Here is a 230,686-nt window from a genome sequence, read left to right on the forward strand (position 1 = left end):
ATTGACGGTTGTAGCCGGAGGGGCAGCGGGCGACTTCGCCAAGCCTCGGGCCGGATGGCCATCCGGCCCGAGGCTCAGTCGCTTCCATCGCACAAAAATCATCTCGTGCAGATACAAGGGGCGGCGCGACCATGCTAGACGGGCCCTCCGCAGCGTCATCATCAGTTCCCACTCCAGCCTCTTGTGTCTGGGTTCGCCACGGGCAAGGATCGCGCCGACGAAGAGTTTGCAGGGAGGCGAAGAAATGTCGCTCGAGGGAAAGACGCTGTTCATCTCCGGTGGGTCGCGCGGCATCGGGCTGGCGATCGCGCTGCGGGCCGCGCGCGACGGCGCCAATGTGACCATCGCGGCCAAGACCGCCGAGCCGCATCCGAAGCTGCCGGGCACCATCTACACCGCCGCTGAAGAGATCGAGCAGGCGGGCGGCAAGGCGCTGCCGGTGCTGTGCGACATCCGCGAGGAGGCGCAGGTCGCCGAGGCGGTCGCCAAAACCGTCGAGAAATTCGGCGGCATCGATATCTGCGTCAACAATGCCAGTGCCATCCAGCTCACAGGCACGCTGGAAACCGACATGAAGCGCTACGATCTGATGCATCAGATCAACACGCGCGGCACCTTCCTCGTGTCCAAAACATGCATTCCGCACCTGAAGTTGGCCAAAAACCCTCACATCCTGAATCTGGCGCCGCCGCTCGACATGAAGGCCAAATGGTTCAAGAACCACGTCGCCTACACCATGGCCAAGTTCGGCATGTCGATGTGCACGCTGGGCATGAGCGCGGAATTCGCCAGGGATGGCATCGCGGTCAATTCGCTGTGGCCGATCTCGACCATCGACACGGCGGCGGTGCGCAATCTCCTGGGCGGGGCGACCGTGGCGGCGATGAGCCGCTCGCCCGATATCATGGCCGACGCCGCGCATGCGATCTTCATGCGGCCGTCGCGCGAGGCAACAGGCAATTTCTACATCGACGAGGAGGTGCTGCGCGCCGAGGGCGTCAACGATTTCTCGGTCTATGCGCCCGGGGCTACCGGACCGCTGGCGGGAGATTTCTTTGTGCCGGACGAGGTGTTTGCGAATTCCGATACGAAGATCAGGACAGCCTTCTAGAAATGCCTGGGATAGTCCATGCGCTGATGCAAAATGCGTACGACGTTGATGGATCCCTGGCCCATTCGCAGAAACACCACGTGTGACCCGACGGCATACTTCAACAAATCCGGACGGATATTCGAGGCGCTTCTCGCGATCGTCGGGAATTGATCTATAAGTTTGACCACGGAGTGGATGGTGCGGATATACGCCTCCGCTCGCTCCGCGCCCCATTCACCTAAGGAATGGTCCCATATGGCGTCCAGGTCTGCTTTCGCCTTCGGCGAAAACCGGACGGTCCGCTTCACCGGTGTTTCTTGGACTTGAGAAAAGCCTCGATGTCGAATGGCTCGGGATCGCCAGACTTGTCCCCCTCATCAATAGCAGCCCGAAGCTGCTCAAGCTTCAGTTCCTGTTCTTCCAAAAGACGCAGGCCTGCGCGAACGGCTTCGCTGGCTGAGCCGAAGCGGCCGCTCGCGATCTGTCGCTGGATAAAGGCGTCGTACTGATCACCCAATGTGATGGACGTGTTCTTGGGCATCATCAATCTCCGATACCAATAGATGGTATCAATTCGTCGGAGAGTTGACAAGCATTGGAGCGCGGTCTCTCATTCACGCCTGCCTTGCTCAGGCCCCTCAGCCGGCGTTGGCAGCGTATTCGGCCACCAGACCATCGTTAGATGGGCTTGAAGCAAAAAACCCCGCCGGAGAGGGCCGGCGGGGCTCAATGCGTCCCGCTGGAGTCGGGACGGGGGCAGGGAACGCCCACTGCAGAATCTGGGGTGCGAAGCCCGGTGATTCAATGAGCCGGCTCCAAGGGCTGTACAATTCTTGTTGACCCGGCAGCGCTGCTGCCAGTTCCAGCCCATCCCGGTGACCGGGATGAGCTGCTATTGCCGACCTGATTCCAGAAATCACCGCAAGGCGCTGGAAACGCAGGTCAATTGTTGCTCGCCACCGGCGCCACCAGCGAGGTGATGCGACGGATTGCGACGCGCCTGTTCTCGCGGTTGGGCGCCGAGGTGTCGACCTTCAGATACTCCTCGCCATAACCCTGTGTCGTCAGATTCTCGGGCGGGATGCCGAAGGCATTGGTCAGCGCTTCCGCAACCGCTTCGGCACGGCGATCCGACAGTGCAAGGTTCGCCTCCGGCGTTCCGACGGCGTCGGTATGGCCCTCGATCAGGAAGGTCTCGGCTGGGTTCTTCTTCAGCAGTTTCTCCATGGCGTTGGCGACGCCCTCCAGTTTCTGCACCTCGGTGTCGGAGATCGAAGAAGAGCCGAATTCGAAGTTCAGCGTGTCGAGGTCAATGCGCCGAGCAATGTCACGCACGCGGGCCGAACGCTTGACCTCGTTGATCGAATAGAGGCGCTGCACCTTCTCCACCGGCGGCTGTTCGAGGAAGGTATAATAGTCGTCGTCGCTTTCGACATCCTCGGAATCGAGAATGTAATCCCGGCGCGGGATGGTCAGCCGGATCGGCGGCAGGTCATCGCCGGGATCGCGCCAGTCGTTTTCGTCCTGGTAGCTGCGCTCGTCGACATAGCTCAGCACATATTCGCGACCGTCGGGCGCGATGCGCGACCGCTGCAGAATGTCGCCGTAGCGGTTGCGGATGGTGACGATCCGGAAGCCATTGTCGCGCTCGACCGTCTCGCGCGTGCGGCCCTGCGGCAGGTCCTCGTAGTAGACGTCCTTGGCGCCGCGGGTCAGGCGCGGGCGATCATTGCTCTGGACGAACGTCTGATCGTTGAACTGGATGATGACCCGGTCACCGATCTCCTTGAGCACGTCGACGCCCTTGGGCCGGCGGCGATCACGAATGTCCTCGTCAGGCGCGCGCTCGAGGCGCTTGCCCTGCTCCTGAGTCACAGGCACGATCTTTTCGGGCCTGATCGCCTCCTGGGCGGTCCTATCGTCCGTTGGGGGCGGACCCTGATCCACCGGCGCCACTACCGGCTTGCGGCCCTGGTCACCGCCCTGCTGGGCATTCTGCCCGCCATTTTGCTGCCCACCATTCTGCTCTTCGCCATTCTGGTTGGCGGGCTTGCGGCCGCCCTGGCCATTCTCGCCGCGACCCTTGCGCTTGGCATCCTTCTGGCTGTCGAGGATGGGGGCGGCGTTCTTGTCGGCGGGTGCTTCCCCCTGAACGGGGTTTTCGCCCTGGACAGGCGCGGCCTTCCCGCCGGTGGCGGGCTGCTCTCCCGTCGCCGGCTGTTCGCCGGTGGCGGGCTGTTTGCCGGTCAGCGGCTGTTCGCCGGTCGCAGGCTGCTCACCGGTCGCCGGCGGTTCGCCAGCCGGTTTCCTGCCGTGTTTCTTCGTCTTGTCCTGCGACTGCTCGCCCTGGGCGGCAGGCTGCTCGCCGGCGGGGGCCGGTTCAACCTTCGGCGTCGCTTCGCCGGCAGGAGCTTCCTTGGGCGTCGGGGCGGTCTCCGGCACGGCGGCCGGCGCCTCTTTCTGCTGATCCTGCTTGTGTTTCCTGCCGGGCTTGACCGGCTGGTTGTCGTTGGCGGGCGCTGCCTCGCCGGCGGGCGCCTGTTCGGTCTGCTGCTGCTGGTCGCGCTTCTTCTTGCGCGGCTGCTGCTCGTCGGTGGCGGGCGCTGCCTCGCCGGCGGGCGCCTGTTGGGTCTGCTGCTGCTGGTCGCGCTTCTTCCTGCGCGGCTGCTGCTCGTCGGTGGCGGGCGCTGCCTCGCCGGCGGGCGCCTGCTCGGCCTGCTGCTGCTGGTCGCGCTTCTTCCTGCGCGGCTGCTGCTCGTCGGTGGCGGGCGCTGCCTCGCCGGCGGGCGCTTGCTCGGCCTGCTGCTGCTGGTCGCGCTTCTTCCTGCGCGGCTGCTGCTCGTCGGTGGCGGGCGCTGCCTCGCCGGCCGGTGCCTGCTCAGCCTGCTGCTGCTGGTCGCGCTTCTTCTTGCGCGGCTGCTGTTCTTCGGCCGCGGGGGCGGGCTTCTCGGCGGCGGGAGCGGACTCCGTCTGCTGCTGCTGCTCGCGCTTCTTCTTGCGCAGCTGTTCCTGGTCGCTCTGCCCCTGATCGGTGGGCGTGTCCTGCGCCAGGATGATCAGCGGCGTCGCGCCGCGCTGCATGGGGCCGAACGCGGCTGTCCCCTGGAGCGGGGACGCGCCTAACGGCGCGGATGCCATCAACAGGCCAAGGGCTGTGCCTGCCAGAATCCGTGGTTGGCGTTTCATCGAAATTCTCCTTGTGGGGTCCCATCCTTGCCGAAACCGCTTTTAACGAAATTGGTTCCAGCGGCGCATCGTTAGGGGCCGTACGGGGCTATTGGCCGGCCTTTTGAAGGCAAATTCGTGTCATTCGAACGAGTTACCGCGCCATTTCCCGCTCTTGCAGCGCTTGACCTCGGCGGCGGCTGGGGCCACATGCCGGAAATGGAAACGCCGTTCTGGAAAACCAAGACGCTGGAAGAGATGAGCCCCACGGAGTGGGAATCGCTCTGCGACGGCTGCGGCAAGTGCTGCCTGTCGAAGCTCGAGGACGAAGACACCGGCGAAATCTACTGGACCAGCGTCGGCTGCCGGCTGTTCGACGCCGAAAGCTGCCGCTGTGCCGACTATGCCAACCGACTGGCGCGCGTTCCCGATTGCGTCGGGTTGACGCCGCAGAATGTGCGCACCATCAGCTGGCTGCCCAGCACCTGCGCCTACCGGCTGGTGGCCGAGGGCCGCGACCTCTACTGGTGGCACCGGTTGGTATCGGGCAGTGCCGAGACCGTACACGAGGCCGGCATCTCGATGCGCGGCCGGGTCAAGGCCAGCGAGACCGACCTTGCCGAGGCGGAAGACTATTTTGACTATATGCTCGACGACGAGCCCTGACGCGCGGACATCGGCAGGAGTTTGCCTGTCGGGAACAAGGACGAGGGAGGCGTTTGGCGCGGATATTGTTTGAATGCCGGCAAGGGATTTGGCCGGCGAGGGATTTGCAAATGACCGGGGCTTTGCCCCGCCGGCGCCAGATGAACCGCAGATGAACGGGCAGTTCGTAAACAGTTCAGGCAGGCCAGTGCATTCTCCCGCCATCGGTTTCACGAGGACGGGCGCAAGCCCGCAACAAGGAGAGAGAACCATGTACACCACCATCAAGACGGCAGCGCTTTCGGCTCTGGTCGGCCTCGGCGCGCTGACGGCCATCCCCGCCCATGCCGACAGCCTCTATCTCGGCTTCGGCAACAACCAGGATCCGCGCTTCGGCGTCTATGCCGGCGACGACGGCTATCGGCATCGCCGCGACGACTGGCGCCGCGACGGCTGGCGCCGCGGCTGCTCGCCGGATCGCGCCCTCGACAAGGCCGAGCGCATGGGCCTCTACCGAGCCCGCATCGTCGATGCCAACCGTCGCGTGGTCAAGGTGATGGGCCGTCAGGACGGCGACCGTGTCGTCATCGTGTTCGCCAACGAGCGCGGTTGCCCGGTCATCTATCGCTGAGGCTTAGGCCTGGAGGCTGATCTTCTGCGAAGACCAGCCTGGAGACACGACCTTCCATGAAGGTCGGTCTGGACTAGCGGAGCCCCTGTCTATCGGGCGGGTGCGGCTCGAAAAAACCCCGCGGGAGCGATCCCGCGGGGTTTTTCATGCGGGCCAAGGGGCGGACGATGGCCGGCAGGACCGGCCATCCACTCAACCGGTTACTTCAGTTCGAAGGTAACGGTGACCTGGACATTGTAGGCGTTCTCGCCGGCCTGCACCGGCGCTGCCCCGGCCGCGGCGTCGAAGGCCTTGGCGTTGATCGGCATCGGCGCCGGCCTGATGTTCTGATCCGTGATCTCGAGCACCCGGCCGAGGCTGACGCCGGCCGCCTCGGCCAGCGTCCTGGCCTTGGCCGTGGCGTCGGCGACAGCCTTCTTGCGCGCCTCGGTGACGGTGGCCGCCGGATTGTCATTGGTGAAGGCGATGCCGCCGCCCTGGTTGACGCCGAGCGACACCGCCTTGTCGAGGATTTCGCCTGTCTTGTCGACGTCGCGCACGCGCACCGAAAGCGTATTGGTCACCTGATAGGCGACGAGTTCGGCCTCCTGGCTGCCGTCGGGCTTGTTGGTGTAGTTGTAGCGGGGGTTGATCTGGATGCCCGCGGTCTGCAGGTCGCGATCCTTGATGCCTGCGGCCTTCATCGCGGCGATCACGGCGGCCATGGCGTCATTGTTGGCGTCGAGCGCGGCGCGCGCCGTCTTGGCTTCGCGCATGACGCTGAGCGTCAGGATCGCCAGATCGGGGGCTACGGTTGCTTCGCCCTCGCCGGACACGATGATGCGGGGCGGCGTCGGCAGGTCGGTGGCTCCAGCCATCGCCGGAAAGGCGATTGCAGCGGCGAGCGCGAGGGGCAAAAGATGTTTGGTCATGAAAATCTCCTTGGTCTGCGATCAGGTCGCAAGGGTCGCGTAGAGCGCGATTATGGGTTGATTTGGGCGATCTGCGAAAGCCCGCCGGTAAAGCCTTGTGCAGCGATGCGAAAAACATTAATCCAGCCCGCGTGGGGCCTGTAGCTCAATGGTTAGAGCCGGCGGCTCATAACCGCTTGGTTGGGGGTTCGAGTCCCTCCGGGCCCACCAAAAGTCTCACTCAATGTAGAAACAAATTTCGAGCGGTTCAAAACCAAATCCGAGCGGTTCAAAAACAACCTTTAGCGGTTCATTGCCTAGATTGTATGTCCGTTAAACCTCTGATTTAGATAGGGCTTTTAGTACTAATCGCTGCAAAAAGATCGCCTGGTTAGCTGCGATCATGCCTCGTTCGTGACACAATTCACCCTTTCGAAAAACAAGCGCCAGCGATTCAAAACTGACGTTCAGAGCGATGTGATGTCCTCCGCTCGGCTGGCTCTTCCCGTCAGGATGACGATTGTCTCCATCGTCGACCGGTCCCGCAGTTCACTGCAAAGCCCAGAATCTCAAAACTTGAGACTCTCATTTTGAGAGAGGTTCCCTGCGGATTCGCGGTCCCGGGCCAGAAGTGCCCTCATCGGGAATGAACGTCACGCCGGACCCCTCGAAGGCTTCCTGAAACCGGCGGCGGATTTACCGTTCGGAGTCGCAGAATCGCAATTCGATTGCCGCCTCAGAACCGCAAGTCGTCTCGCTTGATGGCCGACAGAGGAAGGCGAAGCCCTGGTCCGTGTCCTGGTTCACTTGAGACAAACTCGACCCCTCTGGCTTCGAGAGCGACCTGGACTCGCTTGAGTGTGCGAACAGCAACTCTTTCGTCCTGCTCGATCCGGAGGATAGTCCGCTTCCCGACGCCAGACTCCCGCGCGAGTTCGGCTTGCGTCATGCCTAATGCGGCGCGAGCGGCCCGCAAGATTTCGTTTGGGACGATCATTTTCTCAAAGCGTGCAGGGCCACAGTCGTGGGTCGCATTCGACCACAGGAATCCAGCCGCCACAAATAGACGCCAAGAACGCCAATAATTGGCGATCTGGACGCCGATCTGCCGGCGCCGTATGTATCGCGCCGTTGATTCCCGCGAATCAAAGGATTCTCACTGAGCGGATCCTTCGATCGGAACATGGAGGCACCGCATGCTGCTTTTTGGTCGCGAAACGCTTACCGACGACATGGTCACCTTCCAGGTCGACCGCCTTGTCGCATTGGCCACTGATTTGGAGCGCGTCCGTCGTGGTGTGTCGCCGGAAGCGATAGCGGGTGGTTCAGCCCCAAGTCTCGACCGATGGATCCTTACCCAGCGAGCCGTTCCCTGCCTTGCTGGGCTGTCGACTGGGCATCCACGACTCCTCGGCAAGGACAGATTGATCGCCACATCAGATTTGTGGGTGCTCTCCGAAGACCAGAATTGGGCGCGAACGCTTTCGAGGTGGTACAGACTCGGGCGTCCTGCCGAGCATTTCGGCCTCGATGCGTGACGTCGAAAATGACGGCCAAGGCTTCACCTCACGACCGACATTTCGTGCGACGCCGCAAGGCGGCGAAGGCGGGCCTGCATCTGCCGACCGAGGTGGAGCTCTTGAGAGGTATGCCGTTCCTGAGCGAGGACATCAGGAGCGACATTCGCGAATTCGCCGAACGCTTGTCGCGAAGGTTGAAGCGGAACCCACGATATGAAATCGCACCACTGGTCGCGGCGCTGGACGATCTCGCGATCGGCCAGGACGAAGAGGCCGTCCAGCGCGTCGAGGCGGCGCTGAAGGAAGCCACCGGCTTCGATGACATGTCGGTCCACGCCGCCCGGCTGCGGTTCCGGTTCTATCTCGCCTCGTACGGCTGTCCGCAAGCCGCCGCCACGATCGCCGGCGAGACGGCGTCGATGGCGCTTCACGATGTGCGCGACCATGGCGACTTCAGACTCGTGTCGCGAGCATTGGCCTGGGCCATGGCAGCCAACACCTACGCCTTTATGCATAGAGATGGTCCGGTGCGGTGGCCCCCCAGCAAGGTGGTGCGCGACGTTTGCGCCTACGCCGCAGAATTCGAGACAGCGATCCGGCAGCCGGAACCGGACGAAGAGTCGAAGGACAAGGACCCACCCGCCGCCGAGAAATGGGACGACTTCCTGGACGAACCGGTCGAGAGGGCCAGAGAGGCGGACGGCGCGGTCGTCGTCGTCCGCTCGATCGGCAACGACACCACCTCCGAAGGCAAGCGGGTGGTCAAGGAATTCGACGGGCTGCTCAACGTGGCGTTGCCGTTGCCCGTGACGCCGGAGCTCGCGCCGGTGCGAGCCAAGCTTGCGGCAGAGTTTCCATACGCCATCGCGGTAATTGACGATATCCTAAGGCGCTTGGTCGGCAGGAAGCATGTCCATCTGCGGCCGACCATCCTTGTCGGAACGCCGGGATGCGGCAAGACCCGACTAGCCAGGCGGTTCTATGAAGAGCTGGCGATCCCTTACGAACTCGTCCCGTGCGGCGGCTTGAGCGACAGCGCGCTTGGCGGGACGGCAAGGCGCTGGTCTTCCGGGGAACCCAGCCTGGCCGTCATGGCAATCCGCCGCCACCGCAATGCCGGCCCGATCATCGTCCTCGACGAGATTGAGAAGATCGGTACCAGTCGCCACAACGGCAACTTTCACGACGTCTTGATCGGCCAGTTCGAGAAGGAAACCTCGTCGCGCTGGTTCGACCCCTACGTCGAATCCGCCTGTGATCTCTCCCGTGTCTCCTGGCTGATGACGGCGAACACCGTCACGACCATCCCGCCGGTTCTGCGCGACAGATGTCGAATCCTTGGCTTCCCCGAGCCCGGTCCCGACCACCTTGCCGTGCTCGCGCCCCGCATTCTCGAACGCGTGTACGCGGATTCCGGGCATGACCCGCGCTGGGCGACGCCGCTCGATGCGATCGAACTTGCAGCGTTGGCAGCCAACTGGCAGGGCGGCTCGATCCGGCAGCTCGAGCGGCTGATCGAAGCGATCGTCGAGGCCAGGGAGCGGCATCATCCGCGGCAGTGAGCGAAGGAACCGGAATGCTTTGCGGTAGGCATAAGCAGGGAGTGACCGCAGATACAGCGGACCAACGTGACTGGAGAAGAGAGACGTCATGCTGCGCTTTGGACCAAACATCGATCTTGATTTGACAGCTTTCGGGGATGAAAGAGTCCGGCTTGAGGCTCTGGTCGCCGACCTTTGGCACGTTAGTCTCAACCAGCGTCCGGCGTTGAGCGTCACGCGTGATGCGCCGATCCTGGAGGAATGGCGTTTGGCACTTCGCCCGACCCTTTGCCTCACCGGAGTGACTACAGGGCATCCGAAGCTTCCAGGCAACCGACGGGCGATTGTGACGTCTGGCCTGTGGATGTTTTCGGAGCAACTCGGTCTGGGAAGAACCGCATCCCGTTGGTACCGGCTGGGAAGGCCGGTCAGTGATGTCTCGAAGGATTCGTGACATGGAGGGCACGTGCCAAGAAACGGCCTCACCTTCCCGGTCAGTCCTTAGCCTGTCTCGCCTCGCAGCGAGTGGGGCGGGCGTTACGAGCAGGGATCCTGCAGACAGGCATTCCAGCCTTTGCACTGCGGCGCCCAAGAGAGCCGGGCATTTGACGAACAAAGACGACTGGAGACTGACATGAAACTCTGGATCTGGTCCGACCTGCATCTCGAGATGCAGAACCCCGTGTACGTGGACAAGGCTCCGGAAGCCGACGCCATAGTCTGTGCGGGCGACCTCTGCCATGCCGACACGCTCGGCGATCACGCGCAGCGGCTCATCGAGCGCTACGAGCTACCGATGATTTTCGTGCCCGGCAACCATGAGTTCTACGGCAATCGCGGAGTCTGGCCGCCGCGAACGAAACCTTCCGACCATCTTCTGATGAAGGATGTGGCCGAGGCATCGCGATCCTGGCGGAACCGGCTTTACGTCCTGGACGACGACATCTTGGAACTCGGCGGCGTGCGGTTTATCGGCGGCACGCTGTGGACCGATTTCAAGATGGACCTGGTGAACGACGCCGGCCTTTCGCGGCGGATGCAATTGGCGCTCTCGAGGCTGGCTGATTTCTCGAGAATCTGGCTCGGCGACGGCGATCTGCTCTCGCCGCAAGTCATGCTCGGGTTTCACTTGTTGACGCGCGGCTTCATCGAGCGAGAGCTGGCGATCCCTTTCGACGGCAAAACGGTCGTCGTCACGCACAATCTGCCCCATCCTGATTGCACGCCTGCGGCTTACGTGGGCAGGGAAACCAACTTTCTGTTTGCCTGCAGCAAGGAGGCGTTCGAGGGAACCCTGAAGTCGGATGCGGCTCCAGCCCTGTGGATTTGCGGTCACACGCATCATCCCAGCGACATCAGGGTTGGCCGGACGCGGATCGTCTGTAATCCGATGGGGTACCTCAGGGTCGCCGGCGAGCGCGACAACGGCTTTCAGTGGGATCTCGTGATCGACACGGAGGATCTGTCGTGAAGACCCGGAGTGCCATGCTCTGCAGGCCGGATAGTCCGCAGCCTTGGACGCTCGCGGTGATTTTGCCGGAGACGGCAGCGCTGTGCCGCCTGCTGTTTCGATAAATGCCTGTGATCGGAGAACGCGATGCCCAGTTCCAAACCGAAGACTGCTGTCGCCAAGAAATCGAACGTCATCAAGACTGATCTCTTGGCACGGGCCTATCTTGACATCCTCGCTCGCGAGGCGGGCGTAAACTCGAAGCCAATGCTGCGCGCTGGGTCAGGAGACCCCTCCGATTCCATCGAAATCCTTCTCGATGACTTGATGGACACGCCAGCGGATGGATGCAGTTACGGACGCGCTCGACCGGTCAGGCTACTTGTCTGCCGACGAGGTCTCGCAACTCGGTAGCAAAACTCCCTGAGTGAATGAACCAAGGCGTTGAGTCCTATGAAAATCTGGACGTTTTCCGATCTCCACCTCGAATTTGCGGAGTTGCCACGGCCCCTCGCGATTCCGGACGCCGACGTCTGCGTGGTCGCTGGCGATCTCTGCCGAGCACCGGCCAACGGAGTTCACTGGTTGGCCGAAAACATTGCTCATGCGATGCCCTGTGTCTATGTCGCCGGCAACCATGAATTTTATCGAGGGTCGATCCGGGAAGGATTGGAGGACGGCCGCAGTGCCGCCGCAGGATTCCCGAACGTCCATTTTTTAGAAGATGATTTCGTCCTCATCGACGGCGTCCGCTTCCTCGGCGCCACGCTATGGACCGATTACCGAATCCAAGGGCATCCGGAATTCGACATGGTCTACGCGCGCGAGCGCATGAATGACCACAAACTGATCGCGAAGCAGCGGAATCCTTGGCAAAGATTCGTGCCGGAGACGGCGTTTCGGATGCATCAGGTATCCCGTCTGTTCATCACTTCGGCGCTGAAGGCAGATCCGATTACCACGATCGTCGTCACGCACCACCTACCGCACGCGAAATCGATTCCTTCTAGATTTGAGGGCGATCCACTGAATGCCGCCTATGCGAGCGACCTGTCCGACGTGATCGAGGAAGGACGTCCTGCGCTCTGGGTCCATGGACATACCCATGACAGCTGTGACTATCAGGTCGGAAGTACGCGCGTCATCTGCAATCCGCGCGGCTATGACGGCGAAAACGGCGCGTTCGATCCGGGTTTCGTTCTCGAAATTTGAAGGGTCTGCTGCGCGACCTCCTTTCTGGGATGGGTCGAACCTTATCCGGAGTCCAAGTGTCCTGTGAGTGTGTAGATTGGATTTTTCTTGGGCCTTCGAACCGCTGTTTCGATATCGCAGTCCGGCCTGGCTCACAACCGTCGCTGACTTCCGTTCCAGAACTGTGCCCACGTCTCACCCCAGCAGCATGACCTGGTTCAGGCTCGACTACTTCCGCGGTGCGCTCAAGCAGGATTCGTTGTTCCACGCGAGGCAGGGTTAATCTGCCTTCGAATCCTTCAAGTCGATCGGATGCCCATATTTCCGTAACGAGGAGGGAAACAAAGATAAAGCTCTGGACTCACCAGGGATCAGCCAGCCCGAAGTCCCCGGATCGGCCGACGCTGCTCTGTCCCTAGCGCAGCCGGGCTCGTCCGCAAGGGACGCTCCGCTCAAGCCCTTGCGGACTGCGCGCGCCAGCGCTCACCGGGACGCGCGACGGCGGCTCCGGGGATCAGTTCCAGACCACCTCGGGCGGTAAGCTCGCGGTCCACTCAGCGACCGCGAATGCTTGATGTCGTGAAGTCGGTCATCGGCGGGCTTCCGGCCTGACGGCCTTGCCCTAGATCGTCCGGGAGGCTGGGACGGCAAAGTCGGCACGGATGGCTTTGCGATGGTTTTCGTAGATGTCTCGTAGTGGCAGGGAAGGTGACGCCGAAAACCTGTCAAATTTCTTTGCGGCTTTCGAGGAGATGATTGCGGCGATGCCCGAAGCCACAACGAAGGCCATGGGATAAAATCGAGCACAGTTCCAGCGTTTTGGCGCGTTGGCCGTCCTCTCTTGGCGTGCCCTTGCGGATTGCGTTGGCGATGTTTGTCGGGACCGACGACGGCTCCAGGGATCAGCCTTGGGTTCCAGACCACCACCATGCTGTGATAGGCCGATGGGAGTGAAGAGGCGAAGCGCCTACTGCGCCGTTCCGTTCTCCGACCAATGCGAGGCCGACGAGCCGGGGTCAATGTACCGCCCGATGGTTCGCAAGTAGGCGGCGATCTCAGTTAGCAGAAAGTCGCGGTCGCCAAATTCTTCGCCTATGCGATGGAGTTCATCCTCCGCCGCCACCATTTCCTCGACGTCGCCTAGGCAATAGTTGAAATGGCCGATGGCACAGATGTCACAGCCCGACTTGATCACTCTGTCCACAAACGCAGGGATGTCGCTTGCCTTCATGAGTTGCCTGTCTGTCATTTTTGAGGGTCTCTCCTCGCGCGCCTCCCATCTTAATATCAATCACCGCGTGCACTGGCAAACTGCGTGGTTGCACAGGCAGCGATCTGCATCAGGCAGCAAATTCTTCGGCAGGAACCTCGATTGCATCTGCCGAATTCTCGCGTATCCTTCGGCTGCGCATGTGAGCACAAGGTGGCGCCCGGCGCTTCGACGAGCCACCCATTCAAGAACCAGCATCGGCATGGCGACCGAAAATGCTGAGGCAAGAGACCGCCATTCCAAAAAGGAAACATTCGTCATGGATTCCCATGTCGTTATAGCGTCCCTGCCAGTCGCCGGGGCCGACCGTACTGTGCTTATCGAGGCCGCCAACGCCGCGTTCGAAAGGGTTATTGAACGGATCGAGCCGGCCAACGAGCAACTGACTCGCACCCTTTGGGATGCCGAGTCTTATGTCGATAATGAAATCACCGCAGACATGTTGCCGATCTCACGGGACGAGGCTGCGTACCTCGTCGACGTGTTCCTGGTGCATCATGTCATTGGATTAGCTGTCACAGCAGACGAGGAGGCCGTTGAATCCCGGCCTTGAACCTCGCCGGAGGCAGCTTGGTCTGCCTGCTGCGATATGGCGGGTAGCGCGATCAATGCCGTGACCTTTGCCGCCACCTCTTCAAGGGTGGCGGTGAGGCGGTTTATCTGCGAGGCGGTTGCGGCCAGTTCCGGGCCGTAGCGGGTGACGAGATATTCCCGGTTCTGGCTCAGCGACTGGAGATGCCTGGCCGTCTTCGCGCGAAGGCGCAGGCCCGCCTCCAGGGCGTGCTCCGTGCGTCTCGACAGGTCGTGCTGCAGTTTGCGAATCTGATTGGGATTGTGCCCACGGTGGAGCAAAAGCGCGGTCAGGTAGAGTTCGATCGCATGGATCGCCGCCAATCTGAACGGCGCTCTGGTAAGCGGCTTGCCGGGTCGTCCGAGCGGAAGGAGGTGGTTTGCCGCCTTGCGATATTCTTCCGCCAGCTCGTGAACCTGCTGCGGGGATGCCAACTCACCGGGATATTTGCGTTCTTCGTTCGTCATTAGCGCAACTTAAAAATCGGCAATCCGTGCCCAACATCGGTGCTGGATAACAGTCGACGGGTTTTCGCGTCCACCTCGAAAGCCATTGCCGGGCCGTCCAACGGACGATGGATGCCCGATAGCTGGGGTGCCAGCGGCCGCCTAGTGCATCGGCAATGGCATCGTTGTTTCGACCAAACGCGTCCAGTAAGAGACACCATAAGGAATCGCCGCATCGTTGAAGTCATAGGCTGGGTCATGCAATCCCGCCGTGCTGCCGTTGCCAAGGAGCGCGATGTTGCCGGGCCGTTGTTCGAGCATGAAGGCGAAGTCCTCGGAGCCCATGAGCTGCGGGTGGTCAGGATCGACGGCGTCGGCCCCCATGACGGCACGGGCAACTTCCACGGCCAACGCTGGTTCGGCTGGATGGTTGACGACTGCGGGATACAGGCTTCTGAACATGACTGTCGCGGTCGCCCCATAGGACGAGGCTATTCCCTCCGCAATGTCGGTGATGCGCCGCCGGATGGTGTCCCGCACCTCCGGCTCGAACCAGCGAGCAAGGCCGCGCATCTCGCTCGATCGAACGAACGTGCCTCCCGGCTGTCCGCCTTGAAACGATCCGAAGGAGATCACGCCGCTCTTTAGCGGGTGGACGTTGCGCGCGATGATCGTCTGTAAGGCAACGAGGATGTTGGCGGCGGGCAGCAGTGCGTCAACGCCGGCCTGCGGACTCGCCGCGCGGGCGCTCTGACCGTCTATCGCAATCCGGAAGCTTGCCACCGCAGCGCCAAAGGGCCCGGGGCGAGTAGCGAAGCGGCCGACAGCCAAGCCGGGTTCGTTGTGAAGGGCGAACACCCTCTCGATCCCCCAGCGCGTCATCAAGCCATCATCGCACATTGCTTTCCCACCCCCGTGCCCTTCCTCGGCCGGTTGGAAGATCAGGGCGGCCGTGCCGTCGAAGTTGCGTTTCTCTGCCAGGCCCTTTGCGGCACGCAGGAGCATCGCCGTGTGCCCGTCATGCCCGCAGGCGTGCATCCGACCATCGTTCTTCGACGCGTAGGAAAGTGGTCGTTTCCTGAATGGGAAGTGCGTCCATGTCGGCGCGCAGGCCGACGACCCTGCCGGAAGATTGGCTCTGGCCGTGCAGAACACCAACAACGCCGCTTTTGCCGACTCCCTCGGTGACCTGGTCGCAGCCAAAGGCGCGCAGCTTGTCGGCCACGAAGGACGCGGTGCAGGGAAGCTCGTAGCCAAGCTCCGGATTGGCATGCAGATGGCGTCGCCAAGCAATGATTTCATCGTGCATGGATGAAGCTTCCATATCGGATGTCTTGGTACTCACAGAACCGAATGGTACCCTCATCTTGATGGCCAACAAATGTTCTTTGTCCAGCATTTGGAAATAAAGGATCTTGTGGGTATGGTCCGGTTCTATGTGGGGCTGCGGGGCCATACAGATGAAAGACGGGCTGGAGAGCGCGGCCTATGCAGCGCGAGGCCGTCCCACGCGCCGTGTCGGTCCCTTACCTGAGACGAGTGGCTAGGTGGCAGGCGGATAAGGTCGAGAGGTGGGGGATGGAAGATATCATTGCACGTGTTCGCCGCACTTCGAAACTTGGCATCCTAGGTGAAGTCCTGGCTGCGGAGGCTCTCGTCCGGAACGGGTTTCAGGGCGTTCGCAATCTGAACGACGACGTGCACAACCAGCCGTTTGCAGACCTCCTCGCCGAGAAGGACGGCATCCGTTATTTCATCGGCGTGAAAGCCCGAAACGAGGAACGCGACGTGGGCGGGCTGAACGAGTCCTACAACTGCTTCCTCGTGCCCGGTGCTATCAATAGGCGAATGAAGGAGCAGGGCGCGACCGTCAACGACATAACTGCCCTCGCGCTCCGCCAGGTTCATCTGCTCGCCGAGCGCTTCGCTGCCATCCCAGCTTGGGTCACGGTTCCGCTGCGCCCGATGCAAGGGACGTACACTGCCTATTTTGGGCTCCTGAAGGAGCTTGGCAACAAGCGCTGCATCCCGATGACGGAGGCGGCGCGAGCCAGCTACACCTGCCTGGCCGACTGGGCGGTGGACGCGCGGATTACGCCCGACCTCTACAATGCCGTTGGTCGGCGCCCGTCCCGAGTTGTCCAGCGACAACCTACGCTGTTGTGATCCTCAATCGCTGAGTTCCTGAAGCGCCGCGTCTAATCAACGAGCACGATGAACGGCTTGTGCTTCGGCCGTTCGTGCCAAATGACCTGTCGCAGATCGCGCATGTCGACCATCTGGCCGCAGATTGGACAGGAATAGAAATTGTCCTGTTCATCGGAATGGTCGCTGCCGTGACGCTTACCAGGAATAGGCGGACCAAGGTCGGATAGCTTCGTCATGACCATTGAACTTTCAATTCGTCTAAAATGTTCCGGAACCATTTTAGCGCATGCTAATTGAATCGCGGGTTTGCGAGTCAGTGCATGGGTCTGAAGTTCGTCGCGCCATTGATGCCAACCCTTGTGGAGAAGCCTCCCGAGGGTGACGACTGGATTCACGAGGTCAAATTCGATGGCTATCGCTCGCAGCTCATCATCGACGAAGACGGCACCAGGATTTACACGCGCAACGGCCACGACTGGACCGGAAAATATCGCGACCTGGTGAAAGAGGCCGATAGCCTTGGCGCCGAAAGCGCCATTGTGGATGGCGAGATCATCGTCCTAAACGAGGCCGGCCTTTCCAACTTCGGCGAGTTGCGGAAGGCCATCACCCGCCGGCAGCACGACCTCTATTTCGTCGCCTTCGACCTTCTCCACCTCAACGGCCATGACCTGCGCGACATGGCGCTGGACGAGCGGCGCGAGATCCTGGCCGGGATGGTAGAGCCTGGGGGGCGCATTCAGTTCAGCGAGCCCCTGCCGGGCGATGCGCAGGCCATCTATCACCTGCTCGACCAAGCCGGACTTGAGGGCATGGTGTCGAAACGGCGCGACAGCAAATACCGCAGCGGGCCGTCGACGAACTGGCTAAAGGTGAAATGCTACACGATTGACGAATACGATCTGCTAGGCGTCGAGCGTGAGGCGGGCAAGCCGGCCTTCGCTCTGATGGCGGATCGAACGACGGGGAGGTATGTCGGATCGGCTTTCATCAACTCGCGGGGCGAGATCCGTGACAGGCTTTGGAAACGCGTCCAGGAACACGCCGGACCACCGCCGAAGGGCATGAAGCGGCCGGCTACACAATGGGTGAAGCCGGGCATCGTCGGCCGAGTGAAGCATCTGCGCGGCGAGGACGATTTGCGGCACGCCTCGTTGCTGGATTTTCGGGAAGAGAGTTAGCCAGCTTGGAGTTTTGGCGCCGCCATTTTACAGTGCATGTGCGCCGGGAGATGGGCAAATGGCGATGAGGACCAAAGCCAACGAAGCTGGTGTTTTCGACCCGGCCGAAATGGCCTTGCTTGGGCGGGTTTTCGATCAACTGAAGCCCGACGATCAATCTGCCGGTGCGCGCGATGCGCTCGCTTCAAGAATCATCGCAAACTACATGGCGGGCGTGACTGACGAAGCCGAGCTGGTTTCGCTTTCAAGGCAGCCGCTGGGCCGCTAGTGGGTGTTAAAACATCCTGCCGGCCCGGATCATGGCGCGTGCAATGGCTAGTTCCGCCTCGGTCTTGGCGTTCTCTTTCTGGGTCATGTTGTCGGCGGCAATCAGCCGCTTCAAGGATCCCAGAATTTCCCCGCGCGTCCAGCCGGCGTCGAGCATGCAATCGACGGTTGCCTGAAACCCCGGCTCCATCGCCTCCTGGCAATCGATCGAGCGATCGAGATAGTCGCCTTGACGCTTTGGCGGAGTAATCATCTTGCCCCCTGTAAAAACTGGTCACCGTGCGCTCGGTGCCCGAAGCAGAACCAATGCGGCTCTTGCCTTGGCTTGGCAAATCCGAACGGCGCGCGCATTCCACATCTGGCAAACTCGCAAACATGGTTCTCGATCCGCTGGCGTTCGCGCGGGGCTGCTACCATGCCTTCGGCAAGTCTGGTGGGTTCGTCGCTCATAGGAGTGCAATCGGCTCGATCATTCTTGCATTGTCGTTGGGCTGCTTGTTGATGGCGGCTGCATTGACCTCCCGGCCGACACGATAGAATTGCAGACTGCCGTCGATGTCGTGGCTGAGTATTTCCTTCAGGTCGTCAGCCGGCGTCTTGGGGTCGAGCCAGGCGTCGTAATAGGCTGGATCCAGCATGATCGGCTGGCGGTCGTGGATCTGATTGATGGGTGCCGCAGTTGGCTCGGTTATGATCGTGCAGCTGGTCACGTCCAAGTTCGAATTATAGGCCCAGAGGCCAGCGAACGAGAACGGTGCATGGCCAGGCTGGAAAATGTGCCATGGGTCTTTCTTGCCGTCAGCGGGCGAAATCGTCCACTCGTAATAGCCATCAGCCGGAATGAGGCAGCGTTTCGATTTGAAGGCATCCCGGAATGCCGGCGTTGTGTCTACGCCTTCGATGCGAGCGTTGAACATGGTGCCCTTTGGCATTTCCTTGGCCCAGAAGGGAACCAGCCACCATCGCCCGGTTCGAAGCCTGTGGTTGCCATCGTCGGCAGCCGTGATGAAGGGCACCTCATCTGTAGGCGCGATGTTGTAGCGAGGGGCATCGTTCCGGCCAACCTCGGCGGGCGCCGTCAGCCGGTAGAGGCGGTGGATTTCCGACCAGGTCAGATATCGGGTGTAGCGGCCGCACATGTCTTGCCCCTAATTGCGCAGGATCTCGGGAACACCGAGCGGGCCGAGATCGAGGATGCGTTTGTACTGATCCGTGCGGCGCCATACGCCCCGTATTTTGCCATTCTCTCGGTCGCGCTTGGGGTCGAACGCCTGGCCGAAGAAATGGTCACGGAAAGCCTTGGCCGCCTCGGCATCGGCGAAGCAGTGTAGCCGGTAGTCTTCGTATTTTCCGTTTGGCCACACCGCTTGCACCTGCCTGAGCTGATAGTTGATGCCCCTATCATGACAGAACTGCTTGATCTTCGTCAGGTTGCGGTCGGTGCAAATGTCATCCGGCAAAGCGACCTGGTGCGGCCACTTCTGGTCGATGACCGATGGCGTCGGGATGCTCCGGCTGCGGGTTACCATGCCTGATCGAGAAAACTAATTGCCTGAAGCCGCATAGCCGCCAGCGTCAGAGCAATCGCGGTGTTGGCCGGAGGCTTATCCATCTGAATGCGGCCGTCGAAGTAACGCCATGCCGCGACGCTCCTGTCGTCATCGTCTTCATCGTGCTCCAGATCAATGATCCGCGCATCGCAGGGCTCTTGGTCGATCTCGATCTTCCAACCCTTGAGGGATGTCTCGGCAATTGCGGCTACGTCGGCAAGATTGGCGTTGAGATAGGGCAGACCTATTTCGGCGGCCTCTTCCGGCTTCCCGGGCTCATTGACCCAACCCATCACATAGCAGATGTCGATGTCTAGTTGCCGATCAGGTCCGACGGCGGTTTCAAGGCGCTCTATGATCTGAGGATAGAGCCCCTTCCTTTCGGGCCACGTCGCCGGATTGACCGTTTTCACTTTCGGTTCATCTGATCCGACAGCCAAGGCGCGATGTCGAACAACCTTTTCCTCGGGCCACCCGGCGCAGCAAGCTTCACAGGCGGCGCGCTCGGCCAGGAACCAGACGCTTGCGGCCGCTTGCTCTTCCTCACTCGGCTCGTAGCTCTCCGGAAATCCCTTCATATCCCAGAGTTCGATGGCGAGCATGCCGCTCATGGAATCCTCGCACGAAACTCCAGAGCCCTCAAAAACCGCCTCGGCCGCAGCTACCCCGCGAGCGAGTTCTTCAGGCTTTGCGTTCTCAATCATCAAGCGAATTGGCATTTTCGCCTCCTGTGTCCATCTTGTCAGTAGTGAACAAAAAGAGAACATAAGAGTCAAGAGCCTCTTTGATCTGGTAGGAATATGTTCCTTTTTAGGGAGGATGGCACACGATCCGATCGACACGCTGGGCAAGGCGACCCGGCACAACATACTTGTGAAAGCAGAATGCAGCTGCGGCAACGTACGCTACTGTCGATCGGCCGATTTGATGATGGTCTATGGCGGTGGCGTCGATCCGCAGACGCTGAAGTTCGATTGTAGCCGATGCAAACCACAGATTAAGATTACGCTGCTGGAGGTGCATCCTGAGCATTTGCCGAAGCGCCTGCTGATCCATAAGCCTATGAAGATCGACGGCAAGATCCATTGGTATACCGAGCGCTTCCGGGGATGACAAAGACGCTCGCCGACACACTGGCCGCCCGCGAAACCGTCTATGTCAATTGCGGGCATGCCACGTGCGGCAAGTCGACAAAGCTTGACATCCAGGCGCTGATCGAGAGTCTCGGGCCGGGTCATGGTTCCATGCACCAAGATCTGGTCGGGCTCTTCGGCTGCTCGTCATGCAAGGCTGCGGGCCGTGACCGCCGCCCGGTGTTCTTCACATGCATTCCTGACTACGAAGGCCAGCAGCGCGAACGCAACCGAGACTGGAAATCGACATTCGGTAGCGCCAAGCCGGGAACAAATGCCTCGTAGTGGCTCAATACATTTGGCACCGTTTGCATCGCTGGCACTACTGGGTAGACCAACACCCGGCAAAGTCTTACGGCGACATCGGCTGCGGGAGAACCGCATTTCGCTGACTACCCGACGAAAACGTATCTGAAGCGCAAGTCCGTCCTCCCGAAAATGACCAGTCGCTCGCCCGTTTCCGGACGCGGATTAAGAACGGCATGAAGGCCGGGCCGAACTACTGTCGTCATTTCACGCTTGTCGAAATTGGCTGCGGCTCATCGTGCATTCCTGATTGATGCCCGGGACGGCCGGGTCGTCGATTTCCCGCTCGGCGGCTAGGAAAACTGCCAGCTCCAGATGAAGTACGGGATCGACAGCACGCCCCTGCAAACCGAATGGATGGAGACGAGCGTGGGTGAATACGACACTTGCGTCCGGGCCTACTACGATATCGGATCGGGAAATCTGACGAAGGCTCCTCGGAGACCTACAGGATCGAAGGATCTTCGTTCTGTACCGAGTGATTTTTGGCAACCTTGCCTTCAGTGGTGACGTTGCGCTTGAAATCACAACGTGGCCAGGTGCTGCAGCTTTCGAATTCGCCGAACTTCCCGGCGCGAAGTTTGAGGACTCCGATCTTACATTTCGGACAAGGCTCCTGCAGCTCCCCGTCAACGGCTTCGATCTTCAGACCACCTTTCGCGGCGAGTTCGGTGACGAAACGCGACGGGTTCGCCAAGCTCGTATAAATTCGAACCTGCCTTTTGGCGCGGGTCAGCCCCACATAGAAAAGACGTCGTTCTTCGGCCATGGGATACGGGTCCGGCGTGGGCATTGGAATCTGCAGTAACGGGTCGTCTTCAATTTGACTTGGAAAACCCCGGAAGCCTTCGACTACGTTCACCAACATCACGTAGTCGGCCTCCAATCCTTTGGACGAGTGGATCGTTTTGAAAGAAATATCGAGCACATCACCGAATTTCTGTTGCCATGACCTCAGCTGGCTCGGGGAGTCGTTTCGATAACGGCCGAGCAGAAGGACCGTGATGCGATTTCCGCTGCTGGGCTTCAGCCTACCTTCCTCGATATAGCGGCGCATGAAGTCGAACTGTTCTCTCAAGTGCCCCTGGGCATTGGCCATGTCTTTGAAGGCGAACACCAGGACGGACGCATTCGAATAGGTGCTCGTGGTTTTGACTGTCTTTCTGATCTGGACAGGGTTTGCCTGGATAAATGTGCTGGAGATGTCGCAGAGTGATTTCGGACACCGGAATGTCGTTCCCAATGTCAGCCGGGATGCATAGGGGAAGATTTTCTCAAACTCGGTCATCACAGATATGTCCGCACCAGCGAACCTGTTGATGCCCTGCCAATCATCACCGACGACGCACAGGTGAACCTGGCCGTTCTTTGCGTAGTGTAGTGCCTTCAAGAGACGGATTCGGGCGCGTGAGGAATCCTGAAACTCGTCAGCGAGAACCATTTTGAAGCGACTCTGATATGTCCCAGCTTCGACATACTGTGCGGCCTGAATGACCATATCCTCGAAGTCGATCCAGCCTCCTTCCCTCAGCCTCCGTTCCCACTCTTCGGAGATCTGGTAGAACAGCTTTATGAACTGCACGATGCGAGCAGCGTGTCCGTCATTTAGCTGGCTGGCGGTTGCCTCTTTCATTTGTGATGGCGTGAGGCCATTGCTCTTGACGTGCTGCTGAAATATCCGAACCGTATTAGCCAGTTCCTTGTTGCTGATCGGCTGGAGTCCTTCGGCTTTGCGATCCGGATCGAAACGAATTGTTTGTCCGCGCTTCCTTAACTCGCTTTCCAGATTTGATAGTGCAGCACCGGTCGAAATCTGGTGCGAAGTGGTCTCGAAGAGGGCGGTGCTCATTTCCGCATGCAGAGACCTCTTCCATTTCGCGTCTTCGACATAATCGCCGTCGAAGTGATCCGGAGCCTTCCCGTCCGCTCCGAAAGCGAAATGCTCATGGTAAAGTTGAATGTCGGGATAATAGAAGTCGGGCTGATATTGTCGGTGAGTTTCGGTTGCCGTTTTATGTTCGTATTCCCGTTCGTAGACGTACGGCACGTTATGATAAAATAGCCAGTCCGCTATCAGCCGCTCTTCCTTGCTTTTCACGATGTCGCCATTGGCGGTTCGGTGACCGCGCCGACCGTTTTCATAGGCATCCGGCTCAGACGCGGCACCCCGCCGGCCGATATCGCGGCCATAAACGAGACGGAAAATGTTCCAGTCAATGTGAAACTTTGGGTTTCGGTCGGACAGGTCTTTGATGATCTTGCCGATCATCTCGACATCTTGACCTGACTGTTCGAGCCAGGGAGCCAGCGAAGGCTTCTCACCGCTCCCTGTTGCGATCACGTGCAGGCCGAATCCGTGAAATGTATCTACTCTGATTTCATCGGCACCCTCGAAATTCACGAGACGTGCTTTGACTCGATCTTTAAGTTCCTGGACCGCGTTCGTGTTAAATGCGAGAAGAAGTATCTGGCTTCCATTGACCAATTTCTGGTGCAAGGCGTAGCCAGCCTTGGCGACCATTGTCGACGTCTTCCCTGATCCGGCAGCCGCCACGATCTGCACGCTGCTGTCCATGCAGATGCAGGCGTTGATCTGCTCTTCTGTCAGGGGATTTTTTTCAACGGAGTCGAATAGGGGTTTCAGCAGTTTTTTCTGCATGACCCGAAACACATCGTTGTGGTTTTTGAAGTCCGATCTCAATTCCTCGAGCGCCGGATTTCTATTCAACAGTTTATTGATGGCAAAATCGGTCGATCTGGTCGGGGCCGGGAACTGCTCAAGAATTCTCTCGGCCGTTCCCGAGGGTATCCACTTCGTGCGATCGACGAGCGGCTCCCATTTTGCACGCCAGTCACGAGTGCGCTGATGATAGTCGTCCTTGCCTGGAGGCTGGGGAACTGTCGGTTTGCTAGTCGCAAGAGGGGTTTTAGCGCTGTCCTTGATCAACCCCAATTTGGTCAAGACCGAATGCACAACCGCAATCGCCAAAACCAAAAGAAATAACTCAAACATTCCCGCCCCAAAAACGACCTAGCCCTGTTGTTCGAATATCGCCGAGGACGGGCAATATCAACGATAAAGGCAGCGCGAAACTGGCGAGTGAGAATAGTAACGGCTGTTGGTAGAGACGACCTGGCGGACTTCGTCGTTGCGCCATCTGAAGGCTTCCCGCTCGCTCCGGTCATACAAGATATAGGGCCGTCGTCCTGAAGTCGTTGGCCTAGTGCGGGTTGACATTTTGTCGTTCCGTGGGATACACTGAACCTCAACGAATTACAAATGAGGTCAATGATGGCGACTGAAGACAAAACGCAGGTTTCCCTTCGGGTTCCTGCAGCTATGCTTGCCGACTTCGAACGTATTGCCACGGCTCTTGACCGGGACCGGACTTGGGTGATGCTGCGCGCTTTTCGAGTCTACCTCGATGGCGAGGGCGGGCATCTGCTCGATGAGATGAAGGGGATCGAAGAGCTCGATGCAGGTCAGGTAGTGGATTTCGACGAGGTCATGGACAAGGCTGACGCCATCATTGCGGCAGCCCGCAACTCCCGCCAAGCCAAGGTGGGCTGATGTCGCGACGCATGGCAGGTATGTCTCCGAAGGCGGAGGCAAAGTTCCTGAAGGGCATCGCCTACATTGCTGAGCGCAATCCTTCGGCGGCCGAAAAGATTGTCGCGAAGATGAGAAGCCTGCGCGAACGCCTCGTCGATTTCCCCGACAGTGGCGTTCGCGGCGAGATCCCCGGAACCCGGCGCATGGTGCTCAATTCGTTCGTGCTGACTGTCCGTCAGGGCAAGAGCGGCATAGAGATCGCGGCCGTGCGCCACGCCAAACAGAAGGATGCATACGCACCTTCCGAGCTCCTTGGCGAAGATCCCGAAGAGGCAGAGGTCCCGTCTAGTCCGAAGAGGTAGGGGTGCCTCAGTGGGTGTCGAACACGAACGCCGTCCGGCGCTTGGCGAGCACAGGCCGCTGCGGCTTCTTGCGCGTGTATTGCTCTCGCTCAGGTGGGTAATCTTGGTTCAGCAGCAGCTTGGCGTACTTGAGCGGCACGTCGGCCAGCCGGGCGCGCAGATACGCATCCTCGCGCCCCTCCTCGTCCTGTCCGCGGACCGCCTCCTTGAGTTCGCGGAAGATCGGCCGCTTTCCGGTGATGTCCCAATAGGTTCCGGCACCAACCTTGACACCAATACCGAGCAGCCGCTCGAAGGATGATCGGTAGTGCCTGCGGCGGTTGAAGCGGAAGACGAATTCCTGCAGGTAGACGTCCGCGTGCTTCTTGCGTAACCCGTGATAGACCCCCATCGACCAGCGCTTCAGCAGCGAGAAGATGCGATGGATATGCTTCAGCACTATGTGGGCTGGAACCGTCTTCGGGATGACGATCGCCTCGTGGCCGCGGTCGGCCAACCCGCTATACGAGGTGTTGCCGTCCGTGACGATCCATGAGCCTGGCGCCGTCGTGCGCTCGACGAAATCGTGGAGCTGAAATCGGCCGCGTCCGGTGATGATGTTTAGGCGGATGCGGCCCATGAAGCCATCATCCAGGCACTCGACAGCTCCGGCGATCATGATCTTGTCGGCATCGGGGTTGCCCTTGAGCCGCTCGAGCGTGTCGGCCTTGCGTCCGAACCGCATCTCGGTCTCATCGACCTGGACCGTCTCCTCGTCGCCCCCGAGCGGCTCGCGGTCGGGATCGACCATGGCGCGCCTTAGCTTGTGGAGAAGCAGCCAGGCGGTCTTGTAGGACCCGATCCCCAGCTTACCCTGCAGTTGGAGGGCGGAGATCCCGTTCGAATGAGTCGTCACGAGATGGGCGGCGAGGAACCAGGTCCGCAACGGGAGGTGAGTTCCATGCATCACGGTCCCAGCGACGACGGAAGTCTGCTTTCGGCAAGGCAGCAGGACACCGTCCTCGGCTACGGCCTCGCCGGCGCATTCCCAGACCCAGGGCTTGCCCCTCAGCTTCCAGCCTTTCATCGATCCGCAGTGCGGGCAGACGAAGCCCTCGGGCCAGCGTCGATCCGCCAGGTAGGCCGCGCACGAATAGTCGTCCGGGAACATCGTCTGGAATTGCTCCAGCGATGGTGGGCGGTCGTATCTTCAGCGAAAGACATGCTCGTGGGGCATCCGGCGCCGCTAGCACATCGAGGGGAGGCGGCGCGAGCCAAACCACTAGATATGGTTAAACCGGAGCGAGCGGGATAAGCCTTGCCATCTGCCCGGCAAGACTCGTTGAAGTGCCATTCAGGGTGGCAATCGCGGGCAGTCGCTACCTCCCGAAGAAGTTTTCGGACCTGCAGAATTGAAGCGTTGACACAACATGCGGCGATTCAAACTGTATTTTTGATGGAGAACTGTCATGCCACTAGAATCCCACTCGCCACGACTAGCCGTTTTGATCGACGCCGATAACGCATCGGCCAAAATTGCCGACGGTTTGTTTGAAGAGATCGCGAAGATCGGAGAGGCCAGCGTCCGTCGCATCTACGGGGATTTTTCTAGTGCGCGCTCAAAAGCCTGGGCCGATATCCTTTCGAAACACGCCATCATCCCCCAGCAGCAGTTCGCCTACACGACAGGCAAGAATGCTTCCGATATCACGCTAGTGATCGACGCCATGGATCTGCTCCATAGCGGACGGTTTGACGGCTTCTGCCTCGTTTCATCTGACAGCGACTTCACGCGGCTTGCCGCCCGCATCCGCGAGCAGGGCGTCGATGTATTCGGTTTCGGGGAGCAAAAAACGCCTGAAAGCTTCCGTCAGGCCTGCCGCCGATTTATCTATACTGAGAACCTGTTGCCGTCCTCTCCCGCGAATGAGCCTGAGGCATCACCAAGCACGAAGCCTTTGCAACAACCGTCAGCAGCCGTGCCAATCATCCGGAAGGTCATCGCTCAGATGGAGAGCGAGGACGGCTGGGTTCCGCTCGGTGCATTAGGCACCCAGCTTGCCAACCTGGCTTCCGATTTCGATCCGCGGACGTTCGGCTTCCGAAAATTGAGCGATCTGTTGCGTAAAACTAATGCATTCGACATCGACCACCCGGAAGGCGGCAGTATGCGAATTCGCATCAAGCCTTCCGTCAGCAACCGATCCTCAACGAAGACGTCTGCGGGATCACGGTCCAAGGGTTGAAATCGCGGGGGGTGGTATCACTGGAGAACCGAATGCTCCTTCGTGATCGCGGGGAGTATCGTGTTTCTCAGGCGTGTCACCAGGTCCTTTCCTTCGGCCACGTCGACGCTTGCAGTCTCGAGGACCGTCTCCAGATCCGTGATCAGGAACTGCGCCTGAACGCCCTCTTTGTCGCCGAGCCCCTCGTGATGGGGATAGAGCAGAGTCAGCCGGGGTGCCTTGTAGAGATGGGCATACGCCATCATCTGGTAAACGTCACTTTGAGAAACATCCTGCTTCCGATCGTCAATTCGCGCAGATATCCGTTTCCATTTTGTGTCGATGACATGAGCGACCTGTCCAGCGCGCCAGATTAGGATGTCGGGTATGGTTTGGAAAACCTCACGGCCGTCATCCAAGGAGGTAAGGCAGTATTTTCTCCCACTCTGCCGCGTAACGCGAAATTCGGTCCCGGCTAGGGCACGCGTGACAAGTCGACCTACGTATTCCTCGAAAAGCGCGTTCATCTCGAACAGGAGCGCCGTGCCTTGCCCTGCACCGCTGTTGGTCCTTTGGTACCTGTTCCGTAGAAATAGCTGTGCCATCCCGAAAAGATCCTGCCACGCGCGATTGGTGCGGTCGATTAGGACTTCCCCCCATTTCAATGCCGATGCTGGAATCTTCATGATATCCGCATACACGAAGGCCAACTCACGCAGGCGCTGTTGATTTGCCGTATTGCGCGACATTCGGGATAGGTGCGCAACAGCTGCCTTCATGATGCGGTTGAGGGCTATGTCTTCCGACAGCTCATCGAAGCGACATGCAAGCCGCCCTGGGTTCGCCGCGTGGCAGGTGAATTGACGCGCCACATCGAGTGTGCCGCGTAGGGCCGGCAGGTCATCCTCCTGGCTGATATATCGCCGGGGCATGCCACGGCGGACCGCTTCGGTCAGCTTTTCGCAAAAGATCCGGATCAGGATCTCGAGAAGCGTCTCACGCTGCCAGTCGAGTTCAGTGATGCGCCCTGTCTCGATCTTAAGATCCCGTGCAACCGCGAGCATGTGAACAAGACGCTTGCGGATTTCGCCTTTCTCCTGCGTGGACCCTTCGGTCATTCCGACATCGATCTTGGGTAGGATCTCGAGACTGCAATCCTGAGCAGCCAGCACTCCAACCACGCCACGCGCCCGCAATTCATTTCGTCGATCTTCCAGCACCCCGCTGCTGCCTCGGCCCGAGAAGGGTGAAGCTTTGGCTTGTGACACCAACCGGCTGGCAAGTTGCGCTGGAATGCAACCCTCCCCATCACCATGAGGCAGTGCCTTCCATTCAAGCACAGTATAGGAAGGCATCAGACGCTGAACTCCGAGAAATCGAACTGATCCCTCACCTTCCAGCGCAGCTTAGGACCGGAAAAATCGTCTATTTCCAAGCCAAAGGGCGCCTTCAGCTCCTCTCGCGTTAAGAACCTCCCTGGGCTGGAGCCTGACTCCCCCAGAACCGTGGCAACTTTCGACCAATCTTCATAGAAATATTCTGCCAGTAACGGGATGACCTTGTGACGCATAACCTCTTCGACAGCGTCGCGCGTCGCGCAACCAGTGAAGTAGGCGTGTCCGATCTGATGTTCGCGGTCGAATAAATATTCAATGCGGTTGTTGATCGTCATCAGGAGCTTCTGCAGGTCGATCCCGCCTACATTCGTCGAGAGGACCAGCGGGTTCGGCATCAGTTCGCGGAAAGCGAAGCGGCGGCGTAGCGCGGTGTCCAGAAGGGCAATAGATCGGTCGGCCGTGTTCATAGTGCCGATGATGTGGAGGTTCGCCGGCACGCCAAATGGCTTCTTCGAATAGGGCAACACCAGGCGGATCTCGTTCTGCATGCCCAGCCGCTTGTCGGGCTCCAGAAGCGTGATCAACTCACCAAAGACCTTGGAGATGTTTGCACGGTTGATTTCGTCGATGATCAGGACATGATCCCGTGCTGACTGGCTTGCGCGAGGTGTCTCCTCACCGAAAACGATTGCTTCCAGTGCGTCCCAGTCCACGAGCGACTGGTTCAGCTTATAAACTGAATGGCGTCTGAAGGCATTCGAGTAGAAGCGACTGCGCTCAGTCCCTTCGTCGTTGCGCCAAAGCCACTCCACATGACGCCGGTGCGGATGGAATGCAGCATCCGGATCGTAGAAGTATCCGCCAGTAACTTTGCCTAATGCTTGAACCCGGTCCCGTCCATCAGAGACGACCACGTAGTCACCAACCTGCATGTCGGCCCTGAACGAGAAGGTGATCACGACGTTTCCATCATTGCCGGTCGCTTCAGGGTCCTTCTTCGTTCTCCATTCCGAGAAGATTTCGTTGAAATCGTCGAACCGTTCGTCTGACCAGTCAATGTCCCCGCCCCAACCAACATGGATCAAGCCGTGATCCAAACCGAAGCGGATCCTGTCATCCTCGACTTGCCGTCTTCCAAGCGCGACCTTGAACACCCGGGCGGAACGGTCAAGCCGTGCTGATGTACCCCCATCCGGCCGGTCAAGCCTTGCCCGCTCGCTGACTCGCTTGAACACGCCGTCATGGGGTTTCAGACGGAAACCAGTGCTGATTTCCACCTCCTCGGGCCCCTCACCAGCTTCGTCGTCGGTGCTTGGCCGTAGGCCTTCGACGAATTCCTCGTAAGACATCGATTGGTGGAAGGTCACGAACTCGATCCGTCCGTCGCTCACCAGCCTCCGATACTCGGCCATCAGCGCGTCACGCTTTTCGTCGCCCTGAAACGACGCCGCAAATTGCTCGCCCAGACAAAGCCGGACTGCTTCCCAGGCCGTCCGATAGGTCTTGCCCGTTCCGGGTGGTCCGTAGAGGACCAGGTTGGTTGCCGAAGGCATTGGCTTTGTTGTTGCTTCTGTCACGGTGTCCGCCTGCGCTTGTGATCCGAGCTTGTAGGTGAAAATGGTCGAGCTGCTGGGGTTCGGCTCGGTATGGGTTGGGGGCGGCACCTTGGCCAATTGCTGGAACTTCTCGCCGCCAAGCGCGCTGCAGATGTTCGGGAATGCGTCTCGCAGGCCCATTGCTTCGGCGATCTGGCTGGCGCGAATAGTCACCTCGGGAGCATCGTGCTCTCGTGCAGGCTCTATGAAGTAATTCAGCGCGCAAAGACGTATGCGATCTGCGTCGCGTATAAGGTGATCATAGCGTTCGGGAGGAGGAACGGGCCTGTCATCTTCGTCCACAATAATGAAGCCAGCGTTGTGAAGTCGCGCGGCTGCATCTGTCTTCTGACCCCAGCCCCCGTTGAGTTCGGTTTTCTTCAGTAGGAAACCGACAACTGGCTTGGTCGGATACACACGACTGTCGCGCTCGCGCGTGGAGCGCACCCAATAGTCGCGCGGATCACCAAAACGACCGAAGATGTCTTCGCCCTCGCCATGGAGGCGATAGCGGTCAAAAGCATCCATCGCCCCTTCGACTGCATGGCGCGAGACGACAACGGCCATGTCGCCAGTGCTCCCATTGGCTGGAATACCTAGCGCTTGAGCAATCTCCTCGCCGATTTCGTAGCGTTGCAGTTTTTCTGCGCCGTAGCGCAGGTAATTCACATCTCCACCGGCCAAGGCTTGGCACCGTGCGGCAAGCCCGTCAATCAACATGGCACGAGCAACCACAAGGATATCCTCAGTCTGAAGTGCCTCTTCGGCGCGGTTGCTCGCTCCTTTGGGCTTGATTTTGAAAACCGATCTGCGAGTAGCCCGGTCGCCGTGCCGCACAGGCTGATAGGGCGCGCCTTCAGAGTCGTAAAACACAACGCGGCGGGACGGTGTAAGTGCACTCATGGCATATCCCCTAGAGCACAAAGCGTGTTCACTAGCCGCATCTGCTCGACAGTCTCGCACTTCGCCTCGCGCAGGCGCGGCGCACCGAAGACCAGCGCCAGGCCCTTGGCGCGAGACACCGCCACATTGATACGGTTGAGCGAGAACAAGAAGTCCATGCCGCGCGGCGTTTCTTCGGCCGATGATGCGGTCATCGAGACCAGGCAGACGGGCGCTTCCTGCCCCTGGAACTTGTCCACGGTGCCGACGCGGATACCCTCGGGCAATGCGTCGCGCAGGGCGTTCACCTGTGCGTTGTAGGGTGCGACGACGATAATGTCCGACTGACGTATGGGTTGCGTTGTGCCGTCTTTGTCCGTCCATGTGCCCGACAAGAGGTCATGCGCAGCAGCCTTGATGGCAGCGACTTCGTTCGGCGCGATCTGGGCATTGCCCTCATGGGGGACCGACACCCAGAACGCACCTGCCGTAGGGAACGACGTGTTTGTGACGGACTGACGCGCGGTGTCGGGGTGGCTCGTCAGCCGTCCCTCATAGACCTGATCGGAAATGAAGCGACAGACCTCGGGATGCATTCGCCGCGAGGCTGGCAGGAAAATGCCACGATCAGGCGGAACCGTCGCATGATCGCCTAGCATCCAGTCGAGGCATGACAGGTTCGCCGGCTCAGGATGTGCCCCTTGAATGACCTGGGGCAGTTGACGAGGGTCGCCGACCATCACGATGTTACGGGCTGCTCGCCCCATCGCGATCATGTTGGCAAGACCTACCTGTCCCGCCTCATCCACGAACAGCCAGTCGAAGGCCTGCACATTCTCATCGCGAGCGAAAAAGAAGGCGGTGCCGCCCACGACATGTCCGCTGCCTGAGGCTTCGGCATTGTCGGTGGTGCGGTGGATGGCGCAGCCGTCGGGGTAGCCGTCTTCGCCGCCAGAGACTTTGTGAACCAGGTCGAGGCTGATCAGCGGGTCCTGGTCCTCGAGCGCACTGAGACAGCCCATTAGCACGTTGCGGATCGCCTCGTGGCTATTCGAGGCGACGCCGACCCGATGGCCCTTGTGTACCAGCGACAAGATCGCACGAGCGGTGACGTGGGTCTTGCCAGTGCCGGGCGGCCCCTGGATCGGCAGGACAGTGCCGTCCATCGCGGCCACGACCGCCATCGTGCCTGCGACCGGATCGGCGCCGTTCAGAAGGTCGGGCTTCGCGCCGGCGGTCAGGCGTGGTGCCGCGCGGGATAACAGATCGTCAACGGCCGTGTGCCGGCGGGCCCCGCATTGATCGGCGATCACATCGCGCAGGGCGGCGGCAATCACGTTGGTGTCCAACGGCCAGTCCGGGTGTAGCGTCAGCCGATCCGTCAAGAGATGCGCCTTCGCTGCACCCACCTTGACCGTGATGACGCGCGCGGCCCGATCGAGAGCCTCGATGCTGATCGTCGCGGGCGGCCCGTCATGGACTGGCACCGTCGCGCTCTTGCCATCCCGCAACTTCGTCTCCTGCGGCGGGAAGCGGTAAGTACGCGCCATAGAGCGCTTGACGGGTTCAGCTGCGCCCAAGGCTTCCAATCCGGCAAGGGCGTCGAGGTCGTCGATCAGATCATCCTCATCCTTCCCCACGCTGTCGAACACTGCCCACTTCGCGGGCTTCGCTTCGCGCTTGTGGAAGAGGCCGAGGTTGAACAGCATCTCCTGCCGGTCTTGCGGCAAGCCAGAGGCTGCGAGAGCAGAATGCAGCGCCACCGTGTCAGCATCATCTTCGGCTTCCTTGGCGTCCGCGTCCTGGCCGAACGTCGGCCAGCGAGTTGCGGGTCGAATGCTGACCAGCCAATCCCGCAGTTCCTCCGTCGAGATGCAATCGACGCGATTATAGTCCTCTATCTCGTCGAGGATCTGCTGATCGCTCGTCTCGCGCCAGCGCTCATAGGCGACGACCGAGCCCCCAGCCGTCTTCACCTCGCCATCACGCTTGCGGCCATAGAAGGCCTCCATCGACTTGATGGAATAGTTGGCTTCGGATCCGATCAGCGCTCCGCGCACGACGGCGAACAGATCGACGAAACGGCGCTCACGCAGAAGGCGATCAAGGAATGCTTCGCCAATCCCATACTTCGTGCTCAGCCGACGAAGCGCAGTGATCTCGTAGGACGCGTAGTGATAGATGCGCGCATCCGGATATGCCGCAAGACGCGTCCGGAAGAATTCAAGCAGTTCGGCCAACGCCTCCGCCTCGGCAGCGTGATCGTGCCCCCAGAACGCGCGGAATTGTCCGTCGAACCAAACGCCATGCAGGTACTCCAAACCACCTTCAAAATGCGGATCGCCCTCGATGTCATAGAAGATATCGCCCGCCTGCGGCGCGGGCAGCAGATCAAACCCCTTACCGAGCTCCGGGGTACGCAGTTCGAACGCGGGTGCGCCAGACTTCCGGGCATGTTGCAGTCGGGCTTGGGTCGCGAGGCGAACACGCGTGTTTTCCGCCATGCCGCGGATCGGATGATCGAGGCTGGCGAGGGCTTCCATGGTTTTGATGCCTGCCGCTTCCAGCTTCTTCACCTGGCCACGGCTGATGTTGGCTACGTTGAACAGGCTGTCTTCCGCATCCCAAGTGTTGGTGCAATGATCTCCCCAACGGCAAAGACTACAATCCGCGCAGGGAATCGGACGTGTCGGCTGCGGTTCGGCCACGAATCCTTCGAGCCGTGTCCGCGCCATGCGGGCATAGGCGGCGTAGTCAGACAGCCGCAAGGTTGCGCGGGTCCTGTCACCCAGCTCGACATGGGCGAACTCGGGCGCCACACCCTGAATTTCAGTCAGCAGGTCCGAATAGAGCACCAGTTGCAGCACGTGCTTGGGGTGTGGTCGGCGCTTGAGCTTGGTGTCGGTCACCTCATACCTGAACGAGCCGAGCGCCGAAGGCTGCTCGACGCGTTCCAGGAAATCAGACCAGCCACCCCAGTTGCCGGACAGGAAAGCCCCCTGAAAGACAACCTCCGGCCCGGCCGCCAGCGCTGCACGCGTGGTCTCGGCGTCGTGGGCAAGATTGCCCCGCGCAATTTCCACGACACTGCGACCCGCTGTGTTAAGTCGCGCGAGATGCGCCGCCTCGTGAGCATCGCCCTGCTTTTGCAACAGCGCTGCATCCTCGGTGTCCTCGCGCGGCGTCGGTCCAGCGCCGCACATATAGGCCAGATCCAGCGTGGTCGCGTGCGCGCAACCCATAAAACGCATAAGATCTGACGCCGACAGCAAGGTGCGGTCGTCGAGATTCCTCATTCAAGCCCCAATCATACCGCCCGCAGATCCCCCCCAAGGAGTCTCCTCGACAGATCGCACCTTCATCAATAGTTTATGACGGTGTCAATTGCTGACATGGGGGATTGATGTCTTTTGCAAAAGCGCAAGACTTACTCCGGCTTGCTCAAATTGCTGCATCGCGACGCGGCGGCATCTGCCTGGAGGAAATCTGTAGCGAATTCGGTATCTCGCATCGCACAGCCCAACGCATGACCGAGGCGCTCGACGCAACCTTCGCGAATGTGCAAACGGAGGATCGCGAGGACCGGCGGCGGTATTGGCGCCTGGACGCGCGCCCACCCGAGCGACTGCAACCGCGACAGGAAACCATCATAGAGGCACTTGAAATCGCCGCACGACTTGCGCGCGACCAAGGGCGACTGCGTCATGCGCGCGCGCTGGAGGATATGCGCGACGGGCTATTGGCACGCCTGACACCGCGCGATGCCCGACGATCCGAGGCCGATGCTGAGGCCGTACTGGCCAGCCTCGGTCAGGTGATGCGCCCAGGCCCGACGGTCGCCTTGCGGCCTGATGTAACCGATGCGGTGATCGAGGCGTTGCGCGGACCGTTTCGCCTCCGCGTGATCTACGGCCCTGCGGACGCCGAGCCCCGGGTAATTGAGCCGCACGGCCTGCTTTTGGGCCACCGAAGCTACCTTGTGGCACGGCAGCCCGCGCGCGGCGAGACGATGCTGAACTTCCGCATGGACAGGATCCATGCCGCTGAGGTGCTGGACGAGAGCTTCGGATTTGCGACTGGGTTTGGCCTCAATGACTATGCAGCCCAAGCTTTCGGCGTCTACCAGGATCCTGAGCAGTACGGTGAAGTCATCTGGCGCTTTGCCCCGGTGGCCGCCGAACGCGCCGCCGAATTCCGCTTTCACCCGACGCAGGTCATGGAGCCGCAGGAGGACGGTGGCTTGATCGTCCGGTTTTACGCGGCGGGTTGGCTGGAGATGGCCTGGCATCTTTATCAGTGGGGCGACAAGGTCGAGGTGGTTGCGCCGGACAGGCTGCGGGCATTGGTCGACGGTCATCGGCGGCCGGATTTCGACGCCTTGCCATGATCGGATTTTTGAGGGGGACTGGGCGATGAAGGATGTTCTCAACCATGCAGCTTTGAAAACCAAGCAGCGCGCCATCCGTGAGGGTTTTCCTGAAACCATGGGCCTGCGCGCTCATCGCGCTATCAGCTGGATCGGACGAGCCGAAGCTTGCGACGACGACGACGAAGATGCCCGCTTCATCTTTCTCTGGATTGCGTTCAATGCCGCCTATGCGGACGAGCGGGAATTTCAGTTGGTAGCGCCTGGCGAACGTGCAGCCTTTGTCGACTATTTCGGCAGACTGGTGGCGCGCGACGGGGCTCGACGCATCTACAAGGCGCTGTGGCAGCGATTCTCGGGGCCGGTGCGAATGCTCATGGAGAATCGATACGTCTTCAATCCATTCTGGCAGCATCACCACGGAATCGACGGGTTCCAAGACTGGGAGGAAAAGTTCAAGGCCTCGTCGCGGAGCTTCGCGCAGGCATTCCAGGCGGGCGATAGCGTCCGCGTCCTGAGCTTCGTGTTTGACCGGATGTATGTCCTGCGCAATCAACTGGTCCATGGCGGCTCGACCTGGAACAGTGGTGTCAACCGGACGCAAGTGCGAGATGGTGCCGCAATCCTCGCCTTCCTGATGCCGGTCTTCGTGGACTTGATGATGGACAATCCTCAGGAGGATTGGGGACGGCCATTCTACCCGGTTGTTGAGTAGAGTGCGATGCTGCGGCCATGTCGTGGACGGTTGCTTCGCAGATAAAGCGGCCATGCAATGTCGGGGAGCCAAGGCGGCATCTGTCATGGGCCGGTGCAGGCAACGTTGCCCGACCCATGCTGCCTAGTCGCGTTGGGCAGCCTGGAAGCGGCCGATATGGCCAGCTTTGAGTGGAACATCGCGCCGATCCAAGTAAATGTGCTTTTTCCTGGGGATACATGACAGGAATTGGCACCCACCCCCGTTAGACATGCGACCGTGCGGTTCCTTGGGGAATCGTCGGCGGATGATTGGGAGCGGGAGGCTGGGCTAGTGGCGTATCGATTTGTTCACGCGGCGGACATCCATTTGGATTCTCCGCTCCGGTCTTTGGCAATGCGGAGCTCGGAACTCGCCGAGTTGATCGGGAATGCGACCCGGCAGGCATTTGTGCGCGTCATCGATCTGTGCCTTCGAGAACAGGTCGACGCGCTGCTGTTGGCCGGCGATCTCTACGACGGCGAACAGACCTCGATGAAGACGGCCCGGTTCCTCGCCGAGCAGGTTCGTCGGCTTCATGAAGCGGGCATTCGCGTTTTCATCATCAGGGGGAATCACGACGCTGTCTCCCAGATAACAAAGGAACTGGTCTTTCCGGAGACGGTGAAGGTGTTCAACGGGCGCGCCGAAGCGATAGCGATCGACCGAGCGCGAGGCGACTTTCCGGTCGTTGTCCATGGACTGAGCTTTGCCGAGCCACACGCGCCGGAAAGCCTCGTAGGCAAGTACAAGTCCGTGATCGACGGCGCCTTCAACATCGGCATCCTTCACAGCAGCATCTCGGGATCAAGCGGCCACAATCCTTATGCGCCATGCAGCCTTGCCGACCTCCATGCGACGGGCTTCCACTACTGGGCGTTGGGTCACATCCACAAACGATCGGTATTCGAAGGAAAGTGCACCGTGGTCATGCCGGGCATGCCGCAGGGACGAGATATCAACGAAGCCGGCGTCAAGTCGGTATCGCTCGTAACCGTTGCCGACGACCTGTCAGTCCGGACCGAAGAGCGCTTCACAAGCGTCGCGCAGTTCGAACGGGTCGAAGTCGATACGAGCCAGATCGAAGACTGGGCCGGCCTTGTTCGCGAAATCGGAAAGGCGCTCGAATGCACCCGGACGGATGCCGCTTCCGATCAGCTGGTTGCGCGTGTCCGCCTAACGGGTATCACTCCCCTTGCGTGGCGCATGCAGCGCGACTTCGATCTCCTTAGAGCCGAAGCCGATGACCGAGCATCCACGGTTGGCCACTGTTGGGTCGAAAAACTCGAGGTCCAGTGCCAGCCGCCATCGGCTTCGCAGTTCGTTTCCGGAGATCCGCTGACGGAGCTGCGACGCCTGATCTCGAACGAAGTAGCAGGCTCGGATGCGTTCAAGGCTACTGCATTCGAGATCGCGGAGGAACTAAGAGGACAGTTGCCTCCGGAATGCCGTCACATACTCGGAGAGGACGAAGCCGCCTTCGACATCGTTGTTGCTGATCTGCTGAATGAGGGCGCAGACAACGTAGTCGCACGCCTGCATGCCGACTCGGACGTGGAGGCCGCCTGATGCGTATTCGTCGTCTTGATCTCATCCGCTACGGCAAATTCACCGATCACACGATCGCTTTTGGTGAGCGCACCAAAGACACCCCAGACCTGCACATCGTGTACGGTCCGAACGAAGCCGGGAAGTCGACCGCACTTGCGGGCGTGCTGGACCTCCTGTTCGGCATTGAGATGCGCAGCCCCTATGGCTTCCTGCATTCTCATCCGTCGATGCGGCTCGGCGCGGCCTTGGACCTGACGACGGGCGAACGGGAAATCGTTCGCATCAAACGCCCACAGAACAGCCTCCTCGACGCGGATGACCAGCCGATTTCCGAGGCCGTGCTGCGTGGAGACCTCGGAGGCATCGATCGGGAGTCCTACCGCACGATGTTTTCGCTCGACGACGACACGCTCGAGGCCGGCGGCGAAAGCATCCTGGCGAGCGAGGGCGACCTCGGCGAACTCCTGTTTTCGGCCAGCGCGGGCCTGGCCGACCTGAGCCATCGGCTTGGCGACCTAAGAACGGAAGCCGACAGCTTCTACAAGAAGCGTGCTCGGAGTGGAGAACTCGGTGAGCTAAAGAGCCAGCTAGATGCCCTCAAAGACGAGCGGACAAAGATCGACACGCTGGCGGCCCGATATGCCCAGTTGGTCGGCGCGCGAGAAAGTGCGTCGTCACGGTATGAAGAAACGATTGCCGTCCGCGGCCGCATTCAGTCGCGTATCGACGAGATCCAACGTCTACTCGCGGCGCTACCGCGCCTGACGATTCTGCGAGCCGTCCGTGAGAAGCTTGCCCCTCTTGCTTCTCTGCCTGAGGCCACGTCCGGGATGGCAGAGGAACTTACGACGCTGCAGAAGGATGACATCGAGTTGGCGACGCGATCCAGAAGCGCGACCGAAAACATCGATGAACTCGCGTCGGATTTGGAAAAGGAATCCGTCGACGATGTTGCGCTGAGACTTGCTGATCGCGCGTCACGGCTGCCCGACCTGCGGGCTCGCCACCTCACTGCGGCGAAGGACATTCCCGAACGTCGATTGCAGATACGCGAGGCCGACGCCGCGATCACAGGGATTCTGCGTCGGATTGGCCGGGAAGACGAGGCCGATCCAGCACGGCTGGTTCTTCGGACGTCCGTGGTCGGATCCCTCCGCGAACTTATCGAAAGTCGTTCCGGCGTGACGTCGTCGCGGCAGTCGGCTGAAGGCGAGGTTTCTGGTGCCCGGCGTCGTTTGGACGAGGCTCGAGAAAAACTCGAGGCAGCGGGACAAGGAACGGGAACCACGTCCTACACCGACGCGAGCGTGGCAGGTCTTGCGACCGCACTGGCCACGCTGCGAGCCGACGACCACGACGTTCGCCTGAGACTGGCTGATCGCGCGCTTACCTCGCATCAGGAGACGCTCGCCACGAGGTTGCGGGGCCTGACACCATGGATCGGGGATCCACTGCAACTTCTCGACATGGCCGTGCCGGACAAGTTTACCGTCGAACGGTGGAAGGCTGACCTGTCAACGGCTCGAAAGACGGTCGAGCGCCACCAGCAGGAGGTTGAGCGTCTGACATCGGACCAGAAGCACTTGACCGCCGAACTCGATGCGTTGGAAGCCGTCGCAGGCGTGATCACTGACTACGAAGCTGGCACCGTCCGTGCGGCCCGCGAGCAGGCATGGGCAGAGCATCGCCGGAAATTGGACAAGAGCACGGCCGACGTATTCGAAGATACCCTCCGGCGCGACGACCTCGCAACAAACGCCCGCTTTGTGCATGTCAATGAACTGGCGAGGCTTCATCAGGGCCTTCAAGCCGCTGCTGTCTTGGGTTCAGACATTAGCCGCGCCGAAGAGTTCCTGGAAGCCGCGAAAACGCACTTCCAAAGCCTCAACGACGAAATCGCCGAGGCCTTCTTGCGCATCGCGCCGGGCTTTCAGGGAGACACCTCCCCCGAACGGCTTGAGACTTGGTTGGGGTCGCGCGCTCTCGCTTTGGAAGCGTTGTCCACGGTTCGAGCAGCAGAGCGCGACCGCGACGCGGCGAAGGCCGATGGTGCAGCCGTTTGCGATCGTCTGAAGGCCGCCTTGGCCGTGGCTGGCGTGTCGCAGGATCCGAACGCAAGCTTCGAGGCACTGGTGGCATTGGCACAGGCCCTCGTCGACCGAGCATCCGAAATCAAGCAACTCCTGCGAGACTTGGAGGACCGTCAGCGGCAATTCGCAGACCGCGAGCGTATCCTTGAAGGAGCCACCGCGGACGATCAGCGTTGGACATCCGAATGGACAGCGGCATGCTCTGCATCGTGGCTAGGCGATCAAGGCACGCGGTCAGTCGCGGAAGTACGAGAGATCCTGTCGGCGATCGGCGATCTCGGCTCCTTCATCGAAAAGCAAAGTGCGCTGGCAGATCGTGTCACGAAGATGGAGCGAGATCAGGCAGACTTCACTGCCGAAGTGGTTCGCCTCGCCGATGGACTGAGCATCGCTGCACAACAGTCCGCTTCGCTGGATCTCGCCACCGTGATAGAAAATCGCATTCGCGAGGCCGAAACCGCTCGGGACCGCCGCCTTGTGAAAGAGCAGGCTATCCAGATCGCTAAGGAAAGGCAGGGTGACCTGGCTGACGCCATCGCGATCCATGAACGGCGAAAGGGCGAACTCCTCCAGTTCTTCGGAGTATCTTCGCTTCAGGACATCAGTGTCGTGCTGCAGCAGCTGGAGCGGCGAGCCGCGCTTGGGGATGAAGCTGATTCTGCCGCGGCGGACATCATGAACGCCGTTGGATCACCAACGCTCGACGAGGCTGAACGGTCCCTCGAGAACACTGACCGGGTGGCCCTTGAAACGGAGGCGGCAGAACTCAAAGGCCGTTTCCAGGATCAGGATCAACGGAGTCGAGAACTGTTCACGGAACACAGCAAGGCGGCTGACGCGGTCAGCGCTATAGGAGATGACGATGCTGCCGCTCGGATCGAAGAGCGTCGCCGGACCGTGTCGCTCGAGATCGAAGAAAAGGCTGTCCGCTATCTCAAGCTACGGATTGGAGCCGCAGCGGCAGAACAAGCGCTTCGCATGTACCGAGACCGCCATCGGAGTTCCATGATGGCTCAAGCATCTAAGGCGTTCCACACTATCAGCCGGGGCAATTACCGTGGCCTCGCCACCCAGCCCGATAGGGACACGGAGATGCTGGTTGCGGTGAGCGCGGACGGCGGATCGAAAATTGCGTCCGCCCTGTCGAAGGGAACGCGGTTCCAGCTTTATCTGGCGCTTCGTGTCGCCGGATATCATGAGTTCGCTTCGTCGCATCGGCCGGTGCCCTTCCTCGCCGACGATATCATGGAGACCTTTGACGATTTCCGGGCCGAGGAAGCCTTCCGGCTCTTCACGGGAATGGCGAATGTGGGCCAGGTGGTCTACTTCACCCATCATCAGCACCTGTGCGACCTCGCGCGGAAGGTGTGTCCGAGCGTGACAATCCACGAGCTGCCGCAGACGCCGACCTCGCTGTATCTGGTGGAGAACAGCCGACAGGTTGCCTAGTAAAACATCGATGAGGACTTCACCCATCTCCCTGGTGTCGTCAAACCGGCCTGAAGGGCGCGAGATAAGCGCGATAGTGTTTGAGATGCTGTCATAATCAAAGGCAATCCGGATGACCAATGCACTGGAAGATGCCCTTGCTGATTTGCGGGGTGAAGTTGAAAGCGGGTGTGAGCTTGGCGCTGCAGTAGAGGAGATCGCAGCTGAACACGGACTCAATTCAATACTCTTGAGACGAAAATTCACTGAACGTTTTGGATCGGTTGCCGCTCTGCTTGAAAAGCAGGATCTCGCCAAATCGTCAGCGCGTCCCGAGATCGACTATGAGAAGGTCAAGGCTCTGGTTGAATACCAGTGCAGGCGATTCCGTGTGAAGCCCGACAAGTTTTTTCCATTGAAGGGTAAGACCGAGGTGACGATTACCTCCAGGATGGTTGGCGGCCACATGGTTCACGTAGTCGTGGATTTCCATGAATGCGCGGTCATCGAGAGATCGCGAAATGTCCGCGACTCACTGGAAATGTGGTGGGAGTCCGCAAGAACCAAGTTATGAAACCGTTCATGGTCTTGCCGCCTCCGGAGGAGCCGCAAGCGCGGCCGCCGACCGTGTGAAAGCGTGGTTCGGATAGCCCCCAAAGGGCATCAAGTCCCCCCGGGGTCGTTCGACTTCCTGAACCTTCGGCAACGCAGCATGTCCGCATTTCCGAACGAGGCGGACATCTAGAGGCAGCGTTTCCTTCGGCAGCATACCGCGACTTCATGCTTCGGTCTTGACTCTCCTGCATCTCTGGAAGCGCTTCAGGAGCGCATTCGTTGTCTTGAGGGCGGCAGGGACCACGGTCGATCGGTGCTGCCTTTTGGCTTTTGGCGTCGGAGACCTCGATCGCCATTTGCCAGGAGGCGGTCTCGCTTTGGGCGCTCTCCATGAAGTCGCTGGCGGCAATGGCGCAACGATGGAACAGCAGCAGCGCTTTTTGCAGCAGGAATCGTGGCAAGGACGCAGGGCAAGGTGCTTTGGTTCGTGACGCGGCAGGATCTGTTCGCGCCTGCAATCGTTCAGGCAGGCCTGGACCCCGACCGCGTGATCTACGTGGAGGCAGGTGACGATAAATCCTTGCTTGCCTGCTTCGAGGAAGAACTCCGGCATGTGGGGTTAGGCGCGGTTGTCGCCGAAGTTGCCAGATAGCCGATGACTGCGTCCCGACGGCTGCAATTGGCGGCTGACTGATGCGCGGTATGCCTGAGCTTCAGGTGACCTCGCATTTTTCCTTCTGCGAGGCGCAAGTTCTTGTAAGGAACTGTTTGCGCAGGCCGCCGTGTCGGGGATCGAAACGCTGGCGGTTGTTGACCGCAACAGCCTGGCCGGCATCGTGCGTGCGCACGAAGCTGCGAAGACACCGGCGCCAGGCTGATCGTCGTTTGCCGTCTCGATTCGGCGGATGGCATGTCAGCACTGGTCTATCCGACGGACAGGCCCGCCTACTCATCTAGCCATAAGCTCGGATGGTCGCTCGTCGATTAGGGTCTAGTTGTAAATTTGCGCCGCTGAAAGCAGCGCAACCCTTCAAAAAGCTATGGGTATATGACTCTACGAGACAAATGACTATCGACAACCGACTGCACAATCCCAATATTGGGGACCGTTCGCCTAATGTTCCTTCGGAGCGTCGATGTCAAAGAAGATCACCGACAATCAGCTGCTGGGTGAGATCGGTGAAACCGCAGCCCGACTTCGATTCCTGAAGATAGGATTTCAGTTCGATGTCAGGTCGAGATTGGAAGCAGGCGTAGATGCCATCGTTGAGGTGATGGACAACGGTGTCCCACTTGCGCAGATGATCGCCGTCCAGGTGAAGGCCCGCCATGGAAACGCATATGCTTCGGAGGACGAAAACGGCTTCACCTATATAGTGCGAAGCGAAGACCTCGAATACTGGCGCCCATCGAATCTGCCGGTGATCATCGTCCTGTACCGCGATTCCGACGAGACCTTCTTCTGGAAGGAGATCCCGCGCGGATCGGACGACTCCGAGCGCAGATTGCGGTTCGACAAGAAGCTGGATTGTCTCGACGCCGACGCCGTCGATAGGTTGGCCGCAATCACCGTTCCCAAGGCGGGCTTCGGCTACTATATCCCGCCGTTGGGACGTGGGGAGAATGCCCTCGTCAACATGCTCCCGGTAACTTTCCCTCCTGAGATGTATGTCGCGCCTACCACCCATTCGGCGAAGGACGCTGGCAGAATTCTGCTCGATCTCGACGAGCCCGCCCGGTTCGACTGGGTCATGAAGAGTGATACGCTATGGTCGTTCCAGGATCCGCGGAAGACCGTCTGCCGAGAGATCGTCGAACTCGATCAAGTCGAGGCCATAGACACGCGTCATTTAGCATTCCATGAGGACGTCCACGAGCGCAACGTGTTCGCGCATCTTCTTCGGCGGGTCTTGGGTCATCAGTTCTACAAGGATTTGGGCTGGGACAAGGACCGCGGCCAGTTCTACTTCAAAGCGTTGGCGGCGAATGCATCGAGGTCCTTCTCCTACAAATCCTCCAAGCAGAAGGCCAGCTCCGCCGTCGTAAATGTCGCCATGCAAAAAGCCGATCCGACCCGAGTGTCTTTCGTGCGCCATCATTCCTTCATCCCGCGCTTTGAAAACCTTATGGACGAATGGTTTTTAGTGGTGAACCCGAACTACTACTTCACCACCAACGGCTTCCAGCCGCATTCCTATCCGGCGGAATTGCTGGCCGGAAAGAAGCGCCTCGACAACAGTGCTTCGCTGCGCGGTCAGTTGATACTCTGGCACCGCTTCCTCACCAGGCAGGATGGCAGTGCCGACGATCTCTTCGCCGAGCCGAACCTCGAAGTTCAATTGAAATTCGGGGAGCCGCCTGAGGTGCATCTCGCTACGAAGGTGCCCGAGGACGCTTGGGGTACGAAGAAGGCAAAAGATAATGGCGACGACAGCACTCAGGCGGAGATCGAATTCCTATGAAGTTCGAAACCAGTATCTTCGATGAGCCACATCTCGAGTTCGGCGACAAGCACCACCATCCGGATCCACGGCTCGGCCTGTACGAGGCTGGACCTTTACAGACGCCACTCGGCGACGCCATTCGAATTGCGGTCGTCGGTAATGCCAAGACCATCGAGGACACCAAGCGCTACCTGGAAGACGCGACCGTTGGTTTCCCTGGCAAGACCGAGAAACATCCCAACCTCCACCCCGATTTTCCCGGGCTTGGAAACCAGAACCCGTTCCGTTGCAAGTTCGAACTCGTCGAGAATGCCGCTCTGGCCATGCCGCAGGCTCGCATCGAAGCCATCCTGAAAGAACCCAACCACGAGAAGGCGGTCAAGATGGCCGTGGATGAGGTCATGATCCAGCTTCGGGCCATCGACGAGGGGACCGAGCGGCCGAACGTTGCCATTGTCGCCCTTCCAGTCAACCTCATCGAACGCGTGGTGAACGCCAAATACTCCCCTGATGGAACTACCGAAAAGGAGGACAGCGGGGGAACCGATGCGCCGAACTTCCGTGGCATGCTGAAAGCGCGCGCAATGGATCTTCGATTCCCGATCCAGATCACCTGGGAGGATACGCTGGACGACGCAGTGATCATCCCCCAGAAGGTCAAGGAAGCTACCGGCCGCCAGATCCAGGACGAGGCCGACCGCACGTGGAACCTGATGACGACGCTGTACTATAAGGGGACGGGACGCATTCCGTGGCGCCGTATGCCCAAGGAGGGGGAGTTTACTGCCTGCTACATCGGCATCAGCTTCTACCGCGAAGTGGGAGGGCAGCAGCTGTTCACCAGCGCGGCGCAGATGTTCGACGAGCGGGGCCGGGGCTTCATTCTCAAGGGCAAGCGCGCCCGCACCGAGACCAGAGGCCGGCACCCATACATGGCCGAGGACGACGCCAAGGAACTGATCCGCGAGGTGCTCGCCGCCTACCGTGCCCATCACATGAATTATCCGGCTAGGGTGATCGTCCTGAAGACATCTAGGTTTCGCGATGAGGAGGCGGAGGGGATTCTGAACGCGCTCCAAGAAGTTGGTACCGAATTGCGGGATCTGGTCTGGGTGCAAGAATCGTCGCATATCAAGGTGCTTCGTGACGGAAACTACCCGGTGATGCGCGGAACCTTCGTGGAGATGGGCGGCAAGGGTTTGCTCTACACAACAGGCAGCATTCCCTACTATGGCACCTATCCAGGCATGTACGATCCCAAGCCTCTATTGATCTGCCCCCATTCGCGCAGTGACAGCACTGTCAGAACATTGGCGGAAGAGGTCTTCTCGTTGACCAAGGTTAACTGGAATTCGACGCAGATGAATCAGAAGCTGCCCATACCGATCCGGGCTGCCCGCAATGTCGGCGAAATCCTCAAATATATTACCGATGAGAAGGTGAATTCGGACTATGGCCGATATATCTGATACAGGGGGCCGCTTTCTGAGTCCCTGATAGGGATCTGGAACCGTACGCATTTAGGCGGCTGGTTGTGGCGATAGATTGTGTGGATGGAAGCATACAAGCGTGGCATCCACACGGTTTGAGGCTGCAAGTATCACTTGGTTTGGGTGACGAAATACCGTTGCGCGGTGCTTGGTGGCGACGTTGGGAGCCGGTGCCGGGCACAGCTGCGCGAGACGGCGCAAGCGCATGAGATGGGTGCATGCCGGATCGATCAATCGCGACCATCTGGATATGCTGGTGTCGATCCCGCCAAACCTATCGGTGTCGCTTGCGGTGCAGCACCCGAGGGGGGCGCAGTTCGCACAAGCTGCTGGAGCGAGTTTGGTATATTGCGCAAGCGCTACTGGGCCAGCATCGATGGGCGAGGGGCTATTGGGTGGTAAGCTGTGGAATGTGACCGATGAAATGTGGACCGAATACATCAAGTTCGGCATCGAGCGCTCCTGACATAAGGAACCGCGTTAACCCAAACGCATATAGGTCACCTCGAATCCTTTGGCGGACCGGAACTGCTGAAGCCGGTTGGACAGACTGAAGGCGTCGTTCATCTCGTAGTGCTGGAAGATGTCGAGGCCCCGATCCAGTGAGATTTTCCAGCCCTTGTCGGTCACGATGTGGCGCGCGTGGATGGTTCCGGTACCGTCAAACTCCCAACTGAAATTGACGCCTGAACCGAGGCAGGACTCTTCGATGGAAAGCAGATTTGCCTTTTGTTGATCTGCTTTGAGATCATCGCGCGCCGTCACGAGATGGATGTCCACCTCGTCCTCCGGCGCCTTGTGCTTGACGACGGTCTCGATGAACTCCATCAGGTTCCGGACTTGGTAGAAAAGCCGGATGTAGGGGTCCGTGAGCGTGATCTTCCGTGCGCCCCTGACATAGGGGCCAAAGAGCAAGTCGAATGAAACGCCCTTCTGGTTCTCGCTGAAAACTCTGTGGCCTTCCCGCGCATCCGGCAAGACGCTTTCAGCCTTGCTGGCCGAAGGCACGCTGTTCCCGGAAACCACCTCTTCCTGGCTCTCCGCTTGGCCTTCCTGCTGCGCAGCGGCCCGACGGCGATAGTAGGTAGGGTATTCGTCTTCCTCGAGCGTGGTGACGGCAATCTTCCGGTCTCCGACCGCGAAGTAGGAGAAATCGATATCGGGATACGTGGTGTCGATCCGCATCAGCTGATCCTTGACGCGTTTTCTGCCCTCGATGGAGAGCCTGAGAAGCTCTTCGGTTTCCTCCTGCGAGGCGCCGCCGCCCGGGAACAGAATTTTCATCAGGCCGGAGAAGGTCTTGTTGATGCCGTCGCGGTCGCGGGTCGAGATGTCGGACGACAGCCGGAACAGGTCCTTGTAGCGGTCTGAGTAATCGTCGCTTCGAAGGTGGCGCAGGATTTCGGCCAGATAGTCGACAACGAATCCGTACCCATCGGAGAACATTTCCCCGCGGATCACGTCCACCTCCCAGCCAGGGATATAGGCATGCAGGCGGTCGATGAACGCCGAGTCGTAGTATTTCTCAGGGAGCTCTTCGAAAAGGTCGGTGTGCTTGAGCATGTAGGGGACGTTGTGCTTGGTGTTCCCCACGAACACCATAGAGGCTTCGGCGCCCAGCGTCTCAACCCCTCGGGAGAACGTCTTGTTCGCCATATAGTTTTTCATGATGTCGACAAGCGACTTGTCCACCCGCTTTTGCCGCCCCGCGAACTCGTCGAACGCGACGACGTCCCAATATCCCACGAGCCCGAGCTTGCCGGACTGGTTGTTCACGAACAGCTTGGGCACGGTCACCTCGCCACCCGAGATCAGAATTCCGTGGGGCGAGAATTCCGAATAGATGTGTGACTTTCCGGTCCCCTTCGGCCCGAGCTCGATGAGGTTGTAGTTGCGCTCGACGAACGGAATGAGCCGCATCAGCTGGATCAGCTTGCTGCGTTTCCCAAACATCTCCGGGTCGAAACCTATGCTCTGGATCAGAAGGTCGATCCACTCGTCCGTCGTGAATTCCTGGCGCGCCTTCAGATAGGCTTCGTAGTCGAAATGGGAGAGCTGGATCGGCTTAAGGGTGCCGAGAATCCATGGCGAGACCGCTTTGTCCTCGGTGTGCTCGTATTCGACATCCGCGATGCACCAAACTCCGGCCACCAGCAGCTTGGGGTGGGACTTCACCGTCCCGGAATCGACAACGACCTTCTTGATGCCGAGGTTCGCGAATTCCGCCTCGTAGGCATCGTTCTTGTCGTTCAGTGCGACGCTGATCTTGTCGATGACCTTGTAGCGGCCCTTCTCCCGAACGTTCGAGCGGACGAGTCCTGCCTCGTTCCGGTGGACATAGTGCTTGCGCAAGATCTCCTTGACCGTCTCGATGCCGGACTGGATCGAAGCCTCGTCACTGGTCGCGCAGTACTGACCGAGAAGGTATTCCAGCACATAGGTTGGAACTATTGCGTTCCCCTTGACCGCCTTGACCAGGTCCTTTCGGACCACCAGACCCGGGAAGGCTGCATTGATTTTCGTATCCAGCGCGTTCAATCGCCCGCTCCTCAGAAGTCGAAGTCGCTTGTGAAGCTCCGGCGCAATAGATAGCGCATGCTCCGGTATTCCTTGAAGTGGGACGTTCCAGCGTGCTGCTCCTCGAGCTTCAGCACGACTTCCTGTCCGTTGAAATTGTCAGCCTTCTTCGACAGCAGGAATCTAACTGGCATTTCCCTCTCTCTGGGATTCTCGGAGGGGAAGTCAAACAGGAGATCATGACTGTCGGAAATCAGTTCGCCGGCACCGCTGTAGATACCCGCGCGCAGCCGCCGCGGCTGGGCTTTCTCCGTCACAGGCGTCGACTGATAGAAAAGCACGGAAATCTGGGCCGAGGTGATCGACTTGTTTGAGCTGGCGACGATGTCGACCTCGACCGCGGACAGGTCGCTCTGCCGCTTCTTGTTGATCTTCAGGACGGGGATGATCACTTCCTGTAGGGAGGCGCCGCCATGCACATAGCGGCTGCCGGAGCCCTTGAGGCGCAGCCGGTTGATGGATTTCGGGATCAGCACCTCGACGTCGCCCTCAAGACCGAGGGCGGCAGGCTCGAACTTCCGGAGGCCGGATTGCGCTACAAGTCCTTTGCCCAGCACGAAGCGGCGATCCTTGAACAGGACGGAATCGCCAGTGACCTCGGCTCCCGAGAAGTCGCTCTCTTCGATCGGACGGTGCTGGTAGATGAAACCGTGATCGCCTGTCAGCAGGAGATTGCTGGCGTTGGCCGCAGTCAACTTCTTGACGAGCTTGACCAGTTCGTCAAGGGAGTCCTCCACGGCCTCGAAAACCCGCTCCTCCGAGACCATCTTGTCTCCGGCCGCATCTATGCGGTTGTGATACATGTAGACGACGTCGTGATCGCGCAGCAGGGCCCGTGCCTCGTCGCCCTTCATGGCCATCACTTCTTCGGCCTTTAGGGCGGCAACCCGGTCGCCGGCACGGCCGTTCTCAAGGATCTTCCGGCGGTTGACGAGTCCTTGGGAACTGGCCCCGTCGACCAGGACGATGCCTGTGTCGTCGTTGGCGATCCGGATTTCCTTGTTGGGCAGCAGCGACGCCATCCCGAGCTGCGTGTAGCTCGGGAGTGACGCCAGCGCCGGCTCGATCTCGGCGTCATAGCGGTCCAGGCTCCGGATGCGGCCGAGCAGTTCTTCCGCGACCTCATATCGCATGGCGTCTGAAATCACGACGCAAAGCTTCAGGTCCTTGCGTCTATAGGGCGCGACCTGCGCCGCGTAGAATTCCCGCTGGCGCATGATGGGCGGCGCTTCCCATAGGTCGGCGGCATCGATGTGTTCCTGCCAGCGGTCGTTAAGCTTGAGCAGGTAAGTGTTGACGTAGAGGTTCTCGATCCTTTCGAACAGGTCTCCCATCAAGGAGGCCTGTGCCGAGCGCTGCATGTGGAAGACGAACTGCCGATAGAGCTGGTCGATACGGAACCATGATTGGGCGTAGCGTCGAGCCCCATCGGACAAGGACTCCATGTTCAGCGTCGCCTGGGCGACGGATTGCAGGAAATCCGCGGCATGTCCTAGCGCCTGATAGAGGTCGGCGAATTCCTGATACCAGTGGCTTTGCCGCCGCTGGCGTATCCAGCTGACCACGTCGGCATGGGGCACCGTCTGGGCGCCTATCTCGCGAACCAGGTTCCGGATGATTTCCCGGTCGATTTCGCGGAAGTAGTCGAGTTCCACCAGCGTCCGGAAATCGCGCCTGGCGAGGTCGGCCGGAATGGCGAGTGCTTGCTCATACTCCCCCGACAGCGTTTCAAAGGACTCGGCCGCATTGCGGTTGTTCTTCCACCGCCGGAAGAAGACCAGCGCTTCGGATGAGAGGCGCGCATCCGACCCAACCCCAAAGGCATAGCAGGATTTGAACAGCTCGATCGCGAAATCCGGGACCGACGGATCCTTGGCGCGATATCCAAAGTGCCGGCCTATCTGCTCCCACAAGAATTCGTCCAGAGCGACACGGGTTATCAGCCGGAGCCTGTCATCCCTCTTCTCGGCATTCTCGGCCAGCAGGTTTTCGGTCACCGCGTCGAAGGTCGGGTCAGCATTGGCGCAGACAGCCAGCATCTTCAGGCGGAGGGCACTCGCTGTGTCATCGGGCCTGAGCAGTCGCTTGAACTGCTCGATACGCTTTGCCGCCCGGAAGAATTCCTCATGTTTGCGGACGAGATCCGAGAACGAGATGCCAAGATCCAGCTCGGAGAGCCAGTTGGAAACCTGATCCATCCGGAACTCGCCATTGGCCAGTTGCACGTCCAGCAGCCAGTTTTCGATCCGGTCCGGCTCCGGTCCTCCCTTGTAGAGAAGGAACTTTTGCTTCGGCGCCTCGCGAAGGATTCGGTGCTTAAGGCCGAATTCGTTGTTGGCGATCTCTACCTTCTCCACCGAAGGAATCGAGACGGCCTCGAAGGTGTCGCGGAAGCTGTGCTCCGCGTCATACCAGAAGACGATGCGGTGCTTCTCGAATTGGCTAGCGAGACCGGTGGCTATGCGTTCAGTGGTCAATTCAGAATGTCCCCGAACATATTCTTTATCGTGGCCCAGAAAGGATTGAACCGACCATCCTGTCCCTTCACGAGATATCCGGTGACAAAGAGACGAAGTTCATCGTCCGTCAGGTCGTCGAGAAAGGGAGTCAATACTTCGGTCCGTCGGGCCCTGAGGTTGGGAATGTCTAGCGCGAGTTTCTTTATGGTCTCTTCAGCGGCTGCGTCGCCTTGCTGAGCCGGCAGAATCCTGCCGTTGCCCGTGTAATCGAAACGCGCCTCACAGGTCGGATCTATTGGGACGACAAACAAGGCTGCATCATACCAATTGCCCTTTGCGTTGCCGCAGTGGAGTGGATCCCCCTTGCGGGTGACGCGCTGACAGGAGCACAGTAGATTGGAGAAATCGAGAGCGTCGACCAACGGATCGCTTTGCGGCCGCAGGTGTTCAATGTGGGAGTCGCTGTCGTCGATCTGGGATTCACAATAGCAACATAGCCAGCCCTGTTCAGCTAGGAGCGCTGCATGTAGCGCCTGCTTTGGCTCGCCCGCCAGCCCGGCATAGGTCGGCACCCAGTCAACGTCTCCATCTGCCTTCCAAGAAACGAGTTCGTCCGGCTCTTCCCCCTTTTCGACGAACTTCATTTTCGGATGAGCTCTTTCCGCTTGATGAGCACCGAGGCGCGATCAAGTTCTGGGTCAAAACCAATTTCGTTTCTCAGTTCAGCGATGAGATCTCGAGCCTGGTCGAGCTGGCCGTCATTGATGAAATTGAAGACCTTCTCCAAGTCGTTTGAGACTTCCGTCGGCCGCGTTGTTTCGAGCCCCATCAGATCCTCCAGAATACGGTTTGCACTCTTCCCGTAAGACTCCGCGGGTTTTTCCACACTCACCTCAGTCCCCTTGTTGCGGATGAGGAAGAGGCTTTCCGGGTGAACATGGGTGATGATTTGAGGTGAATGGGTCGATGCGATGAACTGACACTTCGGGAACACTTCAGTGAGCTTCGGGACAAGCATGCGCTGCCACTGGGGGTGGAGGTGGAGGTCGAGTTCATCGATAAGTATGATGCCTTCACCGCGAAGTGGATCGCCCATGGCCGGATTTGCAATCGCCAGTCGGCGCGCCAAGTCGCCTATCATCGCCATAAGGCATTTCTCGCCGCCAGAAAGCTGGGAAACGTTTAGAGTGCCCGCCCGCTTGTCTACCTCCATCCGCAATGGGTTACGACGCACCTGGAGATTGGTAAAATCCGGCATGAACATTGAGATGGCGCGCCTGACCGCGTTGAGATGCGGGTCTCCGGATGAGTTCGCTTTGCGGCCATGTTTTTGGATGACCTCACGAAGGTTCTCGTTTTCGAGGTCTTCCCGCTCCCTGAACCATTCAAAGAAGCGCCGGAAGTTCGAGGCGCTGGTCAGGGCCTCGTCATAGGCCGACAGCAGATCGAAACTATGCCTCTGGCGGATTCGGAGAGGGACATCGATCACCGCACGGTGCACTGGATAGTAGACAAGCAGGGGGACGTTCAGAGCACCCTCTGTATCGGTGATAGCCTGCTGAATGCCCCGTGTCAGCTCGCTCAGCATGCCAAACTCAGAGCGTCCCTCCGCGACGCGTCCCTTTCGCGACTTCGCTACGGTCCAACTGACGAACTGGCCATTGTGATGGCACCCAATAGCTAGCTCGGCATGGCTCGTTCCATTCCGGATGTCGAGCTCGGCGATCTGCTTCCCCGAGCCCCGAGAATTACCGACGCGACTGGTGAACCAGGACAGCAACACGGACAGAGCATCGAGGACAGACGATTTTCCAGAACCGTTCACGCCCACGAACACGTTCAGCTTGGGATTGAGCTCCAGGTCAATGTCAGTCACGCCGCGAAAATTTCGAATCAGCAGCTTGCGGACTTCCATGACTATTCTTCCTCGGCGGCCAGCCCCTTGATTGGCTTCAATGCTGAGCCAAACCTCGCATAGTTGACCTTCACACCATCATCGAGATCGATTTCAAGGCGTTGCGTCGCCAGAGGGTATAGGACGTCCCGCTCGTATCCGTCCAGTTCGTCGATATTCCGGCTGACGGTCTCGATCTCCTTCAGCGCCTTCACCTTCTCTGCCTGCATGGAGGCCGAACTGATACTGATGGCCCCCAGCTGGTTCCGGTGCGCGTCCAGCTTGCGGCGGAACTCGCGCAGATAATCCAGCACCGTGCCCACCGTGTCTGGGCGGTAGCGATGCATGTAGATCAGTGCGTTAAACGTGCCCTTGCACGACGAGAATAGCCAATAGATGGGGCGCTTCTTGTAGTGCCGCACATGGTCGTCATAAAAGTCGCGCAGGAAGTAGCGGCGAATCTCCTTTCCGAGCGCTGTCTCAATGAAGGCCAAATTTTCGGCGAAGTGGTCTTCGCCGAAGGTCGTGCGCAGGAATTTACGGAAGCGCTCGGTGATGTCGTCTGAGAACCAGGCGCCGTCAAGGATGGGGATCACGTTGTCTACGTCTGGCGAGAACGCCGAGTCTGAGATGCGGTTCATATAGTCTTTGAATCCTTGACCTCGGTTAGCAAGGATCAGGCCCGGCGCGTCGAGGCTATACCGGCCAAACATGCAGCCCACAGCGTAAGACAAGAACGCGCGAAGCGTATCGGCCAAAAGCAGCGCCTCTAATTCGCCGGGCGTCTTTTTGCCACCAAAGCGATAGGCCGGATTGCAGTTCAGGGTGATCTCCTCCAGCGGCACCTGCGGCGTTAGTTCGTCAGTCAAACCATAAGCGTCGATGAAGATGCGGTTATTCTCTTCCTCTAGCTGCTGCACCTCGTCAGTCATCCCCTGCCAATGCTTGCGCAGAGCTGCATAGGTCTGCCCAAGCGAGGGCTGGCGGTGTGCGGCATCGAGCAGCGGCAACGTGGTAAAATCCCAAGAGTTTTCGTTGGCATCCCAGTCGGATTTGCTCAGTTCAACCAATCTTCGCAAGTGTTTGGTCGAAACTGTCGCAAATGGAATTCGCGCGATATTGCCTTGCTCATAGTTTATAGTTTCAGAAAAGATCGAAAGGAAAATCGGTGTCACCTTAGAATTAAACAAACCCAGAATGGTGAGTGGATCTCCTCCGGGTTTCTCGAAAGCCTTCATCCCAGCATCGCTAAAAATCGCACCAGCGGGGGAATAACGAGAGCTAAATTCACCGCTCGTTACCTTTCCCCACGTAACACCATGTAAAAAATATTTAGAAGGATTCTTTGCTACAAAATCCGGATTTCCATTCAGGTAAGTATATTTACGAATTATGTTCTTCCTGATCTCATCGCCGTCGTTTTTCCAATTTACTATTTGGGAATTGTTCCCATACCACTTTCGGTAGGCTCCGCCTTTGTCTATGGGGAACCACTTGCAATTGGTTGAAATTGCATCCTGGGTGCTTTCGCACCTGAGAGCCAAATTTGAGAAATCAACTTCGCTCCACTCTCTTATGAAACGACTATTATCAGTGGTCGCAAGACCTTGGCACGCTGTCGCTGCTTCCGAGAACGCTGGAAATGACTTGAAAGCATTCTCAACAGGCATACTAATCCAGTAAGATATTGGAAAACCAGGTATCTTCTGGAAATCTGACGGAATTTTCCTATATATCTCTTGACGACTTTCCTTCCGCTTTAGGAATGCGTGGTTTCTATCGTCAACTGCGGGAAGATCTGCCAGCCTAACAAAAGTCCCAGTCTTTCCTGGTGAGTCGACGGAAAATGTAATTCCAACGCCGCGATTATATAGATGTCCATCCGGAAAGCAATTCCATCCAATATGGAGCATCGTTTCGATCGAGTGGTAAAGAAGAATGTGCTTCCTCAAATTCTCATAAGAATTTAGAAACATCCAGCCATCTAAGGTAACTGCCGAAAATAGCCCTTGACGTTTCACTAGAGTCAGACCACGCAGTAAGAACCCGGTCATTAAGTCTGATTTTCCATCAGAAAAGTTTGATTTGAGGAAGGCTGCGAGGTCGTTATTCATGCCGCTTTTGCCCATATAAGGCGGGTTGGCCACCACCACATGATATTTTGAACTCAGATAGTCGGTCATACGGAGCACGGTCTGCACTCGTGCATGTACGTCGCGCAGGAAAAGATTGCCCTCGAGCTGTTTCGAGGCGATCACGCGGGCGACCTGTTCTCCGCTCTTTAGCTTTGGGACGACCAGCGAGCCGAAGTTCTTGGCCTCCGCAAACTGCTGTAGTGTCTCCCGCAGGTCCGCAGTGAATAGGTCACGACCGACTTCAGCCATATATTCGGCTAACTCTCGATCCTCAAAGACGACGTTCTCCAGCACGCAAACATTGGGCTGCACCGGACGTCTCAGGAACCGTTTGCGCCGCCCAGCCGCCTTCATCACCAGCGCGAAGGCCGCCAACGCGCCGGCGCGTTCGTCGATCTCGACGCCATAGAGGTTGTGGGTCAGGATCTTGTCAGGAATCTCCGAGGGGTCGTACCCCTCTTCCTCATAGATCGCATAGAGCAGATCGAACGCATATGTCAGCATATGTCCCGAACCGCAGGCCGGATCGCAGACCTTAATCTCCTCAGGCGAGGAAATGCGCAGGAAATCCTTCTCCGGCTCTTCCTGCGAGATGTAATAGTCCATCTGCGCGGTGAGCTTCGAGCCTGGACGATTGAGCATCCAGAGCCGGCCGAGCGAGTTCTCGACCAGATACCGGACGATCCAGTGCGGCGTGAACAGCTGTGTGGCGGCGGGGATGTTTTCTGGCGTGATCTTCTGGTTCTTCTTTAGCCCGGCGAAGACCTGATCCTTCTTTTCCGAGATGTAGAACTGGTAAAGCCAGCCGATGATCTCGACGTCACGACACGCCTCTGCCGTCATCACCTCGCGCATGTGGGCGAGGATGCTGTCGGAGGACAGCAGATCCTCCGGCATCAGGAGTTCGGTGTAGTCCGCGATCTTCTCGAAAAGGAACGGCATCATCTGATGCCACTGGTTGCACATGGCGACGAGGAGGAGACGGTAAGCTTCCGCCTGTGGATCGCGGCTCGGCCTGCGGCCGTCTAGCAGGGCGGCAACCTCCTCTCTAACCCCCTCCGCAATGTCTTGATCGATGTGGCCGGCTGCCGCCTCAGCTAGGATCTCCGGTCGGGTCTGTCCCTCACCGGGAGATAGCACGCCGACTCGGGTGTGGCCGTTCACGTCCATGAAACGGAGGGCAGAAAAGCGGTTGAACCATGTGTAGGCGACCCGATCGATCACCTGCTCCTTCCCGTTTGTGGCAATTTGCCCTTCGAGTTCCTTCACAGCTTTTGGATTCTCGCGCCGCGCCGCGCTTCCATCGGCAAGCACGTGATCAAGCTTAGTGACGACCTGCTGCATAAGGCTCCGACGTGCCACCTGGGCGAACTTCTTCAGGCCAGCAGTGTCGAGCTTCTTCGGCGTAGCGGTGTCCATCAGACAGTGATCCTTTTGCCGCTCCGGATTTCGGCCAACAGCGACTTACGCATGGATTCGAGAAAGGAGTCGACGTCGGCCTCCGTCTCGATGAATGCCTTGTCGAACGGGACGGACAGCGACGTGTGTGAGATGAATGTCACAGGAGGCTCAATGTTCGCGCCGGGACCGTTCTCGAATCCCTTGGCTGCGCCACGATCGTCATCCTCCGCAGACCGGGCTGCCACATGCTTGGAGGGGGAGGTTGCTCGGGCGAGAAGCTCTGGGTACAGCCTTGTCCGGAAGTCGCCGGCCCGCTCCCTCACCACCGCGATGAACGTGGCCGTGCGAAGAGGCGCTAAGCCTGCCTCAGCCTCCGAAAGAATTCGCTGGCGTTCGCTTTCGGATAGGGCGATCAACTGCGGAAGTCCCTTCAGCTTCGAGACGAGTTCCTCGATCTCCCTGATGGCAGCGGTCCGCTCCAGCCCCAAGCGATCTTCGACAATGCCGCGGGTGCGATCCAGGCCAACCTTGAGCTGCAGGATGTTGCTGTTCCGGAAGCAGGCAGGGTCATCAATGACTCTTCGTATCTCCCGCGCCTCAATATCGCCGGCGTAAGCGAGGTTTGCCTCCTGCTCGCTAAGGAATCGCCTGGCTTCATCGTAAATCGTGCGCTGCTGGCCTTTCATGAACTTCCGAACTGGATCGAGAACGTCCTCTTTCATGTCGAGCAAGGAATCGGCCTGTTTTGGGAGGTCGGTGACGTACCAGCCGTAAGGTTTCCCGGCTGCGTGTCTCACGGATTCGAGGGCGGGTTCCAACGCCGCCAGGAATGGATATCGATCCTTCCGTGCCAGATATCCCTGGATCTCCTGTAAAGTCTGCTGGAAGGCATCTGCCGCCTCCTTGCCGATGATCCGCGCGTCGGTGCCCGAAGGCTGAGTGTCGAAGAACTCGGAATAGAACTCCTTCAGCTGGCGCAGTTGGGCCTGCGAGAACTCCACCTGCGGCTCCAGCACGATGTTGCCGTGAGCCTGCGTGTTCTTCAGCGTTCGTTCGAGCGATTGCCCCTCGAGCAGGTTCCCGTCGGCACGAGCCTCTAACTTTCCTCGTGCAAAAAGGCTGGCGAGGTTGCAAAGGACGGCGGCATATGGCCAGCCATATGGCTTGCGCTCAAATCTTTCCGTGACAGCCTTGACGGTGGTCCGCACGCCGTTACGGCTGTTGCCCTGGATGAAGTTCTGGATTTCCTGCTCGGCTTCGCTCAGTCCCGCGGCCTCGTTCCCGAATAACCCGTCTTCCGCCTGCTTCATAAATCTGCCGAGGTCACTCTCCGAATACTGAACGCCTCGAAGCATGCCGAGGTTGACGTGCACCTTGTCGACGAGAACCTGAAAGCCTTTCATGATCCGGAGCTGGGCATCCTCGGCGCGGATGTCGATCTCCTCGCCCCGGACGAAGAGCCGAGCCTCTGAAAGCAGTGCCTTCAGGCGGCTGGTCAGGTCGCGGTGGCGCTGCGCGTTCTGGGCGCCCTTGTCCCCGATGATCCGCTCGACGCTGGGCTGCAGCGTCGTCGCGCGGTTCTGTCGCACATACTTTTCCGTCCGCTTGTACATCATAATGTCGGTCATCAGGCGGTCATCGGGCTTCAGCACGACAGCAAGCTCGTCGCGCGACATGCTCAGCATTTTGATCGCGTCAGGATTCCCCACGTGCTCGTGAAACGGCGTGTAGAGGCTGATGGCAAGCTCGTGATCGCGACCACTCAGGCGGTCATCGAGGCGTCGAGCATAGGGATAATCGTGCCCGGTTGCCTCATGGCGGATCTTTCGCGACTTGACGATCCCATCGAACACCAGCTGCTCGAATTCCTGGGCGACCTCGGTCAGGTCCACCTCGACGGCCTTGATCTCTTGCTCGATGTCCTTTTCCTCATCCGTCAGGAACTCGAAGAGCTCGCCGTTCCTCTGGATATAAGTTTGCTGCTCGAGGACGCCGACGGATTCCTCCACCTGTTTCCTCAAGCCGGTCACATCCTGGTCGAACTGCTGCAGGAGAAGGATGCAGATGTTCCGGAGAGTTGGCTTGAAGGGCCGGACATATTTGACGAGGAACAGGGCCTTGAGGACGCGCACAGCGAACGGATTGTCCAGGTTTCGCTCGGCAATCTGGATCGATTGCTGAACCCCTGATTTGAGTGCCGACCGAATGCCCTCGAACATCATGTCGAAAGGGGCAATGCCGCCGAGTTCAAGACCAGCGATATGGACCGCAACGTCCTGGAAGACTCCCAGCATCGACCTTTCGCCGACAGAGCTGTGTCGTCCCTCGAAAGAGTTGTGCTCCGACAATGCCTGGATGGACATCTGGAACAGCGAGTACTGGTAGGGAATGAAAGGATAGCTCTGGATGAAATGATCCCGGTCGGCAAAGTTCCGGAAGTGGATCGAGCCGTCGGAGAAGTCGAACAGGGTTTTGAAGTTGCCCGACTGCTTGTGGAAGAGGTCCGACAGCGCGGACACCCCACCTTCAGTCTTCTTCAGCAGCCGCTTTTGGATGACTTCGTCGGCGTTGGCGCTAGTCAACGACATCCGGTTGGCGAAACGCGCCTGGATCTTGGAGAAGTCGTTTTCCTGGCGCTGGGTCAACTCGCCGATCACGGCGCGAATTTCCTGCTGTGCCGTGACGACGATCCATGCTCGGCCACGGCACTTGGTGTTCAGACTTTCCGCGATCGTCTGGAGGTTGGTCATCAGCTTGACGTTGTCGGCGATGTACTGGCCAACCTCGTCGACGAAGAAATTCAATCGGAACTGCGGTCCCTGTCCGTCGATGTAATCCTTCACTTGCTGGGCGAAGTCCTCGATCGAAACCTTGTAGTCGGAGCGGTACTTCCCAAGGATTCCCTCGGCAGACGCCGCGTCGGCGCCGCTTACCTCAGCATAGGCTTTTGCGATGCTCGGACCCTCCAGCAGCGCCTGCTCCCGACCGCGTTCCCACGTCTTTCCGGCGATGCGCTGGTAGACGGTCTTGAAGCCGGCGTATTGCTCTCGGCTGTGGAGATCGCGCTCAAACTGGGCAACATGGCCCTGCTTGCCATAATAGCCGCACATCTCGTCGAAGACCTTCTGGAACACAGCCAGCAGGGCATCGATTTGGGTCTTGGTGATGACGTCCGCCTTCTGGTCGATGTTGAAGAGAATGCTCTTCGAAGGAATCGCGACGGCGCGCTTCAGGTCTGCGCTGAGGATTTCGTTCTCGACGGATTTCTGCAGGAAGATGTCCAGTGCGGGAGTCCCGTCGATCACCCTGTTCTCAAGAACCAGGGCGAGCATCTTCAGCAGGTGCGACTTCCCGGAACCGAAAAATCCGGAAATCCAGACGCCGTTTGCCGTTTCGTAGTTGTTGTAGGCATCGAGAAAATGCTCCAGGCGCTTCTCGACCTCGTTAGTGATGACATACTCCTCCAGCTCCTGGCGGAGACTCGCCTCGTCATCGGCCTTGATGACACCCTCGATCGGACGGTCAACAGGCTTCTCGAAGATTTCCTTCAGATGAATCGGCATCCCCGTCACACCTCGTAGTGGAAGATATTGAAGGCTCGGTAGTACTTGTCGTCGTGCAGCAGCCCGAAGAGGTCGAGAGATGCCCCGGTTTCCAGGCTCTGTGTGTATCGACCGGGAAAGAACATGACTGTGGGCTTTTCCTTGGCCGTGCTCTGGAGATTGTTCAGAACGTTGTGGGACCTAATGTATGGAAAGACCTCGCCCACGCCTGATAGAAAAAGCACAGCGTGATCCTGGGACTCGATCCTCCGGCTGATTTCCGGGACCAAGTGCGCCTCAGGATCGAGTACCCCCTGCAGCAATTCTTTCAGTTCGGCCTTTGACGTTGATTGTTCCAGCTCGAGAATCTGGTCCCAAATTTCCCGCTGCTTCAACAAGTCGATGGCCAGGTCGTAGAGATTGATCTCCAGGGCGACGACACCGCGGTTGGTCAACTGGTTGATCAGTTGTCCGCGCTGCTGCTCCATGGAAACTGCTTCTTCAGGCGCGTACGGGCAGATGAAGAACGGAACTTCGTTGCTCAATCCTTGGCGATTGAGAAACCGCTCGCTCGAGATCACCTTCACGAGGTGTTCGAAGCGCTGTTTCGGCGACGCCAATTCGCGCGACTTCATGCGGACAACCCGGATGCGCCGGGAAAGAAGCGCAACTCCTTGGGCTCGTGTGCGATGATCAAGTCCTGCAGGGCAGGGGAGAGTAGGGTCCTCATGATCTTTCCGGACTGCGAGACGAGATCAGCCTCGCGCAGTATCCGAAACAGGACCTGACGAAGCTTGGCGCGGGTGGAAGGTTTCAATTCCGCCAGTTCGGGATGCCATTCCGCCTTCGCATCGAAGAAGGAATCGAAGTGGTCATATCCCAAATCCTCTTGGAACCTGGCATATCGCTCCTGGAGAATTTCCGACGCGAAATCGGCAACAAAACCGTAGGTGCGGCAGGTCGCCAACCAGAGAAGATGACCCTGCTCGTGTCTGCTGCTGCGTGTGAAGAACTCCAGCTCATCCATATGCAACGACCGGAGCCGGGCAATGATCTCCCGGACGGTGCGCCGGGCCGAACTTTGAGTCCGGAAGGAGAGCGACTGCAGTGCCTGCTCGGCAACGTACGGCCAGTCGGACCGCTCCTGATACGACCGGGCCAGCAGGAGGGATTCGTCGAGGAACAACGATCCAATCGAGAATGACAGACGGTACGTGGCAGGTCCTGTTGTGAGCATCGGGCGGTATTACACTTTGTTTGGGCGGCGGGCATGCAATATCCGAGCGTTATCCCGAGCTAACGGCTCGCGACGGACCGGCGGTCACGTTACGAAATGTGGCTGCCTCCCCCAGGGTCCTGCTCGGACACCGAATCCCGTGGCCATACTAGCGATTTGAGGCAGCGTGCCAACCTTGCACCGCGTCGCATCCTCATGATCGAGAATTGACTTTCTCCATTGCTCGAGAAACGACCAGCTTCTCAAGAGCTGCTACGCGCGCATAGGGCTCCAGGTCTCGCGTGCCGGTTCGGATGGGTCCGCCGAGATGCATTGCGTCTTTCCGACTATTCTGTTCCATCTGTCGCATTACGGCGCCCAGTGCCGCTTGGTCCAGCACCTAAGCGGGGAGGTTTTATAATTACGATTATTATAATCTGGATTATAAAGATGCGCCCTCTGCGGCGTTGCTTCCATCCCGATGCTGTCCCGTTCCACGGACAGCCGGGGCATCACGCTTAGCGCTCCCCGGTCGCACAGTACCAGGCCAAGCTACCGGAATGCGTGTTCTCCCTTTGAATCCGACTATGGCGAAATTCCCAAGTCGGCAGGCTGACACCGTCAGGGGAGTCATGCTTGCCTGGCGCAGCCAAATCACGGATCATCGCCGCCCCGCGAACAGGAACGGCGATGCACCGGACGACCCTCGGCGAATTGATGAGCTGCACCGCTGACGGCAAGCGCTTGGTCGCCCACGCCGCCGATACTGGCGAACCCGTCCATATTTTCAATGCCTTGTCAGGTCTGGCCTGCAACTGCATCTGTCCAGGCTGCGAGCGGAGAATGGTGGCTCACCGCGGCAGCCGCCGACAGCATTTCCAGCACGAGGCGCGCATCGAGGGCCGCACCTGCATCTCCTCCGGCGAAACGGCGCTCCACAAGTTCGCGAAGACGGTTCTTGGACGCGAGTTGGTCCTTATGCTTTCCGCCCTCGACGAGACCGACGGTCCTCACACGGTGCATGTTGTCCGGGAAGGGCGCTTCGAATTCGAGAAGGCGATCCTCGAATGCAGGCAGGGCGAAGTCGTGCCCGACGTGATTTGCCGGATCGGCGACAGGGACCTGCACGTCGAATTCAAGGTTACCCATCCATGCGGCTCGGAGAAGATAGCCAAGCTTAAGGAGATGGATGTCGGCGCGATCGAAATCGACCTTTCAGGCTGCCGTGACCGTCCGCTGGACGAACTGGCTCACGCGATCCTGTTCGAAGCGCCGCGGATCTGGCTGCACAATCCGAAGGCGGCCAAGGCGCGGAGCAAGCTCGCGGAGATGGAGAGCGAGCGGCAGGATAGGATCGACAGCGAAGCCCGGGGCCTGCTGGCGGCGTACAAGGCCGAGGCCGTCGATCTATCCGAGATAGGCGTGTGGGAGGATGGCGCCGTCAATCACGGGCTCGCCGCTGCGGTCGCGGGTGGTGGTGCCGACATCCGAGGGTTCCTGGTCCGCGATGCCGAATGGAAGGCTTTCGTGCTGCTGCAGATGGGTGCCGGCGAGAAGAAAGGCTTCACCCAGAAGAATGCATTGGCCGCCATGAAGGCGGAGGGATGGGTGTCCAGGGATTTCGCGTTCGTCAGGGAGGAGCTGGCTGACCGGATGCGGGAACTTGAGGGCAGCACGCTCAGGGTGCCGTGGGAGGCGCTTGGCGATTACATGAAAGCGATGGAGCGTGAGCGTTATCTGATCCCCGCCGGCGCGTTCGGCAAACGCGTCAAGCGCGGATCGAGGCTTCTCGAGGCGATCGCGGCGGCGAAAGAGCTGAAGGAGCGTCCGGAGAGGCGGACCGAAGATCTGAAAGGCTTGGTTCATGCCGTCCTTGCGTTCGTCCGCGAGCAGTACCGTGAAGGCTTCGTCTTCGAGGATTGGTTCGAACGGAGGGCCGGACCTGAGGGCATCCGCCCCGCCGACGCCATCCACCTGGACAAAGCGGATTGGGAGCGGTTCATCCAGCCGATCAAAAAGCTGCGGACCGACCTCTGGGCTCGCCCGCCGTCGATCTCGGAAGCCTGCGGCCTGCCTGTCGAAGAGGAGGTTGCGGAGAGGCAGGCGGCCCATCGGCGCACCGAGGAAAAACGCGCGGCGGAAGCGCGGCATCGCGAGGACGAGGAAGCCAATGCCCGCGAAGCCGAAGTCGGGAAAGTCGCGCGAGCCATCATGGGGACGGAGGCTACGACATGGATGTCGATGCCTCTGGAAGGCCTAGCTGGCCGATCTCCGGCAGAAACCGCTAGGCGCTCGAACGACGGCATAGGGAGGGTCATTGCGGCGCTTGATCGATGGCGGGACGAGCGCGCCGCCGACACCCGTCGGCTCGATCAGCGCGAGCAGAGCCTGTCCAAGCTTCGGAACGCAGCACGGGAGAGCTTCGGGCGGTCCGATTTCGCAGATTTGTGGATAAGACAGCCTTGCAAGGGATTGGCAGGAAAGAGGCCCGAGGATATCTGCGTCGACGGCCGATCTCTCGAAAAGTGCCTCGAATTCCTTCCTGGCAAGAAGACCCGTCGCGCTTGACCAAGGAGACGGCGCAGCCGCCTCGGGAATACATTCGCCTCGAGGCTGTGAAAAGCGGGCATGATAAAAGGTTTCCATGATGGCAGCCACCTCGATCGTGAGCATGGGTACGGGCACACCTGCCGATGTGCTCCTTCGGCGCGACGCGATCTTTGCTATCAGCCTTGCCGTCAGGATGTTGGCGAACCCGCGTTCCGGCTGGGCAGCGCGCGCTACCCAGCCGGAACGCGGGTAGCGCGCGCTACCGCAACTCGCATCGTGTTATTGGCGAGCGATGCAGCCACGAGTGAGATAGCGCGACAGGGAATGGCACAGCGCGGTCCATCAACGCATCCGGCGGCGGCCAGCAGTTTGATATCCATGTTCTATCGCCTTCACAGGCGAATCACTCGATAGTGCAAAGGCCTTGAGGCGGTTTTCGCCTCATCGCGCCGCAGCGCGGGCAGGGCCTGAAAGTGACCCTAAGAGGTTATGCACAGGTCTAATCCTTTCCTCTAAGAAAATCGAATTCTTGAGCGCCCAGGACTGAGTTCCTGATGGCGAATAGAACGCGTTGTCTCGAATCCTTTTGCTTGGAAGCTAACCAACTGATTTGTTGACATTTCTTCCGCCAGGTCCATCCGGCACCAATCTCGCATTTCGAGTGACCGGCGGCCGGTTCCCATCCTTGCATATTCGTCGCCGACGCCTCCACCCTCGCGTGCGTGTGTGCGGAGGCAACGAATGATGGAAGCCGAGCATAGATAGCAGGGGAAATAGGGATGCCGAGGATAAGTCAGGAAAAGGGACGCGACGGCAAGGCCTCCACCAGACGGATACGCTCGGCGGTGAGGCAGGCTGTGGTTGGGGTGTTCGACGACCTGCGCCGCGATCCTGGTCCGGCTCACCCGGGAAACCCCTTTGTGGCGACCCTGTCTGGCATGCAGCACTCGGGTCGCACTAGCGCGGTCATGTCATATGTCCTTATTCGTGCCGCCTCCGACGCGATGGACCGTGGTCTGTTTCCAGCCGGCACCCCCGAGTGCGATGTAAAAAGTAGGCAAAAACTCGTGGTGGACATCTCCATTCCCGAACTGGTCACCGGAGTGCCACCTAATGTTGCCGCCGAGGCTCTGCGTCAGCCAGCGTTGTTCTTGCAGAGAACGCGGAGGCTCGTGCAGCATGGCACCACTGAACTTGTACTCCTTGAGGGTGTCGACAAACTTCTTCAACAGGCGCTCGATGCCCATGGGAACGTGGGCAACCTCGGCGTTGCGATGGGCCTGGAGGCAGCAAAAGGGTTCGCGCGCATGGTCGGCACCCCTGTCGTCCATCTCTGCGACCCAATTTACAGACAGACGCTCTCGGAAGATCCGTTCTTCTGCCGAACATGGCGATGGGAAGTGGATATGTTCAACATGGACGACGGGGCCAATGCTGAATACATGCTGGAGCGCTTCCGTTCCCTTGGCCTCGTAGGGATCAAGCCAGGAGCTTACCCCATCAAACCAGATCCCACTACAGGAAACATGCCCGGGTTGGTGTTCAACCCGGGCGGTCAACGCCTAGGCCTCGTTTCGCCCCCGGCGCTTGCAGAGGCAGTGAAAAGCTGCGGACCTGGATCAGTCGGCTTCGCGATCGACGTTCGTAAGGGTACTTCATTCGCCGCCATTCTGCACTTCGATCCTACATCCAGGCCAACTGGTACGGAGCGCGCCGTACCCCGTCGACGGATGAATTGAAAGGCTAGGCGAACATTTGATCAAGTCAGGCGAGGCGGCACACAAGCAGGTGTCGAGCTCGATCACCGCGCGCTCAGGACGGCTTGAGAAAGCACACTATGCGGCATTCGCATTACGCGGTTAATGTTGCCTCGGCTTGTTCAATCGGTGTATGCGCGCTGTCTGTCGTTCATCTGCGGTTATAGCTCTCGCACGCTTGGTCGGGCGACCGCGTTTGCGTTTCGCTTGATGTGTGCTCATGCGTCCCAGGGCCGGAGAACCAATAAAGCGATATTCGACGATAACGGACCGGACCTATCGGCATCCAGATCCGGGTCTCGCAGCCGAAACCGTTTGCCGTGAGAAGTCGAAACGCAACGCGCCTTTAAGTCGGTCGTCGACGCCTCATTCTGCGACTGCCCAAAAGCAGAGATCCGCCGGTCATTATTGCGTCTCGGCTTTGGCCGGCGGGCCGAGCTATCGCGCACATGTTGCGCGACAGGCAGCCGGCTTTAAGCTAACGATCTGGGCCACAGACCACGCTGGACGCAGGAAATTACAGAAATGCCTTGCCGATAGAAAGTTTTACCAAACCGATCAATCTACCTGAACATCCGGAAGTGGATGTCCTTTTAGCCAATAGCCATTGCCCACCTGTTGAAACGTATCGCGGTTTTTCCACAGTACCTTGCTTACCAGTGATTGTAGATCCCGAGACGCAGGAGCGGTGCCTGATGCTTCCAAAGCAGCCACAATATCACTCCTGGTCAACGGCCTAGAAGCGCTCGCTATTGCTTCTTTGGCTAGTTCCAAGATTACTTTCGAAGCGGTTGTCTTTCCTTTAGGGCGGCGCGCTTCTGCCTTCACATCGGACAGTCCGCCAGAGTCTCGACCTTTGCCTGTTGGACGGTCTGCTTTGCTCGCCAAAGGCTCCCGCGCAAGCTTGAGACGTTCGAGCGCGAGTTCCTCGGCCTCTAATGCGGCACGCATGTTCCGGACTGCCTCCTCCTGCTTTGCGATCCGCTCATCAATCACCTCGAGGATATCGTCAAACTGCTGGTGAAAAGGATGTTGCCTCTCGTTTCCAACTGAGGACGAAGCTTTCTCCATCATCTTCATGCTCCAATAGCGCTACGGGTCAGCATCAGCCCCTCATCGAATGAGAACGGGACGCGATAAGTCTTGGCTGAGGGTGGAAAAGGTCACGGCGTTGGTCGCATCGGAAGGGACCGCCGAGTCCTTGATTTGACCAATAGATTGGAACAACGGGGTGAGGAAAATCCGCCAAATTTCCACTCGTTTTCCAACGACTCTTTCCAATCGTGGAAAATGTGTTAACCTCTGATTCGGTTGAGGGCCACCCTGGTAGGACAGGATGGCCCTCAGCGACCAACACCCTTTCGTTTTTCCGACGTAGGCAAGGGAGTGGCCGAAACAATGTTTTCACCATAGCACAAGCCTCTAAAGGGCGCCAGCCGGTTTCAGGTCACATGGCTTGCGATGCTTGGCTGTCTGCACCGCGATACGTATCTGTTGTCGCTTCTCCACGCGGGGAATATTGGAAATTCTATTGGAATAAACTTCCAACAGACGCGACCAACCTCGAGCAGAACGTTGTCATCGGCGTAGACCCATAACTCATAAGGCCCGGTCCACCAGGACTCCTTGCTGCAATCTAGGAGTCGGTGACGCTCTCTGTCCAGCCCAATCTAACTGAATCCTTTGGAAATGCTCCCGTCATTTTTTGTGGGCGCAGTTGGAAGGATTCCTAGTCCGCCAGAGGAGACCGAAGATGAGAAAGCATATGCTCCGGCCAACGCCGAAGAGTTTTGACGGCCGCGTCGGGAGGATCGTGACGTCCGAGGACGGAGGCCCGATAAGGCGGATCATAAACGGGCGGTCGAAAAGACCCACCGGGACATTCACCGCCATTAAGGCGGGCGGCCGGGCGATGCCTCACGAATCCGTGGAGGGCGAACTGAGGGCGATGTGGATCGCCGAAGCTGCCACCTGCGTGAGGAAGATGTTGGCCCAGCCACATCGGCTCGAGATTTCCGTGAGTGGTCGTTCACGGCCGCTCCTGTACTTTCCGGACCTTCTGCTGGAGATGGATGAGGCCGCTGCCTCCCGGATTGTCGGCGGGCAACCGTTCGCCCAAGCCATGTTTGCCGAGCCCGAGAATATGGGCGGCAAATACACGAGAACCGTAGTGCTGGAGATCAAGACCGGGGCCGACCGGCGGATGGAGGATGCCGAGTACCGCCTTAAACTCAGCCTGGCACGCAAGCTTTACAGGGGATTGGGTGTCGTCTTCGCCGTCGTGCAGGCCGACCCGGGCCTATTGGCTCCCGATCTTTCGGCGGTGAAGCGGATTGTCATGAACAGGCATGTCGCAATCGACAGCCGGGACATAGAGATCGCGGCATCAAGGGTACAGGACGGGCCGGTCTCACTGGTGGATCTCGCTGCTTCCCTGGGTTCGAGCCATCTGGGTATTTCGAAGGCTTTCGCACTCCACGTCCGCAGAGTGATTTCTATCGACTTGAACGGTCCTGTCGGACCTCAGACCGCCATTCACCGAATGAAAAGTGCCGGGACACGACGCGCTCCTCGAAGCGCTGTCTGGCCAAAAGAACCGTATGCCAAGGCTTAGTTCGAGAAACGACAGCTTCACGTGGGCTCTTTTCTGTCCGCCTCCATAACGATCGTCAGCCTGGAGACATCGATGAGAATTTTCGATTTACGGAAGAGGACGACGTGGCACTTTCCCAAAACGCGCGGTGGCGTGTGCTTCAAACTCGAAGGCAGGAAGCGGAACGACGCATGTCCCCAAGCCTTGGACGACATCGCGGATGAGAACCTTATGCCACAGCAGAGGCTGACGAGGATCAAGGCGCAGATGAGAAGCAACTCGCTTCACTTCCTGACGAGCCGGTATAGCGAGTTCGGTGGCTCACTATCGACCTTCCGGCTTCAAGGGTTCATCGATGCCCAGGGGGACGACATGCAGGCGAATGGCCTGACCTGCAACCGTGCCCCAGTGCATTGCGCCGCGCCTTGACGACTGCCGATGTCGAACGTGCGACCCGGACCGATCATGAAGACTGAGTTGGCTGCATCGGGAGATCCGAGCCGCCCCGACTTGGTGAAGGCTACTAACCATCAAGTCCGGATGACTCTTTCGATTCCTTTCGTATCCGGCCCTCCGCAAGCACCCGTGCACGACGAAAGAGGATTCGCCGAGCCGGGGCGCTTGCCCGCCGAGGATTCGCCGAACGCTTAGCTTGGAGGAGTACCGGATGGATCATCTGGATGTATGTCCGGGGGAGATTTACCTCCTCCCCAAGGTCGACAGCGACGCCTGCTTTGAACTCAAGGGCAAGAAGCGGGATGGAACCTATGTACTGAGGCACGAGCGGACAGGTCGTCAGCAGACCTTCGGACCGGTCGAATTCAGGGCAATGAGGTTCGACGGACGCGCGATACGCATCGGGAAAGCCGCACTTGCCGCGTCCCGGGGGGCACTCCCTGTTGACGTGAACCCTGAAGCCCTAGCCGACGTCGACGACGAGAAACTAACGCCGAAGCAAAGGCTGGCGAGGACCAAGGCGCGTGAATTTCTCGACGAGTGCAGATCGCTTCGCTTTCTGGCGATCCAGCATGATCAGTGGCCCGACGCCTCGAGATCAACCGCGCCGCTTCAACGGTTCATCGACTCGCACTGGGAAGACATGCAGGCGCATGGTCTGACCTGGAAGCCTTCACCAAGCGCATTGCGACGCGCACTGGACCGCTATGGGTGTCACGGTGACCGACCGCTGCAAGCGTTTCTCGATCGGCGTCATAAGCAAAACCAGTCGTCCTTCTGGCACAAGATAGTCCTTGATCTGAAGGGGGAGATGATCCGGCACTTTTGGTCAGCTAGGAAAATCCGTCTCAAGGACGTCGTCAAATTCTTCTTTGGCGAATTCGATCTGGTTTCCCGCCAACGGGAGGCAAGCGGCGAAGCCCCGATCAAACGCCCGACAAAAGAGACCTTGCGTCTCTGGATAAACGCTACGCAGAACTGGAACAACTGGAAGAATAAGTACTCGGAACGGGAAGCGAACCGCAAGTTCCGAGGCCGGGGAAGTGCCGCCCATGCGGACCATATCCTCGAGACGGTCATCATCGACCACACCAGGGTAGATGCATGGGCAAAGGTCCTTGACGACGATGGCAACCAGATCATGGCCGAAAAGCCGTGGCTGACGATAGCCATCGATGTGTGCTCGCGTGTCATTTTATCCGCGATCCTGACCTACGAACCGCCTTCCATCGAGACGATCGCAGACTGCCTGCGCGAAATCCTCGTGCCAAAGCAATGGCTGGTGAAGCGTTTCGGTGAGCAGTGGGGCGCAAATGCCTGTGGGAAACCCTTCACAGTCGTACTCGACAACGATTGGGCACACGTCGGCGTTTCCTTTCAAGTCTGGGCCGAAGCGATGGGCATCGATGTCCTGTACGCGCCAGTCAAGAATCCGGAATACAAGACGATAGGCGAGCGCATTTTCCGAACTGTCAACGAGGAGTGCATTCACAGGCTGCCTGGCGCTTGCCCGTACAAGCCGACCGAAATGTCCGCGCTAGAACTCGAGCCCCGTGCTGAGGACCTGTTCTCGCTCGAGGAGATACGCGAGCGCGTCTGGCTGTTTATCATTACGCAGTATCACACGGAGGTGCACGAAGGCATCGACATGCAGCCGGCCCGGGCATGGGACCGGGGGGTCGAGCGTGGTGAGTGGGAGACAGTCGACGACATAACTGCGGCCAGCAAATTCCTCGGGCAGATAAAGCGACGCACGCTTGATGCCACGGGCATCCACGTCTGGGGCCATCGCTTCCACGACCAGGCCGCGGTTTCGGCACTGCTTGACAGTCTCCTTCGGTACACTGCTGGCCGTCGTCGCAGGGAGAAACGCCTCGCCAGCGGTACCGTACCCGTTGTCGTCACGCTCGATCCGACGACTTGTGAATACGTTCACGTCTGGGACTACGCGAAGAAGCGCAACGTCAAGCTTTACAACATGGACAGGCGGTTCGCGAAGGACTGCTCCTGGAGGCTGGCCAAGGCGATCCGCAAGGCGGCTGCAGAAGAAAACCGCGCGTTCCTGACCGACGAGGAAATGTGGGAGGCGCGACGCGTCTATGAAGCGTCACTTGTTCCCGCGATCACCGGAGCGTCTCTCCGCGAGCAGCGCAGGCTGCTAAGGCAATTGAAGCCCCGTAAACCCGGCCTGGCCATGGGCAACACGGTGCAGACTGTGGAAGTCACGCCTTCCGTCTCGGGTATGAACAGCGCCGGAATCCCGAACGCATTTCCTGCGTCCATGCGTGACGACGACCGTGTTCCGCCCAAGGGCCCGCGGCGTGGCGGGGCCAAAGTTGGCGTCCGCAAATCCCCCAAGAAAACTCAGCCAAAGGTCACCACGACAAGGGGGAATACTCCGGCAAGCGGCCCGGTAGCAGCAATAGCCGCCCCGACCACGAGAAGTCCCGACAAAGCGGTCTCATGCCTTCAGGATACGGAGGCGCAGGCCCTTCTCGCGGAACTAGCAGCCGATCTCGATTGAACTTCAACCAACGGAGGAATGAACATGGCGATTGCAAGCATTAACGGGCAAGTGCTCGAAACTTTCGGCAAGACGCGCTTGGTCGACAAGGTGATCGCGCCCGACATCGCTCCGTCAGACATGGACGCTGCGGAGATCGCTCAACCACAGAAGTCGCTACTTCATGTCGCGCTGGCCGAGAAGGCGACCATGAAGGGCTTGGCTGCGGCCATCCTTGCGGCGTTCGACACCGACCTTGACTGAAACAACAACCAACGGAGGAATGATCATGGCCATTGCAACCACGAACGGACAGCTTCTCGAAGCATTCAGCAAGATGCGGATCAAGCATCCATTGCTCGACAAGGCCCATCAATTATTCGACGACCTACGTTACGCCCGGCGCTCGTCGCCGGGGCGCCCGCAGAAGTTCGGCGCCCTTTTCGCTCCGTCGCAGTCCGGGAAGTCGATGAGCGTACAGATTTACATCGAAACGTGCGTGGTCGACGAGGTGATTGCACGCGGCTTGTTTCCGGCAGACATGGATCGGGCGGAGATCGCCCGGCAACAGAAGTTGGTTCTTCATGTCACGCTGTCTGCGAAGGCAAGTATGAAGGGCTTGGCGGCGGACATCCTTGCGGCGTTCGGCGACCCAGCCTCACCCAGAGGAACAACCCAGACCCTTTTCAAGCGTGTGTATGACTTCGTTCGTCGCCATGGGACTGAACTGATCATCATCGACGAGATCCAGCATGTCGCCGACAGCTTCACGAAGCTCGATGACCAGACATGGATCGGCCGTTCAGGGCTCGTTCACAGTACTGCTGTCACCGACACCCTGAAGACGTTTCTTCTCCAGGGTCTGGTGCCGCTCATGTTCATCGGCATCGAGGAGGCCAGGCACCACATCTTCAACGACATTCAGCTCGCTTCCAGATGCTATCAGGAACTCGACTTCACTGCACTCGATCTTGCGGTCAACGACGAGAAGTCCATTTTCTTCGACTACATCGGACGGCTGGGCTTGAAACTTCGGCAGCATGGAATTTTTGAGGAAGAGACGAACCTGCTCCTCGGAGATATTCCGGCCTACCTGCACGCCGCTGCTGGCGGCAGGCTCGGGATGGCAACCAACATCATACTGGCGGCGGCGATCGTCGCACGCGAAGAAAACGCGACCAATGTGACGAGAGAGCACATCGCACAGGCAATCGACGACTGGGCGATCCCGCTGAACATCATTGACTACAATCCGTTTCGAACGGGCCTTCGAACCCTCGACGTGAGGTCTGCGGCATGAGCACGAAACCGAACTACCTCGATACATTTCCTTCGGTAGATCCGGGCCGCCCCCTTGTGATTCCGGTCTCCCCGAAACCAGGCGAAGGGCTCCCTGAGTTGGTCCAGCGAGCGGCTTCAGAGAACGGCTACACTGCCACCAGTACCGTTCTGCTCGTATCCGGCCTCTCCGGGCGCTACGCTGCAGGAATTGCTACGAACGCCATTGGGCATGAGCAAGCGCTTGCCTCCACTCTAGGTGTTGAGGGTGGGAAGGAAACGATAGTCAACCTGATCTATCGGCCGGTTGAAGGCAGGCCTGGTTGGCACGAGTTTTTTGGCACGCCGATGCGCGTTGCTCACCGGGAAGTACTCAGACGCAGGGTATCTCCTTTGGCCCTGCGGCAGTCTAACCACGGTCGGGCCGTATGGTCCGTCAAGGTCCTGTCGTTTGATCCTGCGACGAAGGAAACGCTCCTGGACAAGTGTCCTGAATGCGGCACCTGGCTCGGTTACGGAATCAGCTATGGGGTATCCTCTTGCGGTAAATGCCTCCATGAAGACACCGAGGGCTTCATCCGGGGTCGCATCGATCTGAGGGACTATCCCCAGCCGAGGGTCGAAGTTGAGGACATGGAGGCGCTCGACTTCGTGACCGGACTGATCGATCCTAATCCGGAGGTGAGGTCGAGCTTCCGTCCCGCACTTCCGGAAGCGCTTCAAAGTTACTCGAGAGGTGGATTGTTCGAATTCGCGGTCGCGCTCGCATGCGCGATTACCGCTGATCCCGCGAAGATAACCGCGTTTCTGCCACGACCGGGGGCACGGGACGAGTATTCTCGCTTTTCGCCTGAGGTCCTTGCGCTAGCTGGAAGAACCATCCTGTCATGGCCGAAAGGATTCGATCGGCTGGCGTCCATGGCGAGAGAGAACGCGGATCTTCGGAAAGGGCATTTCGGCATCAAAAAGGAACTGGGCGCCCTCCTGGCACTCAGGCTGGATCCCCACATCGAACCTGGCTTGCGCGAAGAGTCTAGGATGGCGATCGAGCAGGACATGCGGCGAACCGCGACTGGGCACACCATGGTCCGTCGGAAGGAGAACCTTTTTCGTGAGGACCTGATGACCATGCAGCAGGCCTCGAAACATCTCGGCATCACCCGAAAAACCATGCGTCGGTTTGTCGACGATGGGGCGATTGGCGCTCATCGCGCCGGAACTGCGGAGAGAGCTCCAGTCCTAGTATCGCGAAAAGAAATTGAAGCGATATTGAAGGCTAGGAACGGATTCGTGCCAGCCGCGTCCCTTTCGAAAAAGTTCGGATTTCCGGTTATGGTCCTGCAAAGTTTGGCCAGGGCCAGCATCCTGGAGGAAAGAGCCAACCCCGCCGGTCTTGCGCCAGGTTCCTACTACGTAGAGGATTCGGTCGATGCTTTGCTGGGACAGTTAGATTGCCGCGCGCATCCGATCTCGACGCGAACCAATCTCGTGGATCTGCGCCGGGCCGCCTTGCTCGCCGGCTCGCCGAGCAAGAACCCTTGGCCGGGCATCTTCCGAGGAGTGCTTGAGGGGCAGCTTAAGCTCTTTTCGCGTAGTTCCGGGAAAGCTCTGCTCGGGAGGTACTTTCTGGAAGAAGCTGCCATTTCCAGCATTTCTGAAAGGGCTCTCACTTGGCCTGAGCCGGCGGATCGCGCACCGCTCATGCGCGCCGACATCGGCTTCCTTCTCGATCTTCCAACCCCATCCGTCTATGCCCTGATACAGGACGGGATTTTGAGCAGACGGCCTACCTTAAGCGAGATCCAAAAGTTCTATGGCGTGTTTGTCATGAGCAACGAAGCCGCTCGGCTACTCAGCGGCAGCGAATATCTTGAGGATTGGGACACATCCAGAATCTTGTCCGGCTCTGGACTCGAACCCGCCTACACGACCACTTACAAAAAGAGGCGCGTCTGGCGCCGAAGAGACGTCCTGCAACTGGCACGGATACTGCCCACGAACTAGCGGGTATCGTGTGACCGGCACCGTAATTCCGGCAGTTAATCGCTTTTTCAAGAAATGACTGAATAGTAGCCTGGGGCTGATGCCGCCGGGCCTTTTTTTCGATGGGCTGGGATTCTAGTCTTGATCGAAGCCATATTGAACGTTTGAATCGCTTCTGTTTGGCGCTTGAATCGCTATCATTTGTCAGGTGGTGCAATTTCAAGCAGTTAGCTGAATCGCTCAGAATTTGTCTCTACACTCAAGTAGTTGATTTTGATAGATATTTCAGAGGCGGCCCACAACGTGGACTCGAACCCCTCTTTCTGACCAGAACTACCCCGGCGATTTTCCTTGCGATCTTGGAATCGCTTGGTCATTAAGTTCACCTTCGCCGTTTCCTGAAGCAGACATCGTCGGAGACTGCGTTTCTAGGTCGCGAGAATGTTGGCCCTTTCTTGGTCGCGTCTTACAAAACTGCGCCACCCGCCATAGGCGGAGATATCGGCGGCGTCAGTCAGGCCGGCGGTTTCCACCAAAAACCCCTTTGCTGCGCTGCCATCCTCGAGTTCGATCGTTCCTACGCCCAGCGGTGGGGGGATGGCGGCGACGAATCGTCCGAACGCCTCCGGACCCAGCCGCCAGACCTCGACGTCTATTCGCATTCCATCCCTGGAGACCCGGACAAGGCCCGGCTTGGGCACGGATTGGCCGGCAAGCGCGTAGAGCCGGTAGGCAGGTGTGGTTTTCGTTACTCTCGAGAATTGGGCGCCTAGGTCTCTTAGCTGACCGTTGAGCGGCATCCCCGACAGATGCGCGCCGACCACCACCAGATCAATCGTCTGGTCCTGTGCAACGTTGCCAGGCAAGGCACTCCCCGGCTGCGCCCAGCCGGTCGCGCCGAGCGGAAGAGCGCTCATGGCATGAACGTCGCGCGCGAGCGACGCCGTGAGCCAATCCTTGCCCACCATACCCAGCAGGGTCACGCTCATCGGCAGCCCATCGTCGCGCTTGCCGGTCGGCACGGCGATGCCGCACATATCGAGCAGATTGACGAAATTTGTATAGGTACCGAGCCGACTGTTGGTGGTGATCGGATCGGCAAGCACCGCCTGGAGAGCGTAATGCGTTGGTGCCGTCGGCACACAGAACAGGTCGACAGAGGCGATGATCGGGGCGAGCTTGGCCTTGTAGGCCTGAAGCGCATAGAGGCCGTTGAAGGCATCGGCCGCTGACAGGCCGCGCGCGCCGCCAATGATTTTGCGCGTCACCGGATGCATTGCGGCTTCGTTGGCGTCCATGAAGTCGCGGATCGCCGCGTAGCGTTCGGCAACCCAGGCTCCTTCATAGAGAAGATTTGCGGTGGCGTAGAAATCGGCGAACGGAATTTCGACCAGCCGGCAACCAAGCTTTTCCAGCAAGCCAAGCGCCGCCTCAAACCCCGTCTGCATCGATGCGTCGCCGAAGAATTTCAAATCCGCCTTCTGCGGCACGCCGACCGTCAGCACGGGTGGGCGAGCTGCAAGCGCCGGCACCTTGATGGCGCGCGAATAGGCATCGGCCGGGTCCTTGGCCGCCGCCACGCCGTACACTGCGTAGGCATCGTCTACGGTGAGCGCGAATACCGAGATGCAGTCGAGCGTACGGCAGGCTGGCACAACGCCGGCGGCCGAAAGCGCGCCGACTGTCGGCTTCAGCCCGACGATGTTGTTGAGACCGGCGGGGATGCGGCCGGACCCGGCCGTGTCGGTGCCTAGCGCGAAGGAGACGATGCCGCGCGCCGTCGCAACGGCGGATCCCGAAGAGGAGCCGCCGGGCACCAGGCTGGCATCGACAGCGTTCCTCGGGATAGGATAGGGCGTGCGCACACCGACCAGACCGGTGGCGAACTGGTCGAGATTGGTCTTGCCGACCACCAGCGCCCCGACAGCCTTCAGCCGCGCCACCACGGTTGCGTCCTTGTCTGGTATGTAGGCATATTCGGCGCAGGCGGCGGTTGTCGGCATGCCGGCGACATCGATGTTGTCCTTGACCGCGAACGGCACGCCCCACAGAGGCTTGGCCACCGGATCGAACGGCCCGAGCTGTTTCGCCTGCGCCAGCATCTCTGCCTTGCCGGCGAGATGAATGAAGATGCCGGGATCGTCAGCCGCCTCGATGCGGGCGTGAACTGTATCGACCATGTCAGCGACGCTGACGCCGGCCGCATAGGCGGCGTGCAGGCCGCCGATGTCGAAGTGGATCTCGCTCATGTGGCCTCCCCCAGAATGATCACCGGCAGGTCCCATTGGATCAGCACGACGCAGCCGTCCTTGGTCCACACCGAATGCTCGGTCCCGACCGGGTTAAGGATGACGCTTCCCGTGGGATAGTCGCCATTCTCGTCGCTCTGCGTACCCTCGAGCACGACGATGGTTTCAAGCCCGACATGGCGGTGGCGCGGTACGCCGGCGCCGGGCCGGTAGTCGAGGATCGCCACCGACGGCTCGACCGGTCCGCCCTTGAGCAGCCAGTGCACCGTGATGCCTTCGCGAAAAGGCTCGAATGCCAGCTCGCGCCAGCCGCCACCGACGAGGCCGGCAAAACTCAGATTAGCCATCGGCAAGTCCTTGCAGCACCTGGTCGGTCGTCGCCGTCCAGCCGACAATGGCGCCTTGCGCCCGGATCATGGCGATGGCCGCCGCCTTGAACTCGGGAAAATAGCTTTCCGTCGCGTCTTCGGCGAGCAGGCACTCATAGCCGCGATCATTGGCCTCGCGCATCGTCGTCTGGACGCAGACTTCGGTGGTGACGCCGGCGAAAGCCAGTTGCCGCGCGCCGAGCCGCTTCAGTTCCTCATCAAGACTGGTCGCGTAGAAGGCGCCTTTGCCCGGCTTCTCGATGACGACCTCGCCGGGCAGCGGCGCCAGCTCGTCGAGGATCGCCGTTCCCGGCTCGCCAACGATAAGCACGCGGCCCATCGGCCCGACATCGCCGATGCGGATCGACGGATTGCCGCGGTCGCGCTTGGCAGGCGGCAGGTCGGAGAGGTCTGCCCGGTGGCACTCCATCGTGTGGATCACCGGCAGGCCGGCGGCACGGAACCCCTCGATCAGTCTCTTCACCGTCGGCACGATCGCGGTGACCCGGCTGACATCGTTGCCGAGGCTGGCGCCGAAGCCGCCCGGCTCGGCGAAGTCGCGCTGCATGTCGATGACGACCAGCGCCAGGGAGTCCGGATTAAACGCAAAGACGAAAGGCTGCGCATCGATTTCGGCCATCAGTGATGTCCCGCCATATGCTCGCCGATGGTCTGCACGCTCGCCTGCGCGATCGGCGTTTCGTAGACCAGCGCGCCGTCCGACATGACGAAGATGCGGTCCGACAGTTCCAGCAGTTCGTCGAGGTCCTCCGACATCAGCAGCACGGCGGCCCCGGCATTGCGCGCCTTCATGATACGGGCGCGGATCTCGGCCACCGCCGAGAAGTCGAGGCCGAAGCATGGGTTGGAGACGATGAGCAGATCGACCCCGCCGGTCAGTTCGCGCGCCAGCACCGCGCGCTGCACATTGCCGCCTGACAGCGAGGCGATGGGCGACGACAGCGATGCGGTCTTGACCTTGAACTGTTCGACTAGCCTGGCGCTGAAAGCACGGATCGCACTGGCATTGATCCAGCTCACCGGTCTGCCATTGCCGTCCATGTCGAAGGTGCGAAAGGAGATGTTCTCGGCCACGGTCATTTTCGGCGCGCAAGCATTCTTCAGCGGCTCCTCGGGAATGAGCCGGACATTGAGCGCGCGCGCCTCGGCCCGCGTCGCTGCGTAGGTGGCGCCGCGCACCAGCACCTCGCCGGCCTCGCGCGGACGCTGACCGGCCAGCACTTCCAGAAATTCCTTCTGGCCGTTGCCGGAAATACCGGCGATGCCGACGATCTCGCCCGATCGCACACCGAGATCCTCGATACGGATCGACTTCAGCCCGGTGCGGTCAGGCGCCTTCAGCGATCTGACCTTCAGCACGATCTCGGCATCCGGCTTCGGCGCCGCACGGCTGTCGAGGGCGGCGATCGGCTGGTCGCCGATCATCATCGCGGCCATCGCCTTATGGTCCAGGTCGGCGACGCGGCCGGTTCCCGTCAGCTTGCCCTTGCGCAGCACGCTGACATCGTCGGCGAAGGCGGTCACCTCATGGAATTTGTGCGAGATCATCAGCACGGTGAGGTCGCCGGCTTTCGTCATGTCGCGCACAAGCCCCAGCACCTCTTGCGCCTCGCCGGGCGTCAGCACCGAGGTTGGCTCGTCCAGCACCAGGAAGGAGCGGCCAAGATAAAGCTGCTTGATGATTTCGAGCTTCTGCTTTTCGCCAGCAGCAAGCTCCGCCACCTTGACGTCGAGCGGCAGCTTGAACGGCATGCGCTCCATGAACACGGCAAGGTCGCTGCGCTCCTTGCGCCAGTCGATGATGCCAGGAACCTTCTCGCGCGAGATGACGAGGTTTTCCGCCCCTGTCAGCGACGGCACTAGGGTGAAATGCTGGTAGACCATGCCGAGCCCAAGCGCCGAAGCGTCGCGCGGACTGGCGATTGCCACCTCGCGGCCGTCGACCAGCATGTCGCCTGATGTCGGGTGATAAAAACCCATCATGCATTTGACCAGCGTCGACTTGCCGGCGCCATTCTCGCCAAGCAGCGCGTGAAAGGAACCTGCCGGCACTTTCACCGACACGGCGTCCAGCGCGGTGAAGCCGCCGAAGCGCATGGTCATGCCGATGGTTTCGACGCCGACGGCTTTTCGGACACTGTCGCTCATCGCGGCCTCCTCATGGCAACTGAGCCACGAGCGCCGTCGAATTCGACACCGTGCCGAAGACGCCGCCTTGCATCTTGATCATCTTGATCGCCGCCAGATGGTTGCCGTGGTCGGTCGCCCCGCAGCAATCCTCCAGCATCATGCATTCATAACCGCGGTCATTGGCCTCGCGCATTGTGGTGTGCACGCAGACATCCGTGGTGATGCCGGTAAGTACGATGTTCTCGATGCGGCGCTGGTTGAGGATCAGCTCCAGGTCGGTGGCGCAGAACGAGCCTTTGCCAGGCTTGTCGATGATCGGCTCCCCCTCGATCGGGTAGAGGTCGGGGATGATGTCCCAGCCCGGCTCGCCGCGCACCAGGATGCGCCCGCACGGGCCGGCATCGCCGATACCGGCATTGATGCGGCGCGAACGCCAGCGCTTGTTGGCCGGCAGGTCGGCGAGATCGGGCCGGTGCCCCTCGCGCGTGTGGATGATGGTATACCCCTTGGCCCGCATCGCCGACAGCACCGCCTTGATCGGTTCGATCGGCGCCCGCACCAGCGAGAGGTCGTAACCCATATGGTCGACATAGCCGCCTGGCCCGCAGAAATCGGTTTGCATGTCGATGATGATCAGCGCCGTGTTGTCGGGCCGCAGGTCACCATTGTAGGGCCACGGATAGGGCTCGGCATCGATGGTGTGTTGGGCAATCTCGGCTCTGGCGTTCATAGGCAAAACTCCAGTCATTTGGTGCCAAGTCTCATTTGGTGATCGACAATTCGCCTGGCGCGCCGGCAAGCGTTCGTGTCGGCGAGGAGGTGACGATCATGATGATGAGGGTGAGGATGTAGGGAGCGGCGTAAAACAGGTAGTAGCCTTGCGTGACGCCGACCGATTGCAGCGCCGGGCCGAGCGCGCCGGCTCCGCCGAACAAAAGGGCCGCGGCAAAGCAGCCGAGCGGGTTCCAGCGCGCGAAGATGACCAGCGCCACCGCCATCAGACCCTGGCCTGACGAGATGCGCTCGGTCCAACTGCCGGGATAGTAGAGCGATAGGTAGGCGCCGCCGATGCCGGCCAGCGCGCCGCCGACGCCGGTGGCGAGCAGCCGCACCGTGTCGGGGTTGAGGCCCATGGCGCGTGCTGCATCGGAACTGTCACCGACGACACGCACTATGAGGCCGGCGCGCGTGTTGCGGAACGCCCACCACAGTATGACGGAAAGCACCGCGCCGATCAGGAACAGCACGTTGACGTCGAGCGCCGCCTGCACCTGCGGGATATCGGACCAACCGCCGAACGGAATGGCCGGCAGGTTGGGCGCCTTCGGCTTGATGAACGGCTTGCCGAAGAAGAAGGCGAGGCCCGAGCCGAACAGCATCAGCGCGATGCCGATGGCAATGTCGTTGACCCCACGAAATTTGCAGATCCAGCCATGGAACAGGCCGAAGAACAGGCCGGCGAAAGCTGCGGCAAGCAGGCCGAGCCACGGCGAGTTGGTCATCACCGCGACCGCATAGGCGGTCATGGCGCCGAAGACGAGCGTGCCTTCCAGCCCCAGATTGATGCGGCCGGAACGCTCGGTGATCGCCTCGCCCAGCGAGACGAAGATGAAGGGCGTCGACACGCGGATGGCGCCGCCCAGAATGGCCAGCGGCACGCCCCAGAGGCCGATCTCGGTCGCGTCCATCAGGAGGCCCTTTTCCAGAGGCCGGGATTGAAGGCCTTGAAGCGGCCGTAAAAGGTTTCGCTGAACAGGATGACGATGAAGATCATGCCTTGCAGCACCAGCACCGTGGCGTCGGGCAGGTCCATGCGGCGCTGGATCAACCCGCCCGAGGCGTCGATGCCGCCAAGCAGGATGGCGACCGGAATGATGGCCAGCGGGTTGTGGCGGGCGAGGAAGGCGACGAGGATGCCGGTGTAACCATAGCCGGCGGCGAGCGAGGCATTGGCGCTGCCTTGCACGGCGGCGACCTCCAGCATGCCGGCAAGCCCGGCGAAGCCGCCCGCCAGTGCCGTGAAGCCGACGATGAGCGGTCCGACGGCCAGCCCCTGCACCTGTGCCGCGCGCACATTACCGCCGGCGATGCGCGCGGCAAAACCCCAGCGGGTCTTTTCGATGAGCACCCAGGAGAGAACGCAGGCGACCACGCCAACGACCAGCCCCCAATGCACGTCCATGCCCGGAATGTTGCCGATGCGGTAGATGTCCGCCAGCGGCTGGGTCGAAGGTTTGTTGAGCGAGGCCGGGTCGCGCAGCGGCCCTTCCACCAACTGGTTCATCAGCGCGATGGCGATGTAGGCCATCAGCAGGCTGGAGATGGTTTCGTTGACGGCCCGGTAGTGGCGCAGCGCGCCGACGGCACCGATCCAGATGCCGCCGGCGGCCATGCCCGCCACGCCCATGGCAAGAATGACGATTGACGATGGCGAGCCGCTGAGCGCCACGCCGATGGCAGCAGCACCAACGCCGCCCAGCACGATGGCGCCCTCACCGCCGATGACGACGAGGCCAAGCCGCGCCGGGAGTGCCACGCAGAGCGCCGCCAGAAGCAGCGGTGCGGCCCGCGACAGCGAGTTCTGGATCGAGAACCAGGAGCCGAAGCCGCCCCGCCACATGGTCTCGTAGAGCAGGATCGGCGACTTGCCGACCAGTGCGATGAACAGGCTGAACAGCGCCATGCCGACGACAAGTGCTGCGAGCGGAATGACGAAGGCTTCCGCCCGCCGCGCGATCCATTCCAGCACCGGAGGATATCCCCTGGCGCCGAAGAGTGCCGGCATGCCGGCCCCTGTCACCGTGTCCACCATCGTCCCACCCCCAGATCAGGCGGTCGAGCCGACGACGCCCTCGACCAGATAGTCCATGCTTTCGAGCTCGATCGCTGTCTCCGGGAAAGCCTGCCCCGCGGTGGCGACGACGGCGCCCTTGTTGCTCTTCAGCGGTCCCTTGATGACGGCGAAGCCGCCCTTCATCATTTCAGCCAGGGTGGCGTCGAACTGCTTGCGGCCTGCTTCGCCGACGGCGGGCCCTAGCGGGCTCATCTTGACGAAGCCGTCGGCAAGGCCGCCACGCGTGAAGTTCGGCAGCGGCGTGCCGGCGACGAGATCGTCGACGAACATCTTGTAGACCTTGGCCCAGTTCCACTCGGCGCCGGTGAGATGCTTTTCGGGCGCCAGCGGGCTCTGGTTGGCATGGTAGCCGCAGACGAAAGCGCCGCGCCCGGCGGCGGTCTCGACCACCACTTTCGGGCTGTCGACATGGCAGGTGATGACATCGGCGCCCTGGTCGACCAGCGCGTTGGTGGCTTCCGCCTCCTTGACCGCCAGAGACCACTCGCCGGTGAAGATGACCTGGCAAGTGATGGTCGGATCGACCGAGCGCGCGCCGAGCAGGAAGGAGTTGATGTTGAGCAGCACCTGCGGAATGGGCTTGGCCGCGACGAAGCCGAGCTTCTTGGTCTTTGAGGTGTGGCCGGCGACAACGCCGTTGAGATACTGGCCCATGCCGATATAGCCGAAATAGGAGCCGGCATTCATCGGGTGCTTCGCCTTGTCCCACATGCCGCCGCAATGGCGGAACTGCACGTTGGGGAATTTCGCGCACATGGCCAGCATGTGGGGGTCGAAGTAGCCGAAAGAGGTCGGGAAGATCAGCGAGGCGCCGTCGAGATTGATCATCGATTCCATCGTCTTCTGGACGTCGACCGTCTCCGGTACGTTCTCCTCCTCCACGACGGTAATGCCCTCGATGGCCTTCAGCGTCGCCGCACCTTCGGCATGCGCCTGGTTGTAACCATAGTCATCCTTCGGCCCGACATAGATGAAGCCGACGGTGGCGCTGGCGGCAAAGGCCCTGCTGACGGGAAAGGCCGCGGACGCAAGCCCGAGTGCCGCTCCGGCGGCGGAGGTCTTGAGCAGCTGGCGGCGGCTAAGCAAGAATCGGTCGGTCATTTCTTATGCTCCCCTGTAGGACCTTTTCCGGGTCGGTTAACGCCTTCTCAAGAAAGTGCATGCAATTGCTATGCCAATCCAGAAATTAAAATTTACCCAATAAAATCAGTAATAATATCTTTTGGCATTGCACAATCGGAAGGCAACTGCATGCACTTTTTGCCTTGGAATCAGACAATTTGACAGGAAGATTAAAACATAGGCATACAGGGTACGACTGAGTCGGAAGCGGACTTTCGTTCGGCCGGTTCATGGTCTGGAAATGAAAACGGAGGCTTGGAGGAGGCGTGTCGGGAAAGCGCAGCTTGGTCCGATTGGGAACGACCGTTGATCAGATGGTGAGGGCCATCGGCGACCGCATCGTCACCGGCGTACTGCGCCCTGGTGAAAAGCTCGACGAAACCTCGCTTGCCGCCCGCTTCGAGGTGTCGCGCACCCCTGTGCGCGAGGCGCTCGGACAGCTAAGCGCCATGGGTCTGGTTGAAAGGCGACCGAACAGAGGCGCCATCGTCGCCGTCGTCACCCAGGAATATCTCACCTCGATGTTCGAAAGCATGGCCGAACTTGAAGGCATATGCGCGCGCTTCTGCGCCGAGCGCATGACCGTCAGCGAGCGCCGCGCGCTCGAGGCCGAGCACGAGGCCTCGGCACGGCTGGTGCGGCTGGGCGCCGAGGAAGACTATGAATATTTCAACACCGAGTTCCACAGCCGGCTCTATCGCGGCGCTCACAGCACGCACATCTATGAGCTGACAGCGACGACGCGCAGCCGTCTTGCCCCTTTCCGGCGTGCCCAGTTCAGGTTGGCCGGACGCCTTGCCAAATCCTGGCAGGAGCATGACGCCATAGTCACCGCGATCCTGCGTGGCGACAGTGCCGCTGCGGGGGCGGCCGCAAAGGACCATGTCGCAATCGTCAGCGTGGCAAGCGCAGTTTTTGCCGTCGGTGAGCAGCCAAGTGGCCCAAGAGCAGCAACGCCATTCGCCGCCACCGTATCAGGCAAATGACCTGAGCTTCTGAGGCTCATCCACTTTCGAGTATGTTGGCCCCTGAGGCCTGCTCACAAGCGGCATTGGAATTGCTCAGTGTTCGAAAGGCTCTCCCAGCGAAGCCACGCCGTTGAGCTTGAGCAGGCGCCGGTTCGAGGAAATGACGCCCAGCACGACGATTGTCACGAGATAAGGCAGGCTCGACAGAAGTTGCGAGGAAATGTCGAGCCCGGTCGCCTGGGCCGCGAGGCTTGCGAGGGAGACGGCGCCGAAGAGGCAGGCGCCGAGGAAGATACGGCTGGTGAGCCAAGTGCCGAAGACCACGAGCGCGATCGCGATCCAGCCGCGCCCGGCGATCATGCCGTCGGCCCAGAGCGGCGTGTAGACCACGGCCGCGTAGGCACCGGCGAAACCCGCAAACGCGCCGCCGAAAGCGACAGCGGCGAAGCGCACGGCGATCACCGGATAGCCCAGCGCATGGGCCGCCTTGGGATTCTCGCCGACGGCGCGCACGACAAGGCCGGTCTTGGTGTAGGCGAATATCGCCCAGATGGCGACGGTCACGGCCAGCGAGAGCCACACGATGACGTCCTGAGCGAAGAGGCCGCCGATGACCGGGATATCTGAAAGCCAGGGCAATGAAAGCTTCGGCAGGCCCTTGACCGTAAGGCTCTCATAGCTCTTGCCGAACAATGCCGAGAGGCCCTGGCCGAGTATGCCTATAGCGAGTCCCACCGCGACCTGGTTGGCGCGGAACCCCAGCGCGATGATGGCAAAGACAAGGGAAAGAGCCGCGCTGGCGAGGCCCGCGGCGAGGAAACCCAGGAGGTGACCGCCGCCATGATAGACGATGATGAAGGCGACGACCGCTCCCATGGCCATCATTCCCTCCACGCCGAGATTGAGGACGCCGGCCCGCTCGGCCACCATTTCGCCCAGCGCGGCCAAAAGGAACGGCGTGGCCGCCGCCAGCATTCCGGCGACGATGAACTCGACGGCATTCATGGAGTGCTTCCGTGAGCGGCATGGCGCCATTCGAGCCGGTAGCGGACGAAGGCCATGGCGACGAGATAGGCGAGCAGCAGGCTACCCTGGAAGACCCGGACAGCGGCGATCGGCAGATTTGCCGAGACCATGGCGTTGTCGCCGCCGATATAGAGGGCCGCCATGAGCAGCGCGGAAAAAACGATGCCTATCGGGTGAAGGCCACCGAGATAGGCCACGATGATGGCGGCGTAGCCGTAGCCGGTCGAGATGGAGCGCTGCAACTGGCCGAGCGGCCCGGCCACCTCGGCAGCCCCGGCGAGGCCAGCCGCTAAGCCACCGATGAGGAGCGAAAGCCAGATCGCGCGTCCTTCGTTGAAGCCGGCGTATCCGGCCGCGCGCGGAGCAAGACCGCCGACCTGCAGCTTGTAGCCGGCGAAACTCCTTTGCATGAAGACCCAGGCCGCGAGGGAGAACGCGAAGGCGATAAGCAGCGAGACGTTGACGCGGGTGCCGGGGATCAGGATCGGTACCATCGCGTCGTACTGGAACATCACCGACTGCGGGAAGTTGAAGCCGGCCGGGTCCTTCCAGGGGCCAAGAAGCAGATAGTTGAGAAGTTGCGCCGCAACGAGCGCCAGCATGAGCGACACGAGAATCTCGTTTGCGTTGAGCCGCACGCGCCAGAACGCCGTGAGCGAGGCCCAAAGCGCGCCGCCCAGCGCGCCGAGGACGAGCATGGCGGGCCAGATCCACTGACCTGTTGCCTGCGGGAGCCAAATGGGAATGGCCGACGCGAAGATCGCGCCGAGGATGAACTGGCCCTCGGCGCCGATGTTGAAGATCTTTGCGCGAAAGCCGATGGCAAGCCCCTGCGCAATCAGCAACAGCGGCCCCATCTTGAGCAGGACTTCCGAGAATGAGGCCCAGGAGAGGAAGGGCTCCAGAAGCATCGCATGGAAGACGGCGCCCGGATCGCGGCCCATCAGCAGGTAAAGCCCGAGATTGAGCAGCGTCGCCAGACCGAGCGCGGCGGGCGGGGCGACCAGCTTGATTGCAAGCGAGGCATATTCCCGGCGAACCAGCACGGGAAGGGAAAGTCGGAACGAGGCGTTCATGCGGGGATCTTTTCGGCCGTCGAATGCGCGCCGATCATGTAACGGCCGATCTCCTCGGGCTTGGTGTCGCGCGTCACTAGCGGCGCGCTCAGCCGACCCTGATGGATCACCTGGATCGCATCGCAAAGCTCGAACAGTTCCTCCAGTTCCTCCGAGATGACCAGGATGGCCATGCCTTCGTTGCGCAGGGCGACAAGGCGCTGGCGGATGGCGGATGCCGCGCCGACGTCCACGCCCCAGGTGGGCTGCGCCACAAACAGCAATTTAGGGGACAGCATAATCTCGCGGCCCACGATGAATTTCTGCAGATTGCCTCCCGAAAGCGCCCCCGCCTCGGCCTCGGGACCCGGTGTACGCACGTCGTACTGCCGCACGCAGTCTTCTGTGAAGGCCTTCGCACGGGCCGCGTCGACGAGGCCGCGTTTCAAGAGGCCGGAGGGATGTGCGGTCAGCAGGCTGTTGAGGACGAGCGACATTTCGGGCACCGCGCCACGGCCCAGCCGTTCCTCCGGAACGAAGGCGAAGCCCAGCCGCCGGCGGGCAGCCGCATCGAGCGCGCCGACATCCTTTCCCATGATGAAGATACGCTGTGACTGTTCGCGCGGCAGCATCGTCTCGCCCGAGATCAGCGCGGCGAGTTCGCTCTGCCCGTTACCCGAGATGCCGGCGATGCCGAGGATCTCGCCCGCCCGGACCGTCAGGCTGACATCGGAAAGCGCCGCGGCGAAGGGATCGTCGGGTCGATGGTCGAGGCCGACGATTTCAAGGCGCTTTTCCCCGCCGGAATGTGCGACTGCCGGCATGGGCTGCGGCATGTCGCGGCCGATCATCATGCGGGCGAGGTCGTGCGCGTCGTGGTCGCGGGGATCCACATTGCCGGTGATGCGACCGCCGCGCAGGATGGTCGCGCGGTCGCAGACCGCACGGATTTCCTCCAGCTTGTGCGAGATGAAAAGGATGGACACGCCGCCGTCGCGCAGCCGCCGCAATGTCTCGAAAAGCTTCTCCACCGATTGCGGCGGCAGGACGGAGGTCGGTTCGTCGAGGATCAGGAGCTGCGGTTCGGTCATCAGGCAGCGGATGATTTCCACCCGCTGCCGCTCTCCAACCGAGAGCGCGTGCACATGGGCGAGCGGATCGACTTCCAGGCCGAAGTCGCGGCCGAGCTTGCAGATGCCTTGCGCAAGGTCCGATTTCCTCCCGGGCACGACCAGCCGGACGTTCTCCACCACCGTCAGCGTCTCGAACAACGAGAAATGCTGGAAGACCATGCCGATCCCCTTGCGCCTCGCATCCGCCGGGGACGCGAGCGCCAGGGGGGCTCCTTTCCAGGTCGCTGTTCCGGCGTCCGGCTGCTCGACGCCGTATATGAGCTTCATCAGCGTCGATTTGCCCGCACCGTTCTCTCCGAGGATCGCGTGGATAGAGCGCGGAGCCACGTCCAGTTCAATGTCCCGATTGGCATGGATCTGGCCGTAGCTCTTGGAGATGCCGCGCAGCGACAGGAGCGGGGCGGTCATGGTTACTTGGGCAGCGGCGTGGTGACACCCTTGACGTGCCAGTCCATGGCGACGATCTCGGCCACGGCCATAGTCTTGCCGGCGGGGACGCCTTCGCTGCCGTCGGCCTTGGCGATCGGACCGGCAAAGGGCGAGAAGCTGCCGTCGGCGATCTTGGCTTCGACTTCCTTGATCTTGGTCATGATGTCTGCCGGGATGCCCGGGTTCCAGTCGACGACCTCGACGACCTTGTCGCCGACCCCCAGGAAGGCGCTGGCGCCCTTGAAGGTACCAGCAAAGTGGGCGTCGACCGAGGCTTTGAAGAAGGGCGACCAATCGGTCGCCACGCAGCCGAGATAGGTCTTGGGCGCGTATTTCTTCATTGACGAGTTGAGGTTGAAGGCGGGGATGCCTGCCTCTTCGCAAGCCGCGACGACGGAAGGCGTGTCCTGCGCGTTGGAGAAGATGACGTCGCATTTCTGCGCCAGCAGCGCCTTGGCGGCTTCCTGCTCCTTGGCCGGGTCGAACCAGGAATTCACCCATACGACGGAAACCTCGACATCGGGCTTCACAGCCTGCGCACCCAGCGTGAACGCGTTGATGGAGGTTATCAGCTCGGGGATGGCGAAGGCCGACACCGAGCCGAGCTTGCCCGTCTTCGAAAGCGAGGCCGCCGCCATGCCCATCAGATAGGTGCCCTGGGAATATTGTGCCGCGAAGGGTGAGAAGTTTGGCGCCACCTCGAAACCGGACGCGTGCAGCACGGTGACATCGGGATTGCGGCGCGCGATCTGCAGGGCGCCGTTCTGATAGCCGAAGGAGCCGGCGATGAGGACCTTGTTCCCGTCCGCGACCGCCTTGTTCATGATGCGGTCGGCGTCGGGGCCTTCCTGAATGTTTTCGAGGATGGTGACCTTCACCTTGTCGCCATAGGCGGCCTTGACCGGCTCGAGCCCGTCGGCCAGCGCACGGCCCCAGCCGACGTCGCCGACCGGCGAGGGGACCACCAGCACGATGCCCAGCGGTCCGTCGGCGGCGAGCACGCGGCTGCCCACCGCGGCGACGAGCCCGGTAGCGGCGGCGCCCTTCATCAAGGTTCTGCGGGTAAGATTTGTCAGCATGTCGGTTCCCCTTGCTTTTGGTTTTGGTTTTGGTTGCTAGAATTCCACGGTGGCGAGCGCCGCCTCGGCTTGCGCGAACAGCCTTGCCTCGTCGAGCCCGGGGAATTCTCCCTTGGCCCAGACGATGCAGCCGTTGATCATCGTCATGTCGGTCGGCGTGCCGATGCCCACCTTGGCCAGCAGGCTCAGCGGATCATGCCGCGTGCCGACATAGTCCATGCGCCGCGTGTCGATGGCGAACAGGTCGGCGGCCATGCCGGGCGACAGCCTGCCGATATCGCCGCGCCCGAGCAGCGCCGCGCCACCTGTCGTCGCATAGCCGAGGAAATCGACCGGCGGCGGAACCGGGTGGTCGCGTGTCGACGCCGCAAGGCATTGCAGCATGTAGGCTGAATGGATGCAGTGCATCAGGTTGGAATTGTCATTCGAGGCGGCGCCGTCGCAACCCAGTCCTACACTCAGCCCGAGGGCCGACATCGCCGGTATGTCGGTGATTTCGGCGCCGACGAGATAGACCGGCTCCGGGCAGTGCGCCACGCCGGTGCCGATAGCGGCCATCTTGCGCAGTTCGTCGTGGGTCAGTTCCCAGCAATGGGCATAGAAGGCATCCGTCCCGGAGAAACCGATCTCGGCGCAATAATCCACCGTGCGCAGGCCGTGGCGGGCTTGCATGACCGGACTTTCGCCTTCGCCGACATGGGTGTGCATGCGCACCTTGCGGTCGCGCGCCAGCGCTACCGATTCCACGAATGTCTCGCGATAGCAGTTGACCGGCTGGCAGGGCGCGACCACGACCTGACGCATGCTGAACTTACCGTCATCATGGTAGGTGTCGATCAGCCGGGCGCAGTCGGCGATGAACTCGTCCGTCGTTTCCAGCATGGCGTCGGGGATGGTCGAGCCTTCCGATTTCGGCAGCGTGTTGCCGCCACGTCCGGCATGGAAGCGCATGCCGAGCAGTTCGGCCGCCTCGAACTGTCGGTCGATCAGCCTTTTGCCGGCATGCCGCGGAAAGCAGTATTGATGATCGAATGCCGTCGTGCAGCCGTGCTTTATCAATTCCGCCATGGCCGTGACCGATGAGTGATAGAAGCACTCCTCGGTCAGCCGTGAGAAGATGGGATAGATGCGGTCGAGCCATTCGATGACCGACAGCTTCGTCCAGTCCAGATCGGCGCGGTTGCGCACGAAGCACTGAAAGAAGTGGTGATGGGTGTTGACGAGGCCGGGATAGACGAACCAACCGGCGGCGTCCTGCGTGACGGTCCCCACAGGCAACTCACCCTTATCCAGGGCTTCGCCGATGGCCCGTACAGCCGGGCCGTCGGTCAACACATCGACGTTGCGGCGGACGCGCGGACCGTCGCCATCGTCCACGATGACCGCGGCACAGTTCTTCAACAGATAACCCGCCATTTCAGGCCTCGCCTACTTCTGGGACGGGCTCGGGTTTGAGCTCATGCAGCCGGTGGATGCCAGGCATCTCGATGAAGCCGTCGAGACTGCGGACCGCCCGCGACCATAGACGGATCGCGGGATAAGGATCGAGCGAAACTCCGCCGTCCGGCGCCAGCGCCACATAGGGAAAACAGGCGATGTCCCCGACGGTCGGCCGGTCCGATGCGAGGAAGCGCTGGCCGCGTATATGCTGTTCGACGAGGCCAGCTTCCAGCTCCCGCAGGGCCACCGTTCCCTGTCCCTGAAGGGCATCGATATTGCCCGGGCGCAGCAGCATCTCGTGCAGGCGCGCCGCCCCCAGGCTTGCTGTCAGTCGATGCGAGAACGAAAGCCATTGTTGGACACGCGCCGCTTGCACGGCCGTATCGTTGCCCAGCCATTGCGGTGCCGCCTTTGTAGCGAGGTAGACAAGCATGGCCGAGGATTCGGTCAGGACGAGGTCGCCGTCCTCAAGGATCGGGATCGAACCCGCCGGGTTGAGCGCCATGAGTTCCGGACCGCGATGCTCGGCACCGGGATGGAAGTCGACGGGCCGGATGCTGAGCTTCACCCCTGCCAGCGCAGCCATCAGGCGCACCTTGTAACAGCTTGGCGACAGCACGTAGTCGTAGAGCTTCATTGCGCCACCAGTTGCGCGCCGTAGGTGTAGCCATGGCGCTTCAGCCAGCGCCGGTAGGCAACCGAAGTCAGGTCGGCTCGCGTGGGAATCTCCATGCCAGGGTCTAGCGGCAGCAACCTCGGGATCTGGTTTTCGAGGATCGACCGGTCCTGGACGAAGATCGTCTGCTGGAAATGGATCAGGTCCGTCATCGGCGTCTCGTCGTCGAACAGCGCCATCCAGGGCCACACGTCACAAAGGTCTTCGGCAAGTGGCTGCACGAAAAGCGTAATGACGTCCCATTCGCCGGGACGCGGCGGGCAGGTCTTGTAGAGGATCGAGCATGTCGGCGCGGGCACGCGATACATGTACTCCGTCGTTATGCCGCCCTCCGCCGACTTCGCGGCCTGCGGCTGGTAGAACTTCACCTGGGTCGCCCAAACCTCATCCTCGTCCTCGCGGATTTCGACCTTGTAGTTCTGGACCTCCGTGTGCGGTTCGGAGCCCAATATGTCGGTGTGGACGAACGGAAAATGCGCAATGTCCAGGAAGTTCTCCACCGCGCGCAATGGCGAGCAGCGCACGCGAACCACGCCGACATCGACGAGCCGACGGCCAGGCTGATCGGCCTCGGGGATCGCAAACAGCGGCTTTTTCGGATCGCCGAGCGATGACCAGACATGGCCATAGCGGATGCAGGTTGGGAGGACACGTCCGTTGCCGCCTGTGACCTTGGCGGTTCCGTCTTCGCCGCATCTCACCTCGATGGGCTCGCCCATCAGGGCCGTGCCGCGCCCATGCGCGTCGAGCTGGCTCGCAAGGCCGACCGGATACCATTCGTCGATCATCGCGTTGCGGGTCATTGGACGGCCCCACCGCTCCGAATTCTCTCGGCCGCCCGCCGCAGCGTTTCGGCGGCCCTCGACGCGGCGATCCGTTCGGTCGGATTGGCGTCCTCGCCCACCAGAACATGCATAAGCGTCCGGGCTTCACCATCGGGCGCAAGCAGCAGCCGAAGCGTCAGGCCATCGTTGCTATGGTCGAGCAGGCCTCCCGCGGCCTTCGCGCCCGCGGCCGCCTCCAGCGCCGCGACGTTCGCTTCCACCATCATGGAACGCAGCGGGGCAACGCCGTCGAGCCGCGGCGGAGGGGCAGCGGCTTCGCCGGCGGAAATCCAGATGATACCGTCGCCATCCTCGACATGCTGCGTTGCAACGCGAATCGTGTCCGGCGGAGTCAGCGCCGGATGAGCGGGAATGCGCAGGCAATTTCCCTCCTGAGCATAGCCCCAGCCGTGATAGATGCAGGACAGGGTTTCACCGCGTACAAAGCCGTGGGAAAGGCGCATGCCGCGATGGGGGCATCTGTCCGCAAACGCCGATGCTCGGCCCGAACGGCTTCGCCAAAGCGCAACCGGCCCAGCCGGGGACTGCGCGGGCATTACGGTTCCCGCCGGCAAGTCCGCGGAGAGGGCAACAGGTATCCATGAGCCGGTCGGATAAGGCGGCATACATCAACTTTCAAACAACATCAGCATCTTCCTGAGCGCAGCTTCGCGGTCAAGCATATGCTAATAGGCGGGTCACGTTTGCACAACATTTCCTCACGGGCAATAATGCCCAAAAAAGGTGCATGGCACCTTGGCAGGCAGAAGCCGCAGGCCGGAAACTAGCCCGATTCGCTCTCGATCGGCGCCCGATGGATGGCCTCGACCCAGACATCGATTGGTCCAAGCGAGCATCCCATCTCCATCATGTCGATGAGTTCGGCCGGGCCGACAATGTCGAGTTCGATGCGATCGGGACCGGCAACGCATATGGCCTGCGCGAGCCCGAGCTTGGCGGCATGACGCTCGATCCACGGAAGGAAGGATGCCGCCTCCACATCGCCGAGGATCGTCATGCGCTCCCGCCAGGGGAATCGATATTGCTCGCTCACAGAAAACCTCGGCAATGAAACAGATATCTATCTATCTGCATTGTGCTCAATCGCTGATGCATCTAACCAAGCGCCATGAGAAGGTTGAGTGTGGGCTTGTGACCCCTCAGTCGTCTATGACGTCCGCAAAATCCCTGGTCAACATGCGTCCATCGACACTTTGTGAGACAAGACAGACTACCGCTTGCATTAAAACTAGTCCTGCTGCTCGACCTTGGGTTCGCCAGACCATACGAGAGAATACGAAGGGAATGGGTTGGCGAACCATCCTCTAACATATTGATTTTCCGTGGAAAACTCTGACCCTCCGGGCCCACCATCGTCGTTATTTATCAATGCTTTATGGCCATTTTCTTCCTCGTGTTAGCCAAGTGGGAGGCGGCGAGCCTCCGCGCATCACTTTGATTTTGTTGCCTTGCGGTGGGCTGCTGAGGGCTAAGGGCGTCAAGGGATTGACATATCGAGTGCGCGCTGCGCGCGCTTCATCCAACCCCGCTCAGACATGGGACTGGGAAAGTCTTGATTGGCTGAGCATGAGGACCTAGCGCTCATCCTGATCAGACCGACGGATCCGCGCTCAATGATCTCTGTCGGCAAGACGAGCCGTTCTGGGGCGCGCATTTCACCTTTCAAACGGCGCATGAGAAGTTCCGCGACGCTTGTGCCAAGTGCATGGGCATGCTGACGGCCAGGCATTCCCCCGGACTGGTCAACGCAGGCAACGCGCCGCCGTTGTGGCCGTGCTAGTCAACTACTGAATGACGAAGTCGTTACGAAAGATATGCCAGCCAGGAGGCTCAATTCATAACGCCACCGTCTTTATTTGTATCTGATCTGCTGATACATAACCCCGTGTGACGACTGCGGGGCCATATGTCGAATGAAATCATGGTTGTCGATCCGCTTGAGCGGCTTGACTTGTTGAAGAGCCTCGCGAGCGAGGTCCGGGTCCGGATTCTCGATCTGCTGCACCGCAAGGGGCCGAAAAACGTCAATCAAGTGGCCGAAGAACTGGGTCTTCCGCAATCAACGATTTCCGCAAACATCCAGGTTCTTGTCGATGTCGGTTTGATCGAGACGAAATCACAGAAGGCGCGCAAGGGAAGCCAGAAGGTTTGCTATTCGACCTTCTCCGAGTTGGTTGTCGTCTTTAAGGACCGCCCGCCGGCGCAGGATCTCGGCGTCATAGAAGTGGCGATGCCGCTTGGACTCTATACGAGATGCGAAGTTTCCGCTCCCTGCGGCCTGTGTTCAAAAGACGGCGTCATCGGACTTCTCGATGTGCCCGACACCTTCCTCGATCCTGACCGTATGCGGGCAGGGCTGCTGTGGTTCACGCGCGGCTTCGTCGAATACCAGTTTCCCAACAATGCGACGCTTGCCAATGCCAAAGTCGGCGGATTGGAACTGGCGATGGAGCTTTCGTCGGAGGTGCCGGGCACATCGAAGGATTGGCCATCGGACATCACGGTAGCGATCAACGGACACGAGATAGATACCTGGACGGCGCCAGCCGACTATGGCGACAAGCGCGGCAAGCATACGCCCGGCTGGTGGAAGCTGGCCGGATCGCAATATGGCGACCTCACACACTGGCGCGTCACGAACAACGGCACCTATCGCAACAACAACAAGGTTTCCAAATGCTCCCTGGCTGATCTGGAGCTTGAGCGGCACCGCTCGATCCGGATACGAATCGGCGTGAAGGAAGATGCGCGTCACCCCGGCGGCATAAACATCTTCGGTAGCGGCTTCGGCAATTACAGCAACGACATCGTTCTGCGCCTGCTGAAGGCTTGAGAGCGTATTAGGCCCTTGACGGGCGAACGAACTCCGCCCTTAACTGACCCGCGACCCGGATATAGACCGGAAAGTCGGATTGATAATCCGCAGTGGGAGGGATCATGAAGGCCAGAGTCACGGCGAACGCGGCCTATGCCGTCGCGGATATCGACAAACGTCTTTACGGCTCGTTCCTCGAGCATCTTGGTCGGGCGGTCTATACGGGCATCTACGAGCCCGGACATCCGCAAGCGGACGCAGAGGGGATGCGCAAGGACGTGATCGAGTTGGTGCGTGCGCTCGACACGCCGATCTGCCGTTACCCGGGCGGCAACTTCGTGTCCGCCTACAATTGGGAAGACGGCATAGGCCCAAAGGAGAACCGCCCGCGGCGGCTGGATCTTGCCTGGCGCACCACGGAGCCGAACCTGGTTGGAATCCACGAATTCGCCGACTGGGCCGAAAAGGCGGGCACCGAGATGATGCTTGCGGTCAATCTCGGTTCCCGCGGCCTCGACGAGGCGCGGGCGTTCGTTGAATACGTCAACCACCCGAGCGGCAGCTACTGGTCCGACCTCAGGGCCAAGAACGGACGCGCGCAGCCCTGGAACTGCCGCCTCTGGTGTCTCGGCAATGAAATGGACGGTCCCTGGCAGGTCGGCCACAAGTCGGCGGAAGAATACGGCCATCTGGCCAACGAGACGGCCAAGGCGTTGCGCGGCCTCGACCCAACGGTGGAACTGGTCGTCTGCGGCTCGTCGCATTCCAATATGCCGACCTATCCGCAGTGGGAAGCAACCGTGTTGGAAGCGACCTACGAGCAGGTCGACTACATCTCTCTCCACATGTATTTCGAAAACTACGAGAAGAATACGGCCGAATATCTCGCTCTTCCGGCGAAACTCGACCGCTACATTGGCACGGTCTCCGGCATCATCGACTACGTGAAGGCCAAGACCCGCTCGAAGCGGGAGGTGAAGATCTCCTTCGACGAGTGGAACGTCTGGTACCATCAGCGCAAGCGGGACGCCGAGCGTATGCGCGACTGGGACTGGCCGGAAGCGCCCAGGCTTCTGGAAGACATCTACAATTTCGAGGACGTGCTGCAGGTCGGCTGCATCATTAACACCTTCATTCGACGGTCGGATATTGTTCGCATCGCCTGCATTGCGCAGCTGGTGAACGTTATCGCGCCGATCATGACCGATCCCGGCGGCAGCGCCTGGCGGCAGACGATCTACTGGCCTTTTATGCTGGCCTCCAAGCACGGCCGCGGCACCGCGCTGCAGCTCGCGGTCGAGGTGCCTACCTATGACGCGGCCGCTGCCGACAAGGTGCCATGGCTCGACATTGCGGGCGTGCATAATTCGAACGCCGGCACGCTGACCTTCTTCGCAATCAACCGGCATGGGTCCGAGACGATAGAGGCCGACGTCGCCCTGGAGCGGTTCGCCGCCAAGTCCATCGAGCATACGATCATCCGTCATGACGATCTCGAGGCCTGCAACACGAAGGACGCGCCGGACAACGTATCACCGGTCAAAGGCAATGGGGCAGCGCTCAGCGGCAAGGGAATGACGCTGAACTTGCCGCCGCACTCCTACTCGATGGTGCGCGTGACACTTTGAGTTAATATCCGAGTATCAGATATATACCGTAAAATCCGTTGCAGGCGAAGTGGTTTGGTGTAGCATTGAAACGTTCAAGGCGGATCTAACCGCCGTACTCGGGAGGAAGCTGAGATGAACTTTCGCAAGATGATGGCCCTAGCGGTGGTTGCGGCCGGAGGATTTTGGGCCGTCGCGGCCCAGGCCGAAGAAACCGTCGCATGGTGGGATTTCCTCGGCGGCGGTGACGGCGTGCGCATGAAGCAGATGATCTCCGACTTCAACGCCGCCCACGCCGGCAAGATCAAGATCGACGCCACGACGCTGGAGTGGGGCACGCCCTTCTACGCGAAGGTGCAGACCTCGGCCGCGGTCGGTGAGGCGCCTGACGTCATGACCTATCATGCCAGCCGCATCCCCTTGGCGGTGAGCCAGGACATTCTCGAAGAAATCACCGCCGACGATATGAGCAAGATGGGCCTCTCGGCCTCGGACTTCGCCCAGACGACGATGGGCGCCGTGACGGTCGACGGCAAGCAATACGCGGTGCCGCTCGATACCCATCCGATCGTCCTGTACTACAATCGCGTCCTCCTGAAGAAGGCAGGCGTGCTCGGCGACGACGGCCGTCCCGTGGGTATGAGAAACAAGGAGGAATTCACCGCGACACTGCAGAAGTTGAAGGATGCCGGCGTCGAGTTCCCGCTGGGCAGCGTCACCGCCGACGGCAACTTCATGTACCGCACCATTTATTCGCTGGTGTGCCAGCAAGGCGGCGAGCTTCTGACGGGCAACGAGTTCCTCGCCGGCGACAATCCTCAAAAGCTGGCGAAAGCGTTAGCGGTCCTGCAAGGGTGGACGAAGGCCGGGCTGCAGTCGACCTATACGGACTATCCCGCGACCGTCGCCCTGTTCACCTCGGGCAAGGCCGCGATGATGATCAACGGCGTCTGGGAAGTTCCCACGATGACCGACCTCGCCAAGCAAGGCAAGCTGTTCGACTGGGGCGCCGTCGAGATCCCGGTGATCTTCGACAAGCCATGCACCTATGCGGACAGCCATTCATTCGCAATCCCGAAGAACAAGGGCAAGGAAATCAGCCCGGAAAAGCGTGCTGCCGTTCTCGAGGTGATCTCCTGGATGGACAAGCACTCGCTGTTCTGGGCCACGGCAGGGCACATCCCGGCCTACAAGCCAGTCACCGAAACCGGTGAATACAAGGCAATGGAGCCCAATGCGACCTACTCGACGCTGACGGCCAACATGATCTTCGATCCGAAGTCGCCCAAGGCTGGTGTCGCCGGGCCGATCTTCGACACCATGTCAAATTATTTTGTGCCGACCCTCAATGGAGAGATGGACCCCGGCGAGGCGGTGAAATCCATCAAGGAAGAGTTGAACAGCATGTAGGGCTCAAGGCTGGGGCCGCCCCGCCCAGGGCGGCCCCAGCCGTGTTCGAGGAAGAGCCATGCTTCGCAACTCCCGCACTGAACGTCTTGTCGCGCTGGTGCTGGTCGCTCCCTTCCTGGCGATCTATCTGCTGGCGTTCGTCTATCCGACGGTCCAGATGTTCCGCATCTCCTTCACCGATGCGCCGCTGATCGGCGCTGGTCGATGGGTTGGTCTCGACAACTACCTGCGGCTCGACAACGACCCGATGTTCCGGCGCGCGCTCTGGAACACCGCTTATTTCGTGCTGATGACGGTCGTCCCAGGGACACTCATCGCCCTGTTGATCGCGCTAGGCGTGTCGCGGCTCAAGGGCCGCTTCCAGTCGATCGTGCTGGCGCTGTTCTTCCTGCCCTACATCCTGCCGGTGTCCGTCGTCTATCTGATCTGGGACTGGACGCTGAATTTCCAGTTCGGGATCGCGATGCATGTGCTGGACTGGCTCGGAATCCCGCGCGTGCCGGTCTTCAAGTCGCGCGTCTGGTTCTTGCCGGCTGTGGCCGGGGTGACGATCTGGTGGACCGCGGGCTTCTCGATCCTCCTCTTCCTCGCCGGACTGCGGTCCATACCAGCGGAGATCTACGAAGCCGCGGCGCTCGACAACTCGACGCGATGGACCACGTTCCGGCGCATCACCTGGCCGCTGCTGTGGCCGATCACCTCGCTGGTGTTCACCATCCAGCTCATCCTGCAGCTTAAGATCTTCGACCAAGTCTATCTGTTCTCGATCGGCGGCCGGCCGAACGACAATATGGTGCTCGTCTACTACGTCTTCCAGAAGGCCTTCCAGCAGAACCAGGGAGGCAGGGCGGCGGCCGTCGCCGTGACCCTCTTCGTGCTTGTGGTGGTCGTCTCGGTCCTGCAATTCCAACTGCTCCGGTTCGCCGAAAGGCGGCGCCGATGAACGCCGTGGCTGCGCAACGCTGGAACTTCTGGGGCGGGATCATCACCGCACTGACGCTCGTCTGGGCCATCCTATGGGCGTTCCCGCTCTACTGGGGTGTGATCTCATCGCTCAAACCGGACGACGAGGTCGTGCGGCCCCACATCGAACTCTGGCCCGAGACGCCGACGCTGGAGAACTACGTCAGCGCCCTGACCACTACGCAGATAGGCGCCTGGTACGTCAATTCAGTGGCGGTCGCGGTCGGCGTAACGGTCATCACCATCTTCATCTCGATGCTGTGCGGCTACGCAATCTCGCAGTTGCGGTTCCCGGGGCGGATCGCGCTTTGGTGGCTGATCCTTGCCTCCTTTATGGTGCCGACTTCGGCGCTGATCATCAATCACTTCGTGCTGGTCGCCAACCTCAGCCTGCTCAACAGCTGGGCCGGAATCATGTTGCCGCAGCTTATCCACCCCGTCATCATCATCGTGTACAAGCAGTTTTTCGATCAGGTCCCGAAGGACTTCCGCGAGGCCGCGGTCATGGACAATGCGTCCGAATTCGGGATCCTCTTCAAGATCTACATGCCTATGAACTGGGGGGTAACCACCGCGCTGTCGATCGTCTGCTTCATCTGGACGTGGAACGCGTTCTTGTGGCCGTTCCTCTCGGTGACCCGCACCGAGATGATGACCATCACGGTCGGCATTACGCAGGTCAACGACGCCTTCGGTGTCTACTACGCGCGCCAGCTGTCGGCAGCCGTACTGGCCGGCCTGCCGGTGGCACTGGCCTACCTCTTCTTCCAGCGCCGGGTGACCGAGGCTATAACGCTCTCGGCAGGTATCAAGGGCTAGAGCCCCGGCAGGTGCACCGCAATGCCGGAGGGCACGACCCGCTCGGCGGGTTCAGGCTCCGTCGGCGCGTACGTGCCAGGCCGATCCGTCCGCGGCGAAGAGATGCAGGGCCGTGGTGTCGAACTTCAGCCGAACGGCGTCGCCCGGTTTGACGCTCGAAAGCCCGCGATCCTGTGCCGTCACCTGCGTCCCATCCGCGAGCCGCGCATAGACGAGCGTTCGCTCGCCAAGGCGCTCGACAACGGTCGCCGTGGCGAATGCTTCATTGCCCTCGGCGACGACAGTCAGCGATTCCGGCCGCACTCCGAGTTCGCGCCAATCCATGTCGATTGGCGCGCCGGGAAGTTCGACGAGCGATCCATCGGTCAAGCGCGCATTGAGCCTGTCGCCCGAGCCCGAAACCGTGACAGGCAGGATGTTCATCGCCGGCGACCCGACGAAGGTCGCGACGAAGCGTGACGCCGGACGTGCATAGACATCGACGGGTCTTCCCATCTGCTCTATCCGGCAATCGTTGAGGATCACAATGCGGTCGGCGAGCGTCATCGCTTCCACCTGGTCGTGGGTGACGTAGATCATCGTCGATTTCAAACGCTGATGCAGTTCGGCAAGCTCGACGCGTGTACGGGCTCGAAGCGCTGCGTCCAGATTGGAGAGTGGCTCGTCGAACAGGAATGCCTTGGGCTCCTTGACGATCGCACGCCCGATGGCCACGCGTTGGCGCTGCCCGCCGGAGAGCTGCGACGGCCGCCGGTGAAGCAGCGCTTCGATCTCCAGGATACGCGCAGCCTCGGCGATCCGCTGGCGTATGACATCCGGCGCGACCCGAATGTTCCTCAGCCCAAAGGCCATGTTCTGCGCGACGGTCATATGTGGGTAAAGGGCATAGTTCTGGAAGACCATGGCAACGTTGCGCCTGCCAGGCGCAAGGTTCTCCGAGCGCACCCCGTCGATCGTCAGCGTCCCCTGGTCAATGCTTTCGAGGCCGGCGATCATCCGGAGCAGCGTCGTCTTGCCGGAACCGGACGGACCGAGAAACACGACCAGCTCTCCTGGCTCAATGTCCAGGCTCACGTCGCGGATCACTTCGACAGCGCCAAAGTGCTTTGATACGCCCGACAGCGCGATTCCGGTCATGCTTGCGATCCTTCTTTCCTACATAATTTCGGATAAATACCCGATGTCAAGGAATGTGGAGCTGCGGCACGATGAGCGGCTCATTCCTGGTCCCCGGAACAGCTGCCAGCTGTCCTGCCAACAGCGGGCGGTTTGAGAGGTTCGCCAGACCATACGAGAGAATACGAAGGAAATGGATTGGCGAACCAGCCGCTAACGTATTGACTTCCTGTAGAAAACGATGACCCGGCGGGCCCACCAAAACGACCGCGTAAGTGGCTGATTTTTGACCGTTTGGTGGGGTCGTGTGCAGCGCATCGCGCCGATTTCCTGGAGGGATAAGCCGCGCCCGACGCGGCGAATTCCTAACCCTACTCGGCGGCCGTCTCCGATGGCACCTCTTCCGGGCCCGAAGGCTCTGCCTCGGCGCGGGGCTTGCGCCGTGAAAACAGCGACCTGAGCGTGACGTAGAACACCGGCGTCAGGAACAGGCCGACGAAGGTGACGCCGAGCATGCCGGAGAACACCGCGGTGCCGAGCGACTGGCGCATTTCCGCGCCCGGGCCCGTTGCGATCATCAGCGGCACGACGCCGAGGATGAACGCGAAGGCGGTCATCAGGATCGGCCGCAACCTGAGCCGGCAGGCTTCGACGGCAGCCTCGGCGGCCGACAGGCCGCGTTCCTGCGCCTGCCGCGCGAATTCGACGATCAGGATCGCGTTCTTGGCGGCAAGCCCGATCAGCACGATGAGGCCGATCTGCACGAGGATGTTGTTGTCCAGCCCTCGGAACGATACGCCGAGCAACGCCGCCAGCACGCCGAGCGGCACCACCAGCACAATGGCGAATGGCAGCACCCAGCTTTCATATTGCGCCGCCAGCGCCAGGAACACGAACAGCACCGACAGTCCGAAGATATAGACAGCGGCATTGCCGGTGTTGCGCTCCTGGTAGGCGAGCTCGGTCCATTCATAGGAGGTACCGGCCGGCAGCGTCGCGGCGGTGATCTTTTCCATCGATGCCAGCGCGTCGCCCGTGGAAACGCCGGGCGCGGCGTTGCCCTGCAGCGGCACCGAGACGTACATGTTGTAGCGCTGGACCAGCGCCGGGCCGGTGACGTCGCGGATCTCGATCAACGTGCCGAGCGGAACCAGCGCGCCAGTCGCCGAGCGCACCTTCAGTTTCAAGATGTCGGCGCGATCGAGGCGGAACGCCTGGTCGGCCTGCGCCCGCACCTGGTAGACGCGCCCGAAAGCATTGAAGTCGTTGACGTAGGCGGTGCCCAGATTGATCGACAGCGTCTCGAAGATGTTGGGGATCGGCACGTTCAGGATGCGCGCCTTGTCGCGATCGATCGCCAGGAAGAATTGCGGGCTCGACGCCGAGAAGGTGGTGAACACGCCCGTCAGCCCCGGCGTCTTGTTGGCCTTGCCGGCGATTTCGTAGGCAAGCGCCAGGATCTGCCGCATGTCGGCGCTGTTGCGCTCCTGGATCTGCAGCTTGAAGCCGCCGGCATTGCCGACACCGCGGATCGGCGGCGGCGGCAGTGCGATGATGAAGGCTTCCTTGATGCTTTGCAGGCTGCCGAACAGATTGCCGATGACCTGGGTCGCCGACTGGCCGGCTTTCAGTCGCTCGTCAAATGGCTTGAACCTGGCGAAGATCACGCCCGCGTTGCTGGCGTTGGTGAAGGTCGCGCCGGAGAAGCCGGCGAAGGCGACGGCGTAGTCGACGCCCGGCGTTTTCTGGATGATCTGCGACGCCTGCTGGATGACCGCATCGGTCCTCGACAGCGAGGAGCCGTCCGGCAACTGGACGACGACGATCGCATAGCCCTGGTCGAGCGACGGAATGAAACCGCGCGGCACCGTCTGCACCATGTAGACCGTGGCGTAGATGAGGGCCGCGAAAACAGCCAGCATGGCGGCGATCGCTATCCACGATCCGACCAGCACGCGGATGATGCTCGAATACCAATGGGCGACCCTGTCGAAGCCGCGGTTGAAGCCGTCGGCGAGCGCCCGTCCGAACCGCGCCAGGAAAAAGCGCGGCGGCGCCGCAGTGGTGTGGTGCGGCTTGAACAGCAGTGCGGCCAGCGCCGGCGAAAGCGTCAGCGAATTGAATGCCGAGATCGCCGTCGACACCGCGATGGTGATCGCAAACTGCAGGTAGAACTGCCCGGAAATGCCGGGGATGAAGGCTGTCGGTACGAACACGGCTATCAGCACCAGCGAGATCGCGATGATGGCCGTTCCGACTTCGTTCATGGTCAGGTGCGACGCCGGATTGGGCGCCAGCCCACCGGCGATGTTGCGCTCGACGTTCTCGACCACGACGATCGCATCGTCGACGACGATGCCGATCGCCAGAACGAGGCCGAACAGCGTCAGCATGTTGAGCGAGAAGCCGGCGGCGTAAAGCACCGCCAGCGTGCCGATCAGCGACACGGGGATCGCCACGATCGGCACGATCGCCATGCGCCACGATTGCAGGAAGACGATGATGACGATGATGACCAGCAGCATCGCCTCGAGGATCGTCTTGTAGACCTCCTGGATCGACTCGGCGACGAACTCGGTCGGATTGTAGACGATGTCGTAGCTCAACCCCTTCGGGAAGTCGCGGGAAAGCTCCTTCATCTTGTCCTGGATCTCCGCGGCCGCGGCGAGCGCATTGGTGCCCGGCCGCTGGAAGATGGCGAGCGCCACCGCCGGTTTGCCGTTGAGATAGGAGTTGGTGACGTAATCCTTGGCGCCGAGCTCGATGCGCGCCACGTCCTGCAGCGAGATCAGGCGGCCGTCGTCGGTCGATTTGACGATCACGTATCGGAAGTCGCGTGCATCGTTGAAGCGGCCTTGCGTGGTGACCGTGTACTGGAACGCCGTGCCGGTGTTGGTCGGCGGCGCGCCGATCGAGCCGCCCGACACCTGGACGTTCTGGTCGCGCAGCGCCTGCACTACATCGCCCGAGGTCATCCCCAGGGCGGACAGTTTTTCCGGATCGAGCCAGATGCGCAGCGAATATTCGCGTTCGCCGAAGATGATGAGGTCGCCGACGCCATCCAGTCTGAGCAGTATGTCGCGCACCCGCGAACGGGCGTAGTTCGAGACGTAGAGCTGGTCGTAGGTATTGTCGGGCGACAGCATGTGCACGACCATCATCAGGTCGGGCGAACTCTTGGTGGTGGTGATGCCGAGGCGGCGGACTTCTTCGGGCAGACGCGGCTCGGCGACCGACACGCGATTCTGCACCAGCACTTGCGCCTTGTCGAGATCGGTGCCCAGCTTGAAGGTGATGGTCAGCGCCATCGCCCCGTCGCCCGACGAATAGGACGACATGTAGAGCATACCCTCGACGCCGTTGATCTCCTGCTCGATCGGCGTTGCCACGGTCGCAGCGACCGTCTCGGCGTCGGCGCCCGGATACTGCGCGCGTACGACGATGGTCGGCGGCGCGATCTCGGGATACTGCGCGACCGGCAGCTGGGTATAGGCAATTCCGCCGAGGATCAGCAGGACGATCGAAACGACCGACGCGAAGATTGGGCGGTCGACGAAGAAATGTGCGAACCTCATTGCTGCAACCCGGCGGTCTCGGCCTTGGGCGGCAACGTCACCATCTCGACCTTCACCTTGGTGCCGGGCCTGGCGTGCATCAGCCCGTTGACGATGATCGTCTCGCCGCCGGTCAGGCCCGAGCGGATCACCCGGTAGCCGTCGAGAAGCGGGCCGGTGCGCACAGGCTTCGCAGACACCATCCCGGCCTCATCCACCAGGAGCACGATGCGGCGATCCTGATCGGCGCTGATCGCCTCGTCGGGCACCAGCACGCCGCCATGCGGCAGCGACCCCGGCACATTGATGCGCCCGAACATGCCTGGCTGGAGAATGCCGTCGGCGTTGGGAAACGTCGCACGCACCCGCATAGTGCCGGTCGCATTGTCGATCCGGTTCTCGGCAAAATCGAGCTTGCCTTTGAATACCGCCTCCGCGCGGTCGGCGACACGAACCTCCACATCGAGCCCGCCGGCGCCTTCCTGCATGGTGCCGCCACGCGCCTTCGCGTCGCGGGCGTAGCTGAAATACAGGCGCTCATCGACGTCGAAATAGAAGTCGATCGGATCGCGCGTAACGATGGTGGTCAGCAAGGTGGAATCCGGCTGCACGAGGTTGCCGACCGACACCAGCCGTCGGTCGATGCGGCCGGACAAGGGCGCCTTGATCTCGGTGAATTCCATGTTCAGGCTGGCCGTCGTCAGCGCCGCCGTCGCGCCCTGCATCTGCGCCTGCGCCGAAAGGTATTCCCGCCGGCGGTCGTCGACCGTCGCGGTTGAGATATTGCCGGTCTTGGCAAGTTCGTCGGCGCGATCGAGCTGCATCTTGGAGAATTCGAGCAGTGACTTGGCGACGTCCACTTGCGATTTGGCGGCATCATAGGCCGCCTGGTACGGACGCTGGTCGATGGTGAAGAGCAGGTCGCCCTTGTTGACCAGTGCGCCGTCCTGGAAGCTGACCTTGTCCAGATAGCCGCTGACGCGCGAACGGATGGCGACCTGGTCGACGGCTTCGAAGCGCCCGACGAACTCGTCGTCTTCGACGATTTCACGGACCACCGGCTTGGCCGCCGTCACCAGGGGTAGCTGCTGCTCCTGCGCAAACGCAGTACCGCTGAAAGCCATGCCGAGCAGTAATGCCGCCGACACGGCGGCGCGGGCAAGCCAGCCGGCCGATCGACGGGGTCGCCCGCCCGCGCCGCGATGCAATTGCCCGTTCCCTGGGGTGTCCATCTGCGTCCTCGCTCGCTAGACCCGGAGGTCGGTTGATCCGCTTCTACGCTCAGGCTTTCGTCGAGATCAGAGCACTGCAGTATTGTGCATGGCAACATGATCATTTTCCATGTGGGCTGAAATGTCCAGCCTGTGGCTGCCGCGCCACCGGGCTAAAACCAGTCGCGTTTCAATGGTTTCAGGATTCCTTTGATGGGCGGCTTATGACTCATATTGGTCGAAGGAGACCGTATGGGCATTTCCACGCCGGCGGGACTGGCGTGTTTGCCGAAGTTACCTCGGTGGCCCGGCTTGTGGCCAACCTCTCGGCCACGCGAGATGGGTGACCAAAAGCGTTATGTTGTTCCCCGCATTGGGAATGCTAGATTTGCCAGGACGCGGCAGCTTTGCGCCTCATTCGGTCGTCGACGTCGGCTTTACGTCCGCCCGAAAGCAGGCATCCAGAAAACCACGGGCTCGTTTTGGTCGAGGTCCTCAAGCTGCCGTTTGCACGGCCGCCCTCAGCAGCATTCCGAAGAGGTCGCGTGGCTCGTCGGGATCGGCGAGCAGGTCGAGCTCCTCATAGAGGCCGGTCGCTTGCAGTTGGTCGCGCACATAGCGCAGGGCTGAAAAATCCTCGATGGCGAAGCCGACTGAATCGAACAGCGTGATCTGCTTGGCGTCTCGGCGGCCTTGGGTCTTGGCGGCGATCACTTGCCAGAGCTCGGTCACCGGGTGGTCGGGGTCCAGCTGCTGGATTTCGCCCTCGATGCGTGTCTGCGGCGGAAACTCCACGAAAATGTCGGAGCGCAGCAAGATGTCCCTGTGCAGTTCGGTCTTGCCCGGGCAGTCGCCACCGACGGCGTTGATGTGGACGCCGGCACCGACCATGTTGTCGGTGAGAATGGTGGCGTTCTGCTTGTCGGCGGTAACGGTCGTGATGATCCCGGCGCCTTCAACCGCTTCCTGCCCTGTTTCGCAGATCGTGATGTCGAATCCCATGCCAGCCAGGTTCTTCGCGCATTTCAGCGAGGCGGATCGGTCGATGTCGTAGAGCCGGAGCCGATCGACACCGGTCAGCGCCTTGAAGGCGATCGCCTGGAACTCCGACTGTGCGCCATTGCCGATAATGGCCATGGTGCGAGCACCGCTCGGCGCCAGATACTTGGCCGCAACGGCGGATGTCGCGGCGGTGCGCAGCGCGGTCAGGATGGTCATTTCGGTGAGCAGCATCGGGTAGCCGCTTCCGACATCGGCGAGCACGCCGAAGGCGGTTACTGTCTGCAGGCCCTGGCGCATGTTCTTGGGATGGCCGTTGACGTATTTGAAGCCATAGAGGCGCCCATCGCTTGTCGGCATCAGCTCGATGACCCCGTCATGGCTGTGCGAGGCGATGCGAGGCGTCTTGTCGAAAAGATCCCAGCGACGAAAGTCTTCCTCGATGTAGCTGGCGAGCTCGGTCAGGAAGCGCTCGACGCCGATTGCGATCACCAGCTTCATCATGCGATCGACGCTGACGAAGGGGACGATGTTCAGTTTTGCCGCGGTCATGGTCAAAAGCTCCCTGAATGGCTGCGAGTCGGGCGGTCCATGATGCGGCGGCCCATCAGGCTCGCCGTCAGGTCGACCATCAGTGTCGCGGTTCGGCCACGATCGTCCAGAAAGGGGTTCAACTCGACCAGGTCCAGGCTGGAGACGAGCCCGCTGTCGGAAAGCATCTCCATCACCAGATGCGCCTCGCGAAACGTCGCGCCGCCGGGAACCGTGGTGCCGACCGCCGGCGCGATCGAGGGGTCGAGGAAGTCGACGTCGAGACTGACATGCAGCAGCCCGTCTTCATCAGACACGCGGGCCAGGAAGGCGCGCAGCAGCGGCGCGATGCCATGCTCGTCGATGGCGCGCATGTCGTGCACGATCACGCCCGCCTGGTTGAGCGCGCTGCGCTCGGCAGGGTCGACGCTGCGCAGGCCCATGGTGCAGATACGCCTGGGATCGACGGCGGCCGGCAGATCGGGAAAATAGCCGCTAAAACCGGCCTGGCCGCTGGCGTAGGCGAGAGGAACACCGTGCAGATTGCCGCTGGCGGTGGTGTCGAGCGTGTGAAAATCGGGATGCGCGTCGAGCCACAGGACGAATAGGGGGCGACCGGCCTCCGAGGCACGGCGGGCGAGGCCCGACACGGTCCCGGCGGAGATCGAATGGTCGCCACCGAGAAAGATCGGCATGGCGTCCTCGCTCGCTGCGTAGGCCGCGGCGGCAATGGCGGATGTCCAGGCCGATATTTCGGGCAGGGCCTTCAGCGCCAGGTTGCCATGCACGACGCGCCTTACCGGAATTGGCTGGACGGCGCCCATATCCTCCACTGCATGGCCGAGGCCGGACAGCATCTCAGCAAGCCCGGCGGTCCTCAGCGCGCTCGGCCCCATTTCGCATCCCATTCGGCCGGCACCGTCCTGCACGGGCGCCCCGACGATTCTGCAACGCATTGTTTCTCCCGCGCTCCAAGTTCTGATGGCCGCGAGGGAACCATGCCGAGCCGGCGATACGAACAGGTAAAATTGGCAATCCGAAAAGCGTAGTTTATCATAATGGCAGCGAAACTGAGCAAAATGGTACCCCATGGATGCACTGGACGAACGGCTCGTGACCTTGCTGCGGCATGACGCCCGGCGCAGCGTATCGGATCTCGCCGTCGATCTCGGCGTCTCGCGCGCCACGGTTCGGGCACGCATGGAGCGGCTGGAACGGTCGGGCGACATTATTGGCTACACGGTGGTGTTGCGCGCCGACGCGGTCGATCAGCGCATCCGCGGCATCATGCTCATCGAGATCGAGGGCCATGCCGCCGACCGCGTGGTCCGGGCACTGGGCGGCTTCCCGGAAGTCTCGACCATCCATACCACCAATGGTCGCTGGGATCTGGTGGTAGAGCTCGGGACGGCATCCCTGACGGATTTCGATGCGGTGCTGCGGCGTATCCGGTTGATTCCCGGCATAACGGGCAGCGAAACGAGCCTGCTGCTGGCCACCCCGCGCACGACGCGGGCACGATTGACCTAGACTGTATTCGACGCCGCCTTTCCCGTGCAGATGGATTTCAGATTACGGGCAAACAGGGAAACGTTCCCAAAGTAATTCGGATACATTTCAACAAGTTTTTCGACCTTGTCTACCTCGACCAAGACCGCTTTTGCATCACTGTCCCTTAGCTCGTTTTTCTTCTCTATATCTTCCAACTTCCGCGCGCCGGACATAAGAGTTCGGAATGGCTCGACGGTCACATTATGATCTTTGCTGTATTGAATAAAGTAGTATCTGGATTTTCCAGTCGTCTGTGCGAAGTTCGTCGAGTAGAGAGTAATATTCTTGATGTCTTCTAAGGTGTTTGTCGCCCCTATACGTCTGTCGATATCCCGCAATTCTCGCACTCTGTCATTGTGATCCGGAGCGCCGATATGAACGGGGCACTGCTCAATGTGCGCGAATTCCGCCGACATAAGCTGGAAAAGGCGTAGCCAATCTTGTTCGCCCTTTCCGTGCTTCAAATCCTGGCGCCGGAATAGCCCGACAGCCTCAACTGCGGTTGCCCATGAGTGCTGAAGTGTGGTCCGAACTTGCAGTTCGATGCGTCGACCCTCGAAAGCCTCGGTGTCGGCAGCTCTGGGTCGGTACCGGAAAACAATGTGGTGACTTCGATAGCCGTCCGGCTTCGGCTCATCGATATAGTTGAATTCCCGAGGGTGTATCTCATGGGGGAAGTTGTCTCGCATCGATGCGAGAAGCGAGCGGACACTTTTGATGTCGGGCATGATCGCTCGGCAACCGCCGATGTCGTTCATGGTGTCCAAATTGGTGGTGGACTCTCGAAGCTTCCGACGAATCGATGCCATGCGTTTCGGACGCGATGCCATGTCGCCCTTCAGTCGCAGGGCTCTCATGTGGTGACCGACAGAGAACTGGACGCTCCGCATCGGCAGAAAGTGCGAGGCGCGCCAGCTGTTGGCGATCGAGAAGATTTCGAGTGCGTCCACGTACTGGCCGGCAGTGATGTCTGGTCCGAAAAGCATGGGTTTTGCCAGCCGCTCGCCTGCCTTGCGAACGGCATTCATGCTGTATTCAAGGCGCGGGTACTGAGTCATTGGACCATAAAGTCAAGGTAGGGCGCCTCATTCTGGACTGGCGAGACGACCGCAAGCGAATCGGATCTCATGGACCGTATCTTTGAGTACGCGAAAGACGAAAGTAAGCACCTTTGCGCTTGCCTTGAAGGCATCCTATTCTGGAGGAATAGCATCCGCTCGTGGGCATAGAATGTCGGTACTGCCTTTCCTGAGAATTTACGCGCCGCTCAACGCGGTGCTGGCCGCGCCTGGGCTGCTGGCGGTGGCTGCGCTCACGATGCCGGGCATGTCGGGACGAAGCAGGCTGGCTCTGACTGCCGTGCTTGCGGTCATTTGGGGCGCCTATCTTCTGCAGATGGCCGAGACGCTGCTCAAGCGCTGGGCGGGAGACCTTCGGGACAGGACGCCGGCAATCGCCATCGATATGCTCGCGGTTTTGGTTCCGCTCGCTGCATTTCTGCTCGACGTCACGCCCGACCGCAGCCTCTACTGTGCTGTCTGGCTGCTGAAGCCGCTGCGCGACTCGACATTCTTCCCGGTACTGGGCAGGGTGCTGGCCAACGAAGCGCGCAACCTGATCGGCGTCACCACGCTCTTCGGCGTCGTTCTGTTCGGTGTCGCGCTCGCCGCCTATGTCATCGAGCGCGACATCCAACCGGAAAAGTTCGGCAGCATCCCCCAGGCAATGTGGTGGGCGGTGGTCACGCTGTCCACCACCGGTTATGGCGACGCCATTCCGCAAAGTTTCGCCGGCCGCGTCCTTGCCGGGGCGGTCATGATGTGTGGCATCGGCGTCTTCGCGCTCTGGGCCGGCATTCTTGCCTCCGGCTTCTATCAAGAAATCCGTCGCGAGGATTTCGTCCGCAATTGGCAATTGGTCGCCGGCGTGCCGTTGTTTCAGAAGCTCGGCCCGGCCGCGCTGGTCGAGATCGTGCGCGCGTTGAGACCTCGTAATTTGCCGGCGGGTGCCGTGATCTGCCGCAGGGGCGAGACCGGGGATCGGATGTTCTTCGTTGTGGAGGGGCGTGTCAGCGTCGCGACGCCACACCCGGTGGAGCTTGGCCCTGGCGCCTTCTTCGGCGAGATGGCGCTGATGAGCGGCGAACCGCGCATGGCGACCGTCAGCGCCGCAACGGCGGTCTCACTCCTGTCGCTGCACGCGGCGGATTTCCAGATGCTGTGCAGCAGCAGCCCTGAAATCGCGGAAATCATCCGCAAGACCGCGCGCGAGCGGCACGGCGCGGCACCGATGGCTTGACCGTGCCAGGTGTTCGTCAGGGGAGGACGCGATGGCAAGGCTGCCCCTGTCGACAATGGCTGACTGGAACTATGTGGGCGGCGGCTCTGTCGGCCACGCGGAGGTTCTGGATGGGACGTGGAAGTCCCCAGAGGCGCAGCCGCCGAGCGCTCGGGGGGGCCGTCATTCAGACGACGGACGGCCGAGGCACATCCGCACGCGCCTGATGCCGATGCCGCCTGGACACGATGTGAAGCACAGGTGGTGGCGCAGGATGTGGGCACGACCTGATCATCGGCGCCGAGGTCGACTTCCGCCTTGGCATCGTTCCAGGTGGCTCGGAACCATGCCTGGCTAAGCCTGGTGGCGGTTCGTTGGGCTGGCGCCTTTCGGTCGGAGGCAGCTTGATGACTTCCTTCCGCCCGGTCATCGGAATGGTGCGGCTGCGGCCGGATTTGCTGGTCCGGAAACTGAGGCGATGGCGAGGAGGCATCCGATGTCAACCAGCAAGAAATGTGAACGCGCCGAACATCGGCTTTCCGCGGATGCGGCGGATCCGCGGCAGTTTCCTGGCAGTTGACGCAAGGCCTTGCCATGATTCCGTCAGCCGATCGCCGGATTCGGCCGGGAATAAGCGGTTGCCGCGGACCCGATGGTTAACGAGAGCTTTCTGAGTGAGGCCAAATCGTGTCATTTGTGCAACAACGCTGGGGGATAGCAGCCGAACAGCCCTTTCGCCGGTACGATCGTTGTTGAACGCCGCCGGCTCATGGGTAATGTCGAATTCGAAGGAGCGGCGCGGTGCGCATCTTTTTCGGTAGTGGGGATGGGGCAGGGAACGCTGTCCTTCAGCAAAGAATACCCAGACCCGTTTTTTAACTTTTGACTGGAGGTCAGAAAATGAACATCAAGAGCCTGCTTCTCGGCTCCGCTGCGGCCCTGATCGCAGTTTCCGGTGCGCGCGCCGCCGACGCCGTCGTCGTCGCCGAGCCGGAACCCGCTGAATACGTCAAGATCTGCGACGTCTACGGCGCTGGCTACTTCTACATCCCCGGCACCGAAACCTGCCTGCGCATCGGCGGCTATATCCGTTACGACATCGGCGTCGGCGACGTGGGTTCGTTCGACGGTGCGACAAGCGCCGATCACGAGGACGGCGGCAGCAACGACACCTTCTACAAGCATGCCCGTTTCTCGCTGAAGACCTGGACCGGCCAGGAAACCGAACTCGGCACCTTGAAGACCTACACCGAGACCCGCTTCAACTTCCAGAACAACAACCGTGATTCGGGCAGGTTCGGACAGCTCAATACAGCTACGAACGGCGACACCGTCTCGCTGAACTTCGCCTGGATCCAGCTCGGTGGTCTCCGCGTAGGTAAGGACGAATCGGCCTTCGATACGTTCATCGGCTACGCCGGCAACGTCATCCAGGATACGTTGGTTCCCTATGGCGGTTTCGACACCAACGTCGTGCAGTACTACTTCGACGCTGGCAACGGCTTCTCGGCCGTCGTCTCTCTCGAAGAAGGCTCGGGCTTCGACACGATCGACAGCTACGTTCCGCATGTCGTCGGTGGTGTGAAGTGGACGCAGGGCTGGGGCGCGGTCACTGGCGTCATCGCTTACGATAGCAACTATGAAGAAGTCTCCGGCAAGGTTCGCTTGGACGTTAACGCCACCGACCAGATCTCGCTCTTCATCATGGGCGGCTACGGCTCCGATGATAACCTCACCGACGGCACCTGGACGTTCCCGGCTGGCGGTCGCGGCTTCTACAAGCCGTGGAGCGGCAATTGGGCCGTCTGGGGCGGCGGCACCTACAAGTTCAACGAAAAGACCTCGTTCAACCTCCAGGCGTCGTATGACGAAGGCAAGAACATCGGCATCGCCGCGAACGTTGCCTATGACATCGTTCCCGGCCTCACGATCACGGCCGAAGTCGACTACTCGCATCTCGGCGACGACTCCGTGTCGAACTGGACGGGTATTACTCCTGGCAAAGACGACGCAATCGGCGGCATGCTTCGCTTCCAGCGTTCGTTCTAAAAGGCGCTGCCTTATTGAAATCGAAAACCCGGCGGGCAACCGCCGGGTTTTTTCATGTCGTCTGTATGGAACTTCGGACAGCCGATGGCATGGCCGCCCGCCTGCTGCCGCGCTTGCAGACGTGGAAGAACAACCCTCGCAGCGAAAGGAAAGGAGGAAGCCAAACTGCTTGGCAAGCGACGCGCGAAACGGCGGCAGGCCCGTGGCCAGGATACGCTGGCCGGACAGGTGAAGGAACGCGGCGTTCAGCCTGAGGAAAGCCTGTTAGACTGGTCTAACGGCGGAAAGCGTACGCCGGCGGGATTGGGTGCAACCAACTGCGCGCAGCATCAGGCACTACCGGTCAAAACTCAGCAAGATCGCCCAAGGCTTCGATCAACGGCTGAATCTCGCTTTCGTAATTCTTCCAACGCTTGACGGACGACGTATAGATCGGCTGGCGAACCTGCCAATTGCTGTAGGTGTTTACGGAGCCGCCTTTGTCAAAAAAGCGCAGGCAGGCATCGTCCCACGGCAATCCGAGATAATCCATGAGCCGGCGCGACTGCTCCTCCTGATTTTCGATCAACGTCTCGTAGCGACTTTCGAAAATACGACCCGGAAAAACATTATCCCAATGCCGCATCAAGCGATCATACTCCCTGTAGTAAAGCCCCAGCGTCTCAAGATCGGCACTGTAGCTGTGGGCTTTATTGAACTGCAGGACGAAACAGGAGATGCAATTGTCGATGGCGTCGCGACGACAATGAATGATACGCGCTTTGGGGAAAAGAAGGCCAATCAGGCCGATCAGCTCGAAATTGTGAGGCATCTTGTCGACAATTCGCAGCGAGTCGGGAGCCCGCTCGCGCAGATAAGCAAGGTGCTCTTCGGCCAAAGTCCTGGTCAGATCGGGAGTAATCATCGCGATGGATTGGCCGAAGTTCACACTGGAGCGGTCTGCGACACCGAGTCCATTGGCTGTTCGCCTGAGTTTGCTGAGCTCGCCGGCGCCATGAACATTGGGGTGACTGGCACAGATCTGCTCTGTCAATGTCGTGCCCGAACGAGGCATGCCCACGACGAATACAGGCTCCTCCGAGGGATTGCCGTACGCGGCTCTTGAAGCCACCAGTTCCGGCGTGAAGGTTGCGATCATGCCGTCGACCGAGCGGCGGTAAGATTGCAGATCGAATGTATGGCCCCCGGCTTCATTCCCCTTCTTAAAGTGATCCATCGCCTCCTTATAGCGGCGGAGGTCGTTGAGAACCTTTCCTGCGGCGTGATGGAGCGCTGCCGCTCCCTCCGGCCCATGGCCCGGGTCTTGAAGCTCCGTCAGGATTGCCCCGAGTTCTGGCGGCTCTTCAGCGAATTTGCGCGTGCGTACAAGCGCGTTGTGGGCAGCCGGTACCGCGATGCGCCGTTCTATTGCCTCTTTCAGATGAACCGCGGCTTCGTCCATACGGCCGAGGCTTGCGAGCGCGCGGGGCAACCCCAACCGGGCTACGGGATGATCTCGGTCGATCCTGAGCGCCTTCTCAAAGAGCGGCAGCGCCATCTCCCACTTGTCAAACGCATTGTAGGCATCGCCCAAGGCGCAAAGCGCTTCCACCAGATCCGGCTTCAAGTCCAGGGCGTACTGAAAGTGCTTGATCGCCGGCGTAAATTCGCTGACCTTCAAATAGGTCTCGCCGAGGCTAAGATGGTAGTAAGGATTCTGCGGATCCTCTGCCACCGCCCGAGCGAAATACCGCAGTGACTTTTCGTTGTCGAAATCGAGCCCGAGCGTTCCCAGGATATACAGGGCCAGCGGATGGTTGGGCGTGCGAGCCAGGACCCTGAGGCACAGTTCCTCGGCCTCGGACAGACGTTGGGCCTGCTGCAACTCGAGCGCCTGCCGTAAAAGCAAGTCGTCGGCGTGGCTGCGGTCGGGGCCTGCCTTGGACTGCGCTTTGTATGGCGCAGCCTTCGGTGATGCCGCCTTCGGCGAGGGTTGGGTCTTGAGGTGCTTTGCCCACGCGGGCGGCAATCGGTTGCTCATCCTGTCTGGCTAGCAAAAGGGGTTTGGAGAATCCAGCCTCAATAGCCGTTTTGCGCAGAGCGCCGGCGCGGCCCATCGATTTACCATTCTTCTGGATCGACCCTTATCAGTTTCCGTTCCAGTCGGCCCGGTGATGGCGCTCTTTCCTATTCCGTTGCGCCAGCTTTTTTTCTGCGACGAATAGTGTGCGATTGCGCGGCGGCCATTTTTAACGCGGGTGTGATCTCCAACGGCGCATTCTGTGCCTCATGTGGTGTCTGTAGCCCCTCGACGTGAACGGTCGGGAATGGGAGTTCGATGCCCTGCTCCTTGAAGACCTGGCGCAGCCGCACATAGAATTTGCGTTTCATACCGAAGGCGCCTCCCGGTCTGGTCATCGCCTTGACCCTCAACACGATGCCGTACTCGCCGAACTCCTGTACGCCTTGCATCTTGATCGGGTCGAGCACCCAGTTTTTGAACTCGGGATCTTCCGCCAGTTCGAGGCCGATCCGCTTGATCAGCTTGCGAGCGAAGTCGATATCGGTGTCATAGCCAACGGTGATGTTGAATTTGTCGATAACCCAGTCACGGCTCTGGTTCTGGACTGCCCCGAGTTCACCGAAAGGTATCGTGAACAGCGGACCGCGATGGTGGCGCAGCTTCACCGAGCGCAGCGAAAAGCTCTCCACGGTACCCTTGTAATTGCCCGAGGAAATATATTCGCCGACACGAAACGCATCATCGAGCAGAAAGAACACGCCCGAAATAATGTCCTTGACGACGGTCTGCGCCCCAAAACCCACCGCAACGCCGACGACGCCAGCGCCGGCGATCAGCGGGCCGATCTGGATACCCAGCGAGGAGAGCATCATCAGCACCGCCATCACGATGATCGATGCGAGCAGAATGTTCTGAAGGATCGGCAACAGCGTGTGCAGCCGCGCCTGCTGCGGATCGAGGATCGGGCCCTCCTCCTCGCTGATCACAGGGTGCGGTACTTCGATGCCCAGCTTTCGTTCGATCAAAGCCTTGATGATCGACCAGCCGAAATCGGCTGCAAGCGCAATGACCACGACATTGATCAAGCCGCGCAATATGAACATCGTCGTCGTATCGCTGCCCTGCATGGATTGCATGTCCAGGCCCCAGACACGCGCGAGAAGGTAAGCCGCCGCCAGGATGAAAATCATCCTGATACCGCGATCGATGACAGCGATCGTCACCGCCGGGATCGTCGGCCGGCCGGCCTCTTCCGAACCCGGCCGCAGCACGAAATTAACCCCGCGCTGCGTCAGCACGATTGCCAAAGGCAGGAAGAATGCGGCCAAGGTAAACCAGAAGATTATGTTAAAGCCGGCAATGCGCTCCAGGAACAGAACGACGAAATAAGCAGTCAATAGCCATGTCGCTCCCGTGTGACCGCTTTGGGGCGCCCCGTCTCGCTTCCTTGGCCGGCGCCAAACGGCAAACAGAAAGAGCAACAGCAGGACGAAATCGGCGCCCAGCGACAGGACCATCATTCCGTCCGGATCGATGCCGAGACCCGGCAAGAGGTGGAACGCGGCGCCGAAGAAGGCGAAGACGCCGACGATCCGGGGTAGCCAATAGGACCAATGGTCAGCCGCTTCGTTGGGGACCGGCAAAGCACGAACCTCGACGGCGCTCTCGACCTTCATGAAGGAAGGGACGAGCGTGGCCATGACGTACATGCGCACACCCCATGTAACGACCGCCGCGATCAGGAATGTCAGTACAATCTCGCGGATGAGCGTCGGCCAGTCGAACAACATGAATGCGCCGGCGCTGCCCAGTGCGAACGAGACGATCAGCAGGCTGGAATAAAGCAGGCGGCCACCAATCTTCTTGGCTCGCCCCATGGGCGTATTCTTCGGTTGCGCGATAATCCAAAGGCGGAATGGGCGGGTCAACTTGTACGTTGCCCAAGTGAGCGCCAGGCCGGCTGCGATGAACAGCGCAATCAGCAGAAATACGCCTGCAGGCCTCTTGCCGGACATATCCTCCATGGTCTTTGCCCGAACATGCGCGAACTGGCCCGGCAGCAAGGGCAAAGTCTGTACGATTCTTTCGATATGATGCTTGATCCGATCGAGCGTCGAGGATGCCATCGTATTCATCTGGCCTGGTGCGGCCACGGCATCGGACGATGCGTCGGCCGGCGAAGCTCCAGCCTTGGCAGGCGCTTCGGTTGGCCCGGCGTCCTGTTTTCGCTGCTCGACCACCCAGGCCTTCACGGACGGATCGTCGAGAAGCTCGAACAGCTGTTTGACCCTTTCAGGCGGCACGGTCGCCGGCGTCTGCGCCTCTGCCTGACCAGCCAGCAAGAGGGCGATGCCAAAGACGAGCGGCCTGGCAATCAGGACGAACATCGCAGTCAAATCTCCGAGACGTCGCGCCGCGCGTGCCAGATACCAGGCTCCCAATCGTCGAATCATGAGTGGCATCGCGCTGTGACCTTCCGATAGAATCGGCAAGCAACGACATCTATGCCCGCCGTTGCCCCTACCTTGAAGAAACCGATGTTGCTGTGCAAGACGTCACCGTTCCAGGCGAGCGATGCAGCGAAACCCAAGGTGGCAAGTGGATGTATCCACGGGCTGCGCCATGCGAGCGGCCGGTCGGTAACGGCGGCAATAGCTCGGAGCGCACAAGAAAGACCCGCCCTTGGTGACCTTGCGTGGGATCGTGATATCGGGCGTCAGCGGATCATAGCTCGCCTCGCGCTCACCGCCGCGCGGATTGGTCATCGTGCAGCATGGGCTCTCGATCCGGCGGTGCTCCTGATACCAGTCCGTGGTCCACTGCCAAACGTTGCCGGCCATGTCGTGGAGTCCATAGCCGTTTGCCGGGAATGAACCGACAGGCGCGGTCCATTCGTAGCCGTCCTCGCAGCTATTTCGGTATGGAAATTCACCCTGGTACGTGTTGGCCATATGCTGGCCACCCGGGGTTAGTTCGTCGCCCCATACGAACTCCGAGCCGTTCAGTCCGCCGCGCGCGGCAAACTCCCATTCGGCCTCGGTCGGCAGCGCCTTTCCCGCCCAGTCCGCATAGGCTTGCGCATCCTCGTATGCGATATGGACGACTGGATGGGTTTCAAGGCCCTTGAGGGTGCTGGCCGGGCCGCGCGGATGCCGCCAATTCGCTCCGCGCACGTAGGCCCACCAGTTGTAGTGATTGCTGCGATCGATGCCGCGCGTGGGCCTGACGAACAACGCTGAAGCCGGCGCCAATGACTCGGCGCCCGCCGCAGGATAGTCCGCAGCATTTGCCGGACGCTCGGCCAGCGTAACGTAACCGCTGGCCTCGACAAAGCGCCTGAACTCGTCATTCGTGACGGTCGTGCGATCCATCCAGAAGCCGGCGACCATGACGCGGTGCGCGGGCGCCTCCTCGGGATAGTGGCTGTTCGAGCCCATCAGGAATTCGCCGCCTGGCACCCACACCATATTTGGAAATGGCGGGCTGCGCCCGGGAACGGAGCGTACGGACTCCAGATCCCCTCCAGGTGGCACAGCCGTGGCGACATCGTCCATGGTTTTGGCAGCTACGGACTTCGATCCTGCGCGTTTAGTCTCCAAGCTCATTGAACGCCGTGGCCGGATCAGCCGAAATGGGCGGTGCGCCGAAGGTCAGCTTGATCGCCTCTCCTATCAACAGCGGCGGCGCCATTTGCTTGGCGATATCCACGATTTTTCCTTTCAATTCCTTGACCTTGTCAGGATTCTTGTCGGCCAGATTGGTCTTTTCGGATTTGTCGGCTGCAAGATCGAACAGTTCGACCCGCTCCAACACACCGGCTGCCCATACGAGCTTCGTATCGCCTTGGCGGATTGCGCCGCCGGTCGGGTCGACATTGTAGACCATCTCGGTGCGGGGCGAGGGCTTGGCTTCGCTAATGGTTTCCCAAACATCCATGCCATCGAGCGGCTTGTTCTTGGTCGGTTTTGCCCCGGCAAGTCCGGCAAGTGTCGGATAGATATCAGTGACATGTATCAGGCCGTTCACGTCGCCAGCCTTCACCTTGCCCGGCCAGTTCACCAGGCCGCAGACGCGGGTGCCGCCCTCGTAAAGCGTGCCCTTGCCGCTGCGGTACGGCCCATTGTCGGCCGGTAGGCTGTTGCCGACCTTCGATTCACCCGCAAACATTGCATCTCGCACACCGCCATTGTCGCTCTGGAAGAGGATGATCGTATTGTCGCGCATTTTCTTCTTCTCGAGCTCGGCAACGACCCGACCGATCTCGTCGTCCATGGCGGAAACCATGGCGGAGTAGAGCCGGCGCTGGTCGTCGGCAACATGAGCATATCTTTTGATATGTTCTTCGGGTGCCTGATAAGGCGAATGCGGCGCGGTGAATGCCAGGTACAAGAATAGCGGCGCCTTCCCGTCATGCTTTTCGATCACCTTGGCGGCTTCCGTGCCGAACAGGGTGTTATCGTATCCGGGCTCCTTTAGCGGCTTGTTATTGCGATACCAGTCCATCACGCCATGGGAAGCGTGCTTGAAGTGATCGATTTCGCCAACCAGGGCGCCGTAGAACGAATCGAATCCCCGCTGGCGCGGCCAGTATTCGGCCTTCGCGTGACCCAGATGCCACTTGCCCACCATCGCCGTCTTGTAGCCGGCGTCCTTGAGCATCTGAGGCAAGATGTATTCGTCCGTGGCTAGGCCGTAGCCGCCGCCTGACGGGATAACACCCATCTGCAGCCCATAGCGCAACGGATAGCGTCCCGTCATCAGCGCCGCCCGGGTGGGCGTGCACATCGGCTGGGCATAGAACTGTTCCAACCGCGCGCCCTCGGCAGCCAGCTTGTCGATGTTTGGCGTCTTGATGTCCGAGCCGTGGAAGCCAACGTCCTTCCAGCCCTGGTCGTCGGAGATGATGTAGACGATGTTGGGAGGTGTCCCTTGAGCCGCCGCGGGCTGAACACCGGCAAGGCCGGCAAGCGCGCCTGATAGACCGGCTGGAACCGCAAAGCGCGAAACGGCAGCCGCCGTGCCGGCCATCAATGCATCGCGCCGCGTTATTCTGTTGGTTGTACCGGCTTCAGCCGGGAAGTCTCGATCGATACTCATACTCTCCCACCCTTCTCCCCTTAGGGGTAAATGCTTTTGAGATATCATCGTCACTCACTCTGAAGGCCGACGCTTCAGGACCACGTTCTGCTTCCCGGCCGCCATGAAGCAGCTACTTCACAACAATCCTCTATTGGGCGACCGCGAATTGATAGGTGAACCCCAACATCGGCCCCTGCTGAGTGAGTTTGTTCACGAAGCCATCGTGGCTATAGTTGTCGTGCACGGCCCGATAACCGACAAAGCCTGTTCTTGATAGCCCCCATTTCTCTTCCTCGTAGACCGTCAATCGCGACGAAGAGACGGCTTCATCGACCAAGTCATATTCGATGCAGCATCTTAGACTGGATGAAGTCCCGCTTTGCGCTAGATCAATTCGGCCGCGATGCAGCGGAACGTGACAGATTAACACACCAACACCCTGTGCAATACGCCCTTCCGGTCTCGGCGCCACACGATAATCATGGCAAAGGCGCTCGATGTTCTCGGCGCATCCGGCTGACCCAGAGATCTATTTCGTCCACAGTCCCCATTGGCCGTGAGTCGGCGATACTTTGCGCCGATTGATCTCGCGCAATTTGCATTTAAGTTACAGCTAATACAATCATCCTGCTATCCACTTTGCGCAAAGGACGTATTTTTGAGCACCTGGCCTTCATCGCCTTCGCACAGGGACGTACAGCTCGGCCCAGACGGGCTCGGCGATGCCGCCTCTGGGCTGCCTGTGAAGGTCGACAGGCTTTCGCCAGGGCAACTGCCGTCGCGACTCCGGCAAATCCGGTCCCACGGCAAGTGGGCGCTCGATCTGGCCGAATTCAACTGCGCCTTCCGCGCCAGCGGCGGCTTTGCCCCAGGTTCCGTGGCGATAGTGGGCATAGAGCAGGCCCGGGACTCAACGATCTGCGGCATTCCGCTCAAAGACGACATGATCGTGACAATCCCCGCCGGCACGAGCGTAACAGCAACGGTCCAGCCCGGCCTTAGTTATGCAGGCGCCGTTGTCCCGATGTCGATCTGGGTAGAGATCCAGGCACTTTCCGCTGGCACGATCTTGGCTAGGGCTGCAGACCACCCAAACGCCGTTCAGCTCACCACCACCGATGCGAAAATGTCTCGAAGCCAAATGGAGGCGATGGCAGATCGCTTCGAAGCAGCCGCAAGCGGTGCAGCTCTGCCGGAGCATACTCCGATCGCGTTGATGGAATATTTGCGAGGCATGGCTGACGCCTTCGCTGGCGCGCCTAGCAACGCAGGATTGGATCGGTCCTCCAGCCGTCATCTCAGGCAGGCATGGGCGGCCGAGGCTTTCATTCGCGCCCATATCCGCGAAGACATCCCCATCATCCGGTTGTGTAAGGAAATCGGCGTCAGCCGCCGTCAATTGGAGTACGCCTTTCGCACCACCTTTGCTCTAAGCCCGCTGGAATTCATCAGGGCGCTCCGTCTCAATGAAGCCAGGCGACTGCTCACCGCCCGGGGAGCAAGAGGCTCGAGTGTCACAAGCATCGCGATGGAGGTTGGGCTCACCCATCTTGGCCGCTTCGCAGCGAACTATCGCCAGCTCTTCGGCGAGTCCCCCAGAGAAACACTGCTTCGCGGGCGAAGGCCAGAGGATTGACCCGATACAGCGCGCGGTCGTCGCCGCTCCTGATAAGCATTTCGAATTTTGACATAACGCGCGGGCTCCAAGCTCGCGCTTGCTCGATCTCGGTCATCTTGCGTTCGAGAAGACGATCGTCGACCACAGGAACGACAGCTCCACCCGGTTGCGATGCGACAGCTTACCAAAATCCTGCCCCGATGCGAATGGATGGAAATCCTTCGTCTGTCTCGGGCCTTAGGGCGGCATGTGCGATACTGGTGCGAGGCGTTTCGTCGCTCTTGCGCATGGTGAGCGGAAATAATGACACCGACAAAGTTCACCGTTCAATTGAGCACGGCCTCGACGGTGGCGACAAAGTCGTCGAGGGAGCGATCCCCACGAATCTCGATGCGCGGAAGGTCGATGGGATCGCTATCAAGGTCCGCCGGCCCGTGTCTGCCGCCGAAGCCAATCCGATAGCCGCACTCCCTGGCCAGCCTGCCAAGCCGCCGGTCGGTGACGGAGAAGGGGGCCGCGAACGCCGAGGTTGGCCGGCCGGTCCACCGTTCGACGAACATCCGAGAGCGCAGGAGCTCGGCCGCAAGGTCAGAGCTCGACAGACCATCGATGGCGCGATGCGTCGCCAGATGGCTTCCGAAGAATGCACCTTCGGCGGCGAGACGTCGCACCGTTCCGGCGTCCATAAGCGGTGTCGGCGGACCGCTGACGGCGTCCCACTTTGCACTTTCACCCACAAGGTCCGTCACCAGGAACACTTCGGCCGTCAGGTCGTGCGCGCGCAAGATCGGCCAGGCATGATCGGCAAAGTTCTGAAAGCCGTCATCGAAGGTGATGAGCACCGGGCGGCCAGCGAAAGGCTGACGGTTGGCGATGGACCATTCCAGTTGCTCGGACATAACCGCGTGAAAGCCATTGGCCCGCAACCATGCCATCTGGCCGGCGAACGCGGCGGGCGTGAGCCGGAAACGGGCGAGCGCGGCCGGACCTTCATCGGCGACGCCGTGATACATGAGGACAGGGATACGCTGCCGCCGCTCGCTACGCGCGACGTCGCGGCGCAAGGCCCGCGCTCCGCCCCAGACGATATTTCGCGCGACCCCGATTCCGATGGATGCGCGGACCGGCACATGATCAATCACCGGCTCCGTCGCCATGTGGTCCGGTGACAGGCGGCGGAAGCGGTCTATGCGATAGAGTTCGGTCTGGATCGATTGCTCGAGGACGAGGCCTTCGGTCGCCGCCAACGTCTCCGAGATCGTTTGGCCACCGAATGTGTTCCAGTCGAAGCCCGTCCTTTCGGGATTGTCCCGAAGCACGAATGCGTGTGCGCTGATGAAACTGCCGCCAGGCGCCAACGCCTCGGCGACTTTTTTGGTGAAGCGCTGCAACTCGGCCAGATCATCGAGATAGTAGAGCACTTCCGAACAGAAGATCAGATCCATCTCGCCCGGGAGCGTGTCGGCCATGAAATCCAGTACGCCGAATTCAACATTCGGTTGATCGCTGCATCGCGCGCGCGCCCGCTCGACCGCTATCGCGGAGATATCAGTTGCAGTCAAATGACCCACTCGCGGCGCCAGCTGCCGCGTGAAATGGCCCTCGGCGCAGGCCAGCTCAAGCGCCTGTCCAATGGGGCCGGCAGGCAGAATTTCGAGCTGCCGCTCATATTTTTCCTGCTCGTAGGTCGAGGTGTAGTTCCAGGGATCCTCTGTCGCAAAATAGCTGTTCCAGAACGCCGTACGATCCTTGTCGTGGCCATCCGAGGCCGGTGAACGGCGCGGCGCCGGAAGGGGCTGCGTGGCTTCGGCGCTCGACAGAACCAGTTCCCGCGCTTCCGAGACCAATCGCGCGAGTTTGCCGAAGTGACTGTCCGGATCAGGCCGGCGTTCCGCCGTGGTCGACAGTGCCTCGGCTGCAAGCGTCTCTGACGTGTCGGCACCGTCGTCCTTTTGCGGTGCCAAATTCAGGATGAGTTCAATCCAATGACGCCTTGTCACGTTCCCGAGCACGCCGAACTGAACGACAGCTTCGATCCGGCCATCCATCATCAGGTAGGCACAGATTTGATCGATTCCCTCCGGAAGCTCGGTTGAGGTTGGATTTCGAGCGTCGACGCGAATTCCGAGTGTCCGCGCCAGCCTGCGAGGTGCGGCAAGATCGTCGGCATCGAGAAGCATTTGCTCGAGATGATACTGGACGCGACGAGCCGCGACCGGATCGCCCCAGACCTTGCCGAGTTCGATGATCAACGCGGTGAGGGCGCCGCCAAATCTTTCCCACCGGGCAGCCAAATGCGCTGGCGCCGATAGGCTTCCCACCATCAGGCCATCGAGGGCCACCTTGGCGATCTCACGCGCCCATTTACGTCCTGCCGGGAGCGCGCGCAGGGATTGCGGATCGATCGAGCCGCCGCCGCAGCCGCAATCCGATGCAGCGTTCCACAACGCGAACCACGCGAGTGCTTCCGAAGCGGTTCGCCCGGTCGCCTCGGTCGCTCCATTGGCGTGAGCCAATCCTGGGCGTTTGACCCTGGGATCGGGAGAAAAGCCGCGGGCGATCACGATTCGCGCATCCGCCAGCATTTGCGTCGAATTGCGGGTGAGCGCGTTGGGGCTGGCTCGATGGAAAGCGAGCGGCTCGTCGACCATCACCCAATTTTTGCCGAGGCGTGCGACGCGCTGCCATAGATCCCAGTCTTCGCAGGTACGCAGCGACGCATCGAAACCGCCCAACTCGACGATTGTTTCCCGGTCGACCAGCACCGCGTGAGTGGCGATGGCACATCGGCGGGCGAACGTTTCGAAAGGCTGGATCGCGACTTCGGGGGCGATGCTCGAGGGGGTGAATGCTCCATCGGGCATCACGCGCCGTGAACCGCAATAGGCGGCCACTGCATCGGGAGCGGTTTTCAGTGCGGCCAGGATTTTCGCAAGGAAGCTGGCATCCACCCAGTCGTCGGCATCCAGGAACATCAGCCACTGGCCGCGCGCCGTCGAAATCCCGTCATTGCGTGCGCCGGCGGGGCTATGCGCGCAAGACCTCAACGTCCGAAATCGGGCATCTCGTTCCACATAACCGGCGATGATCGCGGGGGTGCTGTCCGTGGAGGCGTCGTCGACGATGATCGCCTCCCAGTCGACGACCTCCTGCTCGAGAAGGCAATCGAGCGCGCGCGCCAGCGTTGCCTCCGTGTTGTGCGCAGGAATTACGATTGAAACCAATGGATTATGCGCCACGCGATCTTACCCGCGCCTGGACGTCGGTACCACAACGCTTACGGTAGCTTTGTCCTGGATCATCGAGTTTCGCTTTCTTTCGCCGGGAGATACGGCATCGGACGGCAGCACTGCTCTGTCAAGATCGGGGGGCATTAGAGGCAGCAGGAAGACTTGAAGACATGCTTGAATGGCAAGCGCTCATGCCCGACGGCTTAGATCTGAGGTCGGTGCGCCGGCGCATTTCCGCTCGCACATTCGTTCACCGCTCCGGGAGGGTCATCTAGCCCCGCGGCATTCCGCTCATAATCAAGCCTGACCTGGCTTGCAGACGGGTTGTCCTGAGACGGGCGCCGCATGGCAGTCATTTCCAAGGTCCTGTCGATTCATTAAAAGTAGACATCGCTAATGTAATGGCCGCAGGCCGCCTTGCGGCAATAACAGCCGTTCAACCTGGATTCTCGAACAGCCATTCTCTGTCCTAGAGAAGACCTTCCTTCTAGCGTTGGGTCCGCGTTGGAAGGTGACGGTTACAGTATGCGGGCCGATGCCAGAAAGTATCTGCACATCTAGATCAGCGGATTGCAATTAATCTAATGAAAAATCATAATTTATTCCATTCAAAGTATATATAGATTTTAGACGTGCTTTCGATAGTACGTTTCAGTGAATGATCAATTGGATTTGCCGACTGCTTCAGCTATCAAAGAAATACAAGAGCGAAATCATCGAAGATTGCGTAGCTGTTGCTAGTTCAGAGATCGAACAAGAGGCGCGCGAATCGGCTCGAGCCAAAGAGGATTTCGGCTTGTGGGCCGGGTATTTGTCTGACATAATCCCCGTTTCCGGGTTTTCCACTGGCAATTGGGGCATAGTGATGGCTAAGGAATCTTCGAGTACCGCGTCTTCAGTAAATAAAGCGGACGCAAATCTGATCGGTAATGCAGAGGGAAATGGACTGAGCTTCATGGCGGGCCAAGCTCGCGAGAGCGGAGCCCCGGGCGACGCTGTAGGTGTCGACAAGATACGGGATCTGCTGTTCGGCAACCAGATGCAGGACTACGATCGCCGCTTTTCCAAGCTTGAAGAACGGGTCTTGCAGCGCTTCAAGGATGTTGAATCCGAGGCCAAGCGCAATCTTGAAATGTACGAATCAAATGCGAAGAAGCAGGTCGATTCGCTCGCGACGCAATTGCGGAACGAAAAAGATGCGCGAGCCGAGGGCGACAAGGAGATCGACCGGAATCTTCGCGAGCAAAATCAGGCACTTGAAAAGCAGGTGCGCGCATTGTCGGATCAAGTCAGCGAGCTCGAGCGCGATGTTGCAGACCGGATCAATCGAAACGATCATTTGCTGCGTGAGGAAATCAAGCAAAGGATCGAAAGCGTTCAGATGCTGATAGAGAAGGTGTTTTCCGATCTCAGCAACGTCAAGACCGACCGCAATCTTTTGGCCGGCCTGTTTGTCGAGGTCGCAAAATGTCTCAATCAGGATCCCGTCGGCAGCAAGACCAACTCGGAGCGTGGCTGGAAAGTGAGTTGATCGGAACTTGACGTCAACCGTCGACCCAATCAGCCTTCCAAAAAAAGCAGCTTCGAACGATACAGGGATTGATCGCGAGGCTCTCGCTAAGCTTTTGGTCGAAATAGCCCGGAACGTCGATCCGGACTATCGGGCGCAATTCGAGTCGGTTCCAACCGCCGACCCTCGCATGGAAGCGCTGCGCCAGTTGCTGGTCGGCCGCGAGATTTCGGAGCTCTCACGCGTCACGGATCTGCTGGACGAACCGGCGCAGCTTGCGACGGCGGTGGGCGGCGTTCTCCCCAGTGCGGCCGCCCAAGCGCCGCATGCGCAACTCGGCGAGGCCCTCGCACCGGCCGTCGAGCGGGCCGTGCAACGCTCGATCCAGAAGAGCCCACGTACTCTGACGGATATATTGTATCCGGTGTTTCTGCCGGCAATTCGCAAGTCGATCGGAGAAAAGATCGACCAGACCTTTCAGTCGCTAAATGAAACTCTACGACATATATTCACTTGGCATGGTCTCAAGTGGAGAGTGGAAGCCTGGAGAACCGGTGCCAGCTTCTCGGAAGTCGTTCTGAAGCATTCTCTCGTCTATCGCGTAGAGCATGTTTTTCTCATCAACCGCAATTCCGGGCTCTTGATAGCGCATGTTACGGCCGATAACGCAACCAGCGAGGATCCTCAGCTCATTTCCTCGATGCTCAGCGCAATTCAAGATTTTGTGAAGGATTCATTCAACGAGAAAGAACAGAGCGGCCTGGACACGATCCGCTTTGGCGAGCTTCGTCTCTGGTCGGAAGTCGGACCGCTTGCGACGCTGGTTGCGGTGATCCGGGGAAATCCGCCGGAGGGACTGCATGAAATATTTCGCGACGTATTGCTTCGCATCCATGACCAAAGCTCGGAGGCTTTAGAGCAGTTTGACGGCGACACCTCGCAGCTGTTCGGCGTAGAGGCGCAGCTGCAGACCTGCGTTGAGCTGAAGCAGGAGGATACAAACCAGGGATTTCCGTGGCTGGTGGTGGCTCTGGTTGCGCTGATTTTGATTCTGGGGGGTGCCTGGTTCTTTCTTTCCTGGCAAACCGGGCAGCGCTGGCAGGCCTATGTGTCGCGCTTGGTGGCCGAGCCAGGCATCATCGTTGCCGAGCAAAATATAAGCGGTGGCCAATTCTATATTGCCGGCCTCCGCGATCCGCTTGCCGCCGACCCGCAGGCGCTGTTGTCGGGAACCGAGGTCGATCCCGCGCGCGTGCATGCGCAGTGGCAGTTCTATGAGAGTCTCGAGCCTCAGTTCGTGTTGAAGCGGCTGACGGCGTCGCTGGTGCCGCCAGAGTCGGTGCGGCTTTCGGTGGTCAATGATCGCATCGTTGCCGAGGGCGAGGCCACTGGCACCTGGATCGATCAGGCGCGCGCAGCGGCTCGACGGCTTTCGGCAGGCGGACCGGAATTCGACATCTCCAAGGTTCGTGATGTGAGCCCCGAAGCACGCGCGGCGGAGCGCTGGCAAGCCTATGTGTCGCGCTTGGCGGCCGAGCCGGGCATCATCGTTGCCGAGCAAAATATACGCGACGGCCAATTCTACGTTTCCGGCCTGAGAGACCCGCTTGCCGCCGACCCACAGTCGCTGCTGTCCGGAACGCAGGTCGATCCCGCCCGCGTTCATTCGCAGTGGCAATCCTATCAGAGCCTTGAGCCGGAGTTCGTGTTGAAGCGGCTGACGGCGTCGCTCTATCCGCCGAAATCGGTTCAGCTTTCGATCGTCGAGAATCGCATCGTTGCCGAGGGCGAGGCTCCCGGCGCCTGGATCGACCGGGCGCAGGCCGCCGCCCGGCAGCTTTCAGCAGGCGGGCCGGTATTCGATATTTCCAGGGTCCGTGACCCCGAAGAACGCGCGGCGGAGTACTGGCAGGCCTACGTGTCGCGACTGGGCACCCAGCCGGGCATCATCGTTGCCGAACAAAGGATACGCGACGGCCAATTCTACATTTCCGGCCTGAGAGACCCGCTTGGCGCCGACCCGCAGTCGCTGTTGTCGGGAACCGAGGTCGATCCCGCACGGGTTCATTCGCAGTGGCAATTCTATCAGAGCCTTGAACCGGAGTTCGTGTTGAAGCGGCTGACGGCGTCGCTCTATCCGCCGAAATCGGTTCGGTTTTCGATCGTCGAGAATCGCATCGTTGCCGAGGGTGAGGCTCCCGACACCTGGATAGATCGAGCGCGCGCAGCGGCCCGACAGCTTTCGGTAGGCGGACCGGAATTCGACATCTCCAAGGTTCGTGATGTGAGTCCCGAAGCGCGCGAGGCGGAGCATTGGCAGTATTATGTGGCGCGACTTGAGGCCCAATCGGGAATCATCGTCGCCCAACAACGGACGAGCGGCGGACAATTCTACATTTCCGGCCTGAGAGACCCGCTTGCCGCCGACCCGCAAGCTCTGCTGTCCGGAACGCAGGTTGATCCTGCCCGCGTTCATTCACAGTGGCAATTCTATCAGAGCCTTGATCCGAAGTTCGTGGTGAAGCGGCTGACGGCGTCGCTGTCCCCGCCGAAATCGGTTCAGCTTTCGATCATCCAGGGTCGCATCGTCGCCGTGGGTGAGGCTCCTGCCGGCTGGATCAGCCGGGCGCAAGCCGCCTCCGAACAGCTTTCGGCGGACGGAGTGGTTCTGGATGTCTCGCAGCTGCGTGAGCTGAACCTTGCAGAACTTAATTCTTTGAGAGACGCCATCCAGACGACCGATATTTTCTTCTCTTCCGGCAAAGTCGTGCCGGGACCGGAGCAGCTGCCGGTTCTCGACAGGTTGGCGGATCAGATAAAGGAATTCGCCCAAAATGCCCGCAAGTCAGGCGTAACAGCGCGGTTCATGTTGACCGGCCATTCGGACACCACGGGCCGTGAGACGGCCAACGCATCGATCAGCGCCGCCCGCGCCGAGACAGTTCGTGCGCTTCTCAACAAGCGCGGCGTCGCTCCAGAACTGCTGCAGGTTCGGGGCGCGGGCACTTTTGAGCCGCTGGTGCCTGAAAATAGTCAGGCCGGGAGCTCCACCAATCGCCGGGTTTCGATTACTGTGAATCTGGACTAGTGGAGCCCAAGATGTTGCAAAAGAAAATCTGCATGCTGGGCGGGTTCTCTGTCGGGAAGACGAGTCTGGTGCGCAGGTATGTGCAGAGCATCTTTTCAGAAACCTACCTGACCACGGTGGGCGTGAAGATCGACAAGAAGAATGTCGTGCTCCCGGACAAAACCGTGGATCTGATTTTGTGGGATTTAGCCGGTGAAGACGATATCGGCTCATTCCGTGTCAGCTATGTGCGAGGTGCAACCGGGCTTGTGCTTGTCGTCGATGGTACGCGCGCCGCCACTCTTGCCGTGGCGCTCACGCTGCGCGAACGGGTCGAGGCCGAATTCGGCGCCATGCCGTTTGTATTGCTGTTCAACAAATCCGATCTGGCCGATCGGTGGGCAATATCGGATAGTGAGATTGACGAACTGAGGCAACGTGGATGGCAAATCTATCTAACAAGTGCGCTTTCTGGTGAACATGTTGATGATGCATTTCGTCAACTTGCTTTAATGGTCACCAAATAGATCATGCATGGATTGCCGAAAGAGGTTGGAAACTGGATTTTCAATTTCTTCTACAACGGGCATTCTGTCGCATATCTGAAAATCGACACTCAGCTTTGCGTCGCTGCGAAGGGCGGCAATGTTGAGCATTACGGGCTCTCATCGCTTCGCATCGGCGAGCCTGTTGCCGAGCAGCTTGAATTCATGGAAGGATTGCTGCCTTGCCCGGAGCTTCCGTTTCACATTGCTATGGTCGAACTGCCCAGCGGGTGTGTCGCCGACCTTCATTTTTTTGCTGACGATGCCTGCGTGTGGCTGCTCTTTCTTGACGCCACTGCCGAACGCGACAATAGGCAGCGGCTTCAACAAAAGGCTTATGAAATGACACTCCTGCAAGAGAGGGAGCGTCAACTCAACGAGAAATTACAATCGACGAACGAGGCATTGAGGAAGAGCCAGGAGGGATTGGCGCGTGAATACCAGCGCGCCGAAGCCCTGCTCCTCAACATTCTTCCGGCGTCGATCGCCGAGCGGTTGAAAGCGCACAAAAAAATTGCTGACAACCACGCGGAAGTGAGTGTGCTTTTTGCCGACATAGTCGGTTTTACGGAACGAGCGCGGAGCGTCGGAGCCGTGACGACGCTCGCTATTTTAAATTACTTCTTCAAGGCCGCGGATCGGCTCTCGGAACGATATGGCTGCGAAAAGATCAAGACAATCGGCGATTGTGTTATGGTGGTCGCCGGCCTGCCCACCGCGCGATCCGACCATGCAAAGGCCCTCACACGCTATGCACTCGAGCTGCGCAAGGCGGTTAGGCGCGAACGCTTCGCAGGAGAACCGCTGAGACTCAGAATCGGAATTCACTCAGGCCCAATCGTCGCGGGCGTCATAGGCAAGAGGCGGTTCGCCTATGACCTGTGGGGCGAGACCGTTAATCTCGCCTCGCGTATTCAAACGTCCGCGGAGCCCGATGAAATCCGCATTTCGGATGCAACTCGCCAAATGCTTGGGCAAAATTTTGCTTGCGAACCACTCGAGGAAACGGAATTGCGTGGTGCAGGCCGCGTGCGAATGTGGCGGCTCCCGGCCTGATTGCCGCTTAGCAATGCCGACCCCTGGAGCCCACGCATCTCAAGCCCATATTCCGACAGTCTATTGGGCGACTTGGGACACGGCTGACATCAGCTCCTGCGGGTTTGGCGCCCCAAACATGTAACGCCCACCCTCTGGAACCTCCGTGAAGCTCCAGCGGACGATCCCCTGCCTGTCCAGCAGGAACTGACCGATCAGTTGTCCGTGTCCGGTTGCCATCATCTGCTCGTCGGCTTCGGTGACTTCGTAATGGTCCTTGTTGTTGAGGATTTCGCTGGCGGAAAAAGGATCCATAGGACCGGGCAACTCGCCTGGCACGTCGACCCGCATATCCTTTGCCGCTGCCATCGAGACCCTGTACGGCCAGTTCGTCTCGTCTTGGGTGAATTCGAGATTGGGCAGTCCAAAAGCACGATGTGAAGCGCGTTTCGGGTCGGAGGCCGCCAGCAGATTCGGCATCGGATGGTAGCGGAAATAGAGACGCGCCCGTTCGATCGGCGTGTTGACCACCGTCAGGCTCTCCACGCCCTTTTCGCGCAGTTCCGGATCAAGCCGCGCCTGGGCGGCGATATGGCGCCGGCAAAACGCACAATGCAGACCTCGAAACAGGCCGACCAGAACCGGTCTTTGTCCGCGGAAGTCGTCGAGCGCGATCTTGCCTTCCTGGGTAATGGCATCGAGTACCACGTTCGGCGCGCGGTCGCCCGGTTGAAGCGGCACCAAGTCACTAGGCGCGGACATTTCCAACCTCCAACCCCGGCTAGTCGAGAAAAGGCAGCACCACAAGCGCTTCCGGGTCGAGCCCGTGCTGGGCGCATATACCCTGCGCCAGGGAAAAGTAGCGTTCGGCCTCGGCCAGATTGTCGAGGTCGAGATTAAGCGTTGCGAGACCATCATAGCACGGAAACAGCAATTGGGGTTCGCCCGTTTCGCGGGCGACGTCCAGTGCTTCGTGGAACAAGCCGACCGCCAGTTCCGGACGGCCGTTGCACTGGTGGATCTGCCCAAGCACGATCAACGGCACCGGCAGGTGCTCGCGCTGGTCGAGCGCCCGGTCGATCTCGATGGCCTTCTCGGCAGCAGGCACGCCCTCCGTTGGACAGCGATCCGTGAAAGTACAACAAGCGACCGCCAGATTGGCGAGGAGGCGCGCCTGAAAACCCTGATCGCCAATATGGCGCGCCACCTCCAGACCGCGCCGGCAGACCTCCATCGCCTTTGCCGGATCGATGGTCGTGTAAAGCACGCCGAGATTGGTGTAGCCGCGACACGCCGCGCCCAGCAGACCGGCGGCCTCGGCCAATTCAATGCTACGCTCGACCTGACCCACGGCTTCACGGTTTCGGCCGAGGCGGGCCAGCGCAACGGCCTTGGTGTTAAGTGCCTCGGCGGTCACGAGGGTGGCGTCATCGGAGACCTGTTCCGTTGTCAGACTGCGTACGCAATCGAGCGCCGCGTCCGCCCATCTTGCCGCGAGAGCGTGATCTCCGCTCCGGAATGCCTGCCGGCCGCGTTCCTGCCAGAGATGCGCCTGCTCGATCGGGGCATCCGCTCCATCAAGGAGCGCCGCCGCTTCAGCATAGCGGGATTCCGCTTTGTCCCGCTTGCCGACGTCCCAGAGCAGCCGACCGATCTTGCGCAAAACGCGCGCCGACGCGACGCGGTCGGCTGACCCGCGGTACGCCTGCAACACCGCCTCGTAGTGGCGGTGCGCGATCTCGCGGCGGCCTGCCGGGCCGCTCAAATCGGCAATGCGCTCTGCAATTGCCAGTTTGAGCGGTGTTTGCCCGGTCGCGCCCAACGCGGTCAGGGCTCGGTCGTAGAAACGAAGGGCGTCGTCATTGGCGTATATCATGCGAGCGCGATCTCCCGCCGCCTGAAGGTAATGCGCGCCCTTCTCCCGCTCGGCGCTCTGTGCGAAATGATGACCGAGCACGGCCAAATCCTCGAGCCGTTCCGGCTTGTCGCCGCACAGTTGCTCCAGGGCGACACCGACACGGCCGTGGATGTCGGTCCGGCGTTGCAGGAGCAGGTTCTGGTAGATCACGTCCTGCAGCAATGTTTGCGTAAAGCGGTAGCTTTGCGACGAGACCGAGCCTGATCCGGCAACTTCTTCGATGATCTCCGCATCGCAAAGCAGTTCGCAGCCGGCCTCCAGCCGGCCGGGATCGGCCGTCACGCTTTTCAGAAGCATGGCATCGAAGCGCGGGCCGATTACCGCGGCTTCCTGGGCCAACCGGCGCACCTCCTGGGGCAGCCGGTCGACACGAGCAAGCAACATTGCCTGGATGGTTGCGGGGATACCGGTTGCGACTTCGCCCGCCGCGGTCCGCCATCGCTGGCCTTCGCGCATCAATACACCGCGATCGATAAGGCCGCGAACGATCTCCTCGATAAAAAGCGGGTTGCCGCCGGCGCGCTCAAGGATCTGGTCGAGAAGCCCGCCCGCGGAGTTTACCCAGCTATCGCCGAAAAGTGCTGCCACCATGCTGCGTCCGTCATGGCTGCTGAGCGGCGAAAGCCTGAGCGCTGTGTGACTGACCCGGCTTGAGTCGAGCTGATCGTTGTCAGGCGCCGGACGATGCGTGACCAGCAGCATCAACCGCGTGCGCTCCAGCCTGTCCATCACGAAACGCAGTGCCTCGAGCGATACGGCGTCGGCCCAGTGCAGGTCTTCGACGACGATCAGCAGCGGCGACAACGCAAGCCGCCGTTCGATGATTGTGCGGACCGCGTAGAGAATTTGCCGCCGCAACTGCTCGGGCTCGACATGCTGCAAGGTGGCATCGGGGTCGCCAAGGCCGAGCACATGATAGAGCAAAGGCATCAGCCGCTTCGCCTCGTCGCCCCGCAGGCCGAGATCGGTCAGCAAGGCTGCGAGCTTCCCCCGCATTTCGTCCCCATTGTCGTTTTGCATCATCCCGGCAGCGCTGCGCACCACTGCGCCCAGGGCGCCAAATGATTGTTCGCCCAGCGGTGAGCACGTGGCCTGTCGCACGGCGACGTTGCGAAAACGATCGTCGTCGCCGACCCGGGTGACGAACTCCCTCACCAGCCGCGATTTCCCGATACCGGCTTCTCCGACGAGGCGGACAAGTTGGGCCGAGCCGCCGCACGCCTGGTCGAGGCTCGCCAGCATTCTGTTGAGTTCCGCATCACGGCCTATTATCGGCGCACTGAGGCCGAGCGCCTCGAGCCCACGCGCCGCACGCGGCGCCGCAAGCGGTGCATCGAGTCGATGGACGAGAACACTGCCAGCCTTGCCGCGAAGCACGACATCACCCATCGACTCGTAAGAGAAGGCATGTCGGGTCAGCCTGTGCGTGAGCTCGCCTACCAGCACCTCACCGGGTGCGGCCAGCGATTGCAGGCGTTGCGCCGTATTCACCGTGTCGCCGGTCACCGAATAGGATTTGGCGGCGCCGATGCCCAATCCTCCAGTAACGACCGGACCAGTGTTTATGCCGATGTGGAGTAGGAGAGGCGAGCCGGAGTAGGGGGTGCTTTCGCCCAGCCGCGCCGTCCGGGCGATCATGTCGAGAGCGGCGCGAAGCGCACGTTCCGGATCGTCCTCATGCGCGACCGGCGCACCGAACAAGGCGAGCAGTGCATCGCCGATGAATTTGTCGACGAAACCACCAAAGTTTCGCACGGCCGCCGTCAATTCCTTGAACAGTTCGTTCTGCAGCGTTTGCATGACCTCGGGGTCGAGCTGCTCGCTGAGTGTCGTGAAGCCGCAGAGGTCGGCGAACAGGACCGTGACCGTCCGGCGATCGGCGTCAGAGACAGAATGCGGCCCTTCTTCGCTTTCGATGTTCGGCGCCGCAGTTCGAGAAGGTGGCACAAAGGTCCGGCTTGGTGTCGGAGCAGGCCGTTCGACGGATTTTGCGGACGCACCGACGCTTGCCCCGCATTTCGGACAGAACTCGAAATCAGGTGCGCAGACATAGCCGCAACTGGCACATGACACGGGCTGGCGCCGGCCACACTTCGGACAGAAGGCGTAACCGCCCTCAATCTCGAAACCGCAGCCTGAGCAGTCCATGGAACAAGACCTCACTAGGGGTCGTGACGGCATGATCTCGCCACGCATTTCACGGCCAGGGCAATCACAAGGATGAACCGATAGCTCTCAACCGGCAAGCGGCAGCGCAAATAGCCATCGAGAGATCGGATGGTTCCTGCGGCAGAGCGCTGCCGAGCCGGGCGGTTGCGCGGCCGTCGTTTGCGAAAGTTCCCTCTACCCGCTGTCTTCCTGCTATCTTGGAGATAAGGAGACCGACGCATGAGCGAGAACCGCAAGCTGGCCGCAATCCTGGCTGCAGATGTGGTCGGATACAGCCGGCTCGCGAGCGCGGACGAAGAGCGTACCTTGGCGAGGTTGCGGACGCTGCGCAGCGACCTGATCGATCCCACCATCGCAGTCCACAACGGGCGGGTGATCAAGCGCACCGGCGACGGGGCGCTGGTTGAGTTCCGCAGTGTGGTGGATGCCGTGCGCTGCGCCGTTGAGATCCAGAACGGCATGGTTGAGCGCAATGCCGGCGTGCCGCAGGACCGCCGCATCGAGTTCAGGATCGGCATCCATCTGGGGGATGTGGTCGAAGAAAGCGACGGCGACCTGATGGGCGACGGCGTCAACATCGCCTCGCGTCTGGAGGGTGTCGCGGCGCCCGGCGCCATCTGCCTGTCCGAGGATGCCTATCGCCAGGTCAAGGCGAGGCTCGACCTTTCGGTCAGCGATCTCGGCAGCACACAGCTCAAGAACATCGCCGAGCCGGTCCGGGTCTATTCGCTGCAAGTCGGCGCGGGGGCCAAGGCGGCCGCGACCCCGGAAACCGCGACGAGCCGACCGGCTGCGGCCGTGCCGCCGAAGCTGTCGATCGCCGTGCTGCCGTTCGCCAACATGAGCGGTGACGCCGAACAGGACTACTTCGCCGACGGCATCTCCGAAGACATCATCACGGAGCTGTCAAAACTGTCGCAACTCTTCGTCATCGCACGCAATTCGTCGTTCACCTTCAAGGGCCAGAACGTCCATGTGCAGGAGGTGGGCGCGAAACTCGGCGTGCGGCATGTGCTCGAAGGCAGCGTACGCAAGTCGGGCAACAGGGTGCGGATCACCGCGCAGCTCATCGATGCAATTTCAGGCGGCCATCTTTGGGCGGAGCGGTTCGATCGCGACCTGACCGACATATTCGCCGTGCAGGACGACGTGACGCAGCAGATCGTCGGTGCGCTGGCGCTCAACCTGACAGACGATGCCCGGCAACGGCTGGCGCCGGAGCACCCGCGCAACACCGAGGCGTATGACTGTTTCCTGCGCGGCCGGGAGCTGTGGCACCGGCTGACGAAGGAGACGAACGTCGCAGCCCGCGACCTCTTGCAACGTGCCACCGAACTGGACCCGAACTTTGCCTCTGCCCACGCTTTCCTCGCCCTCACGCATGGCGTCGATTACCTGAACAGGTGGGGAGCGTCGCCGCCGGAATCGATGGCGCAAGCCGAAGAGGCCGCAACGCGGGCGGTAACGCTGGATGACAACGATCCCTGGGCGCACTGGGCGCTGGCGATAGCCAAGCTGTACACACGACGGCACGATGAGGCCATCGACGAGGTCGAGCGCGCACTGGTCCTCAATCCGAACTTCGCCGAAGCGCACGTCTGCCGGGGCGAAACGCTGTATTATTCAGGCAAATCCGAGGAGGCCCTCAAGAGTTTCGCCCGGGGAAAGTCCTTGAACCCGTACTTTGCGGATGTGCTTCTGCACTTCCAGGCTTTGGCGTTGTTTCAACTGGGACGATACAACGAGGCCGTTGACCTGCTGCTGCAACGGCTGGCTCGCAACGCTGTGACCGACGTCTCTCGCGCGCTCCTGGCCGCCAGCTACGGCCATCTGGGCCGTTTGGAGGAGGCCCGCGCGGCATGGCAGGACATGCTTCGCGTCAATCCCGACTTTTCGCTGGAATACCGTCGCAAAGTCTTGCCTTACAAGAACCCTGCCGATTTCGAACTCATGGTCGACGGGCTCCGCAAGGCCGGTTTGGTGCAATGACCGGGTAGCGGCCCGATCAGAGGCCGGAGGCCCGGCCGATCTTGCACCATCGGGCGTTTTCGCGCACCAGTTTCAGGTCGTCGGTGGTCTCGGCAAATGTCCGCGAACGGTATTGCCGGAGCAAGTCCGCGAAGGGCGCCCCTTCCGGGAGGCCGGCAAGCTGCTCGCGGACCGAGATCTTTTCATCGATGACCCGGGTGCCCCAGGCATTTTCCCGAACCTGCAGCTCCGCAGCCAGATCGCGCTCTTCCGGCGCGTTTTCATCCAGCGCAGCCAGCAGGATCGAGTGGAAAACCGCTACATAGCCAATCTGTCTCAAGCCGCCCACGACCCGCACGCGCGGCAATATGGCAAGGACGAGGAACGTCAGGAACAAGTCCGGCAGCAGCACACCGTCCAGCAGCGCCTGCTTGAGATGCGGCCGCTCGAACGGGATGGAAAGACCATGCGGCCTGTCAGGCTCGATCAGCTGCCCGTTCTCGAGGACGAGCTTGCGCACGCGCTCCTCGCGGATGCCCCAGAAATAGGCGGTGGCATTGGGCAGGAATCTGCCAAATGGGCTCGATGCGGCCTCTTGCAAGGCATGCTCGAGACGCCGGCGCCTTGCGGGCTCGAAGAGCAGCCTGGAAAGAAGGCCGCCGTCATGGTCTAGATGCCGTGCCATGGCAGCAGCGGCGAGCCGGTCATCGATCAAAACCGGCAGGGCCATGCCGGAACGATCCCAACCGGCGACCAGATCCTCGTTGAGTTCTGTCAGCGCATCGGCGGCGGTTGCAAACACCTTGTCGTGGCTGGCGAGCAGTGTGCCCAGCCAGCGGCTGGCATCCGTTTCGTCGCACACCGCTTCGAGGGCGCGCCTGTTGAGGGTGACGGGACCGGCCGCGCAAACGCTTTTGCGGCACAGTTTGTGGCGCCCCATGCCAAACAGGTTGACCTTGTCGTCGCCGACATCGAGCCAGCCCGGCCCCTCCCGGCCAATTGTCTCCATGGTCATCGTCGTTCCCATGAAGCCGAAGAAGGCCGACAGCCCGTTTTCGACCGCGCCGAGCCAGGCAAGCAGGAGGGCATCGAAGGTGATCCGGTCCATCAGAAGCAGGCAGTGCAGGCCGGACTGAATTACCGGTCTGTGCTCGAACTCTTCGAGGATCTTGCCGATCTCCTCAGGCTGCATGATCGCACAGAGGCGCTGATGCAGGACTTCGCGCAGGATCGAGCGGGCAGCGATCGCCGGGCGGGACGCAGGCCTTGCCACCGGCCGCCACAGATGGCGGGCGTAATCGGAAACCGATGCATTCCAGTTCTGCTCGATGTCACGCACGACTTCCGGGCAGAGCAGCGACAGCACAGCCAGAATTTCCACCGGAGGCGTAGGGGCTGGGGCGAAGACGGCGGTCATCAGAACCGCAGCCGGGCCATGCTCAGAAGGTCGTGATACTGCCCGTCGGTAAAGCCGGCCTTCACATGCCGGCCTTCGACCTCGAAGCCGTGGCTGGTGTAGAGGCGGATGGCCGGCTCGTTGTCGGCATAGACGGTCAATTCGACCCGCTTCAGCGCGCGCCAATTGTCGGCAACGTCAAGCAGCGCGCCAAGTATGGCAGAGCCGATGCCCTTGCCGACAAAGGCATCGTCAAGGCCGATATTGATCTCGCCTATATGCGAACGGCGCGGCGAACCCTGGACAACCAGGTTGCCATGGCCGACGATCCTGCCGTCCAACTCGGCAACGATCCAGGTGGTTTCCTGGCCGCACTTGGCGATGCGCCGCTCCACCTGCTCCACCATCTCGAAAGGCATTCTGAGCGTGCCCCAGCGGAAACCCGGCATGTTGAAGATAGCGCAAAGCGCCTCCGCATCGCTTGGCCGCACGGCTCGAAGCTGCGGCCGGATTTTCTCGGATGGCGAGGTCGTGCTGGTCATGGCGTTCCCGGCTACAGCAATTCCAGGAAAAGTGTGAGCGGTTTTCCGCCCGGAATTGCGTCAGAACCAAGGATAGAGCAATTCGCCGTTTCCTTGAAACGGTGAAGTGCTCGAACCCCGGCACGATGCGCCGGGCGTCACCTGAAAATCCAGCTATCTCTGCAGCCTATGATGCCGATTGCAAGCCAAAATACCGGGAGGCGGCGTAGAGTTTGAAGGCGCCGCTGATGCCGATCCAGCCGAAAAGCGCGAGCCAGCACAATGTCCTGGTCGCACTCCAGTCGATCCGGTGCACCGCAGCGTCGGTGATGACGAGGCCAAGGATGGCAAGCAGGCCGACCAGAAACTGCGCCAGGCCGAGCACCAGCAGTTCCTCGCGCGGCGCGTTTTTCCAGACGAGATAGGCGCCGCCAGCGCCGGCGAGGAAGATGGCGCTGTAGACCTGGGCGTGGAAGGGATCGACCGGCCATGGCCAGGTGCTGCTGACCCTTTGAGGGAATAGCAACATGCCGATGCCATAGAGGCCAAGGATCGCGGCTTCCGCCAACATGTAGCCGCGCCACGCGGGGTTAGGGGTCACGCCTTTTGCTGGGGGATAGGCCCTGGTCCGCCAAAGGAACAGCCCGGATACCGCCGCCGAGGCAAGATAGACCAGGAACCAGAGCCAGGCCGCTTTTCGCTCGAAGTTGAAATAGCCGAGATTGATCAACGAAACCGCCCACACGATGACGGTGAAGATGAAGGCCATGACGAGGACGAGCCTGCCGGGCGACCAGCGATTCCAGACCAGCAGCGCTGCCATCACCGCCATTTCGGCGGTGTAGAAGCCACCGAGGAAGCGGGCACTGAACGGCGTGACAGGCCAAGGCCACCGCGGCTTGACCAGCTCAGGCGCGAAAAACAGGCCGGCGCCGACGATCAGGACGATGATGACCCCCGCCGAGAAAAGGCGCAGGGCGGCGGGAAATGGCGGGTTGTCGGGTGTCGGCACAGGAGAAAACCCCAAAGATGAACGCCTATCGACCATCATAGTGCCGCTTGCGGCCGGAGAAAATCCGCCGAATGGAAATTGAACCATCACCAGGCTTGCCTATTCGAATGGTCCGTTTCGAAGTAAAATGCAGCACTCGCACCAAGGGCAGTCCGATCAACACGCCTGGGAGGCGCATTTTCTGGAGCCAGCAGGATGAATGAAGCTCAGGATCTGTTCTCGCTTCTGCGGCAATCGACCGATGTCGATCCACTGGTAATCGACGCGATCAAGCGAACCGTCGCGGACGGCAACGACCGCGAACTTTGCCGCATCAATGCGCCAGCCTTCGCCAGCAAGCATGGCCTCGACGAGGAGCGCACCATAAGCGCATTTCTCCATGCGGCGCGGGTGGGCATCTTCGATGTTTCCTGGAATGTTCTGTGCCCAGGCTGTGGCGGCGTGCTCGACACCAACGCCACGCTGAAAACCCTCCAGAAAGACGAATACACCTGCGCGCTGTGCTCCGAGGGCTATTCGCCAACCCTCGACGAGATGGTCGAGGTGACATTCACCGTCAGTCCACGCATACGCAGGATTGCCGCCCACAATCCACACGAACTGCCGCTGGTGGAATATTTCCGCCAGATCTACTGGGCGTCGGGCGTTGATGTGCCGGATGAGGATTTCGCGAAAAGGTTGGAAGCGTTTTCGCTGGAAGATATCGAGCTTGCGCCCGGTGAAAAGGCGCTTCTGCCCATACAGCTTCCGTCCGAATTCATCATCGTCTTTGAGCCGGTCACCCATTCAGCGCAGTTCATCGACGTGAAGGGCGAACCAACAAAGGAGCGCCGAAGCCTCTCTTTGGTCTTCGACCGCGACCATGTCCAGAACCAGACGCTGGAGATGCAACCCGGCCCGTTGCGCATTTCCCTGGAAAACAGGACCGACACCCGCGTGCTGCCGACGGTTTTCATCGCCGGCCAGGCCTTGCACGATTTCCTGGGTAAACGCCGGCCCTTCCTCACCGCCAAGCGCCTGCTCACCAACCAGACGTTCCGCGATCTCTATCGCACGGATACGCTCGACATCAACCAGCGCCTGAAAATCACCAGCCTGACCTTCCTGTTCACCGACCTGCGCGGTTCGACCGCCCTTTACGAACGGGTGGGCGACCTTGCTGCCTTCGATCTCGTGCGCGCGCATTTCCAGGTTCTGCACGAGATCGTCGCGGCGGAGGCAGGCGCGGTGGTCAAGACGATCGGTGATGCGGTGATGGCGACCTTCGCAACGCCTGATCGTGCGATTGCCGCGGCCCTCAGGATGCGCGATGCCATGCGTGCGCTCAACGACAAGAGCGGGCGCGAGGACCTGCTGCTCAAGATCGGCGTCCATGCCGGCCCTTGCATCGCCGTGTCCATGAACGAGCGGCAGGACTATTTCGGCCAGACGGTCAACATTGCTTCACGGGTACAGAACCTGGCCAACGCACAGGCGATCTTCGCCACCCATTCGGTGGTCGACGACAATCTCACCGCCGATCTGTTGCGCAGGAGCGCGCTGACGCCCGTGCCCCACGAAGTCTCGCTGCGCGGCATTGAGCGGGAGATCGCTGTGTATACAATCCCCTGAAAAAGCACGAATTGCGTTAAAACAAAGAGCTGGGAGCAGCGTTTCCGTGAAGCGGCTCTCGGCCGCTCACACGCGCTTGCAAAGGAAATAACGATCGGCGGGCTCCGACGTCGGCGCCGGGAGGCGTTGCAGCAGCGGGTGGTCGAGCGGCGTGCCACTGACCGCGAAGCCGCCGACGCGAAGCAGGCTCGCGATCAGATCGGGAAGCCAGGTAGCGGTCACTGCATCGCGATCATCATAGCCGGTGCCGATGTCGGCATGAACAAGGGCGGCTTCGATGCCAATGAACTTGCGGCCCGTCTCGCGTATTTCGCCGAGCACGAGGTTTTCGGCGTCGGGAATTGAGCTGGCATGTGCGCCGACTTCGCGGTCGAACACCACGATCCGACGCCCGGGCAGGCGCTCGCGCAGATGGTGGAACGTCCGACCATTGCCGAGGCCGAGCTCGAGCACAAGCCCATCCATCTTCGCCACCTCGGCGCAGACATGATCGAGAATGTCACGCTGTGCGGTCATTCTGCTGATGAAATTCTCGAGACGACTCATATGCTTTTTGTGTCCTAACCAGATCAAGAGATAGGCAATGCCCGCGACAAGAACTGTTCAGGAGTACGTCCCGAAGGCGACGGCTGAGCTCGATTGCGTGTCGGCACGTATAGGGGCGGATGATGAACACTGCAACAACCGTACGGAGGCCGGCAGTCATACCGGGTGGTCCTGCGCGCGGCGGAATAGCGAGCTCACTTGTAGGGGTCTGCGGCGTCCCGCAAGCCGTCGCCGAGGAAGTTGAACGCCAAGATGACGAGAACGACGGGGAGCATCGGCAAAAGCAGCCATGGATAGAACGCGATGACGCTGACGCTGCGCGCCTCGGTCAGCAGGATGCCCCAGCTGGTTGTCGGTGGCCTCAGGCCCAGCCCAAGGAAGCTCAGCGCCGTCTCGCCCAGGATCATGCCGGGTATGGAGATCGTCGCCGTCGCGATCAGATGCGACATGAAACCGGGGATGAGGTGCCGCCCGATGATGCGGCTGCTGCTGGCGCCCATCAATTGCGCGGCCAGAACGTAATCCTCCTCGCGCAAGGCCAGAAGCTTTGATCGCACGGCCCGCGCCAGTCCGGTCCAGTGGATCAGCCCGAGGATGATGGTGATGCCGAAATAGATCAGGATTGGACTCCAGGTTATCGGCATGATCGCCGCCAGAGCCAGCCATAGCGGAATGCTGGGGATCGATTGCAGAACTTCGATGATCCGTTGGACGATCAGGTCGAAGACACCGCCGTGGTAGCCAGCCAGTCCGCCTATGACAATGCCGAGCAGGAAGCTGAAACTGATGCCGACAAGGCCGATTGTCAGTGAAATGCGTGCGCCATAGATGATACGCGAGAACACATCGCGCCCCAGCCTGTCGGTGCCGGCCAGAAAGAGCTGGCCGTTTTCAGCAGGACAGACAAAATGCCTGTCACCTTCGACCAGGCCCCAGAACCGGTAACGGTCGCCCTTGCAAAAGAAACGAATCCGCTGAACATCATCCTGGTTGTCGATGTAGTTCCGCTTGAGTGTGTCCATATCCAGCGTCATCTGGCGACCATAGACGAAGGGCCCGACAAGCTGGTCGTTGTGGAACAGGTGCACCTGCTGCGGCGGCGAATAGATGTAGTCCATGTTGCGCGTGTGCAGATTGTAGGGCGCCAGGAACTCGCAGATCAGGATCCCGAAATAGAGCGCTGCCAGAAATATGCCGGATACAAGGGCAAGCCGGTGCCGTCGGAATTTCCACCACATCAGGCGCAACTGCGACGCCTGAAAGACCTTCGACTGCTCCGCCGTCATGGCTTCGACTGATTGCAGGTCAAAGGGCGCGATGGAAACGTAGTGTTGCAGTGGGGCACCCGGAGCGGGCAGGGGCGATTGCTTGTTCATTTGGTGCTGCCGCCCTGCAAACGAATTCGTGGATCAAGCAGCGCCAGCGCCAGGTCGGAAATCAGGACACCGATCACCGTCAGGAAGGCGAGGAACATCAGGAACGAACCCGCCAGATACATGTCCTGGCTCTGCAGCGCCTTGATCAGCATCGGCCCGGTCGTTTCCAAGGACAGCACGATCGCGGTGATTTCGGCACCGGAGATGATGGCCGGCAGGATCGAGCCGATATCGGAAATGAAGAAATTGAGCGCCATGCGCAGCGGATATTTGACCAGTGCCTTGAAGGGATGAAGGCCTTTGGCGCGCGCTGTCACGACATATTGCTTGTGCAACTCGTCGAGCAGATTGGCGCGCAGCCGTCGGATCATGCTTGCCGTGCCCCCGGTGCCGATGATCAAGACCGGGATCCAGAGATGGGCGAGGATCGACTTCGCCTTGGCCCAGCTCATCGGCTCACTGAGATATTGCGGGTCCATGAGATGGCCGATGGAGGTGCCGAACCAGATATTGGCGAAATACATCAGGATCAGCGCCAGCATGAAATTCGGAATGGCAAGGCCGAGAAGGCCGAAGAGAGTAAGGCCGTAGTCGCCCCAACTGTATTGATGCGTGGCGGAGTACATGCCGATGGGAAAGGCAATGAGCCAGGTGAAGATGATCGTGACGAAGGAAACCAGGACGGTCAGCCACATTCGGTCCCCGACGACGTCGCGAACCGGCAGCTCATACTCGAAGGAATAGCCGAAATCGCCGTGCAGCATCCCGCCGACCCAGTAGAAGTAGCGAATGACGGGCGGCTGGTCGAAACCATATTCCTTCCGCATCATTTTGATGCGATCGGAATCGACCGCTTCGCCCTGGGCCCGAAGCTCGGCGACATAGCTGTCGAAATAGTCACCCGGTGGAAGTTCGATGATGGTGAACACCAGCGCCGATATGACCAGCAGCGTTGGAACCATCACAGCGATGCGCCAGACAATATATCGAAGCACGCTCAGGAGCCTCCAAGCCAGAATGTATCCGGCATGTAGACACCGAAATAGGCGGTCGGGTCATAGCCGAAGAGTGCCTTGTCAGGCAGATTGCGCAGCCGCGAGGACACCAGAATCGGCTGAAGTGTTTCGTTCACCGTACCGATCGAGAACACCTGATCGGTGTAGATCGACAGCATTGAATTCCAGATTTCGGCGCGCTCCGTGGCTTCGGTCGATGCGTTCCAGCGCTTGAGCAAAGCCATCAACTCGACCACTTCAGGAAGATCGGGCGCCTCACCCATCTTGCCATGGGACAGATAGTAGGCGCCCCAGAGCGGCCATTGCAGTTGGTCGTCGATGGTGGGGGCCAGCTGGTATGGGTTCATGTCTGCGGTCGGCACGCCATTGTCGATGCCCGACGACATCGACATCATGATCTCGCCGCCAAGAGCGCGGCTGCGGAAGATGTCGCGCTGCGAAGTCCGGATGAACAGGGCGATGCCGATCTTGCGCCAGTGATCGGTGATGAGTTCGAGCGCGTCGGTCTCCAGCGTGCTTTCGCCGGCCGTTTCCACGATGATCTGCGCCGGGCGCCCATCGGGAAGTAACCGCAGGCCGTCATCGTCACGTGTCTGAAGCCCGACCTCGTCCAGCAGGGCATTGGCCTGGTCGGGATCATGGGCGACCCAGGCCTTCGCGAATTCCGGCCGGTAGAGCGGGCTCTCCGGCAGGATCGTATCGGCGCTTTCCCGCGCCAATCCGTAGAACACGGCCATATTGATCTCGCGCCGGTCCACAGCGAGCGAAAGTGCGCGGCGCACGCGCACGTCACGCAAAAGGCCACGCCACACCGGGTCGGCACAATTCAGATTGGGCAGCACCGCCAGCCGCGAACCCTGTATGCGTTTCCACAGATGCATCTTCACGGGGTAACGCTTCTCCGCATCCTTCAGGAAAGAGTAATCGGCGAAGTCAATTCCCATGCATTGCAGGTCGCTCTCGCCCGCACCGGTCTTGGCGGAAATGATCGCCGACGAGCTGACATTCATGATGAACCGGTCGACATAGGGCAGTTGCCGGCCATTCTCGTCTATTCGATGAAAGAACGGGTTGCGCTCGAAGATGAACTGCTCAGCCGGCGGCTTGGTCCGGTTCTGCCAGGGATCGAGCGTGGGCAGCTCCGGATTCTCCGGGCGATACTGCCGCGACATGCGGATATGCAGGAGCGTCCATTTCTTTGCCCGGTTCTCCGTCATCAGGCCGGCGAGCCGGAATGGATCCTGGTATTTCTTGTGGAACTGCTTGAGATAGGCGGCCGGCAAAACAAGCGGTGTCGGCGAGGCAGCGGCAAGCTTGGGCAGGAAGTCGGGATTTGGCGCATCCCAACTGTAGCGGACAGTCAACGGATCGACGATCTCGAAACGTGGCGGCTTGCCGTCCGCCAGCAGGGCAGGGGCGAGCCCGCCTTGCGTAAGCTCATCGTTCAGCCAGACATCTTCCCAGCAATAACGAAAATCCTCCGGCGTCAACAGGCTGCCGTCGGACCATTTATGCCCTTCCCGAATCTTGAACGTGAAGACGCGATCATCCGCTACGTCGAAGCTTTCGAGAATGTCGGCTTGCAAGTTAAGCTTTTCGTCATAGCCGACCAGACGGGCATATCCGTAGATCGTCATCATCCGGATATCTTTCTGGCTGCCGATGATGGTACGCAGCGTGCCGCCATACTGGCCGGGTTGCCGGCCCATCGCAGCGAGGTTCAATACGCGCGGGCTCTTGGGCAGGCGCTCTGCGAGTGCCGGCAGCGCCCTGGCTTTCAGCTCCGGCTGAAGAAAATCCGGCTCCAGATCGCCAGCGCGCGACGTGCCCGGCAGAAGTGCCGAAGCCATGAGACCAAGGAGGGTGCGACGGCTGATCAATGGCGCAACTCACTGACATCGGCCGAACGCCGGGCCAGCACGAGGTGGCCGCCGCCAAGATCGATCGGCGACAGCACATCCTCGTCGCCCTCGTCGCGGAATTGCGGTCCCCATGCGCTGGCGTCGGAAGCGCCGCCGAGCTTCAGCGTCTTGAAATCCATCGGCCGGTCGAGATCGGGGAATGGGACCGCGGCGACCAGTGAGCGCGTGTAGGGGTGGATCGGTTTCCTGAGCAGAATTTCGCGCGGCGCAAGCTCGACGATACGTCCGCCGCACATCACCGCGATGCGATCCGCCATATAGTCCACCACCGCCAGATTGTGGGATATGAACAGGTAAGTCAGGCCCAGTTCCTTCTGCAGGTCCTTCAGGAGGTTCAGGATCTGCGCCTGGACAGAGACGTCGAGCGCCGAAACCGGCTCGTCGCAGATCAGGAGTTCCGGCCCCAGGGCCAACGCGCGCGCGATGCCGATACGCTGACGCTGCCCGCCGGAGAAACTGTGCGGATAACGCTTGATGAAGCGCGGATCGAGCCCGATTGCCTGCATCAGGCTCTTGACGGTGGCTAGTCGGGACGCGGCATTGCCCCGTTGATGGATTTCCAGCGGCTCGCTCAAGATGTTTTCCACCGTCATGCGAGGTGAAAGCGACGAGACCGGATCCTGGAAGACCATCTGGATTTTCGCGCGCAGCGTGCGCAGGGCGTCTCCCTCAGCTTCCAGGACGTTGATCGGTCCTTGGCGGCCGTTGAAGACCACCGAGCCGCCGGAAGGGGTGATAGCCCGCATCAGGATCTTGCTGACGGTGGTTTTACCGCAACCGCTTTCGCCGACCAGGCCCAGACACTCACCCCGCCTGATATCGAAGCTCACGCCGTCCACGGCGCGAACAGAGGTTTGACGATCCCCGCCGAACCATCCGGACTTGCGGATGGTAAAGACCTTTGCCAGGTCCCTGACCGACAGCAGGATGTCGCTCGGCCCCTTCGATGCCGGCGCCGTCTGCTTGCCCAGCAGGGTGCCGACGTTCACTGGCACCTCTCGGAGCGCCTTCAGCCTCTCGCCCGGCTTCAGGTCGAAATGCGGAACGGCTGCCATCAGGCCCTTCAGGTAAGGGTGACCTGGCCGGCGGAATATTGCCTCGACAGGTCCCGCTTCCATGATCTCGCCATGGTAAATGACCACCACCTCGTCGGCAACATTGGCGACCACGCCGAGGTCGTGCGTGATCAGCAGCATCGCCATGTTCAGCTTGGTCTGAAGCTCGCGTAGCAATTGCAGGATTTGTGCCTGGATGGTGACGTCCAACGCCGTCGTCGGCTCGTCGGCGATCAACAAAGCGGGCCGGCAGATCAGCGCCATGGCGATCATGGCGCGCTGACGCAATCCTCCCGAAAGTTCAAACGGATACATGTCATAGGCGCGCTTGGGATTGGGAAAGCCGACAAGGCTGAGCATTTCCTCAGTCCGCGCCTTTCGCTCCGCCCGCGCCATGGGCGTATGAATCTGCAGGGATTCGCTGACCTGGTTGCCGATCGTGTGCAGCGGCGACAGCGATGTCATAGGCTCCTGAAAGATCTTGCCGATGCGGCTGCCTCTCAACGCCCGGATTTCGGGCCCGTCACGCGGCATCTGCAGGATATCCTGCGTCGTGCCGGGCTTTTCAGGATCGGAAAACAGGATACGGCCGCGAACATGGGCTGTGTTCGGCAAAATGCCCATCACTGCCTGGCTGAGAACCGATTTTCCGGAACCGGACTCGCCCACAAGCGCGGTAACCTTGCCGGGCAGGACGCGGAGATTTGCACGTCTGACGGCATGCAACGGTCCCCCGATAATGGCAAAAGAGATGCCAACATCCTCGATCCGCAGCAGATCAACGCCTGCATTCATTCTCACACCAGCCCCACCCTGGGGCCTGCCAGGCGGCAGGCCCTGGAAGCAAGACTACCGCATTGCCAGCCTAGAGCAACTTGGATTCGAACGATCGCCAGCGGCGGAACCAGCGACCGGACTGCTTACCAAGGCGTTCGGATCAGATTGGGGCTGGCTACTGGAGCTTCCTCCGGTCGCCCGCCGACAGCCGTGCGGCATCGCGATGAAGCAGCATGACCTGCTCGGCCTCCGATCTCCGGTCGTAAATCGGCTCCAGCGCACCGTCTTCATCGAGTGCGAGAGCGCCCGACAGATCGGGTGAAAGCACCGTCAGCTTCTGCTTGATCCCGGCCAGTTCCTCGCTGCCGAGCGTCAGCCAGCTGTTGGCGCCGCAATAGCTGGCGAAGTCCTTGCTGGCGAGAACGCGGTGCGGATATTTCTTGGTCAGGGTCTGGAGGCGCTGGACCTCGTTTACAGCCGAGCCGAAGACAGAGAATGTGAGCCGGTCGGTAAGCCCGACATTGCCGAACATCACGTTGCCGACATGCAGGCCGATGCCAAATTTTATGTCGGACAAGCCTTTTTCCTTCCTTCGCAGATTGAGATCCATCATGCGCGCAGTGGCCTTGTGCGCTGCCGCCAGAGCAGACTGGCAGGCGATCTCGGACTGCGAGCGATGCCTTTCGCAAGGGTAGACGGCAATGAAGCCATCACCGATGAAACTCATGATCTGCCCGCCTTTGCGATTGAAAGGTGCTGCAATGGCATCGAAAAACTGGTTCAGCGTATCGATGTAGATTTCGCGGCCGGAAGTTTCGGCAAGCTTTGTCGACCCGCGCATATCGGCCATGACCAGTGCGGCCCGGATCGTGTCGCCCTCGCCGCGTTTGATCTGGCCGTCCAGCACGCGTCTCCCGGCGTCGCCGCCGAGATAAGTGGTCATCATGTTGTCGGCCAACTTGGTGAGCACCGCCATTTTGGTTGCGATGGCGAGATGGTTTTGGATACGCAGCAGCGCCGAAATCATGCTGTCGCTGAAACCTGAAGCACTGTCGGTGGACCAGGACCCGATCATGCCCTGACTGGTATTGCCGTTGAAGGGATGGACGAAAGCCATGTAATCGGTCACGCCCATTAGCCTGAGTTCATCGAAAACAGGAAATTCCGACGGGACCGCCGGGTCGAGCCGACGCCGCAGATGGTCGAGCTTGTTGCTGAGCAGATGGTAGTATGGGCTGGTTAGGAACCTATCAGAATGAACGCCGTCCTGTTTGCGGAAGCCTTCCACCTCCATGCCTTGGCCGCGAATCCAGGTGAAACCAAGCGCGTCATAAAGCGGATGAAGCATCGAAAAGCTCAAATGCACCCGCTTCAGCGGCAGGCCGGCAGCAGCCAGCCGCTCGCAAAACCCCTTTACCAATGTTTCCAAGTCGTTGCCGGCCAAAGCCGATTGGGTCAGCCAATCGGCAACCTTGTCCATGAGAATGGTCGAAATTTCTGTTTGCGCTGTGCTCATGCTACCTCGAAACCCGTCGAAGACGAGCCTTCTCCTTTGATCCGCCACACCTCGAAGCAGGGAAGGAGCAGGCATAACTGCATCTATCTGCTGGCGCACATATGTGGCGAGGCTGCCGGCGGAGTGCAATCACGATCCTGACATCGGGCAAAAAATTGCCCGGCTCGGACGCCGTCAGGCCTTCACCACCGTATCTCGGCCCAGCCCGAGGCGGCCAAATACATTGCGTGTGTCGACGATCAGAAAGGCATATTGCGGAGAACCGATTTCGGCAAGCCGCCATCAGACAGGCACCTTCGCCTTCAGGCTTGCGGCAGCCATCGCATAGCCACCGGAGGCGCCATCGATGAAATGAACGTGATCGGGCTGTAGCGGCGAGATTACGAGGCATGTCATCAAGGCCGACTGCTGGCGGTGCAGGCCATAGCGGCAGATGCCCGCCTCTTCTGCCTGTTTCAGCCGGTTCTCGATCCGTTGCAACACATCCGCGTCAACATCGATGGTCATCTTCAAGCCGTCGTCGAACTTGCGGAAATCCGAATTACTGGCCACGTCGCGTTTGTAGACCTTCGGATCGAACTTGCCGATCGTCCAGCCAAATCTGTCGGCGACAGCCGTAAGCGTCATCAGGAAGATTACCCACAGCTTCGCCAACCACCGCCGCCCCGGCGGCGCCGCGGCACGCGCCTCGACATCGAGGCCGGCGGGCAGCAAACTGTAGTCCGGCCCGTCCACCGGCACCGGGTGACCATCGCGTTCCTGCCTGCCGGCGAGGGCGATGATATCGGAAGCCAGAAACTGAAAACCGCGCAAGTCGCGCGCCGGCCCCGGTACGGCTATGATCGAAACGATTTCGCCATGCCGGGCTTCGATCGGGTTCCAGCGACAGGAGAGGCCGGTCAGATCCGGCCGCGCGCCGGCCGGCGCTGGATCGATGCGGTAGCGCCCCGCTTTCATCTCGGCTTCCGCCCAACTGCCGCCGCCGCCGGCGAACATGGCGTAGAAGGCCGCTTCGGAGGCCTGAAACCTCGCCACGCGGACGTCGAGGCCTTGCGCCCTTATATCCTTTATCGGCACGATTGCCGCACGCAAGGTCAGGTCCAGTTCGTCCGCCACCCATCTCTGGACAGCAGCCAGCGCGTTGCGGGCGAGTTCCAGCGCCGAGCCGGGGAACGCCACGAGCGCGCCGTCACCGCCGAAGACATAGGGAAGGTCTTGCCGACCCAGCGCATTGAGCAGCGCCGAAATGACGCTGGCGCCGGCCATATTGACGGTTTTATAGCGCCCGGCCTCGATCGCCTTGGTCGAGCCGACGATGTCGGCGGTGGCGATCGCCCAGCCATCGGGGAGAGGTCGATAGTTATCGATATCGGCAACGCTTTCGAACTTTGCGAAGACCGGCAAAGAAGCCACAAACGGGTCGGAAGCGGCAGCTATTTCCATGAGCATCAGATAGCACATTCCACTGCTTGAAGGTGAAGTCGATCGTGCTTCGAAATTGACTTGCCCTGGCTTTGCGATGATAGGGTCGCGCGATGCGAATTGCCTTCTATGCGCCGCTGAAGTCACCCAATCATCCCGTTGTCTCCGGCGACCGCCAGATGGCGCGGATGCTGGTCAAGGCGCTGGAGCATGGAGGGCATAGCGTCCAACTGGCATCCGAATTGCGTTTCTATCTACGCCAACCGGAGTCGAAAAGTTTCGATGCGCTCAAGATCGAGGCCCGAGAGGAAGCCGCTCGGCTGACAAAGCTTTGGCACCGTGACGGCAAGCCCGACCTCTGGTTCTCCTATCATCCCTACTACAAGGCGCCCGACCTGATCGGACCCGAGCTGGCGTCGGCCTTTGCTGTCCCCTATGTGACAGCGGAAGCCTCCTATTCCAGGCGGCGCAACGCTGGTTTGTGGGCCGATAGCCAAGCATTGGTGGTGCGAGCCATCGAACAGGCAGCGCTGAACATCTGCTTCACGCAAAGGGATCGCCGGGGACTGGCAGATGCCATTCCCGATGCCTCTCTAGGCATACTGTCGCCCTTCATCGACACATCGGCATTCCGGGAAAAGCCGGCACGCGGTTGCCCGACGCGCCTGGTTACAGTCGCCATGATGCGCCCGGGCGACAAAGTCGAAAGTTATCGCATGCTGGCGCAAGCGCTCGGTTCGATCGGCCATTTGCCCTGGACCATGTCGGTCGTCGGGGAGGGGCCTGCCCGTGACGAGGTCAAGGCGCAATTCGCCGGCTTGCCCGCAGAGCGTATCGAATGGCTCGGCGCGATCGAGCCGGCAGCCGTGCCGGATGTCCTTTACAGAGGGGGAATTTACGTCTGGCCCGGGTTCGGCGAGGCCTATGGTGTGGCCTATCTTGAAGCACAGGCCGCCGGCCTTCCGGTGGTGGCGCAGAACATCGCCGGCGTGCCGGAGGTCGTGCGGGATGGCCAGACCGGGTTTCTCACCCCGCCGGGCGATGTGGCGGCGTTCGCTTCCGCCATTGAAAGGCTTCTGGCCCGTAACGACGAAAGAACCCTCATGGCCGCGGAAGCCAGACGTTTCATCCTCGAAGAACGTTCCCTCGGTACTGCAGCGGCGCGGCTGGCCGAACTTCTCGAGAAGATCCCGGTCTCATGACATCTGATCCGATCTGGCAGCCCTTGGTGAAAGAGCTGGCGCGCCTGCGACGGACGGGCCGCAGGGCGGAGTTCTGGCTGCGCGACGACGACGCCGTGGACCCGACGCCGGCGCTTGATCGGCTGCTCGACCTGACCGGTGAATTCGCGGTTCCGGTCACGCTGGCCGTCATCCCGGCCCTGACTGATGGGAAACTTGTCGTCAGGCTTGACGAGGCGCCGCATGCCACGGTCGCCATCCATGGCTGGGCGCACCGAAATCATGCGCCCGAGGACCAGAAAAAGCAGGAGCTCGGCGCACATCGCCCACCCGAGGCGGTGCTCGATGATCTGGCCCGCGGGCTGTCGCGCGTAACCGGCCTGCACGGCGCACGTGCCGTTCCGATGCTGGTCCCGCCCTGGAACAGGATCGACGCCGGCGTGGTATCCGACCTTGGATCTATAGGATTTGCGGCATTGTCGGTCTTCGGCCCGCCGAAGCCCGCTCCCCTGGCGGTCATCAACAGCAATGTCGACATCATGGACTGGCATGGCACTCGCGGCTGCCGCGACCATGGCCTGTTGGTTCAGGCCATTATCGCGCAATTGCAGCAGGCATTCGACGGCGGCGAGCCGGTCGGCCTGCTCACGCACCATCTCGTCCATGATGAATCGGCATGGCTTTTCCTCGAACGGCTATTCGCGGTCACCGCACGGGCTGAATCCTGCGCCTGGCTTCCGATCAGCACATTGATCGAACGCAGCGATCCATCAGGACAGGGCTCTGGAGGAAAATAGCTCAGCGCTTTTTCTGCACTGGAAATTCGAGCGTTTGGCCGTCCCGCGCGGCAAACGCGCCGGCAAACCGGTCCTTGGCCAGTTTCTCCATCTCGTCCAGTTGCTCGTCGGTGCGTGCCGGATCGTGGTGAAATAGCGCGAGCCCCCGCGCGCCGGCCGCCTCACAGAGCTTGACGCCCTGTTGCCATGTCGAGTGGCCGTTACCGCGGCGGCGTTCCATTTCCTTCTCGGTGTAGGTGCAATCGTAAATGACGAGGTCGGCATCGTCGATGAGGCCGAGCACCGACTGATCGAGTTTGCCCGGCTCGTGCTCGGTGTCCGTGATCACCGCCACGATGCGGCCGCCCCACTCGACCCGGTAGCCTATGCAGCCGCCCGGATGGGCAAGGCTGCCGGTCCGAACCACGACCCCTTCGCGCGGCCGAAGCACGTCTCCGGACACGAAATCGCGGCAGTCGAGCTTTGCCTTGCAGACGTCCATTTTCACCGGAAACCACGGCGGCCGTATGAACTCATCGATCATCTGCCGGGTCGTCATGCGCCCGGCAAGATGCCCGGACCAAATGGTAAGCTTGACGCTCGGGTCAAAGATCGGCGCAAAAGCCGGCAGCCCGATGATGTGATCGTAGTGGCAATGGGTGAAAAGCAGGTCGAAATCGGTCATATCCGCCGCCTGAAACGCCCTGCCGGCAGGCCGCAGGCCAGAGCCCGCGTCGAACAGAAGCGTATGCTTGCCGCATCGCATCTCAATGCAGACTGTGTTGCCGCCATAGCGAGCGAATTCTGGCCCGGATACCGCAATGCTGCCGCGCACGCCCCAAAATCTGACCAGGAAAAAATCGTCGTCCATACTACTTTCGCCCATCGTAGCTCTAGGCGGTTCGTGCGTCGATCAGATCCGCGGTCGTATGGCTTAGCCGATCGGCAAGAACCCGCAATATCTCGATCGTCATTTCCGGGAACTCCCTCATAAGCCTCAGGAAATGATCCTTGCGGATTCTCAAGGCCTCCAGATCAGTTGCCGCTCTGACGGCGGCAGTGCGGGAGCTGTTGCACAATATGGCGATCTCGCCGACGATCGAATTTGGCAGCAGTTCGGCAACTTTTATCGGCCCGCTATCGGAATCGACCAGAATGTCCGCGCTGCCTGAAAGGATGACATAGGCGGCGTCCGCCTCGTCGCCCTGCCGGAAAAGAATCTGGCCGGCGCTGTATTTCACGCGATCGGATGTGAACGCGAGCAGCTTGAGCTTTGCCGGCTCAATGCCAGAGAACAAGGGAACGCGTTGCAGCATTCCGACTTCATCCTTGAGCAGCATTGTCGCAAACCTTCCTAAATTCGCGTCTGCCAGACTATGACAGAAGTTCCTTGAAGATACCGTTTCCTGCCAAAAGTGTCTCGTGTGTACCGTCTTCCACCAATTGACCCGAGTCAAAGACGATAACGCGATCGAACCCTGTGGCCATTGCCGGACTCGTCACGACCCACACAATTGCCGGCGAATGGCCGTCGCGTCTGGCTTCCTCGAGCACGTTTCGCAGCACCTTCTCCTGAATGCGCTGGTCGAGCGCCGACAGCGGCCGGTTGAGGATGAGAAAATCGGGACGCTTGAGCAAGGCGCGGGCAACATCGAGCTTCTGTCGCTGTCCACCGGTCAGCCGCCTGCCGCCGGCACCGACGTTGAAATCCAAGCCGACATTCAGAAGCTCGGCATAAAGCCCCAGCTCGTCAAGAATTTCATAGACGATGGAGCGTATGCGGTCCGGCGCGTCGGGATGGTTGTTGCCCAGACGCCCGAACAGGACATTGTCCATGACGGTGGCCGCGGCGATATATTTGGCGGGATCATACCGTTCGATCGCGTTTTGCAGCTCGGGCGGCAGGTTTTCATAGAACTGGTTGCGTGCGGCGACGATCTTGCTCATCAGCTCGTCGGTCAGCAGGCCGAAGCGGTGCCGGGGCTCGATATAGGCAAAGCTCAAAGTGATGATCATGGCGCGGTCGGCCTCCGAAACCGCCTCGTAGGACCGGTTCTTGAGCCGCTGCAGCAAGGTCTCGTAGGCGGGGATCTCCTCGGCGCTCATGAAGGCGAGCTGCTGAAAGAACTGGTGATCGGGCGGCAGGTCGGCAAACAGCTCGATCGCCTGTTCGGCGATCTCCATGCCCATTTCGTAGAGCGTGCGGTCGAGGCCGGCTTGCTTCAGCACGGAAGCAAAATAGGGATTGGCCGCCAGAGCCTTGTCGGCCAGTTCGGGGCCGGCGGCAGCGCCGAACAGCAGGTTCTGGCCGATCGTCGCTTCCGTGTTGTAAGCGCCTGGCTCGAAAGGAACCACCAGTTCGCGCAGCCCTTCCTGTTCGAGCCGGGTTCGCAGCGCTGCACGCAGTTCGACGATACGCCCGGCAAGCTTCGTGTGACGCGTTAGGTCGGCCGAAGAACGCAAGCCAAGATCCAGAATGTCGCGCGACAGAAGAACCGCGTCGAGCACCCGGCGCACCGCTTCGAAGAGGTCGTGCGGGCCGGTAGCACCGGCGGAAGCATAGTCGATCCAGTCGCTGTGGATATCGAGATCCGGATTGCCCGACCGGCGCGCCTCGTCGATGTTCCAGCGCTGCTGGTCCGCCGCGGCGCCGTCATAAGTCACCGATGTCAGCGGTGCATGCTTCAACCCGTAGAGCAGGTTATCGCGCAGACTTGCCTGGAACAGGAAAACATCCGACGAGGCGTAGGACATGCGCCGGCCGGTCACTGCTTCGGGGAGCTCAAGCAGGTCATCGGCGCCCGAAGCGACCTTTCCGCTTTCCGGCCAGTTCAGCCGCGCGAAGGCTTCTGCCAGCGCCTCCGCTCCACCTGTCGGGGTGCTGACCAGCGCCACCGTCTCGGCCGGCTTGACCTGCATGGAGATCCGGTTGAGGAGCATTGCACCGCCATCGTCCGCCATTGACAGACCGACCGCCGACAACGGGTTTGTCATCGGACCGGGATTGTCGATCGTCAGTGCTCCGATCGTCGGCGCAATGATATCCTCGACGGTGAACTGTTCGACGACCTGCTGGTATTTGACCTGGACATCCTGCCGATCCTGATCCCAGTCGATCAGTTCCTTCATCGGTCCAGGCAGGTCCTTGTAGGCGCCGATCACGGCCACGAGTTGGCCGACGTCCAGCCGGCCCGCAATGACCAGATAGCCGCCGATCATGTAGAACAGGAAGGGCGTGAGCTGCGCCAGAAAATTGTTGAGGAACTTTACCATGAATTTCCATTGGTAAAGATCGAAGCGGATCTTGAAGATGAGCCCGAGCCGGGCAGCTATGTCGGCGCGCTCGTAGTTCGACGTATCGTGGACGTGAACAGCGCCGATGCCGTCGACGATTTCGCCAACCCGGCCCGAAAGCGCGCGTGCCGTCAACTGCCGTTGGCGCCCGAGCACGAGCAGCCGCCGTCGCATGCGCGGGATGAGCACGATCTGGATCACCACGATCACGATGGCTATCGCTCCGAGCCAGACGTTCTGGACCATGATGAACAGCATGGCCGTCAGCGCCTGGCCGCCGAGCAGCACCGGCTGCAGGAAGGCATCGCCGATGAAGCCGCCCAGCGGCTCCACCTCGTCCTTCACCATGGTCGCCACTTCGGCGGATTTCACCCGCTTGAAGTAAATCGGCGGAAAACGCAGCACACGATCGACCAGATCGAAGCGGATACGGCGCAACATGCGTTCGCCGAGGCGGCCCTTGTAGGTGTTGATGTAGAGTTTGAACAGGCCGTTGATGACGACCAGCAAGAGGAACACAATGCTCAGGGCAAGCAGCGTCGCCTTGCGGCCGAGCTGAAAGCCGGAGAACAACAGGACCTCGCCAATGAACGGCAGGTTATAGTGCAGCCTCATGAAGGGCAGGGTCGCGCCCGGTTGCTCGAACCCCTTGCCCTGGATCGGGCCGTTGACGATCAGCTTCGGCAGGTCGAAGGACATGAAATACGGGATCATCGAAAGCAAGACGATCAACAATATCCAGATCTGCTGCTTCCTGGTGTGCTTCCAGATGTAGCGGGCTAGGCTGGGTTCCATATGCGATCGTGGAGCCTTCAGTTGGAAGGGTGCTGGATGTAAAAGCACCTGCTGGCGAATGGCGTATCGGCAATTTCTTCGTCGCCAATGACAAGCTCGAAGCTGCAGTGCACGGAGGCAGTGCTGCGCTCAGCAAGATTGCGTTGTGTCGCCCGAAATCCCAACATACAAGGCGAATATGATGGATGTCACGCAACCGCGCAATGCCGGCATGGACTGGCACGAGCAAGCCTTCGACCTCACCCGAGGAATTGCGGCCTATGTCGATCGCCCTCTCGTGGCAGGGCTGGCGCGCGTCATCGCCAAGCACCCGAAGGCCGATATCGCCAACGCCTTCAACCACAAGCAGGTCGCCTGCAAGATGTGGGCGCTCGACGGGCTGTTCGAAAGCTGCGGCGGCCGGTTCGGGCGCATATGGGTTCTGGGTGGATGGTACGGCGTGTTGCCGGCGATGCTTTTCAACGACGCCCGTTTCGACATTGCGGCGATCGACAGCATCGACATCGATCCTGAAGTCGGGCCGGTCGCCCGGACCCTCAACCGGGAAGCCGGCGACCGCTTCCGGGCGCTGACGGAGGATATGTACGCACTCGACTATGCGGCCGGGCGGCCCGACCTGGTGGTCAACACGAGCTGCGAACACATAGCTGATCTGGGTGCTTGGCTTGCCCTGCTTCCGCGAGGCACGAACGTACTGCTGCAATCCAACGATTATTTCAGCGAGCCGACGCATATCAACTGCGTGGCTTCACTGGCAGCCTTCGAAGCAATGGCGGCGCTACGGGAGGTGCGGTTCTCCGGTGAACTGCCGACGAAAAAGTATACGCGCTTCATGCTGATTGGAACTGTTTGACGCGCTTTGCGCGAATCCAACCCAGGCGCGGCCCGCGTCAGGATTTCGGCGACCAGGTTCGATACCGCTGACGCAGAATCTGCGCCGAGCGATGCGCGCCTTCCAGATCGAGACGGTGCGCGGCTGGCGTCGGCGCCCCAAACGCCTGTTCGATCGCTTGCGCCAGACCTTCAGGCGTCAGGTCCTTTTCGGTCAACACCGTTGCCAGACCGAGTTCTTCGAGCATCAGGGCGCGAACCGTCTGTTCGGTTTCCCCGCCGGCCGCAAATGGAACAAGCAGCGAGCGACAACCCGCGCGCAGCACATCGCAGACCGTGTTGTAACCCGCCTGCGAGACCGACAGGCGGGCGCCGGTCAGCAGGCTGGCGAAATCCTCTCGGAACCGGAAGATGGACAGGCCAGGCGTGGCATCGCGTGCGATCGTGTCAAACTCGGCTTTCGGCAGGTTTGGGCCGGTGATCAAACACCATTTCCAACCGTTTTTGGCGTTCCGCGCCGCTGCGATGGTGGAGTGAACAAGGCTCTTTCCGGCAGCCCCGCCGCCAACCGACACCAGAATGTCGAAGCGCTCGGAGGCCGCGGGCGATGGCGGCGCCGCGACGAGCCCTGTGTAGGTGACCTCAGCCCCGATCGCGCCGGCCAGTGGAAATGTCTTGTCGATGGTCGCGAAAGCCGGGTCGCCGTGGACCATGACCAGGTCGAAATGCCTGTTGATGAGATCGACTGTTTCCTCGTTTCGGCCCGGCTTGACGCGCTCCTGGAGGATATCACGGACGGACGTCGCCAGCAGCGGTCTGGGCGAAGTCGCGGCGATGGCCTCGATCAGCGGTAACAATTCGAAACGCATCTGCCGGCGTCCAAACGGAAACGCCTCGACAATGACGATATCAGGCCTGCAATCCCGGAATGCCCGCAGCAGCATCTCTGAACGCCGTTTCTTGAAAGCATCGTCGATGGGGATGCCCTGCAAGTCGACAAGCCCGGAAAATCCCTCATCACCGGAGGTGACAGGTGGCAGGGTTACGGACTTTACCCCCGGTCCCGGAAACCCGGAGACCGGCGCTCCGCCGGTCACGACGGTTACCTCAAACCCGTCATCGACCAGAGCCGCCGCGACGCGGCTGGTGCGTGCGAGATGGCCGATACCGAGCAGGTGCTGGACATAGAGGAACGCACGCAGCTGCTTCAACCGGCGGCCCGCCACTCGCGCTCGAACAGTTCCTTGAGCTGTCCAATGCTCGCCATATGATCGAAATTGCCGCGCACGCGCGCCTCCGCGGCGTCGCCGAGGCGAGCGCGCAGCACGGGATCACGGATCAGGCGCTCCAGCGCCTGTGCCAGGGCAATCGGGTTTTCTGTCGGAACCAGCAGCCCGGTTTCATCCGACGACAAGAGCTCCGGCACGCCGGAAATATCGGTGGACACGCAGGCAAGCCGCTGGCTGGCCGCCTCCACCAGAACATTAGGCAGACCGTCCCGGTCGCCATCCGCGGTGATCCTGCAGGCCAGGGCAAAGATGTCGGCGCGGCGGTAGTGCTCAAGCACCTCCTTCTGCGCCAGCGCACCTTTCCAGGAGATGCGACCATCCAGTCCGAGCCTTTTCGCCAGCGCCTTGAGCCGTTCCAGTTCCTCGCCGCCGCCGATATGCTCGAAACGCCAGTCCAGATCGCCAGGCAACAGGGCAAGGGCTCCCAGCAAGGTGTCGTAACCTTTCTTTGCGACGGCGCGCCCGACACTCAGAATGATGACCGGTCCGCCCTGGGCCGAGCCGTCATGTTGCTTTCGCGCCGCACTGAAACTGCCGAAGCGGTCAAGGTCGAGCCCATGATAGCTCAAATGCACGGACGAGTTGCCATTGGCGAGTTTTTTCAGGTGGTCGAAGCCGGTTTTCGTGCAAGTGACCGTCCAACGCGCCGAGGAAAGCTTGCCGGCCAGATCCCAGTCCGCCGAAGTCCAGATATCCTTGGCATGGGCCGAGCAGCTCCACGGCTGGCCACGAAGCTGGCTGGCATAGCGTGTCACCGATGCCGGCGTGTGCACGAAATGGGCATGCAACCAGCCGGCGTCTTGCGGCCATTCTGCCGCCAGCACGAGCGCTTGCCCGAAGCGGCGTGCGCGATTGCGCGTAAAGTCGCGGGGGATATCGGCGGCCAGCGATCCGAGCGCGCGCCAGAAACCCGGCCGCGGCAAACAAGCAAACAGCGAGCGAAGCACGCGCAGCGGCTCGTCGTGCAGATATTCCGGCAGGTAGTGGACGGGCGCTTTGATCTCGTCATGCACGGGGTGGCGTTTTGCGTCGGTGGGCCGCCTGAGCGCGACGAGTATCAAGTCGAACCCCGCGCGTTCGAGGCCGAGCAGTTCCTGCGCGATAAAAGTTTCCGACAGCCGTGGATAGCCCTTCAGAACCACGACGATCTTGCGATGTTGCAAGTCAGATGGTTCCTTCAACAACCGAAAGGTGATGGCCGGCCCGCCGGTCCAGCAGTTCCGCGACAATCTCGGAAATATGCGGCAGCCCTTCCAGCGTCAGATGCGGATTACTCTGTGAGGGGCGGGACCGGTCCGGCAGCGCCACCAGTGCATCGGCAAACCGCTGGGAGTCCTTGGCTTCCTCCGGCAAAAGCATCTCGATGAGGCCGAGTTCGGCTGCGCGCCGAGCGCGGATCAGCTGTTCCTGGCGGGGCTCTATGCGCGGCACGATGAGCGCCGGCTTATCGAAAGACAGTATCTCGCAATAGGTGTTGTAACCACCCATCGCCACTACCGCCTTGGCGCCGGCAATCAGGTCTTCCATGCGATTGTCGAACTCGATGATCTTGATGTAGGGGATCTTGGACCCCTTCCTGAGCAGCTTGTTGCGCTTGCGCGCCGGCATGTAAGGCCCGAGCACGATCAGCGCCCTGTGCTGCAACTGCGGATCCTGATGATAGGCATCGATGACGTCGTGTATCAATTCGGCACCGTCGCCGCCGCCACCGGTGGTAACGAGGATATAGTCGCCCTCGGGCCGGTGGCCAGGCAACTCGTTCCGCTGCAGGCTCCGTTGCAGGAAGCCGACGAACCTCATCTTTGCCCTGACAGCCGGCGGCACATCCAAGCCGGTCAACGGATCGTAGAAATCCGGCGGGCCATAGGCCCAGACCTTGTCGTAGAACAGGCCTATCTTGCGCATCACATCCCTGCGCGCCCACTCTGCCTCGAGCAGGTGCGGCGCATCCATCACCTCGCGCAGGCCAAGCACCAGCGTGGTGCCCCGCGTCTTGAGGTAGGACAGCGTATCCTCAATCTCACCGCGCAGGCCGAGCGGTTCCTTGTCGACGATGAAGATATCCGGCCGGAAGGTCTCGGCCGTATGGCGGATGATCGACTGGCGCATCCTGAGCGTCTCATGCAGATCGATATCCTTTTCCAGCGAGGTGTATTCGCCGTTGCGCAACTTGATGACGCTGGGGATCTTCACGAAGTCGACACGGGCCCGGTAGTCGAAGGCGCCAGCGATGGTCGCACCCGAAATGATAAGCACCTGAAGTCCGCGGAAATCCTCGACCAGCGAATGCGCGATAGTCCGGCAGCGCTGCAAGTGGCCGAGCCCGAACGTGTCGTGGCTGTACATGAGAATTCGAGCGTTTTCTGCGTGCTGGGTCATTGTTGAACGTCTCTTAGAATTCTCGCCTTGAGGACCGTGAGCGGCGCGCCGGCTTCGAAAGCATCCTGGTTCTGAAAAATGAGGCCGCCATTTTCGATCTGTATTGCTTCCGTGGTGTGCCTGTCAGGCAGGCTTTCCGATTGCCTGAGTCCGAAACTTGTTGGATTGACGAATATCGCCTCGGCGGGAGCGGGCCGAGACGCCCTGTTGGTGTCTGGATCGAAGGGGAACGTGGTATCCAAAAGATCGGCAGAAATCATCCCTCTTGATTCCAAAAAGTTCCGGTGTCTCCGAACTCCATTGATTTCGGAGCGGTGAAGGCGAATTATCCTGCCCATATAGCCAATTGATCGGTCGCCGGAAGTCGCACGGCCCATTTTGTTGTAGAACTCATTTCGCGCGCCATTGCTCTCGGTCTTGGGGACCAAAGGTGCTGCCCATCAATCTCTTGACGGGCGGTCTGATTGTCATTCATCGACCAGAACTGAGCCATTTGTCGCCTAGGCTAGCTGGAATTTCAGCAAGAATCGAGTGGATGCCGTCGCTCACAACGCAGCGCCCGCGGGAGGGCGTGTGCAAGACCAGGTGCTTGTGGATCGCCATGGCCTCCAATTCTCTCTTGGGCTGGCAGTTCGATGACCCGGCGCTGGCTGCCCTCGAGGACCGGGTCCGTGATCCGCGCGTCTATGCGAACTTGGGCGCGAGGTGGGCGGCTGGCGTTGCGCCATAAACAAAAAATGCAGCTGGATCAACGGCTTGGATGTTCTGGAAACAATCGGCTGGGCATCATTCCAGTTTCGCGGTCCGCCTATGCCTGCCACTTTTAGTCTGTCGCGGAACCATACGGAGGGGCACGGAAAGATTTCCGATTTTGGCTCACGAAAACCTCAGTAGAATCAACATTCCGGATACATATACCGGCCCCAAGGCTGCCGGCTTTTTTGCGCCAAGCACCGTCACGGCGGTCCGATCAGGCCGTCTCGCGCACGAAATGGGTGGGCGAAACGGCATTCATGGGTAGACGGACCGGAACAAAATCAACGCCGCGTACCGCGCTGGGAATCTCATCCGACATCGGTTCGCGTCCAACCGGTCGTCGCGCCGGATCGGCGACGGGAACCGCCGAAAGCAGTTTGCGCGTATAAGGGTGTTGAGGATTGCCGAAGACCGATCGGCGGTCGCCGATCTCGACGATCTCGCCCAGGTACATGACGGCAACGCGATGCGCGATGCGCTCGACCACGGCCATGTCATGGCTGATGAACAGGATGGCGATGCCCATCTCGCGCTGCAGGTCCATCAACAGGTTGATGACCTGAGCCTGGATCGTGACGTCGAGCGAGGCGACCGCTTCATCGGCGATGAGGAGGCGGGGATCGAGCGCCAAAGCCCTGGCGATGCAGATGCGCTGCCGTTGACCGCCCGAGAAGGCATGAGGGTAGCGTTCGAGATGTTCCGGCGGCAGATGCACTTTTGCCAGCAGGGCCGCCGCCCGATTCCGCAGCTCACCGCCGCGCGCTATGCGGTGGACGCGCATCGGGTCGGTCAGGGCCTGCCCGATCGTCATTCGCGGATTGAGCGAGGAGAACGGGTCCTGGAAGACCATCTGCACCTCGCGCCGGAAGCCCGCAAGGGTTGCCCGCCCCGCGCCGATCATCTGCTTGCCGTCGTAGCGAATGGCGCCGGACAAGGGCTTGTCCAACTGCATGATGCTGCGCGCCACGGTCGACTTGCCGCAGCCCGATTCCCCCACCAACGCCAGGGTCTCACCCGGGAAAATATCGAAGGAAACGCCCTCCACCGCATGGACCCGGCCGGCTATGCCGCCGAAGATACCGCCCCGCAGGTCGAAACGCGTAACAAGCTCGCGGACCTCGACCAGCGGCTTTCTGTCCGTTGCGAGCGGTGCGACGCTCATGCCGAAACCTCCGGCTGCGAGACTTCGGCATTGTATATGACGAGCGGGAATTTCTCGGGCCCATCCTTGTCGGCCATGCTGCCCAGCCTTGGCACCGCCGAGATCAGCGCGCGCGTATAGCGGTGTCGGGGATCCACGAGAATCTGGTTCACCGAGCCCGATTCGACGATCTCGCCCTTCAGCATGACACAGACGCGATCGGCGATTTCCGCGACCACACCCATGTCATGGGTGATGAAAAGAACAGACATGCCGATCTCGCGCTGCAGTGCGCGGACAAGATCCAAAATCTGCGCCTGGATGGTGACATCGAGCGCGGTGGTCGGCTCATCGAGGATCATCAAGGAGGGGCGGCACGCCAGTGCAATGGCGATCATGACGCGCTGGCGCATGCCGCCGGACAACTGGTGCGGATATTGGTCGAGCCTGAGGGCGGCGTCGGGCACGCGCACGAGCTTGAGCACGTTCAGCGCGATGTCGCGCGCCTCGCGCGGCGACTTGCCCTGGTGTCTCGTGACCACCTCCGCAATCTGGTCGCCGACGGTGAACACCGGATTGAGGCTCGACATCGGGTCCTGGAACACGATCGAGAACTCAAAGCCGCGGAGCCCCTCCATGCGCTTTTCGGAAAGCCTTGTCAGATCGGCTACGTCGCCGTCCTTGAGCCTCATCAGGATGCGGCCGCCCGTGATCCTGGCGCCATCATATTCGGTCAGGCGCATTACGGTCATGGCGGTGACCGATTTGCCCGAACCTGACTCGCCCACCAATGCCACCGTCTCGCCACGCTTGATCTGGAACGATACGCCCTGAACAGCCGGCACCACCTTTGTCCCCCTTGCCCCGAAGCAGACTTCAAGGTCCTCGACCGAGAGGATCACATCGTCGGGAAGGCTCGCTGTGGCGGCGGACTTGACGGTCAAAAGGCACTCCAGGCGCAATGGTCGCGACACTCGGTATCGAACGCAGCGAGCATGTGGGCTGTCAATAGGGCCCATCACCCGGTCGCCTGGAAGCCATGCCTTGGAATGGCCCGGAATGCCTCGCCAGACGGCATCGGCCCTGCGATTGTCAGGCTTCCCGGCACTCCACCCGAAGTTATGCAATCTCTGCATCGCTCTATCGGATTTCGCATTAACTCGCCAATGGACCCTCGATCCGCTCAGCGCATGGTCAGTGTCGGATCAACCAGGGTGCGTCCGCGCGCCTGCTCGGCGGTTCGCGAGAGATATTTCCACAGCGCTTCGCCGTCCCGGCTGCGCGAGCCCACACGGCGGAAAATCCTGATCTCGATCTCCAGGGACAGCTGTTGTCCGCCAATCTGGATGAGTTCGCCCTGGGCGATCGATTTGTGAACGCAGATCTGCGGCAGCCAGACCACGCCTTGCCCGGCGATCGCCATCTGCTTCAGGCCTTCGGCAAGCGAGGACTGGTAGACGATGCTGAGATTGAGAGGACGCCGCCAGCGCGACTGGATGAGCGAGATCAGCTTGCCGAGATAGCCGTCGCTCCAGGAATAGGCGAGGTAGGGAATCCTGGTGCCTTCCGGCACATCGACATCGAAGAGCGGCGCTCCCGTCTGGTCGACACCAGACACCAGAACGAGGCGATCCCTGCCGATTTGAAGCGATTCGAAGGGTCCGCCCTCGAGGACCGGCGGACCGTCAGGGTGATCGTAGGTGATGGCGAAGTCGCATTTGCCGGACGACAGGTGCTCAACGCATTCCAGGAAGTCGCCCGTGTGCATGCTGCTGCGGACCGGCGCATTTGGCATTTCGGGATGGCTGATCCACTTGGGAAAAAAATAGATAGCCAGCGTATGAAGCGCGGCGAAAGTGAGAAGCCGTGAGCTGGCGCCGGCGGCGTTGCGGCAGTCCGTGCGCAGGCGGTACATGTCGCGAAGCATTTCCTGGCAGCGCGGAACGAAAATGGCGCCCGCGCTGGTGAGGTGCACCGGATATGTGCTGCGGTCGATAAGTTCGGCGCCGACCCAAGCCTCCAGCGCCTTGATGCGCCGGCTGAAGGCCGGCTGCGAGATATTTCGGGACGCCGCGGCGGTCGAGAAATTCCGCGTCGCTGCGATCTCGAGGAAGTCTTCAAACCACGCCAGCTCCACAGTCGACCTCATGCATTATTCGCATAACCGATCCTATCTACGCATTGGACAGTGGCGCAAGCCTGCTCCTAGCTTTCGCACGCAACGATAAAAAGACCTCGAGTCAATTGTGGGAACATATTCATGAAAATGAAACGTGCCTTGGCATTAGCCTTCTGCATGGGCATAGGCGCTTTTGCGTCGTCCGCCGTTGCAGAAACCAAGAATCCCGGAACGTTTGTGTTTCTTTGGACTGACGATGTTCAGTCGTTCGATCCGGCCTACATTGCAAACACGCCGAGCTCCTACGGCGTGCTCAACGTCTACAGCCGCCTGTTGAACTACAACGGCTCCCAGATTTCCGAATTCGTGCCTTCATTGTCGTCGCAAGTGCCGAGCCTCGAAAACGGCCTGATCAAGCAGAACGCGGACGGTTCGGTCAGCTACACCTTCCCGATCCGGAAGGGCGTCCACGCCCACAAGGTCGGCGTCAAGGGCGACGACGGCAAGATCACCTGGCAGTACTATGACGGGCTGACTGACGAGCAGAAGGCCAAGATCGAGCCCGGCTATGGCGAGATCACGGCCGAAGACGTGCGTTACTCGCTGCTGCGCGCCATCCTGATGGGCCAGTCATGGATGTCCAACGCCATCACCGAGGTGGTGACGGCGAGCAAATACACCGACGTCGCCAAATGGGTCGAAGCCGAAGGCAAGGTATCGGACATCAAGGATGCCAGCCCCGAAGCGCTACGCAAGGTCTATGACGAACTCGCGTCGCAGATCACCGTCGAGGGTGACAATGTCACGCTGAAGCTGCCAAAATCCTTCCCCGCCACGCTTGGCGTTCTGGCGCTGCCGTTCGGTGCTTCGATCGTCGACAAGGAATGGGTCGGCTCGGTCGGCGGGTGGGATGGCAACGGGGACAACTGGAAGAAGTACTACCGTCCCGAACTCGGCGACGATCCGCTGTTCGCCCAGGAGAACGGGACCGGTCCGTTCATGCTCGACGAATGGGATCGCACCGATCGCCGCATCACGCTGAAGCGTTTCGACAATTACTTCATGGGCAAGGCCTCGCTCGAGCGCGTGGTCATGCGCACGGTTCCGGAATGGACCACGCGTCGGCTGCAGTTGCTGTCCGGCGATGCCGACTTCGTGACGACGCCCGTCGAGTTCCTGGACGAGCTCGCCAAGACGGATGGTGTCAAGGTCATCGACGGCCTGCCCAAGGTGTTCAGCCGTGGCCTCTATTTCGCGTGGCCGCTGGATGATGCCGACAACCCCGCCATCGGCAGCGGCAAGCTGGACGGCAACGGCATCCCGCCGGACTTCTTCTCCGACATCGATGTCCGCCAGGGCTTCAACTACGCCCAAAATTACGATGCGCTGATAAAGCAGGCCCTGCTCGGCAAGACCGTGCAGGCGCGCGGCCCGACCGTGCGCGGCATCATGGGCTACCGCGCCGACTCGCCGATCTACAGTTACGATCCGAAAAAGGCCGCGGAGCACTTCAAGAAGGCCTTCGGCGGCAAGCTGTGGGATACCGGCTTCACCTTCACGGCCTATGTGCAGGAAGGAACGCCGCAAGGCACGGCGGCACTTTCCGCGCTCCAGCAGGGACTGCAGCGGATCAATCCGAAGTTCAAGATGAAGATCCAGTCGCTGCCCTGGGCCTCGATCTCGGACAAGCTCAACAACCGTGAAAAGCCTGCCTCGCCGCTCACCTACATGGGCTGGGGACCGGACTATTCCGACCCGGGTGGTCCGCTGGGTGCCGCGACCTACTATCTGTCCCCGACCGGTCTTGTCGGCGGCATGCTCGGCCAGGGCTACCGCGACCTGATGGCGGAGAAGTTCAAGCCGCTTCTCGACCAGGCCTGGGCCTCGAGCGATCCCGCCGTGCGCGAGCCGATCTATGCCAAGCTGCAGGACATGTCCTACGACTATGCCACCACGCAGTTCCTCTGGGAGGACTTCGGGTACATCGTCACCCGCAGCAACATCGACGGCTACGTGCACAACATGATCCTCTACGGCGCCTGGGATTTCTATCCCGTCACCAAGAAGGCCGATTAAAGAGCTTCGGGTTTCACCGGGCGCCATCGTCGCCCGGTGAAACGGCTATTCCTCATGGTGCGGATGCTGATGTGCTGAACTACGCTTTGCGGCGGCTCCTGATGTTGCCCGTCGTTCTCATCGCCCTGTCGCTGATGCTTTTCGCGCTGCAGATGTCGCTGTCGCCGACACAGCGCCTGGCGGCGTACGCGCCGTCCCCGGACTTCCTCAAGGGCGGCCAGGACAGCATTCGCAGGATGATCGAGCAGTATGGGCTGAACGATCCCTTCTACATTCAATACGGACGCTGGATCGGCAACATCCTGACGGGCAATCTGGGCTGGTCCGAGACCGCGCGCCAGCCTGTTGCCCACGCGCTGGCTTCCCTGCTGCCCGCGACGTTGGAACTGGTCCTGCTGGCGTTCATTCCTGGCTTTCTGCTCGCCATCTACCTGGGTTCGCGGGCCGGCATCCATCTCAACCGTTGGCCGGACCATGTGATCCGCATCTTCACCATCCTGGGCTGGTCGTTCCCGGTCTATGTCTTCGGACTGCTGATGCTGCTGATCTTCTACTCCGCGCTTGACTGGTTCCCGCCCGGGCGCCTCAGCCAGTGGGCCCAGGCCGCCGTCACCTCGCCCGGCTTCACCCGCTACACCGGCGCGAACACGATCGACGCGCTGCTCAACGGCAATCTGGCCATTTTCTGGGATACGCTCAGGCATCTCGCTGCCCCCGTCATCACCCTGACCTACGTCAATCTTGCCAACATGACGCGTGTCATGCGCACGTCGATGCTGGAAACGCTGCGCCAGGACTATGTCCGCACGGCACGCGCGAAGGGCATGTCCCGGCGCGTGGTGGAACTGCATCATGCCAGGCGCAACGCGTTGCTTCCGGTCACGACGATCGCCGGAATGGAGCTGGCCGCCATGATGGGCGGCGTCGTCATCACCGAAACCATCTTCGACTATGCCGGCCTCGGCCAGTTCGCGGCCAAGACTGCCGCCAATCTGGATTTTCCGGCGGTGCTGGGCTTCGGCCTCTACTTCGCGGTCGTTCTCGTGGTGCTGAACCTGGCCGTCGACCTGATCTATCCGCTGCTCGATCCGAGGGTGAAGAGGCGATGAGAGCCCTTGGCTATCTGAAGCGTAACCCGATCTCGCTGGTTGGCGTGCTGCTGTTGCTGGCATTCGTGCTGATCGCGATTTTCGCGCCTGTGCTCGCACCGCCGCAGGAATTCCAGATGTCGGTCTACGACACGCCGAGAGCGGGCTTCCTGGCAACGCCGCAACCGCCGTCGCCCGAGGCGATCTTCGGAACCACCGAAGGCCAGTACGACATCTACTACGCCGTGATCTGGGGCACCCGCACGGCCTTCAAGATCGGCCTCGGCGTCGTCGCCATCTCCGTGCTGATCGGCACGATCATCGGATCGCTCGCGGCCTTTTACGGCGGCGTCGTGGACGAAGTGCTGATGCGTATCGTCGACGTCTTCATGGCGGTTCCCTTCCTCATCGCCGCCATGGTGCTGACTGCCCTGCTCGGCAAGGGGCTCGGGCCGATAACCGTGGCGCTGACGACTTTCGGATGGATGGGTTATGCGCGTGTGGTGCGCAGTGAAATCCTGCGGATCCGCGAGATGGATTTCGTCAATGCGGCGAGAAGCTACGGCGCCGGCGATTTCCGGCTGATCGTGTTCCACATCCTGCCCAACGCGTTCTTCCCCGTGCTGGTTCTGGCTACCATGGCCACGGGTTCGATGGTGCTCACCGCGTCCGCCCTGAGCTTCCTCGGAGTGGGCACGGAGGAAGGCTACGCCGACTGGGGGCAGTTCATCGCCTATGCGCGCAACTGGATCGTCGGCCAGCCCGGCAACCCGTTCCAGTACTGGTACACGCTTGCCTTCCCGGGAGCCGCGATCTTCCTGTTCGTGCTGGCGTGGAACCTCGTCGGCGACGCTTTGCGCGACATTCTCGATCCCCGTCATACAAATTGAAATCAGGGAGTATCCCCGTGTCTTCGCTTTCCCCCCACGCCATCGAGCTTCTTGAAGACCTTATCCGCCACGAGGTGGAGGACAAGGCGATCCCGTCGATCTCCTATGCCCTGGTCGACAGGGACGGCCTCATGACGCACGGCCACATACAGCGGCACGATCGCCATTTCGACATGAAGGACGACACCTGTTTCCGCATCGGCTCGATCACAAAGACCTTCACGTCGGTTGCCATCATGCAACTCGTGGAGAAGGGGCTGGTCGACCTTGATGTCGATGTCTCGGAGTATCTGCCCGGTTTTCACCCGGTCAATCCGTTCGCCGGGCGTGAAAGCGGACCCCACGGCTCGCAGATCAGCCTGGCCAAGCTCATGAGCCACACCGCCGGGATCGTGCGCGAACCCAAGAGCGGACACTATCTGGATTCACACAAGCCGCCGCTGGCCGACACCGTCGCCGAGCTTGCCACATCCACGCTGAAGCAGGATCCCAGCGCCGGCATCATGCATTATTCCAATGCCGGCATCGCCGTGGTCGGCATGGTGATCGAGCGGGTGACGCGAAAGAGCTACGCCGATTACATCACCGAAAACATTCTGAAGCCGCTGGGCATGAACGACACGTCGTCAGGCATGGCCCCCGGCATCCGCGAAAGGCTGGCGCCGGCCGACATGTGGACGTTGGACGGGGATAGCCCCGCGCCGGTGTTCAACCTGGGCGGATCGCCCGCCGGCAACATATTCTCCACCACTTCCGATATGGCCAACTATACGCGGTGCCTGCTGCGGGGCGGCTTCGCGCCCAACGGCGATGCCATCGTCAGCCCCGCATCGCTGCGCAAGATGTGGACCCCGATCGGCAAGCGCCCCGAAGGCCACAACAAGGACCTCAACGGGTATGGGCTGTGCTTCGGCGTCGGCGACATGGACGGGTGGACCTCCGTCGGCCATGGCGGCGCGGTTTATGGCTATGCGTCGCAGATGATGCTCCTGCCGAGGGCCGGCTTCGGCGTCCTGATCTTCGCCACGCTTGATTTCGCCAATCAGATAGCCTCCCGGCTGGCGGGCGATGGCTTGCGCATCGCCCTCGCAGATTGCGGCATGGGACGCATGCCGCTTCGCGGCCAGGCCCCGCCGCCCATCACCGAAGACCAGTTCGCAAGCCTGCCCGGCCTCTATCGTCACGAGGCGGGCGGCGAGGTCGTCGAGGTGAAGAACAAGGACGGCAAGCTCTACCTGATGGGGGAGGGCGTGCCGCTGCAGATCCGCCCGGTCTCGGGCAATTACTTCGTCATCGACGGACGCATCTACGGTCGCGGCGCCGACTATGCGCACATGAATCTCTCCTTCTCGAAGGCCAACCAGCTAGACTGGAAAGGGGCGACCTGGTCACGTGTCGATAGTCTGCCGGTCGAGAAGGTGCCGCCGGAGATCGCGCCGCACCTGGGCGAATACGGGCCGGACTTCAACATCACCTATCTGACCTACAGCCATGGCCAGCTGAAATGCCTGATCGAGTATTTCTGCACCCATAGCTGCGAGCCGGTGGATGCCGGCCGGTTCCGCATGCACGGGCTGCTCTACGAGGAGGAGATTCTCGAGCTGGGTGCCATCGACGACAATGGACGCCGCGGCATCCGCGTCGGCCCCATGTTTCTGGAGCGCCGGCAGGCCGAAATGGCGGCCTAAGACGCCCGGGCAGCCATCGCCGCGCGGGCCGCGTCAACCGCACGGGCCCGGACGCCATTCAAGCCGCGTGCGCGGCGACTTTCTATGAAATCGAAAGGCAAGCACATGAAAGTCTTTATCAGCGCCGACATCGAAGGCACGGCCGGCATCACCAACTGGGACGAGGCGCGCAAGGGCAATCCCGACTATGCCGAGTTCCGGGAATACATGACCGACGAACTGGTCGCGGCCTGCGAAGGCGCCAAGGCGGCGGGCGCGACCGAAATCGTCGTCAAGGACGCCCATTCGACGGCGCGCAACCTGATCCTGTCCAAGCTTCCAGCCTATGTCAGCATCGTGCGCGGCTGGAGCGGCCATCCGGATGCGATGATGTTCGGCATCGATGACACCTTCGATGCCGCTCTCTATACCGGCTACCACAACAAGGCCGGCACCGACACGAATCCGCTGGCACACACGCTGACCGGCACCGTGTCCAGGATGCTGATCAATGGGGAGGTGGCATCCGAATATACGCTGAACGCGCACTGCGCTGCCCGTTACGGCGTGCCATCGGTCTTTCTGTCTGGCGATGCCGGCATGTGCGGCGAGGCGAAGGCACTGGTGCCCGAGATCGCAACCGTTGCAACCAGCGAGGGGTTCGGGCCGGCGACGTCGTCGCTCTCGCCGCAAGGCTCGGTCAAGGCCATACGCGAGACGGTGGAAGCCTCGCTTTCGCGCGATCTGTCGAAATGTCGGCTGAGACTGGCCGACCGGTTCGAACTCATCGTGGAATATACCACCCCGATCGAAGCCTACAGGGGAAGCTGGTATCCGGGCATGGAGCATCCCGCCCCGCGCACGCTTCGTTTCGAGGCGGACAATTTCTTCGACATTCAGCGCGCGATACGGTTTGTCGTCTGACCATTGAGCGGAATAGGCGCGGCCCGTCCGATCCGTGGCGGGCCGCCCCGGCAAATACTTGCCCCGATAGAGCCGCCGCAACCGCGCTGCGACCGTTCTACGTCGGTGGGTTGGTCAGAAATAGGTCTTCAGCGCGCCGACGATGTCATACTCATCGTTGACCAGAAACAGAATCTGCCATTTGTCGAAGGTCGTGCAGGGATGCGACACGCCGAGTCCGACACGATCCCCGACCTTGACCGAAACCGCCTCCGGAAAGCGCATGTAGGCGTGCTGGTCGTTGCTGGCGAAAATCGCACAGCCCGTCAGCGTTTCGGGCAAACCGTCGCCGCGCGAAATGAGCAGCGGTACCGGCAGTCCGGAGTCGGTTCCAAAGTCTCGCTTGCCGGCGGTCAGGATCGCCAGGCCGGGTTCCGGGCAGGACTGCACATGGGTCCAGACCTCCAGCGCGTTGATCAGCCCCTCATTCTCGCCGGTCGCGGCAAGGATGCGCTTCTGCTCTGCCTGATAGACACCGCTGTCATGGCTGACATAGCAGCCGCTGCGCGTCATGACCTGCGCGCCGCTGCCGGCGAGGCGATCGAGGACGATGTCGTAGAACGACGAACCGCCGGCCGTCACGATCGGTGGCGCGCGCTCGAACAGGTTTTCGCCGGCGCATGCTTCGTAGAGCGCGCCGATCTCGTCGACGAAATCCGCGACCGCCTGTGCCGGGCCGCCGTCCTTCGGCTTGATCAGTCCCTCGAAAGCCTCGACGCCGCAGAGCCGCAGTTGCGGCGCCGCATGCGCGGCACGCGCCACCTCGAGCGCCGCATCGTTGTCGCGGCAACCGGTGCGGCCGCCCGGATAGCCGCGCTCGACCAGCACCTGGATCGGCCGCGAGGCCGTTCCGGAGCGGTCGACCGCCTCGCTCGCCAGCCGCACGGCATCGAGGCTGTCGATCAGCATGTAGAAGTCGAGGCCGGGCGAAGCGTTCAACTCGGCGACCAGGGCGTCCAGTTCCAACCGTCCGACAAGCTGGTTGGCGAGCACGATGCGATCGATGCCGAACCGACGGCAAACCTTCATCTGGTGCAGCGTGGCGACGGTCACGCCCCAGGCTCCGTCGCGCAATTGCCTCTGCATGATCTGAGGGCACATCGTCGTCTTGACATGCGGCGCGATGACCGCGTTGCGCTTGGCGAGGAAACGTTGCATCCATCGCGAATTGTGGTCGAGCGCGGACTCCCTGATGACCGCTGCCGGCAGCGGCACATCTCCGCGCAGGAGGTTCCAGCCCATCGAACCGACATCATGAAGACGGACCGCAACGCCTGGCGGAATGGCCTTGGTGGTTTCGTCCAGCACCAGATCGTCGAGCGGGTGAAGATGCATGTGAATTTCCGATTCTGTGCCACCCGCCGGATGCCGCGTGAACGCGGTCTGGCGCAGCTCTTTACATGGTCCAGGCGCTTGCGGAAATCATATAATAGTTTGATGATGAGAAAAGATTTTTCTTAAACGAAAATTGGGTTGAGGACGAAGGAATGCGCATTTTCATAGCGGGCATGGACACCGAGACCAACACGTTCGCGCCCATCCCGACCGGCTACCGCAGTTTCGAGGAAATGGGCATTGCGCGGGGCGACGCCACCTCGAAGGCATTGAACGAGCCGTCCTGCCAGCTGTTCGTGTGGCGTCAGCGCGGCGAGGCCGACGGCCACGAGATCGTGGAAAGCCTGTGCGTCTGCGCCGAGCCCGGAGGCATAACCATCCGCAATGTCTACGAGCAGTTCCGCGACGAGATCCTCGACGAGCTCAAGGCCGCCATGCCGGTCGACTGCGTGCTTCTGGCGCTGCATGGCGCTTTCGTCGCGGAAGGCTATGACGATACCGAGGGTGACCTTCTCGCGCATGTCAGGGCTGTCGTCGGGCCCGACATCCCGATCGGGGCAGAGCTCGATCTGCACTGCCACACAACCCAGAAGATGGTCGACAACGCCACAGCTATCGTGGCCTACAAGGAATATCCGCACACCGATATCATGGACCGTGCCGGCGAGCTCTACCGCATTGTCGTCGACACGGTGGAGGGCAGGGTCAGGCCGGTGATGGCGCTTTACGACTGCCGCATGATCAGCACCTTCCGGGTGCAGGAGCAGCCGATGCGCGGCTTCGTCGATGGCATGATCGCCGCCGAGGCCGAGCCTGGCATACTATCAGTCTCGCTCGGACATGGTTTTCCGCATGGCGACGTCGAGGATGTCGGAGCCCGCATGCTGGTCGTCACCAACGATGACAAGTCGCTTGCCGAGCGCACAGCCGAAAGGTTCGGCAAGCAGCTTTTCGCATTGCGCAACGACCTGATCCCGAAATTCCTCGGCATCGACGAGGCGCTCGATATCGCGCTCGCCGAGCCGCAAGGGCCGATCGTCATCGCGGATGTTTCGGACAATGCCGGCGGCGGCGCGCCGGGGGACTCCACCTACATCCTGCGCCGGCTGACAGAGCGCGGCATCGGGAACGTGGCCAGCGCCATGTACTGGGACCCGATCGCCTATCGCTTCTGCGTCGAGGCCGGGGTCGGCGGTACCATAAACCTGCGGGTCGGCGGCAAGTGTGGCGTGTTCTCGGGTATGCCTGTCGATCTGCGCGTTACGGTAAAAGGCCTCGGTCGCGAGCTGACGCAGCTGTTCGGCACCATGCCATGGCCGCTCGGGGATGCGGCATGGGTTACCACGGACGGCGGCATCGACCTGATCATCAACACGGTACGCACGCAGGTCTTCCATCCCGACTGCATGACCGCGCTCGGTCTCAATCCAAGCGAGCGGCGCATCGTCATCGTCAAATCCAATTACCATTTCCAGGCTGGTTTCGCACCGATCGCCAAGCGCATCCTGTTCTGCGCCCCGCCCGGTGCGACGCAGCCCAACTTCGCCGCGATCCCCTACACGAAGCTCAAGACGCCCTATTGGCCGAAAGTGGAAGATCCATTCGCGGCCGACGCGGCTTAGAGCGGTTCAGCGTTTGAAAGAATCGCCCGACCCGCTCTAGCTTCTTGTTTTTACGCAATTCCCAAGGGGAAGCGCCACGCGCTTCTCCCGGGAAGACCGCTACGCACTTTTCCTGGAATTGCTCTAAGCAATCGCATCATTCGGGGAGGAAAATACCGGTCGCGGCGCCGTGCGCGGCACCGCCGTATCGGTTGCGCGCGTGACCAGATGACAGCGGACTGTTCGCAATCCGTCGGCGGGTGCCAAAACCTGCGGCAGTTCGCAGCCGGTCGTCGCGGAAGGGCAGCGCTCGCGGAAGAAGCAGCCGGTCGGCAGTGTTCGGTTGCTCGGCAATTCGCCGGCGCGCGGTGCGATCGAGGTCAGTGGACGATCGAAACTCGGAACGGCATCGAGGAGCGTCTTGGTATAGGGATGCCTGGGAGCGTCAAGCACGTCGAGCGTCGGGCCTTCCTCGACGATCTGGCCGAGATACATGACGGCGACACGATCGGCCACGTGGCGCACCAGCGACACGTCATGCGAGATAAGCACGTAGGATAGCTTGCGCTCCGCCTGCAGCGACAGCAGCAGATTGACGATCTGCGCCTGTACCGACACGTCCAACGCCGAGGTCGGCTCATCGAGGACCAGCAGCGCCGGTTCAACGGCGAGTGCCCTGGCAATCGCGATGCGCTGGCGCTGGCCGCCCGAGAACTCGTGCGGATAGCGATCGACGTGTTCCGGCCGCAAGCCGACCGAGACGGCCAGTTCGGTTGCGCGCCCGATCAGTTGTTTGCGGGTATAGCCGCCGCGAATGTGCAGAGGTTCGGTGATCAGGCGCCAGACCGGAAGACGCGGATCGAGCGACGATTGGGGATCCTGGAAGATGATCTGCAATTGGGTGCGCCGTGCGCGGTCCCGTTCGGTTCCCCTGAGTTTGATGGCACCGGCGGAAATGTCGGTCAGGCCGAGGATCGCCTGCCCAAGCGTGGTTTTTCCGCAGCCGGATTCCCCGACAATGCCGACCGTCTCGCCTTCGGCCACGCTGAACGACACGCCGTTGACGGCATGGACGTCGGCGCCGCCGAACCAGCCCGAGGTGACACGGTAGCGGACTTCCAGGTCTTCGACGGAGAGGAGCGGAGGCTTGGTCACGCGGCTTGCGTCTCCTCGATACGGCGCCAGCAGGCGGCGCGGCGGGCCGGCTCCATGGCAGCCAGCGGTGGCACCGACACGCAACGATCATTCGCCTCGCGGCAGCGCGCTCGAAAGAGGCAGCCGGCAGGCGGATCAAGCAGGTCGGGCAAGGTGCCGGGGATCTGTTCCAGCGGCTGCTTGGGTGGTGCCAGCCCCGGCAGACAGCGTATCAAGGCGCGCGTGTAGGGATGGGCTGGCGCTGCCAGCACCGACGCGGTCGTTCCGGCTTCCGCGACCCGTCCCGCGTAGAGCACGTAGAGCCGGTCGCAAAGCTGCGACACCACGGCCATGTCATGCGATATGAAAACAACGGCCGTTCCCGTGCTCATCGCCTTGTGTTTGATGAGGCCCAGGATCAGCGCCTGCACCGTCACGTCGAGTGCCGTGGTCGGCTCGTCGGCAATTATGAGCTTGGGTTCGCAGGAGAAGGCCATGGCGATCAGCACGCGCTGTCGCATGCCTCCGGAAAGCTCGAACGGATAGGCCTGCATGATCCGCTCCGGCTCGCTGATCAGCATGTCGCGCAGCAGCCCTGAGGCTTTGCTCGTCGCGGCCGCGTTGTCGAGACGCTGGTGGCGGCGGATGACTTCGACGATCTGCTCGCCGATCCGTCGGGTCGGGTTGAGGGCGTTCATCGGTTCCTGGAAGATGGTCGACACCAGCCGCCCGCGCACATGCTGGAGTTCACGCTCGCTGAGCGTCATCGGATCGTTGCCGAACAGACGGATGCCGCCGCCGGTAATGTGCGCGCTGCCCTTGGGCAAAAGCCGCGTCGCCGCCATCATGGTCACCGATTTGCCGCACCCGGATTCTCCCACGATGCCGACGATCTCGCCGGCACGGACATTGAGGCTGACCCCGTTCAGCGCCTTGATCGGCCCGCGATAGGTGCGGAACTCGAGCGAAAGGTCGGAGATTTCGAGCAGGACATCGCCGGACGGTTCGGTCATCGGCCACCCAGCCTGGGATCGAGCATGTCGCGCAATCCGTCGCCCAGCAGGTTGAAACCCATGGCGCTGATCAGAATGGCCAGGCCGGGAAATGTGACATACCACCATTGGTCGAGGAAATAGTTGCGCCCGCTCGACACCATGGAGCCCCATTCAGACGTCGGCGGCTGGGCGCCGAGGCCGATGAAGCTCAAAGCCGCCGCCGTCAGGATGGTGCCACCAAGATCCAGGGTCGCCTGAACGATGATGGGCGACAGGGCGTTAGGCAGTATGTGCCAGCGCAGCATATAGGCGGGCGAAGCCCCGAAGCTGCGCGATGCCTTCACATAGGTGCGGTTGCGCAGCGACAGCGTCTGCCCGCGCGCCAGTCGCACATAGGCGGGCACCCGCACCACGGCGACGGCCAGCATGGCGTTGAACAGGCTCGGTCCCAACGCCGCGGCCAGCGCCATGGCGAGGATGAGTGCCGGCAGCGCCAGGAAGACATCCATCAGCCGCATGATCGCGGTGTCGACGATGCCGCCGACAACGCCGGACAGGCAGCCGATGATCGAGCCGATGAAGGTCGAGATGATGACGATGGCAAAGGCGATGCCGCAGGACGCGCGCGCGCCGAACAGCACCCGCGAAAACAGGTCGCGCCCGACCTCATCGGTGCCGAAGAGGTGCTGCGGGCTGGGCGCGGCAAGCCTTGCTGCAAGTGAGATCTTGTCGGGCGGGTAGGGCGCCAGCAGGGGCGCGGCCATGATCACAAACAGCACCGCCAGCGCGATCGCGGCGCCGACCAGAGTGAGAGGACTTTCCTTCACGCGATACCACAACCGTCCCGCGCGAAGCCGCGCAGCCGGCCGGGGCGATGTGACGATGCCATCCGCCGCCATCAGCCGAGTTCCCTGATCTGTGGGTCGAGCACCATATAGGTCAGATCGACCGCGAGATTGATCAGCACGTACCCCAACGAAGCGACGATGGTGAAACCCATGATCGCGGGAAAATCGAGCGTCTGGATCGATGACACCACATAACTCCCCATGCCTGGCCAGGCGAAGATCGTTTCGGTCAGCACCGCGCCGTAGAGCAGATCACCGAAGGCGAGGCCAAGCAGCGTCACCGACGGGATCAGGGCATTGGGCAAGGCGTGCCGCAGGATGACCGCCGATCGCGACAAACCATTCGCACGCGCGGTGCGCACATAATCCTCCTGCAGGACATCCAGCATCGAGGCCCGAATCTGGCGCGTGATGATGCCGAGATTGGCGAAGGCGAGGACAAAGGCCGGCAGGATGAGGTGATAGAGCGACGACCAGAAGGCTTTCAGGTCGCCGGCGACCAGCGAGTCGACCAGGAAGAAGCCGGTGATGCGCGGCGGCGCGGCGATGCCAAGCGTGATGCGGCCGCTGCCCGGCAGGATCGGTATCTTGACGTAGAACAGGAGGATGAGCGCCAGCCCGAACCAGAATACCGGCATTGAAATGCCGGCAACCGACACGACACGCGCCGCCTGGTCGACCGGTCCGTCCTTGTAGATTGCCGAAAGCACACCGAGCGGCACGCCAATCATGATCGCCGTCACCAGCGCGGCGATGCCGAGCTCGAGCGTGGCGGGCAGGAACAGGGCAATATCGCCGGCCACCGGGCGCCGTGTCCGCAAGGACTGGCCGAGATCGCCCGACAGGAGTTGCTTGACGTATATGACAAACTGCTGGGTGACGGGCTTGTCCAGACCAAGCTCCTGGCGCACATGCGCCAACGTCTCGGCTGAAGCCTTGTCACCGGCGATCAACTGAGCCGGATCGCCGGGGATCAAATGCGAAATCGTGAAGGTGATGACCGCGACGCCAGCCACCACGAAGACCAGCAAGACGAGGCGCCGAAGGATTGTTGAAATAAGCGACATGCCTTCGGCGCCGATTTCTATTCGGACTTAGACATATCGGCGATGTTGTAGACCTGGATCAGCATCGGATTGTAGACGTACCCCTTCACCGAGGATCGCATGGCGAAGATGTCGTTCTTCTGGAACAGAAGGACGTATGGTGCATCCTCGTTGGTGATCTTCTGCGCGTCGATATAGAGCTGCTCACGCTTCTTCTGGTCGACGGTCGCGAGCGCCTGGGTGATCAAATCTGTCACTTTCGGGTTTTCATAGAAGGCCCGGTTACCGGGGGCTCCCATCTTGGTGGGGTCGAACCAGATGTTCATGAACATGAACGGATCGGCGAAATCGGGCGTCCACGCGCCCGTCGCGATGTCGTAGTCGCCCTTGGCGACCAGCTCGCGCTTGGTCGTGTCGGCGACATTCTTCATATCCATCGTGACGCCGATTTCGGCGAGCGAGGCCTGCAGCGCAAGACCCACCGGCTCCCAGGCGGAGTCGGCCTGCGAATAGGTGAAGCTGATGTGCAGATTGGAAACACCGGCGTCGGCAAGCAGCTGCTTGGCCTTCTCCAGATCGTAGCTGTACTGCATGCCCTGCGGGTCATGGCCCCACATGCCGTCCGGGACAGCCCCGCGCATCTGTTCGGCCTGGCCCTGCATGACGCCATCGACCAGCCCCTTGTAGTCGGCCGCATAGGATATGGCCTGACGGACCTTCGGATTGTCGAAGGGCGCTTTCTTGTTGTTCAAATAGAGATAGACGACATAGAGGCTGGGATTGCTCTCGATGACCACCCCCGCGCTTGATTTCATGGCCTCGGCCTGGTCGACCGGAACCTGGTCGATCAGGTCTGCGTCCCCGTTCTCCAGTTGCAGGCGACGCGATGACATCTCGCGTACGATCTTGAAGATGACCTGCTTGAAAGCCGGCGCCTTGCCGGCATAGTGGGGATTGGGATCGAGCGTGATCTGCTGGTTGCGCTCCCAGCCCGAGATTTTGAAAGCGCCGCTGCCGGCGCTGTGCTCGGCGAGCCAGGCCTTCGCGTCGTCGCCGTTGACCGCGTGCTCTTGCGCCTTGGGATTGACGATCGATCCGGCCGAAGTGGCGAGCGCCGACAGGAACGGCGCAAACGGCGCCGACAATTCGAATTTCACGGTCTGCGGGTCGACAATGACGACATCCTTGATGGTCGGGAACATGTCGCCCGGGCCAGCCGCCAGCTTTTTTACGCGGTCGAATGAATATTTGACCGCTGCAGCATCGACCGGCGAACCATCGTCGAACATGTGTCCCGACGCCAGCTTGAAAGTCCAGCTGAGGTTGTCGGGCGCAGTGGTCCAGCTCTCGGCAAGCTCCGGAATCACCTCGGTCTTGGCGCCGTCATATTTCACCAGACGCTCGTAGGCCGGAAAGATCAGCGTATAGCCGTTGTTGCTGACCTCGACGCCGGGGTCGGCCGTGGGCGGGTCCTCGGCCTTGGCGATGACCAGGACATCCTTGTCGGTGGCCCAGCTCGGCGCCGCAAAGGTCAAGGCTGTCAAAGCGGCAAATGCCGCAAAAGTCGGCAGGCGACGTAACAACATGATGCGCTCCCCTCGAGCTTGTGTTTTGCATCTCTCACGGGATGACCGAGGGATGCCTTTCGCCCACGCTAACACCCGCATTTCGGATGGCAAGCCGATTTTTCTGATAGGAAAGATATTTTTCTAATTAGCCAAGTGTCATTTCCGTGTCGGCAGTCTCGCGCTCGTCATGAGGACGCACGCTTTTGGCGCCGTTGATGATAGTCTGCTCCGACTGGCCGGATGCCGACGTGCACACGCACAGGATCCGGGCCGGCATGTCGCCGACGCTGACATAGGCGTGTCCCATCGTGCTTTCGAAGTAGACCGACTCTCCTGTTTTCAGCCTCAGCGTCTCGTAGACGTCGGTGTGCAGCTCGACTTCGCCTTCGAGAACATAAGTGAACTCCTGTCCGGGATGACGGATGAGCTCGCCGAACGTTTCGATGCTTTGCTGGGTAATTGACCCCAGCATGGGGATCATTTCCTTGCGCGACAGTTCCGTGCATAGAAAGCGGTAGACATAGTTGGGGGTCTCGACGATCCGCCCGTCCTCAAGCCGGCTGACGGCACGCGCGCCGTGCGCGATGGGGGAGGCGCTGGCCTTTCTCGCGCCGAAGAGCTCGGTTATGTCGACCTTGAGCCCTTGGGCAAGCTGCAGCAGCTTGTCGTAGGTCAGCGACATCTGGTTGTTCTCGACCTTCGACAGGGTGGAGATGGCGAGCCCCGACATCTGGGCGACCTGCGTCAGCGTCCAGCCCCGCTCCCGGCGCAGCAGTTTGAGGCATTCTCCCAGGCTTGGCTTCGAATCGCTCATGGCGGACCCTTTTCGACATTGGCGGCAGTCTAGGGTTGGGACCGGACAAAGTCGACTCGCAAGCGGCGCCGCCTTTATCATAGGAAAGAGGTTTGACCGATCGGAAATATTCTGCTTGGTTGCCGGCGCTTGCAAGAGGGAGGCCATGCAGGACGTTCTTATCATCGGCGGCGGCATGGCTGGCGCCTCGGCGGCTTTCTTTCTTGCGGCTGGTCGACAGGTGACCGTGCTTGAAGCCGAAGCCCATTGCGGCATGCACACAACGGGACGGTCCGCCGCTCTCTTCATCGAGGGTTACGGGAACATCGCTATCCGCGCCTTTACGCGCGCCAGTCGGCGGTTCTTCCTCGAGCCGCCGTCCGGCTTCTGCGACGTACCCTTGCTGACACCTCGTGGCACAATGTCGATCGGCACGGCCGCGCAGAGGCCAAGGCTGGAGGCGCTGTTTGCCAAGAGGGTGGCGGAATCGGCAACAGCCATCGAATGGCTCGACCCCGACGCTTCCCGATCGGTCATTCCAATCCTGCGACCTGAATACGAGGCGAGCGCGTTTCTGGACCGTTCGGCGATGGACATCGATGTCGATACCCTTCACCAGGGCTTTCTGCGGGGCGCACGCCGCCAGGGCGCGCGGGTCGTCACCAATGCTCGGGTCGAGGCGATCGAGCGGGTTGGTGGCGCATGGACCGTGACGACCACGGCCGGCGTCTTCGAGGCGCCCGTCCTTGTCGACGCGGCGGGTGCATGGGCGGACCAGGTGGCCGCCATGGCAGGAGCCACGCCGCTTGGCCTGGTCCCGAAACGACGAACCGCAATGCTTGTCGAAACGCCACCCGGCATCAACGCCAAGGACTGGCCGGGCGTGATCGATGCCGACGAGATGTTCTATTTCAAACCATCCTCGGGAATGCTGTTGCTCTCACCAGCCGACGAGACGCCGAGCGAACCGTGTGATGCACAGCCCGAGGAGATCGATATCGCCATCGCAGTCGATCGCGTTCAACAGGCCGCCGCGCTGCCGGTAACGCATGTGTCGCGCAGTTGGGCGGGGCTGCGGTCGTTCTTTGCGGACAAGACGCCGGCGGTCGGTTGGGACCCCCATGTCGAGGGCTTCTTCTGGCTGGCAGGACAAGGCGGCTACGGCATCCAGACCGGACCCGCGCTCGGTCAACTGACCGCGGCCCTGGTGACCGGAAGCGACCTGCCCAAGCCATTTCTTGGCGAAGGCGTCGATCCCAGCCTGTTGTCGCCGGCCCGCTTTCATGGGCCACGACCGAGGTGAATGACTGTTGAGGCGCCCATGTTGCCGGACATGCGCGTGGCCTCGTCAGGACCGCCGGGCCCGGGCGATGCGCTGCGTGCTCCGGGTCGAGGCCACCCTTTCAGCTTTCCTTGCTTGAGGTCGCCCGCACCGGGAGTAATAGTCGCCATGCAATTCGCGAGGAGGACGAGATGACGGTGAATTTCGACCCGAGGGCGAAGGCCGCGACGCTCTACCACGGCGAATTCCGGCAGATGTTCATCGGCGGCCAGTGGGTCGCGGCGCAGTCCGGCGAGGTGATGCGGGCGCTCAACCCGGCGACCGGCGATGTGCTGGCGACCGTGCCGCGCGGCGGAGCCGCCGATGTCGACGCGGCGGTGGCGGCAGCGCGCGCGGCCTTCGAAGGGCCATGGTCGAACTTCTCGCCCTATGAGCGGCAATGCGTGTTGCTCAGGATCGCCGATCTGTTCGAGACTCATTGGGAAGAACTCAGCGTTTCCGACACGCTCGACATGGGACTGCCGATCACGCGCACGCTGGCCAACCGGCGCCGCGTCATCGGCATGCTGCGCTTCTATGCCGGCATGGCGACCGCTCTGCACGGCGAATCCATAGACAATTCCATTCCGGGCGAGATCGTCACCTTCACCCGGCGCGAACCGGCCGGCGTCGTCGGCGCGATCATCCCCTGGAATGCGCCCACCGCGGCCTCGATCTGGAAGATCGCGCCGGCGCTCGCCACGGGCTGCACCATCGTGCTGAAACCCTCGGAGGAAGCATCGCTGACGCCGCTGCTGATCGCGCGGCTGATGCAGGAAGCGGGCGTGCCCGACGGCGTCGTCAACATCGTCACCGGAACCGGCGCCGAAGCGGGCGCGCGGCTTGCCGAGCATCCCGACGTCAACAAGATCGTCTTCACCGGCTCGACGCTTACCGGCCAGGCGATCGCGCGGGCGGGCGTCACCAATCTCAAGCGCGTCTCGCTCGAGCTTGGCGGCAAGTCACCGATCATCGTCTGCCGCGACGCCGATATCGACAAGGCTGTTCCGATCGCGGCCATGGCGGTGTTCGTGCATTCGGGCCAGATCTGCATTGCCGGCTCGCGCCTGTTCGTGGCGCGCGAGATCCATGACGAGTTCGTGCGCCGGGTCGCCGAGTTCGCCGGCAGGCTGCGCGTCGGCCACGGCATCGAGGCGGAAACCGAAATCGGGCCGCTGATCAATGCCAGGCAGGCCGGCAAGGTGGAGGGCTACATCAAGGCCGGCAACGACGAGGGCGCCGAACTGGTCGCCGGCGGCGCGCGGCTGACGGGCGCGCTCTATGACGGTGGCAACTTCATCGCGCCGACCGTCTTCGGCGCGGTGTCGGACACCATGACCATCGCGCGCGAAGAGATCTTCGGGCCGGTCATTTCGGCCATGCCGTTCGATACGCTGGACGAGGCCGTCGCGCGCGCCAATGCGACGCCCTACGGGCTGGCCGCCGGCATCTTCACCAGCCATCTCGGTACCGCGCACAAGCTCGCCCGCCGCATCAAGGCGGGCTCGGTGTGGGTCAACATGTACCATGCCATCGACCCCGCCGTGCCGTTCGGCGGCATGAAGATGTCCGGCTATGGCCGCGAGGGCGGCATCGAGCATCTGCATGAGTATCTGGAGACCAAGTCGGTCTGGATCCAGACCGACTAGCTGTGCTGATATTCAGGTGCTGGCAAGGCCCGCGTTCAGGAACTTTTCGTCATCTGAGGATTTGGATATAAGATGAACACCGAACAGAAGGGTGTTTTGCGATGACGACCAAACGGCTGGCGATCTGTGTTCTTGCCCTCGCAATAGGCTGCTGCATGTCTTCCACGGCATTCGCCGGGGCCAAGCACCGCCACCACCAACAGGGCGAACAGGAACGCTATGTTCCGGCCAATGACGATCTCATCGATTTCCTGTTCGGCGGCCCGCGCTATTATGACCAGCAGTTGATCACGACGGCCGCGGGGGCCTGCTCCTACCAGCGGACAGGGCCGGACGGGTTTGCGATAAACAAGATCAACGATCACCACTGCGGGAAGTAGACGGCTGGCGCCTACGACGCTCGCATCAACTTGCCGTAGCGCTTGATCAGCCGGTCGCGCTTGAGGCGCGTCAGCCTGTGCGTCCAGAACAGCCCGTCGAGCTGGTCGATCTCATGCTGATGGCAAACCGCCAGCAGACCCTCGGCATCCTCGAACCGCTCATTGCCATCCAGATCCTGATAGCGGACGCGTATGCGGGCGTGCCGCTCGATGTCCTCGGTGACGCCGGGCATGGAAACGCTGCCTTCCGTGTGACGGACCATCTCGATCGAGGCCTGGATGACGGATGGATTTGCATAGATTCCCGGCTTTGCCGCGGAAGGAAGCTGGATCACGACCAGGCGTTTCAAGATGCCGACATGCGGGCCGGTAATGCCTATCCCTGGCGCCGCGTGCATGGTGTCGATGAGATCGCCGGCCAAACCGTGCAGGTCGCCGTCGAACAGCTCTACGGGCTCGGCCACGGCACGGAGGAGGGGATTGGGGAATTTTATGATCGACCGAACCGCCATGGACCTCGTCCTATCCGCCAATCATCTTCGTCTGGTGGGGCCGTGCGACCGGCGAATACCGGCATAGCACGGACGCCATCACGGCTCCGCCAGGTCCGCACGGATTTCGGCATCGTGTTCGCCGCGCGCCGGGCATTTGGGCGGCGTCCACCGCGCGCTGGAAAAGCGCGGTGCCGCAGCCGCTTGAAGCGCGCCGTCCACCGCCTGCCATGTACCGCGCGCGGCCATATGCGGATGCAGGGCGGATTCATGCGGGCCCAGCACCGGGCCGACGCAGGCGTCGGACCCTTCGAACAGGCTGATCCATTCGTCACGGGGTTTCGCGGCAAAGATCGCCGCCAGCCGGTCGCCGAGCTCCGGCCAGAGCTCGCGATCGAACTGCCGGGCGAAGTTTGGATCGGCGGCGAGGCCAAGCCTGTCGAGGAAGAGCGCGTAGAATTTCGGCTCGATGCACTGGACGCTGATGAAGCTACCCTCCGACGTGCGGTAGACGCGGCACCAATGCGGCCCATCCAGCAGGCTTTGACCGCGCTCCGTTGCGAGCGCGCCGGACTGGCCGAGCGACATCAACAGGTTCATCATATGGGCCGAGCCGTCGACGATCGCGGCGTCGACCACGGTGCCTTTACCTCTGGTGCGCGCGTTGATGATGCCAGCCAGCATGCCGACCACCAGATAGAGCGCGCCGCCGCCTATGTCGCCGACAAGCGTCGGCGGCGCCATGGGCGGCTCGCCGGGCAAGGAGGCGTACCAGAGCGCGCCCGACAGGCCGATATAGTTCATGTCGTGCCCGGCGGTGGCGGCCAGCGGTCCGACCTGGCCCCAGCCGGTCATGCGGCCGTAGACCAGGCGCGGGTTGACCGTGAGGCAGGCATCCGGGCCGAGCCCAAGACGCTCCATCACGCCGGGCCGGAACCCCTCGATCAGCCCGTCGGCGGTGGCGATGAGGCGCATCAGCACGGCCACGTCCCCGGCGTCCTTGAGGTCGAGCGCGATAGAGCGCTTGCCGCGATCGAGCAGCGAGCGCTCCGGCGCACCCGGCATGGACGCGTGCTTGCGGTGGACGACGATGACATCGGCGCCGAGATCGGCGAGCAGCATGCCGGCGAAGGGCGCCGGTCCCAGCGCCTCGATCTCGACGATGCGGATTCCCCTGAGCATCCCATCCTTCACAGCGGTCGGCCCTTTGGCACCTCGGTTATCGCGAACGTTTGGTATCGAGAGGGCGACGGTGTGTAACCCCGCTCTTTCGCCATTGAAGCATGTGCCGGCCGCATATACTTCAGGGCCATGAAAAAAATCGGTTTCCTGTCATTCGGGCATTGGACGCCCTCGTCGCAGTCGCAGGTGCGTTCGGCATCGGACGCGCTGCTGCAATCCATCGATCTCGCCGTCGCCGCCGAGCAGCTTGGCGCGGACGGCGCCTATTTCCGCGTGCATCACTTCGCCCGCCAGCTCGCCTCGCCATTCCCGCTGCTGGCTGCCGTCGGCGCCAAGACCAGCCGTATCGAGATCGGCACGGCGGTCATCGACATGCGCTACGAGAACCCGCTCTACATGGCCGAGGATGCGGGTGCGGCCGACATCATCGCCGGCGGACGTCTGCAGCTCGGCATCAGCCGCGGCTCGCCCGAACAGGTCATCGATGGCTGGCGCTATTTCGGCTACCAGCCGCAGGAAGGCCAGACCGACGCCGACATGGCGCGGCATCACGCCGAGGTCTTCCTCGACACGCTGCGCGGCGAGGGCTTTGGCCAGCCCAATCCACGGCCGATGTTCCCCAACCCGCCCGGCTTGCTTCGGCTCGAGCCGCATTCGGAGGGCCTGCGCGAGCGCATCTGGTGGGGCGCGGCCACCAACGCCACCTCGGAATGGGCGGCCAAGCTCGGCATGAATTTGCAGAGCTCGACGCTGAAATTCGACGAGAGCGGCAAGCCGTTCCATGTCCAGCAGGCCGAGCAGATCCGCGTCTATCGCGAGGCCTGGAAGACGGCCGGGCACAAGCGCGAACCGCGCGTCTCGGTCAGCCGCAGCATCTTCGCGCTGGTCGACGACCGCGACCGCGCCTATTTCGGCCGCGGCAATGAGAGCCGCGACCAGATCGGCTTCATCGAGGAGAATACGCGGGCGATCTTCGGCCGCAGCTATGCCGCCGAACCGGACGTGCTGATCAAGGAATTGGCGCAGGACGAGGCGATCGCCGAGGCCGACACGCTCCTGCTCACCGTGCCCAACCAGCTCGGCGTCGACTACAACGCCCATGTCCTCGAAGCGATCATGACCCATGTCGCGCCGGCGCTGGGGTGGCGCTGACGGCCGCTCCGTGTAACCATCCGCCATGGCGGATGGTTACACGGAGATTCACGGTATGGCGAAGAAGGCGTTGATTGCCTGGGGCGGCTGGGAAGGCCACACGCCTGAGCGCAGCGCCAATGTCGTGCGCGACATGCTGGAGCGCAACGGGTTCGCGGTGACGATCGGCCACGGCACGGCGATGTTCGCCGACCCGGACCTTGCCTCATTCGATCTCATCGTGCCTGTCATCACCATGTCGACGATCGAAAAGGCCGAGCTGAAGAACCTGACGCAGGCCGTTCGCCAAGGGAGCGGGCTCGGCGGCTTCCACGGCACGATGGGCGACAGCTTTCGCAATGAGCCCGACTATCAGTTCATGACCGGCGGCCAGTGGGTCGCGCACCCCGGCGACATCATCGACTATACCGTCGTCATCACCCGGCCGGACGATCCGATCACGAAAGGCGTCAGTGATTTCGCCTATAGGTCGGAGCAATATTACATGCATGTCGACCCGGGCAACGAAGTGCTGGCGACAACCACATTCACCGACGCGCATTTCCCGGGCATTGGCGGCGTCGTCATGCCGGTCGTCTGGAAGCGCCGGTATGGCGCGGGCAAGGTCTTTTACAGTTCGCTTGGTCACACCGCGGATGAGTTCGCGGTGCCGGAAATGGCGTTGATGGTCGAGCGCGGCTTGCTGTGGGCCGCGCGGGGGTAGCGGCAAAGGGGGGCGTGACAGAACTCGACGGTGGACGTTGCGCTTTTCACTACTTCGCTACCCAATCCCACCCGTAACCGCATAGGCGCCTGCGGTGCGTCCATCCTCCAGCCGCACCACCGCCGTCACGATCGAGCCATACGCGCCGCGCCAGGGGCTATGGAGGCGCTGGTGCTCGGCGGCCGGAACGAGCGCACGCCCGATGAAGCGCGTCCCGCTTTGTTGCATCGCGACGGCGTCTCCGTTGACATGCAGCTTGACGCTGGCGTTCTGCGCCTCTGCGTCGCCGGGCAGATCAAGCGTGATGGCGATCTCGTCCTGATCGCCCGAAGCCCGCGTCTCGGCCGCAAGCTTGATCGTGAGCGCGGGCGCTTCGCCATTCCCGGCTTGGGCGGAACCGCGTGAAAACACATCATCGGCCAGTTCAGGCGTGCGCGGCGGGCTCGTGCGGCGCTGCGTGGAGCGTTCGTAATCGCCGGCCATGCGCAGCAGCCTTTCGTCGTCGTAAGCCTTGCCGGCGAAGGTCAGGCCGACCGGCATGCCGATGTCGGCCATGGTGCCCATCGGTATGGTGACGGTCGGGATGCCGAAATGGCGCCAGACCAGATTGCCGTTGGCGACCCAGGTGCCGTTGCGCCAGGCGAGCGCGGCGGACGCCTCGTTGACGTCGGCGTCGGCCGGCCCGACATCGGCGGCGGCCGGCAACACCACGGCATCGAGGCGGTTGGCGTCCAGCCAGTCCTCGAAATCGATGCGCCGCGTCGCCTCAAGTCCCTTCAACCCGTCTGCCATGGTCGGGATGTCCTTGAAGGGCGTGACGCCGGACTTCGCCCGCTCGACATAGTCCGCCAGGTCGAAGCCGCCTTCATAGCGGTCCGGCAAGGTGCCTGGCGGCTGCGGAAAGATTTTCGGGCCGTCGACAGAGGCGAGATCGGGCAAGGCAGGGTCGGCATTGGCGCGCAGGAAATCGTCCCAGGCCCAGATGCAGAGGTCCCAGATTTCGCGGTCGGCGAAGTCCGCCGGCACCAGTCCGCGCTCGACCATGGTTCGCGCGCCGGGACGGTCGCGCTCGTAGTTGGAGACGACGGGAAAATCGACCTCGACCATCTCGGCGCCGAGCCGACGCAGATCCGTTGCCGCCTGCTCCCATAGATCAAGCACCGAGGCGCGGGTTTCGATCGGCCGGTCGGCCTCGCTGTCGCGGCCGATATACATTCCGGGCACGCCGAGCCGTTTGCCCTTGAGCGACCCCTCCAGCGCCAGATCGGTGTAACGCGGTGGGCGCAGCTCGGAACTTTTCGACAGTTTGATCCAGGGCTGGGCGCGCCAGAAATCGCCTCTGGTTTCCGGATCATCGGCGACGATGACATCGAGCAGTTCCAGCATGTCGGGCACGCTGCGCGTGTGCGGCACCACGACATCCATGGTCGGCACCAAGGGCCAGTTGCCGCGCACCGAAATCACCCCGCGCGAGGGCGTGTAGGCGACCAGCGCGTTGTTGGTGGCCGGCGCGCGGCCGGACGACCAGGTCTCCTCGCCAAGCCCGAAGGCGCAGAAACTCGCCGCCGTCGCGGTGCCCGAGCCATTGGAGGAGCCCGACGCGAAGGCGGCGGTCAGGTAGTCGGCGTTGTACGGGCTTTCGGCGCGGCCATAGACGCCGCGCTGCATGCCGCCATTGGCCATGGGCGGCATGTTGGTGAGGCCGATCAGCACAGCGCCGCCGGCACGCAGCCGGGCGATGGTGAAGGCGTCTTCATTGGCGACGAGATGCTCGAAGGCGGGCGAGCCGGCCGCCACCGTCAGCCCCTTGACCTTGTAGCTGTCCTTGGCGGTGTAGGGGATGCCGTCGAGGGTGCCGAGCGTCTTGCCTTGCCGGCGCCGCTGGTCGGAAGCGGCGGCTTCCTCGAACATATCAGGGTTGAGCACAGGCACGGCGTTGAGGCTGATGCCGTGCCGGTCGAAATGGGCGATGCGCCTGACATAGGCCGCGACGAGTTCGACGCTGGTGACCGTGCCCTCGTCGAGCGCCTGGCGCAGTTCGTCGATCGTCGCTTCGACGAGGTGAAGGCTGGCGTCGGTCATCGCGGGTCCCAGGCTGTTGTCCGTACGCCATGGATGAGCGAGGCCGCCGGCTTCGGCAAGAGCCAATCAGAGGTCTTTGCCGAGCCTGTTGTTCCTGCCTATCCGGTCAGCCGCACGCGACCTTCGAAAAAATCGATTTTTTATGCAACCTCTGATGGGCGCGCGCGTTACAAGGCTCCCGGGGGAGGATGAGGTTTGCATTGCACCGCTTCGAGATACTGAACGAGCCCACGGGCACGTATTCCATTTTCGACAGATCGACCGAACTGCCTGTAACAGTGGGAGGCAGGCCTTTCATCGGTCTTTACCGGCACGAAGTGCCTCTGGCTCTGCTCGCCGCCATGGAGCCCGATGACAGCGGGATGCCGTCGCTCTCGCTGCTGAGCGGCTGCCGATCCTGCCGGGATGATCGACAAGACGACTTGCAAGCGTGAATGAACGCTCGCATAAGTTGCGACTGGCATATAACATGAAAGAAGATGGTGCCGTCATCACAGCATGAAAGGGGAATCATGCCTGACCAGAACGCGCTTGTCCGCACGGCCATCGCACGGCTGCTTTCCGAGAGAACCGGGGTCGCCGTCATTTCGATGAAGGAGAGTATCGCGGAACTGCCGCCGGCAGCCGGCGCGGCGCTGACCATCGATAGGCTGCAGGATCTGCTGCTGGAAATGGCGGAGGTGCGCGGGATGATGGTGGCGCTCGATCTTTAGGATGGTTCACCGTCTCAGGGAACGATAAGCAGCCCGCACCTTTCTTGGCGATTGCTCTAGGCCTGCAGATACGGGTGGGTCGCCACCTCCTGAAAACGTTCCGCCTTGCGCGCCGGCGCCAGCGTGCCGTCGCCATAAATCATGCGGCCGGCACGGAAGGTGGCGCGCACGCGGGCCACGGGGCTGACATCGGCGACGACGAGATCGGCCAGGAGTCCAGGCTCGATGGCGCCGCGGTCGGCCAGGCCCAATGCCTTGGCCGGGTTGGCGCTGGTCAGCGCGGCGGCCGCTGCCAGGCCATCCTCGCGCAACTGCGCCAGGCCGAGCACGGCGGGCAGGATCGAGGCCGGGTGATAGTCGCTGGCCAGCATGTCGAGCAGCCCGGCCTGATAGGCCTGGCGGGCGGAAAGATTGCCCGAATAGGATTCTCCGCGCAACGCGTTGGGCGCGCCCATGGCCGTATACATGCCCAGCCGGCGGGCTTCCCGCGCCGCCTCCAGGGTCACCGGGAATTCGCTGAGCACGGTTCCCAGACCGTGGACGAATTCCACCTTTTCCAGTGTGTCGTCGTCGTGCGAGGCGAGCACGATGCCGCGGGCGCGGGCAAACGCCGACAGGCTTTGCAGCGTGCCGAGCACACCGCCATGCCCGTTGCGATCGGCCATGCGCTTGCCGACGACCTCGGAGACGTCGGCAATGGACATGCCGCGCTCCTTGGCCAGGCGGGCGATATACAGTTCGACGTCGCGGTACTGTCCCTGTCCGGGCGTGTGATCCATCAGTGAGACCAGGTGCAGCTTGCCGGCATCCATCAGTCTTTCCAGCACGCCGACAGCCGCGGTGAACGTCACCTCGAAACGGGCGTGGATGCGGTGGTCGACCAGAAGGTCGTCCTTCAGCCCGGTGATGGTCTGGATGATGGAAGACGTGTGTTCTTCCGAGCGCAGCAAAGCCGCGGTGGCGCTGTTGCCGATGAAGGAAAGCGCGGCATAGGCTGTGGTCACGCCGCAGGAGGCCAGCCGCTTGTCGAGTTCGGCGATGCCGATTTCCATCGGCACGTGGACACCGCTGCGCGGCTCCACTTCGCGCTCAACCATGTCGCCATGCATGTCGATGAAACCAGGCAGCAGCAGGCGGCCGCCGCCGGTGAAGTCGGCGTTCTCGACAGGCTGGTCGCGGATCTCGGCGATCCGGCCGCCTTCGACCCTGACGGCGCCATTGGCAATGACGCGGTCGCGCAGGACAATCTGGAATTTCACTCAGCCACATGTTCCGCCGCTCCATCGGTTCGTCCCCGCGGTGGGGTGCGGCGTTGTCTGCCCGTTCAAGCATGGTCGTCTCCGAAAACAACATTCCGCATTTCCGGATCGCCCTCCGGCCAGGCGGTTTCAAGGCGTGCATTTGAATGTTTCATTTCTGATGACTGGATAACTTGGCTTGGTGACAGGGTTGTGTAGGACAAACAGGCCGGCCCGTCGTGCTGCCACCGGAGATATCCGCAAGATGTGACGGTACGAGACGGACGTTGCCGCGGCCTTGAGAAGCAAGGGCCACAGCGTCAGCGTCATCCTCGCCGAATATGGCGTCACCGACTACATAAGGCTGCGCACCGACATCATCGTGCGGCTGCCGACCAAGGAGGAGGCGCGACGGCTCGCGCAACCCGAGACCGAGCCGGTGATGCTGACGAAAAAAGTCGACGTGGACATGAAAGGCACGCCGATCTCCTATTCCGAAACGGTCTGGGCAAGCGAACGCGTGCAGTTCTCGATCGACAATACGAGCCAGCTGCTCAGCGTGCTGGCGCAGGCTGTGATCGCGGAGGGGTGAGGGGCTGGGTTACGCGTCAAGGATGAAATCGGCGCCGGTCTGGCTCGGGATAGCGTGCGGCCGCGAACAACGCCGCTGTTCGACCTGAGACGGGCTACCGCCCGCCCGCCAGCATCCATTCCTGGTTCGGGGTTCCCAACTACTGGGCGCCGGGCGTCCATTCGGGCAGCGGCGCCAGGCTGCGGTTGAACTGCTTCCACCACATCGCCTCATCCACCTCGCAGCAGGCTCGAAGCATGGCGTGTGCCTTCTCGAAAGCCTGAGTCGCGAGGTCGTCGAACGTCATCCGCGCATCGTACGGCACCGACACCACCAGTTCCTGACCGGTTTGTGTCCCCCCTTCGTCGACCTGAAGATAAAGCCAGACGACGAAATGCGCGCCTTGGCCGCTCGCGTCCGCATTGCCGATCTTGATGCGGTCGATGCCTGCTGCGGTGACTCTCATGCGGGGACCTCTTCAATCGAGCTCAGAATGCCTCCAGAAGTCCGCCGCGATCAGGAAGGTTCCGTCACCGTTGCCGCTATGGTGAAGCATTGATGAAGAGGCGATTGGGCCGGCGTTGCCTGGCTATAGCCGAGCCCTGCCAGCGCCATTGCATTGGCGCCGCCTCGGGCCGAAAATGCCTCCATGAAAGCAGTTCCCAGGCTCACGACACCAAGGCTCGTGCTTCGGGCGCCGGGCGAACGGGATATCCCGGCATGGTTCGCGCGTGCCACCGATGTCGAATCCGCCTCCCTTGCCGGCGATCCCGTTCCCGACGACATGAGCGCGGGCGCGCGGTGGCTCGCGCTTTCGCGTCACCGGTTCGCCGACGGCAAGGCGATCAAATGGTCCGTGGACCAGGCAGGTGTGTCGGATGCGATCGGGACGATCACCCTGTCCTTCGCAACCGACGCCAAGGCGGCCGCATTGGGATTTGTGCTGGGGCGCGCGCATTGGGGGCAGGGGCTGGGCAGCGAGGCCGCGCGCGAAGTGCTTCGCTACGCCTTCGAAACCCTCGCGCTCGAACGGGTGACGGCCGAGGCGGCGACGCGCAATGTCGCGTCGCTGCGGATCCTGGCGAAGCTCGGCTTCGACCATGTCGAGAGCTTCATCGATGAGTCCGACGGCGAGCACTGCGAGCGCTTCGTGCTCGACGCAGACGTCGGAACGTCACTGTTGGCGAGCGATGCGATGCCAGGCTGCTAGGCTTTGAGGCATCCGCCGAGGGATGATCCCTGGATCGCGTGGGCTTTCCGCGGTTCAGGGCAGATCAGATCATCGGCGCCTCAAAGGCCACGAAAATGATGCCGGCCAGCATCCGTCCCCGCCTCGCAAGCACTGGCCCATGGACCAGCTGGACGAGGTGCCGGCGTCGAGCGCATATCCGCCGCGACAAGATCACCAGTCAAGGCGATCGGTGCCCGGCGCCGCCGCCGAAAGCCAGTGCGGTGAGGCTGGCGAGGCGGCGTGGGATGACGAGACCCGATACGTATTCAACTCCCTTGCGACGCATCGCCCCGGATGCTCGTCATCCCTATTCAGCTTAGCCCTTGGCGCTCGGCACAGGCGTATTGAGGAGCTGCTGCTCCCAAAGATACGCGATGCCGCTGCCGCCGAAGTGCTGGATGAGTATCTCGGTCAGATCCTCGACATGCTCGGTGCGCGCCCAATCGCGTTGCCATTCGCCAGCGAGCGCCATCACGGTCATCACGTTCGCGCCGGCCGCGATCATCCGCTGGATGGCAACTTCGTGAGACTCCTTCGAAATGCCGCCCGACGCGTCGGTGATCACGGTCACGTCCCAGCCTTCACCGGCGGCCTGGATCACGGGCATTGCGACGCAGACCTCGGTCCACAGGCCGGCGATGATCAGCTGCTTGCGGCCGGTCGCCTTGACGACGTTCACCACATCCTCGTCCTGCCAGGTGTTCACCCAGGTGCGATCGACGACTTCCTGGTCCGGAAATACGTCGGTGATCTGCTTAAAGAGAAGTCCACCGCGCGCCGCGATCACGCTGGTGAGAATGGTCGGAACATTGAAGGCTTTTGCCAGCTTCGCCAGCGCGGTCGTGTTGTTGACCACCATGTGCGGATCGTGGCTGTTCAGGTTTGCGAGCTGATAAGGTTGGTGATCGATCAGAACGAGGACCGAGTCTTCAGGACGAAGAAGCGAATCAAGGCCGTTGCGAGGGGTCATCAAGACTTCCTTTCTCTGCCGCCATGGACGGCACTGGGTTCACGGGAGACATGCGCCAGCGGGCGGCGTTGCCTGGACGCAATTTGCTGTTCCTCTTGGTGATGCGGTAGTGCCATGGTCAGGCATACTGTGTTGCGAAATGAGGAACGCCGGAATGGACATTGAAGATCTACAGACATTCGTCGTAGTGGCCGATGCAGGGGGCGTATCGGCCGCCGCGCGCCGGCTCGGCGTTTCCAAGTCAATCGTCAGTCGGCGGCTCTTTCGGGTTGAAGCGGAACTTGGCGTTCAGCTCCTTGCACGAACGACCCGGGGTGCGGCGCTTACGGAAGCGGGGATCACGTTCAGGGATCATGCGGCACGCGCCAGCGCCGAGATCGACACGGCCAGGGAAACGATCCTCCCAACCGGAGAACTGCGCGGCCGCCTGAGGGTTGCCATGCCGCTTTCTTTCGGCCCGACCCACTTCGCTCCGGTGCTTGCGGAAATGGCGCAACACCACCCGCAACTCCACATCCATAGCTCCTACAGCGACCGCTTCGTCGATCTGATCGCCGAAGGTTTCGATTGCGCGATCCGGGTTGGCTACCTTCAGGACTCCAACCTGATCGCGAAGCGCGTCGGGCCGATCTATGGAAAGCTTGTCGCAAGCCCGGATTACATCAAGGCGCACGGTTCACCTGAGAAGGTAGAGCAACTCGTCGACCATCAGGCCCTCATGCAAGGAACGGAAGCCTGGCAGTTCGTGGATGGCGACAAGATTGTCACGGCTCAGCCGCAGGGCAGGTTCAAGGCCGACAACGCTACGGCGCTTGCCGCTGCCGCGGCGGCTGGACTCGGCATCGCCTGGCTCCCCGACTGCATCACGCACGAATATGTGGCCTCCGGCGCACTCGTTGCGGTGATGACGCGCTATCCCCCGCCTTCGGCAGGCGTGTATGTCGTCCGGCCGCCGGGTAGGCACCCCACACGGAAAGTCCGGGTCCTCATCGAAATGCTGATCGAGTATTTCGCACGACATCCAGACGTTTGGGGTCTCGACCGCTAAAGCACGAACGAGGCGGAACCCTTCAACAATTGCGTTCGCTTATTAAAATCAATCACAGGTGGCGGCGGCCTTGAGCGCTTCGGCGCGGGCAGGTTCGCGCAAATCCGCGATCCGTCGAACGGATGCGTAAAACCTCGGATAATCGCCGGAGCAGAGGTTGAACAGGCGAATGAACGCCGGAACCTGTTCGCCGTAGACGGCAGTCGCGGCGAGCTTTGCGTTGTTGATCGGGGCATCGAACCAGGCGTCGTATCCCCGGTATCCGGCCCAGCGTTTGTCGCGCGTTTGCCGGTAGCGCATCCGCAGCCTGTCGAGCGTGGCTGCCTTTTCAGCCGCCATCTCCTCGGGGCTACGGGAGCTTTGATAGACCTGCCTCAACTCGTCGCGGGTTTTTGACACCAGTGCGAGAAAGTCGGCACTGCGCCTGCGATCGGCTTCGTAGCGGCGCAAGCCGGCGCGGTCGCCGGCCGCGCGTAGCCATTTTCTTGTGCCGGTGGTTTCGACGGCAACCGCGAAAGCCTCGTTGAATGCGGAATCGCCGTTCACATAGAGGCGCTGATGCGCCAATTCATGAAAGATGAGGCTGGCGAGATAGGTGTCGTCCTGACGCAGCATGGTGCTGAGCAGCGGGTCACTGGACCAGCCCAGCGTGGAATAGGCGGTGACGCCGGAGACATAGACGTCCAGCCCCCGTTCATGAAGTGCGGCAGCGCTTTCCGTCGCGGATTTCCGGTCGAAGTAACCCCGGTAGGGAACGCATCCGAAAACCGGAAAGCACCATGTTGTTGGCGTGAGCGAAAATTGCGGGGCGGCAAAAACGGCCCAGGTCACGGCGTCCCGGTGGATGTCGACATAGCTGCGATAGCTGCTGTTTTCGGGCAGTGCCAGTTCGTCCGTGGCGAACCGCCTGATCGCGCTCGCCGACGTCAACCTGGTGCGCAAGGCCGCAGGGGTCGAAGGAGCCTGGATCAGTTTTCCGACGTCTTCGCGCGCGGCCATGATCCGCACATGACCCTCCAGCGATTGCGCGTAATAGGAAATGCTGGTGCAGCCGCTGACTGCGGACGCCATGACCACCGCGGCAAACAATCGAAAAACGCGCTTCACTTCTTCCCCACCGCTTCGTCCCTTGCCCATGGAGCATATGTCTCGCGGACCGTCCACTGGGCATGCCCTCGAAGCTGCCGGCCCCCAAGCCATATGGCTGCCATGCGCCTTCATCCGGACGCTTGCGCGAAGTGTACATTCAGCCGGAAGCGGACGTTCGGGCTCGTTTCGACGAATGGCATTGCTTCGGGCGGCAAAGCACTTATCCTGCCCGTCCGTAATCGGTTTACCTTCGAGAGGCGCCTTGAAGTAGGTCTTCGTTAGCGAGCATGCGCGGTCAACATACAATGCCGAGGGCAGGGTTTGGGCGCTGGCATGACAACTCCTAACCTCGAAGATCACAAGGATGTCAGTCGAGATGACCCCTATTAGCTCAACGACAAGCTTGAGATAGCTTGAGGGCAAGCATCGATGATCCTGTTCCTGGCAGGTGTTCTCGAGCAGATGGACCTTGCGCTCGAGCACCTCTCAAAAGACGAGGTCCACAACGCCCGCTTTGCACTGATGCTAACGGACAACGCGGTCGAACTGATCCTGCATCAAATCGCGAAGGACCAGGCGGACCGGGTCAAGTCTTTTCACCATGTGGAACGGGACTACACGCGCAAAGAGGAACTCACTGCGGCGCTCGGAAAGTCCTTCGACGCAAAGGTCAGATTTGCAAGGCTCGAAGGAAAGTTATCCGATGAGTTCGCTCAAACGATCAATCTTCTTCATGCCTACCGAAACGAGCTCTACCATGTTGGCCTTCAGCATGAGCCGATCCTCCAAGGGCTAGCGGAATTGTACTTCGACACGGCGTGTCGCTTTCTAGCGGACCACACGCCTAGGGGGCTGTATTGGGGGCTCGGCGCAGAAGCTGCCGGAGCGCGCGAAGAAGTACTTCACTCGCGGACCCGGCGTGCCCGCGACTTTCGGCGATTTTGAGAAGGGATGCGAGGCACTTGGCGCTGAGCTGGATTTCAATCCCAAACAGATGGTCCATGTGCTCGCCGACCATATGGATCGCGTGATCGACTACCAGGACACCTGCCTCGGGGTTGTCGCCGATGGTGTCTACGTTGGCGACCAGGTCTCTCGCGATCAGGCCGTGATTGACTCTCAGGCATGGACCATCGCATTCACGGATGTCGGCAAGACGTTTGCTCGAGACAAGGCGTGGTCGGGAGGAACGGTCGGCGGATTCGTTGATTGGCTAAAGGAAAACTACCCTTTCCGCGTAAAAATCGATCCCATTCCCTCGTGGAGGAAGCAGGTCGCGCGTCTGCGGGCGAAAGCGAACCCGCATGTCGCGTTGGCAAACTATCAATCGTTCATGGATGTCACCGCTGAGCTTCGTGATGCGATCGAAAGTTCCGCGGCAAGTGCCGAGGCCGAGATCGACCGCTTGATCGACGAACGGCGCGGTAAGTAGGCGCCTTAGTGACCGGCTAAAGAGGTTTCGCTGCGGAAGCTCCCGCGGAGTGCTAGCCGAGCACCTGCGGGCACACGACGACTTTCACGTTTAGGCGGCTACCCGTGTTCTCGACGTCGGTCTCGATCCCCCGCGGATTGGTGCAATGGCGGTCCGGGTCGTAGATCACGCAGACGAGCGTATCGACCCCGTCCATCTTCGAGTAACGACCGACGTCGATCAAAAGTTGGTTGATCACCTCCTTGTGGGTGAGGCCGCTGCGCGTCATCTTGGCCTCGATCACCAAGCGCGACCGGGGAAGATGAAAATCGACACGGGAATGATTGCCGGCATAGGACGGCGTGTGTTCCTCCGGCCTGATGTCATCGAAATGCAGATCCAGGATCGCATGCATGAGGTCTTGCACGTCGTACTCATCGTTGATGCCAAACGGCGTGCGGCCGCGCTGCCGGGCACGCATCGTGTCTGCAAAGAGTGGAAAACGCCGACATAGGCTTAGAACTAGATCGAGATCATTCATGAGCGCTTTGGGCGCGAGGAGTCGGTCATTCACGCGATGCGCGAAGACGTGAGCGGCCGCAGCTTCGGCAGCGTCCCCGATGGCAAGCCCCTTAGAAAGCATCCGCTCCTGCAATGCGTGATCCAACTCCTCGTGGCGTTCGGTTGTGAGGCTTGGGAACGCAAAATCGATCGCAGCAGCTAACAGCAACTCCTGCGTAGGTATCTCGCTGAATGGTGTATAGGGCGCGGGGACTTTCGCCGTGCCCTCGCGATCCAGCAAGGAGACTGCAGCATGGGCCCCGAGGGCCGACATGGGCGCTCGAAAATGCCCTGCCGAAAATCCTCGGCGCAACGTGTTCACGAACCAAGTCCGGTTATCATCGTCTACAGGAAGCGTTGCAAGCCCTGCAGCGATGCCCAGCACCTCGATTGGATTGTAGATGAAAGATTGCCGATCGGAGGGATATATCTCGCGGCCGCGCAGATGATCGATCGCAGCGAGCCAGGTTGTCGTTATCGCTTCATCACATCGCCCCAGAAGATAGCCGTAGGTGGCGAGCTCGGGCGTCTTCCGAAGGGCTGCCGGAGTTGGTGCAGGAACCTCTGCTTCCGCGAAGCGCGGAGTCGGCAGGCCCGCTGCCTCGAGCGTCAGGGATGCCAGTGCCGTGGAGGTATCGGGCCACCTTGAGGAAGCGCTGAGGACCGCGTCTGCATTCTCCAGCACAGCCGCGGTCGAGATCTTCGCAATCGGGGTCAGAGAAACCATCGGCTCCACTTCAGCTTCACGTTGAGGGCAGCTGGCGACCAGTCCGGCACGTTACGGAGGCGACCGAGCAGTTCTGCAATCCGCTCGGAGTAGAACACGGTCACCGGCGTTCCAGCAGGAAGCGTCGAACGCCACGATAGGCTGGTGAATTTCAATGCCTGTTCGGCAAGGTAGTCGACGTCGCGGAACGTCGAGTCCGGATGCAGTGAGATCAGAAGCGGTGCCGGCAACGGGGTGTTAGGTCTCTTGATTAGGCGTGGTGCGTTCACGGCCAAAAGGCGTGTGAGGCGGCCAATCCGAGTAATAGTGCCTCGCGCCGGCGCGAACACGCCCTTCATGACATCGCTGCCTTTGTAAGCGGCAATGCCGCGCTGCTTGCGGTCAAAGATCATGAACGGATGTTCGTGCGAAATCGTCACGAACGCCATCTGGATATCCTGTTCGCTGCCGATCTCCCTCGTACATTTGAACACAATGCTAGCGACGTCGACACGCTTGAGGGGCCGGTGGGCGTGAAACACGACACGCACGGTATCGCCAGGCTGCCAGTTGTTACGCTTCTTCAGTTCTCGGAGTATCTGAAGCATCGATTCCCGAACGGCGTCTGGATAGCTTTCGTATGCGCACTCCCTCGAGACGTTGCCTAGCAGGTACGTTCCGTCCCCGCTAAAGACAGTTGTAATTCCCACGAAACGTTGACGTTTGTCGGACCTGCTCCCCGAGAGTTCGGCGACACCCATTCCAACCACCAGTTCGTCGTTGATCGTCTTGTCGTGGTTCACGGTCCAAGGCGTGCCGTTGAGCTTAGCGTACATCGAGACAGCGAAGTTCTCGAGAGTGTACTGCAGGCTCTTGAGCTCCTGAATGACTGTCGGCAGCCGGACTTCCTGAGTCGGGACGCCGAGTGTCAGAAGCAAGGACTTTGTATGAATGTAGGGATTGATACCGTCTGGCAGGCGCCCATGCTCGTCGTAAAGGACGATGATGCCCGCTTGCACGTCCCCGCTCTCCGCAAGCTTATCTTGAATAGCCTTGTTATAGTCGGCAGCCGCAGTCTGCCGATCGCTGATGTCGATGTCGATGGGGCACAGCACGAAGTCGACCTTCACGAGGCCGAATACGTCGGTGAAACCTTTCGGGAAACCCGGATAGTTCGCTCCCATCCCATCACGGAAGTAGCGAAGAAATACCTCGACCTTCCCCGCGGTCGATGATGGATAGGCAACCAGAATGCGCGGCGACCTGCCGGCGAAGTTGGAACGATCGTAGGGGCCATACTGCGATAGACCTGGCCAAGCGTATTCGCTGCTCTTAGCGCCCGTGCGATCAAATACATACTCAACTGTGGAGGCGACACGGACATTCCGGTTCTCGCCGTCGTTGTCCAGGGTGATGCGATCGCCGACCGTCGCCGACAATCCTAGCCCGAGGAAAATCGGCTTCCTGGCAAGAAACTCGCCCATGCGTTTGACCGCCTCATCGAACCGTGGCCCGACGCGGTACATCGCCTCCTGATCGTCGAGGGCGGTCGTGAGCTTCTTGTAGTTGTAGCCCAGCAGCTTGGTCAGGCAGCGGGTGAAGTTTTCTTTGGAGCCTTCCAGCTTCACGTCGGAAACCGGCATTTCGGTCGGGCCGGATTCTTCGAAGAGATAGACTACGCCTTTCTCGATCGAACGAATTCGGCCCAGCAGACGACGCTCCCCCGGCTGATACTGCCTGCGAACGACATACATACCGGTCAGGTCGATACCTGCCGCATCGAGCTCTGAGATATCGGCTTCGATGTCGTACCGCATAGCAATCGTAACGAAAATGCCGATCCTGGTCTGGCCGTCGATCGGCTCGTATATCTTCGGGCTCAACGCAAACTTGGGCGTTACTCGAAAACCGGGAAGGAGCCGGTGCGTGATGCCCGCTGCATCCGCCGCATCGGCAATTAGTTCAGACTTTTGCGCGAGGAAAGTGAAAGGCCGCTTCCGCACGGCCTCGTACTTCGGAAGGGCTTCTTCGATGGCATCGTCGAGGCGGGCTCTCAGTAACCATGGTTGATCGGCGGTCCTCACAATGGTCGAATCACCATCAACGTTGGGACCGCCCGCCTTGAGGCGGATGTAAAACAGCCTTCCAGCCATGCGGTGCACGAACCAGTATCCGCCTATTCGCTTCCTCTCCTCTCTCACTTCGGACGGATCGACGAGGTCGCGGACGACCGCTTCCACCTGCGCCGGCAATTTGACTTCGAACCCGTTGGTTACCAGAGGACGCACGCTGAGCGCAGGAGCTGTGTGGTAAGCGTGTTCCTCTTGAATCTGGGCTTGCATCCGATGCCTCCTGCTGTCGCCGACTCGTATTAGGGCCTCAAAGGCTAGCACAAAGGCGAAACGTCGGTGATGTGTTTGCAAGATCGAAGTATTCGCGTCCCCTGAATTCCCGCCGGCGCGGTACTCGTGCTGATCCGCGGTACAAGGCCAATCCTGCGGTCAGTCACGGGTTCGATTTGCGCCATAAGTAACTGAGGGACATTGATGCGCTTAACAGGCGGCATCGAGGTGCTACCAGCACGCGGAGCCTGTAAGGCTCGCCGACACGATTTCCTGAACTTGGGCACGGAGGAAAAGCATCAACGCCGGAGTGCGGAACGCGCCTAAGCCTTGGTAGCGAGGACTGAAGCGAAGTTACCGTTCGGTTAGGCGATCGATCCCTTTATCGCGAGCTCGCAGAGCTTTCGCTTCACCAAGGTACTCAATTGGTCGGTGTCGACCAGTGCCGCGATTTCGGCAGTGGTCAGAACGATAAGCTTTCGGCGCTCTAGTAGCGCGGCGGCGACGAGGTTATGGGAATTGGTCAATTCGGCGACGTTGCCGGTGATGCCATTCGTGGCAACGAGAACGCCGAAATCTAACCCTCGGCTGCGTAGCTTGTTGATAAACCACGACACCTCAATGCTGGACACAGCGCTCGACCAGTTCTTACATTCAATAAGGATGACGCTGGGCAGATAGTGGAAGCCATCGGGCGCACCGTCATTGAATATCGCCACGTCGATCTCCTCGGTATCGAAGACGTTCATCTCGTTACGGTGGGTGACTGCAATCCCCGGCACCTGGCCAAACACATAGGCAACCAGATCCTCCAGAGCTTTCCCCCTTTGCGACGTAGTAGCATCTTGGTCGAGGGCGATTGCGAGGTGCCCTTGCATCGTTGGAGCGTCGAGGAGGGGCATCAGGGGTAACTCCCGTGCACCTTTTTATTACGCAGGTCTTTGACGACTTCCTCAAAGGCCTGGTGCGTCATTCTTTCAAAAAGAGTCACCAGATCAATTGCAAGGATATTCGGGGGTAAGTTGCTGCTGATTTTCGCTGAGGGCTCAATGCCTTCGCCGTAGAGGAGCAGTCCCCACGGGGTGCCTGACGCTGCCAGTTGCTTGGAAAGGTTTGTCGCCGCGGTGCGCGCTTCAGATGGTGACGAGAGGCGCGTCTTAATCTCGATCAGCAACGGGTTACCCGTGACCGGTTCGAGAACGTCCGACCATATCGCCATGTCCGCCCCTTGGTCGGGGCGCGGGGGCTCGACAATTACCTGCACGCCGGACTTCTGAAGGGCCTCAGCGACGAGCCTTTCCAAAGCAGATCCGTTCCGGGTTTGAACAGCGTCTCGCACCTGCTGCGCAACCACGAAAGCATCGGACACTGGACCGGTCGGCAATGCGCGCTTGGTTGATGGCTCCCGCGTGTCAGTCGCTGGGGCTGCCAACAACTGATCCAATGCGAATCCAATAGCTTCAGCATTATTGACCTTGGATCGGATTACCAGGAGCCGTTGTAGGTTCGAAGGGATAAAGTCGCTCTTTGACGAGGATGCAATAAGCATGATCCGGCGCTTGTTGGCCCAAGCCATGCCGAGCTCGAACAAAACCCACGCTGATCGGCGCTCGGTCGTCAGGACGCCGATGACTAGATCGGCTCGCGCCAGAAGTGAGTTGATCTCAGCGGAAATGTCGGCGCCTTCGCCGAGCCCATCGGGAACCAGAACCTCAATTCCCCTAGATGCCAACGCTTGGCGAAGAACATCAAGCTTCACGCCGGCTGGCGCCGAGATGAAACAAGTTCGGATGACGCTGTTCATGGTATGCTCCTCGTCATAACGCCCCAGTCGAACAGGTTGCCGCACACTTTTAAGCCAACTCTTGAGGACATTTGCGCCGCTTGTCTAGCACCGGGCGGCGCCGTGCTATTGGCGTGTTTTACCACCGTGTTGAACTCCGCTCGGTCAACGGCACGACAGGGTGCAAAAGCGCCAGCGTGCCACGACAATCCACATGACAACTTCGGGCCAAAAGCCGCCGTCGAGCTCAGCCGCTTTACGGCGGCTATTCAACCCCCGACGTCCATGAGCGAACACGTCGAGGGCGTACAGCATATTGGCGGCCCCATATCCAGACGTCATCACCAAATCTCGCCCACCGCTGACTCTTTTCCCGATCCTCAAACGTCTTAGCTACAGTGAAACACTGGAGCAGGGTCCAATGAGCCTCAAGGACAAGAAAATCGTGGTCACCGGCGGCAGTCGGGGGCTTGGCCTCGGCCTGGTCGAAGCGCTGGTCGGGCAGGGCGCCGAGGTGACCGTTGTCGCGCGGGGCGCCGAGGCGCTGGAAGCGGTCGGTGCGCGGCTTGGGGTCGCCACCATTGCGGCCGATGTCACGGACGAGGACGCGGCCTATCGCATTCTGGGCGAGGTGCGCCCGGACATAGTGGTGCTCAACGCCGGTGCGAGGCCGCGCATGGGGCGGCTGGACCAGTTGAAGTGGGAGGATTTCTCCGTCGCCTGGGAGACCGACGTCAAGGCCGGGCTCTACTGGCTGCAGGCGGCGCTGAACCTGCCGCTCAAGCCGGGCAGCCGGGTGCTGGTCGGGTCGAGCGGCGCCGCCGTCACCGGATCGCAGATGTCGGGCGGTTATGGTGGGTCCAAGCGGATGTTGTGGTTCATGGCCAAATACGCCAATGGCGTGGCGCAAGAGAAAGGCCTCGGCATACGCTTCCAGGCGATCCTGCCCCGGCAGATGATCCTCGGCACCGGGATCGGCGATGCGGCCGCCGGCGCCTATGCCGGCTCGATCGGCATCACGCCGGAACAATTCGTCGCCCGCTTCGGCGCACCGATGCCGCCCCGGGCGTTCGGCGACAGGGTCGTCTCGCTGCTGGAGGACCCGGCCTATGCCGAGGGCGTCGTCTTCGGCCTCAGCGGCGACGCGGGCGTGACGATCATGGAGGGCACTGGTCCTTGAGCGACGGAAAGTCAGCCGTGGAGCGCGACCGACGGGAGGGGCTGCTTGCCCTTGCCGCCGCGTTGCGGCCGGAGCTGCACCGCTACTGTTCGCGGCTGATGGGATCGGTCATCGACGGCGAGGACGTCGTGCAGGATACGTTTGCCCGCGCCTTCGTGGCGCTCGACGCGTTGTGCGAGGTGCCGCAGCTGAGGCCCTGGCTGTTCCGGATCGCCCACAACCGGGCGCTCGACCTTTTGCGCAGCCGCGCGATCCGCGTGGCCGAGCCGATCGAGGCGGCGCTCGAAATTGCCGACGCGGCCGATCCGGTGGAGATGCTGATGCGCAGGCAAGCCGTGCAAACCGCCGTGTCGCGCTTCGCGGAGCTTCCCGTGCCGCAACGCAGCGTCGTCATCCTCAGGGATGTGCTGGACGAGCCGCTGGCCGACATCGCCGCCCTGCTTGGCACCACGGTGGATGCGGTGAAGGGGCATCTGGCGCGCGGCCGTGCCCGGCTTCGGCGGATCAACGCGCAGGCCGACCCGCGTCCCGATGCGCGCATCGCCTCCGCCGCTATCGTGCGCTACGTCAACATGTTCAACCAGCGCGACTGGGACGGCTTGCGCGCGCTGCTTGCCGACGATGTGAGGCTCCACCAGTCGATGCACCCGCCGCGCGCGGGCGCCGCCGACGTCGGCATGTTCTTCACGATCTACGCCAAGAGCGACGGCTTGTGGCTCAGGCCGGCATGGGTCGAGGGCCGCGAGGTGATCGCGGTGTTCGAAGACCGGACCGCCGCGAAGCCGAATCATTTCATGTGGCTGGAATGGCGCGAAGGCCGGATCAGCTTCATTCGCGACTACCGCTACGTCCGCTACATCCTCGACGACGCGGACCTGGTGCTGGCAAGGGAAGCCGGAGCTTCCCGTGGTGGCGGCGGGCGCTGACAGGCGACAGCAGGTCGCGGGCCGGATCGACGCCTGACGGCGGCGGGCGCGGGCCGCCGCATCGAGGCGAGGCGTCGTGCCTTCACGACGGGATGAGGGTGGAGACCTCGCGGTCGGACGGCCGTTCGCTGGCGGCCAGCCCGGCGGCGACGCCGGCGCGGTCGGCGGCGTTGCGGTTCTGGCTCATCTTGCGCTTGCCTTCGAGCCTCACGACCGGCATGCGCAGGCCGACTATGCCGCGAAGCTGCGACTGGATGAAGTCGGGCGGCGCGTCCGACACCGCCCAGCGCGGCGCATCGCGTGCACCCTCATGCAGGTTGGTCAACCGGGTGACGACCTCCAGCAGCCTGTCCGCATCGTCGAAGAACTCGACCGGCCCGTAGGCATGAACGGCCGCGTAGTTCCAGGTCGGAACGACCTTGCCGGTTTCCTGCTTGGTCGCGTACCAGGACGGCGTCACATAGGCGTCCGGCCCCATGAACATGGCAAGCCCGTCGCCAATCGCGGGAACGCGCCACTGCGGGTTGGCCCTGGCCAGATGGCCATGGATCACGCCGTGCTCACCCTCCGTCTCGTCGAGAAAAAGCGGCAGGGGGGTGGCCAGTGGTCCGTCCGCCGTGGCGGTGACCAGATTTGCCAGCCGTGCGGCGCGTATCGTCGCCATCAGGCTGTCCTTGTCGTCATCGCGGAAAGCGGGCGGCGTATACATGGTCGAACTCCTTGCGTTGCAGCCACAGATGCCAGACAATCTGGCCTGTTGGAATATCCAGTTTCGAAGAGTTGAGGTGGTCCAGTTGGACGGAGCCGCGCGCCGCATCATCGCTGGTATCAAGCAGCAGATCCACGGCGGCGCCTATCAGCCCGGCGACCGTCTGCCGTCGACCCGGGTCTTCGCCGCCGAATGGGGTGCGTCGCGCACGACGGTGACGGCGGCCTACAGCCAGCTCATCGCCGAGGGGTATCTGATCTCGCGGGCAGGGGCGCGCGCTGAAGTGGCGCAGGGGCTGGGGGCCACGGTGGCGCCAAAACCCGCCATGGCGGCCGCGCCCCGTCACCTCTCGGCCTTCGCGCAACGCCTGCTTGGCCTGCCGGTGCCAGCCCTGGCGCAGCCGGCGCGGGTCGCGGATTTCCGCTATGGCGATCTGTCGGGCGCCGACTTTCCGGTTCTGGCCTGGCGGCGCGCGATGAACAGGGCCAGCGTGCGGCGCGGCGCGCGGCTGGCCTATGGCGATCCGCAGGGATCGGCCGAGCTGCGCGCCGCGCTGCAAGGCTATCTCTGGCGGGCGCGCGGCATCTCCTGCACGCCGGACCGGATCGTGATCGTCAACGGCTCCCAGCAAGGGCTCGATCTCTGCGCCCGGCTGCTGCTCGATACGGGCGACCGCTTCGTCATCGAAAACCCCGGCTATCTGCTTGCCCGCCAGGCCTTCGCGGCGGCGGGCGGTGTCGCCACGCCCATTGCCGTCGACGGCGACGGGCTGAGGACGGACGCGCTGCCGCCGGCGCGGCTCGCCTATGTGACGCCCTCGCACCAGTTTCCGCTCGGCGGCGTCCTGTCGGCGACGCGCCGGCGCGCGCTGCTGGCCTGGGCGGCGCGGGAAGCCGCCTATGTCATCGAGGACGATTACGACGGCGAATACCGCTACGACGTCGCCCCCATCCCGCCGCTGCGGACGCTGGACGCGGATATGGTCATCTATGCCGGCACGCTGTCCAAAACCCTGTCGCCGACGCTGCGGCTCGGCTATCTCGTCGTTCCCGCCGGCCTGCGCCAGGCTTTCAGCGCGGCCAAGCGCCTGACGGACCGGCACTCGCCGCTGCTGGAGCAGGACGCGCTGGCCGACATGCTGGCCAGCGGCGCCTATGAGCGCCATGTGCGCGCCATCCGCAGGAAGAACGCCGAGCGAAGGGCGCTGCTGCTGCGGGCGCTGGCGGACAAGCTCGGCCAATCGGTCACCGTCGAGGGCGCTGGCACCGGGCTGCATCTGGTCATCTGGGTGAACGGCGTCGGCGCCGATCGCGTCGCTTCGATCGTCACGGCCGCACAGGCCGCCGGGATCGGCCTCCATCCGGTGACGCCGCTCTACGACCCGGCCGGGCCACAGCCGGCCACGGCGGGGTTCATCCTCGGCTATGCCGGGCTCCACGTGGATGCCTTGCGGCAGGGCGTGGCGGTGCTGGCCACGGTGCTGGCCGGGTTCCGCTGAAATCAGCCGAGAAGGTTGCGCGCCGTGCGCATGAAGATCCTCGAGCCGATCGGGATCAGGTCGTCGGGAAAGTCATAGTCGGGATTGTGCAGGGCGGGGTGGCGTTCGCCGGCGCCGAGAAAGAACATCGCCGAGGAGGCGCTGTGGCCGAACAGGCCGAAATCTTCCGAGGCGCGCATCGGCAGGGCTTCCTCGCCATGCGCGACGCTCTCTTCGTCGAGGGCGCGCCGCAGATGCTCGACCGCGTCGGGCGCGTTGACGCTGGCGACGAAGATCTCGTGATAGTCCCAACTGGCGGAGAGGCGGTGCCGGCGGGCGATTTCCTTGACCAGCGTTTCGGCGGCGGCGCAGAGGTCCGCCATGCGCTCGTCGCGGCGGGTGCGCAGCGTCGCCCAGACCTCGGCATGGGCGGGCGCGATGCCGAACACGGCTTCGCCCATCTCAGCGTGGGTGACGGTGACCATGGAGAAGTCGTCATCGGCAAAGGTCGCGCGGCCGAGCGCCGGCAGAGCCGGCATCAGTTCCGAGATCGCCGGCATGGGCGAGGTTCCGGTCTCGGGCATGGAGGAGTGCGCGGTCTTGCCTTCCAGCACGATGCGCATGCCGCGCGAGGCGCAGTTGACCACGCCGGGCTTGAGCCTGACCTCGCCGAACGGCACGCCGGGCAGATTGTGCAGCGAGAAGGCGAAATCCGGTGCGATCTCGCCGAAGCGCGGATCGGCGACGACGCCGGCCGCGCCATTGCCGGTTTCCTCCGCCGGCTGGAACATCAGCACGACACGGCCGCTGGCCGGCCGCTCGCGGCCGAACTGGCGGCCAAGGGCTGCCAGGATCGCGGTGTGTCCGTCATGGCCACACATATGCGATTTGCCCGGCACTTGCGATGCATGCGGCACGCCCGACAGTTCCTCGATCGGCAGCGCGTCGAGTTCGGAACGAAACAGGACGGTCGGTCCGTTTTTGCCGCTGTCGTAGATGGCCGCGACGCCGTGCCCGCCGAGCCCGGTCAGCACCTTGTCCGGCCCGGTGTCGCCGAGGAAGGCGACGACCGCTTCAGCCGTCTTCTCCTCCTCGTTCGAGATTTCCGGCTGCCGGTGCAGCTTGCGCCGCCATTCGGTCAGTTCGACAATGTCGCGATTGGTCAGGGTCATGCTTTTCGGCCTCCGCTGCATTCCCGTGCTAACGATAAACGGCCGTGCCGGCCACGGTCCAACTTCCGGGCTTTGGCGGGCCAGAAACCTTCGCGCCCGCTATTTCGCGCGGTTGGGGCAGAGCGCCTTGAACGGGTCCAGCGTATAGTCTTAACCGGAAGCGTTCCTCCCTTTGGCCGGGAGGATCGGCGCCCGACAAGGCGCGGTCAAGACCCGTTGCACCAGCGCCTGCGGCGGCTGGCCCAATCGCCTTGGCCTACGAACCGGATGGTCATTATGAGACGATTGTTTATAACGGTCGCTGAAATCGCCATACCAAGGGGAGACGATGCGCTACATACGTCCGCTTTCAATCGAAGACGCCGTTGGCCAACTGGCCGGATCGGCCGGCCCGGCCGCCATCCTTGCCGGAGGCAGTGACCTCCTGGTGAGGATGAAGGGCGGCTTTGTCGAACCCGAACTGATCATCGACATCAAGTCGATCGCCGGCTTGCGCGACATCAGGGAAACCGCCGAGGGCTTCAGCATCGGTGCCGCCGTGCCTTGCGCCGTGCTGGGCGAGAACGCCGCGCTGAAGAAGGCGTGGCCAGGCGTCGTCGAGGCGGCGAAGCTGATTGGCTCCAAGCAGGTGCAGGGACGCTGCACGATCGTTGGCAATCTGTGCAACGCCTCGCCGGCGGCCGACAGCGTGCCGGCGCTGGTGGCGGCGGGCGCCAGGGCGGTGGTCGTCGGCCCGTCGGGCAAGCGCACCATTGCCGTCGAGACCGTGCCGACCGCGCCGGGCCGGACATCGCTCGCCAAGGGCGAGATCATCGAGGCGATCCTGCTCGGCAGCCAAGCGCCGCGGTCGGCCGACGCCTATCTCAGGTTCATTCCGCGCACCGAGATGGACATCGCCGTGGTCAGCGCCGGCGTCAACCTGACGCTGGACGAGGCCGGCGTCGTGACGGCGGCCCGTGTGGCGATCGGCGCCGCGGCGCCGACCGTGCTGCTGGTCGAAGAAGGGGCCGAGGCCCTGATCGGCCGCAAGCTCGACGAAGCGGCGCTGGAGCGTCTGGCCAAGGTCTGCGCCGGGGCCTGCCGCCCCATCGACGACAAGCGCGGCACAATAGAATTCAGACGCAAGGTTGCGGGCGTGCTGGCCGGGCGGGCCGCACAGACCGCCTATGCACGTGCAGGAGGCAAATGATGGCTGGCGTAGCGGTTTCAACCACGATCAACGGCGACACGATTGAATATCTCTGCCAGCCCGACGAGACGCTGCTCGACGTGCTGCGCGACCGGCTCGGCCTGACCGGCGCCAAGGAAGGCTGCGGCACCGGCGACTGCGGTGCCTGCAGCGTCATCCTCGACGACCGGCTGGTCTGTTCGTGCCTGGTGCTCGGCGCGGAAGCGGAAGGCCGGCGCATCGAGACCGTCGAGGGCATGGCGCATGGCGACAAGCTGCACCCGCTGCAGCAGAAGTTTCTGGAGCATGCGGCCCTGCAATGCGGCATCTGCACGCCCGGCTTCCTGATCGCGGCCAAGGACCTCCTGGCCAAGAACCCCGACCCGACCGAGGAAGAAATCCGCTTCGGCCTGGCCGGCAATCTCTGCCGCTGCACCGGCTATGACAAGATCGTGCGCGCCGTCCAGGACGCGGCAATCGTGATGAAGGGAGCCTGAGATGAATTTCGATCCGCGTTTTTCGGGGCGTAAATTCGCTTCCGTCGGCACGCGCCCGATCCGTCCCGACGGCGTCGACAAGGTGACCGGCCGCGCCCGCTACGGCGCCGACTTCAACATGGCAGGCCAACTGGTCGGCCGCGTGCTGCGCAGCCCGCACGCGCATGCCAAGATCCGGAAGATCGACACCTCGAAGGCGGAAGCGCTTGCGGGCGTCAAGGCGGTGATCACCGCCGCCGACCTGCCTGACCTCACCGATGGCGATGCCGCCATGTACGACATCCTCGACAATTGCATGGCGCGCACCAAGGCGCTCTATGACGGCCATGCGGTGGCGGCTGTCGCGGCGATCGATGCCCACACCGCCAGGCAGGCGCTGAAGCTGATCGTGGTCGACTACGAGGTGCTGCCGCATGTCACCGATGTCGACGAGGCGATGCAGCACCACGCCCCGCTGATCAACGACGCGGTCTTCACCGAGGGGCTGGAGGAAAAGCCGGTCAAGCCATCTAACGTCACCAAGCGCAGCCAGTTCGGCCATGGCGACGTGCATCAGGGTTTCGGCCACGCCGATTTCATCGTCGAGCGCTCGTTCAAGACCGAACAGACGCACCAGGGCTATATCGAGCCGCATGCCTGCGTGGCCAATGTCAGCACCGACGGCACGGCGGACCTCTGGGTCTGCACGCAGGGCCATTTCGTCTACCGCCAGCACTGCGCGCAACTGCTCGGCATGGAAGCCTCGAAGCTGCGCGTCACCTCCTCCGAGATCGGCGGCGGCTTCGGCGGCAAGACCCATGTCTGGGCCGAGCCGGTGGCGCTCGCCCTGTCGCGCAAGGCCGGCCGCCCGGTAAAGCTGGTGATGACGCGTGACGAGGTGTTCCGCGCCTCGGGTCCGACCAGCGCCACTTCGATCGACGTCAAGATCGGCGCCCGCAAGGACGGCACCATCACTGCCGCCGAAGCCACGCTGCGCTATTCCGCCGGCCCCTATGCCGGTTCATGGGCCGAGATCGGCGCCATGACGGCGTTCGCCTGCTATCGTCTCGATAACGTCAAGACCGTCGGCTTCGAAGTGCTGGTCAACCGGCCCAAGACCGCCGCCTACCGCGCGCCCTCGGCGCCGATGGCGGCCTTCGCGGTGGAAAGTGCTGTCGACGAGCTCGCCAAGGAGCTCGGCATGGATCCGGTCGAGTTCCGCATCAAGAACGCCGCCCAGGAAGGCACGCGCTCGTCCTACGGCCCGGTCTACGGCCCGATCGGCATCGGCCCGACGCTGGAAGCGGTGAAGGCTCATGCGCACATGAAAGCGCCGCTGAAGAAGAACCAGGGGCGCGGCATGGCCTGCGGCTTCTGGTTCAATTTCGGCGGCCAGACCTGCGTTGACCTGAACATCGGCATGGACGGCTCGGTGTCACTCGCCGTGGGTACGGTCGATGTCGGTGGTTCCCGCGCCTCGCTGTCGCTGGTGGCGGCGGAGGAGCTCGGCATCGACTATTCCCAGCTCAAGGCTATCGTCGCCGATACGTCGAGCCTCGGCTATAACGACATGACCGACGGCAGCCGCGGCACCTTCTCGTCCTCGATGGCGACGATCTCGGCCGCCCGCAACGCGATCAAGATCCTGCGCGAGCGCGCCGCGCAGATGTGGGATATCTCGGTCGACGACGTCGTCTGGGAACAGGGCCACGCGGTCGCCAAGGGCGAGAAGCACGGCAATCTCGGCAAACTGTCGCTGAAGGAGATCGCGGCCAAGTCGGGCACCACAGGCGGGCCGATCGCCGGCCACAGCGAGCTCGTCGCCGACGGCGCCGGCGTCTCCTTCGCCACCCATATATGCGACGTCGAGGTCGACCCCGAGACGGGCGCGACCAGGGTGATCCGCTACACGGTGGTGCAGGACGCCGGCAAGGCGGTGCACCCGACCTATGTCGAGGGCCAGTACCAGGGGGGTGCGGCGCAAGGCATCGGCTGGGCGCTCAACGAGGAGTATATTTACGGCAAGGACGGCCGTCTGCAGAACGCCGGCTTCCTCGACTACCGCATCCCGGTGTGCTCCGACCTGCCGATGATCGACACGCAGATCCTGGAAATCCCCAACCCCAACCACCCCTACGGCGTGCGCGGCGTCGGCGAAACCTCGATCGTGCCGCCGCTGGCGGCGATCGCCAACGCGGTCTCGAACGCGGCCGGCGTGCGCATGACCCACATCCCGATGTCGCCACCGCGCATTCTCGCGGCGATCGAGGCGGAACGGGAAGGGTAGGGCGAGGTCGAGCGAATGGTCGAAGTCACCCTTTGGGGGGCCCTCGGCCAGCTTGCCGGAGGCCAAAGCAAGGTCGAAGTCGAAGCCAAGGACATCAGGGAACTGTTCAGGAAACTGGCTGAACAGTATCCCGGGCTCGAGCCGTGGATCGATCGCGGCATTGCCGTGGCGATCGATGGGGTGATTTATCGGGATACTTGGGGGAAGAAGCTGCCGCCGGGGGCGGAGATTTTTTTGCTGCCGAGGTTGGCTGGGGGGTGAGGGGGCGCCATCGTCGGAGCTTACTTCAATGTTGAGGCACCAACTTGAAATATTCGGTGAGGCTGGCGAGTGCCATCCGCATTTCAATCAAATCGGCTTGCGGATCCATCAGCACACCGATCTGCTTGTCCATCGCCGGATGTGTAGGCACCTTTGAAGCGCCTGCTGACGCCCGTCCGAACCGAGTGAGATCGCACATCGCCACCGTCTCGACTCCCTTCTTTGAGAGGGGACTGACAACCTTGCCAAACCACCGGATATGTTCCGCGTAGGGGTCTAGGTGAGGATGCACGATCTTGTAGTGTTCGGACTTGCTCGGGAATGACTTGCGGGCGGGATTTTTGCGTACCTCGAGCTCTCTCTTCGATCCATTACAGTCCTTGCACGATATGCAAAGATTGACCGGTTCGAACATGAATCGCGGCGCGCCATCCCTCGATATGATATGCTCACCGTCCCAAACGGCATTATTCCCTGTCGGAATTTCAACTAAGCAATAGCAGCAGCGCTGGTTCTGCTCCTGGATATAGTGGTCCTTGATTTCCTTTCGGACTGGTGAAACCTCGTCCTCGCTCCAGTAGCTGCCAACCTGTTTGTCGGGAGCGCTAGCCTCGAATTTATCTACAATAAGTTGGCTCGTCGCAGAATATTTCACTGGCGTCATTCGTGTGCCGTCGTCCCAGCTGCACGCGCCACATCGGATATGTCTCCAATGATAGATGCGATCGGATCGTCAGGCCTCAACCTTCTTGTGATCTTAGTGAGATCGGCCATGACCTCGCTAAACTCGGGCGATCTCGCCTTTCCTTTCGAGATCAGTCCTAGCGCAGAGACGACCTGCTCCCGAATATAGAGATTTCCGGGCATTGGGCTACCGAAAACCTCCGCCAAGAGATAGTCCGTGGATTGGCCGGTGATCGTTTCGGTTGACGGCAAGGCGGGCTGATCGAGGGCGATGACGTTGGCGTGCTTAGGCAGCTCAGAGATCACCATCGGTGAATGCGTCGCAATAACGAAATGACACCCCTTGAACCGGGCAAAAGTCTTCACAAGTAGATTAACATAGTCCACTTGCCACTCAGGGTGCAGGCTAAGCTCAGGTTCATCAATGAGAACAAGGCTAGCATTGTTGATGACTGATGCTAGCGCTAGAAGCGCCGAAATCATGCTGAGTTGGCCGGAACTGGCGTGTCTTAAGTTCGACGGCGGTCCGTTAATTTGCTTAACCTCGACTCCCGATAGTCGAATGAAGCCGGCGCGACGAAGCGGCTGCAATATCCTGAAGGTCTCGTCGAGCTCCCCTCCAAATCGGAAGTCTGCTGTCGTTCGTATGATGCCTTTGTCAGCGCGATGCAACGCCAACTCCAACAGCTCGTTCAGCTCCCCTTCGCTGAACCCAGTGCGAAGCATTTCCCCAACATTACGACTCTCCGAAAAATTCAAGAAGCCTTTCCAGTCCACCCTCTGGCCGCGCCGGAGCGTGTTTATTACTGACGAATGAATGCGGACTCTATAGATGACTGTCAAGATCGGCTCGAGACCGAGAAACTCAAAAACGGACCCTATATTGATCCGACGCAGCGCCTCATTTTCTCCTTCCTCGAAGAGATTGTTCAAGGACCTAAAAAGAAGCGATTCCATTGACGCCTTGCCGAATTGATCGCGCAGGCCGAGATACTCGTACAAGGATGGTTCGACCGGCTTGACCGAGTTGCGGATGGAGCGCGGAACGGGGAATTTGTCGAATGGGCTGATGGTCAGGGCGACGACGCGCCTTGGCAATGGAAGATCGAAAATCGGTACATGGAATCCGTCAATCCGGCACTCCAGTTCTTGTCTGCCATGATACTCGATCGTGCAAAGTCGTCCATCGATCCGGTACGAGAGAAATTCGAGTGGAAAGTCCTTGATGGTGCGCCGTTTCTGCAACTGGAGCTGCTCCAGAATGACGAAGGTTTGCACGATCGCACTGAGCAAATGTGATTTGCCAGTCCCGTTTTTTCCGATCAGGGCAGTGATGTGCTCGGATGAGGATGCCTGCGGGTTTTGCGGTGGCTCACTGAAGGTGACGTGTGGATTCATCCATTCTTGCTGACGGCGCCACGGCAGTTGTACCCGAACCTGCGCAGTTCGAGCGTTTAGCAACTGAAAATCATCTTCTGCATACATTCGAGCCGACTCGGCTATTTTATTTGTTTTGGCTACGATTCTCGGCGCTTAACGCGACGTATCACCGGGAAAAATTGCTAAAACGGGTTGCAACGTGACTGTCCACAAAAATTAGGCAGGAATCTGATTCAGCAAGGCGCCTGTTTTATCAGCCGATGTCCAGAAGTGGCTTGGTTATCGAAGCCAGGACATTGGTACCAACTTTATACCGTCCCGCCAGCGCTCTACAGTCGCTGCTCTGAACCAATCTTGCAACAAATCGACGTGATCGGTTACGATTACCTGCATTTGCGGAGCCAAGCTGATACAATACTCCGACAGCAACTGATAGAGCCGAGCTACTGCAACCTGGTCCTCATCTTCAGCACCGGTAATCTCTCCGACGTCTCGGTCAGGTGGGTAATGAGCCTGCGATGGCTGATCGAGCATTAAGAACGAGGGTACAGGGCGGCTACGTGCTCGGAATAACTTGTGAAGCGCGAGGTGAGCCGCCACGTGATATCCGACCCAATTTTCGCCGCTGCCAATTTGCGGTAGCGACAGAGGGCCGTCAATGGTATCTGCGACAACTGTAAGGTTCTTACGATCTAAACGGAGATTGTTTTCTCCGTGCTCCAATTGCAAGCGACGCGCATATTGTGTGAGATCGCGTCCCACGAGTCCAAGCGCCGTTGTCAAACGCTCTTCCATCGACTCATAATCGAGGGCGGCCTCTAATTCTGTCACTTCCGCCCGAACCCGCGCTATTTGCAGCCGCAGTCCTTCGTCGTCGGAAAGCGTTCTCGCATTCTCAAGGTAGTACCCGATCCGACCGGCGACGCGAGCCTGTTCGGTGAACTGATCTTGCTCGATCCTAAGCCGCTCATTGTCTGCGATCCGTGCAGTGATGTCCCGTTGCACGCCAATGAGTTCTGCCTCAAGGCCTGTGCGCTGGGTTTCAAGTTCTGCAATCTGTCCTTGTACCCGTGGATTGTCGCGACGAAGTGTACTCAGTTGACGGTCAAGTCTAGTCAAGGATTGAAGGATTTCGCCAACCGATGGCACCGGGATTGGTAGCTGACTGTCGCACAACGGGCAGGTTTCGTGCCCGTCCTTTTCGTGAGTCACCAAGCCGATCGAAGCTAGGCGCGCCTGCTGTTCCTGGGCCTCAGCCTCATAGGCGGACGCCTCATGAGTCAGACGTTGTAGGTCCCTTATCTCGTCCCGAAGTTCCTGAAGTTCAAAGCGTAACCGCCGTCGCCTGTCCTCCAAATCGTTCAGGTCAGCCGCAAGATCATCTGTCCTTGCGTATTCTAACGCGCGGGGTGCCGCCGCTTGGGCGAGTAGGTCCCTGGCGGTCTCTAACGTTTCAGGTGTCGCTGCAAACGGCAGAAGCCCGACGCGCTTAGCCTCCAGGATAAGGTTTCGAGCCGTTCCGGATGCCTCGTCCGTGAGCGCACGAGCGTCTGCTAGATCGCGCTCCAAGCTCCGAAGCCTTCGCCTAGCATCATCGTATCGCTTCTGTTTCAGGAAGTGGTCCTCACCCATGGCGCCGACGAAGTACGGTAAAGTGTCCTTGATGGCTTGGGGGATTCGCTCCTCTCCTTGACGATGAAACAGCAGGCGCCTGTTAGCGATCTCGTCTTGGTTTTGAAGGCAAAAGAAGATCGCTTGGCCAGCAGACGCTTCAAGAGGTCGACGAGTGGCGCCGGCTTCAGGAACATAAAGATTTTCTGCTACACCGAGGATAGCGGAAAGCCGGCTTCTCAGTCCGTCTGCGGTTGAATTCTTTACGAACCCCGCCGGCCCTGCCGGAAAATCATCGACGTTACGTTCAAAGTAGATGTCATCGCTCGTCTTACCCGCCGGTCCAGGGTTGCGGCGGGCCACCAAAATGCCTTCACCGTCACGATCAAATAAGACGGCAAACCAGGAGACCCCACGACGAATCTCGCCCTCAGCTATTGTGCATTCGGTTCGACCCCAGCAGTAGTCGACTATGTCCAGCAACGCTGATTTTCCGGTTTTCGATGCGCCAGTCACGATATTCAACATACCAAGTTGGAAGCATGTGTCTCTTCTCTCTCCATTATGCGAGTAGATGGCGATAGCCCTGATCTGAAGACTCACACTCGTACTCCCATTGTCTGCAGCACTGAAGCTGATTCTCCCTGACTTGCAAACCAGCGGCCAAGCAATGCCGCTGCACGTCGTATTTCCTCAACTTCTTTGGTCGTTGCTGTGAGCTTTGAACCAAGTCGCAACGGTTGTTGTCCGAGATTCATCCCTTCACGATCGATGGTAATCGCATGAATTTGCGACAAAAAAAGCAGAGCCTCCCGCGTAACGGGTCGCAACCGCAGGACTCGATCAGGCAAGACACTAAGCATGTCCGCGTTTTCGCCAGCCCAAGAGGCGAACGCCGTGTTGGCCTTTCCTGGAAGAGCGCGACGCGATCCGGGATGCAGGATCAACGGCGGAATAAGGAAGGCATAGGGTAGCGGCATCGCGCCACTCAGTTGCGCCAGCGGTCTTACGCTGCTTGTCTGTTTTCGATAGTGAACGAGTGCTCGGACTAGCAATTCGCCACAGAATGCGGGGTTGAAAAGCGAAGCTTCTTCTTGGGGCCGCTCACGCCAACTCAGTTCAAAACGGCGACTATCTGACATCACCCTTCCTCCGTGCAGAGGGTGACGTAATTTTTGTGCCATCCCAAACGCAGATCGTTGGCCAAGATATGATACGATCCAACATTCAAAAATTTTGCCGTTAATGACCGGAACGGAAACCGGGCTTCGGTCTCAACCCATTGGTAAAGTTGCTGCGCGTCTTGCATCAGCTTTGCCTCGTCAACTTCCAAACCTTCATGGATATCGCACATAGCTTCGAAGCGGGGCTCCCATTCCTCAACCAATCGCTGTTCGAATTTCTCCAATTCTTCGTCGAGCACGACGTGCTCGCGTGTCCACTTGGAGCGCTGAACGAATGCGCGATAGTAATCCCGTTTGGCAAAGCGCAACCGGTTTCCGCCGAGGCCTATCATCTTCAACTGTCTAACGAACCAAAATCCCTCATACTCTGCAATCTCTGTCTCGTTTGGCTCCGCGTGCTCAAGATCAGCGACTAACGCATCTCGCCTTAGGGCGTCGCGTATATCATCCAATTTGGCTTCGACGACGCCGATCGCGATCGCCTCAGGTGGACGGGCCATAAGAGCCGCGCAAACTCGTGGCCACCACCAACCCTCCAACATCTCGCGCGCGATTCTCGCCTTGCCGGGAGGTGCTACCAACCGAAGCGCGTGTTCCAACTCTCTATCCAGGTCGGTGATGAGTGGCTGATGGTCGAGAATTTCTATGGCGCTTAGAAGGGCCGATCTCATCGGTTCAGCCAGCGCGAGAAACGCCGAAAACGCGGGTGCCAGTGCGTCATTTTTCGACGTTTGCGCCACCCGGGTGAGGAGTTCGTTGGCTGCCTTGGGATTGCGCTTTGCACCTGCTGGATATGCTTGAGCAGGCCGAAGCAAACTGGCGGCAGAGTTCGTCGGGGCTGTGCCCGTGGTTATGAGAATTAACTTAGCGCGCGAGGGGAGAGACGGATCGTCCTTCGCAGCCACCGCCCACACTCGAAGTGTCTTCCATAGATCAGTACCTGCATCGCTAAGATTTGCTAGGCGATCGATATGATGTTTTGTCTGCAGTAGTTCGTAAGCTGTCCCGCTCTTCGCGAAGGACACATCGTCAATTTGTTCAATCGATACCTCGACATCAATCCCGGTATTTACGTGCGGGATACACAAGAGTAGTGCAAGACGAGCTTGGTAAAGATACCCAAGCGCTGCAGCAGCAGCTGTAAACTGACTTTTGTCGTTCCCCATTCGATCCCCCTCGGTGCAGGTTGGCCGATTTTAGCACTGCAAACAAGAGGATTGCGACTTCATCGAGCCCCTGATGGTCAACAATCCAGGTGGAACTGACGCAGCTGCCAGTCCATGTCTCCAAGCTAAGTCCGTCCCATTCCGCATCGCCACCGCTCAGGCTGAATTCCGCTTTGGGGCGTGTACTCGATGGCTGGACCGAAGAGGGCTTCTGCAGCGAGCGAACTGCTGAAATGGGTTGTTTCATTTTCAAAAGCGGCCGCCTTGGGGCGGGGAGGGTTGGCGAGACGAGAACCCTTAAGTGACAACACGGTCTAGCGATCGTAGGATCAAGCGCTCTGCGTCCGTATCACCGCTCGGCAATGACCCTTCTCCCCAGGCGTCTCTCGTTTGCCAGGCGGCGCGGGCGGCTGGTCGCCAGGCCGGAAATTGCTTTAGCTTCCAACCGCCCCAGCCACCTGCGCCCGCCCATACACCAGCCCGGCCACCGCCAGATCCCCAACAGCCAACCCCCGAAAGACAAACGCCGTGGTCTCGCCCAGCCCCTCCCGCCCGGCAAAATCCCCGCAGACCAAACCCGTCAGGTCGCCTGCGACCATCGTGGGATCAACCATGGGCTTGGGCATGTTTCTCTCCTGCTCCAGATCATCCACGACAATGCGATCAAAGCGGCGCATCGTTTCGGGCAGCCAGGGCAGGGCCTGGTCGGTCATCACGGTGAAGCTTCCCGGCTTCAGCCAGTTGGCGTCGAGGAACGGTTCGGGTTTGGGCACGAGGGTCACCGTCGTCACCACCATGTCGGCGCCTTCGATCGCAGCCTGTGCCGTGTGGCAGGGGATTGCTTGCAGGCCGCGCGAGCGCGCCATTTGGCAGAGCGCGTCGCGGTTGGCGGTGCCGCGGCCGAAGGCGCGGATTTCGCGCAAGGGGAAGAGGTCGGCGAAGGCCTCTAAATGTCCACGCGCCTGCACGCCGCAGCCGATGAAGGCCAGGGATGACGCGTCGCTTCTGGCCATTTGCCTGGCGGCGACTGCGCTCAAGGCGGCCGTGCGTTTCTCGGTCACCCAGTTGCCGTCGACCAGGGCAAGCGGCAGGCCGGTTTCGGCATCGAGCAGCGTGATCAGGGAATTCAGCGTGGGCAGTCCGCGTGCGGCATTGCGCGGATTGACGACCAGCGACTTCGTGGCCAGCACGGGCGGCGTGGACGCAACGCCGAGCGTCGCCATGATGTAGCGGTCGTCGCCCGGCAGCACGACCGCCTTCGGCGCGCACCAGACTTCGCCGCGCCTCTGGCCTGATATCTGGCGTTCGATCTCGTCGACCATGTCGACTGTCGAGATCGACAGGCGGTCGAGCAGCGCCGATGACAGATAGGGCAAGGTTTCGGCGGCCAAGGGTTGGTTGTTCATGCTGTCATTCCTCATGGGATCCTCAAACCGCCGCGAGACCCCCTCATCGCGGGTCTGGACGCCTCCTCACGCTTCCAGCGTCGGCTCCGTATTCACCTCCAGCGCCTCTTCCGCCTCATCCTCTTCCCCCAGCACCTCGCCATGCACGCCCAATGCCTTTCCGATCCAGATCGGGTCGACCAGGTGGTCGCGCTTGGGGTTGGTGGTGTTGGGGTGGATGAGGATGCTGAGGCCGCCATGGTTCAGCATCAGCCAGGGCACCAGCGTGGCGAAGATTTCGGTGGCGAAGGAGACCTGGTACATGGCCTGCTCATGCGGCCCGACGGGCTCGTCGCGCCAGCTGCCCAGGCGCACGCGGAAGCGTTCGGCGATGCGCTGGCGCAGCCATTCGGCGTATTGGCGCTGGGCGGCGTCGCCGTAATAGATATGGGCGTGGTAGCTGGCGATCTCGGCGAGTTGTCTCGGGCTGGGCGGCCGGGGTTGCCCGGCCGGCGTTGAACTGGCTTTGCTCATCTCGATGCTCCCCTGGTGACGCCCCGAGGGAACTGTAGCCGAAGCGCGGGCGGCTTGTCTGTAGCCCTGCTCAGCCGGCGCGTTTCCAGCAGGCGATGACATGGCCTGCTTCAACTTCCCGGGCGACAGGTTCGGCCTTGCGGCAGGCGTCTTCCGCCAGCGGGCAGCGGCCGGCGAAGGCACAGCCGGCAAAGCTGGCATCGAGGGCAGCATCGGGGCCGGCTTCGATGGCGGCTTCCGCCATGGTCCGCCCCTCATTGGAAGACGCCGCCAGCAGCATCTGCGTGTAGGGGTGGTTGGGGCCGGCGAAAATCTGGTCGGAGGAACCGGTCTCGACCAGGCGGCCGCGATAGAGCACGCCGATGCGGTCGGCCATGTAGCGCACGACTCGGAGATCATGGCTGATGAAGAGATAGGCGGTGTCCTCTTTCTTCTGCAGATCGTTGAGCAAATTGAGCACGGTCGCCTGCACCGAGACGTCGAGCGCCGAGGTCGGCTCGTCGAGCACCACCAGCCTCGGCAGGCCGGCGAAGGCGCGGGCGATGGCCGTGCGCTGGCGCTGGCCGCCGGACAGCGTGCCGGGTTTCTGCTCCGCTGTCGTGCGGGCAAGGCGCACGGAGGCCAGGAGGTCGCCGACGCGTTGCGGTACGGCGCGGCGCGGCAGGCCGGCCAGCCGCCGCAGCGGCCGGCCGAGGATGCGGCCGATGCGCTGGCGCGGATTGAGCGTGCGGTCTGGCGACTGGAACACCATCTGCACGTCGCGCCGCTCGGCTGGCTGGCGCCGCTCGACCAGCGGCGCCACGGTGCGGCCGAACAGCTCGACGCTGCCCGCCGTCGGCGGCTGCAGGCCGGTGACGATGCGGGCCAGCGTCGACTTGCCGGAACCGGATTCGCCGATCAGCCCGAAGGTCTCGCCGGCGGCGATGTCGAGGTCGATGCCGTGCAGTACGGGCTGGCCGCCGAAGGACTGCCTTATGCCGCGGCAGGAGACGGCGATCTCGCGCTGCCGGGCGGGCGCGGCATCGTCCGGCTGGTCCCCGCCTGACGCGGGCGAGGCGAGGTCGATGGGGCTGGCATCCTCGGCCAGCCTGCCGTCGCGCTTGGTGCGGGTCAGCGTCGGGATCGCCGCGACCAGGGCGCGGGTATAGGCGTGGCGCGGGTTGTCGAACACTTCTTCGGCGGCCCCGGTTTCGACGATCGCGCCGGACTGCATCACCGAGACGCGGTCGCAGGAACGCCTGATGAGGTTGATGTCGTGGCTGATCAAAAGGATCGAGGTGCGGTGCTCGCGGCGCAGATCGTCGAGGATGGCGATGATCTCGGACTGGACGCTGGCGTCGAGCGCCGTCGTCGGCTCGTCCATCACCAGCAGCGCCGGGTCGAGCGCAATCGCGATGGCGATGTTGGCGCGCTGCTGCATGCCGCCCGACAGCTCGTGCGGATAAAGCCGCAGCACGCGCTCCGGATTGGCGACGCGGACGCGGCCGAGCAGCTGCGCCGCGCGCGCCTGCGCATCGTCATGATGCATCGGGCGGTGGCGCAGGATCGTCTCGGTGATCTGGCCGCCAATGGTCATGCTCGGGTTCAGCGCCGAACCCGGATGCTGGTAGACGGCGGCGATGCGGTCGCCGCGCAGCCGGCGCAGCTCGACGGCCGAGAGGTCGCGGATTTCGCGGTTCTCGAAGGCGAGTTGCGCGGCCTCGACGCGGGCGTGTTTGGGCAGATAGCGCAGCACGGCCAGCGCCACCGAGCTCTTGCCCGAGCCGGATTCGCCGACCAGCCCGAGCGCTTCGCCCTGGCCGATCTCCAGCGAAATGTCGTCCACCGCGCGATGGATGCGCCTGGCGCTCCGGTAGGAAACCGAGAGGTGCTCGACGCTCAGAACCGAAGACGACGATGAAGAGGACATGCCCGAAACCACTTTCTGTCCGCGCGGCGATCGGGGGCAATCGCTTCCGCTTTCACATAGAACAATCTCTATAAAATTACTCGAATTAAGCCCGGGCGCAATCTAACTTTTACCGACTGGAAGGTTTTCAGGGCACGGCCACACGCCGCCGCGCCTGACGATTTCCGCATGGACAGGGAAGGCTACCGGCATGTCGCACATGATCCTCAGCGCGTTCTTCTTCAACCCGCAGGGCGACCACCGCATGGCCTGGCGCCACCCCCGCGCGCCGGGGCGCGAGGTGCTCGATTTCGACTATTACCGCGAGCTGGTGCAGGCGGCGGAACGGGCCACGATCGACACCATCTTCGTCGCCGACCACGTGTCGATCTGGGATTCTGTGAAGAGCGGCGTCGCGCACTACGCCAATGCGCGGCTGGAACCGCTGACGCTGCTCTCGGCGCTGGCCGGCGTCACCAAGCATATCGGCCTGATCACCACGGCGTCGAGTTCCTACAGCGAGCCCTACAATGTGGCGCGGCTGTTCGCCTCGCTCGACCATATCTCCAAGGGCAGGGCGTCGTGGAACGTCGTCACCTCGGCGATGGACGAGGAGGCGCGCAATTTCGGCCGCGACGGCAATATCGAGCACGCCTTCCGCTATGAACGCGCCGGCGAATTCCTCGATATCGTCAAGGCGTTGTGGGACAGCTGGGAGGACGAGGCGCTCCTCATCGACAAGGAGACGGGCTATTTCGCCGATCCCGACAAGGTCCATCCGATCGACCACAAGGGCAAGCATTTCAAGGTGCACGGGCCGCTCAACGTGTCGCGGCCGCCGCAGGGCCATCCGCTGATCGTCCAAGCCGGCTCGTCGGAGGACGGCAAGGATTTCGCCACCGCCCAGGCCGACGTGCATTTCGCCATCTTCTCCACACGGGAAGACGGCATCAAATACCGGCAGGACATCAACGAGCGGCTGGCGCGCCACGGCAGGCGGCCGGAAAGCTTCAAGATACTGCCCGGCATCCTGCCGATCGTTGCCGCCTCCGAGGCAGAGGGCCGCGACAAGCAGGACTACCTGCAGACGCTGCTGCCCGACCAGGTCGGCATCGACCTGTTGTCGAGCTGGAGCGGCATCGACCTTTCAGCCTATCCGCCCGACGGCCCGCTGCCGCCGCTGCCGGACGAGAGCACCTTCAATGGCGGGCGCACCTCGCTCAACCGCGTCAAGCAATGGTCGAAGCAGAACCTCAGCCTGCGCGACATCGCCCGCAAGCTCGCCAACAGCGGCTCGGTGCCGACGGTGGCCGGCACGCCGAAGCAGATCGCCGACCAGCTGGAAGACTGGTACGTCGCCGGCGCCTGCGACGGCTTCAACCTGATGTTCCCGCTGCTGCCCGAGGACTGGGTGAATTTCGCCGAGCAGGTGGTGCCGGAACTGCAGCGGCGCGGCCTGGTGCCGACCGAATACGCGCCCGGCACGCTGCGCGACCGCTTCGGCCTTGCGCGCCCCGCCAACCGTTTCGCCGATCAGCGCGCCGATCAGCGCGCCGTGTCCTGAGAGGAAAAGCCATGACCGCCGCGCCGAACCTCCAGTCCCGCGAAGCCACTGCTCCGCGTCTCGTCAATGTGCTGCACAGCCCCAAGCGTGTGCGTGTGAAATTCGGCGGCCGCACCATCGCCGACAGCCGCAACGTGCTGGTGCTGCGCTCCAACCATTTCCTGCCGATCTATTTCTTCCCGCCGTCCGCGGTCGATCCTTCGGTGCTGAAACCGTCGCTGCATCGCGAGCCGCATGCGGTCGGCGGCGAGACCGCCTATTGGGACATCGACAGCGGCGACAAGCGCGCCGCCAACGCGGCCTGGTCGTTCACGGCGCCGCCGGATGAAAACCTGGCGCCGCTCGCCGGCCGCATTGCCTTCACCTGGAAATCGGTCGACCAGTGGTTCGAGGAAGAGGAAGAAGTCTTCGTCCACGCCCGCGATCCCTATGCCCGCATCGACGTGCTGCAGAGTTCCAGCCATGTCGAGGTCTGGTTCGACGGCGAGGTCATCGCCGACAGCCATCGTCCGGTGCTGCTGTTCGAGACCCATTTGCCGACGCGTTTCTACCTTCCTCCGGAGGATATCCGGCTGGAGCGGCTGACGGCGTCCAGTTCGACGACGCGATGTCCCTACAAGGGCATCGCCTCCTACTGGTCGGGCCTGCTCGGCGATGGTTCGGTTCGCCCCGACATCGCCTGGAGCTATCGCGAGCCGATCGACGAGGTCGCGAAAATCAAGGGCCTGATCGCCTTCTATCCGCAGGCGGTCGACCGCATCCATCTCGACGGCCAGCCCGCCTGACGGCGGCTTTTTTCCCAACTTCCCATTCAAGAGAGAAAAACAATGACGAAACGTTCAGACATCGATCTTTTGCGCAGCCAGGCCACGCGCGGCCACACTGGCGACATCTGGAATGTCGCGGTGGACGAATACGCACAGGGCTTCCTCAAGCGCCGCGACCTGCTGAAATACGCGGCGCTTCTCGGCCTCACCGGCTTTGCCGCCTCGCAGGGGCTGTTCACGCTAGGTGCGGCGCGCGCGGCGACTGCCGGCGGCACGGTGCGCGTCGGCCTCGGCCAGCCGACCAAGGCGATCGATCCCGTCACCATCACCGATCCGGCCAGCATCGGCGTGATCAGCCAGGTCGGCGAGTATCTCATCCTCGACGATCCCAAGGACGGGCTGCAGCCGAAGCTTGCCCTGTCCTGGGAAGCCGACGAGACCGCCAGGCGCTGGACCTTCAAGCTGAGGCCAGGCGTGAAATTCCACGACGGCCGCGCCGTGACCGCCAAGGATGTGGTTGCAAGCTTCGAACGGCTTGTCGACCCGGCCAGCGGCTCCTCGGCCTTGTCGGCCTATAAGGGCATCCTCTCCAAGGGCGGCGCCAAGGTCGTCGACGACGAGACGGTCGCCTTCGATCTCGACCAGTCCAACAGCAACTTCCCGTTCTATGTCTCCTCCGACGTCTACAACGCCGTCATCGTGCCGGCCGACTATGCCGGCGATTTCGAGAAGACTTTCAACGGCACCGGTCCGTTCAGGCTGGAGTCCTTCCGCCCCAAGCAAGGCGCCAGCTTCGTGCGCAACCCCGACTATTGGGGCGACAAGGCGCTGCCCGACCGCGTCGAGATCAAGTTCTTCGACGACGAGCAGGCGCAGGTTCTGGCGCTGCAGGCCGGCCAGCTCGACGTCATCCCCAGCACCACGCGGCTGGAACTGGCGATCGAGGGCAACCCCAACTTCAAGCTGCTCAGCGTGCAGGCAAGCTCGCATGATCCGGCGCATCTCAGAACCGACCAGGCGCCGTTCACCGACAAGCGCATCCGCCGCGCGCTGGCGCTGACCATCGACCGCGAGGCCGTGGTCAAGGGCCTGCTCAAGGGCCGCGCCATCGTCGGCAACGACACGCCCTTCGCGCCGATCTTCCCCTCGGGCGATCCGTCGGTGCCGCAGCGCAAGCAGGACATCGCCGAGGCCAAGCGCCTGCTTGGCGAGGCCGGCGTGCCCAATGGGTTCGAGGTGACGCTGACCACCGAGCGCGCCTACGACATTCCCGATTATGCGGTGATCATCCAGAATTTCGCGAAAAAGGCCGGCATCGACATCAAGCTCAACGTGCTGCCGCAGGATGCCTATTACGGCTCGGCGACATTCGGCTCCTCGCCGTGGCTGGACTCCAATCTCGGCATCACCGATTTCGGCCATCGCGGCACGCCCGACATCTTCCTCAACGCGACGCTGAAGAGTTCGGGCGCCTGGAACGCGGCGCATTTCAACAATGCGGACTATGATGCCCTGCTCATCGACTACGGCAAGGCGCGCGACCTGCAGGCGCAGCGGCTCGCCGCCGGCAAGATCCAGACCCTGCTGCTCGACGAGACGCCGCTGATCATCAGCTATTTCTCGCAATACAGCCGCATCGTTTCCTCCAAGGTCGAGGGCGTGCGCTTCACCGCCATCTCGCATCTGCTGCTCGACAAGGTGTCGTTCGTGTGATCGCCTCGATGGCGGTCGTCAGGCCCCTGGCGGCGCGCGCGGGTTCGCTGCTTCTGACGCTGTGGCTGGTCAGCGCGCTGGTCTTCCTCGCCGGGCAGGTGCTGCCCGGCGATGTCGGCCGCGTCATGCTCGGCCCGTTCGCCGATGCGCAGGCGGTCGCCGAACTCAACCGCAAGCTCGGCACCGACCAGCCGATCCTTGCGCAATACTGGCACTGGTTCAGCCGGGCGATGACGGGGGATTTCGGCGACTCGCTGTCGATGCGCGCCCCGGTGGCGCCGTTCGTGCTGGAGAGCATCAGGAACTCCGCCGCACTCGCCGGCGTCGTGCTGCTGTTCCTCGTGCCGATCGGCATCGGCGCCGGCGTCGCCGCCGGCCTGCGCCCGGGGAGCCTTGCCGACAGGCTGATCGTGCTGACCGGCGTCTCGCTCTCGATCGTACCCGATTTCGTCTCCGGCCTGCTGTTGCTGATGGTCTTCGGCCTGTGGCTGGCCTGGTTTCCGATCACCGGTGCTGCGCCCGACGGGGCCAGCTTCTGGACGTCCAGCTACTACCTCATCCTGCCGGCGCTGCCGCTGGTGCTGAATCTGATCGGCTATGTCGCGCGCATGACCAGGGCCGGGGTGATCGAGGCGCGTGGCGCCGACTACACCCGCACCGCCATCCTCAAAGGCTTGAGCCCCTCGCAAGTGCTGTTCAAGCACGTGCTGCGCAACGCGCTGGTGCCGACGGTCGCCGTCATCGCCACGCAGAGCGGCTTCCTGCTCGGCGGCCTGTTGGTGATCGAGGCGCTGTTCGGCATACAGGGGCTCGGCAATCTTGTGCTGACCGCCGCCAAGGCGCGCGACTTTCCGATGCTCGAGGCCGGCGTGCTGGTGATGGCGGCGATCTTCGTGTCGACGGCCGCGATCGGCGATCTCCTGCAGGCGCTGCTCGATCCGCGCCAGCGCCGCCGGAGTGCGCCATGACCGATCTGGCGCAATCCCCGGTGCGCGGCGACATCAGGCTCTCCTGGATCGGCCGACTGCGTGGTTCCTTGCCTGACGTGGCGCCGTCGACCGCGATCGGTTCGGTGGTGCTGCTATTCTGGGTCGCCTGCGCGCTGTTCGGCGCGCTGTTCGTGCCGTTCGATCCCTATGCCGAGGATTTCCTGTCGATGATGACGCCGCCCGACGCGGTGCACTGGTTCGGCACCGATCAGCTCGGCCGCGACGTGCTCTCGCGCATCATCGTCGGCTCGCGCGACATCCTTTTGGTGGCGCCGCTGGCGACGCTGGCGGGTGTTGCTTCAGGCAGCGTCATCGGCCTGGTGCTCGGCACCTTCGGCGGCCTGGTCGATGCCGTCGGCGCGCGGCTGCTCGACGCGGTCATGTCGCTGCCCTTCATCGTGCTGGTGACGATGGCGCTGGTGGCGATCGGCCCGTCCAACCTCACCGTCGTCGCGGTGATCGGCCTTGCCTATGCGCCGCTGGTGGCGCGCACCGTGCGCACCGCCGCGCGCGAACAGCGCGAGCGCGACTATGTCAGCGCCGCCCGGCTTGCCGGCGAAGGCCGGCTGGCGATCATGTTCCTGGAAATCCTGCCCAACGTCCGGGAAACCATCCTGATCGAGCTGATCACCCGGCTCGGCTACGCCTTCTTCTCGATCGCGACGCTGAGCTTCCTCGGCCTCGGCATCCAGCCGCCATCGGCCGACTGGGGGCTGGCGATCGCCGACGGTTACGGCTTCCTCACCGGCGGCAAATGGTGGGTGGTGGTGTTCAATTCGGCGGCGATCATTTCGCTGGTCATGGCCACCAACCTCATCGCGCAAGGCATCGGCGCTTTCGAACAAGGCGACAAATAGGCTGTGGGCGCCATGCAATGGTCGGCTATTCGATCGAATTTCTTTACAACCCGTTAATTCGGCCATGCATCAATAAGCATCTGCTAATTATCGGTGCGCGTGGGGTACGCAATGACCAAAAATCTCGGCAATGCACGCTATGTGCCGCCCAAGGACACGAGCATTTCCTTGTTCAGCAGGGTCGCGCCGGCGCTGTTCCCGCTCGTCGCGGCGGCGTTGGGCTACTTGATCGGGCGGCAGTTCCTCGGCCTATAGGACCATAGACATCAGGCGCCGGTCTCGGCTGTCGCCTCCTCAGCGCCGGCGTCGGCTCGCCTGACGCGATCGCTCGCCAGAAGCACGACAGGGCAGGCGACGGCGGCCAGCACGGCGGTCGCCGTGTCGCCGAAGAACAGCTCTTCGCCCGGCCGCTGGGTGACGCCCATCACCACCATCGCCGCGCCCTTGGCCGCTTCCCTGGCGATCGCCTGGTCGGGCGTGGCGCGCGTTCTGATGGCGGTCTCGACGGCGACGCCATAGCGGTCGGCGAGATCGGCGACATCCTTGAGCACGGCCTCCTCGCGGCGGTGCGAAACCGAGCCTGGCCGGCTGCCCTTGCGGGCCTGCGAGACATAAAGGACTTTGACGCGCGCCCGGTGCGGCCGCGCCAGGGCCAGCGCGAAATCAGCCGCGCGCCGCGCGACCTCGGTGCCGTTGACGGGAACCAGAATGGTCGCGCCGGCGCGCAGCATCGGCATCTTGCCGCTGGATTTGGCGCCATTCAGCACCAGGCAGAGCGGGCCGTCGAAGCCGCTGGTGATATCGTTCAGCGTGCCGCTGAAGGTGCCTTTGCCGGTCAGCGCGTTGTCGAGCCCAACCAGCAGAAGGCCGTAGCCCTTGCGGGCCTCGGCGGCGATCGTTTCGGTGGTGGCTTCAAGCTCGGCGCGGGCCGTGAGATGGATCTTGTCGACGGGCGTGTCCTCGGCCTTGCTGACAGCCCTGGCGCTTCTGGCCGCTCCCCTCTTGACCTGTTTCGAGGCCCGCTCGGGGCCTTTGTCGCGGGCAGGGCCGGGCAGTTTGCCGTCCTCGAGGTGGAGCAGCGTGGTCGGCATGCCGGTGCCGCCGCCGACGAGCCCGGCGAGATAGGCGGTGAACTTGCCGACCGGGCTGTCGTCGACCAGCAGCAGCAATCGCTCCAGCTTCGAGACGAAGCCATGTTCGTCGAGCAGTTCGCGCTCGACGCGCTGCTTTTCCGCATCGCCGACCGGCAGCCGGCCGAGCGCCCAGCGCAGCATTGGCGGCATGGCGAGCGTCGTGATGACGGCCATGGTGACGATCATCGTGAACAGATTGTGCGACAGGATGTTCATCGACAGGCCGATCGAGGCGACGATGACCTCGGTCGAGCCGCGCGCGTTCATGGCGCTGCCGACGGCGATGGCCTCCCTCAGCGACATGCCGGCCAGCCGGCCGCCGAGGAAGGCGCCCGAGAATTTGCCGATGCTGGCGATCAGTACCAGCGCCAGCGTCAGCAGCGCCAGCGTCGGGTCGGCAAGCACGGTGAGGTTTGCGGACAAGCCGGCCATGCCGAAGAACACCGG

186 protein-coding genes, 1 tRNA gene and 5 pseudogenes (1 of these 192 cut by a window edge) are annotated in these 230,686 nt (G+C 61.3%); 84 read left to right on the forward strand and 108 right to left on the reverse strand.

What is annotated here, in order from left to right; all coding sequences use genetic code 11:
- The first annotated feature begins 244 nt into the window (after nt 1-244).
- On the forward strand, nt 245-1,111 hold the full coding sequence (locus EN850_RS12390; protein ID WP_135867291.1) for an NAD(P)-dependent oxidoreductase: 867 nt from the start codon (nt 245-247) through the stop codon (nt 1,109-1,111).
- Here the strand turns inward: EN850_RS12390 and EN850_RS12395 are convergent.
- From EN850_RS12395 to EN850_RS12405, 3 genes are all read right to left on the reverse strand, one after another.
- Entirely contained in the window at nt 1,108-1,401 is a 294-nt protein-coding gene (locus EN850_RS12395; protein WP_127276902.1) for a type II toxin-antitoxin system RelE/ParE family toxin, read from the reverse strand. The two genes, EN850_RS12390 and EN850_RS12395, sit on opposite strands and share 4 nt — an antisense overlap.
- Nucleotides 1,398-1,637 carry a type II toxin-antitoxin system ParD family antitoxin gene (locus EN850_RS12400; RefSeq protein ID WP_245511728.1) on the reverse strand — a complete coding sequence of 80 codons (240 nt, stop codon included), beginning with the start codon at nt 1,635-1,637 and terminating at the stop codon, nt 1,398-1,400. The genes EN850_RS12395 and EN850_RS12400 overlap by 4 nt, the downstream gene beginning before the upstream one ends.
- 398 nt (nt 1,638-2,035) lie before the next feature.
- A complete protein-coding gene (locus tag EN850_RS12405; protein WP_135916362.1) occupies nt 2,036-4,279 on the reverse strand; it encodes an OmpA family protein in 2,244 nt (747 codons plus the stop codon).
- Between the two features lie 198 nt (nt 4,280-4,477).
- Between EN850_RS12405 and EN850_RS12410 the strand changes: the two genes are divergently transcribed.
- Nucleotides 4,478-4,924, forward strand: a complete 447-nt coding sequence (locus tag EN850_RS12410) for a YcgN family cysteine cluster protein (protein WP_135930560.1) — start codon at nt 4,478-4,480, stop codon at nt 4,922-4,924.
- A gap of 250 nt (nt 4,925-5,174) precedes the next feature.
- Nucleotides 5,175-5,534 carry a hypothetical protein gene (locus EN850_RS12415; RefSeq protein ID WP_127276908.1) on the forward strand — a complete coding sequence of 120 codons (360 nt, stop codon included), beginning with the start codon at nt 5,175-5,177 and terminating at the stop codon, nt 5,532-5,534.
- Between the two features lie 200 nt (nt 5,535-5,734).
- On the opposite strand, the gene EN850_RS12420 is transcribed toward EN850_RS12415, so the two are convergent.
- Nucleotides 5,735-6,445 carry an SIMPL domain-containing protein gene (locus EN850_RS12420; RefSeq protein ID WP_127870079.1) on the reverse strand — a complete coding sequence of 237 codons (711 nt, stop codon included), beginning with the start codon at nt 6,443-6,445 and terminating at the stop codon, nt 5,735-5,737.
- A 134-nt stretch (nt 6,446-6,579) separates the two neighbouring features.
- Between EN850_RS12420 and EN850_RS12425 the strand changes: the two genes are divergently transcribed.
- A tRNA-Ile gene (locus EN850_RS12425) sits at nt 6,580-6,655 on the forward strand.
- A 505-nt stretch (nt 6,656-7,160) separates the two neighbouring features.
- Here the strand turns inward: EN850_RS12425 and EN850_RS12430 are convergent.
- Nucleotides 7,161-7,421, reverse strand: a complete 261-nt coding sequence (locus EN850_RS12430; protein WP_136091357.1) for a helix-turn-helix transcriptional regulator — start codon at nt 7,419-7,421, stop codon at nt 7,161-7,163.
- A 199-nt stretch (nt 7,422-7,620) separates the two neighbouring features.
- On the opposite strand from EN850_RS12430, the gene EN850_RS36325 reads away from it, so the two are divergent.
- On the forward strand, nt 7,621-7,962 hold the full coding sequence (locus tag EN850_RS36325; protein WP_189591076.1) for a DUF6634 family protein: 342 nt from the start codon (nt 7,621-7,623) through the stop codon (nt 7,960-7,962).
- A 23-nt stretch (nt 7,963-7,985) separates the two neighbouring features.
- On the opposite strand, the gene EN850_RS36330 is transcribed toward EN850_RS36325, so the two are convergent.
- Nucleotides 7,986-8,279: a hypothetical protein gene (locus tag EN850_RS36330; protein ID WP_189591079.1), complete on the reverse strand. Its 294-nt coding sequence runs from the start codon at nt 8,277-8,279 to the stop codon at nt 7,986-7,988.
- Here EN850_RS36330 and EN850_RS12435 point away from each other — a divergent pair.
- The 4 genes from EN850_RS12435 to EN850_RS12455 all read left to right on the forward strand — a co-directional run bounded on the left by EN850_RS12435 (nt 8,268) and on the right by EN850_RS12455 (nt 12,147).
- A complete protein-coding gene (locus EN850_RS12435) occupies nt 8,268-9,506 on the forward strand; it encodes an AAA family ATPase (protein ID WP_189591087.1) in 1,239 nt (412 codons plus the stop codon). The genes EN850_RS36330 and EN850_RS12435 overlap by 12 nt on opposite strands.
- 88 nt (nt 9,507-9,594) lie before the next feature.
- Nucleotides 9,595-9,939 carry a DUF6634 family protein gene (locus tag EN850_RS12440; RefSeq protein WP_136091359.1) on the forward strand — a complete coding sequence of 115 codons (345 nt, stop codon included), beginning with the start codon at nt 9,595-9,597 and terminating at the stop codon, nt 9,937-9,939.
- A gap of 180 nt (nt 9,940-10,119) precedes the next feature.
- Nucleotides 10,120-10,956 (forward strand): metallophosphoesterase, encoded by an 837-nt coding sequence (locus EN850_RS12445; protein WP_136091360.1) that lies wholly within the window; start codon nt 10,120-10,122, stop codon nt 10,954-10,956.
- Nucleotides 10,957-11,388: 432 nt separating this feature from the next.
- Entirely contained in the window at nt 11,389-12,147 is a 759-nt protein-coding gene (locus tag EN850_RS12455) for a metallophosphoesterase (protein WP_136091362.1), read from the forward strand.
- A gap of 946 nt (nt 12,148-13,093) precedes the next feature.
- Here EN850_RS12455 and EN850_RS12460 read toward each other — a convergent pair.
- The gene (locus EN850_RS12460) at nt 13,094-13,375 is read right to left on the reverse strand and encodes a hypothetical protein (protein WP_246689186.1); all 282 of its coding nucleotides are present in this window, start codon (nt 13,373-13,375) and stop codon (nt 13,094-13,096) included.
- A 223-nt stretch (nt 13,376-13,598) separates the two neighbouring features.
- On the opposite strand from EN850_RS12460, the gene EN850_RS12465 reads away from it, so the two are divergent.
- Nucleotides 13,599-13,949 carry a hypothetical protein gene (locus tag EN850_RS12465; protein ID WP_136091363.1) on the forward strand — a complete coding sequence of 117 codons (351 nt, stop codon included), beginning with the start codon at nt 13,599-13,601 and terminating at the stop codon, nt 13,947-13,949.
- Here the strand turns inward: EN850_RS12465 and EN850_RS12470 are convergent.
- A complete protein-coding gene (locus tag EN850_RS12470; protein ID WP_246689187.1) occupies nt 13,892-14,434 on the reverse strand; it encodes a hypothetical protein in 543 nt (180 codons plus the stop codon). The genes EN850_RS12465 and EN850_RS12470 overlap by 58 nt on opposite strands.
- A 141-nt stretch (nt 14,435-14,575) precedes the next feature.
- Nucleotides 14,576-15,722: pseudogene (locus EN850_RS12475) on the reverse strand (amidohydrolase).
- 269 nt (nt 15,723-15,991) lie between these two features.
- Here EN850_RS12475 and EN850_RS12480 point away from each other — a divergent pair.
- The gene (locus tag EN850_RS12480; protein WP_136091364.1) at nt 15,992-16,579 is read left to right on the forward strand and encodes a hypothetical protein; all 588 of its coding nucleotides are present in this window, start codon (nt 15,992-15,994) and stop codon (nt 16,577-16,579) included.
- 32 nt (nt 16,580-16,611) lie between these two features.
- On the opposite strand, the gene EN850_RS12485 is transcribed toward EN850_RS12480, so the two are convergent.
- On the reverse strand, nt 16,612-16,803 hold the full coding sequence (locus EN850_RS12485; protein ID WP_246689188.1) for a hypothetical protein: 192 nt from the start codon (nt 16,801-16,803) through the stop codon (nt 16,612-16,614).
- A gap of 78 nt (nt 16,804-16,881) precedes the next feature.
- Between EN850_RS12485 and EN850_RS12490 the strand changes: the two genes are divergently transcribed.
- The gene (locus tag EN850_RS12490; protein WP_136091366.1) at nt 16,882-17,742 is read left to right on the forward strand and encodes an ATP-dependent DNA ligase; all 861 of its coding nucleotides are present in this window, start codon (nt 16,882-16,884) and stop codon (nt 17,740-17,742) included.
- A 58-nt stretch (nt 17,743-17,800) separates the two neighbouring features.
- Nucleotides 17,801-18,010 (forward strand): hypothetical protein, encoded by a 210-nt coding sequence (locus EN850_RS12495; protein WP_136091367.1) that lies wholly within the window; start codon nt 17,801-17,803, stop codon nt 18,008-18,010.
- Nucleotides 18,011-18,016: 6 nt separating this feature from the next.
- On the opposite strand, the gene EN850_RS12500 is transcribed toward EN850_RS12495, so the two are convergent.
- From EN850_RS12500 to EN850_RS12515, 4 genes are all read right to left on the reverse strand, one after another.
- Entirely contained in the window at nt 18,017-18,262 is a 246-nt protein-coding gene (locus EN850_RS12500) for a hypothetical protein (protein ID WP_136091368.1), read from the reverse strand.
- A 193-nt stretch (nt 18,263-18,455) separates the two neighbouring features.
- Entirely contained in the window at nt 18,456-19,148 is a 693-nt protein-coding gene (locus tag EN850_RS12505) for an SOS response-associated peptidase (RefSeq protein WP_136091369.1), read from the reverse strand.
- A gap of 9 nt (nt 19,149-19,157) precedes the next feature.
- Nucleotides 19,158-19,538, reverse strand: coding sequence for a hypothetical protein (locus tag EN850_RS12510; protein ID WP_136091370.1), 381 nt, complete (start codon nt 19,536-19,538; stop codon nt 19,158-19,160).
- The gene (locus EN850_RS12515; RefSeq protein WP_246689189.1) at nt 19,532-20,170 is read right to left on the reverse strand and encodes a hypothetical protein; all 639 of its coding nucleotides are present in this window, start codon (nt 20,168-20,170) and stop codon (nt 19,532-19,534) included. The genes EN850_RS12510 and EN850_RS12515 overlap by 7 nt, the downstream gene beginning before the upstream one ends.
- Between EN850_RS12515 and EN850_RS37100 the strand changes: the two genes are divergently transcribed.
- Nucleotides 20,169-20,672 (forward strand): hypothetical protein, encoded by a 504-nt coding sequence (locus EN850_RS37100; RefSeq protein WP_246689190.1) that lies wholly within the window; start codon nt 20,169-20,171, stop codon nt 20,670-20,672. The genes EN850_RS12515 and EN850_RS37100 overlap by 2 nt on opposite strands.
- Entirely contained in the window at nt 20,669-20,977 is a 309-nt protein-coding gene (locus EN850_RS12525; RefSeq protein ID WP_136091373.1) for a hypothetical protein, read from the forward strand. The genes EN850_RS37100 and EN850_RS12525 overlap by 4 nt, the downstream gene beginning before the upstream one ends.
- A 466-nt stretch (nt 20,978-21,443) precedes the next feature.
- On the opposite strand, the gene EN850_RS12530 is transcribed toward EN850_RS12525, so the two are convergent.
- On the reverse strand, nt 21,444-24,011 hold the full coding sequence (locus EN850_RS12530; RefSeq protein ID WP_136091374.1) for a UvrD-helicase domain-containing protein: 2,568 nt from the start codon (nt 24,009-24,011) through the stop codon (nt 21,444-21,446).
- 279 nt (nt 24,012-24,290) lie between these two features.
- Between EN850_RS12530 and EN850_RS12535 the strand changes: the two genes are divergently transcribed.
- Nucleotides 24,291-24,569: a ribbon-helix-helix domain-containing protein gene (locus EN850_RS12535; RefSeq protein ID WP_135900657.1), complete on the forward strand. Its 279-nt coding sequence runs from the start codon at nt 24,291-24,293 to the stop codon at nt 24,567-24,569.
- A gap of 11 nt (nt 24,570-24,580) precedes the next feature.
- Entirely contained in the window at nt 24,581-24,913 is a 333-nt protein-coding gene (locus EN850_RS12540) for a type II toxin-antitoxin system RelE/ParE family toxin (protein WP_210237987.1), read from the forward strand.
- Nucleotides 24,914-25,175: 262 nt separating this feature from the next.
- On the opposite strand, the pseudogene EN850_RS12545 reads toward EN850_RS12540, so the two are convergent.
- A pseudogene (locus tag EN850_RS12545) lies at nt 25,176-26,063 on the reverse strand (IS1595 family transposase); the annotation flags it as partial.
- Nucleotides 26,064-26,361: 298 nt separating this feature from the next.
- Here EN850_RS12545 and EN850_RS12550 point away from each other — a divergent pair.
- Nucleotides 26,362-27,138 (forward strand): NYN domain-containing protein, encoded by a 777-nt coding sequence (locus EN850_RS12550; protein WP_136091376.1) that lies wholly within the window; start codon nt 26,362-26,364, stop codon nt 27,136-27,138.
- 17 nt (nt 27,139-27,155) lie between these two features.
- Here the strand turns inward: EN850_RS12550 and EN850_RS12555 are convergent, their stop codons facing one another.
- From EN850_RS12555 to EN850_RS12565, 3 genes are read right to left on the reverse strand one after another with little or no spacing between them, the layout of a single operon-like run.
- The gene (locus EN850_RS12555; protein WP_136091377.1) at nt 27,156-28,472 is read right to left on the reverse strand and encodes a restriction endonuclease; all 1,317 of its coding nucleotides are present in this window, start codon (nt 28,470-28,472) and stop codon (nt 27,156-27,158) included.
- On the reverse strand, nt 28,472-30,952 hold the full coding sequence (locus tag EN850_RS12560; RefSeq protein WP_136091378.1) for an AAA family ATPase: 2,481 nt from the start codon (nt 30,950-30,952) through the stop codon (nt 28,472-28,474). Before EN850_RS12560 ends, EN850_RS12555 begins: the two co-directional genes overlap by 1 nt.
- Entirely contained in the window at nt 30,949-34,227 is a 3,279-nt protein-coding gene (locus tag EN850_RS12565; RefSeq protein WP_136091379.1) for a TM0106 family RecB-like putative nuclease, read from the reverse strand. Before EN850_RS12565 ends, EN850_RS12560 begins: the two co-directional genes overlap by 4 nt.
- Before the next feature lie 107 nt (nt 34,228-34,334).
- On the opposite strand from EN850_RS12565, the gene EN850_RS12570 reads away from it, so the two are divergent.
- The 10 genes and pseudogenes from EN850_RS12570 to EN850_RS37110 all read left to right on the forward strand — a co-directional run bounded on the left by EN850_RS12570 (nt 34,335) and on the right by EN850_RS37110 (nt 46,054).
- Nucleotides 34,335-35,318 (forward strand): WYL domain-containing protein, encoded by a 984-nt coding sequence (locus tag EN850_RS12570; RefSeq protein WP_136091380.1) that lies wholly within the window; start codon nt 34,335-34,337, stop codon nt 35,316-35,318.
- Nucleotides 35,319-35,343: 25 nt separating this feature from the next.
- Nucleotides 35,344-36,012, forward strand: coding sequence for a HEPN domain-containing protein (locus EN850_RS12575; RefSeq protein ID WP_189591089.1), 669 nt, complete (start codon nt 35,344-35,346; stop codon nt 36,010-36,012).
- A gap of 312 nt (nt 36,013-36,324) precedes the next feature.
- Nucleotides 36,325-37,599, forward strand: coding sequence for a DNA repair exonuclease (locus EN850_RS12580; protein ID WP_136091381.1), 1,275 nt, complete (start codon nt 36,325-36,327; stop codon nt 37,597-37,599).
- Nucleotides 37,599-41,120, forward strand: a complete 3,522-nt coding sequence (locus tag EN850_RS12585) for an AAA family ATPase (protein ID WP_136091382.1) — start codon at nt 37,599-37,601, stop codon at nt 41,118-41,120. The genes EN850_RS12580 and EN850_RS12585 overlap by 1 nt, the downstream gene beginning before the upstream one ends.
- Nucleotides 41,121-41,232: 112 nt before the next feature.
- A complete protein-coding gene (locus EN850_RS12590; RefSeq protein ID WP_136091383.1) occupies nt 41,233-41,673 on the forward strand; it encodes a hypothetical protein in 441 nt (146 codons plus the stop codon).
- A gap of 234 nt (nt 41,674-41,907) precedes the next feature.
- Nucleotides 41,908-42,303, forward strand: a pseudogene (locus EN850_RS12595) (damage-inducible protein); the annotation flags it as partial.
- 44 nt (nt 42,304-42,347) lie between these two features.
- Nucleotides 42,348-42,606 (forward strand): annotated as a pseudogene (locus EN850_RS12600) (PHP domain-containing protein); the annotation flags it as partial.
- A gap of 184 nt (nt 42,607-42,790) precedes the next feature.
- Nucleotides 42,791-44,116 (forward strand): DUF4365 domain-containing protein, encoded by a 1,326-nt coding sequence (locus EN850_RS12605; protein WP_136091384.1) that lies wholly within the window; start codon nt 42,791-42,793, stop codon nt 44,114-44,116.
- Nucleotides 44,113-45,567 carry a hypothetical protein gene (locus EN850_RS12610; protein WP_136091385.1) on the forward strand — a complete coding sequence of 485 codons (1,455 nt, stop codon included), beginning with the start codon at nt 44,113-44,115 and terminating at the stop codon, nt 45,565-45,567. Before EN850_RS12605 ends, EN850_RS12610 begins: the two co-directional genes overlap by 4 nt.
- Nucleotides 45,568-45,793: 226 nt before the next feature.
- Nucleotides 45,794-46,054, forward strand: coding sequence for a transposase (locus EN850_RS37110; RefSeq protein ID WP_246689223.1), 261 nt, complete (start codon nt 45,794-45,796; stop codon nt 46,052-46,054).
- Nucleotides 46,055-46,068: 14 nt separating this feature from the next.
- On the opposite strand, the gene brxL is transcribed toward EN850_RS37110, so the two are convergent.
- Genes brxL through EN850_RS12655 form a run of 8 tightly spaced genes read right to left on the reverse strand, consistent with a single transcriptional unit; the run spans nt 46,069 to nt 60,833 of the window.
- Nucleotides 46,069-48,126 carry a BREX system Lon protease-like protein BrxL gene (gene brxL, locus EN850_RS12620; RefSeq protein WP_136091386.1) on the reverse strand — a complete coding sequence of 686 codons (2,058 nt, stop codon included), beginning with the start codon at nt 48,124-48,126 and terminating at the stop codon, nt 46,069-46,071.
- A gap of 11 nt (nt 48,127-48,137) precedes the next feature.
- Entirely contained in the window at nt 48,138-50,642 is a 2,505-nt protein-coding gene (gene pglZ / locus EN850_RS12625; RefSeq protein ID WP_136091387.1) for a BREX-1 system phosphatase PglZ type A, read from the reverse strand.
- Nucleotides 50,639-51,268 carry a retron system putative HNH endonuclease gene (locus EN850_RS12630; RefSeq protein ID WP_136091388.1) on the reverse strand — a complete coding sequence of 210 codons (630 nt, stop codon included), beginning with the start codon at nt 51,266-51,268 and terminating at the stop codon, nt 50,639-50,641. The genes pglZ and EN850_RS12630 overlap by 4 nt, the downstream gene beginning before the upstream one ends.
- The gene (locus EN850_RS12635; protein WP_136091389.1) at nt 51,265-52,539 is read right to left on the reverse strand and encodes an AAA family ATPase; all 1,275 of its coding nucleotides are present in this window, start codon (nt 52,537-52,539) and stop codon (nt 51,265-51,267) included. Before EN850_RS12635 ends, EN850_RS12630 begins: the two co-directional genes overlap by 4 nt.
- A 2-nt stretch (nt 52,540-52,541) precedes the next feature.
- Complete coding sequence (gene pglX, locus EN850_RS12640; RefSeq protein ID WP_136091390.1) at nt 52,542-56,072, reverse strand: BREX-1 system adenine-specific DNA-methyltransferase PglX; 3,531 nt, start codon at nt 56,070-56,072, stop codon at nt 52,542-52,544.
- On the reverse strand, nt 56,072-59,617 hold the full coding sequence (brxC, locus tag EN850_RS12645) for a BREX system P-loop protein BrxC (RefSeq protein WP_136091391.1): 3,546 nt from the start codon (nt 59,615-59,617) through the stop codon (nt 56,072-56,074). Before brxC ends, pglX begins: the two co-directional genes overlap by 1 nt.
- A gap of 5 nt (nt 59,618-59,622) precedes the next feature.
- Entirely contained in the window at nt 59,623-60,231 is a 609-nt protein-coding gene (locus tag EN850_RS12650) for a DUF1788 domain-containing protein (RefSeq protein WP_136091392.1), read from the reverse strand.
- Nucleotides 60,228-60,833 (reverse strand): DUF1819 family protein, encoded by a 606-nt coding sequence (locus EN850_RS12655; RefSeq protein WP_136091393.1) that lies wholly within the window; start codon nt 60,831-60,833, stop codon nt 60,228-60,230. Before EN850_RS12655 ends, EN850_RS12650 begins: the two co-directional genes overlap by 4 nt.
- Nucleotides 60,834-61,502: 669 nt before the next feature.
- Here EN850_RS12655 and EN850_RS12660 point away from each other — a divergent pair.
- Together EN850_RS12660 and EN850_RS12665 are read left to right on the forward strand one after the other, a co-directional pair.
- The gene (locus EN850_RS12660) at nt 61,503-63,380 is read left to right on the forward strand and encodes an antitoxin Xre/MbcA/ParS toxin-binding domain-containing protein (protein ID WP_136091394.1); all 1,878 of its coding nucleotides are present in this window, start codon (nt 61,503-61,505) and stop codon (nt 63,378-63,380) included.
- Nucleotides 63,381-64,330: 950 nt separating this feature from the next.
- Nucleotides 64,331-65,101, forward strand: a complete 771-nt coding sequence (locus tag EN850_RS12665) for a hypothetical protein (protein ID WP_136091395.1) — start codon at nt 64,331-64,333, stop codon at nt 65,099-65,101.
- Nucleotides 65,102-65,677: 576 nt separating this feature from the next.
- Here the strand turns inward: EN850_RS12665 and EN850_RS12670 are convergent.
- Entirely contained in the window at nt 65,678-66,193 is a 516-nt protein-coding gene (locus EN850_RS12670; protein ID WP_136091396.1) for a hypothetical protein, read from the reverse strand.
- 679 nt (nt 66,194-66,872) lie between these two features.
- Here EN850_RS12670 and EN850_RS12675 point away from each other — a divergent pair.
- The 5 genes from EN850_RS12675 to EN850_RS12695 all read left to right on the forward strand — a co-directional run bounded on the left by EN850_RS12675 (nt 66,873) and on the right by EN850_RS12695 (nt 73,953).
- The gene (locus EN850_RS12675) at nt 66,873-67,733 is read left to right on the forward strand and encodes a hypothetical protein (protein ID WP_136091397.1); all 861 of its coding nucleotides are present in this window, start codon (nt 66,873-66,875) and stop codon (nt 67,731-67,733) included.
- A gap of 646 nt (nt 67,734-68,379) precedes the next feature.
- Nucleotides 68,380-70,692 (forward strand): DDE-type integrase/transposase/recombinase, encoded by a 2,313-nt coding sequence (locus EN850_RS12680; protein WP_136091398.1) that lies wholly within the window; start codon nt 68,380-68,382, stop codon nt 70,690-70,692.
- A gap of 24 nt (nt 70,693-70,716) precedes the next feature.
- On the forward strand, nt 70,717-70,935 hold the full coding sequence (locus EN850_RS12685; RefSeq protein ID WP_136091399.1) for a hypothetical protein: 219 nt from the start codon (nt 70,717-70,719) through the stop codon (nt 70,933-70,935).
- Between the two features lie 25 nt (nt 70,936-70,960).
- Nucleotides 70,961-71,971 (forward strand): ATP-binding protein, encoded by a 1,011-nt coding sequence (locus EN850_RS12690; protein ID WP_136091400.1) that lies wholly within the window; start codon nt 70,961-70,963, stop codon nt 71,969-71,971.
- Entirely contained in the window at nt 71,968-73,953 is a 1,986-nt protein-coding gene (locus tag EN850_RS12695; protein ID WP_136091401.1) for a helix-turn-helix domain-containing protein, read from the forward strand. Before EN850_RS12690 ends, EN850_RS12695 begins: the two co-directional genes overlap by 4 nt.
- Nucleotides 73,954-74,360: 407 nt before the next feature.
- On the opposite strand, the gene atzF is transcribed toward EN850_RS12695, so the two are convergent.
- From atzF to EN850_RS12735, 8 genes are read right to left on the reverse strand one after another with little or no spacing between them, the layout of a single operon-like run.
- Complete coding sequence (gene atzF / locus EN850_RS12700) at nt 74,361-76,181, reverse strand: allophanate hydrolase (RefSeq protein ID WP_136091402.1); 1,821 nt, start codon at nt 76,179-76,181, stop codon at nt 74,361-74,363.
- Nucleotides 76,178-76,528 carry a cupin domain-containing protein gene (locus EN850_RS12705; RefSeq protein ID WP_127870081.1) on the reverse strand — a complete coding sequence of 117 codons (351 nt, stop codon included), beginning with the start codon at nt 76,526-76,528 and terminating at the stop codon, nt 76,178-76,180. Before EN850_RS12705 ends, atzF begins: the two co-directional genes overlap by 4 nt.
- Nucleotides 76,521-77,189 (reverse strand): cysteine hydrolase, encoded by a 669-nt coding sequence (locus EN850_RS12710; protein WP_136091403.1) that lies wholly within the window; start codon nt 77,187-77,189, stop codon nt 76,521-76,523. Before EN850_RS12710 ends, EN850_RS12705 begins: the two co-directional genes overlap by 8 nt.
- Complete coding sequence (locus EN850_RS12715; RefSeq protein ID WP_135867294.1) at nt 77,189-78,718, reverse strand: ABC transporter ATP-binding protein; 1,530 nt, start codon at nt 78,716-78,718, stop codon at nt 77,189-77,191. The genes EN850_RS12710 and EN850_RS12715 overlap by 1 nt, the downstream gene beginning before the upstream one ends.
- 10 nt (nt 78,719-78,728) lie before the next feature.
- Entirely contained in the window at nt 78,729-79,430 is a 702-nt protein-coding gene (locus EN850_RS12720) for an isochorismatase family cysteine hydrolase (protein WP_127870084.1), read from the reverse strand.
- 31 nt (nt 79,431-79,461) lie between these two features.
- Nucleotides 79,462-80,388 (reverse strand): ABC transporter permease, encoded by a 927-nt coding sequence (locus EN850_RS12725; RefSeq protein WP_127278475.1) that lies wholly within the window; start codon nt 80,386-80,388, stop codon nt 79,462-79,464.
- The gene (locus EN850_RS12730) at nt 80,388-81,512 is read right to left on the reverse strand and encodes an ABC transporter permease (protein ID WP_136091404.1); all 1,125 of its coding nucleotides are present in this window, start codon (nt 81,510-81,512) and stop codon (nt 80,388-80,390) included. The genes EN850_RS12725 and EN850_RS12730 overlap by 1 nt, the downstream gene beginning before the upstream one ends.
- A gap of 15 nt (nt 81,513-81,527) precedes the next feature.
- Nucleotides 81,528-82,655, reverse strand: coding sequence for a BMP family ABC transporter substrate-binding protein (locus EN850_RS12735; protein WP_136091405.1), 1,128 nt, complete (start codon nt 82,653-82,655; stop codon nt 81,528-81,530).
- Nucleotides 82,656-82,990: 335 nt separating this feature from the next.
- Between EN850_RS12735 and EN850_RS12740 the strand changes: the two genes are divergently transcribed.
- The gene (locus EN850_RS12740; RefSeq protein ID WP_136091406.1) at nt 82,991-83,662 is read left to right on the forward strand and encodes a GntR family transcriptional regulator; all 672 of its coding nucleotides are present in this window, start codon (nt 82,991-82,993) and stop codon (nt 83,660-83,662) included.
- A gap of 75 nt (nt 83,663-83,737) precedes the next feature.
- On the opposite strand, the gene EN850_RS12745 is transcribed toward EN850_RS12740, so the two are convergent.
- From EN850_RS12745 to EN850_RS12785, 9 genes are all read right to left on the reverse strand, one after another.
- Nucleotides 83,738-84,649 carry an ABC transporter permease gene (locus EN850_RS12745; protein ID WP_136091407.1) on the reverse strand — a complete coding sequence of 304 codons (912 nt, stop codon included), beginning with the start codon at nt 84,647-84,649 and terminating at the stop codon, nt 83,738-83,740.
- On the reverse strand, nt 84,646-85,746 hold the full coding sequence (locus tag EN850_RS12750; RefSeq protein ID WP_136091408.1) for an ABC transporter permease: 1,101 nt from the start codon (nt 85,744-85,746) through the stop codon (nt 84,646-84,648). Before EN850_RS12750 ends, EN850_RS12745 begins: the two co-directional genes overlap by 4 nt.
- Entirely contained in the window at nt 85,743-87,266 is a 1,524-nt protein-coding gene (locus EN850_RS12755; protein WP_136091409.1) for an ABC transporter ATP-binding protein, read from the reverse strand. Before EN850_RS12755 ends, EN850_RS12750 begins: the two co-directional genes overlap by 4 nt.
- Before the next feature lie 2 nt (nt 87,267-87,268).
- On the reverse strand, nt 87,269-88,363 hold the full coding sequence (locus EN850_RS12760; RefSeq protein ID WP_189343778.1) for a BMP family ABC transporter substrate-binding protein: 1,095 nt from the start codon (nt 88,361-88,363) through the stop codon (nt 87,269-87,271).
- Nucleotides 88,364-88,402: 39 nt separating this feature from the next.
- Nucleotides 88,403-89,782 carry an amidohydrolase gene (locus tag EN850_RS12765; RefSeq protein WP_136091410.1) on the reverse strand — a complete coding sequence of 460 codons (1,380 nt, stop codon included), beginning with the start codon at nt 89,780-89,782 and terminating at the stop codon, nt 88,403-88,405.
- A gap of 1 nt (nt 89,783) precedes the next feature.
- On the reverse strand, nt 89,784-90,443 hold the full coding sequence (locus tag EN850_RS12770; RefSeq protein ID WP_136091411.1) for a glutathione S-transferase family protein: 660 nt from the start codon (nt 90,441-90,443) through the stop codon (nt 89,784-89,786).
- Nucleotides 90,440-91,285: an aromatic ring-hydroxylating dioxygenase subunit alpha gene (locus tag EN850_RS12775; protein WP_127276593.1), complete on the reverse strand. Its 846-nt coding sequence runs from the start codon at nt 91,283-91,285 to the stop codon at nt 90,440-90,442. Before EN850_RS12775 ends, EN850_RS12770 begins: the two co-directional genes overlap by 4 nt.
- Nucleotides 91,282-91,932, reverse strand: a complete 651-nt coding sequence (locus EN850_RS12780; protein WP_127276595.1) for a Rieske (2Fe-2S) protein — start codon at nt 91,930-91,932, stop codon at nt 91,282-91,284. The genes EN850_RS12775 and EN850_RS12780 overlap by 4 nt, the downstream gene beginning before the upstream one ends.
- A 158-nt stretch (nt 91,933-92,090) precedes the next feature.
- The gene (locus EN850_RS12785) at nt 92,091-92,324 is read right to left on the reverse strand and encodes an acylphosphatase (protein ID WP_127276597.1); all 234 of its coding nucleotides are present in this window, start codon (nt 92,322-92,324) and stop codon (nt 92,091-92,093) included.
- 909 nt (nt 92,325-93,233) lie between these two features.
- On the opposite strand from EN850_RS12785, the gene EN850_RS12795 reads away from it, so the two are divergent.
- The 5 genes from EN850_RS12795 to EN850_RS12815 all read left to right on the forward strand — a co-directional run bounded on the left by EN850_RS12795 (nt 93,234) and on the right by EN850_RS12815 (nt 98,941).
- On the forward strand, nt 93,234-94,160 hold the full coding sequence (locus tag EN850_RS12795; protein WP_127276601.1) for a transcriptional regulator: 927 nt from the start codon (nt 93,234-93,236) through the stop codon (nt 94,158-94,160).
- A 104-nt stretch (nt 94,161-94,264) separates the two neighbouring features.
- Nucleotides 94,265-95,770: an alpha-N-arabinofuranosidase gene (locus EN850_RS12800; protein ID WP_135920851.1), complete on the forward strand. Its 1,506-nt coding sequence runs from the start codon at nt 94,265-94,267 to the stop codon at nt 95,768-95,770.
- 114 nt (nt 95,771-95,884) lie between these two features.
- On the forward strand, nt 95,885-97,159 hold the full coding sequence (locus EN850_RS12805) for an extracellular solute-binding protein (RefSeq protein WP_136091412.1): 1,275 nt from the start codon (nt 95,885-95,887) through the stop codon (nt 97,157-97,159).
- Between the two features lie 58 nt (nt 97,160-97,217).
- Nucleotides 97,218-98,102, forward strand: a complete 885-nt coding sequence (locus EN850_RS12810) for a sugar ABC transporter permease (protein ID WP_127276608.1) — start codon at nt 97,218-97,220, stop codon at nt 98,100-98,102.
- A complete protein-coding gene (locus EN850_RS12815; protein WP_136091413.1) occupies nt 98,099-98,941 on the forward strand; it encodes a carbohydrate ABC transporter permease in 843 nt (280 codons plus the stop codon). The genes EN850_RS12810 and EN850_RS12815 overlap by 4 nt, the downstream gene beginning before the upstream one ends.
- Before the next feature lie 51 nt (nt 98,942-98,992).
- Here the strand turns inward: EN850_RS12815 and EN850_RS12820 are convergent, their stop codons facing one another.
- From EN850_RS12820 to rocF, 5 genes are all read right to left on the reverse strand, one after another.
- Entirely contained in the window at nt 98,993-100,078 is a 1,086-nt protein-coding gene (locus tag EN850_RS12820; protein WP_136091414.1) for an ABC transporter ATP-binding protein, read from the reverse strand.
- 350 nt (nt 100,079-100,428) lie between these two features.
- The gene (locus EN850_RS12825; RefSeq protein WP_136091415.1) at nt 100,429-103,632 is read right to left on the reverse strand and encodes a multidrug efflux RND transporter permease subunit; all 3,204 of its coding nucleotides are present in this window, start codon (nt 103,630-103,632) and stop codon (nt 100,429-100,431) included.
- Nucleotides 103,629-104,735: an efflux RND transporter periplasmic adaptor subunit gene (locus EN850_RS12830; RefSeq protein ID WP_246689222.1), complete on the reverse strand. Its 1,107-nt coding sequence runs from the start codon at nt 104,733-104,735 to the stop codon at nt 103,629-103,631. Before EN850_RS12830 ends, EN850_RS12825 begins: the two co-directional genes overlap by 4 nt.
- Nucleotides 104,736-105,317: 582 nt before the next feature.
- Nucleotides 105,318-106,373 (reverse strand): ornithine cyclodeaminase, encoded by a 1,056-nt coding sequence (locus EN850_RS12835; protein ID WP_136091417.1) that lies wholly within the window; start codon nt 106,371-106,373, stop codon nt 105,318-105,320.
- A 2-nt stretch (nt 106,374-106,375) separates the two neighbouring features.
- The gene (rocF, locus tag EN850_RS12840) at nt 106,376-107,308 is read right to left on the reverse strand and encodes an arginase (RefSeq protein WP_135882389.1); all 933 of its coding nucleotides are present in this window, start codon (nt 107,306-107,308) and stop codon (nt 106,376-106,378) included.
- Nucleotides 107,309-107,441: 133 nt separating this feature from the next.
- Between rocF and EN850_RS12845 the strand changes: the two genes are divergently transcribed.
- Nucleotides 107,442-107,882, forward strand: a complete 441-nt coding sequence (locus EN850_RS12845; protein WP_095771477.1) for an Lrp/AsnC family transcriptional regulator — start codon at nt 107,442-107,444, stop codon at nt 107,880-107,882.
- Here the strand turns inward: EN850_RS12845 and EN850_RS12850 are convergent.
- Nucleotides 107,879-108,931, reverse strand: coding sequence for a RelA/SpoT domain-containing protein (locus tag EN850_RS12850; protein ID WP_189343774.1), 1,053 nt, complete (start codon nt 108,929-108,931; stop codon nt 107,879-107,881). The genes EN850_RS12845 and EN850_RS12850 overlap by 4 nt on opposite strands.
- Before the next feature lie 202 nt (nt 108,932-109,133).
- On the opposite strand from EN850_RS12850, the gene EN850_RS12855 reads away from it, so the two are divergent.
- Entirely contained in the window at nt 109,134-110,201 is a 1,068-nt protein-coding gene (locus EN850_RS12855; RefSeq protein WP_136091418.1) for a cyclic nucleotide-gated potassium channel, read from the forward strand.
- An 879-nt stretch (nt 110,202-111,080) separates the two neighbouring features.
- Nucleotides 111,081-112,229, forward strand: a complete 1,149-nt coding sequence (locus tag EN850_RS12865; protein WP_136091419.1) for a porin — start codon at nt 111,081-111,083, stop codon at nt 112,227-112,229.
- Nucleotides 112,230-112,572: 343 nt separating this feature from the next.
- Here EN850_RS12865 and EN850_RS12870 read toward each other — a convergent pair whose 3' ends face one another.
- The 5 genes from EN850_RS12870 to EN850_RS12890 all read right to left on the reverse strand — a co-directional run bounded on the left by EN850_RS12870 (nt 112,573) and on the right by EN850_RS12890 (nt 119,647).
- A complete protein-coding gene (locus EN850_RS12870; RefSeq protein WP_136091420.1) occupies nt 112,573-114,249 on the reverse strand; it encodes a sulfotransferase in 1,677 nt (558 codons plus the stop codon).
- Nucleotides 114,250-114,395: 146 nt separating this feature from the next.
- Nucleotides 114,396-116,618 carry a mechanosensitive ion channel family protein gene (locus EN850_RS12875; protein WP_136091421.1) on the reverse strand — a complete coding sequence of 741 codons (2,223 nt, stop codon included), beginning with the start codon at nt 116,616-116,618 and terminating at the stop codon, nt 114,396-114,398.
- A 168-nt stretch (nt 116,619-116,786) separates the two neighbouring features.
- Nucleotides 116,787-117,698, reverse strand: a complete 912-nt coding sequence (locus tag EN850_RS12880; RefSeq protein ID WP_127278549.1) for a formylglycine-generating enzyme family protein — start codon at nt 117,696-117,698, stop codon at nt 116,787-116,789.
- Nucleotides 117,699-117,819: 121 nt separating this feature from the next.
- Complete coding sequence (locus EN850_RS12885) at nt 117,820-119,259, reverse strand: arylsulfatase (protein WP_245464379.1); 1,440 nt, start codon at nt 119,257-119,259, stop codon at nt 117,820-117,822.
- 199 nt (nt 119,260-119,458) lie between these two features.
- Nucleotides 119,459-119,647 carry a hypothetical protein gene (locus EN850_RS12890; RefSeq protein ID WP_135867312.1) on the reverse strand — a complete coding sequence of 63 codons (189 nt, stop codon included), beginning with the start codon at nt 119,645-119,647 and terminating at the stop codon, nt 119,459-119,461.
- An 897-nt stretch (nt 119,648-120,544) separates the two neighbouring features.
- Between EN850_RS12890 and EN850_RS37120 the strand changes: the two genes are divergently transcribed.
- Nucleotides 120,545-120,946: a helix-turn-helix domain-containing protein gene (locus tag EN850_RS37120; protein ID WP_245464380.1), complete on the forward strand. Its 402-nt coding sequence runs from the start codon at nt 120,545-120,547 to the stop codon at nt 120,944-120,946.
- A 308-nt stretch (nt 120,947-121,254) separates the two neighbouring features.
- Here EN850_RS37120 and EN850_RS12905 read toward each other — a convergent pair whose 3' ends face one another.
- Entirely contained in the window at nt 121,255-124,167 is a 2,913-nt protein-coding gene (locus tag EN850_RS12905) for a trifunctional glycosyltransferase/class I SAM-dependent methyltransferase/polysaccharide deacetylase (RefSeq protein WP_136091423.1), read from the reverse strand.
- A gap of 649 nt (nt 124,168-124,816) precedes the next feature.
- Between EN850_RS12905 and EN850_RS12910 the strand changes: the two genes are divergently transcribed.
- The 4 genes from EN850_RS12910 to EN850_RS12925 are packed head-to-tail and all read left to right on the forward strand — an operon-like array spanning nt 124,817 to nt 130,336.
- Entirely contained in the window at nt 124,817-125,689 is an 873-nt protein-coding gene (locus EN850_RS12910) for a hypothetical protein (protein ID WP_246689191.1), read from the forward strand.
- Between the two features lie 7 nt (nt 125,690-125,696).
- On the forward strand, nt 125,697-128,756 hold the full coding sequence (locus tag EN850_RS12915; protein WP_136091424.1) for an OmpA family protein: 3,060 nt from the start codon (nt 125,697-125,699) through the stop codon (nt 128,754-128,756).
- A gap of 11 nt (nt 128,757-128,767) precedes the next feature.
- The gene (locus EN850_RS12920; RefSeq protein ID WP_127279821.1) at nt 128,768-129,262 is read left to right on the forward strand and encodes a Rab family GTPase; all 495 of its coding nucleotides are present in this window, start codon (nt 128,768-128,770) and stop codon (nt 129,260-129,262) included.
- Between the two features lie 3 nt (nt 129,263-129,265).
- On the forward strand, nt 129,266-130,336 hold the full coding sequence (locus EN850_RS12925) for an adenylate/guanylate cyclase domain-containing protein (RefSeq protein ID WP_136091425.1): 1,071 nt from the start codon (nt 129,266-129,268) through the stop codon (nt 130,334-130,336).
- A gap of 60 nt (nt 130,337-130,396) precedes the next feature.
- Here EN850_RS12925 and EN850_RS12930 read toward each other — a convergent pair whose 3' ends face one another.
- Nucleotides 130,397-131,077, reverse strand: coding sequence for a peroxiredoxin-like family protein (locus tag EN850_RS12930; protein ID WP_127280547.1), 681 nt, complete (start codon nt 131,075-131,077; stop codon nt 130,397-130,399).
- Between the two features lie 19 nt (nt 131,078-131,096).
- Nucleotides 131,097-134,381 (reverse strand): adenylate/guanylate cyclase domain-containing protein, encoded by a 3,285-nt coding sequence (locus tag EN850_RS12935; protein WP_136091426.1) that lies wholly within the window; start codon nt 134,379-134,381, stop codon nt 131,097-131,099.
- A gap of 240 nt (nt 134,382-134,621) precedes the next feature.
- On the opposite strand from EN850_RS12935, the gene EN850_RS12940 reads away from it, so the two are divergent.
- Nucleotides 134,622-136,391, forward strand: a complete 1,770-nt coding sequence (locus EN850_RS12940) for an adenylate/guanylate cyclase domain-containing protein (protein ID WP_136091427.1) — start codon at nt 134,622-134,624, stop codon at nt 136,389-136,391.
- Nucleotides 136,392-136,407: 16 nt separating this feature from the next.
- On the opposite strand, the gene EN850_RS12945 is transcribed toward EN850_RS12940, so the two are convergent.
- The 3 genes from EN850_RS12945 to EN850_RS12955 all read right to left on the reverse strand — a co-directional run bounded on the left by EN850_RS12945 (nt 136,408) and on the right by EN850_RS12955 (nt 139,299).
- A complete protein-coding gene (locus EN850_RS12945; protein ID WP_136091428.1) occupies nt 136,408-137,787 on the reverse strand; it encodes a hypothetical protein in 1,380 nt (459 codons plus the stop codon).
- Nucleotides 137,787-138,308, reverse strand: a complete 522-nt coding sequence (locus tag EN850_RS12950; protein ID WP_127280037.1) for a GNAT family N-acetyltransferase — start codon at nt 138,306-138,308, stop codon at nt 137,787-137,789. Before EN850_RS12950 ends, EN850_RS12945 begins: the two co-directional genes overlap by 1 nt.
- Before the next feature lie 166 nt (nt 138,309-138,474).
- Entirely contained in the window at nt 138,475-139,299 is an 825-nt protein-coding gene (locus tag EN850_RS12955; RefSeq protein ID WP_136091429.1) for a hypothetical protein, read from the reverse strand.
- Between the two features lie 195 nt (nt 139,300-139,494).
- Here EN850_RS12955 and EN850_RS12960 point away from each other — a divergent pair, with 195 nt between their 5' ends.
- Nucleotides 139,495-140,910: an adenylate/guanylate cyclase domain-containing protein gene (locus EN850_RS12960; RefSeq protein WP_136091430.1), complete on the forward strand. Its 1,416-nt coding sequence runs from the start codon at nt 139,495-139,497 to the stop codon at nt 140,908-140,910.
- Nucleotides 140,911-140,976: 66 nt separating this feature from the next.
- On the opposite strand, the gene EN850_RS12965 is transcribed toward EN850_RS12960, so the two are convergent.
- The 7 genes from EN850_RS12965 to EN850_RS12995 form a co-directional block, all read right to left on the reverse strand.
- The gene (locus EN850_RS12965) at nt 140,977-141,456 is read right to left on the reverse strand and encodes a class I SAM-dependent methyltransferase (protein WP_127275920.1); all 480 of its coding nucleotides are present in this window, start codon (nt 141,454-141,456) and stop codon (nt 140,977-140,979) included.
- 194 nt (nt 141,457-141,650) lie between these two features.
- Nucleotides 141,651-142,832, reverse strand: a complete 1,182-nt coding sequence (locus EN850_RS12970) for an ABC transporter permease (protein ID WP_136091431.1) — start codon at nt 142,830-142,832, stop codon at nt 141,651-141,653.
- Complete coding sequence (locus EN850_RS12975; RefSeq protein ID WP_127275921.1) at nt 142,829-143,827, reverse strand: ABC transporter permease; 999 nt, start codon at nt 143,825-143,827, stop codon at nt 142,829-142,831. Before EN850_RS12975 ends, EN850_RS12970 begins: the two co-directional genes overlap by 4 nt.
- Nucleotides 143,828-143,829: 2 nt before the next feature.
- The gene (locus EN850_RS12980; protein ID WP_127275922.1) at nt 143,830-145,728 is read right to left on the reverse strand and encodes an ABC transporter substrate-binding protein; all 1,899 of its coding nucleotides are present in this window, start codon (nt 145,726-145,728) and stop codon (nt 143,830-143,832) included.
- Nucleotides 145,725-147,620: an ABC transporter ATP-binding protein gene (locus EN850_RS12985; RefSeq protein ID WP_127275923.1), complete on the reverse strand. Its 1,896-nt coding sequence runs from the start codon at nt 147,618-147,620 to the stop codon at nt 145,725-145,727. Before EN850_RS12985 ends, EN850_RS12980 begins: the two co-directional genes overlap by 4 nt.
- 157 nt (nt 147,621-147,777) lie before the next feature.
- The gene (locus EN850_RS12990) at nt 147,778-149,118 is read right to left on the reverse strand and encodes an adenylate/guanylate cyclase domain-containing protein (RefSeq protein ID WP_127275931.1); all 1,341 of its coding nucleotides are present in this window, start codon (nt 149,116-149,118) and stop codon (nt 147,778-147,780) included.
- A 282-nt stretch (nt 149,119-149,400) separates the two neighbouring features.
- Nucleotides 149,401-150,579: a DUF3095 domain-containing protein gene (locus tag EN850_RS12995; RefSeq protein ID WP_127275924.1), complete on the reverse strand. Its 1,179-nt coding sequence runs from the start codon at nt 150,577-150,579 to the stop codon at nt 149,401-149,403.
- Nucleotides 150,580-150,653: 74 nt separating this feature from the next.
- On the opposite strand from EN850_RS12995, the gene EN850_RS13000 reads away from it, so the two are divergent.
- Together EN850_RS13000 and EN850_RS13005 are read left to right on the forward strand one after the other, a co-directional pair.
- On the forward strand, nt 150,654-151,742 hold the full coding sequence (locus EN850_RS13000; RefSeq protein ID WP_127275925.1) for a glycosyltransferase family 4 protein: 1,089 nt from the start codon (nt 150,654-150,656) through the stop codon (nt 151,740-151,742).
- On the forward strand, nt 151,739-152,518 hold the full coding sequence (locus EN850_RS13005; RefSeq protein WP_135867325.1) for a polysaccharide deacetylase family protein: 780 nt from the start codon (nt 151,739-151,741) through the stop codon (nt 152,516-152,518). The genes EN850_RS13000 and EN850_RS13005 overlap by 4 nt, the downstream gene beginning before the upstream one ends.
- A gap of 1 nt (nt 152,519) precedes the next feature.
- Here the strand turns inward: EN850_RS13005 and EN850_RS13010 are convergent, their stop codons facing one another.
- Genes EN850_RS13010 through EN850_RS13020 form a run of 3 tightly spaced genes read right to left on the reverse strand, consistent with a single transcriptional unit; the run spans nt 152,520 to nt 156,586 of the window.
- Nucleotides 152,520-153,368 (reverse strand): MBL fold metallo-hydrolase, encoded by an 849-nt coding sequence (locus EN850_RS13010; RefSeq protein WP_127870126.1) that lies wholly within the window; start codon nt 153,366-153,368, stop codon nt 152,520-152,522.
- Nucleotides 153,369-153,390: 22 nt separating this feature from the next.
- A complete protein-coding gene (locus EN850_RS13015; protein ID WP_127870127.1) occupies nt 153,391-153,837 on the reverse strand; it encodes a cyclic nucleotide-binding domain-containing protein in 447 nt (148 codons plus the stop codon).
- A gap of 34 nt (nt 153,838-153,871) precedes the next feature.
- Entirely contained in the window at nt 153,872-156,586 is a 2,715-nt protein-coding gene (locus EN850_RS13020; RefSeq protein ID WP_135920808.1) for an ABC transporter ATP-binding protein, read from the reverse strand.
- Between the two features lie 181 nt (nt 156,587-156,767).
- Here EN850_RS13020 and EN850_RS13025 point away from each other — a divergent pair, with 181 nt between their 5' ends.
- The gene (locus EN850_RS13025) at nt 156,768-157,439 is read left to right on the forward strand and encodes a class I SAM-dependent methyltransferase (protein ID WP_135867326.1); all 672 of its coding nucleotides are present in this window, start codon (nt 156,768-156,770) and stop codon (nt 157,437-157,439) included.
- 37 nt (nt 157,440-157,476) lie between these two features.
- Here EN850_RS13025 and EN850_RS13030 read toward each other — a convergent pair whose 3' ends face one another.
- From EN850_RS13030 to EN850_RS13060, 7 genes are all read right to left on the reverse strand, one after another.
- Nucleotides 157,477-158,628 carry a glycosyltransferase family protein gene (locus EN850_RS13030; protein ID WP_136091432.1) on the reverse strand — a complete coding sequence of 384 codons (1,152 nt, stop codon included), beginning with the start codon at nt 158,626-158,628 and terminating at the stop codon, nt 157,477-157,479.
- A complete protein-coding gene (locus tag EN850_RS13035) occupies nt 158,625-159,869 on the reverse strand; it encodes a glycosyltransferase family 4 protein (protein WP_135920795.1) in 1,245 nt (414 codons plus the stop codon). Before EN850_RS13035 ends, EN850_RS13030 begins: the two co-directional genes overlap by 4 nt.
- Before the next feature lies 1 nt (nt 159,870).
- Entirely contained in the window at nt 159,871-161,085 is a 1,215-nt protein-coding gene (locus tag EN850_RS13040; RefSeq protein ID WP_127870132.1) for a glycosyltransferase family protein, read from the reverse strand.
- Nucleotides 161,082-161,345, reverse strand: coding sequence for a hypothetical protein (locus tag EN850_RS36830; RefSeq protein ID WP_135882439.1), 264 nt, complete (start codon nt 161,343-161,345; stop codon nt 161,082-161,084). The genes EN850_RS13040 and EN850_RS36830 overlap by 4 nt, the downstream gene beginning before the upstream one ends.
- Before the next feature lie 710 nt (nt 161,346-162,055).
- Nucleotides 162,056-163,003 carry an ATP-binding cassette domain-containing protein gene (locus EN850_RS13050; protein WP_136091433.1) on the reverse strand — a complete coding sequence of 316 codons (948 nt, stop codon included), beginning with the start codon at nt 163,001-163,003 and terminating at the stop codon, nt 162,056-162,058.
- Nucleotides 163,000-163,926, reverse strand: a complete 927-nt coding sequence (locus tag EN850_RS13055) for an ABC transporter ATP-binding protein (RefSeq protein WP_246689192.1) — start codon at nt 163,924-163,926, stop codon at nt 163,000-163,002. Before EN850_RS13055 ends, EN850_RS13050 begins: the two co-directional genes overlap by 4 nt.
- A gap of 239 nt (nt 163,927-164,165) precedes the next feature.
- Nucleotides 164,166-165,131: a LysR substrate-binding domain-containing protein gene (locus tag EN850_RS13060; RefSeq protein WP_245464375.1), complete on the reverse strand. Its 966-nt coding sequence runs from the start codon at nt 165,129-165,131 to the stop codon at nt 164,166-164,168.
- A 207-nt stretch (nt 165,132-165,338) separates the two neighbouring features.
- Between EN850_RS13060 and EN850_RS13065 the strand changes: the two genes are divergently transcribed.
- From EN850_RS13065 to EN850_RS13085, 5 genes are all read left to right on the forward strand, one after another.
- On the forward strand, nt 165,339-167,177 hold the full coding sequence (locus EN850_RS13065) for an ABC transporter substrate-binding protein (RefSeq protein ID WP_246689193.1): 1,839 nt from the start codon (nt 165,339-165,341) through the stop codon (nt 167,175-167,177).
- A gap of 71 nt (nt 167,178-167,248) precedes the next feature.
- On the forward strand, nt 167,249-168,286 hold the full coding sequence (locus tag EN850_RS13070) for an ABC transporter permease (RefSeq protein WP_246689194.1): 1,038 nt from the start codon (nt 167,249-167,251) through the stop codon (nt 168,284-168,286).
- Entirely contained in the window at nt 168,283-169,155 is an 873-nt protein-coding gene (locus tag EN850_RS13075; protein WP_136091435.1) for an ABC transporter permease, read from the forward strand. The genes EN850_RS13070 and EN850_RS13075 overlap by 4 nt, the downstream gene beginning before the upstream one ends.
- A gap of 17 nt (nt 169,156-169,172) precedes the next feature.
- On the forward strand, nt 169,173-170,843 hold the full coding sequence (locus EN850_RS13080) for a serine hydrolase domain-containing protein (protein ID WP_136091436.1): 1,671 nt from the start codon (nt 169,173-169,175) through the stop codon (nt 170,841-170,843).
- A 105-nt stretch (nt 170,844-170,948) separates the two neighbouring features.
- Nucleotides 170,949-171,746, forward strand: coding sequence for a M55 family metallopeptidase (locus EN850_RS13085; protein WP_136091437.1), 798 nt, complete (start codon nt 170,949-170,951; stop codon nt 171,744-171,746).
- A 114-nt stretch (nt 171,747-171,860) separates the two neighbouring features.
- Here the strand turns inward: EN850_RS13085 and EN850_RS13090 are convergent, their stop codons facing one another.
- Nucleotides 171,861-173,120, reverse strand: coding sequence for an amino acid deaminase (locus EN850_RS13090; protein ID WP_136091438.1), 1,260 nt, complete (start codon nt 173,118-173,120; stop codon nt 171,861-171,863).
- A 152-nt stretch (nt 173,121-173,272) separates the two neighbouring features.
- Between EN850_RS13090 and EN850_RS13095 the strand changes: the two genes are divergently transcribed.
- Entirely contained in the window at nt 173,273-174,742 is a 1,470-nt protein-coding gene (locus EN850_RS13095) for a M81 family metallopeptidase (RefSeq protein WP_136091439.1), read from the forward strand.
- Nucleotides 174,743-174,865: 123 nt separating this feature from the next.
- Here the strand turns inward: EN850_RS13095 and EN850_RS13100 are convergent, their stop codons facing one another.
- The 6 genes from EN850_RS13100 to EN850_RS13125 all read right to left on the reverse strand — a co-directional run bounded on the left by EN850_RS13100 (nt 174,866) and on the right by EN850_RS13125 (nt 181,126).
- Nucleotides 174,866-175,876 (reverse strand): ABC transporter ATP-binding protein, encoded by a 1,011-nt coding sequence (locus EN850_RS13100; RefSeq protein ID WP_127870139.1) that lies wholly within the window; start codon nt 175,874-175,876, stop codon nt 174,866-174,868.
- Nucleotides 175,873-176,868 carry an ABC transporter ATP-binding protein gene (locus EN850_RS13105; protein ID WP_127870140.1) on the reverse strand — a complete coding sequence of 332 codons (996 nt, stop codon included), beginning with the start codon at nt 176,866-176,868 and terminating at the stop codon, nt 175,873-175,875. The genes EN850_RS13100 and EN850_RS13105 overlap by 4 nt, the downstream gene beginning before the upstream one ends.
- Nucleotides 176,865-177,749 (reverse strand): D,D-dipeptide ABC transporter permease, encoded by an 885-nt coding sequence (gene ddpC, locus EN850_RS13110; RefSeq protein ID WP_127277259.1) that lies wholly within the window; start codon nt 177,747-177,749, stop codon nt 176,865-176,867. The genes EN850_RS13105 and ddpC overlap by 4 nt, the downstream gene beginning before the upstream one ends.
- A complete protein-coding gene (locus EN850_RS13115) occupies nt 177,749-178,765 on the reverse strand; it encodes an ABC transporter permease (RefSeq protein WP_127277257.1) in 1,017 nt (338 codons plus the stop codon). Before EN850_RS13115 ends, ddpC begins: the two co-directional genes overlap by 1 nt.
- A 17-nt stretch (nt 178,766-178,782) precedes the next feature.
- A complete protein-coding gene (locus EN850_RS13120) occupies nt 178,783-180,330 on the reverse strand; it encodes an ABC transporter substrate-binding protein (RefSeq protein ID WP_127277255.1) in 1,548 nt (515 codons plus the stop codon).
- 127 nt (nt 180,331-180,457) lie between these two features.
- The gene (locus tag EN850_RS13125; protein ID WP_136091440.1) at nt 180,458-181,126 is read right to left on the reverse strand and encodes an XRE family transcriptional regulator; all 669 of its coding nucleotides are present in this window, start codon (nt 181,124-181,126) and stop codon (nt 180,458-180,460) included.
- A gap of 145 nt (nt 181,127-181,271) precedes the next feature.
- Here EN850_RS13125 and EN850_RS13130 point away from each other — a divergent pair, with 145 nt between their 5' ends.
- From EN850_RS13130 to EN850_RS13140, 3 genes are all read left to right on the forward strand, one after another.
- A complete protein-coding gene (locus tag EN850_RS13130) occupies nt 181,272-182,408 on the forward strand; it encodes an FAD-binding oxidoreductase (protein ID WP_136091441.1) in 1,137 nt (378 codons plus the stop codon).
- A gap of 170 nt (nt 182,409-182,578) precedes the next feature.
- Nucleotides 182,579-184,075: an aldehyde dehydrogenase family protein gene (locus EN850_RS13135; protein ID WP_136091442.1), complete on the forward strand. Its 1,497-nt coding sequence runs from the start codon at nt 182,579-182,581 to the stop codon at nt 184,073-184,075.
- A 101-nt stretch (nt 184,076-184,176) separates the two neighbouring features.
- Complete coding sequence (locus tag EN850_RS13140) at nt 184,177-184,455, forward strand: hypothetical protein (protein WP_136091443.1); 279 nt, start codon at nt 184,177-184,179, stop codon at nt 184,453-184,455.
- Between the two features lie 11 nt (nt 184,456-184,466).
- Here EN850_RS13140 and EN850_RS13145 read toward each other — a convergent pair whose 3' ends face one another.
- Together EN850_RS13145 and EN850_RS13150 are read right to left on the reverse strand one after the other, a co-directional pair.
- Nucleotides 184,467-184,967, reverse strand: coding sequence for a peptide deformylase (locus tag EN850_RS13145; RefSeq protein ID WP_127870145.1), 501 nt, complete (start codon nt 184,965-184,967; stop codon nt 184,467-184,469).
- Between the two features lie 78 nt (nt 184,968-185,045).
- A complete protein-coding gene (locus EN850_RS13150) occupies nt 185,046-186,128 on the reverse strand; it encodes a CaiB/BaiF CoA-transferase family protein (protein WP_136091444.1) in 1,083 nt (360 codons plus the stop codon).
- A 129-nt stretch (nt 186,129-186,257) separates the two neighbouring features.
- Between EN850_RS13150 and EN850_RS13155 the strand changes: the two genes are divergently transcribed.
- Nucleotides 186,258-187,280 carry an LLM class flavin-dependent oxidoreductase gene (locus EN850_RS13155; RefSeq protein WP_135882466.1) on the forward strand — a complete coding sequence of 341 codons (1,023 nt, stop codon included), beginning with the start codon at nt 186,258-186,260 and terminating at the stop codon, nt 187,278-187,280.
- 55 nt (nt 187,281-187,335) lie between these two features.
- Nucleotides 187,336-187,983, forward strand: coding sequence for a ThuA domain-containing protein (locus tag EN850_RS13160; protein WP_136091445.1), 648 nt, complete (start codon nt 187,336-187,338; stop codon nt 187,981-187,983).
- A gap of 57 nt (nt 187,984-188,040) precedes the next feature.
- Here the strand turns inward: EN850_RS13160 and EN850_RS13165 are convergent, their stop codons facing one another.
- Nucleotides 188,041-190,065 (reverse strand): amidase, encoded by a 2,025-nt coding sequence (locus tag EN850_RS13165; RefSeq protein WP_136091446.1) that lies wholly within the window; start codon nt 190,063-190,065, stop codon nt 188,041-188,043.
- Nucleotides 190,066-190,577: 512 nt separating this feature from the next.
- Here EN850_RS13165 and EN850_RS13175 point away from each other — a divergent pair.
- Entirely contained in the window at nt 190,578-190,778 is a 201-nt protein-coding gene (locus tag EN850_RS13175) for a hypothetical protein (RefSeq protein WP_136091448.1), read from the forward strand.
- A gap of 56 nt (nt 190,779-190,834) precedes the next feature.
- Here the strand turns inward: EN850_RS13175 and EN850_RS13180 are convergent.
- A pseudogene (locus EN850_RS13180) lies at nt 190,835-192,047 on the reverse strand (alpha-D-ribose 1-methylphosphonate 5-triphosphate diphosphatase).
- A gap of 267 nt (nt 192,048-192,314) precedes the next feature.
- Between EN850_RS13180 and EN850_RS13185 the strand changes: the two are divergent.
- Nucleotides 192,315-192,608, forward strand: a complete 294-nt coding sequence (locus EN850_RS13185) for a UTRA domain-containing protein (RefSeq protein ID WP_135867342.1) — start codon at nt 192,315-192,317, stop codon at nt 192,606-192,608.
- Between the two features lie 139 nt (nt 192,609-192,747).
- Here the strand turns inward: EN850_RS13185 and EN850_RS13190 are convergent, their stop codons facing one another.
- The gene (locus EN850_RS13190; protein WP_127280057.1) at nt 192,748-193,053 is read right to left on the reverse strand and encodes a hypothetical protein; all 306 of its coding nucleotides are present in this window, start codon (nt 193,051-193,053) and stop codon (nt 192,748-192,750) included.
- 219 nt (nt 193,054-193,272) lie between these two features.
- On the opposite strand from EN850_RS13190, the gene EN850_RS13195 reads away from it, so the two are divergent.
- Complete coding sequence (locus EN850_RS13195) at nt 193,273-193,797, forward strand: GNAT family N-acetyltransferase (protein WP_246689195.1); 525 nt, start codon at nt 193,273-193,275, stop codon at nt 193,795-193,797.
- 337 nt (nt 193,798-194,134) lie between these two features.
- Here the strand turns inward: EN850_RS13195 and EN850_RS13200 are convergent, their stop codons facing one another.
- Nucleotides 194,135-194,788 carry a hydrolase gene (locus tag EN850_RS13200; protein ID WP_136091450.1) on the reverse strand — a complete coding sequence of 218 codons (654 nt, stop codon included), beginning with the start codon at nt 194,786-194,788 and terminating at the stop codon, nt 194,135-194,137.
- Between the two features lie 154 nt (nt 194,789-194,942).
- On the opposite strand from EN850_RS13200, the gene EN850_RS13205 reads away from it, so the two are divergent.
- Nucleotides 194,943-195,836 (forward strand): LysR family transcriptional regulator, encoded by an 894-nt coding sequence (locus EN850_RS13205; protein ID WP_127277014.1) that lies wholly within the window; start codon nt 194,943-194,945, stop codon nt 195,834-195,836.
- A 48-nt stretch (nt 195,837-195,884) separates the two neighbouring features.
- Here EN850_RS13205 and EN850_RS13210 read toward each other — a convergent pair whose 3' ends face one another.
- Nucleotides 195,885-196,907 carry an aminopeptidase gene (locus EN850_RS13210; RefSeq protein ID WP_136091694.1) on the reverse strand — a complete coding sequence of 341 codons (1,023 nt, stop codon included), beginning with the start codon at nt 196,905-196,907 and terminating at the stop codon, nt 195,885-195,887.
- A gap of 447 nt (nt 196,908-197,354) precedes the next feature.
- On the opposite strand from EN850_RS13210, the gene EN850_RS13215 reads away from it, so the two are divergent.
- Together EN850_RS13215 and EN850_RS13220 are read left to right on the forward strand one after the other, a co-directional pair.
- Nucleotides 197,355-197,870 carry a hypothetical protein gene (locus EN850_RS13215; protein ID WP_136091451.1) on the forward strand — a complete coding sequence of 172 codons (516 nt, stop codon included), beginning with the start codon at nt 197,355-197,357 and terminating at the stop codon, nt 197,868-197,870.
- Nucleotides 197,845-198,357: a hypothetical protein gene (locus tag EN850_RS13220; RefSeq protein WP_136091452.1), complete on the forward strand. Its 513-nt coding sequence runs from the start codon at nt 197,845-197,847 to the stop codon at nt 198,355-198,357. Before EN850_RS13215 ends, EN850_RS13220 begins: the two co-directional genes overlap by 26 nt.
- Nucleotides 198,358-198,409: 52 nt before the next feature.
- On the opposite strand, the gene EN850_RS13225 is transcribed toward EN850_RS13220, so the two are convergent.
- The 4 genes from EN850_RS13225 to EN850_RS13240 form a co-directional block, all read right to left on the reverse strand.
- Nucleotides 198,410-199,624 carry a transposase gene (locus tag EN850_RS13225; protein WP_189591094.1) on the reverse strand — a complete coding sequence of 405 codons (1,215 nt, stop codon included), beginning with the start codon at nt 199,622-199,624 and terminating at the stop codon, nt 198,410-198,412.
- Nucleotides 199,612-201,945, reverse strand: coding sequence for a Piwi domain-containing protein (locus EN850_RS13230; protein ID WP_136091453.1), 2,334 nt, complete (start codon nt 201,943-201,945; stop codon nt 199,612-199,614). The genes EN850_RS13225 and EN850_RS13230 overlap by 13 nt, the downstream gene beginning before the upstream one ends.
- Before the next feature lie 365 nt (nt 201,946-202,310).
- Entirely contained in the window at nt 202,311-202,847 is a 537-nt protein-coding gene (locus EN850_RS13235; protein ID WP_136091454.1) for a restriction endonuclease, read from the reverse strand.
- On the reverse strand, nt 202,847-203,749 hold the full coding sequence (locus tag EN850_RS13240; protein WP_136091455.1) for a restriction endonuclease: 903 nt from the start codon (nt 203,747-203,749) through the stop codon (nt 202,847-202,849). The genes EN850_RS13235 and EN850_RS13240 overlap by 1 nt, the downstream gene beginning before the upstream one ends.
- A gap of 400 nt (nt 203,750-204,149) precedes the next feature.
- On the opposite strand from EN850_RS13240, the gene EN850_RS13245 reads away from it, so the two are divergent.
- Both EN850_RS13245 and EN850_RS13250 read left to right on the forward strand, forming a co-directional pair.
- Nucleotides 204,150-204,908 (forward strand): SDR family oxidoreductase, encoded by a 759-nt coding sequence (locus EN850_RS13245; protein ID WP_136091456.1) that lies wholly within the window; start codon nt 204,150-204,152, stop codon nt 204,906-204,908.
- Entirely contained in the window at nt 204,905-205,834 is a 930-nt protein-coding gene (locus EN850_RS13250) for a sigma-70 family RNA polymerase sigma factor (protein WP_136091457.1), read from the forward strand. Before EN850_RS13245 ends, EN850_RS13250 begins: the two co-directional genes overlap by 4 nt.
- Before the next feature lie 82 nt (nt 205,835-205,916).
- Here EN850_RS13250 and EN850_RS13255 read toward each other — a convergent pair whose 3' ends face one another.
- Complete coding sequence (locus EN850_RS13255) at nt 205,917-206,543, reverse strand: FMN-binding negative transcriptional regulator (RefSeq protein ID WP_136091458.1); 627 nt, start codon at nt 206,541-206,543, stop codon at nt 205,917-205,919.
- A 76-nt stretch (nt 206,544-206,619) separates the two neighbouring features.
- Between EN850_RS13255 and EN850_RS13260 the strand changes: the two genes are divergently transcribed.
- Complete coding sequence (locus tag EN850_RS13260) at nt 206,620-208,041, forward strand: PLP-dependent aminotransferase family protein (RefSeq protein WP_246689196.1); 1,422 nt, start codon at nt 206,620-206,622, stop codon at nt 208,039-208,041.
- Nucleotides 208,042-208,043: 2 nt separating this feature from the next.
- Here the strand turns inward: EN850_RS13260 and EN850_RS13265 are convergent, their stop codons facing one another.
- The gene (locus tag EN850_RS13265; protein ID WP_136091459.1) at nt 208,044-209,192 is read right to left on the reverse strand and encodes an amidohydrolase; all 1,149 of its coding nucleotides are present in this window, start codon (nt 209,190-209,192) and stop codon (nt 208,044-208,046) included.
- Between the two features lie 328 nt (nt 209,193-209,520).
- Here EN850_RS13265 and EN850_RS13270 point away from each other — a divergent pair, with 328 nt between their 5' ends.
- From EN850_RS13270 to EN850_RS13285, 4 genes are read left to right on the forward strand one after another with little or no spacing between them, the layout of a single operon-like run.
- Nucleotides 209,521-210,381, forward strand: a complete 861-nt coding sequence (locus tag EN850_RS13270) for a xanthine dehydrogenase family protein subunit M (RefSeq protein WP_136091460.1) — start codon at nt 209,521-209,523, stop codon at nt 210,379-210,381.
- On the forward strand, nt 210,381-210,857 hold the full coding sequence (locus tag EN850_RS13275; RefSeq protein ID WP_127277000.1) for a (2Fe-2S)-binding protein: 477 nt from the start codon (nt 210,381-210,383) through the stop codon (nt 210,855-210,857). The genes EN850_RS13270 and EN850_RS13275 overlap by 1 nt, the downstream gene beginning before the upstream one ends.
- Nucleotide 210,858: 1 nt before the next feature.
- Nucleotides 210,859-213,123: a xanthine dehydrogenase family protein molybdopterin-binding subunit gene (locus EN850_RS13280; protein ID WP_136091461.1), complete on the forward strand. Its 2,265-nt coding sequence runs from the start codon at nt 210,859-210,861 to the stop codon at nt 213,121-213,123.
- 15 nt (nt 213,124-213,138) lie between these two features.
- Nucleotides 213,139-213,384 (forward strand): MoaD/ThiS family protein, encoded by a 246-nt coding sequence (locus tag EN850_RS13285; protein WP_136091462.1) that lies wholly within the window; start codon nt 213,139-213,141, stop codon nt 213,382-213,384.
- 25 nt (nt 213,385-213,409) lie between these two features.
- Here EN850_RS13285 and EN850_RS13290 read toward each other — a convergent pair whose 3' ends face one another.
- From EN850_RS13290 to EN850_RS13325, 8 genes are all read right to left on the reverse strand, one after another.
- Nucleotides 213,410-214,048 (reverse strand): hypothetical protein, encoded by a 639-nt coding sequence (locus tag EN850_RS13290; RefSeq protein ID WP_136091463.1) that lies wholly within the window; start codon nt 214,046-214,048, stop codon nt 213,410-213,412.
- On the reverse strand, nt 214,045-215,553 hold the full coding sequence (locus EN850_RS13295) for an ATP-binding protein (protein ID WP_136091464.1): 1,509 nt from the start codon (nt 215,551-215,553) through the stop codon (nt 214,045-214,047). Before EN850_RS13295 ends, EN850_RS13290 begins: the two co-directional genes overlap by 4 nt.
- Before the next feature lie 174 nt (nt 215,554-215,727).
- The gene (locus tag EN850_RS13300) at nt 215,728-217,662 is read right to left on the reverse strand and encodes a DUF3732 domain-containing protein (RefSeq protein WP_136091465.1); all 1,935 of its coding nucleotides are present in this window, start codon (nt 217,660-217,662) and stop codon (nt 215,728-215,730) included.
- A complete protein-coding gene (locus tag EN850_RS13305; protein WP_136091466.1) occupies nt 217,659-218,201 on the reverse strand; it encodes a three component ABC system middle component in 543 nt (180 codons plus the stop codon). Before EN850_RS13305 ends, EN850_RS13300 begins: the two co-directional genes overlap by 4 nt.
- Entirely contained in the window at nt 218,201-219,409 is a 1,209-nt protein-coding gene (locus EN850_RS13310; RefSeq protein ID WP_136091467.1) for an ABC-three component system protein, read from the reverse strand. The genes EN850_RS13305 and EN850_RS13310 overlap by 1 nt, the downstream gene beginning before the upstream one ends.
- 434 nt (nt 219,410-219,843) lie before the next feature.
- A complete protein-coding gene (locus tag EN850_RS13315) occupies nt 219,844-220,815 on the reverse strand; it encodes an ornithine cyclodeaminase family protein (protein ID WP_136091468.1) in 972 nt (323 codons plus the stop codon).
- A 66-nt stretch (nt 220,816-220,881) separates the two neighbouring features.
- On the reverse strand, nt 220,882-221,328 hold the full coding sequence (locus EN850_RS13320; RefSeq protein ID WP_136091469.1) for a DOPA 4,5-dioxygenase family protein: 447 nt from the start codon (nt 221,326-221,328) through the stop codon (nt 220,882-220,884).
- A gap of 70 nt (nt 221,329-221,398) precedes the next feature.
- Nucleotides 221,399-223,237 carry an ABC transporter ATP-binding protein gene (locus tag EN850_RS13325; RefSeq protein WP_136091470.1) on the reverse strand — a complete coding sequence of 613 codons (1,839 nt, stop codon included), beginning with the start codon at nt 223,235-223,237 and terminating at the stop codon, nt 221,399-221,401.
- 190 nt (nt 223,238-223,427) lie between these two features.
- Between EN850_RS13325 and EN850_RS13330 the strand changes: the two genes are divergently transcribed.
- The 6 genes from EN850_RS13330 to EN850_RS36340 all read left to right on the forward strand — a co-directional run bounded on the left by EN850_RS13330 (nt 223,428) and on the right by EN850_RS36340 (nt 229,361).
- On the forward strand, nt 223,428-224,780 hold the full coding sequence (locus EN850_RS13330) for an LLM class flavin-dependent oxidoreductase (protein ID WP_136091471.1): 1,353 nt from the start codon (nt 223,428-223,430) through the stop codon (nt 224,778-224,780).
- A gap of 11 nt (nt 224,781-224,791) precedes the next feature.
- On the forward strand, nt 224,792-225,565 hold the full coding sequence (locus EN850_RS13335) for a DUF427 domain-containing protein (RefSeq protein WP_136091472.1): 774 nt from the start codon (nt 224,792-224,794) through the stop codon (nt 225,563-225,565).
- 42 nt (nt 225,566-225,607) lie between these two features.
- A complete protein-coding gene (locus EN850_RS13340) occupies nt 225,608-227,260 on the forward strand; it encodes an ABC transporter substrate-binding protein (protein WP_136091473.1) in 1,653 nt (550 codons plus the stop codon).
- 8 nt (nt 227,261-227,268) lie between these two features.
- Nucleotides 227,269-228,228 carry an ABC transporter permease gene (locus EN850_RS13345; protein ID WP_136091696.1) on the forward strand — a complete coding sequence of 320 codons (960 nt, stop codon included), beginning with the start codon at nt 227,269-227,271 and terminating at the stop codon, nt 228,226-228,228.
- Nucleotides 228,225-229,106, forward strand: a complete 882-nt coding sequence (locus EN850_RS13350) for an ABC transporter permease (protein WP_136091474.1) — start codon at nt 228,225-228,227, stop codon at nt 229,104-229,106. The genes EN850_RS13345 and EN850_RS13350 overlap by 4 nt, the downstream gene beginning before the upstream one ends.
- Nucleotides 229,107-229,217: 111 nt before the next feature.
- Nucleotides 229,218-229,361, forward strand: a complete 144-nt coding sequence (locus EN850_RS36340; RefSeq protein WP_167531334.1) for a hypothetical protein — start codon at nt 229,218-229,220, stop codon at nt 229,359-229,361.
- An 11-nt stretch (nt 229,362-229,372) separates the two neighbouring features.
- Here the strand turns inward: EN850_RS36340 and EN850_RS13355 are convergent, their stop codons facing one another.
- Nucleotides 229,373-230,686, reverse strand: partial view of a cation:proton antiporter gene (locus EN850_RS13355; RefSeq protein WP_246689197.1) — the 3' portion only. It continues 1,020 nt past the right edge of the window; 1,314 of the gene's 2,334 nt are visible here — the last part of the coding sequence; the start codon falls outside the window, past its right edge; its stop codon occupies nt 229,373-229,375.

This window comes from Mesorhizobium sp. M8A.F.Ca.ET.207.01.1.1 (assembly GCF_004794715.1).
Classification (GTDB): domain Bacteria; phylum Pseudomonadota; class Alphaproteobacteria; order Rhizobiales; family Rhizobiaceae; genus Mesorhizobium.

Bases quoted from the DNA above. Each gene is read 5' to 3' on its own strand.
- EN850_RS12585 (WP_136091382.1), top strand. From the start codon at position 37,599: ATGCGTATTCGTCGTCTTGATCTCATCCGCTACGGCAAATTCACCGAT.
- EN850_RS12950 (WP_127280037.1), bottom strand. From the start codon at position 138,308: ATGACCAGCACGACCTCGCCATCCGAGAAAATCCGGCCGCAGCTTCGA.
- EN850_RS13020 (WP_135920808.1), bottom strand. From the start codon at position 156,586: ATGGAACCCAGCCTAGCCCGCTACATCTGGAAGCACACCAGGAAGCAG.
- EN850_RS12995 (WP_127275924.1), bottom strand. From the start codon at position 150,579: ATGTGCTATCTGATGCTCATGGAAATAGCTGCCGCTTCCGACCCGTTT.
- EN850_RS12690 (WP_136091400.1), top strand. From the start codon at position 70,961: ATGGCCATTGCAACCACGAACGGACAGCTTCTCGAAGCATTCAGCAAG.
- EN850_RS13235 (WP_136091454.1), bottom strand. From the start codon at position 202,847: ATGCCCCTCCTCGACGCTCCAACGATGCAAGGGCACCTCGCAATCGCC.
- EN850_RS12655 (WP_136091393.1), bottom strand. From the start codon at position 60,833: ATGCTCACAACAGGACCTGCCACGTACCGTCTGTCATTCTCGATTGGA.
- EN850_RS13135 (WP_136091442.1), top strand. From the start codon at position 182,579: ATGACGGTGAATTTCGACCCGAGGGCGAAGGCCGCGACGCTCTACCAC.
- EN850_RS12420 (WP_127870079.1), bottom strand. From the start codon at position 6,445: ATGACCAAACATCTTTTGCCCCTCGCGCTCGCCGCTGCAATCGCCTTT.
- EN850_RS12770 (WP_136091411.1), bottom strand. From the start codon at position 90,443: ATGAAGCTCTACGACTACGTGCTGTCGCCAAGCTGTTACAAGGTGCGC.
- EN850_RS12755 (WP_136091409.1), bottom strand. From the start codon at position 87,266: ATGACCGCCCCGCTCCTGTCGCTGCGCGGCATCTCCAAGAGCTACGGC.
- EN850_RS12665 (WP_136091395.1), top strand. From the start codon at position 64,331: ATGTCATATGTCCTTATTCGTGCCGCCTCCGACGCGATGGACCGTGGT.
- EN850_RS12685 (WP_136091399.1), top strand. From the start codon at position 70,717: ATGGCGATTGCAAGCATTAACGGGCAAGTGCTCGAAACTTTCGGCAAG.
- EN850_RS13325 (WP_136091470.1), bottom strand. From the start codon at position 223,237: ATGTCCTCTTCATCGTCGTCTTCGGTTCTGAGCGTCGAGCACCTCTCG.
- EN850_RS12870 (WP_136091420.1), bottom strand. From the start codon at position 114,249: ATGAGCAACCGATTGCCGCCCGCGTGGGCAAAGCACCTCAAGACCCAA.
- EN850_RS12745 (WP_136091407.1), bottom strand. From the start codon at position 84,649: ATGAATGCCGTCGAGTTCATCGTCGCCGGAATGCTGGCGGCGGCCACG.
- EN850_RS36830 (WP_135882439.1), bottom strand. From the start codon at position 161,345: ATGATTTCTGCCGATCTTTTGGATACCACGTTCCCCTTCGATCCAGAC.
- EN850_RS13310 (WP_136091467.1), bottom strand. From the start codon at position 219,409: ATGGGGAACGACAAAAGTCAGTTTACAGCTGCTGCTGCAGCGCTTGGG.
- EN850_RS12505 (WP_136091369.1), bottom strand. From the start codon at position 19,148: ATGTGCGGCCGCTACACCCGATATCTGACCTGGTCGGAAATCCACCGC.
- EN850_RS12515 (WP_246689189.1), bottom strand. From the start codon at position 20,170: ATGAGCGGCATGCTCGCCATCGAACTCTGGGATATGAAGGGATTTCCG.
- EN850_RS12550 (WP_136091376.1), top strand. From the start codon at position 26,362: ATGCCACTAGAATCCCACTCGCCACGACTAGCCGTTTTGATCGACGCC.
- EN850_RS37110 (WP_246689223.1), top strand. From the start codon at position 45,794: ATGAGATGGGTGCATGCCGGATCGATCAATCGCGACCATCTGGATATG.
- EN850_RS13320 (WP_136091469.1), bottom strand. From the start codon at position 221,328: ATGAGCAAAGCCAGTTCAACGCCGGCCGGGCAACCCCGGCCGCCCAGC.
- EN850_RS12830 (WP_246689222.1), bottom strand. From the start codon at position 104,735: ATGGCTTTCAGCGGTACTGCGTTTGCGCAGGAGCAGCAGCTACCCCTG.
- EN850_RS12400 (WP_245511728.1), bottom strand. From the start codon at position 1,637: ATGATGCCCAAGAACACGTCCATCACATTGGGTGATCAGTACGACGCC.
- EN850_RS12455 (WP_136091362.1), top strand. From the start codon at position 11,389: ATGAAAATCTGGACGTTTTCCGATCTCCACCTCGAATTTGCGGAGTTG.
- EN850_RS12970 (WP_136091431.1), bottom strand. From the start codon at position 142,832: ATGAACAAGCAATCGCCCCTGCCCGCTCCGGGTGCCCCACTGCAACAC.
- EN850_RS13270 (WP_136091460.1), top strand. From the start codon at position 209,521: ATGCGCTACATACGTCCGCTTTCAATCGAAGACGCCGTTGGCCAACTG.
- EN850_RS13085 (WP_136091437.1), top strand. From the start codon at position 170,949: ATGAAAGTCTTTATCAGCGCCGACATCGAAGGCACGGCCGGCATCACC.
- EN850_RS12720 (WP_127870084.1), bottom strand. From the start codon at position 79,430: ATGAACGCCAGAGCCGAGATTGCCCAACACACCATCGATGCCGAGCCC.
- EN850_RS12660 (WP_136091394.1), top strand. From the start codon at position 61,503: ATGCACCGGACGACCCTCGGCGAATTGATGAGCTGCACCGCTGACGGC.
- EN850_RS13350 (WP_136091474.1), top strand. From the start codon at position 228,225: ATGACCGATCTGGCGCAATCCCCGGTGCGCGGCGACATCAGGCTCTCC.
- EN850_RS12510 (WP_136091370.1), bottom strand. From the start codon at position 19,538: ATGGTAACCCGCAGCCGGAGCATCCCGACGCCATCGGTCATCGACCAG.
- EN850_RS13205 (WP_127277014.1), top strand. From the start codon at position 194,943: ATGGACATTGAAGATCTACAGACATTCGTCGTAGTGGCCGATGCAGGG.
- EN850_RS12705 (WP_127870081.1), bottom strand. From the start codon at position 76,528: ATGGCTAATCTGAGTTTTGCCGGCCTCGTCGGTGGCGGCTGGCGCGAG.
- EN850_RS13160 (WP_136091445.1), top strand. From the start codon at position 187,336: ATGGCGAAGAAGGCGTTGATTGCCTGGGGCGGCTGGGAAGGCCACACG.
- EN850_RS12560 (WP_136091378.1), bottom strand. From the start codon at position 30,952: ATGAGTGCACTTACACCGTCCCGCCGCGTTGTGTTTTACGACTCTGAA.
- EN850_RS12800 (WP_135920851.1), top strand. From the start codon at position 94,265: ATGAAGGCCAGAGTCACGGCGAACGCGGCCTATGCCGTCGCGGATATC.
- EN850_RS12925 (WP_136091425.1), top strand. From the start codon at position 129,266: ATGCATGGATTGCCGAAAGAGGTTGGAAACTGGATTTTCAATTTCTTC.
- EN850_RS12795 (WP_127276601.1), top strand. From the start codon at position 93,234: ATGTCGAATGAAATCATGGTTGTCGATCCGCTTGAGCGGCTTGACTTG.
- rocF (WP_135882389.1), bottom strand. From the start codon at position 107,308: ATGCGTTGCAGAATCGTCGGGGCGCCCGTGCAGGACGGTGCCGGCCGA.
- EN850_RS12725 (WP_127278475.1), bottom strand. From the start codon at position 80,388: ATGGACGCGACCGAGATCGGCCTCTGGGGCGTGCCGCTGGCCATTCTG.
- EN850_RS13150 (WP_136091444.1), bottom strand. From the start codon at position 186,128: ATGCTCAGGGGAATCCGCATCGTCGAGATCGAGGCGCTGGGACCGGCG.
- EN850_RS12765 (WP_136091410.1), bottom strand. From the start codon at position 89,782: ATGGCGGGTTATCTGTTGAAGAACTGTGCCGCGGTCATCGTGGACGAT.
- EN850_RS13265 (WP_136091459.1), bottom strand. From the start codon at position 209,192: ATGACCCTGACCAATCGCGACATTGTCGAACTGACCGAATGGCGGCGC.
- EN850_RS36325 (WP_189591076.1), top strand. From the start codon at position 7,621: ATGCTGCTTTTTGGTCGCGAAACGCTTACCGACGACATGGTCACCTTC.
- EN850_RS12990 (WP_127275931.1), bottom strand. From the start codon at position 149,118: ATGAGCACAGCGCAAACAGAAATTTCGACCATTCTCATGGACAAGGTT.
- EN850_RS12785 (WP_127276597.1), bottom strand. From the start codon at position 92,324: ATGACGATCCTCGGCGATGTGGAGGCGGCATCCTTCCTTCCGTGGATC.
- EN850_RS12430 (WP_136091357.1), bottom strand. From the start codon at position 7,421: ATGATCGTCCCAAACGAAATCTTGCGGGCCGCTCGCGCCGCATTAGGC.
- pglX (WP_136091390.1), bottom strand. From the start codon at position 56,072: ATGGACACCGCTACGCCGAAGAAGCTCGACACTGCTGGCCTGAAGAAG.
- EN850_RS12460 (WP_246689186.1), bottom strand. From the start codon at position 13,375: ATGACAGACAGGCAACTCATGAAGGCAAGCGACATCCCTGCGTTTGTG.
- EN850_RS12480 (WP_136091364.1), top strand. From the start codon at position 15,992: ATGGAAGATATCATTGCACGTGTTCGCCGCACTTCGAAACTTGGCATC.
- EN850_RS12570 (WP_136091380.1), top strand. From the start codon at position 34,335: ATGTCTTTTGCAAAAGCGCAAGACTTACTCCGGCTTGCTCAAATTGCT.
- EN850_RS13095 (WP_136091439.1), top strand. From the start codon at position 173,273: ATGCGCATTTTCATAGCGGGCATGGACACCGAGACCAACACGTTCGCG.
- EN850_RS12525 (WP_136091373.1), top strand. From the start codon at position 20,669: ATGACAAAGACGCTCGCCGACACACTGGCCGCCCGCGAAACCGTCTAT.
- EN850_RS13240 (WP_136091455.1), bottom strand. From the start codon at position 203,749: ATGAACAGCGTCATCCGAACTTGTTTCATCTCGGCGCCAGCCGGCGTG.
- EN850_RS12820 (WP_136091414.1), bottom strand. From the start codon at position 100,078: ATGACCGGAATCGCGCTGTCGGGCGTATCAAAGCACTTTGGCGCTGTC.
- EN850_RS13290 (WP_136091463.1), bottom strand. From the start codon at position 214,048: ATGACGCCAGTGAAATATTCTGCGACGAGCCAACTTATTGTAGATAAA.
- EN850_RS13090 (WP_136091438.1), bottom strand. From the start codon at position 173,120: ATGCATCTTCACCCGCTCGACGATCTGGTGCTGGACGAAACCACCAAG.
- EN850_RS13105 (WP_127870140.1), bottom strand. From the start codon at position 176,868: ATGACCGAACCGTCCGGCGATGTCCTGCTCGAAATCTCCGACCTTTCG.
- EN850_RS13075 (WP_136091435.1), top strand. From the start codon at position 168,283: ATGAGAGCCCTTGGCTATCTGAAGCGTAACCCGATCTCGCTGGTTGGC.
- EN850_RS12885 (WP_245464379.1), bottom strand. From the start codon at position 119,259: ATGGCCGGCACGGCGGCTGCCGTTTCGCGCTTTGCGGTTCCAGCCGGT.
- EN850_RS12500 (WP_136091368.1), bottom strand. From the start codon at position 18,262: ATGATTACTCCGCCAAAGCGTCAAGGCGACTATCTCGATCGCTCGATC.
- EN850_RS13050 (WP_136091433.1), bottom strand. From the start codon at position 163,003: ATGAGCGTCGCACCGCTCGCAACGGACAGAAAGCCGCTGGTCGAGGTC.
- brxC (WP_136091391.1), bottom strand. From the start codon at position 59,617: ATGCCGATTCATCTGAAGGAAATCTTCGAGAAGCCTGTTGACCGTCCG.
- EN850_RS36340 (WP_167531334.1), top strand. From the start codon at position 229,218: ATGACCAAAAATCTCGGCAATGCACGCTATGTGCCGCCCAAGGACACG.
- atzF (WP_136091402.1), bottom strand. From the start codon at position 76,181: ATGAGCGAGATCCACTTCGACATCGGCGGCCTGCACGCCGCCTATGCG.
- EN850_RS13230 (WP_136091453.1), bottom strand. From the start codon at position 201,945: ATGCAAGCCCAGATTCAAGAGGAACACGCTTACCACACAGCTCCTGCG.
- EN850_RS12735 (WP_136091405.1), bottom strand. From the start codon at position 82,655: ATGACCGACCGATTCTTGCTTAGCCGCCGCCAGCTGCTCAAGACCTCC.
- EN850_RS12985 (WP_127275923.1), bottom strand. From the start codon at position 147,620: ATGAATGCAGGCGTTGATCTGCTGCGGATCGAGGATGTTGGCATCTCT.
- EN850_RS12710 (WP_136091403.1), bottom strand. From the start codon at position 77,189: ATGGCCGAAATCGATGCGCAGCCTTTCGTCTTTGCGTTTAATCCGGAC.
- EN850_RS12850 (WP_189343774.1), bottom strand. From the start codon at position 108,931: ATGAATGCCGTTCGCAAGGCAGGCGAGCGGCTGGCAAAACCCATGCTT.
- EN850_RS12535 (WP_135900657.1), top strand. From the start codon at position 24,291: ATGGCGACTGAAGACAAAACGCAGGTTTCCCTTCGGGTTCCTGCAGCT.
- EN850_RS37100 (WP_246689190.1), top strand. From the start codon at position 20,169: ATGGAATCCTCGCACGAAACTCCAGAGCCCTCAAAAACCGCCTCGGCC.
- EN850_RS12835 (WP_136091417.1), bottom strand. From the start codon at position 106,373: ATGACCGCGGCAAAACTGAACATCGTCCCCTTCGTCAGCGTCGATCGC.
- EN850_RS12495 (WP_136091367.1), top strand. From the start codon at position 17,801: ATGGCGATGAGGACCAAAGCCAACGAAGCTGGTGTTTTCGACCCGGCC.
- EN850_RS12730 (WP_136091404.1), bottom strand. From the start codon at position 81,512: ATGGTGGACACGGTGACAGGGGCCGGCATGCCGGCACTCTTCGGCGCC.
- EN850_RS12610 (WP_136091385.1), top strand. From the start codon at position 44,113: ATGAAGTTCGAAACCAGTATCTTCGATGAGCCACATCTCGAGTTCGGC.
- EN850_RS13210 (WP_136091694.1), bottom strand. From the start codon at position 196,907: ATGGCGTCCGCAGTCAGCGGCTGCACCAGCATTTCCTATTACGCGCAA.
- EN850_RS13285 (WP_136091462.1), top strand. From the start codon at position 213,139: ATGGTCGAAGTCACCCTTTGGGGGGCCCTCGGCCAGCTTGCCGGAGGC.
- EN850_RS13245 (WP_136091456.1), top strand. From the start codon at position 204,150: ATGAGCCTCAAGGACAAGAAAATCGTGGTCACCGGCGGCAGTCGGGGG.
- EN850_RS12865 (WP_136091419.1), top strand. From the start codon at position 111,081: ATGAACATCAAGAGCCTGCTTCTCGGCTCCGCTGCGGCCCTGATCGCA.
- EN850_RS13000 (WP_127275925.1), top strand. From the start codon at position 150,654: ATGCGAATTGCCTTCTATGCGCCGCTGAAGTCACCCAATCATCCCGTT.
- EN850_RS13175 (WP_136091448.1), top strand. From the start codon at position 190,578: ATGCCTGACCAGAACGCGCTTGTCCGCACGGCCATCGCACGGCTGCTT.
- EN850_RS13255 (WP_136091458.1), bottom strand. From the start codon at position 206,543: ATGTATACGCCGCCCGCTTTCCGCGATGACGACAAGGACAGCCTGATG.
- EN850_RS12440 (WP_136091359.1), top strand. From the start codon at position 9,595: ATGCTGCGCTTTGGACCAAACATCGATCTTGATTTGACAGCTTTCGGG.
- EN850_RS12845 (WP_095771477.1), top strand. From the start codon at position 107,442: ATGGATGCACTGGACGAACGGCTCGTGACCTTGCTGCGGCATGACGCC.
- EN850_RS13125 (WP_136091440.1), bottom strand. From the start codon at position 181,126: ATGAGCGATTCGAAGCCAAGCCTGGGAGAATGCCTCAAACTGCTGCGC.
- EN850_RS12825 (WP_136091415.1), bottom strand. From the start codon at position 103,632: ATGAGGTTCGCACATTTCTTCGTCGACCGCCCAATCTTCGCGTCGGTC.
- EN850_RS12940 (WP_136091427.1), top strand. From the start codon at position 134,622: ATGAGCGAGAACCGCAAGCTGGCCGCAATCCTGGCTGCAGATGTGGTC.
- EN850_RS12445 (WP_136091360.1), top strand. From the start codon at position 10,120: ATGAAACTCTGGATCTGGTCCGACCTGCATCTCGAGATGCAGAACCCC.
- EN850_RS12920 (WP_127279821.1), top strand. From the start codon at position 128,768: ATGTTGCAAAAGAAAATCTGCATGCTGGGCGGGTTCTCTGTCGGGAAG.
- EN850_RS12740 (WP_136091406.1), top strand. From the start codon at position 82,991: ATGGTGAGGGCCATCGGCGACCGCATCGTCACCGGCGTACTGCGCCCT.
- EN850_RS13060 (WP_245464375.1), bottom strand. From the start codon at position 165,131: ATGAGGTCGACTGTGGAGCTGGCGTGGTTTGAAGACTTCCTCGAGATC.
- EN850_RS12465 (WP_136091363.1), top strand. From the start codon at position 13,599: ATGGCGACCGAAAATGCTGAGGCAAGAGACCGCCATTCCAAAAAGGAA.
- EN850_RS12675 (WP_136091397.1), top strand. From the start codon at position 66,873: ATGAGAAAGCATATGCTCCGGCCAACGCCGAAGAGTTTTGACGGCCGC.
- EN850_RS12935 (WP_136091426.1), bottom strand. From the start codon at position 134,381: ATGGACTGCTCAGGCTGCGGTTTCGAGATTGAGGGCGGTTACGCCTTC.
- EN850_RS12695 (WP_136091401.1), top strand. From the start codon at position 71,968: ATGAGCACGAAACCGAACTACCTCGATACATTTCCTTCGGTAGATCCG.
- EN850_RS13200 (WP_136091450.1), bottom strand. From the start codon at position 194,788: ATGACCCCTCGCAACGGCCTTGATTCGCTTCTTCGTCCTGAAGACTCG.
- EN850_RS13330 (WP_136091471.1), top strand. From the start codon at position 223,428: ATGTCGCACATGATCCTCAGCGCGTTCTTCTTCAACCCGCAGGGCGAC.
- EN850_RS13005 (WP_135867325.1), top strand. From the start codon at position 151,739: ATGACATCTGATCCGATCTGGCAGCCCTTGGTGAAAGAGCTGGCGCGC.
- EN850_RS12435 (WP_189591087.1), top strand. From the start codon at position 8,268: ATGTCGGTCCACGCCGCCCGGCTGCGGTTCCGGTTCTATCTCGCCTCG.
- EN850_RS12815 (WP_136091413.1), top strand. From the start codon at position 98,099: ATGAACGCCGTGGCTGCGCAACGCTGGAACTTCTGGGGCGGGATCATC.
- EN850_RS12555 (WP_136091377.1), bottom strand. From the start codon at position 28,472: ATGCCTTCCTATACTGTGCTTGAATGGAAGGCACTGCCTCATGGTGAT.
- EN850_RS12715 (WP_135867294.1), bottom strand. From the start codon at position 78,718: ATGAGCGACAGTGTCCGAAAAGCCGTCGGCGTCGAAACCATCGGCATG.
- EN850_RS12390 (WP_135867291.1), top strand. From the start codon at position 245: ATGTCGCTCGAGGGAAAGACGCTGTTCATCTCCGGTGGGTCGCGCGGC.
- EN850_RS13315 (WP_136091468.1), bottom strand. From the start codon at position 220,815: ATGAACAACCAACCCTTGGCCGCCGAAACCTTGCCCTATCTGTCATCG.
- EN850_RS12415 (WP_127276908.1), top strand. From the start codon at position 5,175: ATGTACACCACCATCAAGACGGCAGCGCTTTCGGCTCTGGTCGGCCTC.
- EN850_RS12630 (WP_136091388.1), bottom strand. From the start codon at position 51,268: ATGAAGTTCGTCGAAAAGGGGGAAGAGCCGGACGAACTCGTTTCTTGG.
- EN850_RS12490 (WP_136091366.1), top strand. From the start codon at position 16,882: ATGGGTCTGAAGTTCGTCGCGCCATTGATGCCAACCCTTGTGGAGAAG.
- EN850_RS13140 (WP_136091443.1), top strand. From the start codon at position 184,177: ATGACGACCAAACGGCTGGCGATCTGTGTTCTTGCCCTCGCAATAGGC.
- EN850_RS13040 (WP_127870132.1), bottom strand. From the start codon at position 161,085: ATGACCCAGCACGCAGAAAACGCTCGAATTCTCATGTACAGCCACGAC.
- EN850_RS13295 (WP_136091464.1), bottom strand. From the start codon at position 215,553: ATGTATGCAGAAGATGATTTTCAGTTGCTAAACGCTCGAACTGCGCAG.
- EN850_RS12875 (WP_136091421.1), bottom strand. From the start codon at position 116,618: ATGTTCGTCCTGATTGCCAGGCCGCTCGTCTTTGGCATCGCCCTCTTG.
- EN850_RS12775 (WP_127276593.1), bottom strand. From the start codon at position 91,285: ATGACCCGCAACGCGATGATCGACGAATGGTATCCGGTCGGCCTTGCG.
- EN850_RS12910 (WP_246689191.1), top strand. From the start codon at position 124,817: ATGATCAATTGGATTTGCCGACTGCTTCAGCTATCAAAGAAATACAAG.
- EN850_RS13120 (WP_127277255.1), bottom strand. From the start codon at position 180,330: ATGTTGTTACGTCGCCTGCCGACTTTTGCGGCATTTGCCGCTTTGACA.
- EN850_RS13130 (WP_136091441.1), top strand. From the start codon at position 181,272: ATGCAGGACGTTCTTATCATCGGCGGCGGCATGGCTGGCGCCTCGGCG.
- EN850_RS12855 (WP_136091418.1), top strand. From the start codon at position 109,134: ATGTCGGTACTGCCTTTCCTGAGAATTTACGCGCCGCTCAACGCGGTG.
- EN850_RS12965 (WP_127275920.1), bottom strand. From the start codon at position 141,456: ATGAGTCGTCTCGAGAATTTCATCAGCAGAATGACCGCACAGCGTGAC.
- EN850_RS12575 (WP_189591089.1), top strand. From the start codon at position 35,344: ATGAAGGATGTTCTCAACCATGCAGCTTTGAAAACCAAGCAGCGCGCC.
- EN850_RS12485 (WP_246689188.1), bottom strand. From the start codon at position 16,803: ATGGTCATGACGAAGCTATCCGACCTTGGTCCGCCTATTCCTGGTAAG.
- EN850_RS12650 (WP_136091392.1), bottom strand. From the start codon at position 60,231: ATGAAGTCGCGCGAATTGGCGTCGCCGAAACAGCGCTTCGAACACCTC.
- EN850_RS12405 (WP_135916362.1), bottom strand. From the start codon at position 4,279: ATGAAACGCCAACCACGGATTCTGGCAGGCACAGCCCTTGGCCTGTTG.
- EN850_RS12930 (WP_127280547.1), bottom strand. From the start codon at position 131,077: ATGTCCGCGCCTAGTGACTTGGTGCCGCTTCAACCGGGCGACCGCGCG.
- EN850_RS12635 (WP_136091389.1), bottom strand. From the start codon at position 52,539: ATGGAAGTCCGCAAGCTGCTGATTCGAAATTTTCGCGGCGTGACTGAC.
- EN850_RS13345 (WP_136091696.1), top strand. From the start codon at position 227,269: ATGGCGGTCGTCAGGCCCCTGGCGGCGCGCGCGGGTTCGCTGCTTCTG.
- EN850_RS12410 (WP_135930560.1), top strand. From the start codon at position 4,478: ATGGAAACGCCGTTCTGGAAAACCAAGACGCTGGAAGAGATGAGCCCC.
- EN850_RS37120 (WP_245464380.1), top strand. From the start codon at position 120,545: ATGGCTGACGCCTTCGCTGGCGCGCCTAGCAACGCAGGATTGGATCGG.
- EN850_RS13015 (WP_127870127.1), bottom strand. From the start codon at position 153,837: ATGCTGCTCAAGGATGAAGTCGGAATGCTGCAACGCGTTCCCTTGTTC.
- EN850_RS12780 (WP_127276595.1), bottom strand. From the start codon at position 91,932: ATGCCGCCTTATCCGACCGGCTCATGGATACCTGTTGCCCTCTCCGCG.
- EN850_RS12470 (WP_246689187.1), bottom strand. From the start codon at position 14,434: ATGACGAACGAAGAACGCAAATATCCCGGTGAGTTGGCATCCCCGCAG.
- EN850_RS12670 (WP_136091396.1), bottom strand. From the start codon at position 66,193: ATGATGGAGAAAGCTTCGTCCTCAGTTGGAAACGAGAGGCAACATCCT.
- EN850_RS12590 (WP_136091383.1), top strand. From the start codon at position 41,233: ATGACCAATGCACTGGAAGATGCCCTTGCTGATTTGCGGGGTGAAGTT.
- EN850_RS12960 (WP_136091430.1), top strand. From the start codon at position 139,495: ATGAATGAAGCTCAGGATCTGTTCTCGCTTCTGCGGCAATCGACCGAT.
- EN850_RS12680 (WP_136091398.1), top strand. From the start codon at position 68,380: ATGGATCATCTGGATGTATGTCCGGGGGAGATTTACCTCCTCCCCAAG.
- EN850_RS13225 (WP_189591094.1), bottom strand. From the start codon at position 199,624: ATGGTTTCTCTGACCCCGATTGCGAAGATCTCGACCGCGGCTGTGCTG.
- EN850_RS13215 (WP_136091451.1), top strand. From the start codon at position 197,355: ATGATCCTGTTCCTGGCAGGTGTTCTCGAGCAGATGGACCTTGCGCTC.
- EN850_RS12540 (WP_210237987.1), top strand. From the start codon at position 24,581: ATGGCAGGTATGTCTCCGAAGGCGGAGGCAAAGTTCCTGAAGGGCATC.
- EN850_RS13335 (WP_136091472.1), top strand. From the start codon at position 224,792: ATGACCGCCGCGCCGAACCTCCAGTCCCGCGAAGCCACTGCTCCGCGT.
- EN850_RS12805 (WP_136091412.1), top strand. From the start codon at position 95,885: ATGAACTTTCGCAAGATGATGGCCCTAGCGGTGGTTGCGGCCGGAGGA.
- EN850_RS13025 (WP_135867326.1), top strand. From the start codon at position 156,768: ATGGATGTCACGCAACCGCGCAATGCCGGCATGGACTGGCACGAGCAA.
- EN850_RS13190 (WP_127280057.1), bottom strand. From the start codon at position 193,053: ATGAGAGTCACCGCAGCAGGCATCGACCGCATCAAGATCGGCAATGCG.
- EN850_RS13275 (WP_127277000.1), top strand. From the start codon at position 210,381: ATGGCTGGCGTAGCGGTTTCAACCACGATCAACGGCGACACGATTGAA.
- EN850_RS12565 (WP_136091379.1), bottom strand. From the start codon at position 34,227: ATGAGGAATCTCGACGACCGCACCTTGCTGTCGGCGTCAGATCTTATG.
- EN850_RS12750 (WP_136091408.1), bottom strand. From the start codon at position 85,746: ATGAACGCCTCGTTCCGACTTTCCCTTCCCGTGCTGGTTCGCCGGGAA.
- EN850_RS12530 (WP_136091374.1), bottom strand. From the start codon at position 24,011: ATGTTTGAGTTATTTCTTTTGGTTTTGGCGATTGCGGTTGTGCATTCG.
- EN850_RS13340 (WP_136091473.1), top strand. From the start codon at position 225,608: ATGACGAAACGTTCAGACATCGATCTTTTGCGCAGCCAGGCCACGCGC.
- EN850_RS12810 (WP_127276608.1), top strand. From the start codon at position 97,218: ATGCTTCGCAACTCCCGCACTGAACGTCTTGTCGCGCTGGTGCTGGTC.
- EN850_RS12605 (WP_136091384.1), top strand. From the start codon at position 42,791: ATGTCAAAGAAGATCACCGACAATCAGCTGCTGGGTGAGATCGGTGAA.
- ddpC (WP_127277259.1), bottom strand. From the start codon at position 177,749: ATGGCGGCGGATGGCATCGTCACATCGCCCCGGCCGGCTGCGCGGCTT.
- EN850_RS13165 (WP_136091446.1), bottom strand. From the start codon at position 190,065: ATGACCGACGCCAGCCTTCACCTCGTCGAAGCGACGATCGACGAACTG.
- EN850_RS13115 (WP_127277257.1), bottom strand. From the start codon at position 178,765: ATGTCGCTTATTTCAACAATCCTTCGGCGCCTCGTCTTGCTGGTCTTC.
- EN850_RS13305 (WP_136091466.1), bottom strand. From the start codon at position 218,201: ATGTCAGATAGTCGCCGTTTTGAACTGAGTTGGCGTGAGCGGCCCCAA.
- EN850_RS13145 (WP_127870145.1), bottom strand. From the start codon at position 184,967: ATGGCGGTTCGGTCGATCATAAAATTCCCCAATCCCCTCCTCCGTGCC.
- EN850_RS13155 (WP_135882466.1), top strand. From the start codon at position 186,258: ATGAAAAAAATCGGTTTCCTGTCATTCGGGCATTGGACGCCCTCGTCG.
- EN850_RS13280 (WP_136091461.1), top strand. From the start codon at position 210,859: ATGAATTTCGATCCGCGTTTTTCGGGGCGTAAATTCGCTTCCGTCGGC.
- EN850_RS13010 (WP_127870126.1), bottom strand. From the start codon at position 153,368: ATGGACGACGATTTTTTCCTGGTCAGATTTTGGGGCGTGCGCGGCAGC.
- EN850_RS12880 (WP_127278549.1), bottom strand. From the start codon at position 117,698: ATGGTGTGGGTGCCAGGCGGCGAATTCCTGATGGGCTCGAACAGCCAC.
- EN850_RS12945 (WP_136091428.1), bottom strand. From the start codon at position 137,787: ATGACCGCCGTCTTCGCCCCAGCCCCTACGCCTCCGGTGGAAATTCTG.